This window comes from Gordonia sp. LMA167 (assembly GCF_058130025.1).
Window position 1 is genome coordinate 57,672 of record NZ_CM176708.1, and the last position, 230,686, is coordinate 288,357.

The 230,686-nt window shown below is 66.9% G+C and carries 198 protein-coding genes, 3 tRNA genes, 3 pseudogenes and 1 riboswitch (2 of these 205 only partly in view); of the genes and pseudogenes, 89 read left to right on the forward strand and 115 right to left on the reverse strand.

The annotated features are described in order from the left end of the window. Window positions 1-1,117, forward strand: partial view of a glycoside hydrolase family 15 protein gene (locus ACVT6V_RS00270; RefSeq protein ID WP_489897836.1) — the 3' portion only. The gene continues 674 nt to the left of window position 1, outside the view; the window shows 1,117 of its 1,791 coding nt (coding positions 675-1,791); its start codon lies beyond the left edge, outside the window; the stop codon is at window positions 1,115-1,117. On the opposite strand, the gene ACVT6V_RS00275 is transcribed toward ACVT6V_RS00270, so the two are convergent. Continuing rightward, on the reverse strand, window positions 1,105-1,851 hold the full coding sequence (locus tag ACVT6V_RS00275) for an SDR family oxidoreductase (RefSeq protein WP_489897837.1): 747 nt from the start codon (window positions 1,849-1,851) through the stop codon (window positions 1,105-1,107). The genes ACVT6V_RS00270 and ACVT6V_RS00275 overlap by 13 nt on opposite strands. 144 nt (window positions 1,852-1,995) lie before the next feature. On the opposite strand from ACVT6V_RS00275, the gene ACVT6V_RS00280 reads away from it, so the two are divergent. Together ACVT6V_RS00280 and ACVT6V_RS00285 are read left to right on the forward strand one after the other, a co-directional pair. Continuing rightward, window positions 1,996-2,829 carry a helix-turn-helix transcriptional regulator gene (locus ACVT6V_RS00280; protein WP_489897838.1) on the forward strand — a complete coding sequence of 278 codons (834 nt, stop codon included), beginning with the start codon at window positions 1,996-1,998 and terminating at the stop codon, window positions 2,827-2,829. A gap of 85 nt (window positions 2,830-2,914) precedes the next feature. Then, the gene (locus ACVT6V_RS00285; protein ID WP_489897839.1) at window positions 2,915-3,856 is read left to right on the forward strand and encodes an oxidoreductase; all 942 of its coding nucleotides are present in this window, start codon (window positions 2,915-2,917) and stop codon (window positions 3,854-3,856) included. A 64-nt stretch (window positions 3,857-3,920) separates the two neighbouring features. Here ACVT6V_RS00285 and ACVT6V_RS00290 read toward each other — a convergent pair whose 3' ends face one another. Then, window positions 3,921-4,652, reverse strand: a complete 732-nt coding sequence (locus ACVT6V_RS00290; RefSeq protein WP_489901072.1) for a SigB/SigF/SigG family RNA polymerase sigma factor — start codon at window positions 4,650-4,652, stop codon at window positions 3,921-3,923. A 345-nt stretch (window positions 4,653-4,997) separates the two neighbouring features. Here ACVT6V_RS00290 and ACVT6V_RS00295 point away from each other — a divergent pair, with 345 nt between their 5' ends. After that, window positions 4,998-5,414: an STAS domain-containing protein gene (locus ACVT6V_RS00295; RefSeq protein WP_489897840.1), complete on the forward strand. Its 417-nt coding sequence runs from the start codon at window positions 4,998-5,000 to the stop codon at window positions 5,412-5,414. A gap of 3 nt (window positions 5,415-5,417) precedes the next feature. On the opposite strand, the gene ACVT6V_RS00300 is transcribed toward ACVT6V_RS00295, so the two are convergent. Next, window positions 5,418-5,870, reverse strand: a complete 453-nt coding sequence (locus tag ACVT6V_RS00300; protein ID WP_489897841.1) for an anti-sigma factor — start codon at window positions 5,868-5,870, stop codon at window positions 5,418-5,420. Window positions 5,871-6,228: 358 nt separating this feature from the next. Here ACVT6V_RS00300 and ACVT6V_RS00305 point away from each other — a divergent pair, with 358 nt between their 5' ends. From ACVT6V_RS00305 to ACVT6V_RS00315, 3 genes are all read left to right on the forward strand, one after another. Beyond that, the gene (locus tag ACVT6V_RS00305) at window positions 6,229-6,564 is read left to right on the forward strand and encodes a hypothetical protein (protein ID WP_489897842.1); all 336 of its coding nucleotides are present in this window, start codon (window positions 6,229-6,231) and stop codon (window positions 6,562-6,564) included. A gap of 148 nt (window positions 6,565-6,712) precedes the next feature. Then, complete coding sequence (locus ACVT6V_RS00310; protein WP_489897843.1) at window positions 6,713-8,848, forward strand: acyltransferase family protein; 2,136 nt, start codon at window positions 6,713-6,715, stop codon at window positions 8,846-8,848. Between the two features lie 188 nt (window positions 8,849-9,036). Beyond that, complete coding sequence (locus ACVT6V_RS00315; RefSeq protein ID WP_489897844.1) at window positions 9,037-10,290, forward strand: acyltransferase; 1,254 nt, start codon at window positions 9,037-9,039, stop codon at window positions 10,288-10,290. Here ACVT6V_RS00315 and ACVT6V_RS00320 read toward each other — a convergent pair. Further along, entirely contained in the window at window positions 10,264-10,875 is a 612-nt protein-coding gene (locus ACVT6V_RS00320; protein ID WP_489897845.1) for a SanA/YdcF family protein, read from the reverse strand. The genes ACVT6V_RS00315 and ACVT6V_RS00320 overlap by 27 nt on opposite strands. 69 nt (window positions 10,876-10,944) lie before the next feature. Here ACVT6V_RS00320 and ACVT6V_RS00325 point away from each other — a divergent pair, with 69 nt between their 5' ends. Beyond that, a complete protein-coding gene (locus ACVT6V_RS00325; protein WP_489897846.1) occupies window positions 10,945-12,330 on the forward strand; it encodes a WS/DGAT/MGAT family O-acyltransferase in 1,386 nt (461 codons plus the stop codon). Window positions 12,331-12,467: 137 nt separating this feature from the next. Here the strand turns inward: ACVT6V_RS00325 and ACVT6V_RS00330 are convergent, their stop codons facing one another. Beyond that, on the reverse strand, window positions 12,468-13,691 hold the full coding sequence (locus ACVT6V_RS00330; protein WP_489897847.1) for a glycoside hydrolase family 26 protein: 1,224 nt from the start codon (window positions 13,689-13,691) through the stop codon (window positions 12,468-12,470). A 73-nt stretch (window positions 13,692-13,764) separates the two neighbouring features. Here ACVT6V_RS00330 and ACVT6V_RS00335 point away from each other — a divergent pair, with 73 nt between their 5' ends. Continuing rightward, entirely contained in the window at window positions 13,765-14,751 is a 987-nt protein-coding gene (locus ACVT6V_RS00335; protein WP_489897848.1) for a glycoside hydrolase family 26 protein, read from the forward strand. On the opposite strand, the gene ACVT6V_RS00340 is transcribed toward ACVT6V_RS00335, so the two are convergent. Together ACVT6V_RS00340 and ACVT6V_RS00345 are read right to left on the reverse strand one after the other, a co-directional pair. Then, window positions 14,687-15,106: an STAS domain-containing protein gene (locus ACVT6V_RS00340; protein WP_489897849.1), complete on the reverse strand. Its 420-nt coding sequence runs from the start codon at window positions 15,104-15,106 to the stop codon at window positions 14,687-14,689. The two genes, ACVT6V_RS00335 and ACVT6V_RS00340, sit on opposite strands and share 65 nt — an antisense overlap. An 80-nt stretch (window positions 15,107-15,186) precedes the next feature. Continuing rightward, a complete protein-coding gene (locus ACVT6V_RS00345; RefSeq protein ID WP_489897850.1) occupies window positions 15,187-17,049 on the reverse strand; it encodes a glycosyltransferase family 2 protein in 1,863 nt (620 codons plus the stop codon). A gap of 495 nt (window positions 17,050-17,544) precedes the next feature. On the opposite strand from ACVT6V_RS00345, the gene ACVT6V_RS00350 reads away from it, so the two are divergent. Beyond that, window positions 17,545-20,976, forward strand: a complete 3,432-nt coding sequence (locus ACVT6V_RS00350) for a (Fe-S)-binding protein (protein ID WP_489897851.1) — start codon at window positions 17,545-17,547, stop codon at window positions 20,974-20,976. 133 nt (window positions 20,977-21,109) lie between these two features. Further along, entirely contained in the window at window positions 21,110-22,363 is a 1,254-nt protein-coding gene (locus tag ACVT6V_RS00355; protein ID WP_489897852.1) for a pyridoxal phosphate-dependent aminotransferase, read from the forward strand. A gap of 27 nt (window positions 22,364-22,390) precedes the next feature. Here ACVT6V_RS00355 and ACVT6V_RS00360 read toward each other — a convergent pair whose 3' ends face one another. Further along, window positions 22,391-23,494 carry a PDR/VanB family oxidoreductase gene (locus ACVT6V_RS00360; protein WP_489897853.1) on the reverse strand — a complete coding sequence of 368 codons (1,104 nt, stop codon included), beginning with the start codon at window positions 23,492-23,494 and terminating at the stop codon, window positions 22,391-22,393. After that, a complete protein-coding gene (locus ACVT6V_RS00365) occupies window positions 23,491-24,375 on the reverse strand; it encodes a metal-dependent hydrolase (protein ID WP_489897854.1) in 885 nt (294 codons plus the stop codon). Before ACVT6V_RS00365 ends, ACVT6V_RS00360 begins: the two co-directional genes overlap by 4 nt. Window positions 24,376-24,658: 283 nt before the next feature. Here ACVT6V_RS00365 and ACVT6V_RS00370 point away from each other — a divergent pair, with 283 nt between their 5' ends. Next, on the forward strand, window positions 24,659-26,503 hold the full coding sequence (locus ACVT6V_RS00370) for an SDR family oxidoreductase (RefSeq protein WP_489897855.1): 1,845 nt from the start codon (window positions 24,659-24,661) through the stop codon (window positions 26,501-26,503). Between the two features lie 33 nt (window positions 26,504-26,536). Here ACVT6V_RS00370 and ACVT6V_RS00375 read toward each other — a convergent pair whose 3' ends face one another. Continuing rightward, window positions 26,537-28,102, reverse strand: a complete 1,566-nt coding sequence (locus ACVT6V_RS00375) for a DHA2 family efflux MFS transporter permease subunit (RefSeq protein ID WP_489897856.1) — start codon at window positions 28,100-28,102, stop codon at window positions 26,537-26,539. Between the two features lie 94 nt (window positions 28,103-28,196). Between ACVT6V_RS00375 and ACVT6V_RS00380 the strand changes: the two genes are divergently transcribed. Then, a complete protein-coding gene (locus ACVT6V_RS00380; protein ID WP_489897857.1) occupies window positions 28,197-28,772 on the forward strand; it encodes a TetR/AcrR family transcriptional regulator in 576 nt (191 codons plus the stop codon). Between the two features lie 356 nt (window positions 28,773-29,128). After that, complete coding sequence (locus tag ACVT6V_RS00385) at window positions 29,129-29,905, forward strand: MerR family transcriptional regulator (RefSeq protein WP_489897858.1); 777 nt, start codon at window positions 29,129-29,131, stop codon at window positions 29,903-29,905. 22 nt (window positions 29,906-29,927) lie between these two features. On the opposite strand, the gene ACVT6V_RS00390 is transcribed toward ACVT6V_RS00385, so the two are convergent. The 4 genes from ACVT6V_RS00390 to dcd all read right to left on the reverse strand — a co-directional run bounded on the left by ACVT6V_RS00390 (window position 29,928) and on the right by dcd (window position 35,173). Then, a complete protein-coding gene (locus ACVT6V_RS00390) occupies window positions 29,928-31,262 on the reverse strand; it encodes a hypothetical protein (RefSeq protein ID WP_489897859.1) in 1,335 nt (444 codons plus the stop codon). A gap of 278 nt (window positions 31,263-31,540) precedes the next feature. After that, window positions 31,541-32,983: a hypothetical protein gene (locus ACVT6V_RS00395; RefSeq protein ID WP_489897860.1), complete on the reverse strand. Its 1,443-nt coding sequence runs from the start codon at window positions 32,981-32,983 to the stop codon at window positions 31,541-31,543. Between the two features lie 93 nt (window positions 32,984-33,076). Next, window positions 33,077-34,483: a UDP-glucose dehydrogenase family protein gene (locus ACVT6V_RS00400; protein ID WP_489897861.1), complete on the reverse strand. Its 1,407-nt coding sequence runs from the start codon at window positions 34,481-34,483 to the stop codon at window positions 33,077-33,079. 114 nt (window positions 34,484-34,597) lie between these two features. Then, entirely contained in the window at window positions 34,598-35,173 is a 576-nt protein-coding gene (gene dcd, locus ACVT6V_RS00405; protein WP_489897862.1) for a dCTP deaminase, read from the reverse strand. 242 nt (window positions 35,174-35,415) lie between these two features. Between dcd and ACVT6V_RS00410 the strand changes: the two genes are divergently transcribed. Beyond that, window positions 35,416-36,849 (forward strand): hypothetical protein, encoded by a 1,434-nt coding sequence (locus tag ACVT6V_RS00410; protein ID WP_489897863.1) that lies wholly within the window; start codon window positions 35,416-35,418, stop codon window positions 36,847-36,849. 124 nt (window positions 36,850-36,973) lie between these two features. Here ACVT6V_RS00410 and ACVT6V_RS00415 read toward each other — a convergent pair whose 3' ends face one another. Further along, the gene (locus ACVT6V_RS00415) at window positions 36,974-37,609 is read right to left on the reverse strand and encodes a TetR family transcriptional regulator (protein ID WP_489897864.1); all 636 of its coding nucleotides are present in this window, start codon (window positions 37,607-37,609) and stop codon (window positions 36,974-36,976) included. A gap of 150 nt (window positions 37,610-37,759) precedes the next feature. Here ACVT6V_RS00415 and ACVT6V_RS00420 point away from each other — a divergent pair. Together ACVT6V_RS00420 and ACVT6V_RS00425 are read left to right on the forward strand one after the other, a co-directional pair. Beyond that, window positions 37,760-37,833, forward strand: a tRNA-Gly gene (locus ACVT6V_RS00420). 218 nt (window positions 37,834-38,051) lie between these two features. Further along, window positions 38,052-38,825: an enoyl-CoA hydratase gene (locus tag ACVT6V_RS00425; protein ID WP_489897865.1), complete on the forward strand. Its 774-nt coding sequence runs from the start codon at window positions 38,052-38,054 to the stop codon at window positions 38,823-38,825. A 255-nt stretch (window positions 38,826-39,080) separates the two neighbouring features. Here the strand turns inward: ACVT6V_RS00425 and ACVT6V_RS00430 are convergent, their stop codons facing one another. Then, window positions 39,081-40,949, reverse strand: coding sequence for a hypothetical protein (locus tag ACVT6V_RS00430; RefSeq protein WP_489897866.1), 1,869 nt, complete (start codon window positions 40,947-40,949; stop codon window positions 39,081-39,083). A gap of 375 nt (window positions 40,950-41,324) precedes the next feature. On the opposite strand from ACVT6V_RS00430, the gene ACVT6V_RS00435 reads away from it, so the two are divergent. From ACVT6V_RS00435 to ACVT6V_RS00450, 4 genes are all read left to right on the forward strand, one after another. After that, the gene (locus ACVT6V_RS00435) at window positions 41,325-42,494 is read left to right on the forward strand and encodes an alpha-hydroxy-acid oxidizing protein (RefSeq protein ID WP_489897867.1); all 1,170 of its coding nucleotides are present in this window, start codon (window positions 41,325-41,327) and stop codon (window positions 42,492-42,494) included. A 187-nt stretch (window positions 42,495-42,681) separates the two neighbouring features. Beyond that, entirely contained in the window at window positions 42,682-43,128 is a 447-nt protein-coding gene (locus ACVT6V_RS00440) for a hypothetical protein (RefSeq protein WP_489897868.1), read from the forward strand. Window positions 43,129-43,246: 118 nt separating this feature from the next. Continuing rightward, window positions 43,247-43,948, forward strand: coding sequence for an SRPBCC family protein (locus tag ACVT6V_RS00445; RefSeq protein ID WP_489897869.1), 702 nt, complete (start codon window positions 43,247-43,249; stop codon window positions 43,946-43,948). 97 nt (window positions 43,949-44,045) lie between these two features. Then, entirely contained in the window at window positions 44,046-45,032 is a 987-nt protein-coding gene (locus ACVT6V_RS00450; RefSeq protein WP_489897870.1) for an LLM class flavin-dependent oxidoreductase, read from the forward strand. A gap of 28 nt (window positions 45,033-45,060) precedes the next feature. Here the strand turns inward: ACVT6V_RS00450 and ACVT6V_RS00455 are convergent, their stop codons facing one another. The 5 genes and pseudogenes from ACVT6V_RS00455 to ACVT6V_RS00475 form a co-directional block, all read right to left on the reverse strand. Further along, window positions 45,061-45,480: a pyridoxamine 5'-phosphate oxidase family protein gene (locus tag ACVT6V_RS00455; protein ID WP_489897871.1), complete on the reverse strand. Its 420-nt coding sequence runs from the start codon at window positions 45,478-45,480 to the stop codon at window positions 45,061-45,063. 289 nt (window positions 45,481-45,769) lie between these two features. Beyond that, on the reverse strand, window positions 45,770-47,200 hold the full coding sequence (gene tnpB / locus ACVT6V_RS00460; RefSeq protein WP_489897872.1) for an IS607 family element RNA-guided endonuclease TnpB: 1,431 nt from the start codon (window positions 47,198-47,200) through the stop codon (window positions 45,770-45,772). After that, a pseudogene (locus ACVT6V_RS00465) lies at window positions 47,200-47,775 on the reverse strand (IS607 family transposase). Before ACVT6V_RS00465 ends, tnpB begins: the two are co-directional and overlap by 1 nt. Window positions 47,776-48,030: 255 nt before the next feature. Next, entirely contained in the window at window positions 48,031-50,763 is a 2,733-nt protein-coding gene (locus tag ACVT6V_RS00470; protein WP_489897873.1) for a cation-translocating P-type ATPase, read from the reverse strand. A gap of 255 nt (window positions 50,764-51,018) precedes the next feature. After that, entirely contained in the window at window positions 51,019-51,687 is a 669-nt protein-coding gene (locus tag ACVT6V_RS00475) for a GntR family transcriptional regulator (protein WP_489901073.1), read from the reverse strand. Window positions 51,688-51,885: 198 nt separating this feature from the next. Between ACVT6V_RS00475 and ACVT6V_RS00480 the strand changes: the two genes are divergently transcribed. From ACVT6V_RS00480 to ACVT6V_RS00495, 4 genes are all read left to right on the forward strand, one after another. After that, a complete protein-coding gene (locus tag ACVT6V_RS00480) occupies window positions 51,886-53,280 on the forward strand; it encodes a sugar porter family MFS transporter (protein ID WP_489897874.1) in 1,395 nt (464 codons plus the stop codon). Further along, window positions 53,277-54,218, forward strand: coding sequence for an N-acetylglucosamine kinase (locus ACVT6V_RS00485; RefSeq protein WP_489897875.1), 942 nt, complete (start codon window positions 53,277-53,279; stop codon window positions 54,216-54,218). The genes ACVT6V_RS00480 and ACVT6V_RS00485 overlap by 4 nt, the downstream gene beginning before the upstream one ends. A gap of 77 nt (window positions 54,219-54,295) precedes the next feature. Next, window positions 54,296-55,315 (forward strand): SIS domain-containing protein, encoded by a 1,020-nt coding sequence (locus ACVT6V_RS00490; protein WP_489901074.1) that lies wholly within the window; start codon window positions 54,296-54,298, stop codon window positions 55,313-55,315. Next, window positions 55,312-56,553 carry an N-acetylglucosamine-6-phosphate deacetylase gene (locus ACVT6V_RS00495; RefSeq protein WP_489897876.1) on the forward strand — a complete coding sequence of 414 codons (1,242 nt, stop codon included), beginning with the start codon at window positions 55,312-55,314 and terminating at the stop codon, window positions 56,551-56,553. Before ACVT6V_RS00490 ends, ACVT6V_RS00495 begins: the two co-directional genes overlap by 4 nt. Here the strand turns inward: ACVT6V_RS00495 and ACVT6V_RS00500 are convergent. Continuing rightward, complete coding sequence (locus ACVT6V_RS00500) at window positions 56,520-57,089, reverse strand: DUF4333 domain-containing protein (protein WP_489897877.1); 570 nt, start codon at window positions 57,087-57,089, stop codon at window positions 56,520-56,522. The two genes, ACVT6V_RS00495 and ACVT6V_RS00500, sit on opposite strands and share 34 nt — an antisense overlap. A gap of 335 nt (window positions 57,090-57,424) precedes the next feature. Between ACVT6V_RS00500 and ACVT6V_RS00505 the strand changes: the two genes are divergently transcribed. Further along, window positions 57,425-59,038, forward strand: a complete 1,614-nt coding sequence (locus ACVT6V_RS00505; RefSeq protein WP_489897878.1) for an FMN-binding glutamate synthase family protein — start codon at window positions 57,425-57,427, stop codon at window positions 59,036-59,038. Between the two features lie 29 nt (window positions 59,039-59,067). Next, window positions 59,068-60,789 (forward strand): thiamine pyrophosphate-dependent enzyme, encoded by a 1,722-nt coding sequence (locus tag ACVT6V_RS00510; RefSeq protein ID WP_489897879.1) that lies wholly within the window; start codon window positions 59,068-59,070, stop codon window positions 60,787-60,789. Between the two features lie 6 nt (window positions 60,790-60,795). On the opposite strand, the gene ACVT6V_RS00515 is transcribed toward ACVT6V_RS00510, so the two are convergent. Then, on the reverse strand, window positions 60,796-61,488 hold the full coding sequence (locus ACVT6V_RS00515; RefSeq protein ID WP_489897880.1) for a hypothetical protein: 693 nt from the start codon (window positions 61,486-61,488) through the stop codon (window positions 60,796-60,798). 867 nt (window positions 61,489-62,355) lie between these two features. Between ACVT6V_RS00515 and ACVT6V_RS00520 the strand changes: the two genes are divergently transcribed. Then, a complete protein-coding gene (locus ACVT6V_RS00520) occupies window positions 62,356-63,702 on the forward strand; it encodes a DUF1214 domain-containing protein (RefSeq protein WP_489901075.1) in 1,347 nt (448 codons plus the stop codon). Here ACVT6V_RS00520 and ACVT6V_RS00525 read toward each other — a convergent pair. Next, window positions 63,703-63,825 (reverse strand): annotated as a pseudogene (locus tag ACVT6V_RS00525) (three-helix bundle dimerization domain-containing protein); the annotation flags it as partial. Between the two features lie 163 nt (window positions 63,826-63,988). Continuing rightward, entirely contained in the window at window positions 63,989-64,756 is a 768-nt protein-coding gene (ppk2, locus tag ACVT6V_RS00530; RefSeq protein WP_489901076.1) for a polyphosphate kinase 2, read from the reverse strand. 462 nt (window positions 64,757-65,218) lie between these two features. On the opposite strand from ppk2, the gene ACVT6V_RS00535 reads away from it, so the two are divergent. The 4 genes from ACVT6V_RS00535 to ACVT6V_RS00550 are packed head-to-tail and all read left to right on the forward strand — an operon-like array spanning window position 65,219 to window position 70,060. Next, window positions 65,219-65,713: a MarR family winged helix-turn-helix transcriptional regulator gene (locus tag ACVT6V_RS00535; RefSeq protein ID WP_489897881.1), complete on the forward strand. Its 495-nt coding sequence runs from the start codon at window positions 65,219-65,221 to the stop codon at window positions 65,711-65,713. Continuing rightward, window positions 65,713-66,549, forward strand: coding sequence for an MSCRAMM family protein (locus ACVT6V_RS00540; RefSeq protein WP_489897882.1), 837 nt, complete (start codon window positions 65,713-65,715; stop codon window positions 66,547-66,549). The genes ACVT6V_RS00535 and ACVT6V_RS00540 overlap by 1 nt, the downstream gene beginning before the upstream one ends. Continuing rightward, window positions 66,546-67,352, forward strand: a complete 807-nt coding sequence (locus tag ACVT6V_RS00545; RefSeq protein WP_489897883.1) for a YceI family protein — start codon at window positions 66,546-66,548, stop codon at window positions 67,350-67,352. The genes ACVT6V_RS00540 and ACVT6V_RS00545 overlap by 4 nt, the downstream gene beginning before the upstream one ends. 50 nt (window positions 67,353-67,402) lie before the next feature. Continuing rightward, window positions 67,403-70,060: an MFS transporter gene (locus ACVT6V_RS00550; RefSeq protein ID WP_489897884.1), complete on the forward strand. Its 2,658-nt coding sequence runs from the start codon at window positions 67,403-67,405 to the stop codon at window positions 70,058-70,060. A 61-nt stretch (window positions 70,061-70,121) separates the two neighbouring features. On the opposite strand, the gene ehuA is transcribed toward ACVT6V_RS00550, so the two are convergent. The 4 genes from ehuA to ehuB are packed head-to-tail and all read right to left on the reverse strand — an operon-like array spanning window position 70,122 to window position 73,220. Next, entirely contained in the window at window positions 70,122-70,883 is a 762-nt protein-coding gene (ehuA, locus tag ACVT6V_RS00555) for an ectoine/hydroxyectoine ABC transporter ATP-binding protein EhuA (protein WP_489901077.1), read from the reverse strand. Between the two features lie 49 nt (window positions 70,884-70,932). Continuing rightward, window positions 70,933-71,577: an ectoine/hydroxyectoine ABC transporter permease subunit EhuD gene (gene ehuD / locus ACVT6V_RS00560; RefSeq protein ID WP_489897885.1), complete on the reverse strand. Its 645-nt coding sequence runs from the start codon at window positions 71,575-71,577 to the stop codon at window positions 70,933-70,935. Beyond that, on the reverse strand, window positions 71,574-72,305 hold the full coding sequence (gene ehuC, locus ACVT6V_RS00565; protein WP_489897886.1) for an ectoine/hydroxyectoine ABC transporter permease subunit EhuC: 732 nt from the start codon (window positions 72,303-72,305) through the stop codon (window positions 71,574-71,576). Before ehuC ends, ehuD begins: the two co-directional genes overlap by 4 nt. Window positions 72,306-72,323: 18 nt before the next feature. Continuing rightward, entirely contained in the window at window positions 72,324-73,220 is an 897-nt protein-coding gene (ehuB, locus tag ACVT6V_RS00570; protein ID WP_489897887.1) for an ectoine/hydroxyectoine ABC transporter substrate-binding protein EhuB, read from the reverse strand. A gap of 775 nt (window positions 73,221-73,995) precedes the next feature. Between ehuB and ACVT6V_RS00575 the strand changes: the two genes are divergently transcribed. Beyond that, window positions 73,996-75,387, forward strand: coding sequence for an IS1380 family transposase (locus ACVT6V_RS00575; protein ID WP_489897037.1), 1,392 nt, complete (start codon window positions 73,996-73,998; stop codon window positions 75,385-75,387). A 481-nt stretch (window positions 75,388-75,868) separates the two neighbouring features. Next, window positions 75,869-77,044, forward strand: coding sequence for a DNA adenine methylase (locus ACVT6V_RS00580; RefSeq protein WP_489897888.1), 1,176 nt, complete (start codon window positions 75,869-75,871; stop codon window positions 77,042-77,044). Window positions 77,045-77,056: 12 nt separating this feature from the next. Here the strand turns inward: ACVT6V_RS00580 and ACVT6V_RS00585 are convergent, their stop codons facing one another. Further along, window positions 77,057-77,734 (reverse strand): TetR family transcriptional regulator, encoded by a 678-nt coding sequence (locus ACVT6V_RS00585; protein ID WP_489897889.1) that lies wholly within the window; start codon window positions 77,732-77,734, stop codon window positions 77,057-77,059. A 79-nt stretch (window positions 77,735-77,813) separates the two neighbouring features. Here ACVT6V_RS00585 and ACVT6V_RS00590 point away from each other — a divergent pair, with 79 nt between their 5' ends. Both ACVT6V_RS00590 and ACVT6V_RS00595 read left to right on the forward strand, forming a co-directional pair. Next, complete coding sequence (locus tag ACVT6V_RS00590; RefSeq protein WP_489897890.1) at window positions 77,814-79,259, forward strand: MFS transporter; 1,446 nt, start codon at window positions 77,814-77,816, stop codon at window positions 79,257-79,259. A 67-nt stretch (window positions 79,260-79,326) separates the two neighbouring features. Further along, window positions 79,327-80,208, forward strand: a complete 882-nt coding sequence (locus tag ACVT6V_RS00595; protein WP_489901078.1) for an LLM class flavin-dependent oxidoreductase — start codon at window positions 79,327-79,329, stop codon at window positions 80,206-80,208. An 83-nt stretch (window positions 80,209-80,291) separates the two neighbouring features. Here ACVT6V_RS00595 and ACVT6V_RS00600 read toward each other — a convergent pair. From ACVT6V_RS00600 to ACVT6V_RS00625, 6 genes and pseudogenes are all read right to left on the reverse strand, one after another. After that, a pseudogene (locus tag ACVT6V_RS00600) lies at window positions 80,292-80,951 on the reverse strand (TetR/AcrR family transcriptional regulator); the annotation flags it as partial. 15 nt (window positions 80,952-80,966) lie between these two features. Beyond that, window positions 80,967-81,794 carry an ABC transporter ATP-binding protein gene (locus tag ACVT6V_RS00605; RefSeq protein ID WP_489897891.1) on the reverse strand — a complete coding sequence of 276 codons (828 nt, stop codon included), beginning with the start codon at window positions 81,792-81,794 and terminating at the stop codon, window positions 80,967-80,969. After that, on the reverse strand, window positions 81,794-82,651 hold the full coding sequence (locus ACVT6V_RS00610; RefSeq protein WP_489897892.1) for an ABC transporter ATP-binding protein: 858 nt from the start codon (window positions 82,649-82,651) through the stop codon (window positions 81,794-81,796). Before ACVT6V_RS00610 ends, ACVT6V_RS00605 begins: the two co-directional genes overlap by 1 nt. Beyond that, window positions 82,644-84,656 carry an ABC transporter permease gene (locus ACVT6V_RS00615; RefSeq protein WP_489897893.1) on the reverse strand — a complete coding sequence of 671 codons (2,013 nt, stop codon included), beginning with the start codon at window positions 84,654-84,656 and terminating at the stop codon, window positions 82,644-82,646. The genes ACVT6V_RS00610 and ACVT6V_RS00615 overlap by 8 nt, the downstream gene beginning before the upstream one ends. A 115-nt stretch (window positions 84,657-84,771) precedes the next feature. Next, window positions 84,772-86,037, reverse strand: a complete 1,266-nt coding sequence (locus ACVT6V_RS00620) for an ABC transporter substrate-binding protein (protein ID WP_489897894.1) — start codon at window positions 86,035-86,037, stop codon at window positions 84,772-84,774. A 345-nt stretch (window positions 86,038-86,382) separates the two neighbouring features. Next, window positions 86,383-87,966, reverse strand: coding sequence for an MFS transporter (locus ACVT6V_RS00625; protein ID WP_489897895.1), 1,584 nt, complete (start codon window positions 87,964-87,966; stop codon window positions 86,383-86,385). Between the two features lie 303 nt (window positions 87,967-88,269). Between ACVT6V_RS00625 and ACVT6V_RS00630 the strand changes: the two genes are divergently transcribed. Together ACVT6V_RS00630 and ACVT6V_RS00635 are read left to right on the forward strand one after the other, a co-directional pair. Further along, window positions 88,270-89,265: a TIGR00341 family protein gene (locus ACVT6V_RS00630; RefSeq protein ID WP_489897896.1), complete on the forward strand. Its 996-nt coding sequence runs from the start codon at window positions 88,270-88,272 to the stop codon at window positions 89,263-89,265. A gap of 120 nt (window positions 89,266-89,385) precedes the next feature. Continuing rightward, a complete protein-coding gene (locus ACVT6V_RS00635) occupies window positions 89,386-91,287 on the forward strand; it encodes an alkyl/aryl-sulfatase (RefSeq protein ID WP_489897897.1) in 1,902 nt (633 codons plus the stop codon). Between the two features lie 42 nt (window positions 91,288-91,329). Here ACVT6V_RS00635 and ACVT6V_RS00640 read toward each other — a convergent pair whose 3' ends face one another. Continuing rightward, window positions 91,330-91,983 carry a GAP family protein gene (locus tag ACVT6V_RS00640; RefSeq protein WP_489897898.1) on the reverse strand — a complete coding sequence of 218 codons (654 nt, stop codon included), beginning with the start codon at window positions 91,981-91,983 and terminating at the stop codon, window positions 91,330-91,332. Window positions 91,984-92,130: 147 nt separating this feature from the next. Here ACVT6V_RS00640 and ACVT6V_RS00645 point away from each other — a divergent pair, with 147 nt between their 5' ends. Continuing rightward, window positions 92,131-93,825 carry a SulP family inorganic anion transporter gene (locus tag ACVT6V_RS00645; RefSeq protein ID WP_489897899.1) on the forward strand — a complete coding sequence of 565 codons (1,695 nt, stop codon included), beginning with the start codon at window positions 92,131-92,133 and terminating at the stop codon, window positions 93,823-93,825. 6 nt (window positions 93,826-93,831) lie between these two features. Here ACVT6V_RS00645 and ACVT6V_RS00650 read toward each other — a convergent pair whose 3' ends face one another. Next, window positions 93,832-94,014 carry a hypothetical protein gene (locus tag ACVT6V_RS00650; RefSeq protein ID WP_489897900.1) on the reverse strand — a complete coding sequence of 61 codons (183 nt, stop codon included), beginning with the start codon at window positions 94,012-94,014 and terminating at the stop codon, window positions 93,832-93,834. Window positions 94,015-94,135: 121 nt separating this feature from the next. On the opposite strand from ACVT6V_RS00650, the gene ACVT6V_RS00655 reads away from it, so the two are divergent. Then, complete coding sequence (locus tag ACVT6V_RS00655) at window positions 94,136-95,536, forward strand: amidohydrolase family protein (RefSeq protein ID WP_489897901.1); 1,401 nt, start codon at window positions 94,136-94,138, stop codon at window positions 95,534-95,536. A 381-nt stretch (window positions 95,537-95,917) separates the two neighbouring features. Here ACVT6V_RS00655 and ACVT6V_RS00660 read toward each other — a convergent pair whose 3' ends face one another. Then, window positions 95,918-97,090, reverse strand: a complete 1,173-nt coding sequence (locus ACVT6V_RS00660) for an ATP-grasp domain-containing protein (RefSeq protein ID WP_489897902.1) — start codon at window positions 97,088-97,090, stop codon at window positions 95,918-95,920. Window positions 97,091-97,326: 236 nt separating this feature from the next. On the opposite strand from ACVT6V_RS00660, the gene ACVT6V_RS00665 reads away from it, so the two are divergent. Next, window positions 97,327-98,427, forward strand: coding sequence for an EamA/RhaT family transporter (locus tag ACVT6V_RS00665; protein ID WP_489897903.1), 1,101 nt, complete (start codon window positions 97,327-97,329; stop codon window positions 98,425-98,427). 42 nt (window positions 98,428-98,469) lie between these two features. Here ACVT6V_RS00665 and ACVT6V_RS00670 read toward each other — a convergent pair whose 3' ends face one another. Next, entirely contained in the window at window positions 98,470-99,354 is an 885-nt protein-coding gene (locus ACVT6V_RS00670; RefSeq protein WP_489897904.1) for an SCO6745 family protein, read from the reverse strand. Window positions 99,355-99,452: 98 nt separating this feature from the next. On the opposite strand from ACVT6V_RS00670, the gene ACVT6V_RS00675 reads away from it, so the two are divergent. Both ACVT6V_RS00675 and ACVT6V_RS00680 read left to right on the forward strand, forming a co-directional pair. Further along, window positions 99,453-99,902 (forward strand): nuclear transport factor 2 family protein, encoded by a 450-nt coding sequence (locus tag ACVT6V_RS00675; RefSeq protein WP_489897905.1) that lies wholly within the window; start codon window positions 99,453-99,455, stop codon window positions 99,900-99,902. Between the two features lie 4 nt (window positions 99,903-99,906). Continuing rightward, complete coding sequence (locus tag ACVT6V_RS00680) at window positions 99,907-100,572, forward strand: phosphoribosyltransferase (protein ID WP_489897906.1); 666 nt, start codon at window positions 99,907-99,909, stop codon at window positions 100,570-100,572. 26 nt (window positions 100,573-100,598) lie between these two features. Here ACVT6V_RS00680 and ACVT6V_RS00685 read toward each other — a convergent pair whose 3' ends face one another. From ACVT6V_RS00685 to ACVT6V_RS00710, 6 genes are all read right to left on the reverse strand, one after another. After that, window positions 100,599-102,038 carry a wax ester/triacylglycerol synthase domain-containing protein gene (locus ACVT6V_RS00685; RefSeq protein ID WP_489897907.1) on the reverse strand — a complete coding sequence of 480 codons (1,440 nt, stop codon included), beginning with the start codon at window positions 102,036-102,038 and terminating at the stop codon, window positions 100,599-100,601. Further along, complete coding sequence (locus ACVT6V_RS00690; protein ID WP_489897908.1) at window positions 102,038-103,516, reverse strand: HAD-IB family hydrolase; 1,479 nt, start codon at window positions 103,514-103,516, stop codon at window positions 102,038-102,040. Before ACVT6V_RS00690 ends, ACVT6V_RS00685 begins: the two co-directional genes overlap by 1 nt. Further along, complete coding sequence (locus ACVT6V_RS00695; RefSeq protein ID WP_489897909.1) at window positions 103,513-105,747, reverse strand: glycerol-3-phosphate 1-O-acyltransferase; 2,235 nt, start codon at window positions 105,745-105,747, stop codon at window positions 103,513-103,515. The genes ACVT6V_RS00690 and ACVT6V_RS00695 overlap by 4 nt, the downstream gene beginning before the upstream one ends. A gap of 152 nt (window positions 105,748-105,899) precedes the next feature. Further along, window positions 105,900-108,530 (reverse strand): helix-turn-helix transcriptional regulator, encoded by a 2,631-nt coding sequence (locus tag ACVT6V_RS00700; protein ID WP_489897910.1) that lies wholly within the window; start codon window positions 108,528-108,530, stop codon window positions 105,900-105,902. A gap of 225 nt (window positions 108,531-108,755) precedes the next feature. Next, on the reverse strand, window positions 108,756-109,508 hold the full coding sequence (locus ACVT6V_RS00705; protein WP_489897911.1) for an ABC transporter permease: 753 nt from the start codon (window positions 109,506-109,508) through the stop codon (window positions 108,756-108,758). Next, complete coding sequence (locus tag ACVT6V_RS00710) at window positions 109,505-110,500, reverse strand: ABC transporter ATP-binding protein (protein ID WP_489897912.1); 996 nt, start codon at window positions 110,498-110,500, stop codon at window positions 109,505-109,507. The genes ACVT6V_RS00705 and ACVT6V_RS00710 overlap by 4 nt, the downstream gene beginning before the upstream one ends. A 51-nt stretch (window positions 110,501-110,551) precedes the next feature. On the opposite strand from ACVT6V_RS00710, the gene ACVT6V_RS00715 reads away from it, so the two are divergent. Then, entirely contained in the window at window positions 110,552-110,854 is a 303-nt protein-coding gene (locus ACVT6V_RS00715) for a DUF1330 domain-containing protein (RefSeq protein ID WP_489897913.1), read from the forward strand. Between the two features lie 440 nt (window positions 110,855-111,294). Here ACVT6V_RS00715 and ACVT6V_RS00720 read toward each other — a convergent pair whose 3' ends face one another. From ACVT6V_RS00720 to thiO, 3 genes are all read right to left on the reverse strand, one after another. Further along, window positions 111,295-112,059: a thiazole synthase gene (locus ACVT6V_RS00720; RefSeq protein ID WP_489897914.1), complete on the reverse strand. Its 765-nt coding sequence runs from the start codon at window positions 112,057-112,059 to the stop codon at window positions 111,295-111,297. A gap of 7 nt (window positions 112,060-112,066) precedes the next feature. Next, window positions 112,067-112,264, reverse strand: coding sequence for a sulfur carrier protein ThiS (thiS, locus tag ACVT6V_RS00725; RefSeq protein ID WP_489901079.1), 198 nt, complete (start codon window positions 112,262-112,264; stop codon window positions 112,067-112,069). Continuing rightward, complete coding sequence (thiO, locus tag ACVT6V_RS00730) at window positions 112,264-113,388, reverse strand: glycine oxidase ThiO (protein ID WP_489897915.1); 1,125 nt, start codon at window positions 113,386-113,388, stop codon at window positions 112,264-112,266. The genes thiS and thiO overlap by 1 nt, the downstream gene beginning before the upstream one ends. Continuing rightward, window positions 113,356-113,470: riboswitch (TPP riboswitch) on the reverse strand. (Overlaps the previous gene by 33 nt.) A 21-nt stretch (window positions 113,471-113,491) precedes the next feature. Here thiO and thiE point away from each other — a divergent pair. Next, entirely contained in the window at window positions 113,492-114,166 is a 675-nt protein-coding gene (gene thiE, locus ACVT6V_RS00735; protein ID WP_489897916.1) for a thiamine phosphate synthase, read from the forward strand. 38 nt (window positions 114,167-114,204) lie between these two features. Here thiE and ACVT6V_RS00740 read toward each other — a convergent pair whose 3' ends face one another. After that, window positions 114,205-114,900: a nitroreductase gene (locus ACVT6V_RS00740; RefSeq protein WP_489897917.1), complete on the reverse strand. Its 696-nt coding sequence runs from the start codon at window positions 114,898-114,900 to the stop codon at window positions 114,205-114,207. A gap of 270 nt (window positions 114,901-115,170) precedes the next feature. Here ACVT6V_RS00740 and ACVT6V_RS00745 point away from each other — a divergent pair, with 270 nt between their 5' ends. After that, window positions 115,171-115,647 (forward strand): hypothetical protein, encoded by a 477-nt coding sequence (locus ACVT6V_RS00745; protein WP_489897918.1) that lies wholly within the window; start codon window positions 115,171-115,173, stop codon window positions 115,645-115,647. Between the two features lie 21 nt (window positions 115,648-115,668). Here the strand turns inward: ACVT6V_RS00745 and ACVT6V_RS00750 are convergent, their stop codons facing one another. After that, on the reverse strand, window positions 115,669-116,151 hold the full coding sequence (locus tag ACVT6V_RS00750) for an NUDIX hydrolase (RefSeq protein ID WP_489897919.1): 483 nt from the start codon (window positions 116,149-116,151) through the stop codon (window positions 115,669-115,671). Between the two features lie 364 nt (window positions 116,152-116,515). Here ACVT6V_RS00750 and ACVT6V_RS00755 point away from each other — a divergent pair, with 364 nt between their 5' ends. The 3 genes from ACVT6V_RS00755 (at window position 116,516) to ACVT6V_RS00765 (ending at window position 121,730) form a co-directional block, all read left to right on the forward strand. Continuing rightward, window positions 116,516-117,964 carry a GlnX family signal transduction membrane protein gene (locus ACVT6V_RS00755; RefSeq protein WP_489897920.1) on the forward strand — a complete coding sequence of 483 codons (1,449 nt, stop codon included), beginning with the start codon at window positions 116,516-116,518 and terminating at the stop codon, window positions 117,962-117,964. Continuing rightward, the gene (locus tag ACVT6V_RS00760; protein WP_489897921.1) at window positions 117,961-118,968 is read left to right on the forward strand and encodes a glutamate ABC transporter substrate-binding protein; all 1,008 of its coding nucleotides are present in this window, start codon (window positions 117,961-117,963) and stop codon (window positions 118,966-118,968) included. The genes ACVT6V_RS00755 and ACVT6V_RS00760 overlap by 4 nt, the downstream gene beginning before the upstream one ends. A gap of 92 nt (window positions 118,969-119,060) precedes the next feature. Next, window positions 119,061-121,730 (forward strand): serine/threonine-protein kinase, encoded by a 2,670-nt coding sequence (locus tag ACVT6V_RS00765; RefSeq protein ID WP_489897922.1) that lies wholly within the window; start codon window positions 119,061-119,063, stop codon window positions 121,728-121,730. Between the two features lie 469 nt (window positions 121,731-122,199). Here the strand turns inward: ACVT6V_RS00765 and ACVT6V_RS00770 are convergent, their stop codons facing one another. The 6 genes from ACVT6V_RS00770 to ACVT6V_RS00795 all read right to left on the reverse strand — a co-directional run bounded on the left by ACVT6V_RS00770 (window position 122,200) and on the right by ACVT6V_RS00795 (window position 129,540). Then, window positions 122,200-123,402, reverse strand: coding sequence for an acetate kinase (locus ACVT6V_RS00770; protein ID WP_489900665.1), 1,203 nt, complete (start codon window positions 123,400-123,402; stop codon window positions 122,200-122,202). Window positions 123,403-123,407: 5 nt separating this feature from the next. Next, entirely contained in the window at window positions 123,408-125,516 is a 2,109-nt protein-coding gene (gene pta, locus ACVT6V_RS00775; RefSeq protein WP_489897923.1) for a phosphate acetyltransferase, read from the reverse strand. A gap of 67 nt (window positions 125,517-125,583) precedes the next feature. Continuing rightward, window positions 125,584-127,209 carry an FAD-binding oxidoreductase gene (locus tag ACVT6V_RS00780; protein ID WP_489897924.1) on the reverse strand — a complete coding sequence of 542 codons (1,626 nt, stop codon included), beginning with the start codon at window positions 127,207-127,209 and terminating at the stop codon, window positions 125,584-125,586. A 97-nt stretch (window positions 127,210-127,306) separates the two neighbouring features. Next, window positions 127,307-127,855, reverse strand: a complete 549-nt coding sequence (locus tag ACVT6V_RS00785; RefSeq protein ID WP_489897925.1) for a TetR/AcrR family transcriptional regulator — start codon at window positions 127,853-127,855, stop codon at window positions 127,307-127,309. 43 nt (window positions 127,856-127,898) lie between these two features. Beyond that, complete coding sequence (locus tag ACVT6V_RS00790; RefSeq protein WP_489897926.1) at window positions 127,899-128,504, reverse strand: hypothetical protein; 606 nt, start codon at window positions 128,502-128,504, stop codon at window positions 127,899-127,901. Between the two features lie 70 nt (window positions 128,505-128,574). Further along, entirely contained in the window at window positions 128,575-129,540 is a 966-nt protein-coding gene (locus tag ACVT6V_RS00795) for a DMT family transporter (RefSeq protein ID WP_489897927.1), read from the reverse strand. An 82-nt stretch (window positions 129,541-129,622) separates the two neighbouring features. Here ACVT6V_RS00795 and ACVT6V_RS00800 point away from each other — a divergent pair, with 82 nt between their 5' ends. Further along, window positions 129,623-130,540, forward strand: coding sequence for a LysR family transcriptional regulator (locus ACVT6V_RS00800; RefSeq protein ID WP_489897928.1), 918 nt, complete (start codon window positions 129,623-129,625; stop codon window positions 130,538-130,540). A gap of 723 nt (window positions 130,541-131,263) precedes the next feature. Here the strand turns inward: ACVT6V_RS00800 and fgd are convergent. Further along, the gene (gene fgd, locus ACVT6V_RS00805; protein WP_489897929.1) at window positions 131,264-132,277 is read right to left on the reverse strand and encodes a glucose-6-phosphate dehydrogenase (coenzyme-F420); all 1,014 of its coding nucleotides are present in this window, start codon (window positions 132,275-132,277) and stop codon (window positions 131,264-131,266) included. A 219-nt stretch (window positions 132,278-132,496) separates the two neighbouring features. Here fgd and ACVT6V_RS00810 point away from each other — a divergent pair, with 219 nt between their 5' ends. Further along, on the forward strand, window positions 132,497-134,392 hold the full coding sequence (locus ACVT6V_RS00810; protein WP_489897930.1) for an ABC transporter ATP-binding protein: 1,896 nt from the start codon (window positions 132,497-132,499) through the stop codon (window positions 134,390-134,392). Window positions 134,393-134,495: 103 nt separating this feature from the next. Here ACVT6V_RS00810 and ACVT6V_RS00815 read toward each other — a convergent pair whose 3' ends face one another. Genes ACVT6V_RS00815 through ACVT6V_RS00835 form a run of 5 tightly spaced genes read right to left on the reverse strand, consistent with a single transcriptional unit; the run spans window position 134,496 to window position 136,803 of the window. Further along, entirely contained in the window at window positions 134,496-134,903 is a 408-nt protein-coding gene (locus tag ACVT6V_RS00815) for a TIGR03668 family PPOX class F420-dependent oxidoreductase (RefSeq protein WP_489897931.1), read from the reverse strand. Continuing rightward, window positions 134,900-135,223, reverse strand: coding sequence for a hypothetical protein (locus ACVT6V_RS00820; RefSeq protein ID WP_489897932.1), 324 nt, complete (start codon window positions 135,221-135,223; stop codon window positions 134,900-134,902). Before ACVT6V_RS00820 ends, ACVT6V_RS00815 begins: the two co-directional genes overlap by 4 nt. Beyond that, window positions 135,201-135,443: a hypothetical protein gene (locus ACVT6V_RS00825; RefSeq protein ID WP_489897933.1), complete on the reverse strand. Its 243-nt coding sequence runs from the start codon at window positions 135,441-135,443 to the stop codon at window positions 135,201-135,203. Before ACVT6V_RS00825 ends, ACVT6V_RS00820 begins: the two co-directional genes overlap by 23 nt. Window positions 135,444-135,458: 15 nt before the next feature. Beyond that, on the reverse strand, window positions 135,459-135,791 hold the full coding sequence (locus ACVT6V_RS00830; RefSeq protein WP_489897934.1) for a YidH family protein: 333 nt from the start codon (window positions 135,789-135,791) through the stop codon (window positions 135,459-135,461). Between the two features lie 37 nt (window positions 135,792-135,828). Beyond that, window positions 135,829-136,803, reverse strand: coding sequence for an alpha/beta hydrolase (locus tag ACVT6V_RS00835; protein WP_489897935.1), 975 nt, complete (start codon window positions 136,801-136,803; stop codon window positions 135,829-135,831). 264 nt (window positions 136,804-137,067) lie between these two features. On the opposite strand from ACVT6V_RS00835, the gene ACVT6V_RS00840 reads away from it, so the two are divergent. After that, window positions 137,068-140,931: a Pls/PosA family non-ribosomal peptide synthetase gene (locus tag ACVT6V_RS00840; RefSeq protein WP_489897936.1), complete on the forward strand. Its 3,864-nt coding sequence runs from the start codon at window positions 137,068-137,070 to the stop codon at window positions 140,929-140,931. 458 nt (window positions 140,932-141,389) lie between these two features. Here the strand turns inward: ACVT6V_RS00840 and ACVT6V_RS00845 are convergent, their stop codons facing one another. After that, window positions 141,390-141,812 carry a DoxX family protein gene (locus ACVT6V_RS00845; protein ID WP_489897937.1) on the reverse strand — a complete coding sequence of 141 codons (423 nt, stop codon included), beginning with the start codon at window positions 141,810-141,812 and terminating at the stop codon, window positions 141,390-141,392. Window positions 141,813-141,988: 176 nt separating this feature from the next. On the opposite strand from ACVT6V_RS00845, the gene ACVT6V_RS00850 reads away from it, so the two are divergent. Beyond that, on the forward strand, window positions 141,989-143,344 hold the full coding sequence (locus tag ACVT6V_RS00850; protein ID WP_489897938.1) for a M1 family metallopeptidase: 1,356 nt from the start codon (window positions 141,989-141,991) through the stop codon (window positions 143,342-143,344). A 17-nt stretch (window positions 143,345-143,361) separates the two neighbouring features. Further along, window positions 143,362-144,633, forward strand: coding sequence for a lipopolysaccharide biosynthesis protein (locus ACVT6V_RS00855; protein WP_489897939.1), 1,272 nt, complete (start codon window positions 143,362-143,364; stop codon window positions 144,631-144,633). On the opposite strand, the gene ACVT6V_RS00860 is transcribed toward ACVT6V_RS00855, so the two are convergent. Further along, complete coding sequence (locus ACVT6V_RS00860; RefSeq protein WP_489897940.1) at window positions 144,576-145,442, reverse strand: glycosyltransferase family 2 protein; 867 nt, start codon at window positions 145,440-145,442, stop codon at window positions 144,576-144,578. The genes ACVT6V_RS00855 and ACVT6V_RS00860 overlap by 58 nt on opposite strands. Window positions 145,443-145,503: 61 nt before the next feature. On the opposite strand from ACVT6V_RS00860, the gene ppgS reads away from it, so the two are divergent. Both ppgS and ACVT6V_RS00870 read left to right on the forward strand, forming a co-directional pair. Further along, window positions 145,504-146,208, forward strand: coding sequence for a polyprenyl-phospho-N-acetylgalactosaminyl synthase PpgS (gene ppgS / locus ACVT6V_RS00865; RefSeq protein ID WP_489897941.1), 705 nt, complete (start codon window positions 145,504-145,506; stop codon window positions 146,206-146,208). Between the two features lie 7 nt (window positions 146,209-146,215). Then, complete coding sequence (locus ACVT6V_RS00870; RefSeq protein WP_489897942.1) at window positions 146,216-146,560, forward strand: DUF2304 domain-containing protein; 345 nt, start codon at window positions 146,216-146,218, stop codon at window positions 146,558-146,560. Window positions 146,561-146,785: 225 nt separating this feature from the next. Here ACVT6V_RS00870 and ACVT6V_RS00875 read toward each other — a convergent pair whose 3' ends face one another. Together ACVT6V_RS00875 and rfbA are read right to left on the reverse strand one after the other, a co-directional pair. After that, entirely contained in the window at window positions 146,786-147,403 is a 618-nt protein-coding gene (locus ACVT6V_RS00875) for a dTDP-4-dehydrorhamnose 3,5-epimerase family protein (RefSeq protein WP_489897943.1), read from the reverse strand. Continuing rightward, on the reverse strand, window positions 147,403-148,278 hold the full coding sequence (rfbA, locus tag ACVT6V_RS00880; RefSeq protein WP_489897944.1) for a glucose-1-phosphate thymidylyltransferase RfbA: 876 nt from the start codon (window positions 148,276-148,278) through the stop codon (window positions 147,403-147,405). Before rfbA ends, ACVT6V_RS00875 begins: the two co-directional genes overlap by 1 nt. 98 nt (window positions 148,279-148,376) lie before the next feature. Between rfbA and rfbB the strand changes: the two genes are divergently transcribed. Continuing rightward, window positions 148,377-149,381 carry a dTDP-glucose 4,6-dehydratase gene (gene rfbB / locus ACVT6V_RS00885; protein ID WP_489897127.1) on the forward strand — a complete coding sequence of 335 codons (1,005 nt, stop codon included), beginning with the start codon at window positions 148,377-148,379 and terminating at the stop codon, window positions 149,379-149,381. Between the two features lie 298 nt (window positions 149,382-149,679). Here rfbB and ACVT6V_RS00890 read toward each other — a convergent pair whose 3' ends face one another. Then, window positions 149,680-150,606: an alpha/beta hydrolase gene (locus ACVT6V_RS00890; protein WP_489897945.1), complete on the reverse strand. Its 927-nt coding sequence runs from the start codon at window positions 150,604-150,606 to the stop codon at window positions 149,680-149,682. 87 nt (window positions 150,607-150,693) lie between these two features. Here ACVT6V_RS00890 and galE point away from each other — a divergent pair, with 87 nt between their 5' ends. Then, complete coding sequence (gene galE / locus ACVT6V_RS00895) at window positions 150,694-151,713, forward strand: UDP-glucose 4-epimerase GalE (protein WP_489897946.1); 1,020 nt, start codon at window positions 150,694-150,696, stop codon at window positions 151,711-151,713. A 94-nt stretch (window positions 151,714-151,807) separates the two neighbouring features. On the opposite strand, the gene ACVT6V_RS00900 is transcribed toward galE, so the two are convergent. From ACVT6V_RS00900 to ACVT6V_RS00910, 3 genes are all read right to left on the reverse strand, one after another. Next, on the reverse strand, window positions 151,808-153,862 hold the full coding sequence (locus ACVT6V_RS00900) for a DUF6541 family protein (protein ID WP_489897947.1): 2,055 nt from the start codon (window positions 153,860-153,862) through the stop codon (window positions 151,808-151,810). A 142-nt stretch (window positions 153,863-154,004) separates the two neighbouring features. Then, complete coding sequence (locus ACVT6V_RS00905; RefSeq protein ID WP_489897948.1) at window positions 154,005-155,255, reverse strand: MFS transporter; 1,251 nt, start codon at window positions 155,253-155,255, stop codon at window positions 154,005-154,007. Continuing rightward, window positions 155,252-155,905, reverse strand: coding sequence for a GntR family transcriptional regulator (locus tag ACVT6V_RS00910; RefSeq protein ID WP_489897949.1), 654 nt, complete (start codon window positions 155,903-155,905; stop codon window positions 155,252-155,254). The genes ACVT6V_RS00905 and ACVT6V_RS00910 overlap by 4 nt, the downstream gene beginning before the upstream one ends. Before the next feature lie 250 nt (window positions 155,906-156,155). Here ACVT6V_RS00910 and ACVT6V_RS00915 point away from each other — a divergent pair, with 250 nt between their 5' ends. After that, entirely contained in the window at window positions 156,156-157,385 is a 1,230-nt protein-coding gene (locus ACVT6V_RS00915) for an NAD(P)-dependent malic enzyme (protein ID WP_489897950.1), read from the forward strand. Between the two features lie 137 nt (window positions 157,386-157,522). After that, window positions 157,523-158,353, forward strand: a complete 831-nt coding sequence (locus ACVT6V_RS00920) for a hypothetical protein (protein WP_489897951.1) — start codon at window positions 157,523-157,525, stop codon at window positions 158,351-158,353. Between the two features lie 66 nt (window positions 158,354-158,419). Here the strand turns inward: ACVT6V_RS00920 and ACVT6V_RS00925 are convergent, their stop codons facing one another. After that, window positions 158,420-159,088 (reverse strand): 4a-hydroxytetrahydrobiopterin dehydratase, encoded by a 669-nt coding sequence (locus ACVT6V_RS00925; RefSeq protein WP_489897952.1) that lies wholly within the window; start codon window positions 159,086-159,088, stop codon window positions 158,420-158,422. A gap of 45 nt (window positions 159,089-159,133) precedes the next feature. On the opposite strand from ACVT6V_RS00925, the gene ACVT6V_RS00930 reads away from it, so the two are divergent. The 4 genes from ACVT6V_RS00930 to ACVT6V_RS00945 all read left to right on the forward strand — a co-directional run bounded on the left by ACVT6V_RS00930 (window position 159,134) and on the right by ACVT6V_RS00945 (window position 160,863). After that, window positions 159,134-159,730, forward strand: coding sequence for a hypothetical protein (locus tag ACVT6V_RS00930; RefSeq protein WP_489897953.1), 597 nt, complete (start codon window positions 159,134-159,136; stop codon window positions 159,728-159,730). 8 nt (window positions 159,731-159,738) lie between these two features. Then, entirely contained in the window at window positions 159,739-160,194 is a 456-nt protein-coding gene (locus ACVT6V_RS00935; protein WP_489897954.1) for a helix-turn-helix domain-containing protein, read from the forward strand. A 61-nt stretch (window positions 160,195-160,255) separates the two neighbouring features. Next, complete coding sequence (locus ACVT6V_RS00940) at window positions 160,256-160,687, forward strand: VOC family protein (protein ID WP_489897955.1); 432 nt, start codon at window positions 160,256-160,258, stop codon at window positions 160,685-160,687. A 100-nt stretch (window positions 160,688-160,787) separates the two neighbouring features. Next, window positions 160,788-160,863: transfer RNA gene (locus ACVT6V_RS00945), tRNA-Thr, on the forward strand. Window positions 160,864-160,877: 14 nt separating this feature from the next. On the opposite strand, the gene ACVT6V_RS00950 is transcribed toward ACVT6V_RS00945, so the two are convergent. Beyond that, window positions 160,878-161,870, reverse strand: coding sequence for an alpha/beta hydrolase (locus ACVT6V_RS00950; protein WP_489897956.1), 993 nt, complete (start codon window positions 161,868-161,870; stop codon window positions 160,878-160,880). A gap of 208 nt (window positions 161,871-162,078) precedes the next feature. On the opposite strand from ACVT6V_RS00950, the gene ACVT6V_RS00955 reads away from it, so the two are divergent. Together ACVT6V_RS00955 and ACVT6V_RS00960 are read left to right on the forward strand one after the other, a co-directional pair. Continuing rightward, complete coding sequence (locus ACVT6V_RS00955; protein WP_489897957.1) at window positions 162,079-162,288, forward strand: hypothetical protein; 210 nt, start codon at window positions 162,079-162,081, stop codon at window positions 162,286-162,288. A gap of 6 nt (window positions 162,289-162,294) precedes the next feature. Then, entirely contained in the window at window positions 162,295-163,218 is a 924-nt protein-coding gene (locus ACVT6V_RS00960) for a LysR family transcriptional regulator (RefSeq protein ID WP_489897958.1), read from the forward strand. On the opposite strand, the gene ACVT6V_RS00965 is transcribed toward ACVT6V_RS00960, so the two are convergent. The 4 genes from ACVT6V_RS00965 to ACVT6V_RS00980 are packed head-to-tail and all read right to left on the reverse strand — an operon-like array spanning window position 163,208 to window position 166,723. Next, window positions 163,208-164,287 carry an ABC transporter substrate-binding protein gene (locus tag ACVT6V_RS00965; protein WP_489897959.1) on the reverse strand — a complete coding sequence of 360 codons (1,080 nt, stop codon included), beginning with the start codon at window positions 164,285-164,287 and terminating at the stop codon, window positions 163,208-163,210. The genes ACVT6V_RS00960 and ACVT6V_RS00965 overlap by 11 nt on opposite strands. Window positions 164,288-164,323: 36 nt before the next feature. Beyond that, window positions 164,324-165,121 carry an ABC transporter permease gene (locus ACVT6V_RS00970; RefSeq protein ID WP_489897960.1) on the reverse strand — a complete coding sequence of 266 codons (798 nt, stop codon included), beginning with the start codon at window positions 165,119-165,121 and terminating at the stop codon, window positions 164,324-164,326. Continuing rightward, window positions 165,118-165,894 carry an ABC transporter permease gene (locus ACVT6V_RS00975; protein ID WP_489897962.1) on the reverse strand — a complete coding sequence of 259 codons (777 nt, stop codon included), beginning with the start codon at window positions 165,892-165,894 and terminating at the stop codon, window positions 165,118-165,120. The genes ACVT6V_RS00970 and ACVT6V_RS00975 overlap by 4 nt, the downstream gene beginning before the upstream one ends. Next, window positions 165,887-166,723: an ABC transporter ATP-binding protein gene (locus ACVT6V_RS00980; protein WP_489897963.1), complete on the reverse strand. Its 837-nt coding sequence runs from the start codon at window positions 166,721-166,723 to the stop codon at window positions 165,887-165,889. Before ACVT6V_RS00980 ends, ACVT6V_RS00975 begins: the two co-directional genes overlap by 8 nt. 214 nt (window positions 166,724-166,937) lie before the next feature. Between ACVT6V_RS00980 and ACVT6V_RS00985 the strand changes: the two genes are divergently transcribed. Further along, a complete protein-coding gene (locus ACVT6V_RS00985) occupies window positions 166,938-168,575 on the forward strand; it encodes an acyl-CoA synthetase (protein WP_489897964.1) in 1,638 nt (545 codons plus the stop codon). A 450-nt stretch (window positions 168,576-169,025) separates the two neighbouring features. On the opposite strand, the gene ACVT6V_RS00990 is transcribed toward ACVT6V_RS00985, so the two are convergent. Further along, entirely contained in the window at window positions 169,026-170,321 is a 1,296-nt protein-coding gene (locus tag ACVT6V_RS00990) for a DNA polymerase III subunit delta' (RefSeq protein WP_489897965.1), read from the reverse strand. A 171-nt stretch (window positions 170,322-170,492) separates the two neighbouring features. Here ACVT6V_RS00990 and ACVT6V_RS00995 point away from each other — a divergent pair, with 171 nt between their 5' ends. Further along, on the forward strand, window positions 170,493-171,950 hold the full coding sequence (locus tag ACVT6V_RS00995) for an adenylate/guanylate cyclase domain-containing protein (RefSeq protein WP_489900666.1): 1,458 nt from the start codon (window positions 170,493-170,495) through the stop codon (window positions 171,948-171,950). Between the two features lie 171 nt (window positions 171,951-172,121). Continuing rightward, window positions 172,122-174,470, forward strand: coding sequence for an arylsulfatase (locus ACVT6V_RS01000; protein WP_489897966.1), 2,349 nt, complete (start codon window positions 172,122-172,124; stop codon window positions 174,468-174,470). A 430-nt stretch (window positions 174,471-174,900) separates the two neighbouring features. Here ACVT6V_RS01000 and topA read toward each other — a convergent pair whose 3' ends face one another. From topA to ACVT6V_RS01015, 3 genes are all read right to left on the reverse strand, one after another. Further along, entirely contained in the window at window positions 174,901-177,906 is a 3,006-nt protein-coding gene (gene topA / locus ACVT6V_RS01005) for a type I DNA topoisomerase (protein WP_489897967.1), read from the reverse strand. Window positions 177,907-178,121: 215 nt separating this feature from the next. Then, a complete protein-coding gene (locus ACVT6V_RS01010) occupies window positions 178,122-178,715 on the reverse strand; it encodes a hypothetical protein (RefSeq protein WP_489897968.1) in 594 nt (197 codons plus the stop codon). A 144-nt stretch (window positions 178,716-178,859) separates the two neighbouring features. Next, window positions 178,860-179,063, reverse strand: a complete 204-nt coding sequence (locus ACVT6V_RS01015) for a cold-shock protein (protein WP_004022110.1) — start codon at window positions 179,061-179,063, stop codon at window positions 178,860-178,862. A gap of 332 nt (window positions 179,064-179,395) precedes the next feature. On the opposite strand from ACVT6V_RS01015, the gene ACVT6V_RS01020 reads away from it, so the two are divergent. Together ACVT6V_RS01020 and ACVT6V_RS01025 are read left to right on the forward strand one after the other, a co-directional pair. Further along, complete coding sequence (locus ACVT6V_RS01020; protein WP_489900667.1) at window positions 179,396-181,750, forward strand: DEAD/DEAH box helicase; 2,355 nt, start codon at window positions 179,396-179,398, stop codon at window positions 181,748-181,750. Then, window positions 181,743-182,297, forward strand: coding sequence for a hypothetical protein (locus ACVT6V_RS01025; protein WP_489897969.1), 555 nt, complete (start codon window positions 181,743-181,745; stop codon window positions 182,295-182,297). The genes ACVT6V_RS01020 and ACVT6V_RS01025 overlap by 8 nt, the downstream gene beginning before the upstream one ends. Before the next feature lie 10 nt (window positions 182,298-182,307). On the opposite strand, the gene ACVT6V_RS01030 is transcribed toward ACVT6V_RS01025, so the two are convergent. The 9 genes from ACVT6V_RS01030 to ACVT6V_RS01070 form a co-directional block, all read right to left on the reverse strand. Continuing rightward, complete coding sequence (locus ACVT6V_RS01030; RefSeq protein WP_489897970.1) at window positions 182,308-183,363, reverse strand: TIGR03857 family LLM class F420-dependent oxidoreductase; 1,056 nt, start codon at window positions 183,361-183,363, stop codon at window positions 182,308-182,310. Window positions 183,364-183,561: 198 nt separating this feature from the next. Continuing rightward, entirely contained in the window at window positions 183,562-183,924 is a 363-nt protein-coding gene (locus tag ACVT6V_RS01035; RefSeq protein WP_489897971.1) for an Rv3654c family TadE-like protein, read from the reverse strand. Continuing rightward, entirely contained in the window at window positions 183,921-184,298 is a 378-nt protein-coding gene (locus ACVT6V_RS01040; protein WP_489897972.1) for a TadE family type IV pilus minor pilin, read from the reverse strand. The genes ACVT6V_RS01035 and ACVT6V_RS01040 overlap by 4 nt, the downstream gene beginning before the upstream one ends. 62 nt (window positions 184,299-184,360) lie before the next feature. Beyond that, the gene (locus ACVT6V_RS01045) at window positions 184,361-184,579 is read right to left on the reverse strand and encodes a DUF4244 domain-containing protein (protein WP_489900668.1); all 219 of its coding nucleotides are present in this window, start codon (window positions 184,577-184,579) and stop codon (window positions 184,361-184,363) included. 109 nt (window positions 184,580-184,688) lie between these two features. Beyond that, window positions 184,689-185,318, reverse strand: coding sequence for a type II secretion system F family protein (locus ACVT6V_RS01050; RefSeq protein WP_489897973.1), 630 nt, complete (start codon window positions 185,316-185,318; stop codon window positions 184,689-184,691). Further along, a complete protein-coding gene (locus ACVT6V_RS01055; RefSeq protein ID WP_489897974.1) occupies window positions 185,315-186,112 on the reverse strand; it encodes a type II secretion system F family protein in 798 nt (265 codons plus the stop codon). Before ACVT6V_RS01055 ends, ACVT6V_RS01050 begins: the two co-directional genes overlap by 4 nt. Continuing rightward, the gene (locus ACVT6V_RS01060; protein ID WP_489897975.1) at window positions 186,109-187,281 is read right to left on the reverse strand and encodes a TadA family conjugal transfer-associated ATPase; all 1,173 of its coding nucleotides are present in this window, start codon (window positions 187,279-187,281) and stop codon (window positions 186,109-186,111) included. Before ACVT6V_RS01060 ends, ACVT6V_RS01055 begins: the two co-directional genes overlap by 4 nt. Then, window positions 187,278-188,336 (reverse strand): septum site-determining protein Ssd, encoded by a 1,059-nt coding sequence (gene ssd / locus ACVT6V_RS01065; RefSeq protein ID WP_489897976.1) that lies wholly within the window; start codon window positions 188,334-188,336, stop codon window positions 187,278-187,280. The genes ACVT6V_RS01060 and ssd overlap by 4 nt, the downstream gene beginning before the upstream one ends. A 96-nt stretch (window positions 188,337-188,432) precedes the next feature. Beyond that, window positions 188,433-189,389: an esterase/lipase family protein gene (locus ACVT6V_RS01070; protein WP_489897977.1), complete on the reverse strand. Its 957-nt coding sequence runs from the start codon at window positions 189,387-189,389 to the stop codon at window positions 188,433-188,435. A gap of 442 nt (window positions 189,390-189,831) precedes the next feature. On the opposite strand from ACVT6V_RS01070, the gene ACVT6V_RS01075 reads away from it, so the two are divergent. Next, window positions 189,832-190,695, forward strand: coding sequence for an HAD family hydrolase (locus tag ACVT6V_RS01075; RefSeq protein WP_489897978.1), 864 nt, complete (start codon window positions 189,832-189,834; stop codon window positions 190,693-190,695). A 1,095-nt stretch (window positions 190,696-191,790) separates the two neighbouring features. Here ACVT6V_RS01075 and ACVT6V_RS01080 read toward each other — a convergent pair. Beyond that, entirely contained in the window at window positions 191,791-192,546 is a 756-nt protein-coding gene (locus tag ACVT6V_RS01080) for a Fic family protein (protein ID WP_489897979.1), read from the reverse strand. A 183-nt stretch (window positions 192,547-192,729) separates the two neighbouring features. Between ACVT6V_RS01080 and acs the strand changes: the two genes are divergently transcribed. The 3 genes from acs to ACVT6V_RS01095 all read left to right on the forward strand — a co-directional run bounded on the left by acs (window position 192,730) and on the right by ACVT6V_RS01095 (window position 196,335). Next, window positions 192,730-194,682, forward strand: a complete 1,953-nt coding sequence (gene acs, locus ACVT6V_RS01085; RefSeq protein ID WP_489897980.1) for an acetate--CoA ligase — start codon at window positions 192,730-192,732, stop codon at window positions 194,680-194,682. A gap of 144 nt (window positions 194,683-194,826) precedes the next feature. After that, window positions 194,827-195,372 (forward strand): phage holin family protein, encoded by a 546-nt coding sequence (locus ACVT6V_RS01090; RefSeq protein WP_489897981.1) that lies wholly within the window; start codon window positions 194,827-194,829, stop codon window positions 195,370-195,372. A gap of 3 nt (window positions 195,373-195,375) precedes the next feature. Continuing rightward, entirely contained in the window at window positions 195,376-196,335 is a 960-nt protein-coding gene (locus ACVT6V_RS01095; protein ID WP_489897982.1) for an alpha/beta fold hydrolase, read from the forward strand. Window positions 196,336-196,344: 9 nt separating this feature from the next. Here ACVT6V_RS01095 and ACVT6V_RS01100 read toward each other — a convergent pair whose 3' ends face one another. The 4 genes from ACVT6V_RS01100 to nth all read right to left on the reverse strand — a co-directional run bounded on the left by ACVT6V_RS01100 (window position 196,345) and on the right by nth (window position 199,962). Continuing rightward, window positions 196,345-197,544, reverse strand: coding sequence for a MarP family serine protease (locus ACVT6V_RS01100; protein WP_489897983.1), 1,200 nt, complete (start codon window positions 197,542-197,544; stop codon window positions 196,345-196,347). Beyond that, on the reverse strand, window positions 197,541-198,320 hold the full coding sequence (locus ACVT6V_RS01105) for an NUDIX hydrolase (RefSeq protein ID WP_489900669.1): 780 nt from the start codon (window positions 198,318-198,320) through the stop codon (window positions 197,541-197,543). The genes ACVT6V_RS01100 and ACVT6V_RS01105 overlap by 4 nt, the downstream gene beginning before the upstream one ends. Window positions 198,321-198,385: 65 nt before the next feature. Beyond that, entirely contained in the window at window positions 198,386-199,153 is a 768-nt protein-coding gene (locus ACVT6V_RS01110; protein WP_489897984.1) for a TlpA family protein disulfide reductase, read from the reverse strand. Next, window positions 199,150-199,962, reverse strand: a complete 813-nt coding sequence (nth, locus tag ACVT6V_RS01115) for an endonuclease III (RefSeq protein ID WP_489897985.1) — start codon at window positions 199,960-199,962, stop codon at window positions 199,150-199,152. Before nth ends, ACVT6V_RS01110 begins: the two co-directional genes overlap by 4 nt. A 169-nt stretch (window positions 199,963-200,131) precedes the next feature. Between nth and ACVT6V_RS01120 the strand changes: the two genes are divergently transcribed. Together ACVT6V_RS01120 and ACVT6V_RS01125 are read left to right on the forward strand one after the other, a co-directional pair. Beyond that, entirely contained in the window at window positions 200,132-200,404 is a 273-nt protein-coding gene (locus ACVT6V_RS01120; RefSeq protein WP_489897986.1) for a hypothetical protein, read from the forward strand. Window positions 200,405-200,590: 186 nt separating this feature from the next. Beyond that, window positions 200,591-201,265 carry a Crp/Fnr family transcriptional regulator gene (locus ACVT6V_RS01125; protein ID WP_006330855.1) on the forward strand — a complete coding sequence of 225 codons (675 nt, stop codon included), beginning with the start codon at window positions 200,591-200,593 and terminating at the stop codon, window positions 201,263-201,265. Between the two features lie 143 nt (window positions 201,266-201,408). On the opposite strand, the gene ACVT6V_RS01130 is transcribed toward ACVT6V_RS01125, so the two are convergent. The 7 genes from ACVT6V_RS01130 to sp36 form a co-directional block, all read right to left on the reverse strand. After that, complete coding sequence (locus tag ACVT6V_RS01130) at window positions 201,409-202,269, reverse strand: MBL fold metallo-hydrolase (RefSeq protein WP_489897987.1); 861 nt, start codon at window positions 202,267-202,269, stop codon at window positions 201,409-201,411. 44 nt (window positions 202,270-202,313) lie between these two features. Beyond that, a complete protein-coding gene (locus ACVT6V_RS01135; RefSeq protein WP_489900671.1) occupies window positions 202,314-203,459 on the reverse strand; it encodes a flotillin family protein in 1,146 nt (381 codons plus the stop codon). Window positions 203,460-203,592: 133 nt separating this feature from the next. Continuing rightward, window positions 203,593-203,799 (reverse strand): hypothetical protein, encoded by a 207-nt coding sequence (locus ACVT6V_RS01140; RefSeq protein WP_489900672.1) that lies wholly within the window; start codon window positions 203,797-203,799, stop codon window positions 203,593-203,595. Between the two features lie 61 nt (window positions 203,800-203,860). Next, entirely contained in the window at window positions 203,861-205,138 is a 1,278-nt protein-coding gene (locus ACVT6V_RS01145) for an MFS transporter (protein WP_489897988.1), read from the reverse strand. Between the two features lie 205 nt (window positions 205,139-205,343). Continuing rightward, window positions 205,344-206,102, reverse strand: coding sequence for a sulfite exporter TauE/SafE family protein (locus ACVT6V_RS01150; RefSeq protein ID WP_489897989.1), 759 nt, complete (start codon window positions 206,100-206,102; stop codon window positions 205,344-205,346). Between the two features lie 7 nt (window positions 206,103-206,109). Continuing rightward, complete coding sequence (locus tag ACVT6V_RS01155; protein ID WP_489897990.1) at window positions 206,110-206,583, reverse strand: RidA family protein; 474 nt, start codon at window positions 206,581-206,583, stop codon at window positions 206,110-206,112. Window positions 206,584-206,589: 6 nt separating this feature from the next. Beyond that, window positions 206,590-206,754, reverse strand: a complete 165-nt coding sequence (gene sp36 / locus ACVT6V_RS01160) for a Sp36 family protein (RefSeq protein ID WP_004022081.1) — start codon at window positions 206,752-206,754, stop codon at window positions 206,590-206,592. A 78-nt stretch (window positions 206,755-206,832) separates the two neighbouring features. Here sp36 and bagA point away from each other — a divergent pair, with 78 nt between their 5' ends. Together bagA and bagB are read left to right on the forward strand one after the other, a co-directional pair. Continuing rightward, complete coding sequence (bagA, locus tag ACVT6V_RS01165; protein WP_489897991.1) at window positions 206,833-207,858, forward strand: ATPase BagA; 1,026 nt, start codon at window positions 206,833-206,835, stop codon at window positions 207,856-207,858. Then, window positions 207,859-208,956: an ATPase BagB gene (bagB, locus tag ACVT6V_RS01170; RefSeq protein WP_489897992.1), complete on the forward strand. Its 1,098-nt coding sequence runs from the start codon at window positions 207,859-207,861 to the stop codon at window positions 208,954-208,956. It abuts the gene before it with no gap. Window positions 208,957-209,042: 86 nt separating this feature from the next. On the opposite strand, the gene ACVT6V_RS01175 is transcribed toward bagB, so the two are convergent. Continuing rightward, a complete protein-coding gene (locus tag ACVT6V_RS01175; RefSeq protein WP_489897993.1) occupies window positions 209,043-209,357 on the reverse strand; it encodes a WhiB family transcriptional regulator in 315 nt (104 codons plus the stop codon). A 350-nt stretch (window positions 209,358-209,707) separates the two neighbouring features. Between ACVT6V_RS01175 and ACVT6V_RS01180 the strand changes: the two genes are divergently transcribed. From ACVT6V_RS01180 to ACVT6V_RS01190, 3 genes are all read left to right on the forward strand, one after another. After that, window positions 209,708-212,158 carry a penicillin-binding protein gene (locus ACVT6V_RS01180; RefSeq protein ID WP_489897994.1) on the forward strand — a complete coding sequence of 817 codons (2,451 nt, stop codon included), beginning with the start codon at window positions 209,708-209,710 and terminating at the stop codon, window positions 212,156-212,158. Between the two features lie 77 nt (window positions 212,159-212,235). Beyond that, the gene (locus tag ACVT6V_RS01185; RefSeq protein ID WP_489897995.1) at window positions 212,236-213,213 is read left to right on the forward strand and encodes a metallophosphoesterase; all 978 of its coding nucleotides are present in this window, start codon (window positions 212,236-212,238) and stop codon (window positions 213,211-213,213) included. Between the two features lie 558 nt (window positions 213,214-213,771). Further along, window positions 213,772-214,470, forward strand: coding sequence for a haloacid dehalogenase type II (locus tag ACVT6V_RS01190; RefSeq protein WP_489897996.1), 699 nt, complete (start codon window positions 213,772-213,774; stop codon window positions 214,468-214,470). A gap of 1 nt (window position 214,471) precedes the next feature. Here ACVT6V_RS01190 and ACVT6V_RS01195 read toward each other — a convergent pair whose 3' ends face one another. Beyond that, entirely contained in the window at window positions 214,472-214,897 is a 426-nt protein-coding gene (locus ACVT6V_RS01195) for a nitroreductase family deazaflavin-dependent oxidoreductase (protein WP_489897997.1), read from the reverse strand. A 180-nt stretch (window positions 214,898-215,077) separates the two neighbouring features. Here ACVT6V_RS01195 and ACVT6V_RS01200 point away from each other — a divergent pair, with 180 nt between their 5' ends. After that, window positions 215,078-215,479 (forward strand): DUF7144 family membrane protein, encoded by a 402-nt coding sequence (locus ACVT6V_RS01200; protein ID WP_489897998.1) that lies wholly within the window; start codon window positions 215,078-215,080, stop codon window positions 215,477-215,479. 60 nt (window positions 215,480-215,539) lie between these two features. Here the strand turns inward: ACVT6V_RS01200 and ACVT6V_RS01205 are convergent, their stop codons facing one another. After that, complete coding sequence (locus ACVT6V_RS01205; RefSeq protein WP_489897999.1) at window positions 215,540-216,484, reverse strand: AraC family transcriptional regulator; 945 nt, start codon at window positions 216,482-216,484, stop codon at window positions 215,540-215,542. A gap of 156 nt (window positions 216,485-216,640) precedes the next feature. Here ACVT6V_RS01205 and ACVT6V_RS01210 point away from each other — a divergent pair, with 156 nt between their 5' ends. Next, complete coding sequence (locus ACVT6V_RS01210; protein WP_489898000.1) at window positions 216,641-217,852, forward strand: cytochrome P450; 1,212 nt, start codon at window positions 216,641-216,643, stop codon at window positions 217,850-217,852. 2 nt (window positions 217,853-217,854) lie between these two features. Further along, window positions 217,855-218,883, forward strand: coding sequence for a 2Fe-2S iron-sulfur cluster-binding protein (locus ACVT6V_RS01215; RefSeq protein WP_489898001.1), 1,029 nt, complete (start codon window positions 217,855-217,857; stop codon window positions 218,881-218,883). 89 nt (window positions 218,884-218,972) lie between these two features. Here ACVT6V_RS01215 and ACVT6V_RS01220 read toward each other — a convergent pair. Beyond that, window positions 218,973-219,046, reverse strand: a tRNA-Pro gene (locus ACVT6V_RS01220). Between the two features lie 272 nt (window positions 219,047-219,318). On the opposite strand from ACVT6V_RS01220, the gene ACVT6V_RS01225 reads away from it, so the two are divergent. Both ACVT6V_RS01225 and ACVT6V_RS01230 read left to right on the forward strand, forming a co-directional pair. Continuing rightward, complete coding sequence (locus tag ACVT6V_RS01225; RefSeq protein ID WP_489898002.1) at window positions 219,319-219,735, forward strand: DUF7144 family membrane protein; 417 nt, start codon at window positions 219,319-219,321, stop codon at window positions 219,733-219,735. A 280-nt stretch (window positions 219,736-220,015) separates the two neighbouring features. Next, a complete protein-coding gene (locus ACVT6V_RS01230) occupies window positions 220,016-220,642 on the forward strand; it encodes a lipocalin family protein (RefSeq protein ID WP_489898003.1) in 627 nt (208 codons plus the stop codon). Window positions 220,643-220,753: 111 nt separating this feature from the next. Here the strand turns inward: ACVT6V_RS01230 and ACVT6V_RS01235 are convergent, their stop codons facing one another. The 4 genes from ACVT6V_RS01235 to ACVT6V_RS01250 all read right to left on the reverse strand — a co-directional run bounded on the left by ACVT6V_RS01235 (window position 220,754) and on the right by ACVT6V_RS01250 (window position 225,251). Further along, window positions 220,754-222,112: a dipeptidase gene (locus ACVT6V_RS01235; protein WP_489898004.1), complete on the reverse strand. Its 1,359-nt coding sequence runs from the start codon at window positions 222,110-222,112 to the stop codon at window positions 220,754-220,756. A gap of 24 nt (window positions 222,113-222,136) precedes the next feature. Next, window positions 222,137-223,480 carry a DUF2252 domain-containing protein gene (locus ACVT6V_RS01240; protein ID WP_489898005.1) on the reverse strand — a complete coding sequence of 448 codons (1,344 nt, stop codon included), beginning with the start codon at window positions 223,478-223,480 and terminating at the stop codon, window positions 222,137-222,139. Between the two features lie 9 nt (window positions 223,481-223,489). Further along, window positions 223,490-224,953, reverse strand: coding sequence for a hypothetical protein (locus ACVT6V_RS01245; protein ID WP_489898006.1), 1,464 nt, complete (start codon window positions 224,951-224,953; stop codon window positions 223,490-223,492). 115 nt (window positions 224,954-225,068) lie between these two features. Beyond that, window positions 225,069-225,251 (reverse strand): hypothetical protein, encoded by a 183-nt coding sequence (locus ACVT6V_RS01250; protein WP_489898007.1) that lies wholly within the window; start codon window positions 225,249-225,251, stop codon window positions 225,069-225,071. 82 nt (window positions 225,252-225,333) lie between these two features. On the opposite strand from ACVT6V_RS01250, the gene ACVT6V_RS01255 reads away from it, so the two are divergent. After that, window positions 225,334-226,281 (forward strand): helix-turn-helix domain-containing protein, encoded by a 948-nt coding sequence (locus ACVT6V_RS01255; RefSeq protein ID WP_489898008.1) that lies wholly within the window; start codon window positions 225,334-225,336, stop codon window positions 226,279-226,281. A gap of 403 nt (window positions 226,282-226,684) precedes the next feature. Here ACVT6V_RS01255 and ACVT6V_RS01260 read toward each other — a convergent pair whose 3' ends face one another. The 5 genes from ACVT6V_RS01260 to ACVT6V_RS01280 form a co-directional block, all read right to left on the reverse strand. Next, window positions 226,685-227,137, reverse strand: a complete 453-nt coding sequence (locus ACVT6V_RS01260) for a hypothetical protein (protein WP_489898009.1) — start codon at window positions 227,135-227,137, stop codon at window positions 226,685-226,687. Between the two features lie 131 nt (window positions 227,138-227,268). Next, the gene (locus tag ACVT6V_RS01265) at window positions 227,269-227,748 is read right to left on the reverse strand and encodes a Dps family protein (RefSeq protein ID WP_489898010.1); all 480 of its coding nucleotides are present in this window, start codon (window positions 227,746-227,748) and stop codon (window positions 227,269-227,271) included. A 48-nt stretch (window positions 227,749-227,796) separates the two neighbouring features. Further along, the gene (locus ACVT6V_RS01270) at window positions 227,797-228,228 is read right to left on the reverse strand and encodes an organic hydroperoxide resistance protein (protein WP_489898011.1); all 432 of its coding nucleotides are present in this window, start codon (window positions 228,226-228,228) and stop codon (window positions 227,797-227,799) included. A 120-nt stretch (window positions 228,229-228,348) separates the two neighbouring features. Continuing rightward, a complete protein-coding gene (locus ACVT6V_RS01275; RefSeq protein ID WP_489898012.1) occupies window positions 228,349-229,809 on the reverse strand; it encodes a catalase in 1,461 nt (486 codons plus the stop codon). A 120-nt stretch (window positions 229,810-229,929) separates the two neighbouring features. Further along, window positions 229,930-230,370 carry a Fur family transcriptional regulator gene (locus ACVT6V_RS01280; RefSeq protein WP_489898013.1) on the reverse strand — a complete coding sequence of 147 codons (441 nt, stop codon included), beginning with the start codon at window positions 230,368-230,370 and terminating at the stop codon, window positions 229,930-229,932. A 245-nt stretch (window positions 230,371-230,615) separates the two neighbouring features. On the opposite strand from ACVT6V_RS01280, the gene ACVT6V_RS01285 reads away from it, so the two are divergent. Beyond that, window positions 230,616-230,686 carry the start of an isopenicillin N synthase family dioxygenase gene (locus ACVT6V_RS01285; RefSeq protein ID WP_489898014.1) on the forward strand. The gene runs 952 nt beyond the window's last position, so the window shows 71 of its 1,023 coding nt (coding positions 1-71); the start codon lies at window positions 230,616-230,618; its stop codon lies off the right edge, out of view.

Consider the following 230,686-nt stretch of genomic DNA (forward strand, 5'->3'; position numbering starts at 1 on the left):
CTCTCTGATCGTCCTGCGCGCGCTGAGCCACATGGACACCGGCGGGATCGTCGCGGCGGCCACGACGTCGCTGCCCGAACAGTTCGGCGGTGCGCGCAACTGGGACTACCGCTACGTGTGGCTGCGCGACGCGTCGCTGACGCTGGAAGCCCTGGTCCGACATGGCTTTCTCGGCGTTGCGGAGCACTGGCGGATGTGGCTGATGCGTGCCATCGCGGGCAACACCCATCAATCACAGATCATGTACGGCATCGCCGGCGAACGTGAACTACCCGAGCGGGAGTTGCCGAACCTGCCCGGATACCAGGGCGCCGCACCGGTCCGCATCGGCAACGGCGCCGTCGATCAGTATCAGGGCGACGTCCTCGGCGAGGTCCTGGTGGGTCTGGACTCGGCACGCGCGGCGGGACTGGAGGAGACGCCGCTGTCGTGGTCGCTGCAGAAGGCGCTGCTCGAGCAGGTCGAGGCCAATCTCGAACGACCCGACAACGGGATCTGGGAGATGCGCGGCGCGCCAAAGATGTTCACGCATTCGCGCGCGATGATCTGGGCAGCCTTCGACCGGGGGGTGCGGGCAACCGAGGAGCACGGTCTGGACGGTTCACCGGACCACTGGCGCGAACTGCGGGACCGGGTGCGCGCCGAGATCGACGAGAACGGTGTCGATCCGGCGACCGGGCGATTCGTGCAATACGACGGCACCACCGAGGTCGACGCCTCGCTGCTGTTACTGCCGCAGGTCGGGTTCTGCGCATCCGATGATCCGCGCATGCTCGCGACCGTCGCGGAGATCGAACGCACACTGCTGCGTGGCGGGCTTGTGCTGCGCTACAACACCGATGGCGGCGTGGACGGGCTCGCCGGCGGCGAGCACCCCTTCATGGCATGCACCTTCTGGCTGGTCACGCAGTATGCGATGAGCGGACGCCGCGACGATGCGGTCGCCCTGATGAAGTCCGCGTGCGCGACCGCCAACGATGTCGGCCTGATCTCCGAGGAGTACGACGTCGGCGCCCGTCGCCAGGCAGGCAACACCCCGCAGGCACTCTCACACCTGGCGCTCGTCCGGGCGGCCGACGCCTTGGCCGGTCGGCTCCCGCACCGTCACGCCACCTGATGGGCGAGGGCGGCCATCAGGTCGTTGCGGCTGCCCTCGATCTCGGAGTACCGCAACGGCTTCACCCGCTCGACGAGGATCTCGCCGGTAGCCGTCGGCAAGAGCTGCATCACCTCATCGAGGAACGCGTCGAGCGGCATGGCCCACTCTGCGTCGGCCTGTCCCGGCATGAGGTCGGTCTGCACCGCCGGCGGCACGAGTTCGAGCACATCGACGGACGTGTCCGCCAACTGCAGTCGCAGGCTGTCGGTGAAGGAGTGGATCGCGGCCTTGGTCGCACTGTAGGTGGGGGTTCCGGCCATCGGGGTGAACGCCAGCCCGGACGACACCGTCATGATGGTCGCGTCCGGCTGCGCGGCAAGGAATTCGGTGAACGCGGCCACCAGACGCAGGGGCCCGAGGATGTTGGTCTCCACCTCGGTGACCGCGATCTCCAGAAAGCCCGGATCGCGCAGGTTCTCCCCTCGCATGATGCCGGCCATCGCGATCAGGACGTTGGTCTCGGGAAACCGTGCCCGGACGTCGGCGGATACCCGGACGATGTCGTCGGCGTCGGCCGTGTCGATGCGGACCGTCTCGATTCCGGGATGTTGCGCCGCGATCTGATCGAGAAGGCCGACGCGACGCCCGCCGACGATCACGCGGTTCCCCGCGTCGTGTAGACGGAGGGCCAGCCCGAGCCCGATTCCGGAGGTCGCGCCGGGGATGAAGATGGTGTTTCCGCTGATTCGCATGGGGTGTCTCTCCTGTGGTCGGCAGTCCGGTGGACGTTCTCGCACCCTCCACTCCACCGCTGCCGTCGACCGGTAACAAGGCAGCCGTGATCCAAGGACCGGCGATCCCTGGATCACTCCACGGCGATGGGCCAGAGTGGACGGATGGCGATCGACCGGGCCGGACTGGCCGAGTTCCTGCGTAGTCGGCGTGAGGCGCTGCAGCCCGCCGACGTGGGATTGCCGCCGGGGACACGCCGACGCACCCGCGGCCTGCGTCGCGAGGAGGTCGCGATGCTGGTGGGGATGTCGACCGACTACTACAGCCGACTCGAACAGCAGCGTGGACCGCAGCCGTCGGAGCAGATGCTGACCGCGCTCGCTCGCGGACTGCACCTGTCGCTCGACGAACGCGATCACCTGTTCCGGCTCGCCGGTCACAATGCCCCGGGGCGCCGAGGCCTCTCCGATCACGTCGGGCCGGGGATGATGCGCATCGTCGATCGACTCGCCGACACTCCGGCGATGGTCGTGAACAGCGCAGGCGAAACGCTGCTGCAGACGGCGCCCGCGGTGGCGCTCGTCGGCGACGAGACCCACTTCACCGGCCTGCCACGCAGCATCGCCTATCGCTGGTTCACCGATCCGGTCACCCGTCAGCGGTTCCCCACCGAGGACCACGACCACCACGCCCGCGCGCACACCGCGCGGCTACGCGCGTCGGTGACCCGCGAGGGCCCCACATCGCACTCCGCCGAGATCGCGGATGCTCTCTTGGCCGAGAGCACGGAGTTCGCCGAGCTCTGGCGGCACCACGACGTCTCCACCAGCCTGACCGACACCCGCAAGCGTCTGCTGCACCCCGAATTGGGCCTGATCGAGGTCTACTGCCAGACACTCCTGGACCCCGACGGCATCCAGTGCCTGCTCGTCTACACCGCGACGCCGGGCACCGAGAGCCACGAGAAGCTGGCCCTGTTGAGTGCGGTGACCGCCTGACCGTCCCACCCGCGACCCGCACTCCATCGTGCAGGTGCGCTCACCGCCTGTGGCACTCTGGGTCGAGTCTCACGAAGGGCGAGGGATGGCGAAGAGTGGGTGGTCTGCGGGCGAAGCACCGCGGATGGACGGAAAGACCGCGGTGGTCACGGGCGCGAATTCCGGCATCGGGCTGGAGACGACCCGTCATCTGGCCCGGCTGGGTGCCCGGGTGATCATGGCATGCCGCAATCCGGCCGCGGCCGCGGCGGCGCGAGCCGACATCATGGCCTCCGTGCCCGACGGACAGGTCGACATCGTCACGCTCGACCTGTCCGATCTCGCGTCGGTGCGCAAAGCCGCCGCCGAGATCGCCACCGAATGCCCGACGGTCGAGGTCTTGGTCAACAACGCCGGCGTGATGGCGGGCCGACGCCAGCTCACCGTCGACGGATTCGAAATGGACTTCGGGACAAGTTTCCTCGGTCACTTCGCGTTGACGGGCCTACTTTTCGAGCCCTTGCTCGCCGCGTCCTCGGCGCGGATCGTGACGGTCGGGAGCAATGCGCATCGGGCCGGGACCGTCGACTTCGACGATCTGACGATGACACGATCCTTCAGCACTTCGCGCGCCTACTCGCGGGCGAAGTTCGCACAACTCGTCTTCGCGGTCGAACTACAGCGGCGGCTTTCGGCAGCCGGTCGCACGACTCCGATATCCGTGGCGGCACACCCAGGTGCCACCCACTCGGGAGTGATGCGTGATTCGGGTCGAGTTCTCAACTGGCTCTTCACCACCGGCTCCTTACACTGGATTCGCCGTACCTTCATCATGGAAGGCCCCGAGGGTGCGTTGCCATCGCTGCGCGCCGCAACCGATCTCGGCGTTCTCGGTGGTCAGTACTTCGGACCTTCCGGCCCAATGCAATTCAGCGGACCACCGGTCCCGGTCGTGCCGAGCCCCCGTGTCATGGAGCCCGACTTGGGCGCTCGTCTCTGGCAGACCGCGGAAGAACTCACCGGTGTGGCTTACTCGTTCCTCGACTGACCCCGAACCGCGGCCGGGCGCGGGGATCGGCTTGAGCGCTCACCCGTTGCTTGGGAACTCCCGATCAATCAGGTTGCGGCTCATCGGGATCGGCGCCCAGATCCGCCCGCAGTTGCGCCAGTGTCCGCGACAGCAGCCGGGACACATGCATCTGCGAGATGCCGATCTCCCTGGAGATCTCACTCTGCGACATGTCCTGGAAGAATCGCAACGACAGGATCCGACGTTCGCGTTCGGGAAGGCGTTCCAACGCCGGACGCAGGGTCACGAACTCGTCCACCTGACGGATACGATCGTCGTCCTCGCCCAGCCGATCCCGCAGTGAGCGCACGTCGTCATCATCGGTCTCCGCGTCGAGGGACGACGCGTTGTAGGCCGACCGGGCCATCAGTCCGTCGATGACCTCGGCGACCGGCAGCGCGAGGTACTCGGCGAGTTCGGACGGCCGCGGCGACCGACCCAGTCGTTGGACCAGTTCGTCGGCCGCCGAGTTGATCCGTAGCGACGTCTCCTTGGCGCGACGGGGCACCCGCATCGACCAGGTGCTGTCGCGAAAGTGCCGCCGAACCTCACCCATCACGGTCGGTACGGCGAAGGCGAGGAAGTCGGTTCCGCGTTCGGCATCGAAGCGGTCGACCGCGTTGACGACCCCGAGCCGGGCCACCTGGAGCAGGTCGTCGAACGACTCGCCGCGATCGCGGAATCGGCGTGCCACATGTTCGGCCAACGGTAGACATCGTCGGACGGCATCGTCACGGTACCGCGATCTGCGATCGATGTCGGGCTCCGCGTGCATCTGTCGTAACAGCACCACCACGTCCGCGTACTCGTCGTCGCGGGCTCGCGTCGGACCGGCGGGCCCCCGTCGCACGGGCGGAATCGACAACAGGTCCCCTTCCCTTCCCGCTTCCGGGTTCACTGCCGCTGTGCGCGGCCGATATACGCGACAGTAGGCACTACCCGGGCAAACGCGCTGTCAAACCCGGTTCTGCCGAACTCCACTTGTAGACCGTGGTGGCGCACCGTACGGTGGAAGAGGCGGTTCAGTCAGCAGCTGCACGCGTCCGAGACTGACCAGCCCGCGCCCACAGCGCCAGCATGTCTCTGCGCACTCGACCCTTCTCGGAGTAGAGGCACGCATATGACACTGAACACCGACATTTCGTTCCACTCGACGGCGGCCGGCAAGTCAGCTGGGGCCCGCCACTCCGCCCGAGCCCTCACCGCGACCACATCGTTTTGCGTTCAACGCTTTTCGGGCGACATCGACCTTCAGACGGTCGCCGATTTCGCCGCCGCGCTCGACCGGGTCCTGGCCCAGCGTCCCGAATGCCTGGTACTCGATCTCTCGCAGGTCAACTTTCTCAGCGCCTCCGGGCTGTCCGAACTGTCCCGCTTCTGCACCGATGCCGCCAGAGCACACGTCTCGGTGGCGGTGGTGGGCAGCCGAGCGGTCTCCCGCCCGATCGAGGTATGCCGACTGGAGACGACACCGGCTCTCTACGACACCGTCGATGACGCCGGAGCCGCCCTCGGCACGCTACTCAGGAAGCGGTGACGATCACGGCACTGTTCCCGGCTTTCGTCGCTTGGCGAACGCGACCGTGACCTCGCGGTGGTCACCGACGTCCGCGTATCCGACCGATTGAGCGTCCGTCACGGTCTCCACGACTCGCCACCCGAAGCCAGAGCCGTCGAGTTCGACGCCGTGATCGACGATGGCGGTCACGCTGCCGGCGAGTCCGTCCGACCCGGTCGCCAGCTGGAAAGCGATGAATCGATCGGGCGCGGAGGCCGCGATCAGTTCCGAGCAGATCTCATCGACACCCAACGTGACGTCGGCGACGTCGTCGATGGTCCAGTCGTCGACGAACATCGTTCGTTCCACGACGGATCGGACGATCTGCAGGCGATCGGCTCGGGCAACCACGGACAGCGTCACCGGCGCATCGGCGGTGCGCATCAATTCCTCGATCACCGCCCGTTCGTCGGTGGTGCCGCGGTTGTCGGCCACTGCGTCTCCTCGGGTTGGGGGTTTCGATTCATCCACCCGCTTACCCCCGCGTGAACACTCCGAAACGTGCACGTGCACGGTACGTCAGTCCCCGGCAGCGGGTGCAGCTGTCGGCCCCGAGTACACCGGCCTGGGCGTGGGGCATCGCGACCATCTCTGTCGCCAGAAGGGTTCCTGGGTCACAGACGGTTTCGGCGCAGAGCGCAGACGCCGACGAGCAGATCGTGCCGACTCGTACCCGCCGCCGCGAGCGGAGGCACGTCCGAGTCGAGTTTGAATCAGGTGTGCTCGGGAACCCTCTCGTCACAGATGGGCACTCGGAGGCGGCATTGAGACCAGCGACGCGGCAGGATTCCCGATGACCGCTGCCCGAGCCGGCCGCCGAGCGCATCCGCGATACCGCCTCCTGGCGGGGCGGTTGCGCCGCAGCACGAGGTCGGCGAGGTTCATCACCGCGGTCACCTGGGCCGGGTACCTGGCGTTGACCGCCGGCGTCGTGCTCATCGCTCTGGCCGTCGCCGACGATTCCTCCGCGAGTCGGTGGGCCGTGGCGGCGGCCGCGACGGCATTGTGCGCGGCCGCGCTGGTGGGTGCCGCGCGGCGCCTCTCCCGATCGCGCGCCGAACATCTCCGCAGATATCGCGCACTCCTCTCGTGGACCCGCCGGCGGAGACGCCACGACCCACAGCGGTGACCGGTCGCCACCCGTCTCCAACCGGCGCACGACCGCGGGCGTGTGAGGTCGCCTGGCCACCTCCGGCGGGGCCACCCGCTGTGATTCTCGACGCCGCACGGCGCTCGGTGGCGGGAAACGAGGCGCGGGCCAAGTACCATCCCTGCGTGTGAGCACGGCCGTAACCCCCACCACCACCCCCAATGAGGATGCCGCGACAGGCAACACCTCGGGGTATCGGTTGGACCTCGACGGCCTGCGCGGGATCGCGATCGCCCTCGTCGCCGTCTTCCACGTCTGGTTCGGCCGTGTGTCCGGCGGCGTCGACGTCTTCCTCACCCTGTCGGGCTACTTCTTCGTCGCATCCCTGCTCAAACATGTCGTGGCGACACAGCCGTCGTCGGTGTCGTGGGATGCGGCGGTCAACCCGTGGCCGCGGCTGTGGCGCCTGGTCCGGCGGTTGCTGCCCGCGCTGCTGGTGGTGCTGGCCTTCATCACCGTGATGATCGCCCTGGTGATGCCGAAGACGCGGTGGGGCCCGCTCGGCTCGGAGATCCAGGCGAGCGCGCTGTACTACCAGAACTGGCACCTGGCGTTCGACTCGCAGGACTACGCCTCCGCGGATTCGGCCATCAGCCCGATGCAGCATCTGTGGTCGATGTCGATGCAGGGGCAGTTCTTCATGCTGACCCTGGTGTGCGCACTGGCTTTGGGCGGGGTGTTGCGTGCCCTGTCGCGCCGGTTCGCGGTTCTCACCAACCCGGCGGTGATCCGCAGCGTCGTCGGCGTCGCACTCCTCGCCGTCGCACTGGTGTCGTTCGCGTGGGCGAACCACCGGCACGGGATCAACCAACCCTTCAACTACTACGACACGATCGCGCGCCTGTGGGAGCCGCTGGCCGGCGGCCTGCTGGCGGTGTGGATGCCGCGCCTGGCCCTGCGGCCATGGATGCGCAACGCACTCGGCGTCGCGGCACTGGCGCTCATCATCACGTGCGGCTGGTGGATCTCCGGGGTCCAGCAGTATCCGGGGGCGATGGCCCTCGTGCCGGTCGGGGCAACGCTCCTGCTGATCTGGATCGGGTCCGCCGCGGTCTCCGACGTTCCCGGTGGCGGCCCGGCCGAGGTGAGCCGCTGGCTCGCCCATCGGCGGCTCGTCTGGCTCGGATCGATCGCCTACGCGCTCTACCTGTGGCACTGGCCGCTGCTCGTCTTCTACATGGCCTGGCGGTACGAGGACGACGTCAACTGGTTCGAGGGCACCGCCATTCTCGTGGTGTCCGGCGTGCTGGCGTGGGCGACCACGCGTTTCATCGAGAATCCGCTCCGCGGCGGCCGCGGCTCCGCCGTGAGCCGACGGTACTCTCGCACGTTGCTCGCGCTCATCCTGATCTCGACGATCGTGTTCGGGAGCACCGCGGTGATCTGGCAGCGCAATGCGGCCAACGCGACGGTCAACACCGCCAACCTGGATCCGCGCCTCTACCCCGGTGCCCGCGCGTTCCTCGACGGTGCGGCGGTCCCGAAGGTCGAGCCGCAACCGAGCCCGGAGGTCGTCGACAAGGATTGGCCGATCACGTCGTACGACTCGATGATCAGTGGGTGGAAGGACCCGTCGATCAAGGTCGGTGTCTACGGCGACCCGAACGCCACACGCACCGTGGCGCTGGTGGGCGGCTCCCACGCCGAATACTGGATCACCGCGCTCGACGACATCGGCAAACGCCACGGCTTCAAGGTCACCACCTATCTCAAGGTGGGGTGCGCGCTGACCACCAGTCACGTGTTCATCTGGTTCGGGCAGAAGTACTACCAGTGCAACGACTGGTCCAGTCGTGTCATGGACCGGCTGGCCGTGGACAAACCCGACGTGGTGTTCACCAACTCCACCCGACCGGTCGAGGGCAAGGGTTCGCGCGGAGACTTCGTCCCACAGGACTACAAGGACATCTTCGCCCAGTTCCGGGACCGTGGTCAGCGGGTGGTCGCCGTCCGCGACAACCCGTGGGCGCACGGCAAGCTGAAACCACCCGAGTGCCTGGCCGAGGGCCGCAAGCCGGACGTCTGCGGGGTGTCCCGCGAGGTGGCCCTCGCTCCGGCCGATCCGGCGACGGCGATCGCGCCGGAGTTCCCCAACATGAACTTCCTCGACTACACCGACGCCATGTGCGATCCGACGTACTGTCCGGCCGTGGTCGGGAACATCCTGGTCTGGCACGACTACCACCACCTTTCCGCGACCTTCGTGCGCAGCCTCATCCCGGCGGTCGAGGCCGATCTGGCGACGTCGCTGCATTGGTGGTGAAATCGGTCACATCCGCGTGCTGAAACGGCTCTCTCGGCCGCTTTGACGTGGACGACTCAGTTACTCCCAAGGTAGGACTGTTAATTTGAGCGCCGAGTAGTTCGTGTAGCGAAACACTCTCGCCCGAGGCGCCGCCCGGGCAGGGAGGTCGGGGCGCGCAGAGGGGACATTGGGGCGTAAGTACACGCATGACGACGTATGTAGAGCAACAGAATGGTGGCAGCACCTCGGCCACCGGGTCCGTCGACGCCGGCGTCCGCAGGGGCAAACGTGCCTACCTGCATCACCTCGACCTCATCCGGGTGACCACGTTCTCGCTGGTCATCTTCGTGCACTGCCTGACCCAGACGACCGACGAGTTCAACAATCTGGGCGTCAACACCACGTCTCTGCTGTTTCACTTCACGCGCAACACGTTCTTCGCCCTGACCGGATTCGTGCTGATGTATCAGAACTTCGAGAAGAGCGACTTCAGCACGACGGCGTTCTGGCGCCGCCGGATCAATCTCGTGATCTTCCCGTACCTCATCTGGTCCGCGATCTACTGGTTGGTCCAGCAGGTGTGGGCCCGCGGCCGCGTCGGGGACGTGCTGTCCGATCCGTTGGGCAGCGTCGGTGAGTTCGCGCGTCTGGCCGGGTGGGGGCTGTCCGGGTTCCAGATGTACTTCCTGTTCGTGATGCTGCAGGTCTACCTGCTCTTCCCACTCATCCTCTGGCTCGTCCGCGCGACGGCCCGCCACCACGGTGCACTGCTGGCGGCGAGCCTGGCCGTCCAGGTCGCGATCACGATGGTCATCACCTACTGGCAACCGCCGGCATCGCTCGCGCCGTATTGGTGGCATCACTACGCGACGTTCGTCCCCTACCAGTTCTTCATCCTCTACGGCGCGGTCGCCGCCGTGCATCGCACAGCGATCGCCGACTGGCTCGCGGGCAAGGGTTGGTGGCTGTTCGGGGCCCTGATCGCCACCGCGACGCTGGCCGTGGGCGTGTATCTGGGCGGTGTCTGGTTCGGCGGCAAACCCGTCCACGACAACGACGGCGCCTTCCATCCGAGCCTGATCCCGTTCATCATCGTGGCGATCACCTGCCTGTACGCGGCGGCCGCGCACTGGGGGACGCACTGGCGGGAGTTCACACCCCGGTTCGCGCGGATCGTCTCGTTCGCCTCGAACCGTTCGTTCGGCGTGTTTCTCGCGCACGTACTGGTGCTCTACTTCGTGCTCAAGCCGCAGTCCGCCGGCCACCCGTGGATCCTCGAAACCCTCGGACAGCCCTGGGGCACGATCGTCACCTACATCGCCACCATCGCCGGGTCGTTGCTGCTCGTGGAGATCCTGCGCCGCCTGCCCGGTTCGCTCTACCTCACCGGCCGACCGCGGCTGCCCGTCCGGCGTCCGGTGCTGCCGACGGCGTCAGTGCGAGCCCAGCAGGCCCACTAGGGCGCGCGGCTGCGCGAGCAGCAGCTCGCGGAGATGATTGCGTACCAATGTCCATGTCGGGCAGTCGCACCGGGCCGCAACACCGGTTGCATCGATGCCGTCGCTTCGGCACAGCGCGATCGCACGGGACACATGGAAGTCCTGGGTGATGAGCACCGCCCGATCGAGGCCGAACACATCACGCGCACGACGACAGCTGGCCTCGGTGTCCATCCCGAGCGGGTCGTCGGTGATCGCATCCGCCGCCACTCCCCGCTCCTCCAGGTATCTGCGCATCACCGCCGGCTCGTCGCCCGCCGCTGCGGACCCGTTGCCCGAATTGATGATTCGCGCCACGCGGCCGCTGCGGTACAGCTCGAGGGCGGTGTCCAGGCGGCCGCGGACGTAGTCGCCGGGCGCGCCGTCCTCGACCAGGGAGCCCAGGACGACGGCCGTGGAACCCGCCGGAACCTCATCGTCGGCCAGGGTGCGATCGAACGACGACCAGTACGTCCACGTCGCGGCGACGGTGATGACCAGCTCGACGGCCACCAGCACGGCGAGCACGAACCGTGACGAGTTTCCCAATTGGTCGACGGCGCCCACCGGCAGGACAATACTGGGTGGACGCCGTGCGATCCGCTCACGCGTCACCCCGTACCGGAGGTCGTCTCCTTGCCCTACATGCCGATCACCGAGTCCATGTTCCTCATCGCCGAGACGCGCGAGCAGCCGATGCACGTCGGCGGCCTGCAACTGTTCGTGCCCAGAGATGGCCAGTCCGCGACCGACCTGGCCGAGGAGATGTTCGCGGCCTTCCAGAACTGCACGGAGGTGCGACCGCTGTTCCGGAAGCGCCCCGCGTCGCCGGTCACCATCCTCGGAAACGTCGCCTGGTCCTTCGACGACGAGATCGATTTCGACTACCACGTGCGCCGAGCCGTGCTGCCCCGGCCGGGCCGCGTCCGGGAGCTCCTGCGGTACGTGTCCCTCAACCACGGCGCGCTGCTCGACCGATTCCGGCCGATGTGGGAACTGCACATCATCGAGGGACTCACCGACGGCCGGATCGCGGTGTACACCAAGTTCCATCACTCTCTGCTCGACGGGGTGTCGGCGCAGCGGCTTCTCGAACGGACCCTGACCCCCGATCCCGATGCACGGACCGGGATCGCACCCTGGGATCCCGCGACGGGCCGCCGACGCTCCCGTCCCGAATCGGCCGGCGGCACCGGCCTCCGCTCGCGCATCGCCGGTATCGCCGACACCGCCGCACAGGTCGCGGGCATCGCGCCGGCCGCCGCCAGAATCGCGTTGAGCGGCATCACCGATCCCAACTTCGTGGCTCCCGGTTCGGTCGCTCCGCGAACGATCCTCGACGTCGCCATCGGCAGCGCCCGCCGCTTCGCCGCTCAGCAGTGGCCGATCAGTCGGTTGCGGGCGGTTGCCAAGGAACTCGACATCACTCTGAACGACGTCATCGTCGCGATGAGTTCCGGCGCCCTGCGCTCCTACCTCATCGACCACGACGCGCTGCCCGACCAGCCACTCATCGCGGCCGTGCCGGTGTCGATGCACACCGACGACTCGACCGATGGCAACAAGGTCACCGCCATCATGGTCAACCTGGCCACCGACCAGCCCGATCCGCAGCGCCGCGTCGAGACGCTGATCGCCTCCACCCGCAAGAGCAAGGAGGTGGTTCGCGGCCTGCGCCCGCTTGCGGCCCTCGCCCTGGGCGCGGCGAACTTCGCTCCGCTCGCGTTCGCCACGATCCCCGGCGTGGTCCAGTATCTGCCGCCGCAGTTCAACATCATCATCAGCAATGTGCCCGGGCCGCGCGAGGAACTCTATTGGAACGGCGCCCGGCTCGACGGCGTCTACCCGGTGTCCATCCCGATGGAGGGACTCGCGCTCAACATCACCGTGACGAGTACCGCCCAGCACATCAACTTCGGACTCATCGGCGCCCGCAAGGAGCTACCCAGCCTGCAGCGCCTCCTCACCCACCTGGACACCGCGCTCGACGAGTTGGAGAAGATCGCCGGCATCATCCCGTGACGTCGCCGATTGCGGCGTCACACCACCTTGGGTTTCCGGCGGCCCGCCACGTTCCTCCCCCCCGGCATCAACTCGTTGCCCGACTGTGCGGTTGGAGGATGTAGCGACATCCGGGGGCGAACCGTCGGCCGGCCCGGTCAGCACGGGGTGACGGCGTCCGCGTAGCGCAACCAACTCGGCAACGCGTGGACGAACTCGTCATGGGTGACCGGCGACCCGGCTGATCGCCAGTCGACGACGTCCTTGATCTCCACCTCGTACTTGCGCCATTCGAACCAGTTGACCATCTTCAGCATCGGGTATCGGGTCGGGATGTCGGCGGCGAACACCTGCTTCCACCACGTGCTCTTCACCGCACGCTCGGATGCGCCGGCGGCCGCTCGGGCGGGGGTGTAGATGGCGGCGGTCTCCACGATCGCGACCGGGTGCCGATGCTCGACGCCGTACACCTGGTAGAAGTTCGGGACCGCACGATCGTCGCCGGCCGTGCCGGAGTAGGTGCCGTCGAGCATCTGGGTGAACTTGCCGGGCTCGGTGATCTCGTTGTCGCCCCAGGGTCGCTTGTTTCCCCAGTGGTACAAGGAGACACCCACCCAATCCACGGCGTCGTCACCCGGATAGTACGGAGAGTAGGGGTCGTCGCGCGCGGTGAGCCGCCCGTCGTGGTCGGTGTCGAGGACCGAGAAATCCGGTGTGCCACGGCGTGCCGCGTACTTCCCGCCGAGGAACGGGTAGCCGCCGCCGTAGTTGGGAGCCCACATCATCGCCGTCCCAGGGGCCTTCGCATGGACCATCGCGGCGACGCGCCGAAACGTGTTGACGTACTTGGTCGGCTGCTGACCCCAGGAGTACCAGGTGCCGTTCATCTCATGGGCGAACCGAACGATGACGGGCACTCCGGCCTCGTTGATGCGCCGCAGATCGTCGCCGAGTCGCCCGATCACACCGTCGTCGATGGAGTCGAGCCCGGCGTGTGCCTCCAGAGTCAGCACCATGATCCCGGCGTCGGCCTTCACCTGGTCTGCCGCAGCAACGGTATGCGCCCAGGTCGCATTGTCATATGGGATGTCCGAGAACTGAACGGCCACAGCGGGAGCGTGCCCCAACGCCGATCGATACTCACCCAGGGACTCGGCATGCCAATCCAGGTTCACCCCGAACAACACTCCGTCGCGGGGAACCACCCGCGACGCGTCGACGACCGCACACGCGGGCGTCGGCGCCGGCAGGTAGTGGTGGAAGAGTGCGCCGGCGGTGCCCACACCGACCAGCATCGCGATCACCGGTACGAGCACCGATGGCCGCTTCCGCCGCCGCCGCGACCACCTCGCGGCGAACCCGTCGGTCACTTGCTCTCGCACAGTTGGACTTTCGATCAGGGGACTGGGCATGTCACACTCTCTCCACAGGGCGGACCGGACGAAACGAGATGCGATGACGATTCACCAGCAGACGCCGCAGCGACGGACGACGTCCATGGTCGCCGTGGCGCTCGCCGCGGTCGTGGCGCTCGCCGCATGCGGGTCGTCGACGGACGAGAACGCTCAGCATCCGCTGCAGTGGGGCGCCTACCTCCCGGATCTCAACGGGACCGATGTCGCCTCGGACGCGGGTGTGGTCGGAGTGGCGACCCTCGCCGACCGGTCGCTCGACCTGATCCTGACGTTCGTAGCGCTGAAAGATCCAGTGCCCCGCAATGACCTGCAGCGGATCAGCGCCTCCGGCGCGACCCCGGTGGTGACCATCGAGCCCTGGGAACCCGCAGCCGGAGCCGACCAACCCGACTACCGGCTGTCTGAGATCTCCTCCGGCACATTCGATGACGATCTCCGACGATGGGGACGGGACCTGGGCAGCTGGGGCCATCCGGTCCTGATCCGGTTCGCGCACGAGATGAACGGCACGTGGTATCCCTGGGGCATCGACGTCAACGGCAATTCCGCCGAGGACTACCGGGCGGCATGGCAGCACGTCTATCGGACCGTCAAATCCGCCGGCGCGCAGAATGCCTCGTTCGTCTGGACGCCGATGGCGGCCGTCCCCGGGATCGCTGGCTTCGAATCCGCCTATCCCGGTTCGGAATACGTCGACCGGTTCGGGATCGACGGATACAATTGGGGAGACGACGGAACGCACGGCTGGGCGTCGCCCGACTATATCTTCGCCGACAGCCTCCGACGGCTGCGGGCACTCGACGACACCAAGCCGATCCTGATCGCGGAGGTGGGGTCGGCCGACGATCCCGACCCGAATCGCAAGGCGGACTGGGTCACTCAATTCATCTCCCTGGCAACCCATGCCCCGGAGGTCGAGGGATTCGTCTGGTTCCAGGCCAACAAGGAACGGGATTGGCGATTCAACTCGAACCCCGAGAGCGCGAATGCCTTCCGATCAGGACTTGCCGCAGTACCCGGCGTCTGACCGGTGCTCGACGGGTCGCCGCGCGCGTGATCGCTCGCTGCCGGTCGACGTGGATGGTCAACACCTTGTCCAGGTCGAGCGCGGTGAGTGCATCGGCCAGTGCAGGTGAGTACCCGTAGGCGCGCAGGTCTCCCCCACTGCTGCGTGCTGCGCGGATCGCTTGCAGCACATCGGCGACACCCGACGGCGTTATCGTCGTCAACTCCGTCACGTCGAGCAGGATCAGCCGCGCGCCGCGTCCGCAGGCATCTGTGACGTGGCGGTGCAGCCCGGTGAAGACGTCCACCTCACCGACGAGTGCGATGTCGTGGGTGGACTGATCGGCGAAGACACCCTCGGCGAGCGTGGCGATCATGGTTGTTCTCCTATGGCGTTGAAATCAGATGGTTTTGGCACTTCTTGCAAGCGGTTCACGATGTCACTCGGCGGGCTCGATCATCGAGTCGTGACGGTCGCATGACTCACTTCCGGCTCGAATTCGGCCGGCTCCGCGTCCTCGCTCGGGCGGTAATGGGCCGCCCGGATCACCGCGACGAGTAGCAGGAGGTCGAGCAGAACCCACCCGAAGGACAGGAACGTGGGGAACGTGTCGGCACTGCCGCCCGACCACCGCAGCAGCCCGACACCACACGCGACCACCAACGCGATCATCGCGGTGATCTGGATCGCGATGGGTCGATAGTCGACACGCGCCTCGGCACGCACCTTCGGGGTGACCGAGAACGTGATGTGGCGGCGCAGGAACACCGCCGCGGCCGCGGACAGGGTGGCCGCGATCCAGGTGGGGAACAGCGCGAACGAGATCTGCTGCCCTCGCCACAGGCCCCGCGACCGATGCCCGGCGATGAGGAAGAGCAACTGGCAGGCGACGAAGAACGGGATGAACCGCGCGAAGAAGTCCAGGGGCAGCGCCTCCATCGGGAACACCCCGGTGCATAGGAAGATGATCGGAGCGACGATGTACACCACCGCGGCGAATCCGTTGAGATAGGACGTCATCGTGGCGAGGTACATCAGTCGCTGCGCGAGGGTCAGGCCCGGCTGGAACAGCGGGTTGTTGGCGAAGAAGACCTGCATCGAGCCCGTGGCCCAGCGCTGTCGCTGGACCAACATCGTCCGCAGATCATCAGGTGCCAGGCCCTCGACGAGGACCTCGTGGTGGTAGACGCTCTCCCACCCCATCGCGTGCAGGTGCATGGCCGTGGCCATGTCCTCGGTGACGCTGGCCGTGTTGATCGGCTGGATCGCCAGGGCCTGATCGATTCGGGTCACCTCGACCGCGGTGGCCAGCGCCTTCATGTCGTCGACCACCTCGTCGGGCAGCCACGGGTTGGTCTCCAGGACCTCATGGACCCGCATCTGGAGTTCGAAGGCGACCTCACCGGCGGGATGGCCGCGACGCAACATGCCCTGCGCCAGCCGCACCGCCGTGTGGGCGTCTTCGAGCGGTCGGCGCAGCGGCGACTGCGGACCGGCGTCGTTGATCATGTCCTCGAGGCGGGCCCGGTGCTCGCGCACCGCCCGGCGACCGTGTTGGTCCACGCCGCGTGAGTACGCCTTGAGACCGAGCGCCATCAGCGCCTCGCGCCGCAGTACCGCATTCGATCCACAGAAGAACGCCGCTCCCCACCCGTCTTTGCCCTGCTGAATCGGGCCGTAGAAGAGTTCGGCCTGGCTTCCGAGCGGATCGGCGTCCGGGACGTTCCAGAAATACTGCGGAGTCTGGACGAATGCGACCGCGTCGTCGGCGAAGTAGCCGAGGACCTTGTCGAGGAATTCGGGTGTGGGAACCTGGTCGGCGTCGAGGATGGCGACGAACTCACCCTGCGTCCGGAACAGCGCGTTGTTGATGTTGCCGGCCTTGGCGAACCGTTGGCGCCCCGCCCACTCCTCGCCCCGGGTGATGTATCCGACGCCGAGCTCATGCGCGGCGAGGCGGAACTCCTCGCGGTCGCCGTCGTCGAGGATCCACGTGGAATGCGGGTGATACATGTCACGGGCGGCGACCGCGGTTGCCGTGACGAGTTCGAGGGGCTCGTTGTAGGTGGTGATGAAGACGTCGACCGTGACGCCAGGTGGCGCCGGCGGCGGAGAATCACGACGCCGCGCATTCCACACCAGAAAAGAGAACAACACCGATTCGGACAAACTGTACGTTTCGGCAATGGCCAATGGAACGGCGATCCACCACGCATTCCACGCAATCGTTTCGCTCCATCGCCAGAATATGTAGGCGAAACCGAAGGAAACGACAAGAATGGCGATTATCCGGACGACGAAGAGACGTGTAGCACCCAAGGCAGCCTCCCAGCGGGTACTGATTGAGCGGGGGTTCACTGCCTGCGTCGCAGTTCAACGCCAATGTTGGGGCCTGGGGTGTCGGTCCGCAAATTTTCGCTTTGCGAACCAAAAGAAGAATCTGAAGTCAGTTTTCCATCGGGCGTCCCGACGGTCGCGAATATGTCGGACGCGTTACCACGAGACGCCTTTCGGTGGTTTTCATCCATCAAATGATCGACACCGAAACAGACGCGCGATCTCGCAGATCACATAAACCAAATGAAGGTGATGCTGCGCACATCGGTGGCGCAGACACGCTACCTGACTGGCGAGTAAGTTACTCGTGGGTACGATGCGGGTTGACCACTCTGCGGGACCGAGCATTAGTTAGGCAATCCTTGGCAGCGGTATCCGCTGCCGAGGAACTACGGTTACCTGTAGTACACGTCGGCCCACGTGCGCTCAACCCTGCGCAAATGGGTCGGCGACGATCTAGAGAGGGGCCGTGACGCCGTGAATGCCACGACGATCACCATCGGCACACTAGCCGCTGTAATCAGTCTCTTCTGTTGGGCTCTGTTCCTGCGTGGCGTATGGACGATGGTCCGTTCCATCGCGCAGGGGCAGCGCGTCGACAGTTCCCGCTTCTGGCCGTTCTTCCCGCGCCTGTGGACGATGATCAAGGAATTCATCGCGCACACGCGGATGGTGAAGTTCCGCACGGTCGGCTGGGCCCACTGGCTGGTGATGGTCGGCTTCCTGGCCGGCTTCATCCTCTGGTTCGAGGCATACGGACAGATCTTCGACCCCGACTTCCACTGGCCGGTCATCGGCGCGTGGAACGTCTACATCTTCGCCGACGAACTCCTCGGTCTCGGCACGGTCATCGGCATCCTCGTCCTGATGGTGATCCGCCAGCTGAATCACCCGCGCGTTCCCGAACGGCTGTCCCGGTTCAGCGGCTCACGCTTCGGGGCCGCCTACTTCGTCGAGTGGGTCGTCCTGCTCGAGGGTCTGGGCATGATCTTCGTCAAGACGTTCAAGATCTCTTCGGGTCTCGAGGACCCACCGGTCTGGACGTCGTTCTTCACCCACTACTTCGCCATGCTGTTCGACGGGTCATCGGAGTACTGGGTGACCGCCGCCGCGGTGATCAAGCTGATGAGCGGCATGGTCTGGTTGGCCGTGGTCGGCCTGAACATCGACTGGGGCGTGGCGTGGCACCGGTTCGCGGCGTTCTTCAACATCTACTTCAAGCGTGAGCAGGACGGTGGCGTCGCGCTCGGCGCCGCCAAGCCGATGATGAGCAACGGCGTTGTCCTGGACATGGAGACCGCCGACCCGGATGTCGACGCGTTCGGCGCCGGCAAGGCCGAGGACTTCTCCTGGAAGGGCTGGCTGGACTTCACCACCTGTACCGAGTGTGGGCGTTGCCAGAGCCAGTGCCCCGCGTGGAACACCGGCAAGCCATTGTCGCCGAAGCTGCTGATCATGTCGCTGCGCGATCACGCGCAGGCCAAGGCGCCCTACCTGATGGCCGGCGGCCGCAAGGACATGGGTGGGGACGAGATCGGGCTGGTCGACGCCGACGGCAACCCGGACGAGGCCAAGCTCGCCAAGATCCCCGAGTCCGCGCGTGCCGAGGCGGCCCGCAAGCTCGTCGGGGAGAGCAAGGGCGCCCTCGACGGCGCCACGCCCGTCGACGGCGAGTTCGATCCCGACGCGCTCGGGGCGGTCATCGACACCGAGACCCTGTGGAGCTGCACGACCTGCGGTGCGTGCGTCGAGCAGTGCCCCGTCGACATCGAACACGTCGACCACATCATCGACATGCGTCGCTACCAGGTGCTGATCGAGTCGGACTTCCCGACCGAGCTCGCCGGCATGTTCAAGAACCTGGAGAACAAGGGCAACCCCTGGGGACAGAACGCGTCGGCCCGCACCAACTGGATCGACGAGATGGACATCGACATCCCGGTGTTCGGCAAGGACGTCGAGACGTTCGAGGGCTTCGAGTACCTGTTCTGGGTCGGCTGTGCGGGTGCCTACGAGGATCGCGCGAAGAAGACCACCAAGGCTGTCGCCGAGTTGCTCGACATCGCCGCGGTGAACTTCCTCGTTCTCGGTGAGGGCGAGACCTGTACCGGCGACTCGGCTCGCCGCGCCGGTAACGAGTTTCTGTTCCAGATGCTTGCGCAGCAGAACATCGAGATGCTCGGCGAGGTGTTTTCCACGGCACCGAGCCAGCGCAAGAAGATCGTCGTCACCTGTGCACACTGCTTCAACGCGCTGGGCAACGAGTACCCGCAGCTGGGCGCGAAGTACGAGGTCGTCCACCACACGCAGCTGCTCAACCGGCTGGTCCGGGAGAAGCGCCTGGTTCCGGTCGCGCCGCTCGGCGAGGGTGTCACCTACCACGACCCGTGCTACCTGGGCCGGCACAACAAGGTCTACGACGCGCCGCGTGAGTTGATGGGCGCATCCGGATCTCAGCTGACCGAGATGCCTCGTCACGGCGAGCGGTCCATGTGCTGTGGCGCCGGCGGTGCGCGCATGTGGATGGAAGAGCAGATCGGTAAACGCATCAACCTCGACCGGGTCGACGAAGCGCTCGACACTCTCGGGTCACCCAACGGCGATGCGCCGAAGAAGGTCGCGACGGGTTGTCCGTTCTGCCGCGTGATGCTCACCGACGGCGTGACCGCGCGGACCAGCGGCACCGAGAGCGAGGGCAAGATCGAGGTCGTCGACGTCGCGCAGCTGCTGCTCGAGTCGGTGACGCGCGGTGCTCCCCAGGTCCAGCGCGGGGGACGCTATCTCGGACCGGCGTCGGTGCCGACGTCCGCCGAGCCCGAACCGGCCGAAGCGACGGAACCCGAGCCCGCGGCGGCTGCCACGGCGGCGGCCACCGCAACCGCTACCGAGGCCAAGCCGAAGCCGAAGGTCGGGCTGGGCATGAAGGGCGGCAAGAAGCCCGGCACCACGGCCAAGACCGAAGCTCCGGCCGCACCGGCCGAGAAGCCCGCCGAGGCCACTCCCGAAGCAGCACCGGCAGAGAAGAAGCCTGCCGCCAAGGGATTCGGCATGGGCAGCAAGGCCAAGAAGCCGGGCGCGGCGAAGACCGAAGCCGCGCCGGCCGAGGGCGGATCGGCCGCACCGGCGCCCGCCGAGACCGAATCCTCGCCGGCCGTCGAATCCGCAGCAGCGGAGAAGAAGCCCGCTGCCAAGGGATTCGGCATGGGCAAGGCCAAGCGCCCCGGCGCCGCCACGTCCAATGCAGCGGCACCCGAGGCCGGGGTCACCGCACCGGCGGAGAACAAGGTCGCCGAAACGGAGTCCGCTCCGGAGGCCGCCCCGACCGCCGACACCGAATCCGCCCCCGCCGTAGCAGCGACCGAGGCCAAGGCCGGCAAGGCCAAGGGATTCGGCATGGCCGCGGGCAAGAAGCGGCCGGGCGCTGCGAAGGCACCTGCCGCGTCGGCGGCCCCGGCGAGCTCAGCACCGCCTGCGTCCGCACCGCCTGCGGCAGCTGCGCCGGCCGAGCCAGAAGCCGCGCCGGCCGAGCCCGCTGCGGCGGCGAGCGAGCCGTCTGCGGCGGCGGTCACCGAGGAGAAGCCCGCGAAGGCCAAGGGATTCGGCATGGCGGCCGGCAAGAAGCGGCCGGGTGGCATCGGTAAGTCGGCTCCGGCCGCTCCCGCGCCGGAACCGGAGCCGGTGAGCGAGCCGGAGCAGGTGTCGAGCGAGCCCGAAAGTGCGTCGAGCGAGCCCGCTTCCACGCCGAGTGAACCCGCGCACGCGTCGAGCGAGTCCGAAACCTCAGCGCCCGCAGAGGAACCGGCATCCTCACCCAACGGCTCACCGGATCGCACCATCAGCGAGACCGGCGCGTCGAAGGCCAAGGGATTCGGCATCGCCGCCGGGAAGAAGCGGCCCGGCCACCGCTGACCGGCAACCGTCACGTCGACCGCGCTCCGACCGGGGCGCGGTCGACGTCTATCCGGGCGTCCTCGACACGATCGGTGGACACGAAGGCCGGGGGCGAAAAACCTGTTTGTGCAGTGCTGTCACAATTGAACTCGTGAGTAGACCGCATGTATCGCACCTGAACCAGAACCTCAAGCCACTCGAGCAGTCCCAGAAGCTGCAGAACGTGTGCTACGAGATCAGGGGACCGGTGCACGCGCATGCGGCACGCCTGGAGTCCGAGGGTCACCGGATCCTCAAGCTCAACATCGGCAATCCGGCGCTCTTCGGGTTCGAGGCACCCGACGTGATCATGCGCGACATGATCCACGCATTGCCTTATTCCCAGGGCTATTCGGAGTCCGCGGGTGTGCTGTCGGCCCGCCGTGCCGTGGTGACCCGCTATGAGCTGATCCCCGACTTCCCCTACTTCGACGTCGACGACGTGATCCTCGGCAACGGCGTGTCCGAGCTGATCACGATGACGATGCAAGCGCTGCTCAACGACGGCGACGAGGTGCTGATCCCGGCCCCCGACTACCCGCTGTGGACGGCCATGACATCGCTGTCCGGTGGACGTCCCGTGCACTACCGGTGCGACGAGGAAAACGGCTGGAACCCCGACGTCGACGACATCGCGTCGAAGATCACCGACCGCACCAAGGCGATCGTCATCATCAACCCCAACAACCCGACCGGCGCGGTCTACTCCCGCGAGGTGCTCGAACAACTCGTCGACCTCGCCCGGCGGCACTCACTGCTGATCATGGCCGACGAGATCTACGACAAGATCCTCTACGACGACGCCGAGCACATCAACGTCGCATCGCTGGCGCCGGATCTGCTCTGCCTGACGTTCAACGGGCTGTCGAAGGCCTATCGGGTCTGCGGTTACCGCGCCGGCTGGCTCGTGCTGACCGGACCCAAGGATCATGCCAAGGGATTCATCGAAGGCCTCGGCATACTGGCCTCGACGCGATTGTGTTCCAACGTGCCCGGCCAGCATGCGATCCAGGTGGCACTCGGTGGCTATCAGAGCATCGACGCCCTCGTCGCGCCCGGTGGCCGCCTCTTCGAGCAGCGCAACGTCACGTGGGAGAAGATCAATCAAATCCCCGGCGTCAGCTGCGTGAAACCGATGGGAGCGTTGTACGCCTTTCCCCGCCTGGACCCGAATGTGCACGAGATCCACAACGACGAACTCTTCGTCCAGGATCTACTGCTGCAGGAGAAGATCCTGGTGGTGCAGGGCACCGGGTTCAACCTCACCGACCACAATCATTTCCGGATCGTCACGCTGCCCTGGTCTCGCGATCTGGGCGAGGCGATCGAACGCATCGGCAACTTCCTGTCGTCCTACCGGCAGTGATCCGCGCCGGGGTCGGCACTGATCGCCTCAGAGGTCGATGACCAGCTTGTCGCCGGATGCGCGTGACACGCATGGCAGCATGTAGCCGTCGCCGCGTTCGTGATCGGTCAACACCGTATCGGCGTGCTCGATGTCGCCGTCGACCACACGCAGCTTGCAGGTCCCACAGAATCCCTGCCGGCACGAGTAGGTGATCGACGGCATGGCCCGTTCCAGGGCGGCGAGCATCGACTCGTCGCCCGACACGGCCACGCTGCGTTCGTCCGAGCCGATCGTCACGGTGAACTCGCGACCACCGCTGCGCGGCAGGCTGAATCGTTCGAAATGCAGCTCGCCGCAGCGTGCCGACATCTCCGGCTCGGCCAGCAGCGTGTCGGTCAGCGCGGTCGGCCCGCAACAGTAGAGCGCGGTGTCGGTGCCGACGCCGTCGAGAAGTTCCGCGGGGGTGGGCACGCCGCGCTCGTCGTCGGTGCGGACCACCACGCGATCGCCGTAGTGTGCGAGGCGGTCCAGGAAGGCCAGCGAGTCACGGGTGCGTCCGACGTAGGTCAGCGACCACCGCACCCCATGGCGTTCGGCGGTCTCGATCATCGGGAGGATCGGCGTGATGCCGATACCGCCGGCGATGAAGTGCAGTGACGACGCGGTGGACCCGTGCCCGGGCAACGCCAGCGGAAATGCGTTGCTGGGGCGGGTGATGCGCACATGATCGCCGACGTCCAGCCCGTGCACCTCGGCCGACGCACCGTTCTCCGACAGACGACGCACGGCGATCCGGTAGTGCGCGGTGTCGGACAGACTGCCGCACAGCGAGTACTCGCGGACCCGGCCGGACGGCAGGAGTACGCGGATGTGCGCGCCGGCGGACCAGTGCGGCAGTGGGTCGCCGGACCGTGATCGCAACGCCACCTCGACGACGCTGCCGTCGTCAGCGACCTCGGTTCGTGCGGCCACCTCGACGTCGAGCCTCGACGGGCCCGTCTCGCGGGTCTGGTAGCGATAGGTCTGCTCCCACAACCGCATCCACGCGCCGACCAACCACCGGGTGGACACCATCGCGTAGTCGGCGCGGGCGTGTCCGTAGAGATGACCCGGCGTCGTCGGCGTCGTCGACTGTCGGCCGAACCTCACGCCGCCGCCCGGGCAGCCGGCGACGAGGCCAGGAATGCGACCGCCTGGGCCGTCGAACCGATGTCCTCGGGTCGATAGCCGGGGCGCAGGTAGGCCAGCAACGTCGAGCCGAAGTGACGTGCTCCCGGCAACAGCCCGACCCGGGAATCGGCCAGCCCCATCCGCCACAGCTTGATCTCCGAGGTCGGCGCATCCGGATCGTGGTGATTGATGTAGTGGGTGCCGCGCACGAGGATCGACATGAGCAGCGGGAAGGCCACCGCCATCGCCCACACCCGGCGGAGATAGCTGTCACCGAAATAGGTCGCGACGTCGTGCGCAACCGACCGGTGCTCGACTTCTTCGGCCCCATGCCATCGGTACAGCTCGCAGAGTTCGGGGGCCGCGCCGGCCTCGTCCCACTCGCTGTTCAGGGCGAAGTCGCCGAAGACCGCGGTGAAGTGCTCGACGGCCGCGATGATCCAGAGCCGGGCGATCAGGCGCTTGCGACGCCGCCGGTCCGACAGCCCCGGACGGGGTCCGAGCACGATACGGAAGACCCACTCCATCTGTTCCTGGAATGGCGTGGCATCGATGCCGTGCTCCCGCAGGAATCCCGACTGCAGGTCGTCGTGGACATGCGCGTGTTTCGCCTCTTGCCCGATGAAGCCGCGCATCTGCTCGCGCAATTCGTCGTCGTCGACGTACTCGAGGGCTTCACCGAAGGCTTTGACGAACCATCGCTCACCCTCGGGAAGCAGCATGTTGAGGGAGCTGATGAAGTTCGACGCGACGGGATGTCCGGGGATCCAGTGCAACGGGATCCCGCGTAAGTCGAAGGTGACATTACGCGGCCTGATCGCCACGGGGCCGGGATCGCCCGCGCGGTTGGGGTCGGACATCGCTGGTGTTCTCCACTACTGCATTAGCGCTGTTGCATTACCGCTGACGCGCGACCCCCGACGCACTGACTCTCAACGCTTCAACTCGTTCATCTACATTGCCCGTATACGCATATCACCCGAAGCTGGGAACTCGGGCATCAATCGATTCGGAGGAGACCGATCCGAGACGCATCGGTGCGCTGACCGTCACCTCGTCCTGGCCCCGTGAACAGCACCGACGGGCGCCGGAGCGGACAATGGCGGCCGCCACACACCAGCTTCGTTGTAATACAAATCACACATGGCCTGGGGAGGACCGAGAGTGAGCGACTGGCACCGACAGATCATCGACGGCAACGGGGTGCGTCTGGCCGTCTTCGCGGCGACCTCACCGCGCGCCGAGCCCACGACCGACGATGACCAGGTCGGCAACCGACGCCCGACCGTGCTGCTGGTGCACGGCTGGCCCGACACCCACCACCTGTGGACCCACGTCGCCCCGATCCTCGCCGAACACTTCGACGTCTACGCCTACGACACCCGCGGCTACGGGGAGAGCGACCGCCCCGGCCACGTGGAGGCCTATCGCCTCGATCACCTCGCGGCGGACCTGCGTGCGGTCGCCGACGCCGTCAGCCCGGATCATCCCGTGCACGTCGTGGCGCACGACTGGGGGTCGGTCCAGTCGTGGGAGGCGGTGACGACGCCCGGCATCGCAGACCGGATCGCGTCGTTCGTCTCGGTGTCCGGGCCGAATCTCGACTACCTGGACGAGTGGTTCACCGAGCGTCGCCGCCGACCCACCCCCCGCAGCCTGCGCGACCTGACCGCGCAGCAGCTCTGCTCCCTGTACGCGCGGCTGTTCAAGATCCCGGGACTGTCCGACGTGCTGGTCGGCGTTGCGCTCTCGCCGCGACGATGGCGATGGTTCGTCGGCCGTACCGAAGGCGTCAACCGCGACCAGATCGTCCTCGGCCCGACGTTTCGTCGCGATGCGGTGTCGGGGCTGCGGTACTACCGCGCCAACCTGAGCCGACGTCGGCGGCCGCCACACCCCCGTCCGACGTCGGTGCCCGTGCTGGAACTCGTCAACACACGCGACGTCGCGCTGCGACCGGCGATCTTCGTGAACACGCGGCGGCACGCGGCGAAGCTGTGGCGCCGGCAGACCCCGACAGGTCACTGGTTGCCGTACGCGCATCCCGACCATCTGGCGCAGTGTGCCCGCGAGTTCATCGAGCTGCACGAGCACGGCAACGCCGCCCGGCCGGACACGGTCGGCCGGGCGCGCCTCGTCGGCGGCCCGACGCCGGTGACCGGGCACCTGGCCGTGGTGACCGGCGCGGGCAGCGGCATCGGCCGCGAGACCGCGTACACGCTGGCCGAACTGGGCTGCGAGATCGTCGCCGCCGACATCGATGCCGCGGCCGCGGACGAGACGGCGCGGCATTGTCGTGCAGCCGGCGCGCGGGCGACCGGATATCGCGTGGACGTGTCGGACGTCGGCGCGGTCACCGACTTCGCCGAGCAGGTGAAGACCACGCACGGGGTGGCCGACATCGTGATCAACAACGCCGGGATCGGCCTGGGCGGCGATGCGCTGGAGGCCACCGACGAGCAGGTCGATCATCTGCTGGACGTGAACCTGCGTGGTGTCATCTCGGGCAGTCGCGCCTTCGGACGCCAGATGGTGGACCGCGGCGTGGGCGGCCACATCGTGAACGTGGCGTCGGCGGCGGCGTTCACCCCGCAGCGCGGACTCGGTATCTACTCGGCCTCGAAGGCCGGGGTGCTGCTGTTCTCCGAGTCCCTGCGGGCGGAGTTGGCCGAGCACCGGATCGGGGTGACCGCGATCTGTCCCGGGATCGTGGACACCAACATCGTCAGCACTTCCCCGATCGCGGGTCTGGCTCCCGAGGCCGAGGCCGCCGAACAGGAACGACTCGATCGCCTGTACCGCCGACGAGGATTCACCCCCGACAAGGTGGCCCGCGACATCGTGCGGGCCCTGGTGGCCAACCGGGCGGTCGTCCCGGTGACCCCCGAGGCCAAGATCGGCTACCGCATCTACCGGTTCACCCCCTGGGTGTCCCGGCTCGGTGCGCGCCGCAGGATCGTCCGGCCGCCGACATCCCAGGGCGGGTAGGTCCACGCCCGACCGCCCTGGGTTATCCGCATGTCAGCCGGCGGCGGAGGTAACCTCCGCCTCGAACGCGGGATCGGCGTCGGGGTCGGGAGCCGCGCTGCGGCCGCCGCTCGCTCCCCGCAACAGATATGCCGCGGCGATCGCAGCGGCCGCGGTGACCGCGACCGCGACCCAGACCGCACTGTGCAGGCCGTCGACGAACACGTCCTGTACGGCGACGCGGACCTGCTCGCTCACGAACGCGGGTGCGCGGTGGGCCACCTCGACCCCCGACATGACCGATTCCTCGGCGATGCCGGTCACCGTCCGCGGTAGCCCGATGGCCGCGAGCCGGTCGCCGACTCCCGAGGTGTAGACCGAGGTCAGCACGGAACCCAGCACCGCGACACCCAGGGTGCCGCCGATCTCGCGGGTCGTGTCGTTGACCGCCGAACCCGCGCCGGCCTGCTCGGGTTCCAGTGCGTCCATGATCACCTGGGTGCACGGACCCGAGATGAATGCCAGGCCCATCGCCATCAGGGACATCGACCAGACGATGAGTTCCCAATAACCCGACGATCGCGAGGACACCTCGACGAGTGCGAACCCACCCGACATCAGCAGGGCACCGACGACCGCGACCATCCGCGGACCGAACCGATGCGAGCACGCCATGGCGATCGGCGAGAACACCGCCATCACGATCGCGAAGGGCAGGGTCCGCAGACCGGCCTCGAACGGCCCGTAACCCTTGACCGCCTGGAAGAACTGGGTGATGAGGAAGATGAAGCCGAACAGCGCGAAGAATGCCACGCTGATCATGCCGGCCGCGGTGGCGAAATGCCGGTTGGCGAACAGTCGGATGTTGAGGATCGGGTGCTCGACGGTCAGCTCACGCCACGCGAACAATCCCAACCCGATCGCGGCGATGACGAGTCCACCGATGGTGCGGGGATCTGCCCACCCGAAGTTCGGGCCCTCGATCACCGAGTAGGTGAGCAACCCGAGGCCGACGATGGACAACAGCAGGCCGACGGCGTCGAACCGCGACACCCGCTCCGGACGTGTGCCGGGCACCACCAGCACGATCGCGACCACCGCCATCGCCGCCACCGGGAGGTTCACCCAGAACACCGAGGCCCACGAATAGTGTTCGAGCAGCCACCCGCCGAGCACGGGACCGATGGCGACCGCGATGCCCGACGTCGCGGCCCAGACCCCGACCGCGGCGGCGCGCTGCCTGGGTTCGACGAAGATCGAGATGATGATCGCCAGGGTCGCCGGAAAGACCAGTGCCGCGAACAGCCCCAGACCGCCGCGGGCCGCGATCAACTGGCCCAGGGTCTGCGACGATGCGGCCAGCGCGGAGACCGCCGCGAAGCCGGCGATGCCGGTCAGCAGCATCCGTCGATGGCCGAACCGGTCGCCCAGATATCCGCCGGTCAGCAACAGCCCGGCGAACACCAGGGTGTACGCGTCAACGATCCATTGGAGGCCGGAGATCCCGGCATCGAGGTCGCGAGCCATGGTCGGCAGCGCGACGTTGACGATCGTGTTGTCGACCATCACGAGTAATTCCGCAAAGCACAGGGCCGCCAGGGCGAGCCAACGAGTTCTCATGACCTTCTCCTCATGAAGTGGATTGGAACGTCGTCACACCGTTGTAGTACGTTGTTCTAATCTAGTAGAACGCCGTCCTAGTACACTTGTCAACATGTCGCCAGTGAAGAATCCCCGGACACCCGCCACCGAGGTCCGCGCAAACCTCATCTCCGCAGGTCGACGGTTGCTCGAACGCGAGGGCGAAGCCGCGTTGACCGTGCGTGCGGTGGCCACCGAGGCAGGGGTCGCCCCGATGGGCGTCTACAACCATTTCGACGGCAAGGACGGGCTACTCAACGCGGTGGTCACCGACGGTTTCCGCGAGTTCGCCACGCGCGTGGCGGCCACCGATTCCGATGCCTCGGTGCGACTGACCACCAGCGGGCGCAACTACCGGGCGTTCGCGCTGGCCAACCCGACCCTGTACGAACTCATGTTCTCCACGGAGTGCCACCCCGACGACGAGGTGGCCGCCGACGCTTTCCTGGTCCTCGCCGACATCATCCGGTACGGGCAGGCCGCCGGTGTGATCATGGACGGCGACGCCCTGGAACTGGCCGCCCAGGTCTGGGCGTGTGTGCACGGCGCGGTGAGCCTGGAGTTGACGTCAGCGCATCCCCCGTTCGTCGATCCGGCCGCCAACTTCGAGAAATTGCTGACCCTGGTCGCCCGGGGAATCGCAGCCTGATCCGGCGGGCAGGCCCTTCGTGACGCTCGCGAGCTCGCTCCTCAGGGAGCGAGGGACTCGCGAGCTCGCTCCTCAGGGAGCGAGGGACTCGCGAGCTCGCTCCTCAGGGAGCGAGGGACTCGCGAGCTCGCTCCTCAGGGAGCGAGGGACTCGCAAGCTCGCTCCTCAGGCAGCGGGTTTCCGCAGGCCGGAGGTAACCCCCGATCCCTGAGGAGCCTCCGAGCCTGCGAGGAAGCGTCACGAAGGGCGATGCCACCGAACAACCCACGTGAGCCCCCGGTTCCCAAAGGTGCGGACAATCGATCGGCATCCGGGAGCCGATCCGATGAGCGCCGACCATCTGGGAGAATGTCGCGGTGACCGAATACCGGATCGACGATCTCGCGCGCGCCGCCGGCACCACCACCCGAAATGTGCGTGGTTACCAGGACCGCGGGCTGCTGCCCCGACCGCTCCGTCGGGGCCGTATCGCGATCTACACCGACTCGCACCTCGCACGCCTCAAGGTGATCAACGACCTGCTCAAACGCGGCTTCACCATTCGGCACATCGGCGAGTTCTTCTCCGGCCTGCAGCGTGGCGAGAACCTCGCCGAGGTACTCGGCCTCGAAGAGGTCGTGTCCGAGCCGTGGTCTACGGCGACGTCGACGGTGGTGTCCGCCGAAGACCTCAAGGAACTGCTCAACTCGGGGAACCCGGCCCACTTCGAGCGGTTGGCCGAATACGGGTTGATCGAGCCGCAGGGCAGCGACGCCCATCCCGACCGCTACACCATCCTCGACCAGGAGACCGTCTCCGCGTACGGACGACTGGTACGACTGGGGCTACCGCTGAGCGGCATCCTCGAGGTTCACGGGCGCCTCGATAGGGAAATGGCCGCGGTCGCCGAGATCGTGATCTCGGCCGGACGGCGAGCGGTCACCGAGGGTCACGAGGACGGCTGGCTCCCCCAGAGCACGGCCGAATCCGAATGGGCGACAGAACTTCTCAGTGAATTACGCAGGGCTGGTTCGGTTTCGGCGCACAATGCGCTCGATCGCGCACTCGACCGCGACCTGTCCCGGCAGCTCAGTGAGTACCTGGTCCGGGCACGACAGTCGGTCGCCGAGTCCCACCATCCCGCGAATCAGTGAGCACGACAACGGGTTCGACCCACTAGAACGGCAGCACGATGGGCGGCAGGCCCGGGATCGGATTGGGGATGACCCGCGGAGGCGGCAGCGCGGGCGGAGCCGGCACGGGGGGCAGCGCCGGTGCGGGCGCAGGTGCGGGCTGACGACTCTGCGGCCGTTGCCGCGCCGGTGGGGAGCCTGTCGAGCCCGAGCCTGAGCCCGAATCCGACGTCGATGCCGATTCCGGCGGTGGCGGCGGCGGGACGTACCGCACCGCGGGAAGCCGCGCCACCGCGAGATCCGCGGGATCGGCGTAGGTGGGAGCCACCGCAGACGCCGACGAGGTGCCGTCGGCGAGAGCGGGCGGAGCATCGCTGTCCTCCCGCGGCCCGATCAACGCGATGGATGCCGCGGTGACGATCCCGATGATCGCGCACATCACGACGATGCCGACGAGCAGCCGCGGCGCGGCATCGTGTTGCCCCCAGCCGGGCGACTGATCCGTCGACAATGCCGCGATCGGGATCGGCAACGGGCCATCCGCCGGGATCGGATCATCGTCGGGCCAGTCCAGCAACAGGCCGACACGTGGGATCGGCGCGGTGATCGCGTCATCCGCGGAGTCGGTCTCGGCGTCAGGGGACCCGAAAGATCCCGGCGCGCCTTCCGACTCCCGGCTCGGTGCAGGCAGACTCGGTGACACGGCACTCGGATCGGCCCGGCCCGGGTCCGAGCCGTGCGGCCCCGCCGGGACATCATCCGATCGGCGTCCGGACGTCGGCGCCATCGTCCTGCGACCAATCCGGTTCGCGTGCGCTCGGTCTGCCCCTCGCGCGCCCGGGGGTTCGACGGTCACCACGGGTGCGGCCAGACGCTGACCGAGCATCGCGGGCAGCCCGGGCCAGGCGTCATGGCCGGGTGCGAGGACCACCGAGCTGACCTGGGACGGCGCCTCGTTCGCCGCCTCCAGACACAATCGGGCCATCTCGGTGGCCCGGATCGCGGTCGCGTCGGCGAGGTCGCTGCGGCCGACTCGGAAGAATCGCACGTGGCCCCTGCCGACCATGAACGTGTTCTCGGCGGTCGACAGCCTCGCCCGTGCGCGAGCGGCGAGTTCGACCAGCTGGGTGGCCGATGCCTCGGTGGTCGGCGATGCCACCCGCCCGATGCCGACGAGATGTGCGGCCAGGAGACGGTCGAGCTCCGGCGGCCGGATGGTCGAACTGGTCTGCTCCCCCACCGTCGTCGCCGTCATCGGATCGACGGTCGTGATGCGTACTCCGTCGCTTGCGAGGTCCACCAGGAGGAACAGCCGATCGGGGTCGATGTCGCGGGCCAGCTGCCGCGCGGCGACGTCACCGAGGAATGACGCACTCACGTGACGCGCGGCAGTGTCGGTCGTGGCGTGTGTGCCACGGCCCACGGTCGTCGCGCGATCTCTCATCCGATCTCATGCCCTGCGGTCGTGAACATTTCCCGAGTACATGCGGGCGCCCTGCCGGTCGCCCACGTGTCGGAACACGATTCACGATCGAAACCGGCGTCTGCGCGTTCGAGACTTCCAACGGCGTCAGAAATTTGACAGTAACACGCGGCGATGCAGGATACAGCGCAATGATCGGCGGGCAGCCGGCATGTACGCGCTGATGAGCAGGGCTACCAGGGAAGGACGATCGGTGGCAGGCCCGGGATCGGGTTGGGGATCACGCGCTGGCGCCGCTGCGGGTTGGCGGGACGATTCGGTTGCCGCTCTTGTTGTGTCGGCTGGTCCGCGGTGGTCGTGGGGGGCGGTGGCGGAGCCGGCACGTAGCGGACCGCGGGAATGCGGGCCTCCGCGAAGTCGGCCGGGTCGGCGTACGTGGGTGACGACGTCGGCGCGGTCGTCGGTGCCGCATGCACCTGTTGGGTGTCGTTGTCGTTGCCGGTGACCGCGAACGCCGCGCCGATCGTGATCCCGACGACCGCACACGCCGCTGCCGCGATAGCGGCGAGTCGGGTGAGCGACCGCCTCGGATTCCGTGCGCCGGCGGCGGGATGCTCGTGGGTGGGGCCGAGCTCCCACCCGTGTGACTCGTGGCCGACCGGAGACGCCGACGGCGGCACCCCCACTTGGGTTTCCCCACTTGACCGGTCGCCCGACGACGGCGCGCCGACAGCGTCCGGCACGTCGACGCGTTCCGGCTCGTCGACGCGTTCCGGTTCGCCGAGTGGAACACGCGCGAGCTCGGCCGGCGGAAGCGTCGCCACGGGGATGGGGTCGGTCGTCGGCAGCACCGTCGAATCCACCCACGCCGCCGGGAAGTCGCCCGACTGGTTGGGCTGCGGGATCGACTGCATGACAACCGGTTCAGTGTCGTGCGTGTCACACTCGGCGGGAACAGGTTGAGCCCCAAGCGGTTCTGCAATAAGGCTGCGGTCGGCGACGACGTCCGGGGCCGTCGCGACCTCCGCATCCGACTCGTGCCGCAAGCGGTGCCGGTCGTCGGCCGGCGCGGGCGCACCCACTGCGATGACGGGGATCTGGTCGGTCCAGGCAAGTGTCCGGGACAGGCCGGGCCACAGCTGATGTCCCGGCCCGAGCACGACGGAGGTCACCAGGTCGTCAGCGCCGGCGAGCAATTCCTGACAGAGTCGGGCGACCTCGGCCGCCAAGGGTGCGACCGCCTCGTCGAGATCCCGTTGCGAGACCCGGAAGAACCGCACGTGCTCGCGCCCCATGATGAAGGTGCCGTCCGCGGAGGCCAGCCGTTCCCGGCCGCGTGCCGCCAGGTCGAGCAACTCGGCCACCCAGGCCTCGGTGGTCGGCTCCTCGACGCGTTCGGTGCGGACGAGGTGATCGGCGAGCAGACGGTCCAGCACCACCGGGCGGATGGCGGCAACGACCTTCTCGGATGACACGGTTTCGACCCGGGGATCGGCCAGGCCCAGCCGCAGTCCCCCGGGCCGGAAGTCGAGGAGGATGAACGGCAGATCGGCCGGGACACCCGCCGCCAACTGGCGCGCCGCGATGTCGCCGAGCAGTTCGCGGGCGAGTGGGCGCGCATCGAAGTCGGTTGTGGCCTCCGCCGAGCGATCGCCATCCGTCGCGTCGTCTGTCATCCGATCCGGTGCCCTGCGTCCATGAACGTTCCCCCATGCGTCCCCGCGACGGGGCGCACGTTGACATGCGGTCACGACAGTAACACGGGGCGATCAGGTGCGCGGGCGTGCGACCTCTGACAATCCCCCGTCGACAGACGCACGGCGGACCGTCGCTGCCGGCGCGGTGGAGCGCATCGGCCCACCCAGCGCGTGGAAATGCCATCCGGCGGCCCGCCACGCACCGGCGTCGAGACAGCGGCGGCCGTCGACGATCACGCGGCCCCGGACCACGTCGGACAGTTCCTCGGGAGCCATGTGTACGAACTCGGCCCATTCGGTCGCGACCACCACCACATCGGCCTGCTCACATGCCTGTGCTGCGCTCTCGGCGTACGACAGCATCGGAAACAGGCGGCGCGAGTTCGCGGTGGCCTTCGGATCGAACACGGTCACCGTGGCCCCGCGCAGCGCGAGTTGCCCCGCGACGTTCAGGGCGGGCGAGTCGCGGACATCGTCGCTCTCCGGCTTGAACGCCGCACCCAGGATCGCGATGTTCGCGCCGAGCACATCACCGCCGACGACGTCGGCGACCAGGTCGACGAGTGCGGTGCGCCGACGCGTGTTGATCGCGTCGACCTCACGCAGGAATCGCAGCGCCCGGTGCGCTCCGACCTCGTCGGCGCGGGCCACGAATCCCCGGATGTCCTTGGGGAGACATCCGCCCCCGAATCCCAGTCCGGCGTTGAGGAATCGTCGGCCGATCCGATTGTCGTAGCCGATGGCGTCGGCGAGGGTGGAGACGTCGGCCCCGACGTTCTCGCAGATCTCGCTGATCGCGTTGATGAACGAGATCTTGGTGGCCAGAAACGCATTCGCCGAGACCTTGACCAGCTCGGCGGTGGCCCAATCCGTTCGGACGAAGGGAACGCCGCCGTCCAGGATGGACCGATAGATGTCGGCGAACAGGACTGCGGCACTGTCGTCGTCGCTGTCCGGGTTGGTGCCCAGCACGAGCCGGTCGGGTTCGAGGGTGTCTTCGACGGCGAAGCCCTCGCGCAGGAACTCCGGGCTCCACACCAGCTCGACGTGTGAGCCGGGCACGCTCAGCACGGCGATCCGCTGGGTCAGCGATGCCGAGGTACCCACCGGCACCGTCGACTTCCCGATGATGAGGTGCTCACCCCGCAGCAACGGCGTCAATGCGTCGACCGCGGATTCGACGTGGGAGAGGTCGACACCGTATCCGCGGCGCAGCTGCGGTGTGCCGACCCCGAGAAAATGCACCGACGCGAACTCGGCGGCCTCGGCATGGTCGGTGGTGAACCGGAGCCGACCGGCGGTGAGGTTGCGGCGCAACACGTCGGCGAGTCCGGGTTCGAAGAAGGGGACGTCTCCGGCCTGCAGTCGTGCGACCTTGTCCGGGTCCACATCGACACCGAGCACCTCGTGGCCGAGTTCGGCCATGCACGCCGCATGGGTTGCCCCGAGGTAACCACACCCGATCACAGTCAGCTTCATGCCTTCAGTGACTACGCGGGGTTTGCGGCGGCGACGGGACCACGACATGACCCGGCCCGATCGATCCGATGAACAGCGATCGTCGGAGGTGAACGCCGCGCCAACGCGCTCAGGTCAGTCCGACGACTGAGCGAAGTTCAGGTACGCCTTCGATGGTGTCGGGCCACGCTGACCCTGGTACTTCGAGCCCACCGCCGCGCTGCCATAGGGGTGCTCGGCCGGGCTCGACAGCCGGATCAGGCACAGCTGGCCGATCTTCATCCCGGGCCACAAGGTGATCGGCAGGTTGGCGACATTGGAGAGTTCGAGTGTGATGTGCCCCGAGAACCCCGGGTCGATGAAACCGGCGGTCGAGTGCGTGAGCAGACCCAATCGACCCAACGACGATTTGCCCTCGAGCCTGCCGGCGAGGTCGTCGGGCAGCGTGCACACCTCCAGGGTCGAGCCCAGCACGAACTCACCGGGGTGTAGCACGAACGGTTCGCCCTCGCCCGGCTGAACCAGCGAGGTCAACTCGTCCTGACGCTGGGCCGGGTCGATGTGGGTGTAACGCGTGTTGTTGAAGACCCGGAAGAAGCTGTCGAGTCGCACGTCGACGCTCGAGGGCTGCACGAGCGCCGGGTCGAACGGTTCGAGCGCCAACCGCCCACCGGCGATCTCGGCGCGGATGTCGCGATCGGAGAGCAGCACGCCTGTGAGGTTAACCGACCCGCCTCGGGTGAACAGCGTGTGGCCGCGAGCCGTCGAAGTAGATGCGACTTTCGTCGAAACATGGTCAATACGGACACCGTCTCCTACAGTGACCTCCGTGACTGTCGCGTGATCGGTACGTGATGGGCACGAGACACTGCACAGAGGGGCCGGACGGTTGATCCGGGCGAGTCGGGGAATCGGGGCGGATGGGCGCGCGTGGGGTTGTTTCGGGTCGTTCGATGACGGTGTCGCGAGGTGCCGCCCGTCGGTTCCTGCTCACGACGGTCGCCGTCGGGGCGGTGATCGCGGTCGCGGTCTCGTTCGGGGGTGAACGCGGAGTCGGCGCGATGGCGTCTGCGAAGCCGGTGACACCGGCGGCGACCGCTCCCTCCGCCGAGCCCACGGAGTGTGTCGGTTCGAGATTCGCGACCTTCGGGGCCGTCTACGACGCCATCTTCGACTCGCTGCTGCCGAGGATGCCCGACGAGATCAAGAATCAGGCGTCGACCATCCGCGCCCGTGCCCACCGGGACATGCAGCGCATGCGCATCGCGAAACTCGCGGTCTCCAATCACCCGTACGACCTGGGCGCCGACGACAAAGACCCGATCATGACGTATCGGGATCCCATCTCGCAGTGGATCGTCACGCAGTTGATCAACGTGCGCGACGGACATGCCGCCGAGGCGATCCCCGTCGAGAACCTGACGGTGGCCCAGGCCGTCGAGACCGTGTGGCTCTATCTCTACGTGACGGTGATGGTTCCGCTCACCATCGCTCGTCGGACCGTGCCGTCCATCGCCACCATCACCGGTCCGATCACGGTGGGCACCCTGATCACCCTGCCGATCCTGCTCGGCGTGTTCGCCGCCACCCAGCTCTACAAGGCGGTCAGCGCGAAGCTGATCGATGCGTGCATCGTGTCGGTCACGCGCTCGGAGAAGGAGAATGCGGGCAAAGCGGTCAAGGATCTCCGGTTCACCTCCGCGGTGCCCGAGATCATCCGCGACATCGCCGGGCAGGTGGACATCGCCGACCCGACGACCTGCCCGTCGATCGGCAGTGTCCCGCTGTCGCGGATCGTGACGCGGACGTCGAACTATCTGCAGTCGATCACGAGCAATCCGGCGACGGACCGTCGGATCGCCGTCATGACCGACGGTCTGCAGGGCTGGATGCGGCAGACACGTGTGCATCAGAACCTGATCCCAGCCGACCCCGCCGACTTCAACCTGCCCGAGTACGCGATCTCGCAGATCGGGGTGCTGATCCCCTATGTCGGTGGCGCGCCACTGGACATCGGTATCGGGTTGAGCCACAACCGCAATCAGGGCGACGACCTGTTGGCGACCGAGCCGCTGTCCGAACTGTCGGTGACCAAGACGCTGACCGCGGCGTACTACGCGTATGCGCTTGCCGCGCACATGGTCGAACTGGCCTGGTCCGAAGCCGGGGTCGACCCTGCCGCGTCGGTGCTGAACGATCTGTTCCCCGGCGCGGGGATCACCGCGGACATGGTCCCCAAGTCGACCGGGATCGTCGGGGCACCGAACCTCTACGGACTTGTCGTGTACCACAACGTTCTTCGCTCGATGTGTCTTGCCGAGGACAAGCGGCCCGCGCCGACGACGCCGGCCAAGAAGCCGGTGAAGGTGACCGCGGCGAGGTGGTGATCGGGGCCCAACCCCGCCACCGGCTGCTGAAAACCACCCTCACGAGACGCGCCGTCGGCATTTCGCCGACGGCGGTCACGAGGTGGGCGGTTGTGGGCAGCTTTCTCTGCGCGGGCAGTTCCGGTCAGGGGGTGAGGGGATGGCCGAGGATGCCCAGCCCGGCGAAGGCCAGTTCGGCGAGGATGTCGGTGTACCGGGACAGCTGTCCACCCCGGTCGTCGGATTCCGTTGCGTCGACGAGTCCTTTGATTCCGTCGAACGCACCGACCAGGACTGTGGCCAGCCCGACCGGGTCGAGGTCGTCGCGGAACTCCCGGGATTCCTGGCCTGCACGAATGATCCCGCTCAACAGCGTGATCCACGCGTCCATGGGTTTGGTGACGACCTCGGCGAACGCTTCGTCGGCGCCCAGTTCCTTAACGAGCCGCACCACACTCCACGCCCCGGGTTCGCGGTCGAGGAGATCGACCATCGCCGGGATGACGTCGGCAAGTTGCTCAGTCGGGGTCGTATGCGCCACGACGCGCTGCTGAACCTCGTCAACCCAGCGACGTTCCTGGTCGTCGATGACGGCCAGCGCCAGCGCGGCCTTCGACGGGAAATAGAAGTAGAAGGCGCCTTTGGTGAGCCCGGACCCCGCGATCAGTTCACTGAATTTTGTTGCCCCATAGCCTTTCTCAGCGAACACTCGGGCCGCGACATCGAGCAGCAGGGCCCGGGTGGCGGCGCCCTTCGCGGTCGACGGTTCGGCTGGACTCACACCGGAGAGAGTAAACCTTCTGGTAGGTTTTTTCAAACCTACTGGTAGGTTTTTAATGGTGTCAGATCTCGACGCGCTGAACAGACCACCACCCCACCGAGCGTCGCGACTGTTTGCTACTCTTTCGATCGCGCGGTGAATGCCTCGCACGCCGATGTAGTTCAATGGCAGAACATCAGCTTCCCAAGCTGAATACGCGGGTTCGATTCCCGTCATCGGCTCCAGAATCGCGGGAATGAACTGCATCTCGATATATTCGAGTACCCGCTGATTCGCTCATGCGGTGGTCACGATCGACTTCACCGCTGAGCGATGCCGAAGCACCCCCTCTCGGGCAGGCTGATTCTGTCGGGATCGCCGATGAAGCGGGACCCCGCACTTCTCTCGCGTGCTAGAACCGACGGTAGGGCTGAGATGCCCGACGACCGTTGAGGAGATCGGCATGTCGCAAGGGATCAGCGTTCACCAGGAGGCCGGGATCGGCGTCGTCACGCTCACCGAAGCGGGCCGCCGCAATCCGTTGTCGTCCGACACGATGCACGAGATCACGTCTGCCCTCCGCACCTTCGACTCCACGGCGGACGTCCGGGTGATCACGATCCGCGCACTCGGCCCCGCCTTCTCGGCCGGTCACGACCTGTCCGAGCTGGTCGGTCGAACCCTCGACGACGAACGCGCGGTCTTCGCGGCGTGCACCGAGATGATGGCCGCGGTGCACGATGTGCGGCAACCGGTCATCGCCGAGGTCGCGGGGTTCGCCTTTGCCGCCGGATGCCAACTCGTCGCGACCTGTGATCTCGCCGTCGCCGCAACGTCGGCGAGGTTCAGCACACCGGGAGTCAAGATCGGGTTGTTCTGTTCGACCCCGATGGTCGCGCTCACCCGGGCGATCGGGCGCAAGCGGGCGATGAAGATGTTGTTGACCGGCGACGTCATCGATGCCGCCACCGCCGCCGACTGGGGACTGGTGAACGATGTCGTCGCCGATGACGAATTAGCCTCCACAGTGCGAGATCTCGCGTTGAGGATCGCGTCATCGAGTGCACTGACCGTGGGCATCGGGAAGTCGGCGTTCTACCGACAGATCGACGAGAGCGAAGCGGATGCCTACGCCCTGATGCAGGAGACGATGGCGACCAATGCGATGAAGTGTGACGCCCAGGAAGGGATGTCGGCGTTCCTGGACAAACGAGATCCGATCTGGACCGACTCCTGATCTCGGTTGCGGTACTTCCGGATTCAAAGCACCAGCGGAACAACCACACCCGGCCCCCGACCAGACCCAAAGCACCAGCCGAACCCAAAGCATTAGCGGAACAACCACACCCGGGCCCTGAGGAGGCTCAGAGCGCTAGCGGAGGGCCGTCACGAAGGGCCGAGTTGGGGATGGGGTGGGCAGAGAAATCCAGCCGGCCGTGGAACGGCCCCGAACAACCATTTCGGTCGTCCGGGGCCGCGATCTGGGTGCGGGTCAGTCGCTGGTGCTCGACCCACTCGAATCGGTCGACCCCGAATCGCTTGTCGACTCGGTCGACTGCGTGTCGCTCGACGCCACGGTGCCGGCGGTCGACGAGTCGACGTCGTTCGAGGCCACGGTGTCCGCCGTCGATCCACTCGAGGCGTCGGTTGCCTGCGATGTGGAGTCGGACGTGTCGGTGGCTGTCACCGATTCCGTGGAGCTCAGTGTCGGGCCGGTGGAGGTGACCTCCGACGCAGGAGCCACGGTCACCGTCTGAGGCGCGGCCGAGTTGTCGGGCTCATCGGCCTGCACCGCCGCGGGCAACACCGCGCTGCGAGCTGTCACAGTCGGCGCGGGCGCCACGGTTCCGGTTGTTCCGGTGGCCGGGGTAGCTCCTGCACCGGTCCCCTGCGGGTCGATCGAAGGCAGACCGAACGGCAGGTCGAAGCTCGGCACATCGAAACTCGGGATCAGCTCACCGAGATCGAACGTGCCGGCGTGATACACCGGCAGAGCCAGATAGTTCGGCCGCCACTGTCCGTTGATCTCGACGAGGGGCGCAAAGGTGAACGTGGAACCGAGCCAGTGCATGACCACCGAATCCGAGAATCCATAGCCGCTGGTCAGCGCCACCGAACTCGATCCGTCGGTGCTCAGACGCACGAAATCCTTCGTCAGCACAGGAGATTGGCCGGCGAGAATATCGCTGACCACGGTGCCGAGGACGTCCTGTGGTGAGTAGACGGCCGCGGTTGGATCGGTCAGGGCGACCTGCAGAGAGCGATCCGGATGCACCATCGCGGAGGCATCGAAGAGTCCACCGACGTTGACCGCTGCGCCGACATCATCGGCATAGGCGAAGCTGATGCCGCCGAAGGCGTCGACCTGCTGGACTCCTGGCAGAACCGTCGGATCCTGGATCGTCAGACCGAGCAGGTCGCCGAACGGCCCAGTCGCAGAAGGGTACTGCGATGGGGAGTTTCCGAACAACGTTGCGCCGACGTCGTCGGTGTTCCACGCGTGTGCAAGGCCGCCGATGGTGAAGGCATAGGCTGTCCGTCCGTCGCTGGCGCCCGCAGTCGCCAGGCCGCCGGAACTCGAGTGAGCGAATGCGTCACCGCCGGTGGTGGCGAACGCGACGTGGTACCCGTTGCCGCTGATCGTCGCGGTGCCGTCCGCTTGCGCCGGTTGGCCCAGCGCCGGCATCTGGTCGCCGATACCGAGAAAGTTCAACGCGTTGTAGCCGGTCTCGACGATCGTGTACGCGCCGCCGGCAAGCTGATAGATGCTCGTTGGCACGAGTTCGATGTTCTCCGGGGCGACCATCGCGATACCGGTGCCCGTCGACTGGGTGCCGTCGGCACCGCCGTTCGAACCGCCCGGTCCGGCCACCTGGATGCCGTACTCGTCGGCCAGTTGCGAGCCGCCGCCGTTGATCACGGCAGCGAGGACGGTGTTCAGGTCAACCGAGTTGGTGTCCTTGATCGCTTGCTGCACCTCGGCGAGGCTCCGTTGGAACTCCTGCGCGTCTTGGACGCCCTGGGCGATCTGATCGAGGATCGTCAGAGGCTGGTTGGGCTGTGTCGGAACGATCACGGTGATGGCGCCCTGAGCAGCGTCTTGGACATCCTTGATGGTGCCGGTGACGTTCGCAATGGCGTCGTTGACGCTCTGGTTGATGCCCTGGGTGATGGTGCCGATGAGCGACGCCTGCGCGGGCTGTGCGGCCGCGCCCATGCCGATGGCGGCGGCGGACAGGACGACGAGTGCTCCGCGGAGTGCCTTCTTCGACGGTTCGATGTAGTTCCATTTCCGGCTGCCCGAGGGTTCGCCGGTCTGGGTCAGCGGGACGTCGTTGTCCTCGCTGGACGGGGTGGACATGTACTTCACTTCCTTCATCACAATTGGTGTGCGCATCTAGTACATCGCTGATAGACACAACATAGATACATGTTTCAGGAAGTGTTTCTGTGACCTGCATGACGCTGTGAGCACCACCTAATTCACGCGACTTACAGTGAGAAGCTGCACTTCAGCGCCCGCATCTCCCAGCGCGCTGACATCACTTGGTAAAGCGTTGGTAAAGCGATCCTCGTGAATAGACCCCAACGCTCGGGGCGCCGATCCCGCCCGAGCTCTGACGACGATGCCGTACATTCGGGAGTCGCCACGTGACTGCAGTCACACGGGGGCGGGCTCGGCGACAGCCGGGTGGAACGTCGCGACTTGACCGATCCGCACAAGGGAGACAGTGACATGACACCGGATTACGGGGCCTTCCAGCTGGAGATCTATCTGGCCGGGACCCAGGGGGTGCTACCCCGCTACCCGGTGGACTCCGAGTCGCTCGAACACAAGGCGCAGGACGTTCTGCCACCCTGGATCTGGTCGTACGTCGCGGGTGGCTGCGGGAATGAGCGAACCCAGCGCGCGAACGTCGACGCCTTCGACACGTGGGGCCTCGTGCCCCGCATGGGTGTCGGGGCGACCGAGCGTGATCTGTCCGTCGAGTTGTTCGGGACGACGCTGCCGTCGCCGGTGTTCATGGCGCCGATCGGGGTGATCGGGATCTGCTCCCAGGACTTCCACGGCGACCTGGCCGTCGCGCGGGCCGCCGAGCGCACCGGCGTCCCGGCGGTACAGTCCACGCTGTCGATGGACCCCATGGAGGCGACCGGCGCGATCCACCAGGAGACACCGGGCTTCTTCCAGCTCTACATGCCCAAGGATCGTGACCTCGCACTGAGTTTCATCCAGCGTGCGGAGCAGTCCGGGTACAAGGGAATCGCCGTCACGATGGACACCTGGACGCCGGGCTGGCGGCCACGGGACCTCAACACGTCGAACTTTCCGCAGCTGCGCGGTATGTGTATCTCCAACTACTTCACCGACCCCAACTTCACCGGCAAGCTCGACAAGAGTCCGGAGGAGGACATGGCCTCGGCTGTGCTGGCTTGGGCGTTGAACTTCGGCCAGCCGGTCACCTGGGACGATCTGGCCTGGATTCGTGAGGTGACCGATCTGCCGGTCATGCCGAAGGGGATCTGTCATCCCGACGACGTCCGGCGCGCGATCGACGTCGGCGCCGACGCGATCTACTGCTCGAACCACGGTGGGCGCCAAGCCAATGGCGGACTGTCTGCATTGCAGCACCTGCCCGACGTGGTGGCCGCGGCCGGTGAGACACCCGTCCTGTTCGATTCGGGGGTGCGCAACGGCAGCGACGTCGTCCTCGCCCTCGCGCTCGGCGCCACCGCGGTCGGCATCGGCCGCTCCTACGCCTACGCGCTGGCCGTCGGCGGCGAGGACGGTCTGGTCCATCACCTCCGGTCGGTCCTGGCCGAGGCCGACCTGCTGATGGCGATCAACGGCTATCCCACGATTGCCGATCTGCGGGCCGACGGGGCGCTTGTGCGCCCCATGTAGCAACCCGGCGACGTCCGGGTTCGAGCCATGGCCGGCGCGACACCCCTTCTCATCACGACTGCTGCGGCAATTCGTCGAATCGGCAACCTCGGCGAGGTTCGCGAGGCACTCTCGATCGTAGGAGCGTTCGATTCGAGCGAACGGGTCGAGGCTCGCGCTCCGGCCCGACTGCTACAAGGAGCTGCCCATGAGTACTGCAGGTTGGATCATCGTCATCGTTGTCATCGTCATCGTCCTGATCGCCGCCGTACTGTTGCTCGCGCGTCAGCGTAAAGAGCGCCAACGGGTCAAAGCCCAGAACATCCGCGAGAACGCGACGCAGCAGGTCTCCGACCTACGCCATCGTGAGGCGATGGCCGAGGAGTCCGATGCACGGGCACGCAAGGCTCAGGCCGAGGCCGACGCGAAAGCGGCAGAGGCCAAGCGACTCAACGAACAAGCGCGCGTCCACCAGGGACAGGCCACCGAGTCGCGGCAGGAGATCGAGGGCGAGTTCGCTCGCGCCGACAAGATCGACCCCGATGTGGGACGCGACGGGAACCGCCGCCAGACCGAGGATCAGCCCGACGACGACCGAAACCGCCACGAGGTCCAGGATCCGGAAGCACCCCCGCAGCCACCCGAGTCCCGCTGAAGGAACTTGCGGCAGAAGGAGATCGTCGTCCGTCGCCATCACGGTACCCAGCGCTGGACTCTCGACCTCGTGACCTTGTGCCCTTGTGAACGCCCAACGGACGTCGAAGGCTTGATGCATGAGGTCCGCGGCCGGGATGGCTGGGGCGGTCGGCATCGCGTCCGTCCTCTATCGGTTGTGGCTGCGTCCTCGACTCCTGCACTGGGGTGCAAGCGATGTGGAGGTGACCGGACCGTATCCGGGAGCTGAATTCGTTCCCGGCGGCACGCGTGGAGCGACGATGGCGGTGACGATCGACGCTCCGCCGGATCTGGTGTGGCCCTGGATCGTTCAACTGGGCGGCGACCGTGCCGGGTGGTACTCCTGGGATCACCTCGACAATGCGGGGCGCCCGAGCGCGCGGGAAGTGCACCCCGAGTGGCAAGACCTCGAGGTCGGCGACACGATCAAGTACCGCACGGGAAGTCAGCGGTTCGTGGACGCCTGGGTGGTTGCGGCGCTCGAGCCGAATCGCTTCCTGGGACTGCACGGGTTCACCGATCTGCGGGGCCGTTCGCTGGAGCCCGGTCGGCCCCGGCCGTCGGCGTACAGTGAGGGGCTGTGGGGTTTCCTGTTGAAGGACCTACCGGACGGGCGTACACGCCTGGTCATCGGCGGCTACGAGGCGTTCCGTCCACAATGGTTCGGACGATACATCGTTCCGTGGGTGTTTCCGCCGATGGTCTGGGTCATGCAGGCACGGATGCTGGCAGTGCTCAAACGCAATGTCGAGCGGGCCGCCGACGCCCCACGCCACGTGACGACCGCACCGTCCGAATGAGATTCTGGCCTTCTCACGGCGCCATCGGCGATGCCGGGGGGCCAGGAGGTCCCGACATGTTGTTCGTCTCGACTGATCGCGCCCCCGAGGAGCTCCGATGACACAGCCCCGACCTCTCGGTGTGGCGATCACCCCACTCGAGACGCGACGAGACCTGGTGGTGAGACTGGCGATACGCGCCGAGGAGCTGGGGTATGCCGCCGTCTATGTCGCCGAGGGTTGGGGGCACAACGCCGCGGTGCTGCTGACCGAGATCGCACTGAAGACCAGTCGTATCCGGATCGGGACCGGCGTCCTGAACGTGTGGGGCCGCAGCCCGGCGACCACGGCGATGCTCGCGACGAGCCTCGGCGACCTGGCCCCGGGACGGTTCGAGCTCGGACTCGGCGCCGGTAGTCCGCAACTCGCGGAAGGGCTGCACGGCGTCGAGTTCCGCGCCCCGGTCGCGCGTCTACGCGCCTACACCGCCGAGGTACGCAGTCTGCTCGACGGGGAGCGGGCGCACTCCGGCGTGCCCGGATGCCGCCCGATGCGGCTGGCCGCGCAACCGGCCACGTACATTCCGATCTCGTTGGCCGCGCTGGGGCCGCAGGCCATCCGGCTCTGTGGTGAGGTCGCCGACATCTGGAACCCGTTCCTTCTGCCGCGGTCAGGGCTCGCCGAACGGACACGCCTGCTGGACGAGGGTGTCGCGGCCGTCGACGGGCGGACGCGACCGCGCATCTGTCCGGGGATTCCGACCGCGGTGCACACCGATCCTGAACAGGCGCAGGCGGTGGCGGCCTGGTGGATCACCTTCTACCTGACCAAGATGGGTCCGCTCTACGGCCAGACGCTGCGGTCGCTGGGATTCGAGGAGCCCGTGGACGCGGTCGTCGCGGCCGCAGGCGGCGGTTCCACCGGACTGCCCGAGGCCGCACAGCCGTTGGTCGGTGAGCTGACCCTCACCGGAGACCCCGACACGGCCGCGGACTCCCTCGACGGGTGGTATGACGCCGGCGCCGATATGCCGACCGTCGTCCTTCCCCCGAACCGCGACCCCGACGACCTCGAGCAAACCCTGTACGCCCTGCGGCCGCAATGAAAGTCGCGCTTCGTCGGCACCACGCGGACTACAGCGGACCTTCCTCGATCGTGAACGACGCGGGCCGGTAGTCCGAGTACCTGATCCAGGTGGGCTTTATCCGGATGTAGGCGACGTCCGGCCAGTTCGATCGCTCCCGGCCGTCGGGGTAGGCGCCGAGGTAGGCCTCCCGGCATCGGTCGGCATCGGGCCCGTCGGTCAACACGTCGGCGGCGCCTTCGCATTGGACCGTCACCTCGTCGTCCCACCCGACGACGAGGGCGACGTTCGCGTTGCGGCCGAGATTGGCGTATTTGCGCGAGCTCGACGATGTGTCGAAGATGAGCTCGCCTTCGTCGGTCGCGGCGATGCCGACGAGCGCCGCCTCGGGCCGGCCGCGGGCGTCGGCGGTGGCCACGACCCCCAGGGGGTGCGCTCGTACGAACTCGACCAGTCCGGACAGATCCATTGGTCACCCACTTTCTCCGGCATCGGGGCCGTTCATGAACGACGCGGACAGCTCCGATGCTCGCGCTGAAGGCCCCACCATCGAATCTCCATCTTGATACAGAAAGCCGGTGATCATCGCGGGCTCGGCCCACCCACGCACTTCCTCACCTGGGTGTGGGACAAAGGACCCTGGCGGTTCGTCGGCGGCCGGGGAGAAGCTGGAAGCGCGCGGAGTGGTCGAGGAGAGCACATGCCCACAGTCGATGTTCCGTTGCCTGTTGGTGAGCAAACGTGAGTGTGCTCGTTCATCAGGCAGCCTCGCCTTGCGGTGAGGCGCTTCCGTTACCGGATTCAGGTTTCATCGCCACCAGCGCCGCCGGAGCGGTCGTCTTACGGTCGGCTCCACCATTGTCGAAGCAGGCACTCTGCTCCGCTCGCGCATAGCGTGCGAGGTTGATTGCGGCGTTGAGATCACGATCGATCTGCAACCCGCAGTCGCCGTTACTGCACTGGTAGAGGCGTTCTGACAGGGCCAGTTTGGTTTTCACTGACCCGCAGCCAGAACACGTCTTCGAGCTTGGATACCACCGATCGACTCGCACGCATGTCGAGCCGTACCAGCCGGTCTTGTAGTCGAGCTGCCCGAAGAACTCACCGAACCCGGCATCAGCGATCGAACGATTCAACCCGCGTTTGCGGGCACTACCGGCGGCCATCATGTTCTTCACCGCGAGCGTCTCGGTACCGATCACCTCGAACGACTGCGCCAACCGGGTGGTGAGTTTGTGGAGTCGGTCACGCCGCAGGTTCGCGACCCGCGCGTGCTCGCGGGCGAGCTGCTGTTGGGTACGCCGCCACCCGGCCGACGGCTCCTGCCGGGGCGTACCTGCGGGGTCGTCCCACGGACCCTGCTGGCGGGCCGCTTTGCGGTGCAACGCCCGCAACCGCCGCCCGGCATGGCAGAGTTCCTTCGGTGCCCGAACCCGCATCACCTCCCTGCCCTCCGGGGTCGCGGCGACAACAAGGTCTTTCACCCCCAGATCGATCCCGACCACCGGTGCGACCAGCTTGACATGTGTGGGCCGCTGCACGGCGCGGGCGACGACACAGGTGAAGCTGACCAGCCACCGGCCGCGCTCGAATCGCACTGTGGCCCGGAGAATCCGTGCCGTACCCGATTCCAGGCGCCGCGCGAGCTTGCGAGTCGACTCATGGACCCGGACAGTGCCGAGTTTGGGCAACGTCACGTGATGGCGGTCAGGCTCGACGCGGATTGCGCCGGTGGTGAAGGTGAACGTGCGGGTCGACCGTTTCGATTTAAACGACGCGAACCCCACCCGCGCACCACCACGGGCGCCTTTCCGGCTGGCATCGAAGTTCGCCAACGCCTCCGATAGGTTCCTGCACGCCCCGGCGTAGGCCTCCTTCGAGTTCACCGGCCACCACGGCAACCCGTCCTCGTCGAGGGCCACCTGGTGCTTGCGGCGGTTGAACTCATTCCGCAATGACTGGAACGACCACCTCAGCGACGGGGTCAGGTCCTCAGGAGCGATCCCGTAGGACTTCTCGGCCTCCCGCTGCGACAGATTCGCCTTCACCGCCCGCAGCATCGTGTTGTATGCGAACCGCGCACCACCAGCATGCGACTCCAACACCCCGACCTGCCCATCGGACGGATCGAGTGCGTACTGGTACGCCTGTAGCACGTGCCCGTCCGGGATCTGGAACCTCACGGCCATCACACAGTCCCAGCGTCGGGTTGCTTCGCCGCGGTGACCGCCCGCATCGCCCGGTTGCGTGCTCCTCGCCGCCCGTACAGGCGGGCACACATCGACGTCAGGACCTCGATCATGTCGCGGACCAGATCATCGTCACTCTCGCCGTCGTCGGCCACCACAATACGACGGCCCTGCACCGACAATGCAGCGTCGAGGTGCTCGACCCCGAACCGCGCCAGACGGTCCCTGTGCTCCACGATCACCACTGTTGCAGACGGGTCCGACAACACCCGCCGAATCCTCGGCCGCTTGCCATTCAAGCCCGAGCCGACCTCGGACACGACCTCGCCAACCGTGTGCCCATTGACCGTGGCCCACTCGCTCACCCACGCGACCTGCCGGTCCAGATCAGCCCGCTGGTCATGCGAGGACACCCGCGCATACACAACACTCCGACCAACAGGCTCGGTGACCGAAGTCTCCACCCACATCGTCCCCGACTCCAACCGCCGAGCAGGAACCGGCATCCGACCCTCACGAAACCACCGATACGCCGTCTACGGATGAACACCCCGCGACCGCGCCCACACAGCCAGCTACACACGCCAACAAATACACACCTTCGATCACGTCTACTCACAAACCAACGAACTGTTCAGAACCCCCGACGAGATGCCGGCGTGGGCGGTCCTGCCGGCACGCTTCGCCCGCGCCGCCTATCACGATCCGTCAGCGCAGGATGCCCGACGTCGCATCGAGAGGTTCTTCGGGGAGCACCTCGTCGGCTGACCCCGCCTCCTGGCCGCGAAACACGATCATCGCGTCGGCAACCCTGCGCTCGGTGCAGCCGGTCAGGCGCCGTCGACCGACGCCTTGCGTAGCCGACGCAGCGAGATGGCCTTGTCGATACCGACGAATGCCGGGGTGATCAGGGACAAGCCCAACGCCACCAGCCACTGGCCGCCGGTGAGCGACACCGTGTCCAGGAGGCGCTGGAGCATACCGAGTTCCACCGCGGCCCAGGTGAGCGCCCAGCCGGCGATCAGCCAGCCGAAGTACGGGAACATCGGCTGACTCCACGGCGCCTGGCGCTCGCGGCGCATCACCACTCCGAGGTTCACCGCGCTGAGCGCCACCACCGCGAAGGCCATCGTCATCGACACAGACCCACCGCTCGACGACGGCTCGTCCGGACCCCACTGCAGCAGCGCGAGCGCGGCCGCAGCGATCAGGAAGCCGCTGATCACCCAGCGGACGATCTGCGGCCCGTTGACGATCCGGGTCCCCGGTGCGCGTGGCGGACGTTCCATGACGCCCGGATCGGGGACGTCGACGATGAACCCGACCACCACCGTCACCACGACGAAGAACTTGCAGAACAACAGTTGCATCGGCAGCATCGCGACACCGCCGTTGATGTTGAAGATGGTCGCGAACACCATCAACTGCAGCACCGCCGAGAGGATCGTGAGCTGAAGTCTGATGTACGACGAGATACGGCGATAGATGTCGCGGCCGAGTTCCACTGCCCGCACGAGGGTGGCGAAGTTGTCGTCGGTGAGCACGATCTTGGCAGCCTGCTTGGTGACCTCGGAACCACTACCCATCGCCACCCCGATGTCGGCCTGTTTGAGCGCAGCGGCGTCGTTGACCGCGTCACCGGTCATGGCGACGACATCCCCGTTCTCCTGCATGAGCCGGGCCAGTCGCAGTTTGTCCTCCGGCGCCACGCGACCGAACACATGCAGTTGCGGCAGCCGGCTCACCACCTCTTCGTCACTGCTCCGCTGGAGGTCGGTGCCGGTGATGACCCCGGGGCCGAGGCCGAGTTGATCGGCGATCGCGCGGGCGGTGATGGTGTGGTCGCCGGTGATCATGCGGACGTCGATCCCCGCCCCGAGTGCCGTGTGCACCGCGTCGGTCGCCTCAGTCCGCAGCGGGTCGATGATCCCGACCAGACCCACGAGCACCAGCTCGCCGACGGCGGCCATCGGATCGGCTGTCGCAGCGGCCATCGCGGCGTCGTCGAGACCCTTGGCGGCGAACGCGAGGACCCGCAGCCCCTTCTCGGACAATTCCCGGTTCGCGTCCAGAATGTGCTGGCGCATCTCGTCCACCGGCACGATCTCGCCGTGGCGGAGCGCCGCGGAGCATCGGTCGAGAACCACGTCCGGGCCGCCCTTGACGACGACGAGGTGCGGCTGCTCGACCACCGCGCCGTGAACCGTTGACGGACGGTCGTGGAAGGTGGCCATGAACTTGTAGTCGGAGTCGAACGGGACCTCGGTGACACGCGGGATCGTCCGGCGGGTGGCCTCGGCGTCGACGCCCATCTTGGCCGCCAGCACAACCAGCGCCGCCTCGGTGGGATCACCGATCACCGAACCGTCGTCGCCGACTGTGGCATCCGAGCACAGCGACAGGCCCAGCGCGAGGGGCGTGAAGTCGGGCAGGCTCCCGGCGGTGCCGAGAATCGCCCCCTGCTTCGCGTATCCGGAGCCCTCGACACGGAACCATTGATCGCCGGCGTACAACGACACCACCGTCATCGCGTTCATGGTGAGGGTGCCGGTCTTGTCGGAGTTGATCACCGTTGTGCCGCCGAGGGTCTCGACGTCGGCCAGCGACTTCACCACAGCCTTCTGCTCGGCGAGATGCTGCGCTCCCGACGACAGCATCGTCTGCACAAACGTCGGCAACCCGGTCGGGATCGATGCGATCGCCGTCGAGATACAGAGCAGCGCAAGGGTTTCACCGTCCTGGCCGCGGAGGAGGCCGATGACGCCGATGATGGCAACCGCACCCCAGGCGAGAAATCCGAAGACCTTGGTCATCCCGTCGAGCTCGCGCTGCAGCGGGGATCTCGTCCGTTTGGTGGCCGTGACCATGTCGGCGATCCGGCCCATCTGGGTTGCCGCACCGGTGGACGTCACCACGAAGACGGCGGAGCCGCGGGTGACCTGGGTGTTCTGGAACACCATGTTGGTGCGATCGCCCAATGCGACGTCGCCCCCGGAGATCACGGCCGGATCCTTGGCCACCGGGGCGCTCTCACCGGTGAGCGCGGCTTCCTGCACCTCGAGGGTCGCCGACGTCACGAGCCGTCCGTCGGCCGGCACGAGGTCGCCCGCCTCGACCAGCACGACGTCGCCCGGCACGAGATCGGCGGCCGGCACCTCGGCCACCTGCCCGCCCCGGCGCACCCGCGCCTGGGGAACCTGAAGATTCGCCAGGGCGTCGACGCTGGCCTGGGCCTTGATCTCCTGCTTCGTGCCCATCACCACGTTGAACGCGACGAGCAGCGCCACCACCAACCCCGTGGCGATCTGGCCGATCGCGAAGGCGGCCACCGCGACGATGAGCAGCATGATGTTCATCGGATTGGCCAACTGGCCGCGGGACACCGCCCAGAGCGTCGGCGGTGGCTCGGCGGTCAGCTCGTTCGGGCCATAGGTCTCGAGCCGGGCCGCCGCGTCGGCCGTGCCGAGACCCGATTCCGGGTCGACCCCGGCGGCGGCCGCGACGTCGACCCCGCTGCGCAGATAGGGGTCACCGAATGCTGGTGCGTCACTGGTGGAGGTCATGCGCGTGCGTCCTCTCGGAGTTCGCGGCGAGGGACATCCTGAGGCCGGCGAAGGACCGGCGTCGCGTCGTCCGACGCACACTCGAGCACATCATGCCCGATCACCGAGGGGTTGCGTCGGGTTTGCTCGACCATCGATGTCGAACCGTCACACGATGATCGGTGGTCGGTCCGATGTCCGAGGTTCGCTGCAGCGACCGTGGACTGCACCCAATCCATCTGGGACGCAGGACATCGGTGTGAAACCTGTGCTGTGTCAGAGTTTGCCGCGAGCGATGAACCGTACCCGGTCGCCGCGATAGTGGGACCGCGTCCATTCGACGATCCGTCCCGCTGCGTCGCGCGAGCACCGATCGATCAGCAGCAACGGGGCACTGATCGGCACGTTCAGGTGTCCGGCCTGCTCGGGCGCCGCCAACGCGGTCTGCACGCAGTCCTCGACGTCGCGGATCGCGATCCCGAACTCGTCCCGCAGCGTCGCGTACAGCGATCCGTTCGCATCCACGCGGTCCGCCAGTCCGGTGAGATCGCCCGGCAGGTGGGCGGTCTCCAGCGCGAGCGGCTCTCCGCCGACGATGCGCAGCCGGGTGAGGATGAGAACGGGCGCGCCGATGTCGATGGCCAGATGCGAGGCGGTCTCGGCGTCTGCTGGGGCGTTGGCGGCCGCGAGCACCCGGGATTCCACTGACATACCCATGGCCTGCAGGTCATCGCTGAACGAGGTGAGCTGTCGCATCAGGACCGGCTTCGGCGCCTCGATGAAGTTGCCGCTCCCCTGCGTACTGCTCAGGACCCCTTCGGCCGAGAGCTCGGCCAGCGCCTTGCGCAAAGTGGTGCGCGACGTCCCCAACTCCGCAGCCAGTTTTCGCTCCGGAGGCAGGGACGCTCCCGGACCCAGGCTGGTGATGCGCTCCTTGACGGCCATCTTGACCTGGAAGTATCGCGGACCTGACGGCGTGTGCTGCGGCTGCGCGGCTGACGACTGTGCGGATGTGGCGGACACGGAATTCGACCCTACCCATTGACGAACGCAATTGGTATATGCCAATGTTGTCCCCGTCACACAAATTGGTGTATACCAATTACCACGAGAACGGGAGTACCAATGACGACTATGAGTGTGATGAGTCGCAGGTCGACCTCCGGCGCACTCGTCGGCGCCGCCGCCGCGAGTGTCGGCGTCATCTACGGCTACGACAGCAGCAACATCGGTGCTGCGCTGAACTTCATCGCCGAGGACTTCGGGCTCGGCGACGGCGGGAAACAAGCCCTCGCGACAGTAGTGGTGATCGGCGAGATCATCGGGGCCATCGCCGCCGGCTGGGTCGCGAACAGGATCGGCCGCAAATGGTCGATGGTCGCGGTCGCCGCCACCTACTGTCTGTTCGCCCTGCTCAGTGCACTGGCACCCACCAACGGCGCCCTGCTCACCGCGCGCTTGCTCCTCGGCGTCACGATCGGACTCTCGGTCGTGATCGTGCCGGTCTTCGTCGCCGAGTCCGCGGCTCCACACCGGCGCGGAGCGATGCTGGTCGCCTACCAGGTCGCCACGATCGTCGGCATCATCGCCGGCTACGTCGTCGGCTACTTCTTGGCCGGGGCGTCGGCCTGGCGCTGGATGCTGGGTCTGGCGGCCATCCCTGCCCTGCTCGTCACGCTGCTGATCCTGCGGATGCCCGACACACCGCGCTGGTACGTGTCGCGCGGCAGGTTCGACGAGGCTCGCGATGCGCTCCGCGGCATCGAGCCGGATGCCGACATCGACCTCGAGATCGGTGAGATGCGCGCGGCTCTCGCCGACGAAACGGGTGGCCACCTCTCGGAGATGTTCCGCAAACCCTGGATGCGCGCAACGGTCTTCGTCGTCGGCCTGGGATTCCTGATCCAGATCACCGGCATCAACGCCGTCGTCTACTACAGCCCGAAACTGTTCGAGGACATGGGCTTCAGCGGCGATTTCGGCACCCTCATGATGCCGGCGTTCGTCCAGATCGCAGGCCTCGCGGCGGTCATCACCTCACTGTTCACCGTCGACCGGATGGGTCGGCGCCCCATCCTGCTCGGTGGCATCTCGGCCATGGTGGTCGCCACCGTCATGCTGATCGTCACCTACGGCCCGCTGCACGGGAACGGTGCGGCCGCACACGTCCTCGGGTTCGGCGGACTCATCGTGTTCACGATGGGCTTCTCTTTCGGGTTCGGCGCCCTGGTCTGGGTGTATGCCGGAGAGGCCTTCCCCGCTCGACTCCGCTCGTACGGTTCCTCGATGATGCTGACCTCCGATCTGGTCGCCAACGCGATCGTCGCGGCCTTCACGCTGTCGCTCATCAACCTGATCGGCGGCGCCGGAACATTTGCCATCTTCGGCGCCTTCGCGCTCGTCGGCCTGGTCTTCGTCTACGCCCTCGCGCCGGAGACGAAGGGTCGTAAGCTCGAGGACATCCAGCACTATTGGCAGAACGGCGGACAATGGCCGACTGATGGCTCGGTCTCCGAACCGGTTGGTGATCCGCGATGACCCGATCAGGGGCGAACGGCACGGCGATCATCGCCTTCGACATCGGCGGCTCCAAGACCCACGCGGTTCGGGCGGTGGACGGGACGATCGTGCGCGAGGCGGTGGTCGGCAGCGCCAACGTGTCCTCGGTGGGCGACGCCGAGGCCGGCCACCAGCTCGATCTCGCCATCGAGAGGCTCGGCGGGAACCAGGATGTCCGGGCCGTGTGCGCCGGGGCAGCCGGTGTCGACACCCCCGCGACGGTCCGTCGACTGCACGACCTGATCACCGACCGTCTGCCCTGCGCCCGGGTACAGATCGTGCACGACAGCCAGCTGATCCTCGCGGCCGCCGGTGTGGAGAACGGCATCGCACTGATCTCGGGCACGGGGTCGGTTGCGTGGGGGCGCAACGGTTCGCGCACGGCCCGCGCCGGCGGGTGGGGATACCTGCTCGGCGATGAGGGCAGCGGTTACTGGGTGGCCCGCGAGGCCGTGCGCCGGACATTGGCGTGCGCCGACAGCGGCGCGGCCCCCGGCCAGCTGGGTCAGCTCCTGGCCGCCGACTGCGGCCTCCCCGATGCCACCGAGTTGCTGAATCACTTCTACACCCAGACGGATCGGCGCTACTGGGCCGGGCGGGGCCGGGTGGTGTTCGAACTGGCCAAGGCGGGAGATCCCACCAGCCACAGCATCGTCGCCGACGCCGCCGCGGCACTCGCCGGGTTGGCCGCCCAGGTCTCGGCACGTCTCGATCTCACCGGCCCCGTCGTGATCGCGGGCGGACAGGCGGTGAACCAACCGCTGCTCGCTGCGGCGGTCGCTTCCGAACTCGCACAACGTGGTCTGACACAGACTCGAGTTCTGGACATCGACCCGGTCGGTGGTGCGGTAGAGCTCGCGACCCGATTGCTCGCCGACTGTCCCCGACCACCCGACCAACCGCGTGAGGACTCATGACCACCGACCTGATCATTTACGACAACCTCGAGGAAACACTCATGACCACGAGCCAGGACACCGCACCGGGCCGCCTGATGGCGGCGGAGATCGCCGAACAACCGACACGATGGCGGCAACTGTTGGCCGAGGGCCGTGCCCCCATCGCCGAGATCGCCGCCCAGATCAGCTCCCGTCGACCACGATTCGTACAATTCGTGGCCCGCGGCACCAGCGACCACGCGGCGCTGTACGCCAAATACCTGGTGGAGATCATCCATCAGATACCGGCCGGCCTGGTCTCACCGTCGACGATGACCGTGTACGGCGCCCGCCCCGACCTGCGCGACGTGTTGTACATCGCCGTGAGCCAGTCGGGCGGATCCCCGGATCTGGTCCAGTCGGTCGACGTCGCCCGGGCACAGGGCGCCCTGACCCTCGCGGTCACCAACAATGAGTCGTCGCCGCTGTCGGATGCCGCCGAACTGCACATCAATGTTCTTGCCGGGCCGGAGAAATCGGTGGCGGCCACCAAGTCGTACACGGCCGAGTTGCTCTCGCTCTATCTGTTGATGGACGGCATCGCGGGCGGCGACGGCTCCGCGGCGGCACCACTTCCGGACCTCGGAGAGCAGATCCTGGAAGCCGACGATCGGGTCCGCGCGGTGGCCCAGCGCTATCGCTTCGCGCAGCGCCTCATCACCACCGGACGCGGCTACTCCTACCCGACCGCGCGCGAGGCGGCATTGAAGCTCATGGAGACGTCTTACCTTTCCGCACAGGCGTTCTCGGGCGCCGATCTGCTCCATGGTCCACTGGCCACCGTGGACCCGCAGGTTCCGGTACTGGCGGTGGTGCCGGCCGGGGCGGGCGGAGATGCGATGGTGCCGGTCCTCGAGCGGCTCGCCGAACGGGACGCCGACGTCTTCGGCGTGGGGTCGGCCGAACGGATCGCCCACCTGACCGGAGGCATCGAGCTTCCCGACGCACTGCCCGACGCGCTCTCGCCGATGCTGGAGATCATCCCGCTGCAACAACTGTCACTCCACCTGGCGATCGCACGCGGCGGTGATCCCGACACCCCGCGCGGGCTTCGGAAGGTCACGGAGACGCTGTGACGCGGCCCACCGAGAGTGCCGCGACACTTCTCGTCACGGCGTCGGCGATCGTCAGCGGCGGCCGAGTCCTGCGACCCGGCTGGTTCACCAGCCGGAACGGCCGCGTCGTCGACGTCGGCGAGGGCACACCACCGCGTCCTGCGGATCTGAATTTTCTTACCGCGACAGTCGTTCCGGGCTTTGTCGACATGCACGTCCACGGCGGCGGTGGCGCCGACTACACCGACGGTGACGCCGCCGGCGCGCGCGACGCGGCGGCGTTCCATCGCTCGCACGGCACCACCACGACCATGGCCAGCCTCGTCAGCGCCGGACCGGACCAGCTGCTCGCCCAGGTGCGCGGCCTGCGGCCACTCGTCGCCGACGGCATCGTCGCCGGCATTCATCTCGAGGGCCCGTGGTTGAGCCATTCACGCTGCGGCGCACATGATCCCACTGTGCTGCGGAACCCCGACCCGACCGAGATCGATAGGCTGCTGCAGGTGGCCGACGGCGCGATCTCGATGGTGACGATCGCTCCGGAGCTCGACGGTGCGCTCGATGCGATCGAACGGTTCGCCGATGCCGGTGTGGTGGTCGCGGTGGGACACACCGAAGCGACCTACATGCAGACCCGGGCGGCGATCGGCGCCGGGGCACGCGTCGGTACGCATCTGTTCAATGCGATGCGCCCGCTTCATCATCGGGAACCCGGCCCGGTGCTGGCGTTGCTCGAGGACGAGCGGGTCACGGTCGAGATGGTCGGCGACGGGGTGCATCTTCATCAGGGGCTGCTCACCCATGTGGTCGCAGACGTGGGCGCTCGGCGGGTTGCGCTCGTCACCGACGCGATGTCGGCGGCCGGGATGACCGACGGTTCCTACCGGCTGGGGATTCTGGAGGTGGAGGTGACCGACGGGGTCGCGAGGGTGCGCGAGACCGGCGCCATCGCCGGCAGCACCGCGACCATGGGATTGTTGTTCGAGCGCGCGCTGGCCGCATTTCCCGGCCCTCTCGATGCGGCACTGCTCGCGGCGTCGGCGATGACGTCCACGACGCCGGCACGCGCCGTCGGCGTGGATGGCGCCGGCGATCTCGCACCGGGCCGCCGCGCCGACTGGGTGATCGTGGAGGACGGCCGGGTGTGCGATGTCTACCGAGCCGGCCTACCGATCGTCGACCGTGGCACCCCTGACGATCGTGAGTACGCCCCCACGATGTCGCCTCACGACTCTCCGGCGGGCAGATCCCAGGAGTAGTTCACGGTCATCCCGTCTGCGCCCTTCATGTACAGGCGGAGCGGACCCGTCTGTCCCTCAGCGGTGGTGACCTGACAGGTCACGCTGGTCCCCGGTTGCGCCGCTATCTCCTGCTGTGGACACTCCACCGCGCTCAGCGTGTAGCCGGTCTGCTGGGCGAAACTGTCGCCGATCGACCCGACGATCGAATCGGCCAGCAACCGCTGCGAGCCGTCCTGCACGGTCCACGAGAAGTTGATGGTGTCGTTCCCGTCATCGACCTCTGTCACCTTGACGTCCCAGGTCGCGACCACGCCTTTCTCGGTGACCTTGCAGGTGGTGGCATCGCCGACCTCCGCGTCGACTCCACTGGTGCATTGGATCGAGTCGATCGGGTCGCCGGTCTTGGCAGCGGCCTCGTCGGAGAGTTTGCTCTGCAACTGCTCGGCACTCAGACCGTTCGAGTCACTGCCGCCGACCGACACCGAACACCCGGCGCCGACGAAGCTCAGCGCCACCACCGCGAGGCATCCCGCGAGCTGCCGTCTCGTGGTCATCTGACACTCCCCTCGAAGGCCGCGTGATGCGGATCCGTGACGCCACACAGCAACCACGTAATCGGGCTTTTCCGACAGTGTAATCCCAATGTGACCACCGATGCGGTCAATCGAGAATCACCCAAATCCTTTGTGAGCCTTTCTAACCAACCGTTCACGCTTGCGATGCCCCGCACGTCGGACACACACATCCACATCCTCGCTCACCGCGACTGAGTAGACTCGACACCGAGGCTGCCTCCTGCCGTTCGACCAGACGACTCCATGCGTCGTCTGGGTAACAGCTCATCCCGGTGACAACTGATGTCCGAGTTGTCGCGAGAAGGAGGTATGCGATGCTCTACGCGGTGTTCCGGATAGCCGGGGTGTTCCTGCTCGCGGTCCTGGCTGTCTTATCGATAGTCGCGGCCGTGCTCGGCCCCTGGGGCTGGATCATCGCGGCGGTCATCCTGACCCCGCTTGCCGCAACCGGCGTCTACGACCTTCTCCAACGACGACATTCGGTGCTACGGAACTACCCGATCCTCGGGCACATGCGCTACCTCCTGGAAGCGGTGCGGCCCGAGCTGCAGCAGTACTTCATCGAACGGAACTTCGACGGACGGCCCTACGACCGCGATGTACGTTCGCTGATCTATGAACGCGCCAAGGGCACCGCGGCCGAGTTGTCCTTCGGTACCGAACGCGACATCGACGTCGACGGTTACGAATATCTCGTGCACTCGACCGCGCCACTCGATCCGCCCGACGAACCATTCCGGGTCCGCGTCGGTGGGCCCGACTGCACCCAACCGTACGACATGGCCCTGTTGAACGTATCGTCGATGAGCTTTGGGGCATTGTCGGCGAATGCGTTGCGCGCATTGAACAACGGAGCCCGTAAAGGTGGGTTCGCGCACGACACCGGCGAGGGCGGACTCACTCCGTATCACCTCGGCGGTGCCGACGTCGTCTGGGAGATCGGGTCGGGCTACTTCGGCACACGCACCGACGACGGGCATTTCGATCCGCATCAGTTCGCCGACAAGGCCGCGCACGATCAGGTCAAGTGCATCTCGGTCAAACTGAGCCAAGGGGCCAAACCGGGCATCGGCGGTGTGCTGCCCGCAGCAAAGGTCAGCGAGGAGATCGCCCGGTATCGCGGTGTACCCGCGGGCGAGAAGTGTGTGAGCCCGCCCGGGCATTCGGAGTTCTCGACGCCCCGGGAACTGATCGCGTTCATCGCCCGACTACGGGAGCTCAGCGACGGCAAGCCGGTCGGCATCAAGCTGTGTCTCGGTTCGCGGGTGGATGTCCTCGCCATCTGCAAGGCGATGCTCGCCGAGAACGTCACCCCGGACTTCATCATCGTCGACGGCGCCGAGGGCGGAACCGCCGCAGCACCATTGGAGTACGAGGACCACGTCGGCCTGCCCCTCACCGACGGCCTGATGACGATGCACAACACGCTCGTGGGCACCGGGCTCCGTGACCGAATCCGCATCGGCGCCAGCGGAAAGGTGGCCTCCGGCAACGACATCGTCAAACGATTGATCCAGGGCGCCGACTACACGAACGCCGCCCGCGCGATGATGATGGCAGTCGGCTGTATCCAGTCACAACGCTGTCACACCAACCATTGCCCGGTCGGCGTGGCCACCCAGGATCCGAGGCGGGCGCGGGCACTCGACGTCGCCGACAAGAGCGAACGCGCGTACCGCTATCAGAAATCGACGGTGGAACAGGCGATGCGACTGATGGCGTCGATGGGCATCACCGACGTGTCGCAACTGTCGCCTCATCTACTGCGCAAACGGATCTCGGCCACCGAGCAGCGCACCTACGCCGAAATCCACGAATGGCTCGAGACCGGCCAATTGCTCTCCGAGACACCACAATCCTGGCTATCCGACTGGGTCCGGGCCGATCCCGACTCGTTCGCGCCCGCGGGCCTGGCCATGAACAACTGATTCGAATCACCACGATCGAAGGGAACCAGATGACCACAGTCGCCGAGACCATCGTCTCCGCACTCGCCGACCTCGGCGTCCGACAGGTGTGGGGTGTCGTGGGAGATGCCCTGAACCCCATCACCGACGCCATTCGCACCGAGGATCGGATGGAGTGGATCGGGGTCCGACACGAGGAGGCAGCGGCCTTTGCTGCCGGCGCGCAGGCCCAGCTCACCGACACCCTCGGCGTGTGCATGGGCACCGTCGGCCCCGGCTCACTGCATCTCATCAACGGCCTCTACGACGCGAAGAAGTCACATGCACCGGTGCTGGCGATCTGCGGTCAGGTGCCGACATCGGAAGTGGGCAGCAACTTCTTCCAGGAGGTCGACAATCACGCCGTGTTCGCCGACGTCTCGGTGTATCAGGCCACCGTGACCGCGGGGTCCCAGATGCCGTATCTCCTCGAGCAGGCGGTGAATGCCGCACTCGCGCGACGCGGCGTCGCGGTGCTCACGATCCCCGGCGACGTCGGCGACCTCGACGTGCCCGAGAGCGAGACCCGGTTCATCGCCCCGGACCGCTGCACGGTGGCGTCGGCAGCCGATGTCACGGCAGCGGCCAAGATCCTCGACGCGGCGGAGAAGGTCACCATGCTCGTCGGTCAGGGCGCCCGCAGCGCCCGAGCCGAAGTACTCGGGGTGGCCGAGACACTGAGCGCCCCGATGGTTCTCACACTGAAGGCCAAGGAGGGGCTCGAGGCCGACAACCCCTTCCAGGTCGGGCACAGCGGGCTGATCGGCAATCCGGCCGCGCATCTCGCGTTACATCAGGCTGACACCCTCCTTCTGGTGGGCACCGACTTCCCGTACCGCGACTGGCTTCCGCACGACAAGGCGGTGATCCAACTCGACGATCGTGCCGAACACATCGGGCGGCGCCTGACGGTGCGGCAGGGCCTGGTGGGTGACGCCAAAGAGACTTTGGCACAACTTCTTCCACTTCTCAAACCTAATGCCGACACCACGCACCTGGACCGTCATCGCAAGGAGTACGAGCTCTGGAACTCCGCGCAACGTCGGCTCGTCGACCCCGATCACGACAGCAGCACGGTGGGCGGAAGGATCCGCAAGCACATCGACAACCGCGACGACCTGATCCGCCCCGAGGTCGTCGCCGCAGCGGTCGATGCGGCCGCCGACGACGACGCGATCTTCACCACCGACACCGGGATGTCGACGGTGTGGCTGTCACGGTTCGTCGAGATGCGTGGCGATCGAAGGCTGTTGGGCTCGTTCAATCTGGGTTCGATGGCCAACGCGATGCCACAGGCGCTGGGCGCTGCGGCTCTCGACCGGTCCCGGCAGGTGGTTGCCTTCTGCGGCGATGGTGGCCTGATGATGCTTCTCGGGGATCTACGGACCGCGGTGACCTATCAGCTCCCGGCCACGTTCATCGTGTTCAACAATCATCGGCTCGGCATGGTGAAGCTCGAGCAGGAGCAGAGCGGCCTGCCCGAGTTCGGCACCGAACTCGACAATCCGGATCTCTCGGCGGTGGCAGCCGCGCTCGGGCTGAAGTCCCGTTTGGTGACGGATCCCGGCGCGGTCGCCGAGGCTGTCGCGGCAGGCCTGGCGGACGACGGCCCGGTGCTGCTGGACATTCACACCAATCCCAACGAGATCTCGATACCACCGCGGCCGACCGTCTCACAGGGCTGGGGCTTCGCCATCGCAAAGATCAAGGAGAGCTTGGGAAGTCCCGACTGACTGTCGCTAGGGCGGGTCGACCGGGTCGGGCGAGTCGACCGGGTCGACCGGGTCGGGCGAGCGAGAGGCCCGTGCGGCGACACCCCGCATCATGTCCCGCGACATGATGAGATCGGCGGGGACCACGAGCGTTTCACACAGGACACGCAGCCACCATGGCTGCATAGATGCGCGCCATCGGAAGACGAGCCGAGTGCGCGACCCGCCGCCGACCGGCGTGAGCACATAGGCCCACGTCCAATCGAGCCGTGCCATGCCGGTTGTCCGCCAGCTCAACGGCAGGTGCGAGTCGGATCTCAGGACGAGGGCAGCACCCGGCCGCAACTGTATGACCGTGAACCCGCAGCGGGTCTCAGGCGATCCGTCGGGCACGAAATCACCCACCCGAAGGTCCTGCAGTTCCGGCATGATCGTCTCGGCACTCGCGCGGTTCGCCGGGAACAACAGCCGGTCGACCCAACGAGCGGTGTACCAACCGCCTCGATGCCAGCCCATCTGAACCAGCCACGGCCACACCTGAACCGGCGATGCTTCGATGGTGGTCGCATGTGTGCAGACGCACTGCGGCGTCGCGATGAGGTCATCGCCGGGCAGCGGCACCGTCTGCTCCGCGACGGTCGCGCCGAACGAATGGCCGAGACGGTTCGCGGCGAACCACCCAAGTCCGACTCCGGCCACGAGGACCTGCCACCCACGCATGAATCGATGACACACCCACCGGCACGGCGGGTATAGAGACCAAAGGCATCAGTTTCCGTGCGAGGGGCTCCCCGTGCTGATCGAGTAGACGAGCGGTAGCGACGAGACACCCGCCGATGATCGAGCAGACCCCCTCTCGCTGATCGAGTAGTCGACGAGCGGCAGCGAGGACCCCTTCCGCTGATCGAGTAGTCGACGAGCCGCAGCGAGGACCCCCTCCGCTGATCGAGTAGTCGACGAGCGGCAGCGAGGACCCCTTCCGCTGATCGAGTAGTCGACGAGCGGCAGCGAGGAGACGTATCTAGATCCACTCTCCCACAACGAATTCCGACTCATTGAACCCGAACCTCACGTCCCAACAAGATGTCTCACTCTCCTCAACACACCCCTTGACTCCGAACATCCGTTTGGAGTTCGAAATCGTTGAACAGCGCCCCCTCTGCTGATCGAGTGGGTTCCGAGCCGCCAGGCGAGGGACCGTATCGAGATCACCGGCGACCGCGGTCTCGATACGCGACTCACTTCGTTCGCGGCTACGCGACCAGCAGAGAAGCGACCCCCGGCCGGGACCGCATCTGCCCCTTGAGAACTCCATTGAGTGAAACAGACACGGCGCCAGACGCTGTCGCGTACACCAGGCCCGCTCACCTGCCGACGGGTCCCACACCGTCATCCAAGTGAGGTCAATTCGGACAAATCCTGAGAAACTCCTGTGAAATGCCGGTCGGGCGCCTACCCTCGTAGCTGTCCATCAGGGGTACCGAAAGGGTCACCGTGCACGCGAACACGAGTTCGTCAGCAACGCAAACCAACGTCGCGCCTCACCGGAAACCCGTTGTGCGAAGAACCCTCTGGGCGTTGACATCGGTGATCGCCATGGTGCTCATGTCATTCGTCTCGGTCTCCGCGCCGGCACATGCCGCCGGCATCGAGTCCCTGACCAAGCGCTATGTGGAGACGTTCTATCCACTGTGGTTGACCCAGCTCCAGTTCGACGTCGCGCCCCACAACCGCCTGATCGGCCCCGACACCGTCACACCGCTCTATCAGGGTGTGGTCGCCATCAACAATGACACCCTGTATGCCAGCTCCCCGGTGGACACCTCCGGCGGGGCGGTGATGGTCACAGTTCCCCGCACACCGGTGAGCTACTCGGTCCTGCTGCTTGATCCATACGGCAACACCTATCCCGTCGCGATCCCGTCCAAGGCGGCCGGGGTCAATACGCCGACGACCCTCTACGCCCTGGTCGCCCCCAATCACCGTGGCGGTGTGCCGGCAGGCGCCACGATGGTGCGTCTGCCGCATCCGTTCATGATCCTGATCTTCCGAGCCGATCGGTTCAGCAACAACCGGGATCTGACCGCGCAGGCCCGCACGTTCCGAGCAGGGCTCAAGATGCAGACGATCAGCGCCTGGCGCGGCAACCCTCAGGGAGGCGCCACAGCGGTCCGTTCGGTCGCCGAGTTCGCCTTACCGGTCAAGACCATGGCCGACAGCCTGATCAACACCGCACCCGTCGAGTTCGTGCGCCAGACGCAGCGAGCCGTCGGCAACACCTCGCGGGTTCCGCCACTCGCCCCCAAGCAGCGAGCCCTGGCCGCCGCTTTCAACCGTGTGTTCGCCGGCGGCTCCGACCCTGCCGTATGGCCTGCGGTCTCGTCGGGCGCACGTGCGGCTCACGCCGCGATCATCGGCAACTACCTCGGACACCGAGACCGGAACAAGTGGATTCATTTCACCAACATCGGCAAGTGGGGTGACAACGTCCTCGACCGTTCGTCGCTCAACGAATTCATCCAGTTCGGCAACGGAATCGCGACGGCCGCCTACTACCACGCATTCCTCGACCGGAATGGCGCCCCGCTCGACGGCAGCCGGCCGGGCGGATATGTTCTCACCTTCCCGGCACGAGCGATCCCGCAGGCGTCGCGGTTCTGGTCGTTGACGGCCTACACACCGAACTCGATCGAGCTGATTCCCAATGCCGCCGACAAGTACCTGGTGGCCGGCTACACACCGGGACTGGTGCGCAACCGCGACGGTTCCATCTCGATCCACATCGCGCGCGTCAAGCCGCCAGGGGTACCTGCGGCCAACTGGCTGCCGGTGGGGTTCCGCCCGTTCAACGTGATGCTGCGGCTGTACGGCGTGATCCCGGGTTCGAGCGCGGCGACCAACACCTACGTGCCGCCGGCGGTGGTCCCGCGCTGATCAGCCGGCGCGGTCCAATTCGCGGTTCGCGCGGCGCTCGACGAGAAGCGGGACAAAATCCCGCACTCTGATGCCGTCGAAGTGGCGGTAGGCACCCTGGACGGCCGTGACGACTTCCTCGGGTTCGCGTTCCGAGTGCGCATCGATCAGCCGATCCTGTACCTCGCCGATCTGACGCACCTCGTCCTCGTTCGTTGGCTCCATAGGACAAGGCTAGTGACCTCACCCCGCGTGACGCTCGGCCCAAATGGCCTGTTCACTCGGCATTCATCCCGCCGAGACCGTCTCAATACCGAGCGGGAACCCTCGTCACCGGCAGAACCGGACTCTCGACGTCGCTCGGCTTGCGTTTGGGCAGGTCGATGTCGGGCGCTGCGAGCGGCGTGTAGGGCACCTGGTCGAGCAAGTGGGTGATGATGTTCAGTCGTCCACGCTTCTTGTCGTCGGTGTTCGCCACATACCACGGCGCCCAACCGGTGTCTGTGTAGCGGAACATGTCGTCGCGGGCACGGGTGTAGTCGTCCCAGCGCTCGTAGGACTTCACGTCCATCGGCGAGAGCTTCCAGTACTTGCGCGGGTCGTTGATCCGGCTCTCCAGCCGCTCGGTCTGCTGCTCCTCACTGACTTCGAGCCAGTACTTGATCAGGATGATGCCCGAGCGCACCATCGCGCGCTCGAACTCGGGCGTGTCGGAGAGAAACTGCAGCGACTGCTCCTCGGTGCAGAAGCCCATCACTCGCTCCACACCGGCACGGTTGTACCAACTCCGGTCGAAGATCACCACCTCACCGGCGGCGGGCAGGTGGGGGACGTAGCGCTGCATGAACATCTGCGACTTCTCGCGGTCTGTCGGTGTGGGCAGCGCCACCACCCGGAAGACCCGCGGGCTCACCCGCTCGGTGATCGCCTTGATGACGCCGCCCTTGCCCGCCGTGTCACGCCCCTCGAAGACGATGCAGATCTTGGCCCCGGTCGAGCGCACCCATTCCTGCATGGCCACGAGTTCCGCGTGCAGGCCCTTCAACTCCGAGCGGTATTCCTTGTTCTTCATCAGCGGACGCGTGGAGTCGGGTTCGTCCGAGCTGGACGAGGCCGGCCGCGACGGAGCGGTCGAGTGGCCGTGACCCTTCGCCTTCTTCTTCGCCTTGCCCTTCGACTTCTTGCTCACGGGTGACCTCCTCGAAGCCGGAACGTTCCGGACGTGCCTCCGGACGCGTGCGAAGAAGAACTCTACGTCACCCACAAGTCCGAAATCGCGCGAAATCTCAGCGCGGTGGCGTCGCGCGGGATCCCGGCAATCCGGGACCACACCGCCTTTCGACCGACCGGCGGGAGGCCATTGTTGTCCGAAATCGGCTGATTTGCCGGGATTCTCGGACCGGATGTAGCCCACTTCACACCGTTTCGATGAGGCGTCGCGACCGACAATCACTTAGTCTGGCTAAGTAATTTTAATTTAGTCTTACTAAGTAGTTGTCTGTCGGAGGGACTTCACTCGATGGGCGAGGGTCGAACCATGGGATTCACAACCACAGCATCACTAGGCGGCGCCGCTGCCGTGCACCGCGACTTCATCCGCATCCGCCGCGCGCTGCGGGCGAAGTCACCCGACGGCCCACTGTCCGCCGGGCAGATGTCTGCGTTGTGGACCATCTCGCAACACGCGCCCATCCGGGCGACCGAACTCGCCGACCGCGAAGGGGTCACCGGTCCGACGGTGTCGCGAGTGATCGCCTGCCTGGAGCGGTACGGAATGGTCACCCGCACAACCGATCCCCACGACGGCCGGGTAAGCCTGCTCACCCCGACCGACGCAGGGATCGGCTACATCGAGGGCGCGTCGTCGCGGAGTTCCGAACTCTTCGAGGTGGCACTGCGCCGCCTCGACGGACCTGAGCGCGACACGGTCCGACGTTCGATCCGGCTCCTCGCCGACACGATGTGCGAGCTCACACCAGCCGAGCCAGACAACTCTCATGGAGACGACACGACAACGGAGGGGGGAGCCTGATGCAGCCTGACACCAATGGTCACCGGCACGATCCGATCAACTCAGGCGTGACCGATGCGATGAGCGGCGTGATCCGCGGCCAGGTCCGGTCGGCCGGTGGAGATGCGCTCGGGGACGCCACGGTGACGGTGATCGACCCGAACGGCCGTCAGGCGGCGCGGTCGATCGCCGATGCCGCCGGCGGCTTTGTCGCCGAGGTGTCCGCGGGCGGGCACTACGTCCTGGTCGCCTCGGCCGCCGGATACGAACCGTCGGCGCTGACCATGACCGTCGGCAGCACACCGATCGATGTGGACGTCGTCCTGGCCTCGATGGCCGCACTCGGCGGCGCCGTGACGACGTCAGCGACCGGTGAACCCGTGGCGACCGCAACCGTCGCGATCGCCGATCACACCGGCCATGTCAGCGCAACGGCCGTCACCGACGCCCAGGGCCGTTGGGTGGCGAGCGGATTGCCCGCAGGGACCTACACCGTGATCGTCACGGCTCCCGGATGCGATCCGGTGGCCGAACCGGTCACGATCGACCCGGCTGCCGGCGCGACGGTCGATGTCGTGCTGAGAACCGCAGCCGAACTCGGCGGGCTCATCAGCATCGGCTCCGGTGACTCCGTCGCACCCTTCACCCACAGCCAGGTCGCCCTCCTCAACGATGCCGGGGAGATGGCGGCCAGCGCTCTCACCGACGAGAACGGGCGCTACCTGTTCGCGAATCTGGCACCCGGCGACTACACGGTCATCGCGAATGGTTATGCCCCGCAGGCCGCGACGATCGACATCGAGGCCGGTCACGTCGTCACCCACGAATTCGTTCTCGGCGCAAAGGGGGAAGCATGAGCAGCACCATCACAGCACGCGTTTCGACGTCGAGCGGCAACCCACTGGATGCGGCGGTGATGACCGTGATGTCGCAATCCGGTGAACAGCGCGCCATCGCGCGCGCCGACACCGATGGTTCGGTTGCCGCCGCAGACCTGGACGCCGGCACGTACACCGTCGTGATCACCGCCGACGGCTATCAGCCGGCCGCACGCGTCGCCGTGGTGTCGGGCACCGGGCCGGTGAGCCTCGGTGAGATCACCGCGGCGCGCGCGGGCGGCGCACCGACGCCGGGGGCCGGGCGGTGGGAGATCGATCCGAGCCACTCCGCCATCGAGATCAGCGTGCGCCATTTCGGCATCGCCACGATCAAGGGCCGATTCACCGACTTCACCGGCCAGATCGAGGTACCCGAGGACGTCGAGCAATCGCGGGTGGTCGCCGAGATCAAGACCTCGAGCATCGACACCGACAACCGCACCCGCGACGACCACCTCCGGTCGGATGCCTTCTTCGACGTCGAGCAGTATCCGATCGCCGAGTTCCGGGCCACGCAGGTCCGTCCCGCCACCGATGAGACGTGGACGCTGGCCGGCTCCCTGACCCTGCGGGGAACCGCGGTACCGGTGACGCTCGAGATGACCTACCTCGGTGAGGTCGACGACCCCTGGGGCGGACACCGTGCAGGATTCCGCGCCACCGGCACGTTGCGGCGCAACGACTTCGGGATCAGCTTCGACGAGAAGCTGATCAGCGGGGTCGCACAGATCGGCGGTACCGCGACCGTGAATCTCGACATCCAGGCGACCCGGACACCGTAGTCCGTCACCGGCCGCATTGATCTTGTTCTCATAAATTCCGAAAGGCACCAATGTCACAGCACGCCGTGGCCGACATCGGCGGCGCCGCAGCGGGGCAGCCCAGCCGGGGCTCCCGCCAGCGTTCGCTCTCCGAACTCGGCCCCAACTACAAGTGGATCGCCCTGTCCAACACGACGTTGGGCATGCTGATCGCCACGATCAACAGCTCGATCGTACTGATCGCGCTGCCCGACATCTTCAAGGGCATCCATCTCAATCCCCTTGAGCCCCAGAACACCAGCTACCTGCTGTGGATGATGATGGGCTTCCTCGTCGTCACCGCAGTACTCGTGGTCAGCTTCGGACGCCTCGGCGACATGTTCGGCCGAGCCCGCATGTACAACATGGGCTTCGCCATCTTCACCATCTCGTCGATCTTCCTGGCCATCACCTGGTTCGACGGCTCCGAAGCAGCGATCTGGCTCATCTTCTGGCGCATCGTCCAAGGCGTCGGCGGCGCGTTCCTGATGGCCAACTCGTCGGCGATCCTCACCGACGCATTCCCCGCCAACCAGCGCGGACTGGCCATGGGCATCAACGGTGTGGCCGCGATCGCGGGCTCGTTCCTCGGCCTGCTCATCGGTGGCCTCCTGGCACCGATCCAGTGGCACTTCATCTTTCTCGTGTCGGTGCCGTTCGGCCTGGTCGGCACGGTCTGGGCGTACATGAAGCTGCACGACACCGGCGAGCGTCGCAAGGCCAAGATGGACTGGTGGGGCAACATCACGTTCGCCGTCGGCCTGATCGCGATCCTCATCGCGATCACCTACGGCATCCAGCCCTACGGCACGTCCAACATGGGCTGGGGTAACCCGTGGGTTCTCACCGGACTCATCGGCGGCGTCATCGTCCTCGCCATCTTCGTGCTCATCGAGACCAAGGTCGAGAGCCCGCTCTTCGAACTGTCGCTGTTCAAGAATCGCTCGTTCGCATTCGGCAACCTCGCCAACCTCATGGCGTCGATCGGCCGCGGCGGCCTGCAGTTCATCCTGATCATCTGGCTGCAGGGCATCTGGCTCCCGCAGCACGGCTTCGACTACTCACGCACACCGCTGTGGGCCGGTATCTACATGGTGCCCATGACGATCGGCTTCCTGCTCAGTGCTCCCATCTCGGGTGCGCTGTCGGACAAGCTGGGCACCAAGTGGTTCACCACGATCGGCATGCTCATCACCGCGGGCACCTTCGCCGGGCTGATCGCGATCCCGGTCGACTTCGACTACTGGGTCTTCGCGCTGATCATGTTGATCAACGGTATCGGCATGGGGCTCTTCGCCTCTCCGAACCGTGCCGAGGTGATGAACAGCCTGCCGATCACATCCCGAGGTTCGGGTGCGGGCATGATGACGACGTTCCAGAACGCTGCCATGGTGCTGTCCATCGGGCTGTTCTTCTCCCTGATGATCGCCGGGCTGAGCGCGCATCTGCCGACGGCGATGTTCAGCGGCCTCACCGCCAACGGCATGCCCGACGCTCCCGCGAACGGCATCGCCCACCTACCGACTGTCGGCATCCTGTTCGCCGCGTTCCTCGGCTACAACCCGATCCGTGAGGTCGGCGGCCAGGCGCTGCAGGGGCTTCCGCAGTCCGCGGTCGACCACCTGACCGGTCTGGACTTCTTCCCCCACCTGATCAGTGATCCGTTCTCCGACGGTCTGACCGCTGCGTTCACCTTCGCACTCATCTGCTGTGTGATCGGTGCGATCGCCTCGCTGTTCACCGGTTCGAAGAAGACGACCACCCCGGAGAGTGTGGGCGCCGAGCTGGCGGCGGTCGCCGCCGATGCCGGCATGGCGACGTCGGCCGAGTTGATCGACGAAGCCCACATGTACGGCCCGCGCCATCGGCGGGACGCCACGAGTGTCGTCGGGTCGGCCGACGCCGAACCGACGGCGGACCGCCCGCGGATCGCCGGACGGATCACCGGATCGGACAGCGCACCGCTGCGCGGCGCGGCCGTCACTGTCACCGATGTGCGGGGGCATCAGGCCGGTACGACGGCGGTCCACGACGACGGCACCTACGCGATCCGCGACCTCGCGGACGGTACGTACACCGTCATCGCCACGGCCCCGGGCCGATTGCCCAGGGCGCTGACCGTGTCGGTCGTCGGGGACTTGATCTTCCGGAGGGACTTCACCCTCGCCGGCGGATCGGTGATCAAGGGCCATGTCCGCGATGCGCACCGGCCGCTGCCGGCAAGCCTGATCGTCACCGATCAGTCGGGCGCGGTCGTCACGCGGGCGCACGCAGACTCCGACGGCAGCTTCGCCATCAACGGCGTGTCGGAGGGCGACACCGTCGCGGTCACGGCATCGGCTCCCGGCTATCAGCCCACGAGTCAGCTCGTCACCGTCGATTCGTCCGCACCCGCGGACATCGATCTGGTCCTGGTCGCCACCGGCGGGGTTCAGGGCACGGTGCGGACTCCGGACGGTGGTCCCCTGGCCGGCGCAACGGTGTCGGCGATCGGGCCGGATCAGACGATCGTCGCGTCGGTGACGACCGACGCGGACGGGCGCTACCGGATCGAGGGTCTGACCGATGCCCAGTTCACCGTGGTGGCCAACATGTACGAGCCCGCCGCAGTGCAGGTGAGCGTGGTCGCCGGACAGCGCAACACCGCCGACATCGGGCTGGGATCGGGGCGTAGACCCGCGGTCTCCTGACCCATCACACACAGCAGTCGGCCCGGCCGGGAGTTTCCCGACCGGGCCGACTGCTGTGTGGTCAGTGCTCGACGACCGCCTTGAGGAAGGTCCGGGTCCGCTCCTGCTGCGGAGCACCGAAGATCTGCTGCGGGGCGCCCTCCTCGACGATCCGTCCCTGATCGAAGACGAGCACCCGGTCGGCGACGTCGCGGGCGAACCCCATCTCGTGGGTGACGATGAGCATGGTGATGTCGGTCGTCTCGGCGATTCGTCGGAGTACCCCGAGCACGTCGGCGACGAGTTCGGGATCGAGCGCGGAGGTGACCTCGTCGAGCAACAGGATGTCGGGATCCATCGCGAGAGCACGTGCGATCGCCACGCGCTGCTGTTGTCCGCCGGAAAGTTTCGTCGGGTGAGCGTCTTCCTTGTCCTGCAGGCCGACCGTCGCCAGCAGTTCCCGGGCGCGGGCCACCGCCTCCGATTTGCTCTTTCCCAGTACATGAATGGGCGCCTCGGTGATGTTCTCCAGCACGGTCATGTTCGGGAAGAGGTTGAACTGCTGAAACACCATGCCGATCTTGGATCGGACGGCACGCAGATGTTTCTGCGACGCCTTGACCAGCTTGTCGCCCTTGTACATATGGGTGAGCGGTTCGCCCTCGACCCAGATCACTCCGTCATTGGCGTCCTCGAGGGTCATGAGCAGCCGAAGAATGGTGGTCTTGCCGGAACCACTCGGACCGATCAATGCGACTCTCTCGCCACGGGCCACGGTGAAGTCGAGGTGATCGAGGACCACGTGGTCGCCGAACCGCTTGACCACCTTGTCGAACACGATCATCGATGATCCGGTTGCGGCGGCTTCCGTGGTCGACACGGCGGCGCTCTCGTCAGTAGGCAAGTGTCTTCTCTAGCTTTCGGATCAGAATGGAGGTGGGGTAGCTCGCGATCAGGAAGATGACACCGGCGATGGTGATCGGCTCCAGATACTGGAACGTCCGGGCACCGTATTGCTGCGCGGCGGTGACCATCTCGACCACCGTGATGGCGAACAGGAACGGGGTGTCCTTGAACATCGAGATCGCGTAGTTGCCCAGCGCGGGCGTGGTGTTCCGAATCGCCTGCGGCAGAACAACGGCACGCCACATCCGCCCGGCAGGCAACGAGAGTGCATGTGCTGCTTCCCACTGTCCGCGTGGGACGGAATCGATCCCGGCCCGGTACACCTCCGCCATGTACGTGGAGTAATGAATGCCGAGTACCACAATGCCGATCTGCAGCGCGGTGAACTGCGGCAGCAGGTAGTAGGCAAAGAGCAACTGCACGACAAGCGGTGTGAGTCTGATGAATTCACAGACCATCCGCAAGGGGATGCTCACCACCGCAGGTCCCACCCGCCGCGCCACCGCGATCGCCAGGCCGAGCACGGCGGCTATCAGGAAACCCAGAACCGTTGCCAGCAGGGTGATCTTGAAACCCTCCAGCAGGAACGGGAGACAATCCGCAGCGCGCTGCCAGCTCCAGTTCGCATTCATCGGCCGACCCCCACGTTCTCATCGATGCGCTCCGGCCGCAGACTCAGCACCTCACGCAACGTCGGGCCGACGCCGATCCTGGACTTCGCGCGCATCTCCAGCAGGTTCATGATCAGGGTCAACACGTACGCGAAGCAGAAGTACAGAACCAGCCCGACACCGAAGGAGAACAAGGTGTCGCCGGTACCCCGCCGCAACTGTTCGATCTCATAGGTGAGGTCCTGCAGCAGGATGAAGCTCGCCAGCGCGGTGCCCTTCATCAACTGGATGAGCAGGTTGTTCAACGGCGGGATCATCTGCACCCAGGCCTGCGGAAAGATGATCCGGTGCAGTCGCTGCCAGGTAGAGAAGTTCAGTGCCACTGCCGCTTCCCACTGCGGCGCGGGGATCGCCGCGAGCGATCCGCGGACCACCTCGGCGCCGTAGGCACCGTAATTGAGGCCCAACGCGAGGATACCGCAGAACATCGGGTCCAGCTGGTAGCCGAAGAGTGGCAGCACATAGAACAGCCAGAACAGTTGGACCAGCAGTGATGTGCCCCGGAAGAACTCGACGAAGACGCGCGCGGTCCCCCGGATCACCATCCACCGCGCGCCTTCTGCAACCCCCAACACCAGGGCGAGCACAAAGGCCAGCGTCGCCCCGCCGAGAGTCAGATAGATCGTGGTGAGTATGCCTTCCTGGATGCGCGGCCACGCATCCAGGAAGGCATCGATGTTGTCACCCACAGGCGATTACCGACAGCCTCAGATGTTGCCCGCGCAGAGGTCGGCGGTCGTCAGGTTGGGATCGGGCAGCTCCTCCTTGGTGAAGCCGAACTTACCGACGATCGACAGGTACTTGTCCGGGTCCGACGTGATCTTCTTCAGCTCGGCGTTATACGCCTCGAGGAGGTCTTTGTCGTTGGTGCGGAACACGGTACCGCCCGCGCCCACCTGCGGTTTCCCGTCGATGACGGCGACAAACGACGGCGTGACGTCGACCGGCGCGTCGGGGTTGTTGTTCTTCATCCAGTTCAGCGAGATCCCGGTCAACGCGAACACGTCCGCTCGGCCCGAGGTGACTGCATCCATCCCGTCCTGCGGCGTCGCGACCTGCATGTTGTTGATGCCGAGGCTCTTCGCGTAGTCAGACTCGATGGCGCCGGTCATGGTGGCCAGTCGAGCTCCGCTGTCGGCGACCGACTGCATGTTCGTGAGGTTCTTCGGGTTGCCGGTGGGCACCATCAGCGCGGTCGTGTAATTGAACTCGGGGTCGCTGAACGCCGCCTGCTTGCACCGTTCCGGAAGGATCGACATCCCGGCGCTGACCACGTCGAAGCGGTTTGCCTGCAAACCCGGGATGAGCGCTCCGAAGTCGGCGTTGACACCCTCGACGTTGTCGATGCCGAGTTGTTTGAAGATCTCGCGGTGCAGGGCCACGGTCGCACCGGTCAGCTGTCCGTTCTCCTCGAAGGAATACGGCGCCTCACCTGCGAACCCGACCGTGACCGTCCCTTTGTCCTGCAACTGCTGGAGCAGACTCGAATCACTGTCCGAGTCGGTCGACGAACAAGCCGCGAGACTTGCGGCCACCAGGGCGGCACACGCGAACGTACTCACCGATCGCCGGTGGACGAACCTCTTGACCAATGACAATGCCATGAACTCAGCCTTCCGGGAAACAGCCGGAACGCGCGCCGAGAAGACCGCAGTCATGTACTGCGGCCACCGGGCCAACGCCCAACTTCTCCGATTAGATCGCTTTCTGCGCTTGTGAACCTAACACGGATCACAGGCTGCGCTCAGGAGACCCTCAAGGTGCGCCTACCGTCGTCGACGCCAAAATGGCTTATTACCTGGGGTTTTCATCATAGGATGAGCACGCCGTCAAAATTCTTCGACAGCACAATACAAGTCCAGTTGCATATCGCGAAACAGTTTGTGTGGACATCGAATTCATCTGTGCTTCGTGAGGCTCCGAGCAGCCCCCGGCGCCTGAGGAGGTCCGGAGCGCTAGCGGAGGACCGCACCCACCGCTCCCTGAGCTGAGGAGGTCCGGAGCGCCAGCGGAGGACCGCACCCACCGCTCCCTGAGCTGAGGAGGTCCGGAGCGCCAGCGGAGGACCGCACCCACCGCTCCCTGAGCTGAGGAGGTCCGGAGCGCCAGCGGAGGACCGCACCCACCGCTCCCTGAGGAGGTCCGGAGCGCTAGCGGAGGACCGTCACGAAGGGGCGCCCTTCGTGACGCATCCTCGCAAGCTCGGAGGCTCCTCAGGGAGCGGGTGGTGACGCATCCTCGCAAGCTCGGAGGCTCCTCAGCCTGGATCTTTCATGTTTGTTTGGGGTGTTCGGCGTGGGAAATGCGAAAGTGCCTACCTGGCAAGGGATTATTGAATCTCCACAACACAATAATTCCTGGCAGAAAGGCACTTCGCAGGTGAAGCATAACCGCTATCCCCGTCTGGTTGTCGATGATCAACGCCGCGAGTCGCTGACGAGTTCGTCGGGGGCGTTGCTGCTGCGTGACGCGGCGCAGGTCGCGGGCCTGGACGAGGCGTTATCGGCGGCGTTGGCGCCGTGGACCTCGCCGCGGGCCACCCATGATCCGGGCCTGATGCTGCTGGATCTGGCGATCGCGTTGGCTCTGGGCGGTGACTGCGCGGCCGACGTGGCGATCGTGCGAGCCCAACCCGACCTGTTCGGGCCGGTGGCCTCGGATGCGACGTTCTCCCGGCTGATCAGCGTGTTGGCCGACGACCTGAGCACGGCGCTACCGGCGATCCGCGCCGCGCGTGCCGCGGCCCGCACCCGGGTATGGACGCGGGCGCGCCCGCTGGCCGGAACACCCGGCACCCGCGATGGGGGGCAGGTGATCGTCGATCTCGACGCCACCACCATCGGTGCGCATTCACTCAAAGAACACGCCCAACTGACCTACAAACGCCAGTTCGGGCATTCCCCGATGTGCGCGTTCGTCGATCACGGCCAGTACGGCACCGGCGAACCACTGATCATCGATCTACGCCGCGGCGGCGCCTCCCCACAAGGCGCCGACCTGCACATCAACACCACGACCGCCGCGCTGGCCCAACTGCCCGCCGCCGAACGCCCCCAGGTGCTGCTCCGCACCGACGCCGGCGGCTGTTCCAAAAAATTCCTCAGGTTCCTGCGCGCCGAGAAACTCGCGTACTCGATCGGGTTCACCCTCTACGACAACGTCAAAACCGCCATCGCCGCGCTGCCCGAGCAGGCCTGGCGCGATGCGTTCAACGGTGACGAACAACCCCGCAACGGCGCCCAGGTCGCCGAGCTCACCGACCTGATCGTCCCCGCCGCCGACCCCACCGACCCCTGGCCGGCCGGGATGCGCGTCATCGTGCGCCGCGAATACCCCGACCCCGGCGCCCAACTACGCCTGACCGACATCGACGGCCGCCGCTACACTGCGTTCGCCACCAACACCCGCGGCACCGGCTGGACCCTGCCGGTCCTGGAACTACGCCACCGCCAACGCGCCCGCGCCGAAGACCGCATCCGCAACCTCAAAGACACCGGCATGGCCAACCTGCCCTTCCACGAGTTCACCAAAAACCAGATCTGGCTCGAAATCGTCTGCCTGGCCGCCGAACTCTTGGCCTGGACCCAAACCCTATGCTGGCCCGAACACCACCCCGCGCGCCTCTTCGAACCCAAACGCATGCGCCTATGCATCCTCGCCGTGGCCGGACGCACCATCCACACCGGCCGACGCCACCTGCTACGACTACCCCGCGGCTGGCCCTACAACGACCTCATCTACCAGGGCTACACCGCCCTGCACGCCGCCTGACACACCACACAGCAGCCCCTGCCCCTCAACCCAGGACCCGAAGAACCGGCGAACACCAGCGCCGGCGATCACCCACACCCACACCACACCAACCCCACACCCAGCCGCCGAAACCCCCAACCCACCACCACATGAAAGATCGAGGCTCAGGGACCGAGTGGTGACGCATCCTCGCAAGCTCGGAGGCTCCTCAGGGACCGAGTGGTGACGCATCCTCGCAAGCTCGGAGGCTCCTCAGGGAGCGGGTGGGGACGCTCGCAGGCTCGGAGGCTCCTCAGGGAGCGGGTGGGGACGCTCGCAAGCTCGGAGGCTCCTCAGGGGGCGGGAGGGGACGCCCGCAAGCTCGGAGGCTCCTCAGGGACCGAGTGATGACGCTCAGGGAGCGGCCCTCCGCTCGCAAGCTCGCTCCCCAGCCTCACGGATCGCGTGAGTTCGGTCGATCGTCCCGCGTTTCGGCCGGCATCGTGTGAGGATCGTGGGAGTGTCCCCGACGCGCTCGTCCGAACCAGCATCCGCGATCACCCCTGCCCTGCGAGCGGTCACCGACGAATCCGACTCCATCGCCGAGGACCCGCGGTATCTGTCGGAGCAACTGCTCACCTATCTCGGCAACAAGCGGTCGCTGCTCGGCCTGATCGACGCGGCCGCCGACACCGTGCACGCCCGGCTCGGTCGGAAGCTGACCGTCCTGGATGCGTTCTCCGGCAGCGGCGCGGTGTCGCGGCTGCTGAAGTCCCGAGCCGAGCTGGTGATCGCCAACGACCTCGAGTCCTATGCGCGGGTGATGAGCGAGTGCTTCCTCACGAACCGACGAGACGTCGACCTCGCCGATGTCACAACGCTTGTCGACGAACTCAACGCCGAGGTCGACGGCGGACATTCGGTAAACGGATTCATCGAGGAGCTCTACGCGCCCCGCGACGACACGAACATCCGGCCGGGTGAACGGGTCTTCTTCACACGTGACAACGCCCGACGCCTCGACGCCTACGCCACGCTGATCGATCGGGTCGACGACCGTATGCGGCCATTCCTGTTGGCGCCGTTACTCTCCCAGGCATCGGTCCACGCCAACACGTCGGGCGTGTTCAAGGGCTTCTACAAGGACAAACAAACCGGGATCGGGCGGTTCGGGGGCGCGCACCAGGATGCACTGCTGCGCATCCTGGGCACCATTCGCCTGGCCCCGCCGGTCCTCAGTCGCCATGACAGCGCCAAGCGAGTCCTTCAGATGGACGCCAACGCGCTGCCCGATCACGTCGGCCCGGTGGATCTCGCCTATCTCGACCCCCCGTACAACCAACATCCGTACGGTTCCAACTACTTCATGCTGAACCTGCTGACGCACCACCAGCGGCCCTCATCGATCAGCCCGGTGTCCGGCATCCCCGTCGACTGGAATCGCTCGCGCTACAACGTTCGACGCGAATCCGCCGATCTCCTACGCGATCTCGTCACCGGACTCGATGCCTGCTTCCTGCTCGTCTCGTTCAACGACGAGGGGTTCATCGCACCCGAAGAGATGTCGGACATCCTCGAGTCCGTCGGTACGGTCACCGAATTCCGTGCACGCTACAACGCCTTTCGTGGCAGCCGAAATCTGCGCGGACGCGGCACGCACGTGACCGAGCATCTCTATCTGGTCGAAAAACGTTGAAGCAGAGCATGTTCAACGTCCCTTCATCCCGGTGACACCGTCGATGAACAGGTCGACACCGACTCGGAAGTACTCGTCCTCGTCGTCGCAGCGCACCATCTCGTCGGCGACGCTCTTGAGGTGCGGGAAGCGGTCGTCCGGTAGAGCCAGCAGCGCCGCGAGCTTGTGGCGGCGCATCTCGTCGCGATCGGCCGCCGGCAGGGTGAGCTCGGCGCCCGGGATACCGATCACCAGGGTCACCGCGGTCAGCAGGGCGTTGCGGGCCACCGCGACGGCCGCGGCGGGCGTATAGCCGGCGTCGAGGAGGTGCGCGAGGGTCTTCTCGGTCAGATCCCGACCGGTCTCGCACTGCATGATCCGCCCCGGTACGAGTTGGGCGGCCGACGGATGCCTGCGCAGCGATTCGATCAGCGCCGCCAGGATCTGCCGGATGTACTCCTCGCCGGCCAGGTCCGCGTCGGGCGCGACCACGGTCTCGATGAGCCGATCACCAAGGGCCGCGCGCATCTCGTCCTTGTTCTTGAAATGCCAGTACAGCGCCATCGGCGTGACCCCGAACTCCTGCGCCATGCGCCGCACACTCACCGCGTCCAAGCCCTCGACGTCGGCGATGTCGAGGGCCCGATCGACCACGGCGTCGCGGTTCAACCGCACCTCGTCGACCTTCTTACCTGCTGTTTTCGCACCCACGCTTGACAACTATACACCGTAAGAGTTCTCCTATATGGCGTACATATACGGTGTACATTTGCTTCGTATAGGAGTCCTCATGTCCGACCGTCCGTCCATGACCCGTCGGCAGCGCCTGGCGTTGCTGTCGGTGTCCCTGGCCACCTTCATGACCTACCTCGACAACAACATCGTCAACGTCGCCATCCCCGACATCCAGCGGGAACTGAACCTCGACACCGCGGGCCTCGAATGGGTCGTCAGCGCGTACATCCTGACGTTCTCGGCGCTGATGCTCATGGGCGGTCGGCTCGCCGACCTGCTGGGCCGCCGACGCATGCTGCTCGGCGGCCTCGCCGTGTTCAGTGCGTCGTCGCTCGTCGCCGGACTCGCCGGGTCCGCCGAGATGCTCATCGCCGCACGCGCCGTCCAGGGCGTCGGCGCCGCGATGATCACGCCCACCACCCTGGCCATCATCTCGGCCACCTTCGCCGACACCCGGGCCCGCAACGCGGCCGTCGCGGTGTGGGGCTCGGTCGGCGCCGTGTCCGTCGCCCTCGGACCACTGCTCGGCGGTGTCTTCACCCAGTACGTTTCGTGGGGGTGGATCTTCTTCGTCAACGTGCCCTTCGGCATCATCACCGCCGTGCTGGCGCTGATGGCCGTCGACGAATCACGGGCCTCGGCCTCCGACGGCATCGATCTGCCGGGCCTGTCGTTGTCGGTCGTGGGGCTGACCGCCCTGACCTTCGCGCTCATCCAGGGGCACGATCTCGGCTGGACGTCGTGGCCGATCGTCACGGCCTTCGCGATCGCCGCGGGTGCGATCGTCGGGTTCGTGCGCGTCGAGCAGCGCAGCCGTGCGCCGATGGTCGACCTCGCCCTGTTCCGTCGGCGCGTCTACGCCGGTGGGCTCATTGCACTGATGCTCTTTGCCTTCGGGCTGTTCGGGATCTACTTCTTCACGTCGCTGTATGTGCAAGGGGTGCTGGGCTTCTCCCCGACCATGGCCGGGGCCGCATTCCTGCCGATGGCGCTGTGCATGGTCGCCGGAGCGGCGATGTCGGATCGTCTCGCCGAACGTTTCGGAGCCCATCGCACCGTGTCGTCGGCGCTGGTGTTGATGGGCGCGGGCATCAGTTCGGTGTTCTTCCTCGGCGAGAACACAGGATTCGCCGGGCTGATGCCGAGTTTCGTCGTCATCGGCATGGGTGGCGGTCTGACGATCTCGCTCACCGCGACCGTCCTCTCTCAGATGCCCGCCGAGCAGGCAGGTGTCGGTTCGGGCGTGTTCAACGCGAGTCGGGAGGTCGCGGCGCTGCTGGGCATCACCGTGCTCGGCGCCATCCTGACCGCTCGGCAGCAATCGTCGCTCCGGGCCGGGACATTTCCGCCCGAGGCCTTCCTCGACGGATTCCATCTGGCCGTGGCGATCGGGGGACTGCTGGTCGCATCCGGTGGTGTCGTCGCGTGGTTTGCCCTGCGCCCGGCCACCATTCGGCGCCCGGCGCCGATCCCGGCCGTCGGGCCCGTGGCGGTGTCCTGAGGCGACCGTTCGGCATTCGCCCGACGTTCGGCGACAGGTCTGCCAGAATCCTTGCGTGCGCATCGGAATGACGATGCCGGTGATGGAGCCGGCGTTGGACGCAGACCTGCTCCGCTCCTGGGCGCGAGCCATCGACGACGGCCCGTTCTCCTCCCTGTGCTGGGGAGAACGGATCGCCTTCGACAATCCGGACTGCCTCACGCTGCTCGGCGCGTTGTCGGCGTGGACCGAGCGGGTGCGGCTGGTCACCACGGTGGTGGTGCCGCAACTGCACGATCCGGTGATGCTGGCGAAGGCGTTGGCCACCGGTGACATGCTCAGCGGCGGACGGCTCGTCGTGGGACTCGGGGTCGGAGGTCGGCATGAGGACTACCACGCGGTCGGAGCGGACCCATCGACTCAGACGATGCGCACGCTCGCCGAGCGCGCCGAGATCATGCGGCGGGTGTGGGCCGGAGAGAAGATCACCGAATCGGTTCTGCCGGTCGGTCCCCGACCGCACCGGGCGGGCGGCCCGGAGCTACATGTCGGGACGATGGGACCGAAGACGATCCGCAGCGCGGCGACCTGGGCGGACGGCGTCGCCGGGGTGACGCTCGACCTGGACGCGGGCAAACAGCGCGAACTGTTCGACGTCGCACGTGAGGCCTGGGCCGCGGCCGGCAGACCTGCTCCCCACCTCGCGACGTCGTTCTGGTTCGCGCTCGGTTCCGGCGCCGCGCCGCGCGAGCAGGTCCACCGGCATCTCCGCCACTACATGAACTGGATTCCGGCCGACTTCGTCGACGCCATCGCACCGACGACGGGGTGGGCGGGCACCGACGAGGAGCTGGTGGCCACGCTCGCACGGTTCGCCGAGATCGGCACCGACGAGGTACAGCTCATTCCGACGAGTTCGGACCCCGATCAGCTGCGTCGCGCTGCCGAGGTGGCCGCCGAATTCGATTGACCGTCGTCGCCGTTGCCCACAGCCGATACGGCGTCGGTCGCCGATGCGTCGGCCATCGATCCGTCGGTCGCCGACTCGTCGGTCATCGATGCGTCGATGGCCAGCAGCAGCTCGGGATCGACGCCGCGTAGGACCGCCATCGTCGCGGCGACCGCCAGTTCGCAGGCCGCGTCGATGCCGGCCCGGTCGACGATGAGCGCACGATAGGCGACGTCGAGGCTGATCCCGATCAACAACGAGGCGAGAGTGTCCGCGCTGGCCCCGATCCGGGCGCCACCGGTCGCATAGTTTTCGCGGAGTCGAGCGGCCACACTCGGTTCCAGTGTTTTGTAGAGCCGCCTACCCGGGTCCTCGGCCTCCTGCCGGTGTCCGAGCAGGATCCGAAATCCTTCGGGATTGCGGCGCGCGTACTCGAAGGTCGCCTCCACCGAATGCCGGGCACGCGCCCCGTACTGCATGTCTGCGCCCACGTCGTAGGCCGCCGACATCCACTCGGTGAACTCGGCGAGTTCACGCTCCACCAACTGCTCCACCAACGCATCCCGCGAACCGAAATGTGCATACAGGGTGACCCGCGTGGTGCCGCCACGCTCGGCGATCATGTCCATCGTCGACCGCTGCACCCCGACCTCCGCGATCACCGACCGCGCGGCGTCGAGGAGTTGTTCATCGGTCGGTCGGTTCCGGGTGTTCCGCGGCCGGGAACGCCGGCGCGAGCCATCGGCTCGTGCGGATTTCGTCACACTGATCTCCTGATGTCACGTCGCGGTCTCCGATCGTGTGGATCGGCGACGATTACCGCCCCCCGACGCACTACAGTCCACAGGACCGGATTCACCCAGTCGACCGAAGTAAGCGGCCTCGACGGTGTCGCGACGCTGCATGAGGTCACGTGCCGAGCCCTTGAGCGCAACTCTACCGTGATGCAACACGACCGCGGTGTCGGCGATCCCGAGCGCCAGGTCGATGTGCTGTTCCACCAGGACGACCGCCATGTTCTGCTGGTCGGCGATCGTGCGCAGCCGCGGTAGGAGGTCCTGCACCGCGACCGGCGACAGGCCGAGGCTGAGTTCGTCGATCAGCAGCACCGACGGCCTGGTCAGCAGCGCCTTGGCCAGCGCCAGCATCTGCTGCTCGCCGCCCGACAGGTTCCCGCATCGGCGGCCACGCAGGTCCCGCAGGCGCGGGAAGTGTTCGTAGACCTCGTCGATATCGCCACCGCCCTTGCGCCTGGCGAGCCGGAGATTGTCCGTCACCGACAGGCGGTGAAAGAGTCCGCGGTTGTCGGGCACGAGGGTGACACCGCGGCGGGCGTTGCGTTCGACGTGCTCATCGATCGGCCGACCCAGGGCGGTGATGCGTCCGGACATGACCGGCAGGGCCCCGACCGCCGCGAGCAGCGTGGTGGTCTTCCCGGCTCCGTTCGGCCCGAGCATCGCGCAGATCTCGCCCGGCCGGATGTCCATGGACAGCTCACGCACGGCCGGCACACCGAAGTGACCCACCGTCACCGCGTCGAACGACAGGACCGGTGCGACGTCGGCGGCATCGGTGCCCGGATCGTCGGTGACCGTCGGATGCGACATCACGCTTCCCCTTCTGGTGCAGTGACCGGCGCGTGGCCGGGTGGTTCGGTCGTACCGGAGTCGTCGGTGGCGGGATCCGCGTGCACGTCGGGACTGCCGAGGTAGGCCGCGACCACCGCCGGGTCGTCCCGGATCTCCGCGGGTGGGCCGGACGCGATCACCCGACCGAAGTCCAGGACGTACAGGCGGTCGCACACGTCGAGGACCAGGGACATGTCGTGATCGATGAGCAGGATGCCGATGCCGGTGCCCGCGATCCGGCGCAGTTCGCCACCGAAGTCCCGGCTCTCGTGGGTGTCGAGGCCGGCCGCGGGTTCATCGAGCAGCACCAGACCGGTGTCGCCGACGATTGCCCGGGCCACGCCGACCAGCTTCTGCTGGCCCAGCGTCAGCTCATCCGGCAGGCGGTCGGCGACCTCGGTCAGACCCACCACATCGAGCGCCTTCTCCACGACCCCGGCCGGTGGCCGCGACCCGGTGAACACATCGGAGATCAACGCGCGCAACCCGACCCGTTGGACGGCGACGGCGAGGTTCTGCGCCACGGTCAGATCGGCGAACAGTTCACCGGCCTGCCAGGTCCGCGCCATCCCGGCCCGGCGACGGCGGTGGGGCCCGGCGCGGTCGATCCGTTCCCCGTTGAGCACCACTTCCCCGGTCGATCGGGTGAAGCCGGTGACCGCGTCGACGAAGGTCGTCTTCCCGGCACCGTTGGGTCCGATCAGACCGACGATCTCCCCCACCCCGACGGTGATGTCGATGTCGGCGTTGGCGGTCACACCCCCGTACCGGACCGAGAGTCCGCGGGTGCGGAGCAGCGGTTGCGCTGTCGCTGTGCTGGTGGCGGTCTCAGACATTGAACCCTGCTTTCGTGGTCGTCGGTGCGACGAGTGCTGCCGACGCCGCACCGTTCGCGCCGTCGGATCGTCGATGTGCCATCAGCCGATCACGCAGCTCCGCCATCGCCCCGGCCACCCCGACCGGATTGAGGACGGCCATCAGCAGCAGGCCTCCGGCCGCGATGATCTCGTAGTACTCACCGAGATTCAGGGTCTGGTTGAGGAACACGTAGCCGACGCCCAGAGGTCCGATGACCCCGGCCAGGAAGGCGCCCGACACCGAGGTGATGCCGCCGACATAGGTCATCGCGAGCAACACGAGGCCCACCATCACCGTGAACGACCCGGCGGACAGTTGTCCTCGGCTGTAACCGATCAGGCAGCCCCCGATGCCCGCGAGAAACGCCGAGAGCGCGAACCCGAGGAGCTTGGTGGAGGCGACGTTGATCCCCACCGACGACGCGGCCCGCTCGTTGGAACGCACGGCCAGGAACGCGCGGCCGGTGGACCCGGCCATGAACCGCATCACCGCCAGTGTCGCGATCGCCACGACCACGAGCACCATCATCGCGAATCGCACCGTGACCAGATTCGTTCCATCGCGGACGCCGAAGTCGATCCCGAACAGGCTCGGGTCGGCGATCATGTTGCCCTCGTATGCGGTGATCTCCGGGTTGTTGAAGACGAATCCCTGGATCGCGATCGCCGCGGCGAGCGTGACGACGGCCAGTTGTGCACCACGGATACGCAGAGCCGGAACACCCACGAGGATGCCGAGAGCGGTGGCGACGAGCGCGGCGAAGAGCATGCTGAACGGGAAGGGCACATGCCAGTTCACCGTGAGCTTCGACAGCGCGAAACCGGCCGTCCCGGCAAATGCCATGGACGCCAACGAGATCTGCCCGAGATAGCCGGTCAACAAGACCAGCGACAGGGCGATCAGCGACAAGATGATCGACGTCACCACGCCGAATCGCCAGGTGCCGGAGGTGAGCAGGATCGCGGCGACCGCGACCGCCAGCACGCCGACGGTCGGGATGGGCCGGAGCCGCGGGATGCGCACCGCAGGCATCTTGACCTCACCGATGGCGCCGCGCGAGGGGATCCGTCCGCCCATGAGGAACAGGGCGATCACGATGACGACGAAGGGTACCGCCTCGCCCAGTCCGGCCTGCGCCCACTGCGGCCACCAGTCCTTGGTGGTCAGCCAGGTGATGACCGCCTGAAACGATCCGAGGAACAGTCCTCCGGCACAGGCGATTCCGAAGGAGGTGAGCCGACCCAGCAGAGCGACCGCGAGGGCGGGGATGACGAAGAAGGTGTAGCTGGTGACGGTCAACCCGATGGTGAAGGCCGCGAGGATGACGATCAACCCGGTCGCGGCACCGGTCAGCACCCACACGATGGCCGCCAGCCGGTCCGGCGAATAGCCGGCCAGTCGAGCAGCCAGTTCGTCCTCGGCACCGGCGCGTGTCGCCACGCCGGAGGTCGTGAGACGGAAGTACGCCCAGAAGATGGCGGCGATGGCGATCGCGATGCCGGCCAGGATCAGGTCAGACACATTGACGACCGCCCCGGCGAACTCCACCGTCTTGTCCGGCAGGACCGCGAGAGCGAGCAGATCCTCGGTGTGAAAGCGCAACTGGACCAAGGCCTGGACGAACAGCATCAGACCGACCGAGGCGACCACCTGGGCCAGGATGGGAGCTCTGCGCAGGGGCCGGAACACCAGGAGATGGGCCACGATCGCCCACACGATCGCGGTCACGACACCGAGGACGATCGCGAGTCCCATCGGTGTCGGATTGTCGGCATCCCCCAGCGGGATGGTCCCGATCGGCAGGACGAGACTCCCGTCGGTCCGCAGTGCCGCGACGGCGTACACCGCCCAGAGACCGAAGGCACCCTGAGCGAAGTTGATGATCCCGGTCGCCGCATAGACACCCACCAACGAGGATGCGAGAACCGCGTACACGGCGCCGGTCGACAGACCGAGGAAGACGAATTGCAGGAACTGACCCATGCCTGAACCAATCGATCAAGCGCGCCCGAGGCACGCGGTATGGCAGATGGTGTGCCGGGCCGGGCGGGCGCGCAGCGGCGCCCGCCCGATCCGAGTCGAAACCCTGGCGGCGGTCCTACGCGGCGCCCGGGATGAGCTGGAGGACTGCAGGATTCGGCGTGATGAACCCTCCACCCACCGGCTCGGTCTTCTTGTCTCCGGTCACCTCGAACAGCAGCATCTCGGTGGTGCAGTTCGGCGTCGTCGGCTTGCCGCACGTCAGCTTCGGTCCGAGGAAGCTCTGGAAGTCGCTCAGGCCCTTGAGTGCGGTGAGGATGTTCGCTCCGGTGAAGTCCGTGACCTTGGCCTGATTGAGACCGTTTGCCATGTCCACCAGGATCGAGAACGTGCCGTAGGCGAAGAAGTCGCCGGTGCCGTTCTGATCATCGATGAACTTCTCGGCCACCTTCAGGTTCGACTTGGCCGGCTCCGGTGCCGAATCGATGGCCGGCGGCTGCCAGCCGGGGGAATACGTCTGCGCACCAACGGCTTGCGATCCCATGGTGTCGATGAACTCGGTGCAGGCCGCCATGAACATGATGCCCTTGTAGCCGACCGAGCGCAGCGACTGCGACAGCTTGGTGCAGGTGTTGTCATTGGGCGATGTCATCAGTCCCGCAGCATCCGGGTTGCCCTCGGCGAGCGTGGTGGCCAGCGCGGTGAAGTTCGGACCGGTCGGCGGGTAGTAGACGCTCTTGACCTCGATACCCAGCTGCTTGCCGAGCGGTGCGAGCAATCCGTCGAAGACCTGATGTGCCTGCGGCAGATCGGCATTGGCGAGCGTGAGGGACGTCTTGCCCGCCGCCTTGAGCGACTGCATGAACCCGACGAGGAACGCCGCGGGCGGAGGGCCGAAGTACACCCGGTTGTCCGCCTTGGCCCCGGTCGCCGTGTTGAACGGGATCTGGCCGATCATCGGGATGCCGGCAGACGTCAGAATCGGCATCGCGGAGAGCGATTCCGAGTTGTACCCGTCGACGGCGGCGGCCACGCCGGCCTGGACGAACTGGTTGGCGCAGGCGATCGTGGACTCCGGCGCGGTCTGATCGATACCGCAGTCGGTGATCTCGATCGGACGGCCGTTGATGCCACCCATCTGATTGTTGATGTAGTTGATGGCGGCGTCCTTGCCGGTGCTCACACCCGGCTGCGGAGCCGGCCCCTTGGATGGGTCGAAGAGCCCGATCTTGATCGGATCGCCGCTGGCCTTGACGCCACTCGCGTCCACGGCTCCGCTGCTGCCGCTCGATCCGCTGTCGTCGCCGCTGCTACACGACACGACAGAGAAAACACATGCCGCTGCCACGGCAGCCGCGAGGACGCGACCAGTTCTCCTACGCATACTCACATGCCTTTCCCGCCGATCCCGGGCACGACAAACCAGCCCGGGAGGGCCTACGAGTTCCAGGGTTGTGCGTCGGACCACCGGTGGTGATCCGCGGACCCGATCAGGATTGTTGTGATCTGGGCCACTCGAAAAGTAGCCCCTGCCTTACACCCGTGTCAAGCTGTTTGGTGAAGCCAAATGCTTTGTGCGCGAAAGTCACCCATGATCGAGGTGGGTCAACCGTCCAGAATCGAGCGCAGATTGTCACAATGCGACAACGACCGTCGTCACATTTTCGGACCACGTGGCGCCCCCGGTTTCCGCGCGAGATCCGGGTGACAGGGGAAGCAGAACCGAACGCTAGTCGCCGTAGCGCTCGGCCGCGTAACGATCCATCGCGGCGCGTTCGTCGGCGTGATTCGGATAGCCGAAGAACACCACGATCGCACCGATACAGACGACGATGATCGCCGCGCCGTACGCACGGGTATCCCCGTCCACGAACGCATCTCGGGCCGCGGCCATGATCTGTTCGGCGTACTGCGGGTATCGCTGCCCCAGTACCTCGGCGCTGGAGAACGACTTGGTCAGCGCGGCCTCGGTCTGACTGCTGACCTGGTCGGCGTTCGGCGACGACGCGATGGACGCCGACAGGGTCTTCGCGTACCCCGCCGTGAGGATGGCACCGAGCAACGACTGCATCACGGCGCCACCGAGATCGCGTTGCAGATCCGACATGCTCGAGGCCATGCCGGCCCGTTCCACGGGCACCGAACCGGTCAACGAGTGCGATGCGGGTGTGCCGGCAAAGCCCACCCCGACACCGATGAAGAAGTACGCGGCGATGACGGCCCACATGGATGTGCCCTCATCCCAGGTGAAAAACGCCACCGCGAGACCGGCGACGATGAACACGTAGCCGACCAGCAGGGTGAAACGCGCTCCCTTGGCCTCGACGAGTTTCGCCGATCGCGGCGCCACCACGACCATGGCCAGCGCGGCCGGGACGATCATCGAGCCGGCCTCGAGGGTCGAGTAGCCCAGGACATTCTGGAGGAACTGCTGACCGACGAACATCGCGCCCATGAGCGTGCCGAAGACGATGAGGCCGCCGACCGCCGCCACCCAGAACGTGCGACGGCGAGCGATCCGTAGGTCGAACAGCGGAATCCGGACCCGGAGCTGACGGACCACGAACGCCACCGCGGCCAGGAACGCGACCGCGGTCAGCACCAGAACCGCGGTGAGCATGTCGCCGAGCGGGGCGAAGTTGAGCGCGAGGACGGTCGCACCGACCAGCAGGATCGACAGGACGCCGCCGAGGTTGTCGACGACCGCCCGGGTGTCTCCGTCGTCGTTGGGGACCAACCACGTCGCGGCGACGAGCGCGATGACCGCCAGCGGCAGGGTCACCAGGAACACCGAATGCCAGTCGAACACCTCCAGCAATCCGCCCGACAACACCGGCCCGGAGGCCGAGATGGCTGCGCCCAAGGCCGACCACGCGGCAATCGCCTTGGTGCGCTTGGCCCCCGACCACAGCGCGGTGATCACCGCGAGCGTGGTGGGGAACGCGAGGCCCGCCGAGATGCCGCCGACAACCCGCGCCCCGAACAACACCTCGAAGTTGGGTGCGGTCCCGGCGACCAACGACGCCGGGATCGACAGGGACATACCGATGACCAACAGCTTCTTGCGGCCGTATCGGTCGCCGAGCGCTCCGAAGTAGAGCACCGACGCCGCCAGACCCAACGAGTAGGCGACCGCGATCAGATTGAGCTGGGTCGAGCTGGCGTCCAGGTCCTCGCCGATGTCGGGCAGCGCGACATTCGCCACGGCGAGGTTGATGTTGGCGACCCCGGCGACGAGGACGAGTGCCGTGAGTACCCACGGGGCGCGAGCCGGTGCGGTTCCGTCGTCTACATCTGCAGCTGTCGCTGTCACGCGTTGAGCGTATTACGCAGCCGCGGTCAAGGCAGGGGACCTGAAAATTCGACGTTCCACACACCCTCCGGAGTGTCTTTCGCGCCGTGGGGTCCACTGCCCCATGACTGCCCATAGGATTCTGATCGGGAAGGCATGTCGGACCTCCCGGCGAACCGTCACGGTATCGGATCGGCTGCGAGGCAGTCGCTTACCAAAGCTAACGATCGCCCGGGTATCGGCCGACGTCCGGCAATGGCCGCGGGCCCGACCGAATGACGGTCTGCCGAGTTGCGGAAGACCCCGAAGAGAAAGGCTGCGACGGTGCCGGTCCTCATTCCCGATTCGCAACGACGCACCCTCGACGAACTCGTCGACCGACTCGACTTCGCCGCCGGCGATCGCGTGTCCAAACAATCCGCATTCTGGATCATGCTGACGCTCTCCGGGATCATCGCCGTCTCCGGCATCGTCGCGGACAGTACGGCGACGGTGATCGGCGCGATGATCGTCGCACCGTTGTCCACACCGATCCTCGGCATCGGTCTGGGTATCGCCACGAGTCGGGCCAAGCTCGTGCTGACCAGTGTCGCGTACGTGCTCATCGGTGTCGTCTTGGTGACGGCGCTGGGCGTGATCATGTCCCAACTGTTGCCCAATCCCACCAACGTGCTGTCGAATTCGCAGGTGCTCGGCCGGACGTCGCCGACCCTCGTGGATCTGCTGGCCGCGATCGCGACCGGACTCGTCGGCGCCATCGCCATCACGCGCCGGGATGTCGGCGATGTGTTGCCGGGTGTGGCGATCGCGATCTCGCTGGTTCCACCTCTGGGTGTCGTCGGCGTGTGTCTCGGATCGGGTGCACCCTCGCTCGCCTTCGGGGCGTTGGTGTTGTTCGCGTCCAACGTGGTGGCGATGATCATCACGAGCGTCATCGTGTTGACCATCGGCCACTACGGACGTGAGGCCGCCGACGCCACCCTCGGTGGTCTGGCCAATCAGCGACCCCGGGTACGCGCCTACCTCGTCCTGGCTATCGCACTGGTCGTCGTCATCGTCCCGATGGTGGGCAACTCGCTGACCTCGCTGTGGTCCCGGCAGATCGCCACTGCGACCGACAACTGGTTGCAGAAGGCCGGTGATTCGTCGGCCGAGGTGACCGATGTGTCGTTCAGCGGCAACACCGTGACGGTGAGCGTACTCGCGCCGCAACAGCTGCCGCCCGTCGACGACCTACAGCACACCATCGACGATCTGGTGCCGTGGAACCCCGAAGTGGTGGTCGTGCACACCGTCGGTGGCCGAAAGATCGCCGACTGATCATCGGTTCGGGCACTTCGGGTGACTCCCGGCGCGCTTCTGGGATGGTAGAGATTGACCTGTGGGTGACCGAGCCGTCGTGCCACCTACGTCACTCGGACAACAGAAGAGGTGATCTCCGTGGGGAGTCCCCATGAGGCAAGTCAATCGGTGGCCGACGCCAACGCGCGTGCACAGGCCACCTTGCCCTTCGATGACACGCGCGACGTCGACGGCGCCGCGCAGGGGCTGATCGCAAAGCTCGAACCATCGATGATCACGGGTTCGAACGGCGACGCGGTCTGGGACTGCGACGAATTCGGATTCCTGGCCGAGGACTGCCCACCCACCGCGAACCCCAGCCTGTGGCGGCAGTCGAAACTGGTCGCGCAGCAGGGACTCTTCGAGGTCACCGAACGCGTCTATCAACTGCGCGGCCTGGATCTCTCGAACATGACAGTGATCGAGGGCGACACCGGGGTCATCGTCATCGACCCGCTCATCTCGGCGGAGACGGCAGCGGCCGGACTGCGGCTGTATCGCGAGCACCGTGGCGACCGACCCGTCAAGGCCGTCATCTACACGCATTCGCACATCGATCATTTCGGTGGCGTCAAGGGCGTGACCAGCCAAGAGGAGGTCGACGCCGGCGAGTGCGTGATCGTCGCACCGATCGGCATGGTCGAGCACGCGGTGGCCGAGAACGTGTACGCGGGCACGGCGATGGGCCGTCGGGCCGCCTACATGTACGGCGCCGCGCTGCCCCGCGGTCCGCAGGGCGCTGTCGGTGCCGGGCTGGGGCAGTCGACGTCGACGGGCACCGCCACGTTGATCCTGCCGACGCTCAACATCACGACGACCGGGCAGACCGAGACCATCGACGGCGTCACCATCGAGTTCCAGATGACACCGGGTACCGAGGCCCCGGCCGAGATGAACTTCTACTTCCCCCAGATGCGGGCACTGTGCATGGCGGAGAACGCGACTCACACATTGCACAATCTGCTGACCCTGCGCGGCGCTCTGGTTCGCGATCCGCACGTGTGGTCGAGGTATCTCACCGAAGCGATCAACATGTTCGCCGCGCGCTCGGATGTGCTGTTCGCGTCGCATCACTGGCCCACCTGGGGCACCGACGAACTCACCGAGTTCCTCGCGCTGCAGCGCGACCTCTATGGCTACCTGCACGACCAGACCCTGCGGCAGTTGAACAAGGGGAGAACAGGTCTGGAGATCGCGGAGGACATCCAACTGCCACCCGCACTGGAAAACGCCTGGCACACCCACGGTTACTACGGGTCGGTGAGCCACAACGTCAAAGCGATCTACCAGCGCTACATGGGCTGGTTCGACGGCAATCCCGCGCACCTGTGGGAGCACCCGCCGGTCGAGTCGGCCAAACGGCATGTCGACTTCATGGGTGGCCCCACCGAAGCGATCGCGAAGGCACGCAAGTCCTTCGACGACGGAGACTTTCGCTGGGTGGCGACCGTGCTGAACTACGTCATCTTCGCCGATCCGGACAACGAGGAGGCCAAGGAGCTACAGGCGGACACGCTCGAACAGCTCGGCTACGGTGCCGAGAACGGGACCTGGCGCAACTTCTTCCTGATGGGCGCCTACGAACTGCGCAACGGCCCCATCGGTACCCCCACCACCACTGCTGCCGCCGACATCGTCGGTGCCCTCTCGGTGGACCAGCTGTTCGACGCGGTCAGTCTGCGGGTCAACGCCCCGACGTGCTGGGACGCGCACATCATCATCGACTGGGTGCTCATCGGACTGGATCGACGACACCGCACCGAGTTACGCAACGGGCTGCTCGTCCACTACGACGTGTCCGACGATGCCACCATCGATGCAGCGGACGCGACATTCACGTTGAGCAAGCCGACGATGATGCAAATTCTATTGGGCCAACTCACCCTCGACGAGGCGACGAAGATCGGATCGCTGTCCGTCGACGGTGACGTCGATCGGTTCACCGAGCTGGTGAGTTACCTCGATGCGCCGGACCCGGATTTCACGATCGTGACACCGTGATCGGCTGACAGTGGCCCGGAACCGTCCGGTTCCGCGCCACTGTCAGCCGAGACCCGAGATCCCCTTGCCGATCAACACGACACCGATGACGAGGATCAACACCGCCATGACCGTCGAGTTGTTGGCCTCGAGCCACACCTTGAGCCGATCCAGCGGGTCGCGTAGTCGGTCCGCCGCAACCTGATATGCGACGACAGGGATCACGACAGTGGTCGCCGCGAGCAGGGTGAACACGATCACCAGCGCCGTGGTCGAACCCGCCGACAAACCGGCCGCCCCGATCGCCACACCGGCCGCGATACACATCATCAGGTTCTTCGGATTGATCGCGGCCAGTGCGAAACCCAGCCCCAGGGCCGTCGGCACCTTCATGTCGTCGATGGCGGCCATCCACTTCGGGGTCGAATGATCTGCGTTCCTCGACCGCCACTGACGAACGCCCACCCCGAGCAGCAGGATTCCCAGGACGAGCTTGATCCACGCACTCGCAGTCGATGACGAGTCACCCATCGACCCACCGAGCACTACGAAGATCGTGGTCGCGATCGCGATACCGGCGAGCCAGCCGATGGCGAATCCAATGCTGGTGGTCCGCGCGTGTCTGCCCAGCAGCATGAGGATCGCGCCGATGATCGGGATCGGTGAGATCGCGACACCGAGGGCCAGCGGCAACAGATCTCCGAGAACGACCAGCATGACATTCCCCCTTTACGCGACGACAACCGCCGTCAAGCAACCTACTCCGCCCCACGGCGGCGTGTTCCGCGAAACGCTTGCTGAGCGGTCCGTGCCGGATCCGTGCCTCGAGCCACATCGAGCGGCCGACGGTTCTAGGGTTGCGGTGTGGCTTTCGTGACCGGCAGGCTCAAGCGACCACACCTCCGGCTAGGTCGACCCCGCCCGGCTGACGCCATCTCCGGCCTCGTCACCGCCTTGTTCTCGATTCCCGAGGGCATGGCATATGCCAGCATCGGCGGCTTCAACCCGGTCAGCGGTCTGTACTCGGGCATGGTGTCGACGTTCGTGGGCTCGATGTTCGCTCGCACTGTGCTGATGGTGACCACGCTGACGAGCGCGATCGCGTTGTCGTCGAAAAGCGTGTTGAGCTCGGCCGGACTGGATCCGACCGACGTCGGCAACATCGCCATGCTCACCATCGCGGTCGGTGCGGTGATGTTGATCCTCGGGGCGCTGCGGGTCGGGGCCATCATGGATTTCGTCTCGAGCGCGGTGATGACCGGCTTCACGTTGGGAATCGCTGTGCAGATCGTCAGCGGCGTGTTGAAGGACGTCACCGGCTACAACCCGCCGTCGCACAACACGCTGGTCAAGTTCGTGGACGCGGGCGCACACATCTCCCAGTGGTCGTTGCCCGCGGTGCTCGTGTCGGTGGCGACGGTCGCCGTGTGGGCAGTTTTTCGCCTGATCAAGGCACTCGAGTCCTACGCGACACTCATTTCTCTCGTCGTCGTCACAGCGGTCTGTGCGATCGTCGACGTCGACGTGGAGTCCGTCGGCGACATCGCTGAGATCCCGAACAGCTTGCCGCCGGTGACGATGCCCGATCTCTCGAAGCTGCCCGAACTGATGCTCGGTGCGTTCGCGATCGCTCTCGTCGCGCTGGCTCAGGCCGCCGGGATCTCGGCTGCGGTACCCAATCCCGACAAATCGCGGGCGAGCGCCTCGGGCGACTTCGCGGCACAGGGCGCCGCAAACGTCGTCGGCGGTTTCTTCGGTTCGCTGGCCACGGGCGGATCGCTCTCGCGGACCGGGGTGGCGGTGTCGGCGGGCGCCAAGACCAGGTGGGCCGGGATCTTCGCCGGCGCCTGGCTTCTCGTGCTGGTGCTGCTGGCCGGTTCGGCCGCGCAGATCATCCCGATGGCCGTCATCGGCGGACTGCTGTTCGTGATCGGGTTCGAGCTGATCGCCGGACGCTGGGACGACGTCATGCTGGTGTGGCGCACCGCCCCGCTGAGCGCCGCAGCGATGGTGATCACCTTCATCGCCACCACCCAGATCCCGTTGCAGGACGCCATTCTCGCCGGCGCCGCCATCTCGCTGGTGCTCTACTGTGTGCAGGCGGCGCGGTCTGCTCGGCTCATCCAACTGACACGCACCGACACGGGGTGGGAGACGCATGATCCGCCGGAGATCCTGCCCGCCGATCAGGTTACGGTGCTGCACTATTCGGGAGTGTCGCTGTTCGCCGAGGTACCCCGCATCTCGGGCCAGTGGCCAACGTCGGCCGACACCAGTACGCACTGCGTGCTGATCCTCAGTATGCGAACACTGCCGGGCGTCCCTTCGGCGACCGTGCAGAAACTCCTGCGCGGTGCGGCCACGGACATCGTCGACAAAGGCGGACGATTCATGATCGCGGGCGTGACCGACGACCTCTATCACGGTCTGCGCCGAAGCGGCCTCGTCGACATCATGGGTGACGAGAACATCTTCCGCGCCACCGACATCATCTTCGAATCCCTCGATCACGCCCATGCCGAGGCGACGAGATGGCTGTCGGATCGCGCCAAGGAGTGACGAGAGTCAGATGCAGATGGACACGTTCACCGGGCCGATCGGAATGTTCGCACAGATGCGTAACGAGCCGAACGGACTCGCCACCTCGTGTGGCTGAAGGGGATCGGCACCGGCCGCCGGTGCGGTCAGCACACCGACAGACGCGGCGACAGCCACACCCGCCAAGGCAAGAGACAGTCTGCGCTTCATCGTTTCCCCCTCCGTCGATGACTGCGGTGCACCGCCACCGAGCAGTCGTGTGCCGGATATTACCCTCGACAGCCGACGCGCTCATCCGGCCGATCACGCCGACGTGTGTTTTCGTTTTCGGGTGAGCACCACCCATCTCGGCCAGATCTTCCATGTGTCCGGTCGGCCCACTGTGAGCGAAGCCGACGAGGCACTGGTCTGGATTCCCGATGGCGCCCTCGTCGTCGACGACGCCGGGACGATCGTCTATTGCGGTCCGCGCGATGCTCGTCCGTCGAGCGGACCCGACGACATCGTCCGTGACCACGGCGACAGCTATCTCATCCCGGGTTTCGTCGACACCCACATCCACTTCCCGCAGACCTACTCGGTGGACGCCTACGGCGGCGGGCAGCTGCTGGAGTGGCTGGACACCTGCATCTTCCCCGCCGAGGCCCGCCTGGCCGATCCGGCGTTCGCCGCGCAGATCGCTCGGGATTTCACCGCGCGACGAGTGGCTGTCGGGACCACCGCGGCGATGGTGTTCGGGTCGGCCTTCCCCCACGCGCAGGACGCACTGTTCAGCGAAACCCGTCGGGTGGGGCTGCGTCTGGTCAGCGGCCGCGGCATCCAGACCGCCGGCGGTCCGTCGGCGACGCCGTTGCTCACATCCGAGCGAGATGCGATCGACCTCACCGCAGCCGAGATAGACCGTTGGCATGGGGCCGATTCCGCGTCGGCGGAAACCGCCTTGCTGCACGCGGCGATCGTGCCGAGATTCTCGCTGTCGATCACCACCCACACCCTGGCCGCACTGGGCGAACTCTACGAGGATGTGCGGGACCGCGGTGTCTACGTGCACACCCATCTCAACGAGAACAACCGTCCGGGCACCGGCGAGATCGACATGGTGAAAGCCACTTTCGGCACCGAGACATATCTCGACACCTACGACGGACGCTTTCTGCCCGGAAGCCGCACCGGCGGCAGCAGTCTGTTGGGTCGCCGCACGATCATGGCTCACGCGGTGCACTGCACCGACGCCGAACTCGCCCGGATGGCCGAGACGGGAACGTCGATCGCCCACTGCCCGGTCTCGCAACTGTTTCTCGGGTCCGGCACCATGCCGTGGCGACGGACCGTCGCCGCCGGTGTCACGGTGGCGGCCGGCACCGATGTGGGGGCAGGTGACGAGTGGCTGATCTCGCGAGTGTTGTCCGACGCGTTCAAGGTTCATCTGAGCGAGTCCGGCGACTCGAGCGTCGCGATGCATCCGGCCGAGCTCCTGTTCACCGGGACGCTGGCCGGTGCGCGCGCCCTCGACATGGAAGACCGTTTCGGCAACTTCGATGTCGGCAAGGAAGCCGATTTACTGGTGATCCGGCCCGACCGGTGGGCGCCGCTGGAATCGATGCTGACCCATGGCATCCGTGCCGATGATGAGATCACCGCCCGCGATCAGACCCTTTTCGCACTGTTGATGGGCCTACGCGAACCCGCCATCGCCGAGGTCTATGTCCGCGGAAGCCGGGTGACCATCTGACGTCGCCGAGAGAACCCGAAAAACCGCCGACGGAACCCGGAATCGCGTCGAGAGAACCCAGAATCGTGTCGAGAGAATCGCTGGCATTCGCGGTCCGTCAGTTCGCGGGTTCTGTCGGCGAGGTTTGGGGTTCCGTCGGCGGGATCTGGGGTTCTGTCGGCGAGGTTTGGGGTTCTGTCGGCGGGATCTGGGGTTCCGTCGGCGAGGTTTCAGGTTCTGTCGGCGAGATCTGGGGTTCCGTCGGCGGGATCAGGGGTTCCGTCGGCGAGGTTTCAGGTTCTGTCGGCGAGATCTGGGGTTCTGTCGGCGAGATCTGGGGTTCCGTCGGCGGGATTTCGGGTTCTGTCGGCGAGATCTGGGGTTCTGTCGGCGAGGTGCGGACTACTCCGAGATGCGCAGGCCGTCCCACTCGTGGTCGTGCATGAACCCCTCGGCCAACCCGACGTTGTACTTCATGCAGCTGCGCAGGATGCCCAGGTAGGCGATCGGCAGCATCACCGCCGGGCGCTGATCCCCGGCACAGGTGATCACGTCGCTTGACCGACGGAAATCGCGGAAGAACTGACGCATGCTCCGATCCCGCCGCGACGCCTTGCGCCATCCGTAGAGCAACATCCCCAGGCCGATCATCTTGTCGGCGTCGGCGGGCGGCGTGATGAGCTCGTCGTTCTCCCCGAAGAACGCCCGGTCCACCCCGTCGTCCGGCTCGAACATCATGATCCCGCTGGTGGCCCGCGGGTTGCATTCGATGCAGAACAGGCCGCGCTCGGGGTCCTCGATGAAGTCGAAGCCGACCTGCCCGGTGAAGTTCATCTCCGCCACGAACTTCGAGATCCATTCGAAGATCCCGTCGTGGTGCACCGACTTGAAGTTCAGGCACGAGCTCCCGCCGATCGCATAGTCGACGGGATAGGTGGCGTGCGCATTGATCCGCCCCTCGCGCACGACCGAGTAGGTGCAGTAGTTGTTTCCCGACACCCATTCCTGCGCGATCCACGGATTCATCGGATCGAAGTCGACCCAGTCCATCGCGTCACCCGGATGCACTTTGTGCACCTTCTGTGAGCCCCTCGAATAGCACTCCTTGAGCGCGAACGGTGCATCGAAATCCAGCGTCGCCATATCCTCGGGGCCGCGCACCTGCGCGTACTTGAGGGTCGGGATCTGCATGTCGACGAGCAATTCCTGGAACTCGAACTTGTTGTGCAGCCGGTTCTCGGTTTCGAAATCGGAGAGAAACAGCTCACACTTCGGCGGGAAGATGTCGATCATCATCGAGAGGATGTCGGTTTCCTCATGGATCGGTATCACCATGTCGATGTGCTCGTCGGCGACGATCTTGGCCAGCGCGTGGCAGTACGCACGCGGCTCGAACTTCGGCGCGGGCACCTTGTGGAATCTGGTCGTGGCGTGCGAAAACCTCGTCACGCCGATCGGGATGCTGTCGACGATCGTGACCTTGTGCCCGCTCGCGGACATCAACCGTGCGAGTTCGAGAGTGAGGAACGATCTCCCGAAGGTGATCAGTACATGTCTGCTGCCGGAAGTGCCCACCGTGCCGAGTGTAGGAGAGGGTCGTTAGGCTCTCTCATCGGTGTCGACCAAACCTGAGAAAAAAGGAATAGTCGGATCACCGGATGCGTTGCACAATGCTGATGTGTGTGATGTCCGTTTACCACTAGCCGGGTGAGCAGCGGTTTCGGTCATTCTCGGGGACACTCGACGACCCCCACAACGGTGTGGGACGGCGACGTCCCTTTGTGTTCGAAGTGAGTGTGGGAGGTAGTGGCATGTTCCTGATCGGTGTCATCGCCGCGTGCCTTGCTGCCATCGCCTACGGAATGTCGACCGTTCTGCGTGCGCTGGGAGCGCGGCGGGTGGCGACGACGGCCCGTGAAGAGGGCACCGAGGCCAGCCACACCAATTCGGCCGGCGGCCCCTCGTTGCAGTCCACCGCGGCCACCTTCATGGATCCCGCCTTCATCCTCGGCACGATGATGGTGGTGATCGGCTTCGCCGGCGGCGCGCTCGCCGCCCGTTTCCTGCCGCTGTTCCTCTCGCAGACGATCGTCTCGGCAAACCTCGTGGTCACCGCACTGCTCGGCACGATCATGCTGAACATCGCATTGCACACCCGCGACTGGATCGCCATCTGGCTGGTTGTGCTGTCGCTGTGCCTGCTGGGTCTGTCCGCCGAACATCACACCGGTGGCGGCGAGAGTGCCGTGTTCCACTGGGAACTCTTCGTGGCCACCCTCGGCCTGTGCGCGCTCGCCCTCTTCGGCGTCTACCGGCTCGGCCGACATGCGGCGATCGTCGGCGGCGCCGCGGCCGGCCTGCTGTTCGGCATGATCGCGATCGGGGTGCGCGTCCTCGACGGCATCCAGCCGTTCGACGCGCTGGTGTTGATCACCGACCCGGCCGCCTGGACGATCGCCTTCGCCGGCGCCGTCGGCTTCTTCGTCCAGACAGTCGCGCTCCAAGTCGGCGCCGTGAACGGGGTGACCGCGGTGCTGGTGGTCGGCGAGACCGCCGGACCCAGCCTGGTCGGTGTCCTCTTCTTGAACGACACCGCCAAGCCCGGTCTCGGATGGCTGGCCATCGTCGGTTTCATCGGTGCCGTCGTCGGTGCGGTGCTGGTCGCCTGGTATGGCTCCGGCGACCCCGACCACTTCGGGGAGGCACCACCGTTGAAAGGCGGGTGGCGTCGCGGACGCGAGGACGACGAGGACTCGGCCGCCGACAGCGGCGAGCTCGATGCCGCGTCCGACCATTCCCCGTCACGACGCGAACCCACCCCCGAAGAGAGCGAACTGTTCCGGCGGGCGTCGTCGGGTCGTTCCGCGCCACGGGATCGGTCGTCGGGTGACGGAGAGTCCTCACTCCCCTGATGCCGCCGACGTCCCGATACCCGGGCCGTATCCGCTGTGCCGTCAGTCCTTCTTTCGCGTACCCGGCAGCACCCCGGCGTCGATCACCGCTTTGACATAGGGCCGTGTGCCTTCGAGCAGCTCGTCGATGCCCGGTCCGGCCCACGCCGGTGCGGTGATCGCGTCGGTCTCGTCCTCCATCGTCTTGTACAGCTCGACACCCGACGCGTTCAGCTGGTGACCCGCGTCCGTACGCACGGCGAGGCCACGGTCGACGAGCCGGTCCACCGATGCGTCCCAGTCCTCGTCGGACCAGCCACGCGTCAGCTGGACCAGCTTGCGACCCAGCAGCCGACGGCGGATGGTCGGGTCCTCGATCTCGGCCTCGTGGAACGTCACCGCGTCGAGCCGTCCGAATCCGTGATTGACCAGCACCGCAAGATGGTTGTCTCCGCGCCACTCGCGAATGATCGCGATCGCGTGCCACAGGGCCACATGCGGCTCGTCCGGCGGCGTCGACGCCGCCCAGGCCGCCGCGAGTGGGCGTCCACCGAGCGGCAGACCCGACACGATCTCCCGGTAACGCTTCTCCAGGTCCCGGATCTCGGCGTCGTCCACCCGAGCGTCGAGGACGGCGCGGAGCTGCTCGTCGAGCATCTGATAGCGCCGGGCGGCCACCTGCTCGAGCCCGACGGCGCGCGCCGCATCCCATGCGGTCGCGATGAGCGCCGGTGAGAAGTTGTAGAACGCGGAGGCGACCACCGAGGAGTGGCAGTCGCCCATCGGCGCACCACGCGCACCCACATAGAAGCCGTGCCCGTCGAGCCCGGTGTCCTGCTGCGCCGCACGCAGTCCGCGGTTGAAATACGCGAGAACGTGGAAGGGTTCGATGGTTTCGTAGGCTCGGCGTGCAGTGCGGATGGCGCCGTCGTCGGCGGTCGAGGTCATGGCTCCACAGTCGCGGCGACACCGACGCCTGTCAACCGGCTGCCACGAGCCGCCGCAATCCCGCCCGCACCGACGGCCGAGCCGGTAGATGTGGAGGCATGGACGACGTCGAGGCGATCAAGCAGCTCAAATACCGCTACCTGCGTGCCCTGGACACCAAGGACTGGGACGTCTTCGGCGACACGCTGACCGCCGACGTCACCGGCGAGTACGGGGCGAGCCTGAACTTCACCAACCGCGGCGAATTGGTCGACTACATGCGGAGTTCCGTCGGGCCGGCGGTGATCACCGAACACCGGGTGACCCATCCCGAGATCGACGTCGAGGGCGACACCGCCACCGGTCGGTGGTATCTGCAGGACCGCGTCATCGTGCCCGATTTCTCGTTCATGCTCTTCGGGGCCGCGTTCTACAGCGACCGGTACCGCAAAACCGATGAGGGCTGGCGGATCTGCGGAACCGGCTACGACCGCACCTACGAGGCCAAGCTCAGCCTCGCCGACCTGCCGAGCTTCTCCCTCGACGTCGGCCCCGCCATCCGGATCTGACGTCATGTCCTGGCGCGCGCAGCGATTCGCGAATCGGCGGGAGGCCGGAATCGCACTCGCCGACCGCCTACGCGACGAACCCGTCGTGCGGGCCACGAGACCGGAGGCGATCACCGTGCTCGGTCTCGCCCGCGGCGGTGTGCCGGTCGCACGCGAGGTCGCCACAGGGTTGGGCGCAGCTCTCGACGTCCTCGTGGTCCGCAAGATCGGGGCGCCGGGCCAGCCGGAGTTCGCGATGGGCGCCATCGCCGCCGGCCAGACGGTGGTCAACGACGACATCCCACGCCGCCTGGGTGTGTCCGACGAACAGTTCCGGGCCGCTGCGGATCGCGAGGATCGCATTCGCCTCGAACGGGAGGAACGCTATCGCGCGGGCCGTGAGCCGGTGGCTCTTGGCGGCCGGACGGTGATCATCGTCGACGACGGTCTGGCGACCGGTTCGACGATGGCGGTGGCGCTGCGTGCGGTGCTCGCCGCCCGGCCCGACGCGGTGGTGATCGCGGTCCCGACGGGTCCGAGCGACACGCTCGACCGATTCGCCGCGGATCCGAACGTCGACGCTGCCGTGTGTGTCATGACACCCGAACCGTTCAACGCGGTCGGTGGATCGTACGACGACTTCCGTCAGGTCGACGACGGCGAGGTACGCCGGTGCCTGGGTTCCTCGTGACGCGGTGGTGACAGCGTCACCGAGCCTCAGACCACCCGACGCAGCGATCCCGGAATCGTGTCCGCATCGGAGTCCGCGGCAAGTGCAAGAACCTCGCCGAAGCCCGCGACCAGACAGTCGGCGAACAGTTCGGGCTCGGTGATCGAGGCGGCGTCGTGATTGAGACCGAGACATGCCACGCCGTTGTGGGTGATCATCGTGGCCATCACCGCACAGCCGGGCAGTGGTCCGAACGGAAACATCCGTTCCACCTTCGCCCCCGCCACGTAGGTGTCCCAGGGGATGCCCGGGACGTTGCTGGCCTGCAGGTCGTTCTGCGTGGTCGCGCCGCTGAACTGCGCGAGCACCTGGCCGGGGAGCCAGGCGAGGACGGACCCGAGGGTGTTGAAGATGTCCACCGCCGGCTCGGTTCGCGCCACCCGGACCTGCTCGCGAATCGTCAGCACCCGCTCGAACGGGTCGGCGATGCCGACCGGCCCGGCCAACCGGCCGACGGCGATGCGGTTGCCGCCGGCGGGATCTTCGGGCCGGCGCACCGAGATCGGGATGGCCACCGGGATGGTGTCCACCGGGTGACCGAGTTTCTCGTGATAGAGCCGGAACCCGCCGATCAGCCCCGCGAGATAGACGTCGTTGACGGAGCCACGCGCCGCGGTGGCCGCGGCTTTGAGATCCGCGAAGGGCACCTCGAACGCGCTGAACCGCCACGACAGACTCCGCGCCGCGAGTAGCGGCGATCCGGGCGGACTGACCATGCCCGCCACGCGGGGCACCGACCGCCCGTACCGGAGAACGTTGCTGACCGCGCGTTTCGGCCGGACCAGACCCCACACGCCGCGCGCGACGACGTCGACCCGATGTGGCAGCCGGGCCAGTTCCTCCCCGAACTGTCGTCGGAGCACCTCGATCGAGGAGATGTTGACCGGTGCCGGATCGGGTGGCTGAGGCTTGCCGGCGATCGGCTCCCGGGAGGTCGAGTGCAGCTGGGACAGACCGAGAATCGCACCCAGCCCGTCGGTCAGCGCGTGGTGGGCCTTGAGGAAATACGCCGCCCTGCCGTCGGGCAGACCCACGATGAGGGTGCCCTCCCACGGTGGGCGCGCCGGATCGAGCGCGGTCATCGCGAGCTGCTCACACGTGGCGAGCAGTTCGCGCATCGAACCGTCACCGGCCAGCCGGATCCGGCGGACGTGGTAGTGCAGGTCGAAGTCGGGGTCGACGGCCCAACTCGGCGTCCCGGTACCGAACGGCGAGTCGACGACGCGTTGCCGGAAACGCGGCGCCATCCTGCTCCCCCATTCGTGCGCGGCGATCAACCGATCCCAATCCGGTTCGCAGTCATAGATTTCCAGCATGCTGATGGTGCCGCGCAGCCGACGGTCGGTGTCACCGCGCCACATCAGCGCGTCGACCGGACTCATGTGCGGCTCGTTCGCCCAGTCCAGCGGTTGGTCGGAATCGGTCATCAGCGATCCTCCGTCGACGGGGCCATCCAGCTGTCCTCGATGTCCACCGGCCAGTCCGCGAGCGCGGTGATGAACATCTGACGCACTTCCTCGGCGTGCTCGCCCACCGTCTCCGGACTCCAGGTCGACGTGTCGACGGGTGCGAGCACCTTCACCTCCACGGTGCCCGGCCGGATCAGTTGGGAACCGCGCCACATCAATTCGCCGGTGTTGCGGAGTACCACCGGAACCACCGGAACCCCGGCCTGCATCGCGATGTGGAAGGGCCCCTTCTTGAACGGCCCGATCCGGGGTGTCGCCGAACGGGTGCCCTCGGGCGCCACCACCAACGAGATCCCATCGTCGCGGAGCTTGCGCACCGCCGGTGCCAACTGCTCGATCGCGCGACCGGGATCGGCCCGATCGATGAAGACCAGCCCGGCCGCATCGAGGATCTGGCCGAGCACGGGCACGCGCTTGACCTCTTTCTTGGCCACCCCGGTCGCATCGTGGCGAACCAGGTGGATCATCACCGGCAGATCGAGTTTGGACTGGTGATTGAACACGAACACGCAGGGTCGGTCCGACGTCAGGTGTCGCGCACCGTCGAGCACACGCACGTCGACGCCCGCCAGCGTCAGCCCGATGTCGTTGCCGGCCGGAATCGCGTCCTCCACGAGCACATTCGGATTGCGGCGCAGGAGTCCGACGGCCGATCCGGCGGCAGCCGCTCCGATGAACGCACCATAGAAGGCGCCGGTTCGCGCAGCCATCGCCAGCCGGTTGTACGACGGGTTCCGCAGATCGAGGATCGGCCATCCGCGGGCCTGAGCCTCCGCGCGCAGCGCATGTCGCGGCGAGACGGCGGTGGGATGACCCACCGACTCGAGGTAGGGGATGTCCTCGTTGCCGTCGCTGTAGGCGAACGAGGCATCCAGGTCGATGTCGTGCTCGCGTGCCAGTGTCCGGACCGCGGCCGCCTTCCCCGGACCCCACAGCGGCCGGCCGAGGACTCGGCCGGTGACGATCCCGTCGACCACTTCCATGTCGGTCGCCAACGCATGGTCGGCCTCGATCTCTCTGGCGATCGGTTCGATCTGGAAGCGGGTCGCCGACGACGCGATGACGATCCGGTGCCCCATCTCGCGGTGGGCGCACAGGATCTGCCACATCTGCGGGCGCAGATTGGCCGCGGTCTCGTGCTTGAACAGGCGGTCGCCGAATTCGATCATCTCGGCGTAGGTCTTGCCCGCGAAGACGGGCTTGGTGACCTCGAGGACCTCGGCGTAATCCTGCTCGGAGGTGATCCCGCGCAACGCGATGAGCAGGGAACTCGCGAGTTCGCCGACACCGAATTCCATGCTCCGCAACCGTGCCCGGGTGATCGCGCTCGCCGAGAAACCTTCGATCAAGGTCCCGTCGTAGTCGAAGAACGCGGCGACCTTCTTCCCGGTCGGGGCCGACCGGATCATGCGCAGCGTGTCGGCGAGAACGCTCACCCCGGCACCCCCGTCTGCTCGGCCTCGATCGCGGCGATGCGTGCCAACCGGTCGCGCATCAGATGCACCTCGTCGAGCCACGCCCGACGCGCGACCGAGAGATCCCGCTCGCCGTCGACGGTGACCAGGTGCCGGTTGTCGGCCAGCTGATACGCGGCGTCATAGAGCTCTGTGGACACGGAGTCCTTGCTCCGCACGATGCCCTGCAACGACATCTGACGACCCAGGCCGAGGCAGGCCCGCAGCACGTCGGCCTTCTCGCACGTGGCGCCGCCCGAGGACACGAGGTGCTCGGCGACGACGAGCTGGGCGTCGAAGAACGGCTGCAGGGTGCGACGGGCGAACAGCGCGCCGGCATGCTCACGCAGCACCCGGTCGGTCCACGCCTGCGTCGGCGTCACGTCTCGCCATTCCGGGTCGATGAGGTCGAGTTCGGCACCGAGGCGATGCAAAAACAGCTCCTTGGGCGGGAAGAAGAACTCGAACTTCAGCAGATCCCGAATCCGCAGGGCCTCTTGCTGAGCCGGCGCCAACAACTCGCCGTCGTCACCCACCGCGCCCTCGGCCACCGCGAGCATGCAGAGTTCGACGATGGCCCGGTCGACGAAGTGATGCAGGGCGCCGTTGCGGTAATAGGCGGCGACGGCGTGGCTGTTCGGCGCGATCGACCACACCGTATCCGTGCCGCCGTCGAACCGGCTCAACACCCCGGCGTCGGTCAGCACCCGCAGCGTGCGCCGCAACCCGACACCGCGGCACAACGCCGGGTCGGGTCCGGGTAGACCCCGCCGGTCGATGTAGTCGAGCAGCGGCGCGAGGATGGCCTCGATCTCTGCGACGGTGTAGGCCCGATCGCGCGCGCCGAGCAACGCGAAGCCGGCCAGCGAGGTCGCCGAGATCGGTGTGGCCGCGTTGATCTCGTCCATCACCTTGAACGCGATCTTCTCCAGCTTGGCCCGTCCCTCGCCGGACTCGGCGATGGCCTGCTGGAGCGAGAACGGCTCACCGAAACGTACCCGCGCCTGACCGGAGTAGTGGCGTTGTGCCTTGGCGTATTTGAGGAGCCAGGTCACTCCCTCCGGCTTCTTGGACCCACCGGCGGATTCCGCGGCCATCGCGCCGATCTCCTGGAGCTGGTCGTAGACGATCGAGGTGGGCACCACCATCACGTCGGCGTTGTCCATCTGCTCGACGGCGTCGACCACGTACGCCAGCAAGCCGAGCATCGGTTTGCGCAGCTTCCCGGTGCGGCTGCGGCCGCCCTCGATGTACCACTCCAGATTGAACCGTTTCTCGACGATGAACGACAGGTAGGCGCGCATCGCGAACTTGTAGACGGGGTCCCCACCGAACTTGCGGCGGATGAAGATCATCCCGGCGCGGCGGGCGATCGGGCCGACCGGCCAGAAGGACAGGTTGTTGCCGCCGAGCACGAGATTCGGCGGAAAGTCGTGATCGCGCAACACCTCCGACAGGACCAACGGATCGACGTACGAGCGGTGCGACGGCAGGAACACCAGCCCGTGCGACTTGTTGATCGTGCGCAACCGGGCGAGCGTGTCGAGGTCGACGGTGACCGTCCATGTGCGTTCGTGCAGGGTGCTGAAGATCGACGAGAACACGTCGTCCATCAGGCGGCTCTGGGTGGCCACGAACGACGACATCTTGTCGGTCGCCTCCTGCACCACCGCGGCGGCGGGACGGCCGAGATCGGCGGCCAGCTTGGCCGCGCCGGCCTGGAAGCGCGCCGACGCGCTGATCTGCTCGGCGACCAGTCTCGGCACCTTGTACCGGTCTCCGATGATCTGTCGTTCGGCACGCTCGGCCGACAGGGACGCCTGCACCGCCACGAAGGCCCCGAACGGCTCTCCCTCGGCCTGATCCCGCTCGTACCGGGCGTGGAGATCGGCGACCGTGGCCGGTTCGCCCTGCACGATGCGCAACCGATCGGGGCGGCGGTTCTTGATGAGCGGCTGGGTGATCGCGGTCGGACGTCGCGGATTGGACAGGACCAGCACATCGGCGACCGACACTCGGCGTTGTCCCTGCCGGATACCCGGCAGCCACACCACCCGTGCCGGGATGAGCACGGTCTCCGGGGACAGATCCTCGACGACAACCTCACGCAGTGCTCGGACCGGCGCCTCGGGATGGGCTGTCGCGGCCCATTCGGTGACCGCCTGCAGCTCACAACCGGTGCGCACCTCGGCCAGCACCAACGAGTCGCTCACGCCTACCACCTCTCACACCGGACAGTTCCCCGGCGCACACGATCGGATCTCACCGATCGCGGGCAGCGGCGCCCGGCACGATCATTGTGACTCGGGAGGCGCCCTGCCACGTCGTGTTCGGACAGACCGGGTGGCTTTTCAGCGGTGGTGCTCTAGTGGGGCGTCTGACCGTTGGTGCCGGTGCCGCCCTTGCGCAGCAGCGCGGCGATCTCGGATCGGTCGGCAACACCGAGTTTCGTGCACGTCCGGTAGATATGACCCTCGACGGTGCGGACCGAGACCGTCAGCCGCTGGGCGATCTGCTTGTTCGTGAGACCGGCGGCCACGAGGTTGGCGATCTCACGCTCCCGGGTGGTCAGCGGCAACGGTTGAGCGGCCTCGACGAGTGCCGGTGTGCGGAGGCCGCCACACTCGGCCGCCAGACGGTTGGCCACCGCCGCCGACGCGACGGTGGCCGCACGGCTGTTGTCCGCCTCATGCAGCACACTGGCCTGAGCGGCCGCGTCAGCCGCCGAGAGCTTGAAGCCCAACGCCTCGAATTCGGTTGCGCACAAATCGAGTTCGACGGCGTCTCGCGCTTCCACGGCTGCGGCGTGGCGGGCGTACAGCCCGGCGAGCGGACCGTCGATCCGCCCGGCGAGCTCACGCAGCCGCTGCGCGCCGGAGGCATCACCGAACCGCGCCGCGGAGTGCCACGCCTCGGCCTCGATCGCGAATTGCGCCGTTTCACAGGCCGTCCGCGCCGCCTCCTGGGCGGTCTGCACTGCCAGGGACACGGTGCCCGCCGACGCCTGCTGCCACGACTGGGCGATCGCGAGCATCGGCCCGAACACCGCGATGTGGCGGCCGTATTTGGCCTGCGCCTTCCGCAGGGCGCGCTCGGCCTGCTCGGTGCGACCACCCGCGCTCAACGCCTGGACGAGGTAGAACATGGCCGGATAGTTCCACGATTCGGCGGCCCGCCCACTGTCCAGGGATGCCAGTGTCTGCTCCATGCGGCGGCCGACCGAGTCGCTGTCTCCCCGCGACATCTCCACCACCGAGACGAGGATGCCGGACATCGCCCAACCGAGGTACTGCCCGACATTGGAGAACTGCACATAGCGATCGGCCCGCGCGGCGGCCTCGTCGAGTTGTCCGGTGAGCGTCAGGGCCAAGATCTCGCCGAGGCCCGCCGGGAACCGGAGCAGTCCGTCGGTCGACGCCTCGGCCACACGTGCGCGGGTGGCCATGGCAGCGACCTCGTTCCCACGACCGGTCAGGGCTCGGGCGAGGCTGCCGCCGAAAACCGCGAATTCGATTGCCCACGGGGAAGGATTCGGCGAGTCGAGAACCTCGTCGGACAGCGCAATCGCATCGTCGACCCGATTCTCGAAGATCGCACAGGCCGACTCGAAACCCTTCACGACCAGCGCCAGGTTGGGGTCGGTGACCTTCTCCCGCAGCATCGCGAGCACCTGGTCGGCGCGGTCGGCGTCGCCCAACGCCCAGAACACCGTCGCGAAACGCAAACCACCCCAGTAGATCAGCTCGATCTCGTTCAGCTCGTCGGGATCGAACCCGACCAGCACCGCATCCGCTTCGTTCCCGTAGCCCTGCCACATGAGGGACCGCGCCAGCGGTTCGGCGGCGGCGAACCCGGCGGAACCCTCGTCGACGGCGGCGCGTGCGAAACGCTCACCCAGCGGCGCATTGGCCAGACCGAGAGCGTCGCGCGCCGCGGCACTCATCAGAGCGGCATCGACCGCGACATCGCTCTCGAGCGCGAGGTCGGCCAGGCGGATACGTTCGGCCGGAGTGTGCGCTCCCCGGGACTGCAGCGCCTTGACCAGACGGCCGCGCAGCCGTCTCGACGACGCCAGACCCAGTCGGTGGCGGACGACCTCTCCGAACAGCGGATGGGTGTATTGGACGTTCAGTCTGCGGCCGTCGCGCAGGATACGCACCAGACCGGCGATCTCGGCCTCCTCGACCGCCTCCTCACCCGCCAGCTCCGCCAGGATGTCGATGTCGAGGGGTTCACACAGCGCCAGGTACTTGAGCACGTTGAGCACCGAATCGTCGAGCTGCTCGATCCGGCTCTCCAGCAGGGATGCGAGCTCGGAGGTGATCGCCGCCCGCCCACGCAACTGCCACACCCCGTTCACCTGACGCAGTGTGTTGGCCTGGCGGGCGCCCTCGACGAGATGCCGTAGGAACAAGGCGTTGCCGCCGGACGCCTCCCACATGAGATCGGCGGACAGACCCTCCAGCTGACCGCCGAGGACCGACTCGATCAGCTCGACGCTCTGATCTTTGGTGAACGGCGACAACGTGATCCGGGTGAGGTGATTGTCCTTCCACAGGGAGGTGACGGCATCTGGCACCGATTCGCCGGAGCGCACCGTCGCGACGATGTGCACGGCCCGGTCGATGGCCAGCTGATGAAGCAGGGTCGCCGACAACTCGTCGAGAAGATGCGCATCATCGACACCGATCACGACATTGCCGTCGGCCAGCAACGATTCACGTGCCGCCGCCAGGTAGGTCACCGGGTCACTCGAGGTGGCCGGGCCGACCAGATGCGCGAAGACGCCGAGGGGGATGCTGCGGGCCGATTCGGTACCCGCCACCCAGCGCACACCGCCGTCCAGGGCCGCGGTGACGTGCCTGGCCAGAGTGGTCTTGCCGACGCCCGAATCACCGGTCAGCACAACACCGCACGCAGCCGTCTCACCGCGTAGAGCGGCTTCGATGATGCGAAACTCTTTCTCACGCTCGACCAGAGGCCAGTCGGAGGACATGGCGGTGATCTTAGTCCGTAGGCCCCTCACCTGGCACAGGTCAGGGGTACCCAACGGTATGGAGACCGTGAGTGGTGGGTCTTCCACCCGGCGCCTGAGGGCAGGCTTCACGAAGGGAGCCTCGCGAGGAACGAGCGATGCGTCAGCCTCTCGCTCCCTGAGGAGCCTCGCGAGGAACGAGCGATGCGTCACGAAGGGGCGCCCTGCGCAAGCACCCTGCGAAACTCAGGCGTCGCGTCGATCGGTCACGACGATCCCGATCACCAGGATGATCACCGCGAAAACGGCGAAGTAGATGAGGGAACCGTAGATGTTCCAGTGGAAATCGCTGCTGCCGTCCGCTCCGTGGAGAAATCGGGTGCCATTCGCGAACGGCAGGAACGGGCCGATATGTGAACCCACCTTGGGCAGGACCGACAAGATCGACTCGATCGCCAGGTTCCAGATCAGCACGATGACGATGGCACCCGCGGTGTGCCGGACGATCGCCCCCACGCCCAGACCGATGAGCACGTACAGCACGGCGATCACCGGGGTTCCCCAGAGCTGTCGCAGGACACCGCTGTCGCCGAGTTCGATTCCGCTCGATGACCCGGCGGTCGCCCGGGCGAGGACTACCCCGATCACCGCGAGGGCGAGCGTCACGACGAACGCCAACCCACCGAACACCGCCGCCTTCGCGAGGAGGACGGTCGATCGGGTGGGGACGGCCTGAAAGGAGGTCCGGATGGTGCCGAACCGGTATTCGCTGGTGACGGCCAGAACGGCCATGATCATCAGGACCAGCACACCGAAGGCGTTGAGCCCCACGAGTGCGGTACCTGCGGAGTCCCCCGGTGTCGACGCCACCGGCCCGCCCGCCGTCAGTCCGGTGAGCAGAGCAACGCCGATCGCGAGAATCGCGACGATCGCGACACACCAGTAGGGCGACCGCGTCGACATCAGCTTGATGCGCTCGGCATCGATCGCGCCGATCATCGCGCACCACCCGGACCGCCGAACCCGGGCTGCTGTGGCGGGCCGGCCTGATGGTGCTGCGACGGAGCCTGTTGCTGTTGCCCACCACCCTGGTACTGCACCGCGTTCGCGGTCATCGACATGAAGACCTCTTCCAGTGATGCGGTCGTGCCGGTCAGTTCGTGCACGACGATGCCGGCGCGGCCGGCGAGATCGCCGACCTGATCGGTGGTCACGTCGGCGACCGTCAGCATCGGTCGACCGTCGGATGCGGCACCCGGCGTGACCGCCAGTCCCGCCTCGGCCAGCACCCGGTGCAGTTCGGGCAGGTACGGACTGCGGACGCGGACGCTGGACGACGCCCGGCTGGTGAAGTCGCCAACCGAGCTGTCGGCGATCAGGCGGCCCTGGCCGATGACCACGAGGTGATCGGCCGTCAGCGACATCTCGGTCAGCAGATGGCTGGAGACGAACACCGTCCGGCCTTGCTGCGCGAGGTTGCGCATGAAGCCACGAATCCAGACGATCCCCTCGGGATCGAGCCCGTTGACGGGTTCGTCGAACAGCAGAGTGTGTGGATCACCCAGGATCGCGCCCGCCAGGCCGAGCCGCTGCTTCATGCCCAACGAGAAACCGCCGGCACGTTTGGAGGCGACCGACGAGAGCCCCACGATCTCGAGAACCTCGTCGACCCGTCGCATCGGGATGCGGTTGGACGCCGCCATCCAGCGCAGGTGCGACCGCGCACTCCGGTTCGGGTGGATCCATCCGGCGTCGAGCAGGGCACCGACCTGTCGCAGCGGATGATCGAGGTCGCGGTAGGGCTGCCCGTTGATGGTGGCGTTACCGCCGGTTGGATTGTCGAGCCCGAGCATCATCCGCATCGTCGTGGATTTCCCGGCGCCGTTGGGACCGAGGAATCCGGTCACGACGCCGGGCCGGACATCGAAGGTGAGGTCGTCGACGGCGCGAACCTGGCCGTAGACCTTGGTCAGATTCTCGACTCTGAGCACGCCTCGACCATATACGCCGTCGCCCCGGGCGGCCTCGATAGACTGAGGCGCGTGCCGGTCACCTTTACCGTTCTGCTGTGGCCTGTAGCAGGTCAGGACGACGAACTGCATGCCTACGAGGACGATGTCCTACGGTTGGTCGGCGAACATCGCGGCCGCGTTCTGGCCCGCGCACGAAGTGTGGACTCCGACCCGCAGCCGGCCGAGACCCAGCTCATCGAGTTCGCCGATGACGCGGCGCTACAGCAGTACCTGGCCGATCCGCGGCGGGTCGCCATGGCCGACCGCCGTGACGCTTGTGTGGCGCGCACCGAGATGTGGCAGGTCGAACTCGATGACGTCCACCCGCGCTGACGCGCTCCATTCACCCGGGTCGAGTCGCACCGCCCGCTGGTCGAGTAGCAGCGAACGAAGTAAGTCCCACCACCTGCGGGTTGAGTAACAGCCGAACGAAGTGAGTCGCACCTCTCGCTGGTTGAGGAGCAGCGAACAAAGTAGGTCCCACCACCCGCCGGTCAAGCAGCAGCGAACAAAGCAGGTCCCACCACCCGCCGGTCAAGCAGCAGCGAACAAAGCAGGTCCCACCACCCGCCGGTCAAGCAGCAGCGAACAAAGCAGGTCCCACCACCCGCCGGTCAAGCAGCAGCGAACAAAGCAGGTCCCACCACTCGCCGGTTGAGTAGCAGCGAACGAAGTGAGTCGCGTATCGAAACCCCCTGACACAGATCCCGATACGCAACTCGCCGGGCGGCTCGGCACTCCTCGATCAGCGTGCGGGTTCTCGCCGTGCCTGATCAGCGGCCGGGCGACGACGCCTGCGCCCAGAAACGCTTCGGTATCCGGCCGGAAGCGGCGGCGTACCGTCCGGCCAGCACCGCGTGCCGCATGGCCGCAGCCATCCGTTCGGGATCGTCGGCGCGGGTCACGGCAGACGCGAGAAGGACTGCATCACAACCGAGTTCCATCGCAAGAGCGGCGTCGCTGGCGGTGCCGATCCCGGCATCGAGTACCACCGGCACCTGCGCCGCCTCGACGATCATCTCGATGTTGTGTGGATTGGCGATCCCCAGCCCGGTTCCGATCGGTGAACCCAATGGCATCACGGCCGCCACGCCGAGATCCTGCAGCCGTGCGGCGAGCACAGGGTCGTCGTTGGTGTACGCGAGCACGGCGAAACCATCGTCGACCAGCGCGCGGGCCGCGTCGACCAGCTCGATGGGGTCGGGCAGCAGTGTGCGCTCGTCGGCGACCACTTCCAGTTTCACCCAATGTGTTTCCACGGCCTCGCGCGCGAGCTGGGCGGTCAGGACCGCCTCGGCCGTGGTGTGACAGCCGGCCGTGTTGGGCAGGATCGCGATGTCCAGACGCCGCAGCAGTTCGACCATGCCGGTGCGTGATTCGGGACTGACCCGCCGCAGAGCGACGGTCGTCAACTCGGTGCCGGACGCGACCAACGCACGTTCGAGTACCGCCAGATTGGCGGCGCCGCCGGTACCCATGATCAGCCGCGACTCGAACTCGCGGTCGGCGATGCGTAGTGGCGCATCCGATTGCGTCATCAGCCGGCTATCCACCCTGCACCGCCGTGACGATCTCGACGCTGGCGTTCGCGTGCAGGAGACGATCCCACAGACCACGTGGCACCACTTCCCCGTCGATCGCGACGGCGATTCCGCGATCCGGAAGTCCCATGGTCGCAACCAGTTCGCCAACGGAGGCGTCGGACTCGAGGTCGGTTGTCTCGCCGTTGACGACGATCGTCATCATCGATTCCCTCCTTCAGGGCCGGCTCCGACGGCCGCAGGTCCAAGATCCGCGCTGTCGGCGATCATCGCCAGGAACGCGTCGGCAGTGTAGGGCGCCAGCAGGATTCCGTTTCGACCATGACCGGTGGCGACCATGACGCGCTCACTCACGCGACGGATGATCGGCAGACCATCGGGCGAACACGGACGCAGGCCGGCGCCCGCCTCGGTCAGCTCGTAGGTCCGCAGGCCGGGCATCAGCTCCACGGCGTCGGAAAGCAGATCGGTCACGCCACCGACCTCAGGATCTGCGCTCTTCTCGTCGAATGGCTCGTATTGTGTTGCGCCGACGACGATGCCATCGGTGCGCGGCACCAGATACACCGACCGTCCATGCATGCGGGCCCGCACCACCCGGGACGGGGGCGGCACCGACCAGCGGGTGCGTCGCAGCCGGAGGATCTCCCCCTTCGCGGCGTGCAGGGACAGACCGGGCAGCAACGATCGTGTGCCGAGTCCCGCGCACACCAGAATCGCGTCCGCGTCGAGATCGTCGAGATCGGTGACACGGTGATCGACGACCTCACCACCGCCGCCGACGACGGCGTCCTGCAGCCGGGTGAGCAGGCGCCGATTGTCGACCGCACCCTCGCCGACTGCCAGATATCCGCTGTGTAGACGCGAACTCAGTCCCGACTCCATACGGCGGATCTCGGCGGAATCCACCCGATGCAGTTCCTCGGACGCTCGCGGCTGCTGCGTCCACACGAACTCGGCGAGGGTGGTCAGGTGTTCGGCGTCCGCCGCCGAGGCGGCGACGAACAGCGACTCGCTCGCCGTCATGATCATCGGATCCCCGAGCCGGGCCACCAAGTCCGGCCACCGTCGCACCGACGACACCGACAGCCGCAGCAGTTCGTCTTCACCGGGGTGGCCCTCACCCAACGAGCCGAGCATCCCGGCCGCCACCCACGCCGCACGCCGCCGCGGCCCGTCGTCGTGGACCCGGACCTGATATCCGGCGTCGACGGCGGCCAACGCACACGTCAGGCCGATCACACCACCGCCGACGACAGCGAGTGTCGGCGAAATCCCATCATGAGTGTCACTACGCACCAGAGCGCATCCTTCCTTCGCCGGCATTACCCGGATCAGGTCAAACGGTCTGCAGGGGTCGACCTGCACTCTCAGCCCGGCGGACCCCCGGGCTCCCGTGTCGTTCGCGATCCAGCCTACCGTTACCGCCGTGACCGCTTCACGACAGTCGAGAATCGCCCGTCTCGCCGACGCCCGTCTCTATCTGTGCACCGATGCCCGCCGCGAACGTGGCGACCTGACCGAGTTCGTGGCTGCCGCCCTCGCCGGTGGTGTCGACATCGTGCAACTGCGCGACAAGGGTTCACCGGGCGAATCCGCCTTCGGCACCTTGGAGGCCCGCGACGAACTGCAGATCCTCGCCCGGCTGCGCGACCTGACCCGGGATCACGACGCCCTGCTCGCCGTGAACGACCGCGCCGACATCGCAGCGCTGGCGGGCGCGGATGTGCTGCACGTCGGGCAGGGTGACCTCCCCGCCGACCTCGTCCGCCGGATCGCCGGCCCGGACATCGTCATCGGGCTCTCCACCCATGACACGACACAGTTACGGTCTGCGATCGCCGACGACGACGTCGACTACTTCTGCGTCGGCCCGTGCTGGCCGACACCCACCAAGCCCGGACGCACCGCGCCGGGGCTTGCGCTGGTCGAGGCGGCTGCGGCGGCCCCATCCGGCAAACCGTGGTTCGCGATCGGCGGCGTGGATGCCGATCGCCTCGAGGCGGTGACCGCGGCGGGAGCCGACCGCGTCGTCGTGGTTCGCGCCATCACCGGCGCCGACGACCCGGAGTCGGCGGCGAGAACGCTGCGTCAACGTCTCTGAGGTCGAGGAACCCGCCGTCGGTCATCGGTGATCACCGGTCACTCGGTGACGAACGACACCGCCTCGCCGAGGTCGGCACGGGTGGTCCGGAAGGTGTTGACCGGCGCATCGACGTCGGCGTAACCGAACGAGATGCCGGCGACGACGTGACGGTCGGCGGGGATGTCGAGGACCTCGTGCAGGACGTCGGAGTACGACGCGAGTGCGGCCTGCGGCGCAGCGCCGAGCCCCATCGCCTCCGCGGCCAGCAGGAAGGTGCCGATGTAGAGACCGCAGTCGACGGCGCCGTAGGTACCCAACGTGTCGGTGGTGGTAATCAGGGCGACATGCGGTGCGTCGAACAACTCGAAGTTGCGGCGCATCTGCAGCGCCTTGCCCAGCTTGTCCTCGCGGGTGATGCCGAGCGTCTCGTAGAGCTGCATTCCACACTCGCGCCGACGCTCCTGGTAGACGCCCTGGTAACCGGGCGGCCACGCGATGTCAGACGAGATCTCACCGCCGCCGTCGACATGGCGCAGCAGCACCTCCCGCACCCGTGCGGTACCCGCTCCCTCGGTGACGATGACCTGCCACGGCTGTGTGTTGCACCAGGAGGGCGTGCGCTGCGCGAGTCGCAGCAACCGCTCGATGTCGTCGCGCGGCACGGCGTCGGGGCGGAACTGTCGGCAGGTCCACCGCTTGTCCATGAGCTCCTCGAGCACCGTCATCGCTTCGACCTGGACGCTCTGCGTCATGCACACACTCCCTCAGAAAAGTACGACCGAGCCCTCGTTCGGTCCACATCGTCGACGCTATCGAAGCCTGGGGTCGGTCGCAGCACCGGCACAAACCGTTTGCTGTCCTCGTCGGCGCAGGTCTATCGTTGAACACATCATGTTGTGCACGAAGAGCAAGCTCGTAACCCGCCGCAGCGGGGTCTGAATCAGACCGACCCCCCCGCTGCGGGTCGTTGCGCTTCTCTTCCTCGTCGGTCACTTTCCTTCCGATGAGAATCGAAATCTCTAATGCACACCACTCACCTGACCGGCGACGACGCCTCGTCGTCCGACCCCTGCGCAACGCACTTCGGCCGACCGCTGCCGCGCGGATTGCGCGACGAGGCGAAGGGCATGAGCTGGCAACGCTTCCTCGACACCTACGCACCCAAGGGTGCTCTGCGGCTCGGCACCTGGAACACGACCCTCGGCCGCGACGACACGATCACCTGCCGGGCCACCATTGCCTTCGCCGACCGCATCCGCTCGATGCAGGCGACGTCCTCTGGACCCATCGGCGCGATGACGACGATCCTGCACGACCTGGGGATATCGGTGCAGATCGTCGGCCTGCATCAGCAGCAGGTCGACGGATCGGTCACCACGTTCCTGCTGTGTGAGAGCGACGACCGTCAGTGCTGGGCCTGCGGCTCGGGGACCACCGGCGACGAAGCCAACATCAACGCCCTCATCGCCGGCGCCAACCGTCTGCTCGGCACGAATTGATGGCGACCGGGTCGTCCCCGATCAGCCGTGCAGGTCAAGTGCGGTGATCCGCGCCCGCAGCACGGGCCAGGCCCGCTCGAACCCGGGGTGCAGCGGAAGCGTCTCGACATCGTCCTCCCGGACCCAGCGCAATTCCGCGGACTCGAAATTGGCGACGGTGTCGATCGGCTCGTCGATCTCGGCGATCACGGTCGTGTACGTCCATCCGCTGGGGGCCTGATGGGTCACCACCGCGGCGACGACACGCAGATCGTTGCCGCCGATACCGGCTTCCTCGTCGGCCTCGCGGATGGCGGTGTCGATCGCGCTCTCGTGGGAGTCGCGCGCTCCGCCGGGCAGCCCCCACGTACCGCCTTGGTGCGACCACACGGCCCGATGTTGCAGCAGGATCCCCGTCGACGCATCGGCCATCGGCGCACGCAGCAGCAGACCCGCTGCCCCGTTGCGACCCCAGTAACGCGAACCGTCCGGATCCATCACCCAGCCGTCACCGTCTCCGCGCACCGCGCCTCCTGCTACTCGAAAAACCCCGAACGACCCCGTATGACGTCCACGGTATGTGACACACCCGACAGTGGCCACAGGACGGGCCCCGAGGTCGGTCGACCGGACCGTTCACCGCGACGACGACACGGCCCCGCACGCCGCGCCCACCGCGCAGCTGAGGTCTAGGGTTGAGACAGATGGTCTTTCCGGCGAACACACGTGACAGCGCCGGTCCGACCACCGGGTTTCGCCCACTGGTTGGGCGAAACGTATGGACTGCCCTCGACGACAGACAAGGTGGAGACAGTGAGCCCGACGCCGGTCGAACCGGCACGATCGGAAAGTGACGCCGGAGCCATGGAGAGTTCGGAAGGAACCTGACGTGACCGGCGACGTCTCGCCCATGCGGACCGCGCTCACCCGCGCGGGCCGGACGATCCGGCCCGGTCCGACGGCTCCCCCGATACGGCAGGTCCTCTCGGACCGCCGCGATCTCGTCACGGCTGCCCGGCAACGCGCGCAATCACCGTTGTCCACGGTGCGGCATTACGCCGTCACGAGCCCCGGCAAATTGATCCTGATCCTCGTGGTCCTGGCGATCGGCTGCGTGGCGACCGGGCTGTATGCGTCGACGACGCTGGAGAAGCGCACCGCGACGCTTCGGGAGATGATCGACCGGACCGAACCCCTGGCCGAGGCATCGCAGGTGCTCTACAGCTCACTCTCCATCGCCGACGCCTCGGCGAACTCGGCGTTCATCTCCGGTGGGCTCGAGTCCCCGGAGCTGCGAACCCGCTACTCGGACGCGCTGGCGACGGCTTCGTCGTCGCTCATCATCGCCGCCGGCACCTCGCAGGAGCCGGGCGCCGACACCGAGAGCACCGCGGTGACGAAGGAGATCAACACCGACCTCAACACCCTTGCGGTGAGTATCCCCGTCTACTCCGGCCTGATCGAGGTCGCGCGGACCAACAACCGCCTCGGTAATCCGGTGGGCTCCGCCTATCTCGGGCAGGCGTCGACGATGATGCAGGAGAAGATCCTGCCTGCCGCCCAACGCCTCTACCAGCGTCGGTCGATGGCCATCGCCGACCCGCAGAGTGCCCTCACGAAACCGCCGTGGGGTGTCTACATCGCGCTCATCGCGGTCATCATCGGACTGGCGGCGACCAGTCGCTACCTCGCGAAACGGACCCGACGCCGATTCAACATCGGTGTCGTGTCGGCGTTGTTCGCCGTCGTGGTCGGCACGGTGTGGCTGCTCGCGTCGGGGCTGATGTCGGTGGCGGCCACCAACAATGCCCGCGTCGACGGCGCGACACCGCTGCGCGAGCTGACGACGGCGCGCATCCTCACCCAACAGGCCCGTTCCGCGGAGACCCTGTCACTGGTCCGGCGCGGCGATCAGGGTGACCTCGATCGGTCCTTCGCCGAGACGACCGCGGAGATCGGGAGCACTCTGCAACGCGTGGGGAACAACCGCGGCGACTCGAGCGCGGTCACCGAGTCACAGCTGTACAACGCCAACTATGTCCTCAACGAGTGGAAGGAGCGGGATGCACAGGTGAGGAGGATGATGAGCAGCGGTAATTTCGCGCAGGCACGCACCACCACGGTCGGCGACGGCGCCGACACCACCGCGCAGGCCTATCGCGACCTCGACCGCGCTCTCGTCGACACCATCACCACCACGCGCAACGTCTTCCGTGACGACATCAACACCGCGCAGCGGGTCCTCGGCTACACCGGCACCGGCATCCTGCTGCTGACGCTGTTCGCGGCGGCTGCCGTGGTGATGGGCCTGATCCCGCGTATCCGGGAGTACCGATGACTCAGACAGCAACACCTCGACACACGCGTCGCCGACTTGTCGGAGCGGTCATCGTGGCTCTCCTCGTCGCTGTCGGGGCGACCGGCTGCGTGTCGTTCCCCGCTCCCGAATCACCACCTCCGATCGCGTTCGGCCCCCGTCCCACCCCCGAAGGTGCCGAGACGAATGTGCCGCGCGAACCCGTCCCGAACTCACAGGACTGCGACGCCACAGCCAGTCTGCGACCCGGCCCGATGCCCACTCCCGCGCAGATGCCGCAGCGCACCACGATGGCCGAGATCCTCGGCCACGGCCGACTCATCGTCGGACTCGACATCGGCAGCAACCTGTTCAGCTTCCGCGATCCCATCAGCGGGGACATCCAGGGCTTCGACGTCGACATCGCACGGGCGATCGCGGCGGCCATCTTCGGGGAGCCCGGAAACATCGAATACAAAGTTCTCAGCTCGGCCGAACGCACGCAGGCACTCAAGGACCACACCGTGGACGTGGTCGTCAAGACGATGAGCATCACCTGCGACCGACGTCGCGATGTGACCTTCTCCAGCCCGTATTACATTGCCTACCAACGTATTCTGTCGACACGGAGCTCCGGGGTGACCGGACCGGACGGGCTCGCGGGTAAGCGGGTGTGCGCCGCCCGGGGGGCCACCTCCATCGGACGCATCCAGGCGATCCAACCGCGTGTCAGAATGGTGACCACCACCACGTGGGCGGACTGCCTGGTGATGATGCAGCAAGCGCAGGTCGATGCGGTCAGCACCGACGACGCCATCCTCGCCGGCCTCGCCGAGCAGGATCCATGGGTGGAGTTGGTCGGCCCGAGTCTCGGCGCGGAGTACTACGGCGTCGGTATCCCCAAGGGCCAGGACGACATGGTGCGGTTCGTGAACGGGGTGCTCCAACAGCTACGGACGAGCGGCGAATGGCAGCGGATGTACGACCGATGGCTGTCGATCCTGGGCCCGGGCAACGGACCACCGCAGCCGGTGTACACGGACTAGCCGCCGTGACTGATGTGGATACCGAGTGACAGAGGCCGAGTGACAGAAGACGAGTGACAGAAGACGAGTGACAGAGGGATCGACCGGGTGAGATGACCGAGCACGAACGCCGCAGCGACACGACGACTTCCGCGCAGGATGCGGGAGCCGTCGATGTGGGCACGCAAGCGGTCAGTCGTGACGAACTATGCGGTGACGATGTGAACGGCACCCGAACCGACGACCTCGCGACGACCCCCGCGGAAACAGGCATGACCGAGGTGGGCGAGGTGCTCTCCACGGAAGCCGACGAGTCCACACCTGCGTCGACCCGCGACGAGCCCGACGTCGGGACGCAGGCCGCCACCGACGACGACCTCGACATCGGCACCCAGAAGGCAAGCCTCGACGACCTCGACGTCGGGACGCAGAAGGCACTTCTCGAGGAACTCGACGTGGGTACCCAGAAGGCACGCCTCGAGGACCTCGACGTCAAGGATGAGGACTCCGACGACGACGCCCCGACCGACCACGTGTCCGGCCGATCCGGGCCGACGGTCCCGACCGACGTGATCAACTCGCTGGGGAGCGGGCGGCGCCTGGTGCCCCGCAATCGTTCGATGGTGCACGACCGGCGTCTGGGCAGCGGGTTGGTCGAGCTGCCGAAGATCACCGACATCGAACCCGCGGACGCGGTGTTGACCCACCCGATCATCGCCGAGCGCAAACGTAACTGCTGGCGATGCGGAAAACCGGTGGGCCGGTCCGCCGGCCCGGGGAAAGGCGATCTGACCGGCGATTGCCCGCACTGCGGCGCCCGCTACTCGTTCGTACCCGGCCTGGAAAGCGGCACACTGGTGGCCGATCAGTACGAGATCGTCGGTGCGATCGCCCATGGCGGTCTGGGCTGGATCTACCTCGCCATCGACCGCAACGTCTCGGACCGTCCGGTGGTGCTCAAGGGCCTGCTCAATTCGTCTGATTCCGAAGCGCAGGCGGTGGCCGTCGCCGAACGGCAGTTCCTGGCATCGGTGAACCACCCCGGCATCGTCAAGATCTACAACTTCGTCGAGCACGTCAACGAGTACGACGACCGGTTCGGCTACATCGTCATGGAGTACATCGGCGGCCAAACACTCAAGCAGATCACGTCCGAGGACGAGGGCGGCACCGGTTTGCTCCCTGTCGAACACGCGATGTCTTACATGCTGGAAGTCCTGCCCGCCGTGGGTTACCTACACTCGGTCGGGTTGGTCTACAACGACGTCAAGCCGGAGAACATCATGGTCGGCAGCGACGAGGTGAAGCTGATCGACCTGGGCGCCGTGTCGTCGATCAACGGCTACGGCCACCTGTATGGCACACCGGGTTTCCAGGCCCCCGAGATCGTGAAGACCGGTCCGCAAGTGGTGACCGACATCTACAGCATCGGCCGCACCCTGGCAGCGCTGACCATCGACATGCCGAAGAAGGACGGGCGCTACCTCGATGGTCTGCCCGACCCGGACAAATGCCCGGTGTTCCGCGACAATCCGTCGTATTACCTTCTGCTGCAACGTGCCACGGCACCTGATCCCGCAGACCGGTTCGCCACGACCGACGAGATGACCACGCAGGTCCTCAATGTGCTGCGCGAGATCGTCGCCGTGCACACCGGCGTCCCCCGGCCGTCGATGTCGACCGTGTTCACCCCGCAACGTTCGACGTTCGGCACCGACCTGCTACTTGCGCCCGTCGACGGGTTCTTCGACCCGGAACAAGCCGCATTCTACGATCCGGTCGACATCGCCCGGGCGCTGCCACTCCCACTCGTCAACCCGATGGACCCGGCGGCCGGGATGCTCACCTCCGCAGCCCTTTCCGACCCGCGGCAAACCCTGGACTCGATCCACGCGGCCCGCGCCGACGGCTTCTCGGCACTGCTCGGCCGGCGCAGCAAGAATCACCATCCGTCGCTGGAGATCGACCTCGCCGAGGTGCGAGCGCATCTCGAACTCGACGACGTGGACACCGCCCTCGCACTGCTGCGCGATGTCTCGGCACATCACGGTGACTCCTGGCGGGTGCAGTGGTACCTGGCCATCTGCGCACTGATGAACGACGAGCCGGAACTGGCCTATGAACGCTTCAGCGATGTGTTGCAGGCGATGCCCGGTGAGGTCGCTCCCAAACTTGCCGTCGCGGGTACCGCCGAGCTCATCGGACGGTGGATGTCGGACGAGGCTGCCCACTCGGAGAGCCACGCGAAGAAGATCGCCGCCCTGTTCGATGTTGCGGCACACCACTATCACGATCTGTGGCTGACCGATCACGGCATCGTGACCGCCGCCTTCGGGTTGGCGCGGCTATCGGTGGCGACCGGTGATGTCGACGCCGCGATCGCCCCCTTGGACGAGGTTCCGCCGACGAGCAGGCACTTCAACACCGCGCGGGCGACGGCCGTGCTCGCCCTGGTCCACGGCCGCCCCACGGCCGAGGTGACCCGGGAGCAGGTCGTGGAGGCGGCACGCCGGGTCGCCGCGATGCCGGACGGCGAACCCCGCAAGGAACGACTACGACTCATCGTGCTCGGCACAGCATTGGGCTGGGTGCACGACAATCCCGAGTCCGATCCGAATCGCCAACCGGCGACTTTGCTCGGCTACCCGTTCACCGAGCAGGGATTGCGGGCCGGCACCGAACGGTCACTGCGTTTGCTGGCACGCCAGACCCGGTCCAATCGTGAACACCGCTTCATGCTCGTCGACCTCGCGAACTACGTCCGGCCCGACACGCTTTTCTGAGCGATCCGCCACCACCGCTCCTCGCTCGGCCACCACCGCCCCCTGAGGAGCCTCGCGAGGAACGAGCGACGCGTCACCACCGGTCCCTGAGGAGCCTCGCGAGGAACGAGCGATGCGTCACGAAGGGCCACCCTTCGTGACGCATCCTCGCAAGCTCGGAGGCTCCTCAGGGATCGGAAAAGGTCACGGCGCAACCCCCAAAAGCACATGCCCCCAGGCGAACCCCACCCCCAAGGCGCGCCGCGAGGAACGAGCAAAGCGTCACCACCGGTCCCTGAGGAGCCTCGCGAGAAACGAGCAATCCGACACCACCGCCCCCTGAGGAGCCTCGCGAGGAACGAGCGACGCGTCACGAAGGGCCACCCTTCGTGACGCATCCTCGCAAGCTCGGAGGCTCCTCAGGGATCGGAAAAGGTCACGGCGCAACCACCAAAAGCACACGCCTGCAAGCGACCCCCTAGAGCGAGCGTCACGAAGGGGCGACCACCTCGGCCGCCTGCCGTGCGATCGCGAGCTCCTCGTTGGTGGGGACGACGAGCACGTCGATGGAGCTGTCGTCGGTGGAGATCCGTCGGGGATGCTTGGCTCGCACAGCATTTCGTTCCGGGTCCACAAGAATGCCATAGTTCTCGAGTCCGGCGAGGGCGTCGGAGCGCACGCTCGCCGCGTTCTCCCCCACCCCTGCGGTGAAGGTGATCGCGTCCACGCGACCCAGTTCGATCATGTATGCCCCGATGTAACGGCGGAGGCGGTGGATGTAGACCTCGTAGGCCCGACGCGCACCCTCATCGCCCGAATCCATCTTCAGCGTGATGGTCCGGAAATCGTTCTCCCCGCACAAACCCTTCAGACCTGATTGCTTGTTCAGCAGCGTGTCGATCTCGTCCACTCGAAGCTTGGCGACGCGATGCAGGTGCAGCACGAGGCCGGGGTCGATGTCCCCGCTGCGGGTACCCATCACCAGCCCCTCCAACGGGGTCATCCCCATCGAGGTGTCGATCGGATGCCCCGCCGCGATCGCCGACGCCGACGCTCCGTTACCGAGGTGCAGCACAATCTGATTCAGCTCGTCGATCGGGCGCTCGAGGAACTGCGCGACCTGGCCGGACACGTACTCATGGCTCGTACCGTGGAATCCGTACCGCCGGATGGCATGCTCGCCCGCAACATCGCGATCGATCGCGTAGGTGGCCGCGGCGTCGGGCAGTGAATGAAAGAACGCTGTGTCGAACACCGCCACGGACGGCACGTCGGGCAACAACGCCCGCGCCGCCTCGATACCGATCAGGTTCGCCGGATTATGAAGTGGCGCAAGGCTGGAGATGCGCGATATCTCGGCGATCACGTCCTCGGTGATCAGGGTCGGCTCGTAGAAGCTCCGTCCCCCGTGCACGACACGATGCCCAACGGCGCAGAGGCCGACGGTCTTCAGATCGGTTCCGTGGTCGGCGAAGAACTGCATCGCACGTTCGATGGCCGCACGGTGGTCGGGAATCGGCAGCGACTCGCTCGCGCTCTCCCCGTCCTGTTCGTGGGTGATCGACGACTCATCGTCACCGATCCGCTCAGCGATCCCGTCGGCCAGCACCTGCTGTGTACCGGGATGCAGGAGTTGATATTTGAGCGACGACGAGCCGGCGTTCAACACGAGTACCGCCCCGCCCGCGGACACCGTGCTCACGCGGTCACCTCCGCAGTCGTGGCCGGTGTGTCCTGCGCCTGGATGGCCGTGATCGCCACCGTGTTCACGATGTCGGAGACCAGCGCGCCCCTCGACAGGTCGTTGATCGGCTTGTTGAGACCCTGCAGCACCGGGCCGATGGCGATCGCGTTCGCACTGCGCTGCACCGCCTTGTACGTGTTGTTGCCGGTGTTGAGGTCGGGGAAGATGAGCACCGTGGCCTGCCCCGCCACCGACGACTGCGGCATCTTGGTGGCCGCGACACTCGGTTCGACCGCCGCGTCGTATTGGATCGGCCCCTCGACAAGGATCTCGGGCGCACGCTCACGGACCAGGTCGGTGGCGACCCGGACCTTGTCGACGTCGGCGCCTGATCCCGACTGTCCCGTCGAGTACGACAGCATCGCCACCCGTGGTTCGATGCCGAACTGCGCAGCGGTCTGCGCGGACGAGATCGCGATGTCCGCCAGCTGCTCGTCGGTCGGGTCCGGCACCACCGCGCAGTCGCCGTAGGCGAGCACCTTGTCGGCCAGACACATGAAGAAGACGCTCGACACGGTGGAGACCCCGGGCTTCGTCTTGATGATCTCGAAGGCCGGACGGATCGTGTGCGCGGTGGTGTGCACCGCCCCCGACACCATTCCGTCGGCGATCCCGGTGTGCACCATCATCGTGCCGAAGTAGGAGACATCGCGCATCACCTCGGCGGCACGTTCGGTATCCATCCCCTTGTGCTTGCGAAGTTCTGCGTACTGCGCGGCGAAGTCGTCCAGCAGCTCCGACGTCGCCGGGTCGATCACGTCGACACCGCCGATGTCGAGGCCGAGTTCCTGTGCACGCGTGCGCACTTGGTCCTCGTCGCCCAGCAGGGTCAGCTGCGCCACCCCGCGCAGCAGTAGCCGTGCGGCGGCGCGGAGGATGCGATCCTCGCCGCCCTCCGGCAACACGATGTGCTTGGACTCCGACCGCGCCCGCGCGATGAGTCCGTACTCGAACATCTGGGGGGTGACGACCTCCGGCGTGCGGACGTCGAGAACCTTGACGACGGCTTCGGAATCGATGTGGCGCTCCATCAACGCCAGCGCGGCGTCGATCTTGCGCGACGAGTCCCGGCCGACTCGCCCGCGAGTGTGGGCCGCCGTGCGTGCCGTCTCGTACGTGCCCTGCTCGCAGGAGATGATCGGAAGCGACGGCTTCAATCCGGTGACGAGCGCCTGGATCATCGGATGCGGGCGCAGACCGCCGTTCAGAATGATCCCGGACAGCCGCGGAAAACCTTGCGCCGTATTGGCGTTGACCAAGGCGAGCAGGACGTCGGAGCGATCGGCCGGGGTGATCACCACCGTGCCTTCGGTCAGGCGTTCCAGGATGTGCTCGACGGTCATGCCGCCCGCCATCACATTGAGGGCCTCCCGGTCGAGCAGTTCCTTGTCACCGCTGTACATCTCGGCGCCGAGAGCATCCCTGAGCTCTGCCATCGTCGGCGCGAACAGGACCGGCTCCTCGGGGAGACACCAGGTGGGCACGCCGACCTTCTCGACCTCCGCGACGACCCGGGACATCTCACCAGGGATGCAGCGGTTGACGACGATCGCGGCGGTGGTGGCGTGGACCGCCGAGATCTCGGTCAACAGTAGTTCGGCGATGGCGCGCAGGTCGGTCGCGGTGCGCCCGGTTGCCTTGATCGCCAACAGGATCGGGGCGGACAGGTTGGCCGCGATCCGCGCGTTGTAACTCAGCTCCGACGGGTTGCCGACGTCGGTGTAGTCCGAACCGACGATCAGGACCGTGTCGCAGCGCTCCTCGACCACGTGGAATCGCGCGACGATCTCGCCGATGGCGCCCTCGGGATCGGCGTGCACCTGGTCGTAGGTGACGCCGATGCGATCCTCGTACGGCAGGTCGAGCGAGTCCCGATCCATCAGCAGATCGAGGATGTAATCCCGCTCGCCCGCGGATGCGCGGGAGATGGGCCGGAACACACCGACCCGCCCACCGCGCGCGGACAACAACGCCAACAGGCCCAATGCCACGGTGGACTTTCCGGTGTCGCCTTCGGCGGAGGCGAGGTAGATGCTGCTCGACGTGACGGTGTCTGCACCCATGGGTTCAGCCTATCGGCCAACGGTCATCCGGGGCACGACACAGCGCATCGAGGTCGAACAATCATGGTCAGAGCAGGATTCCGGGATTGCACACCGCAGCGGGATCGAGTGTGCGTTTCACTGCACGCAACGCGTCCAGGGCGAGCGGACCGATCTCGTCGTGATAGCCGCTGCGATGGTCCCGGCCGACCGCATGGTGGTGGGTGATGCTCGCCCCGGCAGCCCGGATCGCCGTGTTCGCCGCCGCCTTCGCCGCTGACCATTGGGCGATGGGATCGTTTGTCTGTGGGCACACGACCGTGAAGTAAAGGGACGCACCCGCCGCGTAGACGTGACTGATGTGGCACATCACCAATGGCGGGGTGCCCTGGTCGGTCAGGGTGTCGGTGAGCGCAGCGGTGACCGCGTCCTTCAGCTCGTCGAGCCGAGACCAGTAGGTGACGGTCTCGAGGGTTTCCACGAGCACGCCGGCGTCGAGTAGGGGATCCCGTAGGTACGGTGTGCGGAACCGACCGGCGCGCCAGGCCTCACCCGGAGCCGTCCCGGCCGACACTCCCCCGGCCCGTTCGAGGATCGCGGTCACCGCGGCGCGGCGACCCTCGACCTCGTCGGGCACGCCCTCGTAGCCGACGACGGCCAGGCAGCCCCCGGCGGCGACGCCCAGTTCGCCGGGGTCGGCGAGGTTGACGGCCGTCTCACCCTCGTCGGATAGCCGCAGCACCGTGGGCATCGGGCCGTCTTGCGCGAGCCTGCGCAGCGCCGCGGCCCCGGCGGCGAAGTCGTCGAACCGCCAGCCCTCGAACACACGGTGTGTCGGCGCGGGGTGAATGCGGACGGTGACCTCGGTGATGATGCCGAGCACACCCTCGGAGCCGAGGACCAGCTGTCGCAGGTCCGGTCCGGCCGCCGACCTCGGTGCGGTGCCGACGTGGAGCGTGCCGCGCGGTGTCGCGAGCACCAGTCGCTCGACGATCTCATCGAAACGGCCGTATCCGGCCGACGACTGTCCGGCCGAGCGGGTGGCGGCGTATCCGCCGATTCCCGCGCCCTCGTATGACTGGGGAAAGTGCCCGAGCGTGAACCCTTTCGCCCGCAACAGTTCTTCGGCGCGAACCCCACGCAGTCCGGCCTGCAGGGTGGCCGTGCGCGACACCTCGTCGATCTCGACCAGACGATCGAGGCGGCGTAGGTCGACCGTGACGACGCCGGCGAAGCCGGCACGGTCGGGTGCCAGACCGCCGACCACGGACGTGCCGCCGGTGAACGGCACCACTGCGACGTGGTGTTCGGAGCAGATCTGCAGAACGCGCAGCACGTCGTCGTGGGAACCGGGAGTGACCACGAGGTCAGGTGCATCGCTGCCGTCGCCGCCGCGTAGCGCCAGGATGTCGGGGGTGGAGAAGCCGCGTGTGTGGTCGACGCGGTCGTGGTGCGCGTCGCTGACGTGTCCGATGCCGAGCGCGTCGACGAGTGCGGCCCGCACCGATGCGGGCACGGTGGACTCGGCGAGCAGCACGTCGTCGGGGTTCACGCCCGGATTCGCGGCGGAGTCGGCACCGACAAGCGCGGCGGCCACCGCCGGTAGCTCGCCCGGCGTCGACGGGTCGCCCCAGCGCGGTCTGTGCATCGCGACCACCGGCAGTGCCGTCTCATCGTCACCATCGGCAGGACCAGCGGCCGGCTCGTGCACCATCGACTACCTCCTCGGGGAGCGGCGTTACACATTCAGCCTAACTGTCACGCGGGTGGCTGCTGTGAGCACCGCTGATCGGATGCCGGATGGTGGTGACTCACTGCACGATGGCACGGACGACGAGATCCGCGATCTCCTCGTCGGAGAGCGCACTGTCGGGGATCAGCATCAGCGAGTAGATGGTTCGCACCAGGAATTCGGCGGCGCCTTGGGGATTCGGGCGCAGTTCAGCGGCGATCTCGGGCTGCAGATCGGGCAATGCCTGGGCGACGATCTGGTGGATCAACGTCTGCTCGGGCGCATCCTTCGTGGCGATCAACGCACGGACGATCTCCTCCGGCTCGTTGCGCAGGACGTATTGCAACGCTTCGTGTTCACGGATGTACGGCAACACGTTCAGGACCTGCGCACGGACCTTGCCCGCGGCGTCGGATTCCGTGTCCGCCCACTCGCGCAGTTTCGCGCGGAGCGTGACGACCTCCCGTTCGACGATGGCGGCGATCAGCGCGTCCTTACCGCCGAACATCCGGTAGGCGGTCGCGCGCGCAACTCCGGCCTGGCGCGCGACGGACGTCAGACTCAACGCCTTCGCACCGAAACGGGACACCACGGCCACGCCGACATCCACCATGCGGTCACGATCCATGGCTAATCACGGTATCCGACAGTGGCCCGACTCCCGGCCGAGGTCAGCGGACCGGCGTGGTCGTGGTGGTCGTCGTCGTCCCGGGCGCGTGCGGCGCGAACGGCAGGAACCGGGACGGCGCGGTGGGTGTGATCGTCGGCGCCGACTTCGGGTGCACCGGCTTCGGGAGGGACCGATGCGTCGGCACCGAGCCCGCGAACGGCTTCGACGTAGAGGGCGCCCGATCGGGCGCGGCAAAGGTCACGGTGAACACCGCCCGCCGGGAGACCTCTTTGCCCGATGCCACCGCGCTCTGGCAGTCGACGACGTACGCCCGCGAACCGGTCACCGCCGATGTCGCGCTCAGGAAACCACGTTTGCCGGGACCCATGGTCGTCGAATCGGTCGGCTGCTGTGCCCCGACGGGCCCGAGTGTGCACACCACCGGGTCGGGACGAGTCCCGTTGTTGCGCAACTCGACACGCACCACACGGTCCAACACCCGGAACACACAGTCAGGCACGGGTCCGTCGCCCTCGAACTTGCCGCAGGAGAAGGCCTGCGACGTGGGTGCCGCCTCGGTCGATGGCGGCCCGACGGCCAGCGCGGTGAGTCCGGTCCCGGTCGCGACAATCGCCGCACCCGCGATCGCCATCGTCAACTTTCGCATCCGACCACTCCTCGACCGCGGTTGGCCGAACGGACGATTCGTCCGCTCGGCGCAGCCGCTTTCCTCCAGGTTATCGAGTTGCGACCGAACCCGACAGAGCTGCGTCGACGACGGGACGCGACCGCCGTCGCCGCAGGAGTCCACGGCCGATCGCGACGCCGGTGAGACACAGCACGCCGCCGACGATCCGCAGAGCGGACGGCAGTTCGCCGAGGAACAGCCACGACAGCACGATCACGATCGCCGGCACCGCGAGCGTCGTCGCGGCCAGCGCGCCGGCATCGGTGCGCGCCAAGGCGTAGCCCCAGGTGGTGAAGGCAATCGCGGTGGGACCGACGCCGAGGTAGATCAGCCAGGCGATCTGGCCCGGATCGGCTGCGGTCAACTCCGCGATGGCTGTCGGTGCGAACGGCAGCGTGGCCACCAGTCCGGCCACAGCTCCGAGCCACGTGGCGGTGACCGCATCGACCTCACGCAGCGAGACCTTCTGCAGCAGTACGCCACCGGCGTAGAGGACCGCACTGAGCACGCCGAGGCCCAGACCGAGCCAGTCGGCGTGCGCGTCGCCGCCTGCGACGGTGATCAGAACGACGCCGCTGAACGAGATGGCGATGCCGACCACCAACACCCGCGAGAAGCCCTCCCCGAGGAAGAAGCCGGCGAACACGGCGACGATGATCGGCGCGAGATTCACGAGCAATGCCGCGGTGCCGGCATCGAGATGTTGCTCGGCCCAGTTGAGCACCACGCTGTAGGCACCGAACCAGGCGACGCCGTAGGCGATGACAAGACCCAACGCTCGTCCTCGCGGCCACCGTGGGCCCGAGGTGGCGGGGCGGGGTGTCCGTCGTCGCGTCACGGCGAGCACGACCGTCAACGCGATGACCCCGAAGAGCAGGCGCAGGAACGCCAGTGCACCGGGCGAGAATACCGGCCCGAGGTCACGGATCACCACGAATGCCGAGGCCCAGAGCGCGACAGTGATCGTCGCGGCAATGGCCGGGCGGTACATCGGGTCGGTGCCACGCGTGAGCATATGACCAGCATGCGTGGCGACAAGTGATTAGCACAAGTGACTATTTGTTGGCGACAGTTAAGTGTGACTGTAGTGTGAGATTATGATCGATCCGCATCGTCTCCGTGTCTTCCGCGCCGTCGTCGCCGAGGGGTCCATCGGGGGCGCGGCCACCTCACTCGGCTACACGTCGTCGGCGGTCAGCCAGCACATCGCCGCCCTGCAACGCGAGACCGGATTGTCGCTGGTGGAGCGGGACGGCCGTGGCGTGCTGCCGACCGAGTCCGGCCGCATCCTCGCCGAGGAGTCGGCGGGCGTGTTCGACCGTCTCGCACACCTCGACGGGGTGGTGCACGACCTGCGTGAAGGGCGGGCGGGTCGTTTGTCGATGAGCTATTTCGCCTCGGCCGGCACCACCTGGATCCCGCCGATAGTCGCCTCGATCACGCGTGAATTCCCCGACATCCGGCTCGATCTGCGTCTGATCGAGCTGACCGAGGAGGGCCGGACCGGACCCGACGTCGAGGTCTACGTGCAGGGTGCGGCGACCACGGACCTGGCCGGCTACGACTGCGAGTCGCTGGTCACCGAGCCCTATTACGCCGTGGTGCACGCGGAATCGCCGCTGGCCCGTCTGGAGACCGTGGCCCTGGCGGACCTGGGTGGCCGATCCTGGGTGGACAACGACATCGCGCGCGGCCCGTGCCGGCAGACCCTGCTCGACGCATGCACCGCCGTCGGCTTCACGCCCGACTTCGCAGTGCAGACGCAGGACTACCCGACGGCGATCCGATTCGTGGCGGCCGGCGTCGGACTCACCGTGGTCCCCGAACTCGCGCTCGCTGCCATGCCCGACGGCGTGGTCGCCGTTCGGGTCGAGGATCCGACCCCGACGCGATCCATCTGGGTGCGTCGCCATCAGCGCGTCGCCGACAACCGGGCAGTCGACCGCATCGTGGAGTTGCTGCGGGCGTCGGTGGCACGGACCCATGCGGTCGCCACCGAGACCCGCCCGGCATAGGAGCGTATCCATCCGCTCCCTGAGGAGGTCCGGAGCGGCAGCGGAGGTGCGTCCAGCCCGATCCCTGAGCGGCAGCAAAGGAACCGTCCACCCCAGTCCCTGAGGAGGTCCGGAGCGGCAGAAAGGAACCGTCCACCCGATCCCTGAGGAAGACCGGAGCGGCAGAAAGGAACCGTCCACCCGATCCCTGAGGAAGACCGGAGCGGCAGAAAGGAACCGTCCACCCGATCCCTGAGGAGGTCCGGAGCGGCAGAAAGGAACCGTCCACCCCGCTCCCTGAGGAGGACCGGAGCGCCAGCGGAGGACCGTCACGAAGGGCCCTTCGTGACGCATCCTCGCAAGCTCGGAGGCTCCTCAGGGACCGGTAGGGAGACGCCCGCAAACTCGGACGCTCCTCACGGACCGGGAGGGAGACGCCCGCAAACACGGAGGTTCCTCAGAAACCGGGAGTCAGACGCCCTGACCCCCACCCGTAAGCCGAGAAGGACCCGCGACCACCCCGCTCCCTGAGGAGGACCGGAGCGCTAGCGGAGGACCGTCACGAAGGGCCCTTCGTGAAGCATCCTCGCAAACTCGGACGCTCCTCAGGGACCGGTAGGGAGACGCCCGCAAGCTCGGAGGCTCCTCACGGACCGGGAGGCAGACGCCCGCAAACTCGGAGGCTCCCCAGGTATCGGGAGGCAGATGCCCGGCGCTCCGCAGGAACGAGAGTCGTCCCCGACCTCAGATCGACAGTTTGCGCAAGCGGGGCGCGAGATCCTTCTCGAAGTTCTCCAGGAACCGGCGCTGGTCGTGGCCGGGGGCGTGGAACACGAGATGGTTCAGTCCGCAGTCGGTGTAGAACTTCACCTTCTCGACGGCCTCGTCGGGATCGGAGGCCACGATCCAGCGCTTGGCGACCTGTTCGATCGGCAGTTCGTCGGCGAGCCGTTCCATCTCCGTCGACGAGTTGACACTGTGCTTCTGCTCGGCGGTCAGCGACAGCGGCGCCCAGAACCGGGTGTTCTCCAATGCCAATTCCGGATCCGGATCGTAGGAGATCTTGATCTCGATCATCCGGTCGATGGTCTCGAAGTCGCGTTCGGCTTTCTCCGCACCTTCCTTGACCGCCGGGATCAGCTTGTCCTGATACAGCTCGGCACCCTTGCCCGACGTGCAGATGAAACCGTCACCGGCCCGGCCGGCGTAGCGCGCCACCACCGGCCCACCGGCTGCGACGTACACCGGGATCGGCTTGTCGGGGACGTCGTACATGTAGGCGCCCTGGGTCTTGTAGTACTCGCCGTCGAAGTTCACTTCCTCGCCGGTCCACAGCTCACGCATCAGCTTGATCGACTCACGCAGGCGGGCGAACCGCTCCTTGAATTCCGGCCACTCGCCCTGGAAGCCGGTCGCATACTCGTTGAGCGCTTCACCTGTCCCCACGCCGAGCATGATCCGTCCCGGATACATGCAGCCCATCGACGCGAACGCCTGCGCGATCACCGCCGGGTTGTAGCGGAACGTCGGGGTCATCACCGACGTCCCGATCTGCACCCGCTTGGTCCGCTCACCGACCGCGGCCATCCACGCCAACGAGAACGGCGCATGGCCACCGTTGTGCCGCCATGGCTGGAAGTGGTCGCTGACCGCGACGGAATCCATTCCGTGTTCCTCGGCGGCGACCGCGATCTCCACCAGCTCCCGGGGATCGAACTGCTCCGCTGATGCCTTGAAACCGAGCCTGAGTTCTGCCACGTGTCCACCTCGCTCTTACCGGCCGCGTACGTTTGCGCGGGCGTTTCACCGATCGATCGCTCTTGCCACCAACCTACTCAGCCACGATGAGCGCGTCGTGACGGGTGTCTCACCTCACCGACCACAAGGCGTCGACAAGGCCCGGAGAAGTTTCGCCGGTCGCGAAATATGCACGGCCGATTAGACCTAAAGCTAACTTGAAGTTCTACCGTGGTTGTCATGAGCATGCAATCGGTCGCATGGGACACCATGTACAAGTCGATGAACGCACCGCAGGCGCGGTCCCTGCGCGGGGACCGACGTGCCACGATGCGTCGAATCGGCGGATTCGCCAGGCCCCATCGTCGGCGGATCGCGGTGTTCCTCGTGCTGTCGGTGCTGATGGCCCTGCTGACCGTGGTGACTCCCCTCCTCGCAGGTCGGGTGGTCAATCTGATCACCGGCGGTGGGAGCGGTGGCGCGATCACCGGGTTGGCGGTGTTGATCGCGCTGATCGCACTCGTCGAGGCGGGCGCAGGCATCGCGGTGCGCTGGTTCTCCGCGAACATCGGCGAAGGTCTCATCCTGGATCTGCGACGCGCCGTGTTCGATCACGTCCAGAAGATGCCGGTCGCGTTCTTCACCCGAACCCGCACCGGCGCATTGGTCAGCCGGCTCAACAATGACGTCATCGGGGCGCAGCGAGCGTTCAGCGACACATTGTCCGGCGTCGTGTCGAATGCGGTGACCCTGGTCCTGACGCTCGGCGTGATGATCGCGATCAGCTGGCAGGTGACGCTGCTGGCGCTGGTGTTGCTGCCGATCTTCGTGGTGCCGGCCCGACGGATGGGCAAACGGATGGCAGCGTTGTCGCGGGAGGCCGCCGAGTACAACGCGCGGATGTCGACCCAGATGACCGAACGTTTCTCGGCGCCCGGCGCCACCCTGGTGAAGCTGTTCGGGCGGCCCGACATGGAGTCCGCCGAGTTCGCCGCGCGTGCGGATCAAGTGCGTGACATCGGGGTTCGGCGCGCGATGCTGCAGAACTACTTCATGACGGCGCTGACCCTCGTGTCGGCGCTCGCGTTGGCGCTGGTCTATGGACTCGGTGGCTGGCTCGCGGTCGGCGGACATCTCTCCGCGGGCGCGGTCGTGTCGTTGGCATTGCTGCTCACCCGGATGTACGCACCGCTGACCGCGCTGGCAAACGCACGCGTGGAGATCATGAGCGCGCTGGTCAGCTTCGAGCGGGTCTTCGAGGTCCTCGACCTGACTCCACTGATCGCCGACAAGCCCGATGCGGTGACGGTGCCGGAAGGACCTGTGTCGGTCCGCTTCGACGACGTGTCCTTCGCCTACCCGTCCGCCGACAAGGTCTCTCTCGCGTCGTTGGAGGAGGTTGCCCAGCTGGACAACCGCGGCGGGTCGACAGTGCTGCACGACATCGACCTCGACGTGCCTGCCGGCACCATGACGGCGCTGGTCGGCAGTTCGGGCGCCGGCAAGTCGACGATCGCGAACCTGGCGACCCGCCTCTATGACGTCGACGCCGGGTCCGTTCAACTGAACGGGGTGGATCTGCGGGATCTGCGGAGTGCGTCGGTCCATCGCACCGTCGGACTTGTGACGCAGGACGGTCACCTGTTCCACGACACCGTGCGCGCCAATCTGGCGCTCGCGAACCCGACGGTATCCGAGCAGCAGATCTGGGATGCGTTGAGGAGGGCCCGTCTCGACGACCTGGTCGCATCGCTGCCCGACGGTCTGAACACCGTCGTCGGCGAGCGCGGGTACCGGTTGTCCGGCGGTGAGCGGCAACGTCTGACCATCGCACGCCTGCTGCTCGCCCAACCGTCGGTGGTGATCCTCGACGAGGCGACCGCCCATCTGGACTCGACGTCGGAAGCCGCTGTGCAGGAAGCGCTCTCCGAGGCGCTGGTCGGTCGGACGTCGATCGTGATCGCGCATCGACTGTCGACCATCCGCGCCGCGGACGAGATCGCGGTCCTCGAACACGGGCGGATCGTGGAGCGCGGTGACCACGCGACCCTGCTCGCGCGCAACGGTCGCTACGCCGAGCTCTACCGCACCCAGTTCGCCGACGAATCCCGCGACGGCGAGGAGCTCACCGCCTGACCGCGTCGACAGAACCCAGGCCCTCGCCGAGAGAACCTCGAATCTCGCCGACAGAACGCTGTGACGAGCCGATCGTCATTCGCAAGGCAAGGAACCGGACCCGCTAGCTCGCCGACCACTCCCGCCATCGCAATTCGCGGATCACGATGACCGGACCGTCGGGTCGATCGGACCGATATTGCGCGTACTTGGCGGCGAGGCGGTCGATCGCGGTGGTCCCGATGTCGGAGTCGGCGTCGACGACCTCGGCGTGACCGTCCACGCGGACCCACCAGAGCGCCGACCAGTCGTCGGCGTAGTGGTCGACCAGCAACGACACCCTGGGGTTGGCCATGATGTTCGCGAGTCGCCGGAGTCGGCTCGTCCGCTTCGGCTTGTGGTCGACGCAGGAATAGACGATTCCATCGTCGAAGGCGAACACGATCGGCACGACGTGCGGGGCATCGTCTGCGTCGACCGTCGCCAGCCGTGCGACCCTCGCGGATGCGAACCGTTCGGACGCGGAAGTCATGCCCGCATTCTGGTCGATGGGAAGCCCGATGACCCGTCGTTCATTGCCGGGTCGGCGCGATTCGGGGTTCTGTCGGCGCGATTCGGGGTTCTGTCGGCGCCAGTGTGGGTTCTGTCGGCGCGATTGCGGGTTCTCTCGGCGCGATTGCGGGTTCCGTCGGCGCGATTGCGGGTTCCGTCGGCGCGATTGCGGGTTCCGTCGGCGCGATTGCGGGTTCCGTCGGCGCGATTGCGGGTTCCGTCGGCGCGATTGCGGGTTCCGTCGGCGCGATTGCGGGTTCTGTCGGCGCCCAGCGGCTCAGGAAGACGCCGGCGGCTCATCACGCTTCGGCGGTGTCAGCTTGCGGCGGCGGAACTGCAGGACCACCAACGCGATGTTGACCACGACGATCGCGATGCCGATGGCCACCCACACCCACCGGCCTTCCCGCCACCAATTGACGGTCAGCAGCGCCACGCACAACATCAGGATCACCGACCCGACGATGGTCATCCCGCGGGAGAAGCTCTGCGCTCCGCGTGCAAAGTCGTTGTTGATCATCGAAAAGCTCTCATCTCAGGTCTGGACCACGATCACCACGGCGATGGCCACGGCAATGATCACTATCCCAACAATGAGGAACGTGAGGTGCGACGGCCCCGGCATCTCACCGCCACCCTGCAGGGCCCGCATGGTCTTACGCCACCGCCAGGCGCCGAGCAATGCGATGGCGCACCCGAGGGCGACCATCACCAGGCCCAGAGCGGTCTCGAGGATGGGATGGGCGATGTCGGCGGCGACGTAGACGACCGCGACCCCGGCCGCCATGAAGCCCAGCGCCGTCCGAACCCAGGCCAGCACCGTGCGTTCGGCAGCCAGCGTGAAGCGCGCGTCGATCGCCCCGGGCACCGCCGGCGGCGAGTCGGTCGGATCGACCGCTCCGGGTTCAGCCGGCTCGTTGGTCCGCTCGGTCGTCAGTGTTCTTGGCCTTTCCGATGGCGTGGGTGACGAACGCCGCGATCACGTCGATGGCGTGCACCGTCTCCGGATGACGCGTGGTGAGCACCGGAAACGCGTGCACCTGCCAAGAGTAGCTGTGCGCCACGGCGTCGACGCCGACTTCGTGCAGGGTCTCGACGAGGTCGATCACATCGGCCTCGAGCATCTCGTTCTCGGCGGTGACGATCACTGTGGGCGGGAAGTGCTCGTCCACGATCTGCGCTATGCGTCGCGCCCCGGTGAGCGGGATCGGTCCTCGCTCGAAGAGCGGAGCCAGCTCCGCCATCTTGCTGCGCGGAATGTAGGCGTCCGACCGGCTGGACCGATCGGGATTGGTCCCGACGTCGAGGTCCAGCAGCGGCGAGATCCCGACGAACGCAGCCGGGGTGGGCAGTCCTTCGCGTCCCGCGGCCTCCACCAGTTTGCCGGCGAGGAATCCTCCCGCGGAGTCGCCGGCGACGATGACCCGCCGGTAGCCGCGTTCGCCGACCAATTCGCGGTAGGCGGCGATCGCGTCGGCGACCGACGTCCCCACACCGGCAGCCGGGAGCTGGCGGTATTCGAGGGAGAAGACGGGCAGTTCGCAGGACCGCGACAGCCGGCTCGCGATCGACCGGTGTGACCCGAGGCCGCAGACCACGAACGCTCCCCCGTGCAGATACAGCACGGCCGTCTCGGAATCGCGGCGCGACGGCCCGACGGGCATGATGAGTTCGACGCCACGCCCGCCCAGCATCATCTGCTCGCGGACGACGCCGCTCGGCTTGGGACCCACCGCGAGGACGCGGTCGATCAGGAACAGACCCGCCATGCCGGGCCTGTTCAGCGGCCACAGCGACAGCGCCGGCCGCAACACGGTTCGGGTGCCGAGCCACATCGGATACGACAGGAGGCTCGGTTTGCGGTGGTGCACGATCGGCATTGCTCAATCCTCGTCATCAGGCGACCGTCAACACGCGTCGGACCGCGGTGCAACTCCTGACGGCCCGGGACGTGCTGAGATACGTCAGTGCGAAAAATACACCTGTTAGCCGAGGCAATGGTTGTCAACGGAGTGTATTCGCGCGCAAACCCTCGATGGTGGCGCGTGGAGGCTTGCGCCACGCGTTGTTCACCTGCGTCACAGACGCCGCTCGGCTTCGTCGGCTATATTTCTCGCTTCGTGCCGAATCGATGGTGGTAATACGTGGTCATTCCGTCCCAGTTCCTGTTGTCGTCGCAGGCCAGCGCGCCGCGAACGCTGTGCGACGTTCTCGACAAGACCGCCGCCGAGTTCCCCGATTCGCCTGCGATCGATGATGGTGACCGAGCTCTCACCTACGGCGAACTCGTCGCGCTGGCACGTCGGGGCGCCGAGCGACTGGGCGAGTCGGGGGTCGGGCCCGGCGGGCGTGTCGGCGTCCGAATGCCGTCAGGCGGCCGTGATCTCTACGTGACCATCCTCTCCGCCCTGTACGCGGGGGCGGCATATGTCCCGGTGGACGCCGACGATCCGGACGAGCGCGCCGACCTCGTGTTCGGCGAGGCCAAGGTGGATGCCATCGTCGATGCCGACGGCATCCGTCCCGGCAGCGGCCGCGGTAACGCTCTCCCACCCCCGGATCGGCCCACCCCCGACGATGACGCCTGGATCATCTTCACCTCCGGGTCCACCGGAACGCCCAAGGGCGTGGCCGTCACCCATCGCAATGCCGCGGCATTCGTCGACGCCGAGGCGCGAATGTTCCTGCTCGACGACCCGCTGGGCCCCGACGATCGCGTCCTGGCCGGGCTGTCGGTCGCATTCGACGCCTCCTGCGAGGAGATGTGGCTGGCCTGGCGGCACGGCGCCTGCCTGGTCCCCGCGCCACGTTCACTCGTTCGCAGCGGCATGGACCTCGGTCCGTGGCTGGTCCAGCGCGACATCACCGTGGTGTCCACGGTGCCGACGTTGGCGTCGCTGTGGCCGCCGGAGGCGCTGGAAGCCGTGCGGCTGTTGATCTTCGGCGGCGAGGCGTGTCCCCCCGAATTGGCCGAGCGGCTCGCCGTGGAGGGTCGCGAGGTGTGGAACACCTACGGCCCGACCGAGGCCACGGTGGTGGCGTGCGCGGCACCGCTCGACGGCCAGGGACCTGTCCGCATCGGATTGCCGCTTCCCGGTTGGGATCTCGCCGTCGTCGGCGCCGACGGGCAGCCGGTCAACGAAGGCGAGGTCGGTGAACTCGTGATCGGCGGGGTGGGCCTCGCCCGCTATCTCGATCCGGCCAAGGACGCCGAAAAGTACGCGCCCATGCCCACACTGGGCTGGGATCGGGCCTACCGCAGCGGCGACCTCGTGCGGCTCGACCCGGCCGGTCTCCTGTTCCAGGGCCGTGCCGACGACCAGGTGAAGGTGGGCGGTCGGCGCATCGAACTCGGTGAGATCGACAATGCGCTGCAACAACTTCCGGGTGTCAGCGGCGCCGCGGCCGCGGTGCGCAAGTCCGCGGCCGGCAACAGCCTGCTCGTCGGCTATCTCGTGTCGCCCCGTCCGGATTTCGACGTCGCCGCTGCGCACGCCCTGCTGGTCGAACGTCTGCCTGCCCCGATGGTGCCGCGACTGGCACTGGTCGACGAACTGCCGACCCGGACGTCGGGCAAGGTCGACCGCGCGGCACTCCCCTGGCCGCTGCCGGGCAGCGGGCCGTCGGAGGCCGGCGACGAACTCACCGACACCGAGGCGTGGATGGCGCAATGCTGGACGGATGTCCTCGGCGTCACCGTCGACGACCCGTCCGCCGACTTCTTCGCCGAGGGCGGCGGCTCGCTCGCGGCTGCCCAGCTGGTGACCGCGTTGCGGGCCCGTTATCCCGACATCACCGTCGCCGACCTCTACGACCATCCACGTCTCGGCTCGCTGGCAGAGTTGCTCGACGGGCGGGTTCCGACGACGGTCGTCCAACCGCGCGACGTCACCCCGACGCCCCGCCGCGCCGGTCTCGCACAGATCGCGTTGTCGGTGCCGCTGACCACCCTCACCGGCCTGCAGTGGGCCACATGGCTGGGCGTGGTGAACAACATCGCCGTCGCGGTGGTCGACGAGGCCGACCGGAACGTGCCGTGGCTGGTGTCGGTCAACTGGTGGGTCCTGCTCGTCGCGTTCCTCGTGTTCATCACACCGCCCGGTCGGATGGTGATCGCGGCGACCGGCGCCCGGCTCCTGCTTGCCGGCGTCACACCGGGCACCTATCCACGTGGTGGCCGCACCCACATCCGACTGTGGGTCGCCGAGCGCCTGCTCGACGCGAGTGGCGCGGCCAACCTGTCCGGTGCGCCGTGGATGATCTACCTCGCCCGGGCGTTGGGCGCGACCATCGGCAAAGGCGTGGACCTGCACACCATCCCGCCGGTCACCGGATTCCTGACCATCGGCGAGGGCGCCTCGGTCGAACCGGAGGTCGACATCGCCGGATGGTGGATCGACGGCGACATGGTCCACATCGGAGAGATCGTCATCAAGCGCGGCGCATCCATCGGTGCCCGGTCGACACTGATGCCCGGCGCGGTCATCGGCCGGGAGGCCGAGGTCGCCCCGGGTTCGGCGGTGCGCGGCCGGGTGAAAGCGCAACAGCTGTGGGCGGGCTCGCCCGCGGTGAAGGCCGGCAAGGCGGCGCACCCCTGGCCGGAGCACCGGCCACCGCGGGGCAGCTGGTGGGTGCCGATCTATGGCATCTCGTCGATGTTGCTGGCGGCGATCCCGCTGTTCGCCCTAGGCGCCGGCCTGGCAGTCATGGGCTCGTGGGCCATCCACGCAGACACGCTGGGCAGCGTCGGGCTGCGCTGCCTCGCCCTGCTGCCCGTCGCCACCGTGACGAGCCTGCTGATCTTCGCGGTGATCACCGCCGGCCTGGTGCGGTTGTTGTCGATCGGGCTGTCGAAGGGCTATTACCCCGTCCGCTCGCGCGTCGGATGGCAGGTGTGGATGACCGAGCGTCTACTCGATTCCGCGCGCACGTACCTCTTCCCGCTGTACGCGAGTCTGCTCACGCCATGGTGGTTCCGGCTGCTCGGGGTGAAGGTGGGGCCTGGGACCGAGATCTCGACCGCACTGGTGTTGCCGCGGTTCACCACCATCGGCGAAGGGGCGTTCCTCGCCGACGACACCATGGTCGCGTCCTACGAGCTCGGTGGCGGGTGGCTGCACATCGACGAGGCGAAGGTGGGCAAGCGCTCGTTCCTGGGTAATTCGGGGATGACCGGACCCGGTCGCAAGGTGCCGAAGAACAGTCTCGTCGCGGTGCTGTCGGCGACGCCGGACCGCGCCAAGTCGGGGTCGAGTTGGTTGGGCAGCCCACCGGTCCGGTTGCGGCGGACGGCCGCCGAGACCGACACGTCCCGCACTTTCGATCCGCCGCTACGTCTCAAGGTGGCACGCGCGGTCGTCGAGACCTTGCGCATCATCCCGGTGATGGTGTCGTTCGGGCTGGGGCTGTACATGCTGCTGGGCCTGCAGTACATCGCCCAGAATTCTCACTACTGGGTGGCCGCACTGGTCAGCGGCCTGTTGCTGCTGGTGGCGGGCACCGCAGCCTGTTGCATAGCGGCGGCCGCGAAATGGTTGGTCGTCGGCCGGATCCGGGTCTCCGAGCATCCGTTGTGGAGCTCGTTCGTGTGGCGCAACGAGCTGTCCGATGCCTTTGTGGAAACCGTTGCGGCACCGTGGTTCGCGAATGCCGCGACCGGCACCCCGATCCTCAATCTGTGGCTGCGGATGCTCGGCGCCCACATCGGCAAGGGTGTCTGGTGCGAGACCTACTGGCTGCCCGAGGCCGACCTGGTCACCCTCGGCGACGGCGCGACAGTGCAGCGCGGGTGCGTCGTGCAGACCCACCTGTTCCACGACCGGGTGATGGCGATCGACGAAGTGGTCCTCGAGGCCGGCGCCACCCTGGGCCCGCACTGCGTCGCGCTGCCGGCGTCCGGACTGGGCGAATCGGCGACGGTCGGCCCGGCATCGCTGGTCATGCGCGGCGACGTGGTGCCCGCGCACACCCGGTGGCAGGGCAATCCGATCGCCCCGTGGAGTGCGTAAGGCCGCGGCTGCTACTGCTCGAGGCGGCAACCAACCGCACCCGCTGATCGAGGCGACCCCAGGCACTCGCCCCTATTCGCTGATCGAGGCGACTCCTGGCACTCGCCCCTTTTCGCTGATCGAGGCGACTCCAGGCACTCGCCCCTATTCGCTGATCGAGCCGACCCCAGGCACTCGCCCCTATTCGCTGATCGAGCCGACCCCAGGCACTCGCCCCTATTCGCTGATCGAGGCGACTCCAGGCACTCGCTCTTTTCGCTGATCGAGTAGGCACCGAGCCGCTAGGCGAGGCGCCGTATCGAGATCACTTGCATCGAACGGGATCTCGATACGCCCTCGCCTAGCGGCTCGGACTACTCGATCAGCGGAGACCGGCGGCTCGGACTACTCGATCAGCGGGCCTAGCGACTCGCCCACGCGACTAGCGAACGATGAACCGCGTACCGATCAGCAGAGCCTCAGTCGACGACCGCCCGCCGCCGGCGCCGGAACACATAGTGGTCCGCGGCAGCGCTGCCGGCCTGCGCGAAGCCGACCGCGAGCAGACCGCCGATGAGCGCCAACGGCAATTCGTACCCCCCGTCGGCGCTCCAGAACCCGGCATCCCAGTGGGCGTAGATGATCGCGCCGATCATGTCGATGATCAACAGAATCGACACCAACGGGAGCAGCAGCCCGAGGATCAGCAAGATGCCGCCGACGAACTCGACCCAGGTCGCGTATTGCGCGGCGAGATTCGGCGCCGGTACACCCATGGCGTCAAAGCTCTTCTCCGTATTGCCGATTCCGTTCGTGTGTAGCTTCTGCCAGCCGTGCATGATGAAGATGTAACCGAGAATCAGTCGTGCCAAGAAGAACGTCACACTGCGCATGCCGAACATCAGTTTCCCTTTCGTCCCGACCCCTCACAATAACCGGACCACGGTCCGGTTCTTCGCCTAGCGTCTCACACCGACACCGCCCGGTGCATCTCCGGCGGGACAGGTAACCTGAGTGTCCGCGACGGCATACGGTCGATGTGGGACGACGCGCCGCGTTCGAGCAGACGGGAGGGTCAGTGCCGGGAAAGTCGGCCAAGGGTCCACGTGAGCCCCTCCTCGGTGCGCCGCTGGATGCCCTCGACCCGTATCTGCCCGACAACGGCAACCTCGGCTACCGCATCTCGCGGTATGACCTCGACCTCGAATACAAGGTGTCACCCAACCGACTATCCGGTGTGGCGACGCTCACCGCAACGTCCTTCATCCATCTGCAGCGATTCACGCTGGACCTGGCGTCGACGATGTCGGTGTCGAAAGTGACGGTCAACGGCAAACAGGCACGCCACCGTCATCGGAACCGGAAACTGGCCGTCACACCCGACTCCCCCATCCCACCGGGCGGAGCGATGACGATCGTGATCCGCTATGCGGGATCGCCGCGGCCGATCCGCGGCTCCTGGGGCGAGGTCGGCTGGGAGGAACTCACCGACGGCGCGCTGTGCGCCAACCAGCCCAATGGCGCCGCGTCGTGGTTCCCGTGCGACGACCACCCGAGCGCCAAGTCGCCCTATCGCATCTCGATCACCACCGACAGCCCGTACTACGCCCTCGCCAACGGTGTCCTCCAATCGAAACGGACCCGCGCCGCCCAGACCACCTGGATCTACGAACAGGTCGAACCGATGCCCACCTACCTGGCGTCGGTCCAGATCGGCATGTACAAGAAGAAGACGTTGGCCACCAAACCCGTTCCGGTGTCGGCCATCTTCCCGCCACGACTCACGCGCACCTTCGACATCGACTTCGGTCGGCAGGTGGAGATGATCGAGGTGTTCGTCGAGATGTTCGGGCCCTATCCGTTCCCCGGCTACACCGTCGTGGTCACCGACGACGAACTCGACATCCCGGTCGAGGCCCAGAGCCTGTCCACCTTCGGCGCCAACCACTGCGACGGCACCGGCCACGCGGAACGACTCATCGCCCACGAGTTGGCCCATCAATGGTTCGGAAACTCGGTGACGCTCAACCGGTGGCGCGACATCTGGCTGCATGAAGGTTTCGCCTGCTACGCCGAATGGCTCTGGAGCCAGCGGTCCGGCGGTAACAGTGCCACCGAATGGGCCCGCCATTACTACGACAAACTCGCCGCGAATCCCGTGCGGGCCACCCTGGCCGATCCGGGACCGCGCCGGATGTTCGACGACTGGGTCTACAAGCGGGGCGCGCTCACCCTGCACGCACTGCGTCTCACCATCGGCGACGGCAACTTCTTCGCCCTGCTGAAACGCTGGACGGACAAGTACCGCTACGGATCGGCCACCACCGAGGACTTCATCACGCTGGCCGCCAACTACTCCACGATGTCGCTCGGCAGTCTGTTCGACGATTGGCTGTTCAGCGCCGCGCTGCCGCCATTTCCCGGACCGTCCTGACCGGCCGTCCGAGCCCGATGTCCGACGACACCGACGCACCACCCGTGCGGTCCGCCGCGTCCGGCGCGATCGGCCGCGTCACCATCGCCACGCTCATCGCCGCGGCATCGGGGTACCTGGTCCTGCTGATCGCGGCCCGGCATCTCGGTGCGGCGGGCTACGCGGTGTTCGCGGTGTTCTGGGCGGCCTACGGCATGGTCACCGGCGCGCAGAACGGTCAGCTGCAGGAGACCACCCGCGCAGTGCGAGCCGCCATCGACTCCGGTGTCACCACGCGCGTGCGTCCGTGGCTGGTCAACGCGACGATCGGGGTGACGCTGGGCGCGGCCGTCGCCGTGACGTCACCGCTGTGGAGCGGGCAGGTGTTCACCGAGCACCGCTGGCTGTCGGTGCTGCTACTCGCCGTCGGGGTGGCGTCCTTCGGCGTCTACGCACATCTCGCGGGAGCCCTGTCGGGCGCGGTGTCCTGGGGCGCCTTCGCCACTCTGCTGTCGGTGGACGCCCTGATCCGACTCGTCGGCGCGATCATGGCCGTGGTGCTCGACGCCGGCGTGACCGCGTTTCTGGTTGTCACGGTGATCGGGTCGGTGTCGTGGATGATCCTTCTGCTGACGTCGCGCGCAGCTCGCGCGGCCGTCGGTCTACCCGGCGACGTCGCGTCCCGACGATTCGGCACCAACACGGTGACCGCGATGGCCGCGGCCGCGGCGAGTGCGGTGCTGGTGATGGGATTCCCGGTGCTGATCAACGCGACCGGCGGCGACGATGCCGACACCGCGGCGGTCGGCGCGGTGGTGCTGGCCGTGACGTTGACCCGAGCTCCGCTCCTGGTTCCGCTGAACAGCTTTCAGGGTGTCCTGATCACGCGGTTCGTCGACGGGCGCGACCATCTGGGGAGCGCGCTGCGGGCGCCGGCCGCGGCGGTTGCCGCCATCGGTGTCGTGGGTTCGGTGGCGGCCTGGTTGATCGGTCCCTGGTTGCTCGCCGCGGTCTTCGGTGCCGAGTTCCGCCTGGCCGGCGCGACGCTCGCCGCGTTCACGCTGGGCGCCACCGCACTGGCCCTGCTGACGGTGACCGGGGCCGCCACGATCGCCATGCACGCCCATCGCTGGTTCGCGGCAGGGTGGTGGATCGCCACGCTCGCGTCGATCGCGCTGCTGCTGTCACCCGCGGACGTCGAGACGCGGGTCGCGATCGCGCTGATCGGCGGACCCGTCGTCGGGATGGTCGTTCACGGTGTGGCGCTCGGACGCCGGAACCGGCCGACGGCGGCGACCGCCCGCGACTGAGCGTGGTTGAGCCGCGACGTCGCGTGCAGACGCGCGGCCCGCGCGGCGGTGGACCACCCGCGCTCGGCGCACCGCCGTGCCTCGCCGGCGAAGAAGTTGTTCTCCTCGGCGAATCGCCGGCCGTCGACGGCCTGGACCGAGCTGACCGACGCGTCGTGGCGTCGATAGCGGAACACCACCGTCGGGTCGTGGACGAGCACGCCGCCGTCGGCCGCCAAGTCCACCAGTAACGCCAGGTCGAGCACGATCTCCAGGCCGGGCCGGAACCCGATGTCGCGGACCTGATCGGTGCGCCACAGCAGTGACGGGAAGTAGGTCCAGTTGCCGTGGTAGAGGCTGGTCGCCATCGCCTCGCCACGCAGCACCCGCGCCTCGCCGCCCGTGCGGGGGGCGAGCAGCGACTTGATCCGGTCACCCAGCGGGCGGACCACACGGTCGCGATCGTCGATCACCTCGACGCCCGGCGCGATGACCGATGCCTCGGGATGGGCGCGGGTCAGTGAGCGGACCGTTCCGAGATAGTCCGGCAGCATGACGTCGTCGCATCCCATCACGACGAAATGGTCGGCCTGCACCAGTTCGACACAGCGCCGGAAGTTGCCGTTCACCCCGAGGTTGCTGGTGTTGCGCACGTAGTGCACCCGAGGATCGGTCAGCGACTCGAGCCACTCGCGGGGTTCGGGGTCGGGATAGCAGTCGTCGACCACGACGAGACGGAGGTCGCCGTCGTGCTGATCGAGGACACTGCGCACCGCCTGACGGAACTGTCCGACATCGCCGTAGAACGGCATCATCACGTCGATCGGCACCCGCCCAGACTAGGACAACGGCTCATCGGCGACCCGCCGCGGCTCCGCTAGGGTTACCGTCATGACCTCCGGGGACACCAGCAACGATGATGTGTGGCTGGTGATACCCGTCTTCAACGAGGCGGAGGTGATCCGCGGGGTCGTCACCGAGGCCCGGCGGACCTTTCCGAACATCGTCTGCGTCGACGACGGCAGCCGCGACCGTTCGGCCGAGGAGATCACGGCAGCCGGAGCACGCCTCGTCCGGCACCCGGTGAATCTCGGGCAGGGCGCCGCGATCCAGACCGGCGTGGAGTATGCGCGTGCCCAGCCGGGAGCCCGATTCTTTGTGACCTTCGACGCCGACGGTCAGCACCGTGTCGAGGACGTCGTCGCGATGATCGCACGACTGCGCACCGAGCCGGTCGACATCATCGTCGGCACACGGTTCGCCGAGGGCCGCAGCGAATCGGTGCCGCTGCTACGCCGGACCGCGTTGCGCGTCATCGTGTTCCTCAGCCCGCGCACCCGGAGGCTCGGACTCACCGACGCGCACAACGGACTCCGTGCATTCAACAAGACGGTGGCCGATCAACTCGACCTGTTGATGAGCGGCATGAGCCACGCGTCGGAGTTCGTGGCCCTCATCGACCACTACCACTGGCGGGTCGCCGAACAGCCGGTGACCATCCTGTACACCGATTACTCGCGCGCGAAGGGACAGTCGCTGATCAACGGCGTCAACATCGTCGCCGACGGGCTGTTCCACACCCGGATGAGGAGATGACACCGACATGATCTGGCTGCAGATCCTGACGATCCTCGGCATCGTGGCCCTCGTCACGTTCTTCATCATCAACCGCGGCACCGCCCGGTCATCGGCGGGTGTGAAGCTGCTGTTCGTCGCGTTCGTGGTGTTCGGCGTCTACGCGATGCTCCGCCAGAACGACGTCACCTGGATGGCCAACAAGATCGGTATCCAGCGCGGCCTGGACCTGGTGCTGTTCCTGCTGGTGATCGCCTTCGCGTTCACCACGGTGTCCACCTACCTGCGGTTCCGCGAGCTGGAGATCAAGTACGCCCGGCTGGCGAGAGCTGTCGCCCTCCAGGAGGCCCGCCGAGAGAACGACGCAACCTGACCTCGCCAATTCTTGAAGATCGCGAGACATAACTCGCCAAGTCTTGGCACGGAGGTCGAGAGAACCCGAAATCTCTTCGAGAGAACCCAGCCGCGCTCGCGAACCGATGCTGTCGGCGCAACTCTGGGTTCTCTCGGAGAGATTTCGGGTTCTCTCGACGCGAAACGGCGATCCGTCGAAACCCTTCGCGTCGAAACCCTTCACGTCGTGACAAGACTTGCGTTGTCAGGTTGCCAGCTCGCGCAGGTAGGTGGTGACGTCGCCGAAGTCGGGGAGCAGCCCTGCCTGCTTGGCCTCCGACAAACCTGGTGCGGCGGTGTCCTTCGCGGACAGTTCGTAGTCGAGTGGGCTGCCGTCGCGCGCCGTCGTCGGCCAGGCGATGCCCAATTCGGGATCGAGCGGGTTGATGCCGTGTTCGGCGGTGGGGTTGTAGCCGGTGGAGCACAGGTAGGTGACCGTCGAGCCGTCGGCGAGCGAGCAGAACGCGTGGCCCAGTCCCTCGGACAGATACACGGCGCGGCGGTCGACGTCATCGAGCAGCACGGTGTCGTAGGTGCCGAAGGTAGGTGAGCCGACCCGGATGTCGACGATGACATCGAGGATCGCGCCTGACGGACAGGTCACGTACTTGGCCTGCCCGGGCGGGACGTCGGCGAAGTGCACGCCGCGCAGCACGCCGGCCGCCGACACCGACAAGTTGACCTGCGCCAGGTCGAGCCGGTGTCCGATGGCCTCGGCCAGCAGGTCACCCTTGAACACCTCGGCGAACAGCCCGCGGTCGTCGCCGTGTTGCACCGGCGTGATCTCCCACGCACCGTCGATGGCCAGCGGGCGCAGTTTCATCAGAAGCCCTTTCCGCGTTCGAGCAGTTCGAGGAGGTAGTTGCCGTATCCGGATTTCCGCAGTTTCTCTGCACGCGAACGCAGTTCGTCGTCGCCGATGAAGCCGCGCCGCCACGCGATCTCCTCGGGCACCGCGATCTTGAGTCCCTGCCGTTGTTCCACCGTGCGAACGAAATTGCCTGCGTCGAGTAGGGAGTCGAAGGTGCCGGTGTCGAGCCAGGCGGTGCCGCGGGGCAACACCTTCACGGCCAGTTTGCCCTGCTCGAGATAGTGCGCGTTGATGTCGGTGATCTCGTATTCGCCACGGGCACTGGGCTTGAGGTCACGGGCGATCTGCACGACGTCGTTGTCGTAGAAATAAAGCCCGGGCACCGCATAGTTGGAGCGCGGATGTTCCGGCTTCTCCTGCAACGCCACCGCGGTGCCGTTGTCATCGAAGTCGACGACCCCATAGGCCGACGGGTCGGCCACCCAGTAGGCGAAAATCGCTCCGCCGTCGACGTTCTCGAATCCCTGCAGCTGGCTTCCCAATCCGGGTCCGTAGAAGATGTTGTCACCCAACACAAGTGCGGCCGACTCGTCTCCGATGTGGTCGGCGCCGAGGATGAACGCCTGCGCAAGACCGTCAGGTGACGGCTGCGTGACATAGGTGAGGTTGATGCCGAACTGCTCGCCGGTGCCCAGCAGCCCCTGGAAAGCGCCGCTGTCGTGCGGCGTGGTGATGATCAAGATGTCCCGGATGCCGGCCAGCATGAGGGTCGACAGCGGGTAATAGATCATCGGCTTGTCGTAGACGGGTACGAGCTGTTTGCTGACGCCCTGGGTGATCGGGTGCAGGCGGGTGCCTGTCCCGCCGGCGAGAATGATGCCGCGCATGCGTCACAGCGTAGTGGTGTGTCCAGGCAGCGGCTCCGCAACGCACCCGGTCAGGCGCTCACCGGTACAGTGATCGGCGTCTGCGAAGGGGTGTGTTCATGCGGGTTCTGGTCACCGGGGGCGCCGGGTTCATTGGCGCGAACTTCGTGCTGCGAACCCTCGAGCAGCGGCCCGATGTGCAGGTCACGGTGCTGGACAAGCTGACCTATGCGGCCAACCCGGCGACGCTGGACGCCGTCGGCGACCGCATCGACCTGGTCAAAGGTGACATCGCCGACGCCGACCTGGTCGACGCTCTGGTGGCCGGCACCGACCTGGTGGTGCATTTCGCCGCGGAGTCACACAACGACAACTCGCTGGCCGACCCCACCGCATTCGTCCAGACCAACCTGGTCGGCACGTTCTCGCTACTGGAGGCGGTGCGCCGCCACGACGTGCGCTACCACCACATCAGCACCGACGAGGTGTACGGCGACCTGGACCTCGACGACCCGGCCCGCTTCACCGAGCAGACCGCCTACAACCCGTCGAGCCCCTACTCGTCGACCAAGGCGGGCAGCGACCTGCTGGTGCGGGCGTGGGTGCGCTCGTTCGGACTGCGCGCCACGATCTCCAACTGCTCGAACAACTACGGCCCGTTCCAGCACATCGAGAAGTTCATCCCGCGTCAGATCACCAACGTGCTGTCGGGGGTGCGGCCCAAGCTATACGGCGACGGCCTCAACGTGCGCGACTGGATTCACGTCGACGACCACAACGATGCCGTGTGGACCATCATCGAGCGCGGCGAGATCGGCGAGACCTACCTGATCGGCGCCGACGGTGAGGTGAACAACCGCACCGTCGTAGAGACCATCCTGGAGTTGCTGGGCCAGCCCGCTGACGCGTTCGACTTCGTCACCGACCGCCCCGGCCACGACCGCCGCTACGCCATCGACTCCACCCGGCTGCGCACCGAACTCGGCTGGCGACCGCAGTACGTGGACTTCCGCGCCGGACTGTCGGCGACCATCGACTGGTACCGCGACCACCCCGACTGGTGGCAGCCCACCAAACAGGCCGTCGAACAGACCTACGCGGCCACCGAACGGGTCATCGGCTGATCGGGTAACCGTGCACCTCGCGGATCGAGCAGCTATGTAGACAGCGCTGATCGAGCAGCCGGCAGGCGGCAGCGAGGCGATTTGTCGAGATCAGGTCACGAGATCTCGATACGTCCTCGCCTAGCGGCTCGGACTACTCGATCACCGGGGGAAACGGCTCGAACCACGCGATCACCGGGGGAAACGGCTCGAACCACGCGATCACCGGAAGCACACGGCTCGAACCACGCGATCACCGGGAGCAATCGATCACCGGGTGGAGCGGCTCGCATGACTCGAGCAGGCGGCGAACGCACGCCTACTCCGGCAGCGGCACCACCCGATCGAGGAAGTCCACCTGGTCGGCGACGACCTCCTCGAAGGCGTCCCCGACGTAGATGTCGAAGTGTCCCTCGGGGTAGCGGATCAATTGGGTCGTCGGTCCCTGCCGCGCGTACCGCACGGTCTGTCGGCGCGGCGCGACGGAGTCCTTGTCACATACGCAGACCAGCACCGGGCAGGTGAGTTCGCGCAATGCCCGTCCCGGATGGTGCAGCGGAATCGTCAGCGCCACGCGGGCCGCGACCGCGTTGGTGAACGGCTGACCGTCGGGAACCAAACGAAGATAGCCGGGCACGACATCCGGTGCGGTCATCAGCGCCGTCTCGCCGGGCTCCCCGGCCACCGCGATCATCACCGGCTCACGCCGACGGAGCGTGGCGCCGACGTCGGCGACGGCGCGGAGGGTCATCTTGGCCGCCGTCTTTGGGTCGAGCGCGAGCACCGAAGCGGTACCGCTGGTGAACGGGCACTGGGCGATCACCGCCGCGATCCGGCCGTCACGGGCCGCGGCGACCATCACGTGGCCACCGCCGAACGACGTGCCCCACAGCACCACGCGCGAGCTGTCGACATCGGGAATCGTCCGTGCGTAGGCGATGGCCGCCGCCCAGTCGTCGAGCTGCTTGCGAATCGACAACAGCTGCCGGGGTTCACCATCGCTGGCGCCGAAGTGGCGGTAGTCGAAGACCAGACAGGCATACCCGGCGTCGGTGAACCGCTCGGCGAACGCGTCCAGCCGCATCTCCTTCACCGCACCGAGCCCGTGGGCCATGACGATGATCGGCGCCGGGGTCCCGGTGTCCGGCAGGTACAGCCACCCACGGCACACGTCGTTGTGGCGATTCGACCCACTCGCCTCACTCCCGGCGCCACCCGACCCGAATTCCACGTCTGCCCGCGACACACGCAGACCGTATCCCCTGTGCATGAGGCCGACAACACACAGGATCTCTGCGGCGCTCTCCCAGAGTCGCCGCATACGGTGGTGACCATGCGTGTACTCGTCAGCGGCGGCGCCGGCTACATCGGCTCACACACCGTCATCAGACTCGCCGAGGCCGGCCACGACGTCGTGGTCGTGGACGATTTCAGCAACGCCAAACCGACAGTGGTCGGCCGGCTCGAGGCGTTGACCGGGACGTCGATCCCGGTTCACTCGTTCGATCTCGCCGACGTGGACAAGACCGAGCATCTGTTCGCCCACGAACACATCGACGCGGTGATCCACTTCGCGGGGTTCAAAGCCGTCGGCGAATCGGTGGCGAAGCCGCTGGACTACTACCAGAACAATCTGGGCAGCACCTTCTCACTGCTCCGGGCGATGGACCGCCACGACGTCCGAACCCTGGTGTTCTCGTCGTCGGCGACCGTCTACGGCGCCGACCCGCAGCTGCCGATGACCGAAGATCTGCCGACGTCGGCGACCAACCCGTACGGCTGGACCAAGGTGATGATCGAGCAGATCCTCGCCGACGTCGCCGCGAGCGACGACCGCTGGCGCATGGCCGCGCTGCGCTACTTCAACCCGGTCGGTGCCCACGCCAGCGGCGACATCGGCGAGGACCCCAGCGGTATCCCCAACAACCTGATGCCGTTCGTGGCGCAGGTGGCGGTCGGGCGCCGGGAGAAGCTGTCGGTGTTCGGCGACGACTACGACACCCCTGACGGCACGGGAGTCCGCGACTACATCCATGTCGACGACCTCGCCGCCGGACATGTCGCCGCGCTCGCCCGCATCAGCGTGGGCTCGGATCCGATGTCGATCTGGAACCTCGGCACCGGGCAGGGCGTGTCGGTGCTCGAGGTGATCAAGGCATTCGAACGCGCCAGCGGCCGCCCAGTCCGCTACGAGATCGCACCCCGCCGCGCCGGCGACATCGCCGCCTCCTACGCCGACCCGTCGAAGGCCAACGCCGATCTCGGCTGGCAGGCGTACAAGACCATCGACGACATGTGCGAAGACACCTGGCGGTGGCAGTCGAAGAACCCGGAAGGGTACCCGGACGCCTGAGCCTGGTGGCTGCAATCGTCCCGCAGGGAGCCGGCCGACGGAATATCCCCTCGCCCGGCCGTGACGGGGACGACTATCGCCACATCGCCTCGCCTCAGCTGGTCGGTGACGCGAGAACCGAATCGTTGACCCGGTACACGGTCACGTTGCCCTGACGGAACACCGGAGTGAGCCCGGGCGCACCGTGTTCGCGCAGCGCCAGGAAGGGGTCGCCTTGCACCCCGTGCTCCGGGTCGGGCACGCCGTTCTGGAAGGCCCAGTAGCTCGGCGGACTGTCGATCACGTAGTGCACGTTCATGTCCCGGACGATGCCATCGATGTACGGGTCCGCACCGATCGTGGACACGCCCCAGAACACATCACGCTGGCGCTGTGAGAAGTCGTTGGCCCGGTAGAACGGGAACATCGGGGTGAGCCCGGTGACCGGGTAGATCCAGCCGGTCCCCTGGTCCAGGTTGTTCAGGATCAGGGCGTCGTGCGCGTCCGGCCGCGCCTCGAGCCAGTGGTAGGCGGCGAGGTCGTCGGGACCGATGAATTTGCCGCCGCGTTCCTTCGATGCGATCTGCGCATTCGGCGGGTAGCGCAGCACTCCGGCGCCGGCGATCAGCACGAGGAGCACCGCGAACGCGGCGGGCACCACCCATCGCGTCGACCGCGCCTCGGCCGCCGGGTCGCGGGACGTGCGGCGGGACACCAGGTCGGCCAGGCCGAGCGCGATGACGCCGAGCGCGAGCCCGGCAGCGGCGGCGGAGAAGATCGCCACCACAAAGGTCAACCGGTGTGGAGAGTTGTAGAAGTAGCCGCCGATGGCACCCAACGGATACGACAGCGGCCCCAGCGCGACCACCGAGTTCGCGGTGACCCCGACGAAGACCACCCACCCGGCGAGTCCGGCCCAACACCGCATCCACACCAGCACACCGAGGCCGATGACCGTGAGCGCGATCAGACCCCAGACCGGGTAGTACTTCTCGAGTGGGATGGTGCCGTTGAACGCGGCCTGGCCCAGTCCCTTCAGGATTCCGATGCCTTCCTCACGGAAGTCGAAGAACGGCAGCTCGTTGGTGTCGGCGACCTTGATGGTCCCGTAGACGACGGGCGCGATCCCCACGAGCGTGATGGCGCCCGTAACGGCCAGCGTCGCGACGTCGCGCACACGCCCGTACGCGGGCCGCCACAGTCCCTCCAGTAGCCACCACAACCCGACGATCACGCCGGCGAGGATCAGACCCGACGGGTGCGTCGCCGCGACGCCCGACACGGCGGCTGCGGCCGGCAGCACCCGCCGGCGGTCGCGGACGGCGCTGATCACCAGGATGGCGGCGACCGGAGCCATCGAGACACCCACCGCGTTCGGGACCGAGGTGAGCTCGACCTCGACGTAGGGCAACGACGGGAAGATCGCCGACACGGCACCGGCCACCCCGGCCACCATCGCCGACCGGTTGGTGTCGTAGCGGTGCCGGGCGAACCAGTACGCGAGGGAGGCGACTCCGAACGGCACCGTGATCGCCAGGACAGCCGGCGAATAGGTGTTGTAGAGCTCGACGGGATTGGCGCCGGTGATCGGCATCAGAACCGCACCGAGCGCATGCCAGGTGTTGGGGTAGTAGTTGAACGCGTGGGTGTCGTAGTTCATCAGTTCGCCCATGCGTAGCGCCGACCCGACCCCGGTTTCGTGAATCCAGCGCAGCGAACTCGCGTGCCACAACGAATCCCACACCTGGGAGATGTTGTTCAGCCCGGCAAACGTGCTGGTGAGCAGAGGTCGGATGCAGGTGATCGCGACGATCACCGCACCCAGGCCGATCCCCGCGACCAGCGGGATCATGGCGCGCCCACTCAGCGGCGGGTCGTCGGTGTCGGACCCGCGCGGTGCCCAACCGGCGAGCCGACGGGTCCGCAGCACCGCGGCGTACGCCCAGGCCGCGAGCAGCGTGATCACCAGGGCGAGCAGGGCCGTCACCAGATTCCATTCGAACCCGATGGCCGAGTAGAGCACGGTGAAGACACTGACGATGGCGAACGTGATGGGCGGACCGGCCGCGATCGCGACCGGCCACGGCAGATACATCCGCCGGCCGACCAACGCCCCGGGCACCACCAGCATCAGGGACGTCACGATGGTGACCCATGCCCCCAGCATCATCGCCCCGCAACCTCCCATGTCCGTATCCGCGGAGTCCGTGGGGCGATACGCCACGCCCGCTCGGCGCGAGCGTCAGGGATCGGGTGGCGACGAATCCGCCCCCGTCGACGGCCCGCCGGCTACTCCGATGACCAGCACGAGGCTACCGGTCGCCGGCCGGCACCCCGGCAGCCCGCTCGGCGCGATGTGCGACCACCACGATCAGCAGGCATCCCAGCGCTGCCACCACCCCGAACCCGAACATCATCGGATAGGTCACCCACGAGTAGTTCTCCGAGATCGCGGCCAGGATGGCCGGCACCGCGAAGCCCAGGTAGGTGACGCTGTAGAAGACGGCGGTCAACCCCGCGAGGTTGGCCGGGGCGGCGATGCGCTGCACTTCCAGCAGCCCGGCGATCATCGACATGCCGTACCCACAGCCCAACACCACCGCGGCGACCAACGCGATCCACACGGTCAGCAGGTGCGCCGCGACGGCCGCCAACGCCATGCCGACCGCGAGCATCACGAGCGCGAGCATCGGCCCCCGCACACTGCCGGGAACGTCGAGGCGACGGCCGAGCGACTGGATCCCGAATCCGGCGCCGAGGCCGAGGACGCAGCACAGACCGGCGAACGCGATGGGTGCCCCGGCGGTGCGCGCCGACATCAGCGCGGGGATCACCGCGTACGCCGACGCCGCGGCCCCGAACACCCATGGGGCGACGGGCAGCACGACGAGCAGGAACCGTCGTTGTGTGACGCCGGTGATCTTCAGGTCCTCGACGAGACGGCCCGGCGTTCGGAGGCGCTCCCGGGTCTCCGGCGCGCGGAGGACACCGGCGAGTGCGACCCCTGCGAGGACGATGTTGACCGCATAGGGCGTGACCGTCGGCCACGGACCCCACTCGGCGAGCACCCCGGCCAAGCCCGCCCCGATACCGAAGCCCGCGGTGAGACTCATCGCCGCGCGACGCGCACCGGCACCAGCGCGGTCGCCGTCACGCGCACTGATCTCGGCGATCCAGCTGCCGCCGACGGCCATGGACAGTCCGAGCGCGACACCGCTGGCGATCCGGCCGATACCGAGCAGCGCGAATGAGTGGGCGCCCAGGGCGAGCAGAAGGGAACCGAGCGCGGCGAACAGGGGTGCGGGCACCATGAGGGGCCGTCGTCCGAGCCGGTCCGAGAGCGGTCCGCCGATCAGCAGGGCCGGGACGATGCCGAGCACATAGGTGAACAGCAAGCTGTCCACCGCCACCGCGGACAGGTTCCCGTCCTGCCGGTACATGACGAGCAGGGGCGTGAACTCGTTGCCGCCCCAGGCGGCGGTGAACACCGCCAGGGCCACGGGCAGCCACCGTCGTCGGCCGACGGCGGACTCCTCCGGCCGCCGCAGCGTTGACACGCTCATCGGTCGCCTCCCGGCCGCAGGTTGTGCACTCCGGTGAGATGTGCGTCGAGCGCCGCGGCGAACGCGTCGGCGTCGCCCTGCTCGATGGCGGCGAGCAGCTCACGATGGTCGCTCAGGATGCGGGCAGCGACGGTCTCGTCTCGGTTGACACTGGCGGTCGTCATCCGGCGATGACGTTCGCCGAGGCTCACGAAGAAGTCGGCCAGCAGCGGGTTGTCACCCGCGGTGACGATGCGCTGGTGGAAGTCGGCGTCGAGCCGCGAGAACTCGGCGATGTCGGCGGGATCGGCGTGGCGATGCCGTGCGAGGTTGCGTTCGAGACGTCCGACGAGATGCTCCCGGGCGACCGGATCGTCGACGAGCGAACGCACCGCGTTCTCCTCCAGCAACCGCCGCGCAGCCACCACGTCGCGTGCCTCGCGATCGGAGATCGGCACCACCAGCGCGCCCCGCTTCGGATACAGACGCATCCACCCCTCGGCCTCGAGGCGGAGGAAGGCCTCCCGCACAGGGGTGCGACTCACATCACATTTGGCTGCGATCTCCCCTTCGCTGATCAGCTCACCGCCGACGATCTCGTTTGTGAGAATCTGGCCTTTGACCTCGCGATACACACGTTCAGCAGCCGATTTACCGGTTGTCCACGACATAGACACAAGTTGTATCTTATCTGTCTGCGCGATCAATCGGGGGTCACCTTGATCGACCCACGCACGCGGTGCGACACTGAGCGGGTTCCGCGACCCAGGTTCATCCGTCTACGGGACGCGGCGGTTCGCGGTACGGCCGGAGGTCACATCCACTCCGCGCCCCGGGCCGGGCAGTTGTAGGGGTGCCCCAGTGACGTGGCGCCACCGTAGATACCCGTCGATTTCGACGCGGGCTACCAGGAGGAAAACCGTGGCCAGCACGGCAGACAACGTCCCCACCGACCATCAGGCGCGAGCACCGTTCAAGGAGCCCACGATCGACGACCTCCCCATCACCGACGAAGAGATCTTCATGGCCCACGTCGGTGGCAAGCTCTCGGTGGAGTTGCGTTCACCGATCGACACCCAGCGCGACCTCTCGATCGCCTACACCCCGGGTGTGGCCCAGGTGTCCCGCGCGATCGACAACGAGACCGAACTGGTCAAGAAATACACCTGGACCGATCGCCTGGTGGCCGTCGTCTCCGACGGTTCGGCCGTCCTCGGCCTCGGCGACATCGGACCGCGGGCGTCACTGCCGGTCATGGAGGGCAAGTCGGCACTGTTCCGTACCTTCGCCGGACTGAACTCGATCCCGATCGTGCTCGACACCCAGGACCCCGACGAGATCGTCGAGACACTCATCCGCCTGCGCCCGAGCTTCGGCGCGGTGAACCTCGAGGACATCTCCGCACCGCGCTGCTTCGAGATCGAACGCCGCGTCATCGAAGCGCTGGACTGCCCGGTCATGCACGACGACCAGCACGGCACCGCGATCGTCGTGTTGGCCGCCCTCAAGGGTGCGATGGCACTGCAGAAGCGTGACCTGCGGGACCTCAAGGTGGTCATCTCCGGCGCCGGTGCCGCGGGCGTGGCGTGTGCCAACATCCTCGGCCACGCCGGGGTGACCGATGTCGTGGTGCTCGATTCCAAGGGGATCGTCAGCTTCCATCGCGACGACCTGAACGAGATCAAGCAGGAGTTGGCCGAACGCACCAATCCGCGCAGTCTCGGGGGTGGGCCCGCCGAGGCGTTGGCCGGCGCCGATGTGTTCCTCGGTGTCTCCGCGGGCAAGATCGACGAATCGCTCATCGCGTCGATGGCCGATGACGCGATCGTGTTCGCGTTGTCCAATCCGGACCCGGAGATCCACCCGACCGTCGCCGCCAAGCATGCCGCGATCGTCGCGACCGGCCGCAGCGACTTCCCGAATCAGATCAACAACGTCCTCGCCTTCCCGGGTGTGTTCGCGGGTGCCCTCGACGCCGGTGCCCGCCGGATCACCGAGCGCATGAAGCTCGCCGCCGCGGAGGCGATCTTCTCCGTCGTCGCCGACGACCTGCGCACCGACAAGATCGTGCCGAGCCCGCTCGATGATCGCGTCGCCCCGGCGGTCGCGGCGGCCGTCGCCGACGCCGCGCGGGCCGAAGGCGTCGCCTGAGCCGACCGCTCGACCCACTGGTGACCACGATCGTCCCCGTGAGCGTCCACCGAGGGAAATAAACCCTCGGATGTCGCTCACGGGGACGATTGTCGTCACTACGGATCCACGCACGTGCCTGGCGCGTCTCATATGGCATGGAACTCGAACCGCGGGTGTACACCCGTGCCGAACTCAACACGCTGGGCATAACCGACTCCGAGATGCGCCGTGCACTGCGGGCCGGGCACCTTTCCAGGCCGGGCCGGGGCTGGTATGCGCCGACCGACGCCGATCCCGAGGCCATCGAAGCGGCTCGACGCGGCGGCTGCGTGAGTTGCGTGTCCGCACTTCGGCGACATGGCTTCTGGGTGATGCCGGGTTACCACAGGCTTCATGTCCGCGGTTCAAAACATCAGGGCGCGAAACGGCACGACTTCTGCCGGACCCCCGGGCGCCCGCTGCCGGTGACGACATCGCTCGATCCGCCCGAGATCGCACTGGCCTGTGCGGCCGGATGCATGAGCGAGGAGGACTGGATCATCACTGCGGACTCCGTCCTCAACAAGTCGCAGATCAGTGTGGATGAACTTGCGGCACGGTTGCCCCAGACAAGCCGTCGGATCGTGAGGATGCTGAGCAAGTGCGACCCCGGGTCCCAGTCAGGAACCGAGTCTGCGGTACGCCTGCGACTACGTGCACGCGGTTTTCATGTCGAGGTCCAGGCCCGGGTCCCAGGCGTCGGCCATGTCGACCTGAAGGTCGGAAAGCTGATCATCGAGTGTGACAGCAAGGAGCATCACACCAGTCGGGAGAACTACCACAAGGACCGCCGGAGGGATCGAAAGTCGTTCACGCAACGGCTCATTCCATTTCGCGTGACCTACGACGACGTCCTTTACGGGTGGGACGAGGTGCTCGCCGACATCTGCGTGATCACCGACGCCGACCGCCATCGACTGCCTCGGACGCGACCATCGTCCCCCTGAGCACTGACCGAGGGAAAATACCCCTCGGAACGACGCCACGGGGACGATTGCGGCGGATGTGTGAGGTCAGTCCCGGCCCCGCCATGTACAGAGGCAGATCTCGTTGCCTTCCGGGTCGGCGAGTACCCACCATTCCGGCGCGAACTCGTCGGTGAGCAGCTGCCCACCCGCCTCGAGGGCCGCCGAGATCCGCTCCTTCACCGCGTCGTGCGGCAGCCAGAGGTCGAAGTGGACCCGATTGCGCTGCGGGCGTGGTTCGTCCATCTGCTGGAACCACACACCGGGCAGCACCCCGGCCGGATCGGACAGGTCCATCGAGGTCTGCTCCGGTTCGTCGCGGTAACCGAGGACCGCCTTCCAGAACGGTCGCACGTTGGCGATGTCCATGGCGTCGATACCGAGTTCGAAGCGGCCCGGTGGAGCCGCGGCGAGCTCGAGGTCGAGGTCTGCGGCGATGGCCGAGATCCGGTTGGCCAATGCCACGTCGGCCTCGGTCAGGCAGTGCGCACTATGGGTGGTCAGCGCGAGATGCACTGAACCGTAACGCAAGTCGATGTCGGGATGATGTCCGGCCGCTTCGGCGGCCTCGATGATCTTCGCGACGAACTCGCCGCCACGCACCATGTTCTTGGTGCGGAATCCGGCGTAGACGGTGTCGGCGAGGACCCGCCATGGATCGGAGAGTGCTTCGGTGGCCGCCGCGGCGCTGACTGGTGTTCCACTGGATCCGGTCATTCCTGCACCCTACGACCGTGAGGCGATCGTCGGTACCCTCATCGTGTGCTTCTTCCCGTGCAAGCGGCGCAGGGTGTGGCGGACGGAGCGCTTGACCTGGCCTTCCGCCGGTGGAAGGCCGCGCGGGTCAAGGCGGGTTCGACGTTCATCAGTTCGGCCGGGGTCATCGAGATCGTCTCGGTGGATCAGGTCGAGGCGGGCGCCATCTCCGACGACGATGCGCGACGCGCAGGCTTCGCCACCGCTGCGGCGGCCATCGCGAAACTCCGCAAGAACGACGACCCCATCTTCCGGGTGGGGCTGCGCTGGGCCGGCCCCGATCCGCGGATAGCGCTCCGCGAAGACGACGCGTTGTCCGACGACGACATCGCGGACCTCCTGATGCGCCTGCAGCGCCTGGACGACCGCTCGTCACACGGTCCATGGACCCGCGCGACCCTCGAGATCATCAGACGACGACCCGCCGTCGTCTCGACGGAGCTCGCTGCCGAATTGGGCAGGGATCGGCCCGATTTCAAGCTCGACGTCCGGAAGCTGAAGAAGCTTGGCCTCACCCGGAGTCTCGAGGTCGGCTACGAGCTGTCCCCGCGCGGGCGCGCGCTGCTGAATAGACTCGAAGAACGTCAGTCCGGCGGCGCATAATCGACGGCATGACCAGCGCTCCGCCGGCCCGTCACCTGTTGCGGGCCAAGGATCTCGTCGACGCCCGGTTCGCCGAACCGTTGACCGTCGATGACATGGCGGCCGCCGCGAAACTCTCCCGCGCCCATTTCACCCGCGCATTCACCGCCACCTTCGGCGAATCGCCGCACGCCTACCTACAGACCCGACGACTCGAGCGTGCGGCCGCGATGCTGCGCAACACCGACCGCCCGGTCGCCGACATCTGCATGTCGGTCGGCCTGTCGAGCGTCGGGTCGTTCACCACGAGCTTCAGCAAGGCGTTCGGTAAGACCCCGACGGCCTATCGGGCGTCGTTCCCGCCCGCGATGAATCAGGTCCCGGTGCCGACGTGCGTGATGCGCCTCTACAACCGGCCGAGTCCGACGACACGTGCCGAGAAGACAGCACAGGGGAAGAAGCGCGCCGGTACCGAGAGCTCGTAGCGTAAGCATCACCAGCAATCAACCAGCGCCTCTCATGCGCTGAAAATGGAAGGTGAGCACCATGATTCGCATTGCGAGCGCACAACTGTGGGTACACGACCAGGACGAGGCACTGAAGTTCTGGACCACCAAGGTCGGCATGGAGATCCGGCAAGACGTCACCATGGCGGAGCTGGGCGGCTTCCGTTGGTTGACCGTCGGTCCGCCCGGGCAGAACGACGTGTCTATCGTGCTGATGGACATCCCCGGCCCACCGATGATCGACGACGGCACCCGTGAAGAGATCCAGAACCTCACCGCCAAGGGCTTCGCCGGCACCGTGTTCCTCACCACCGACGACTGCCAGGCCTCCTACGAGGAGCTCGCGGCACGTGGTGTGGAGTTCACCGAAACCCCGGAGCAGCGTCCGTACGGGATCGATGCCGGGTTCCGTGATCCGTCCGGCAACAGCGTCCGGCTCACGCAGCTGGCGCCGGAGTTGGCGGACGCCTGACCCCGACTACCCAGACCGGGCCCCGTCGACCAGACAGGCGCCCGGTTTGGTCGCGTGCCGGTCGGCTCGCTACACTCGTTTGCGCTGCCTCGCGCAGCACGCCGCCCTAGCTCAGTCGGTAGAGCAATTCACTCGTAATGAATAGGTCAGGGGTTCGATTCCCCTGGGCGGCTCCACGGTGGTCGCGACCTCACCGGTTCATCGCGGCCCACAACATCGGCCACGAATCCTTCAGATCCCGCTCCCAGTAGCCCCAGGAATGGGTTCCGGTCGGTCGGATGTGCACCGTTGCCGGGATGTGGAGATCACGGAGGCGACGAGCCATCTGTTGCGTGCAGACGTTGACGGCCACCTCGATACCGCCGCCGTACACGATCCGCTGGAACAGTCCCATCGCGGAATCGGGGTCGGTCACGGTGGACAGGGCTTCGTCGGGCCCCGGCACACCTGTGCCCGTGGACAGATAGACGGCCGTCCCACGGAGTCGGTCAGCGTTCACATAGGGGTCGTTTTCACGCCAGCCCGGCCCGTCCAGCGGCCCCCACATGTTCTCGGCGTCGGCGCCGCCCAGCAATTCCACCACCGCGCGCACATAGGCCTGGCCCAGGGGATCGCTCGTGCGTGCGCAACCGCTGTAAGACGCCACCGCTCGGTACAGGCCGGGCGCCGCCTCCGCCAAGTTGAGCACCGACGTTCCCGCCATCGAGATACCGGCCAGCGCGTTGGCACCGGTCGCCCCGAACGCCGCGTCGAGGAGAGGCGGCAGCTCGCGGGTCAGGAATGTCTGCCATTTCTGCCGGCCGAGCCGCGGATCGTCGCGCCACCAATCGGTGTAGTACGAGTACGCGCCGCGCATCGGGGTGACGACGGTGACGTGCTTGTCGGCGAAGAACCGCACATAATCGGTGCGTTTCGCCCAGCTCGCGGCATCCTCGCCGCCACCCGCGCCGTTCAGCAGATAGAGGATCGGCGCCGGGGATCGATCACGAGGCAAGATCACGTCCATCGGTATCACCCGGTCCATCGCGACCGAGTAGACGTACAGCACCTGCCGCTGCGGCCCCTCGATCGTCCGACCGACGATCTCCGCACGCACCGGCGTCGCCCGCGCCGACGCAAACGACATCGTCGCACCCAGCAACAGTGCTCCCAGTGCTGCCCCGACCGCGCGCAGCAACCTCATCGTTCTCGACAACCGATCAACGCCCCGGATGACGGCCCCAACCAATCCGGTGCACAACACTGTAGGACTGTCGCCGGCAAGTGAAAAGGGCTGATCTCCACGACAAAGGTGACGATCGGCCGAACGCCGACCAATCGATTCTTCGAACCCGGCAAATCTCCATATAGTGGTGGTGAGATCCTCGGTCAGTCGCGCGAAGGAGCCAGTCATGTCGAACTTCATCAACAAGATCAAAGAGGAAGCCAAGGCCGTCTCCGCCGCGATCGACCAGGAGCTGACGGTCCTCGAAGGTGTCGACGGCTACGACCCGCTCCGCGAGGACGACGACTCGGAGGACAGCGACACCACCGACGCAGGGGACGCCACCGTGGCCGCATCCGACGACACCGAAGGCGGCGGAACCCCCACCGCCCAGTAGCCGAGCGTGGTCGCCCGCCGCCTCCCCGACATCGCCGCCCTCGACGTCGTCGTCACGGTCGCACGACTCGGCAGCATGGGTGCCGCCGCCCGCGATCTCGGCATCAGCCAGCAGGCGGTGAGCGCTCGGGTCCGCAGCGTCGAACGCGAGCTCGGGGTGGAGATCTTCCTGCGCTCCGCAGGCGGCGTCGACGTCACCCCCAACGGTATGGCCGTGCTCGAGTGGGCCAACGCGCTCGTCGAGCGCGCCGCGCAATTCATGGCCGGGATCGATTCACTCGTCGACGCCCGACAGGCGACACTCGTCGTCGCCGCCTCCAAGACTGTCGCCGAATATCTGGTTCCGCGCTGGATCAGCACGCTGGCAACCCAGAGCGGCGTGAAACTGTCGGTGCGCCCGATGAACTCCACAGAGGTCATGGAGACCGTCCAGCACGGCGATGCCGATCTCGGATTCATCGAGAGTCCCGGGCCGACAGGCGATCTCGACAGCACCGTGGTGGCCAGAGACGAGCTGGTCGTGGTCGTCGCCCCCGGCCACCGCTGGTCCGACGGACACCGGGTCACCCTCGACGAACTGGCCGCCACCCCTCTCATCCAGCGTGAGCCGGGATCGGGAACTCGCGTCACATTCGAAGCGGCGCTGCGTGATTCGGGTGTCGCGCCGACCGATCCGCTCATCGAACTCCGGTCGGTCACCGCGATACGCGCTTCGGTACTGACCTCCCCGGGCGCCGCGGTGCTGTCGCGCCTGTCGGTCGACGATGACATCGAGGCGGGCCGCCTGGTTCGCGTCGACGTCGCCGGCCTGCGCATGATCCGGCCATTACGTGCGGTGTGGCGCAGGAACATCCGACTGCGCGGCCCGGCCCGGGATCTGCTCGACATCGCCGGGCAGGCCGGCCGGGCCGGGTCAGCCGTCACTTCTTGAGGTCGGGGTTCTCCTCGTAGACCTCCTTGATCAGCGACATATCGAAGATCTGTTCCGGCTTCAGCGTGTAACCGGCCTTCTCGAGCGCGACCATGTTCTCGGCGATGAGCGCGTCGGTCATCGTCAGCAGCCCGTTCGCCTTGGTGTCCGCCGAGACGACCAGACCGTTCTGCGCGGCGGCCTCCTTGGTCTGTTCGGCCTCGTCGAGCCCGAGGTCCTTGCCGTACTTGGTGACGGCGAGCTTCGCCGAACCGGCCGGGTCGGCGACCGCGTCATACCAACCCTGGATGTCGGCCTTCAGGAACGCCTTGAGCTTGTCGCGTTCGTTGTCGATCGTCTCCTGCCGCACCACCAGGGTTTCGGCGACCAACGGGAGATTGAAGTCGGCGAACAGGAAGTTGGTGTTCGGAAATCCACTGGCGGCCAGCGTGATCGGCTCGTTGGTCACATAGCTGACCCAGCCGTCCACATCACCGGTGGTCAGTGGTGTCGGGTCATACTGGACGGTGATCTTCTGGATGTCCGACTCGGTCATGTTGTTGGCCGTCAACAGCGCCTTGAAGACGTTCTCGTTGGACGCCTGCACACCGATCTTCTTGCCCTTCATCTCCTGAGGCGTCTTGATCGGCCGATCCGCCGAGGACACGATGCAGAACGGGTTCTTCTGATACGTGGCGGCGACCGTCATCAGTTTGGCGCCCTGCAGGATGACCGGGGCGGTGAGCTGCGGTGCGGTCATGCCGATCCACACCTTGTTCGACGTCAGGCCGGTCTCGACGCCGGTGCCCGCCCCGCCACCGGTCATCAGTTCCGGCGTGCCGACGCCTGCCTGATCGTAGTACCCGTTCTCCAAAGCCCAGTACTCACCGGCGAATTCGATGTTCTTCTGCCACGACAGCTGCACCTTCGGGTTGGTCGACGACGCACCCGAGGAGCTGGAGTCGCTGCCGCTGCTACACGCCGCCAGCACCCCGGTGGCCCCCAGGGCGCCGATCGCGCCGCCCGCCGTCAACGAGTACCGCAGAAATGACCGTCGGTCAAAGCCTCTGCGATGCAAGGAGTTGCTCATCTCTACCCTTTCCATTCCCCCCGGGATTCCGGAGAATCAGTTCTGCTGCATACCCATTCGTGTCAGAACGACCGTCTCCGCCACACCGACGACCGCGTAGATGACGATCGACGCCACGGTGATGACGAGGACAGATGCCCACAATTCGTCGTAGGCGGCGGCCGGAAGTGCTTGCTGCAGAGTCGCCCCCAGCCCCTTGTTGGTACCCAGCCATTCCGCGACGGTCGCGCCGACCAACGCCCCGGGCACCGACACCTTCGCCGCGCTGAACAGCGACGGCACCGCCGCCGGAATCGCGGCCATGCGCAGCGCGGTGACCGAACTGCCGCCGTAGACGGTGATCACGTCGTTGATCTGTCGCGGCGCGTTGGCCAGTCCGGTCATGATCATCACCAGCGCGGGGAAGAACACCACGATGCCGCCCATGATCGCGACGACTGCCGCGCCGCGCCCGACGATCAGTGTGATGAGCGGTGTCATCGCGACCAGCGGCACCGACCGCAGGAGCATCGCGATCGGCATGAACGTCTGTGCCGCGGGGCGCGACAGGACGAACGCAGCCGCCGTCAGGATCGCCGCCGTCATACCCACGACGAACCCGATCGCCGCGTCTTTCAAGGTGATCCAGAGGTTGTCCAGGATCTCGGCGCGCGCCTGCGCCGCGTCGGGCGCGGTGAACAGGTAGTCGAACACGTCCACCGGCGTGCGACCGATGATGGGACCGATGTCGGGGAAGGCAAGCAGGAACAGCCACCAGATCACGAGGATCAGGACGAACGACAACAACAGCGACCCGAGGAATCGGGCGATGCTCCACAGCCCGGTTGCGGTCACCGCAGCACCGCCATTCCCGACGACCACCGTGTCGCGAATCGCGCCAGCACGCTGATGATCGCGTAGGCGACGCCCGCGATGGCACCGCTGATCAGGGCGATCGCCCACACCTCGGGGATGTCGCCGCGCTGCTGCGCGACGATCATGGCCGGCCCGGCTCCCTGGTCGGGCATGGCGAGGAACTCGCCGAGCACCGCACCGAGTACGGCTGCGGGCGCGGCGATCTTCACCGCGGCCAGGGTGTTGGGCAGCGCCGACACGGACCGGACGCGCCACAGTTGGGCCAGCCGACCGCCGCCGTACACCTTGACGAGGTCGAGGCTGCCCTGATGCGGTGAGCGCAGCCCGCTGAGTGTCCCGATCATGGTGGTGAAGAAGACCGAGATCGCGGCCAGGAAGACGATCATCGTCTGGACCTGCGCGAACGCGACCTGGATGATCGGCGCGACCGCGATGATGGGTGTGCAGTACGAGATGATCGCGAGCTGGGTGGCGAGTCCTTCGACCGGCGGGATCAGTACCACCAGGACGGCCAGCGCGATGGCCAGACCGTTGCCCCACAGGAACCCGCGCGCCGCGAGTTCGACCGTCGACGAGAAGTTCTGGACGTAGAACGACATCCCGGTGTCGGCCATGGTCGAGAGCACCGCGCCGGGCGTCGGGATCGTGCCGTGAAACCAGTGCAGCGCGCCCGCGATCCACCACAGCAGGACCAATCCGGCGAGTCCGATCAGCCCGGCGTACCACCGGTTCGGCTTACCGGATTCACCCACTGGTGGCCTCCGCCATCGGCCGACCGTCGCCGCCGGTTCCCCCGCCGAACAACAGCCCGGACAGATGATCGTGGATGGCGTGGAACTCGGGGGTGCGCATCATCTCGGGCACCCGTGGCCGCGGCAGATCGATCGTCACCATCTCGATGACCCGGCCCGGGCGGGGACTCATCACCGCGACAACGTCGGACAGGAACACCGCCTCGGCGATCCCGTGGGTCACCATCAGGGTGGTGGCCGGCTTCTCGGTCCAGATCCGCAGCAGTTCGATGTTGAGCCGCTGCCGGGTCATGTCGTCGAGTGCGCCGAACGGTTCGTCGAGCAGCAGCGTGGTCGGCTTCACCACCAGCGCACGGGCGATCGAGACGCGTTGACGCATACCGCCGGACAGCGTTGCGGGCTTGCTCTTCTCGAATCCGGTGAGGCCGACGAGCTCGATCAGATCGGCGACGAGATCGTCGTCCACCGGCAACCGTCCGACCTGCAACGGCAGCTTGATGTTCGCCTCCACCGACCGCCACGGCAGCAATGCCGAGTCCTGGAAGGCGATGCCGAGTTCGTGATTGCGCTGCAGCTCCGCCGGCGACTGTCCGTTCATCAGTGCGGTACCCGACGTCGGCTCCTCCAGCCCGGCCAGAATCCGCAGCACCGTGGACTTACCGCATCCGGACGGGCCCAGCAGCGACAGGAATGCACCCTCGGAGGTGGCGAGGGAGATGTTGTCCAGCGCGGTGACGCTGGAGCCCCCGCGCAACGACCGTGTCGTGAAGGTCTTCGTCAGATCGGTGACATCGATGCCGGTACCCGGCGGCCGTGTGTCGGCAGTCATGAAGGGTGACGTTAGGAGCCGGGTGTTGCTGGCTCATTACCGATTAATTATCACTGACCGCATTTCAATGATCGGTGACGGCGCCCGCCTCGGCCGGGTGAGCGCCGATGGCTCGCTCGCAGCTCGCCGCTATTCTGAACACGTCGATTGTCACATGGCATAGAGTGGCTGCGGTATCAGTGATGTGCGACACGGCAGGGAGGTCTTGGCGCTAATGCCATCGATCCGCGATCATCTTCAAACACTCTCCGACACGGTCGGGGCTGTACGCGTTCTCCAGCGGTCCGGGGCGCTGAACTTCGGCCGGCCCCGCGAGTTGCTCACCTCTGTCAAGCGGAGCAAGACCCTCGGGGCGCCCGCGACGATCATCCTGCACGGCGCCGAGGAGTACCCCGACGCGCCCGCCCTGACCGACGAACGCGGAACCCTCACCTTCGCCGAACTGCATCGCAACTCCAACGCGCTCGCGAACGAGCTGCTCGCCTCGGGTCTCACCCCCGGCGACGTCGTCGGGGTGCTCGCCCGCGACCATCGCGGCCTGCTGACCGTCCTGATCGCCTCGGGCCTGGCCGGGGTCCGCCTCGCGATGATGAACACCGGCTTCGGCAAGACACAATTCGCCGAGGTGGCTGAACGCGAGAACGTGAAGGCGATGCTCTACGACGAGGAGTTCATCGACCTCCTCGACGGTCTGCCCGCCGACCTCCCCCGCTACCTGACCTGGGTCGACGGCGACCGCCCGATTCCCGACGGGGTCACGACCCTCGACGACATCGTCGCGACCGGCGACACCAGCTCACCGCCCGAGCCGAAGGAGATCGGCGGTCTGGTCATCCTGACCAGCGGCACCACCGGGCTGCCGAAGGGCGCCCAGCGCGGGAAGTTCTCTCCGTTCACCAGCGCCCTGCTCCTCGATCGGGTACCCATCCCGCAACACGGTGCGGCGGTGATCGTGTCGCCGATCTTCCACTCGACCGGGTTTGCCCTGTGGGGTGTGTGCACGGCGTTGGGGAACAAGACGGTCGTGATGCGCCGTTTCGACGCCGAGAAGACGCTCGCCGCGATCGCCGACAACCGGGCCGACGTGCTCGTCGCGGTTCCGACGATGCTGCACCGGATGGTGGCGCTCGGCCCCGACATCATCAAGCGTTACGACCTGTCCTCGCTGAAGATCATCATCATCGCCGGTTCGGCCCTGTCCCCCACGCTGTCCGAGGCGGTGCAGGACGCGTTCGGCGATGTCCTCTACAACATGTACGGGTCCACCGAGGTCGCCATCGCATCGATCGCGCAGCCGCACGAACTGCGCCAGGCCCCCGGCACCGTCGGCCGGGCCCCGGTCAGCAGCCACCTGGCGCTCTTCGACGAGAACGACCAGCGGATCACCGACACCAACGTGCGCGGACGCCTCTTCGTGAAGAACGGTGCGCCCTTCGAGGGCTACACCGACGGTCGTAATAAGCAGATCATCGACGGCTACATGTCGACCGGTGACATGGCCCGCTTCGACGAGAACGGTCTGATGTTCATCGAGGGCCGCGACGACGACATGATCGTGTCGGGCGGCGAGAACGTCTATCCGCTGGAAGTGGAGAACCTGCTCGCTGAGCACGCGGACGTCGCCGATGTGGCCGTCGTCGGTGTCGATGACGACGAGTTCGGTACCCGGTTGCGCGCGTTCATCGTCCGCAAGCCCGGCGCCGACCCCCAGGTCGACGACATCAAGGCGCATGTCAAGTCGAATCTCGCCCGTTACAAGGTGCCGCGCGACGTGGTGTTCCTCGACGAACTGCCCCGCAACCCCACCGGAAAGCTGGTGCGACGGCAACTGCCGACCGGCCCGCTGACCTGATCTGCGGGCGCCGCGGTTCCCGCGGGTCGAGTAGCAGCGAACGGAGTGCGTCGCGTATCGAAACCCCCTGGCGGAGATCTCGATACGCCCTCCGCTGGCGCTCCGGGCTACTCGATCAGCGGGAGAGGTCGCCAGCGCGGGCAACACTCCCCCGATCCGCGGATGCGTCACCCCCGATCCCTGAGGAGCCTCCGAGCCTGCGAGGACGCGTCACGAAGGGCCCCTTCGTGACACTCGGCTACCGCCTCGTTCCTCAGGGACCGGGTAGACGGTTCACCCGATCGCAGCCCAATCCCCGCTCCCTGAGGAGCCTCCGAGCCTGCGAGCGTCACCCCCGATCCCTGAGGAGCCTCCGAGCCTGCGAGGATGCGTCACGAAGGGCCCTTCGTGACACTCGGCTACCGCCTCGCTTTCAGCGAGCGGTGGAGCTTCCCCAGATCGCGTCTCCAGTCAGGCCGCACGCATCGCCAGGTTGATGGTCGCCACCATCGCGTCGACGGCGAACTTGGGTTTCACGTTCACGTCGAGCGCGGTGCGGCATTCCAGAACAGCCTCCACACAGCGCAACAACTGTTCCGGGGTGGCGTACGCGGCCATCGGGACGGCGATGTCGTCGGCCTTGTCGGGGTGCATCGGCCTCACCTGCGCCCCGACCGCGATCACCAGTGCATCGCGGAACAACGCGGCCAGATCGACGAGCGCCCGGTCGAGCACATCGCGCGAGACCCGAGTGGCCCGCGACTTCTGCCGCTTCTCCAACTCCTTGAGCGCGCCGGCGGTGCCGCGCGGGGGGCGGGCGGTGCCCTTGCCGGTGCCACCGGCACCCAACGCCGTCTTCATCTCTTCGGTCTCGGACTCGTCGAGTTCGGAGCTGATCGCCCTGGCCGCGTCCTCGGCGGACCGGACCAACGCTTCCGCGGCTGCATAGGCCGTCGAATCACGGGTCGCCGCCCGGGCCAGACCGAGTGCCTTCTCCCGCTGGGCGCGCGCATCGTCGTCGGTGGCCAGGCGCTTGGCACGCCCGATGTGACCGCCGCAGACCCCGGCCGCCCAGGCCGCTCGTGTGGGGTCGATACCGTCGCGCGCCACCAGCACCCGTTCGATGTCCGCGACCGACGGGGTGGCCAGCGCGATGTGGCGGCAGCGAGATCGCAGGGTGACGGAGATGTCCTCCGGATCGACCGACGGCGCACACAACAGGAACACCGTGCGCGACGGAGGTTCCTCGACAGCCTTGAGCAGCGCGTTCGCGGCCTGCTCGGTGAGCCGGTCGGCGTCCTCGACGATGACGATCTGCCACCGCCCGGTCCCCGGCCGCCGCGCCGCGGCCTGCACGACGTCACGGGCCTCGAACACCGACAGACTCAGTCCCTGCGGGACCACGTGTCGCACGTCGGCGTGGGTCTGCGCCATCACCGTGACGCAGGCACGACATTCCCCGCACCCCACCTCGTTCTCGGACTGGCACTGCAGCGCCGCCGCGAAGCAGGTCGCGGCCACCGACCGCCCACTGCCCGGCGGCCCGGTGAACAGCCACGCATGGGTCATCGCCGCCCGGGATGCACCGTCGTAGACGTCGCCGACGGCACCCGGCAGATCGGAATCGGCACCATCGGCGAACATCGAGATCGCGCCGGCGGCGCCTTCGTCGAGGCGTGCGGCGACACCGCGGGCGGATCGGGCGGCCGAGGCGAGCTCGTCGGCCACTGCGACCTGCCCGGTCAGACGATCGAAGACATTTGTCACACCGCCAGCGTAATGCGCAGTTCAGACACCGCTGATGGACCTGTGCGTGTTTAACAACTGCAAGCAGGCGGCTACCGTTGTTACGTGATTGAACGTCGGTCTCGGTGGTCAAAGGGCCTGCACCTGGCCCGATGGCTCATACACACACCGTGGCCGATCCTTGCCCTGGACATGCTGCGGGCAAACGTCGTCGGCGCGTTGTTCACGTTCGCCTTCCTCCGGTTCGGCATGCCGCTGCAGGATTCCATCAGTCTGGACGAGATCACCGCGCTCAATCAGGCCATCTTCGCGATCTATCTGGTCGTCGCGATGCTGGTCGGCGCGTTCCTCAGCATCCAGTTGTCGCTGCCTGTCCTCGTCTGGCATCGACGGCGTACCCGGCTGGACAACGACTCGGCTCGGCGTCGGGCACTGCGACTCCCCTACGTGTTGTCGGTCGTCAACCTGGGTCTCTGGGTCGTCGGCGGTGTGCTGTTCACGATGGTCAACTTCGCGGTGTCGCACCGGAATGCGTTCATCGTGGCGATGGCCAGTGGCATCGGAGCACTGGTGACGTGCGTGCTCTCCTACATGCAGGCCGAGAAGGTGCTGCGGCCGATCACCGTGGCGGCAATGGCCAATGATCCGAACGGCGCGGTGGCGCCGAGCGTCACGACCCGGATCGCCGTGTTCTGGGTGGTCAGCGTCGTCGCGCCGTTGGCGGTCATCATCGGTTTGATCACCTTGCAGCGTCTCGGCTGGATCGAGACCGATCCGGCCGGTCTGCAACGTCCGATCCTGTGGATGTCGGGCGCGGCGCTGGCGTTCAGCGTGATCGCGATCGTCCGGGTCGTGGCCGCGATCAACGACCCGATCAAGCAACTGCGCCGTGCCCAGAGCAAGGTCAGTGACGGCGATCTGAATGTCGCCGTGAAGATCTACGACGGCAGTGACCTCGGCCTGCTGCAAGCCGGTTTCAACGACATGGTCGCCGACCTGCGCGAGCGGCAGCAGCTGCGCAACCTGTTCGGCCGGTACGTCGGCGAGGACGTCGCCCGCCGCGCCATCGAGACCGGCACCGAGCTCGGGGGCGAGGAACGCTACGTCGGGGTGTTGTTCGTGGACATCGTCGGGTCGACGCGCCTGGCGGTGAACCGTCCGCCGCGCGAGGTGGTCGAGCTGCTCAACGAGTTCTTTCGGGTCGTGGTGGCCGTCGTCGGACGCCACGGCGGGTTCGTCAACAAGTTCCAGGGTGACGCGGCGTTGGCGATCTTCGGGGCGCCGCTGGATCTCGAGGATTTCGCCGGGTGCGCCCTGGCCTCGGCCCGCGAGCTCCGTTCCGAGCTGTACCGCACCCTCGGTGACACCGACATCGGTATCGGGGTCTCCGCCGGCAAGGCGATCGCCGGGCACATCGGCGCCGAGGAGCGCCTCGAGTACACCGTGATCGGCGACCCGGTGAACGAGGCCGCTCGTCTCACCGAACTCGCCAAGGACGAGCCGACGCGGGTGCTCGGATCGGCTCGCGCCGTGTTCCTGGCATCGCAGGCCGAATCGGAGCATTGGGAGATCGGCGAGGGCGTCGAACTGCGCGGCCGGGGCATCGAGACACTGCTGGCGCGGCCCTTGCTCGAACCGATGGGAACCTGAGCCGGGCCCGGCGCTGTGTCACCGCCGATTCCACATCGGTGGATTCCGCACCCTGCGGGGCGTCACGCACGTGCAGATCGCGTGAATTCTCACGGACACGGCCTGCAGCGGCGCCGACAGGTCATACGCTCGGGAACGTTCACGCAACCCAGGTAGTGGGATCGAGGATCAATGAGCGAGTCGCGATCGGTGATCGGAAATCCGCTGCCGCCCACGCGGATGTTGCCGTTCCCGCCGAAGCGGTCGGGCAGCATCGCGGGGCGGACCATGCAGGAGTCCACCTACAGCCCGCTGCCCCCGGAGCGCCACCTGCCCGACGACGCCCCCAACGTGTTGGTCATCCTCATCGACGACGCCGGTCCGGCACTCCCGTCGACGTTCGGCGGCGCCATCCAGACGGAGACGCTCGATCGTGTCCGGGAGAACGGGATCGGTTTCAACCGCTTCCACACGACGGCGATGTGTTCGCCGACGAGGGCATCGCTGCTCACCGGCCGCAACCACCATCGGGTCGGCAACGGTCAGATCGCCGAGCTCGCCAACGACTGGGACGGCTACTCCGGCCACATTCCCAAGAGCAGTGCGACGATGGCCGAGGTTCTCCGCAACTACGGATATGCGACGGCGGCGTGGGGCAAGTGGCACAACACCCCTGCCGAGGAGACCACGAAGGCCGGACCCTATGAGAATTGGCCGACCGGGGTCGGCTTCGAGTACTTCTACGGATTCCTCGCCGGAGAGGCATCCCAATACGAACCGAACCTGGTCCGCAACACCACATCGGTACTTCCACCCAAGACACCTGAGGAGGGCTACCACCTCAGCGAGGACATCGCCGACGACGCCATCGGGTGGCTGCGCGATCACAAGGCGCTCGCGCCCGACAAGCCATTCTTCATGTACTGGGCTACCGGATGCCTGCACGGGCCGCACCACATCATGAAGGAGTGGGCGGACAAGTACGCCGGCAAGTTCGACGACGGGTGGGACGCGTACCGGGAGCGGTCACTCGAGGGCGCGAAGGCGGCCGGCTGGGTGCCGCAGGACGCCGAACTCACGGCCCGACCGGAGAGCCTGGCCGGATGGGACGAGATCCCCGAGCATCAGAAGCCGTTCCAGCGCAGACTGATGGAGGTGGCTGCCGGTTTCGGCGAACACGCCGACGTGCAGGCGGGCCGGCTGCTCGACGAGCTTGACCGGCTCGGTTACACCGACAACACCGTCGTCGTCTACATCTGGGGAGACAACGGATCATCAGGTGAGGGCCAGAACGGGACGATCAGCGAACTCCTCGCGCAGAACCAGATCCCCACCACGGTCGACCAGCACATCGCCGCGCTCGACGAACTCGGCGGCCTCGACGTCCTCGGTTCCCCGGCTACCGACAACCAGTACCACGCCGCGTGGGCGTGGGCCGGCTCGTCCCCGTACCAGGGCATGAAGCTGCTCGCTTCCCATCTCGGCGGCACCCGCAACCCGATGGTCATCCAGTGGCCGGATCGCATCACCCCGGACCCGGATCCGCGGACCCATTTCACCCATGTCATCGACCTCGTGCCGACGATCTACGAGATCATCGGCATCTCGCACCCCGACCTCGTCAACGGCATCCCGCAGGACCCGATCGACGGCACGAGTTTCGCCTACGCGATCGACGACAAGACGGCCGCAGAAGGTCGCCGGACACAGTACTTCGAGATCATGGGAAGCCGATCCATCTACGCCGACGGGTGGATGGCGTCGGCGATCGGCCCACGACTGCCCTGGGTTCCCGGAGCTCCTCCCGGGATCAAGACATGGACGCCCGATCAGGACCGGTGGGAGCTCTATCACCTCGACGAGGACTGGAGTCAGGCCCACGACCTCGCCGAACAGCACCCAGAGAAACTCGCCGAGCTCAAGGAGATGTTCGCCATCGAGGCGGCCCGCAACGACGTCCTCCCGATCGGCGGGGGCCTGTGGGTGGTCACGATGCACCCCGAACAGCGCATCGCCCCACCGTATTCGGAATGGGAGATGACCGGCGACACGGTCCGTGTACCCGAGTTCTGCGCTCCCGCCCTCGGCAACCGACCGAACACTGTCCGGATCGACCTCAGCATGGGCGAGCGCGCTAACGGCGTGCTGTACAAGCTCGGCGGCGCGGGCGGCGGACTCACCTGTTTCCTGATCGACGGTGTGCTGACCTACGAATACAACCTGTTCCTCGTGCAGCGCACCACGATCGCCGTGCCGAAACCTCTCGACGCCGGCGACCACACCATCGAGATCGAGACCACCTACGTCGAGCCGAGGCTGGGCGGGCCACTCGCGGTGACCTTGCGGGTCGACGGCACCGAGGCGGCGTCGGGAACCGTACCGATCAGCGCGCCGCTACTGTTCAGCGCGAACGACTGCCTCGACATCGGGCGTGCCTACGGCGGCGCCGTGTCACGCGCCTACGTGGACAAGATGCCGTTCGCGTTCGACGGCACCATCGGGCGAGTGCACGTCGCCTACGCGGTCCCGGCAGACGCCTGACGCCCTTCGTGACACTCGGCTGGCGCCTCGTTCCTCAGGGAGCGGGTCAAGAACGAGTCGCACATCCCGCAGCGCGGGCAGACCAAACCTCACCGCACCCAAGCAAGTCCGGCCGCAAGCAGACCAAACCCACCAAACCCTGAGCACGTCCGGGCGCCGGCAGACCGAAACCACCGATCCCTGAGGAACCCCGGAGCGCTAGCGGAGGGGTGTCACGAAGGGCGCCCTTCGTGACACTCGGCTGGCGCCTCGTTCCTCAGGGACCGGATTTGATCAGGCGCGCGAAACCGACCGATTCGATCAAGCACATGAAGAACCGACCGATTCGATCGAGCCGACCAAGAAGCGAGCGGTTTGAGCACGTACTGAAGAACCGACCGGATTCGACCAAGTGTGAAACCGACCGATCCGATCAAGCGCCTGAGACCGTTCAGTCCGCCGACTTCTTGGCAGCCTTCTTCGCGGTCGTCTTCTTGGCCGTCGTCTTCTTGGCCGCGGTTTTCTTGGCGGCCGTCTTCTTGGCCGGCGCCTTCTTCGCGGCGGCCTTCTTGGTCGTCCGCTTCTTCGCCGGGCCGCGTGCCCGCCGGTCGGCCAGCAACTCCATCGCCCGTTCCGGCGTGATCGAGGCGACCTCGTCGCCCTTGCGCAGGCTGGCGTTGGTCTCGCCGTCGGTCACGTACGGCCCGAACCGACCGTCCTTGATCACCATCGGCTGCTCGCTGACCGAGTCGTTGCCGAGCTCCCGCAACGGCGGCGCGGCAGCCTGGCGGCCCCGACGCTTCGGTTCCGAGTAGATCTTCAGCGCGTCGTCGAGAGTGATCTCGAAGAGCTGTTCCTCGTTGGCCAGCGACCGCGAATCGGTGCCCTTCTTCAGGTAGGGCCCGTACCGCCCGTTCTGCGCGGTGATCTCATCACCCGACTCCGGGTCGACCCCGACGACCCGCGGCAGCGACAGCAGCTTGAGCGCATCGTCGAGAGTGACCGTCGAGATGTCCATCGTCTTGAACAATGATCCGGTGCGCGGCTTCGGCCCGGCCTTCTTGGCGGCCTTCTTCGCGGGCGCCTTCTTGGCGGTCTTCGTCGCGGTTCCGCCGTTGCCGGACGGCGCGTCGTCGAGCTGCACGACGTCCGCGGCGGAACCGCCACCGTCGTGCGGTGTCGGGCCGGCCGGGACCGTCGCGGGCGCATTGCCGTTGCCCTCGCCGTCGTCGTCGGACGGCAGGATCTCGGTCACGTAGGGACCGAACCGGCCTTCCTTGGCGACGATCTCGTTGCCGGTGACCGGGTCGTGGCCGAGTGAGCGCCCCTCCTGCGGCGTCGCGAACAACTTCTCCGCGACCGCGAGCGTCAACTCATCCGGCGTGATGTCGGCGGGCAGGTTGGCCCGCTGCAGATCCGGGTCGGCATCCGGACCCGCGACGTTGCGTTCCAGATACGGCCCATAGCGGCCCACCCGCACGAAGACCGGTCGGCCCTCGTCGTCGTCGAACAGACGGATCGAATTGACCTCGCGTGCGTCGATCTCCTCGAGGTTGACGCCGACGAGCTTCTTCAGACCGCCGTGCTTGGCGATGTCCGACCCGGCGATCGCGGCGTCATGCTGTCCGTCCGGAGCGCCGTCACCGAAGTAGAACTCGGTCAACCAGCGGGTGCGGTTCTCGTTACCGCTCGCGATCTGGTCGAGATCGTCCTCCAGCGAGGCGGTGAAGTCGTAGTCGACGAGATTCTCGAAATACGCTTCGAGCAACCCGACGACGGCGAACGCGATCCACGACGGGACCAGCGCATTGCCTTTCTTCACCACGTAGCCGCGGTCCTGGATGGTCCCGATGATCGACGCGTAGGTCGACGGCCGGCCGATGCCGAGTTCCTCGAGCACCTTGACCAGCGACGCCTCGGTGAACCGGGCCGGCGGGTTGGTCGAGTGCCCGTCGGCGGCCAGCTCCGTCGCGGTCAGCGCCTGGCCCTCGGTCAGGTTCGGCAGGCGGTTCTCGGCGTCGTCGGCCTGACCGCCCGTCTGCTCGTCGACGGTCTCGACATAGGCCGACAGGAAGCCCGGGAAGGTGATCGTGCGGCCCGACGCGGCGAAGGTGCACTGCTCGCCCGACGTCGCGGCACCGGAGATCCGCAGGCTCATCGTGGTGCCCTTGGCGTCGGCCATCTGAGAGGCGACGGTGCGCTGCCAGATCAGCTCGTAGAGCCGGAACTCGTCGGTCTCGAGCTGATTGGCCACCTGCCCCGGTGTCCGGAAGGACTCACCGGCGGGCCGGATCGCCTCGTGCGCCTCCTGCGCGTTCTTCACCTTGCGGTTGTACTGACGCGGCGTCGGATGGACGAACGAGTCCCCGTAGAGTTCGCGGGCCTGGGCGCGGGCGGCGTTGATGGCCGACTCCGACAGCGATGTCGAGTCGGTACGCATGTAGGTGATGAAACCGTTCTCGTACAGACGCTGCGCGATCCGCATGGTGCGATCGGAGGAGAACCGGAGCTTGCGGCCGGCTTCCTGCTGCAGCGTCGACGTCATGAACGGCGCGTAGGGACGCCGGGTGTACGGCTTCTCCTCGACCGAGGTCACGGTCATGGCGGCGCCGTCGAGGGCGGCCGCCAGGCTGGTGGCGCGCGCGCCGTCGAGGACCAGCACGCCGTCAGACTTCTTGAGCGCACCGCGGGCGTCGAAGTCGCGGCCCGTCGCCACCCGGGCGTCGTCCACCGAGACGAGTCGCGACGAGAAGGTCCGCGGCGTCGAGCTGGATTCGGCCCCGACATCCATGGTCGCGGCGATGTCCCAGTACTCCGCCGAGACGAAGGCCATCCGCTCGCGCTCCCGGTCGACGATGATCCGGGTGGCCACCGACTGGACGCGGCCCGCCGACAGCTTCGGCATGACCTTCTTCCACAGCACCGGGGACACCTCGTAGCCGTAGAGCCGGTCGAGGATGCGCCGCGTCTCCTGGGCGTCGACGAGGTCGATGTCGAGGTCACGCGGGTTCTCGGCAGCAGCCCGGATGGCCGGTTCGGTGATCTCGTGGAACACCATCCGCTTGACCGGGATCTTCGGCTTGAGCGTCTCCAGCAGATGCCAGGCGATCGCCTCACCCTCGCGGTCACCGTCCGTCGCGAGGTAGAGCTCGTCGACGTCGCGCATCAGCGACTTGAGTTCGGTGACCGTGGACTTCTTGTCCGCGGAGACCACGTAGAGCGGCTCGAAGTTGTCGTCGACGTTCACCCCGAGGCGGGCCCACGATTCGCCCTTGTACTTCGCCGGGACGTCGGCGGCGCCGCGCGGAAGGTCGCGGATGTGGCCGCGCGAGGACTCCACGACATAGTTCGCGCCGAGGTAACCCGCGATCTTGCGGGCCTTGGTCGGCGACTCGACGATGACCAATCGTCGGGTCGTGCTCCCGTTCGCGGGAGCGGCGGTGCTGGTATCGGCCACCGGGCGTCCTTACTTCGCTTTCGCTGCTGGTGTCGGGCGAGACGAGGAGATCCTCGTCAGCCGCACGACACTCGATGAGGTTTGTACCTTATATATAGCGTCGTCTGCACACTCGGATTCCCACCATCAAAGCCCCAGTGTGACAAATTGCGCCACCGATACCGAGAATTGGCAGGTCAGAGGGGTATCGAAGAAATTCAGATGTGTTGAGCCCGTCAGTGCATCGAGTCACCGACCACGGGCCACTGCTCGGCCGCGCCCGGTTCGGTCGGCGGTTCCCCGACATACTCGAGCAGATGCGTCAGACGGCGCTTGCCGGCGATCCGTAGGGCCGGCGACTGGCCCCGCGTGCCGACCAGCGTAGGCGCGACCCCCACCCGCATCAACGCGGTCGCGAGCAACGCGTGGGTGTCGGGCGCGTGCGCGTCGAGGCCCAGCAGATAACGGTCTGACTCACGTTCACCGGCCGCGATGGTCCACAGCCGCAGTGCCCGCGGTGACGGCACCCAGCCGGCCGGCATCGCCTTGACGGCGCCTGCCGACCATCGGCGGTGCAGCTCGTCGAGTTCGTGACACGGGGCGGTCCGGGCGATCGGATTGCCCTCGTCGGACATCACCACTTCGGCAGTCGCGCCGGCAGCGGTCATCTCCTCGACGAGGGCGCGTGCGCGCCACTCATCGGGCACGACCACTGACACCCGCGTACCCGACTCCGACCGGACTGCCTGGCCATGCGTGGCAAGCAGACCCGCCAGATCCTCGTACGCAGGTTGGTCGATCTGCGCCGAGAAGAACGACAACTGGCCCACACACCGAGGTTACTGCGTGTTCGTGCCATCGGGGTTGCACGCAGCGCCCGTGCGCGCCCCGAGAAAAAGACGCTCCCGGCCACCATGTCGGTGACCGGGAGCGACTTCGCTCAAGCTTGCTTCGCAGCTTGCAGGAGGCGACTCCTAGACAGCGCGGACGCCAGTGGCCTGCGGGCCCTTGGTTCCCTGGCCGACCTCGAACTCGACCCGCTGGTTCTCCTCGAGGGTGCGGAATCCCGAGCCCTGGATTTCGGAGTAGTGGACGAACACGTCGTCGGACCCCTCATCAGGTGCGATGAAGCCGAAGCCCTTTTCCGCGTTGAACCACTTCACAGTTCCCTGTGCCATTACTGCAATCCTTTACATACATTCCAACTGACGCGACACGATGGTCTCGTGTCGTTGGTCGGTTCCGACCGCCATACCTCGAAAGATCCCCACGGAGAGCCCGCCAAATCAGCTTCAGTACCACGGTCACAACACGATCTCGGGAAAACACCGGAAGTCCCGGCGCCTCCCGAAAGCTGCGACCGCCACTAGTCAATCACGTTCGGACGCCGTGCGATAGTCACCCCAACCAACCTGCGTGAAAACCTGGCGATTTTCGTCGTCAGGACATATCGAAGTAACATCGAGGTCCCATGTCGACCTTCGACGTGGACCAGGTGAGTCGCCAAACAATGCAGAATCCCTCGTTCGGGTCCGAACTCCTCCGCCGCAGCATGGCCGGGACCGAGACCGCTTCGACGACGCTGACACACATGTCGGTGATCCCCTCGCGGACAGCGTCTTTCGTGGACTGGCCGGACTGGGCCGCACCAGCGCTGGTGGCCGCGTTCGTCGAATCCGGGATCGACAAACCGTGGGTGCATCAGATGACCGCGGCAGACCTGGCCTATCGCGGAAACCACGTGGCGCTCTGCACCGGTACCGCATCCGGGAAATCGCTGGCGTATCAGTTACCCATTCTGACCACACTGTTGAAGGATCCGAATTCCACGGCGCTGTATCTTTCACCAACAAAGGCGCTGGGTGCCGACCAGATCCGTTCGGTCTCATCGCTACTCGCGACGCGGGCTCGGGACGTGGGCGAGGATGTTCAACGCGAGTTCACACATCTGCAACCTTGCGCCTACGACGGTGACACCGACGTCGAGATCCGCCAGTGGGCCCGTGCGCACTCCCGATGGATCTTCACCAACCCGGACATGCTCCACATCGGGATCCTGTCCGGCCATGCGCGCTGGCGGCACTTCTTCCGACACCTGCGCTACATCGTCGTCGACGAAGCACACCATTACCGCGGTGTATTCGGTTCGCACACAGCGCTGGTTCTTCAACGCCTGTTGCGGATTGCGCGGTCGGCCGGCGGCGATCCGACCGTCATCGGCACCAGCGCGACGATGGCCGAACCGGCGGAAGCGTTGACGCGCTTGATCGGCGAGCCCGCCGTGGCCGTCACCGAGGATGCCTCGCCGCGCGGCGAACGGACCGTCGCGCTGTGGGAACCCGACTTCCTGCCCGCGGTCACCGGCGAGCACGGGGCGCCGGTCCGGCGGTCCGCGGGTGCCGAATCGGCGCGTCTGCTGGCCGATTTCGTCGTCGAGGGAGCCCGCACCCTCTGCTTCCAACGAAGCCGCCGAGGCGTGGAGCTCACCGCGCGTCAGGCGCGGCATCTGTTGGCGCAAACCGCGCCCGAGCTGGCGGATCGGGTGGCCGCCTACCGCGCAGGCTATCTGGCCGACGACCGACGCAAGCTCGAGCGGGCCATCGCCGACGGCGACCTGGTCGGTGTGGCCACCACCAACGCACTCGAACTCGGTGTGGACATCAGCGGGCTGGACGCGGTCATCGTCGGCGGCTACCCGGGGACCGTCGCGTCGTTCTGGCAGCAAGCCGGCCGCGCCGGACGTCAACGCACCTCCGGCGATTCGCTCGTCGTCCTCGTCGCCCGCGACGACCCGCTAGACACCTACCTCGTCCACCATCCCGACGCCCTGCTGGGACGCCCGGTCGAGACGACGGTGACCGACCCGACCAACCCCTACATCCTCAAGCCTCACCTGCTGTGCGCGGCCGCCGAGCTCCCCTTGCGCGACAGCGAGATCGCGGCCTGGCACGCCGCCGATGCGGTCGCCGAACTGGCCGCCGACGGCATGCTGAAACGACGCAAGGCCGGCTGGTATGTGGCCGCGGGCATCGAACCGCATGCCGACATCGACATCCGTGGCGGCATCGGCGGGCAGGTGCTGATCGTCGACACCACGACCTCCCAGCTGCTCGGCACCGTCGATTCGGGCCGCGCACCCTCCACCGTCCATCCCGGGGCGCTGCACATCCATCAGGGCGAGTCGTATGTCGTCGACGAGCTGGATCTGACGGACGGTCTGGCACTGGCGCATCCGGAGGAACCCGACTGGACGACGTCGGCGCGCGAGACCACCGACGTGACGATCACCGACATCGTGGCACGCCGCGAGTGTGGGGACCTGACGGTGGCGCTCGTGGACGTCGACGTCACCCATCAGGTCGTCGGCTATCTCCGCACACTGCTGTCCGGCGAGGTCCTCGACTCGGTGGAGCTGGACATGCCTCAACAGACCTTGAGCACTCGTGCGGTGATGTACACGCTGACCCCGGAAGCGCTGGAAGACGTCGGGGTCACGGTCGGTCGGTTCCCCGGTGCGCTGCATGCCGCCGAACACGCGGCCATCGGACTACTGCCTCTCGTGGCGTCGTGTGATCGGTGGGACATCGGCGGGTTGTCGACGAACCAGCATCCCGACACCGGGCTGCCGACGGTGTTCGTCTACGACGGCTACATGGGTGGTGCCGGTTTCGCCGACCGCGGGTTCGCGGCCTTCGGCACCTGGATCGCCGCCACCCGTGATGCCGTCGCCAGTTGCCGGTGCGAGACCGGGTGTCCGTCGTGTGTGCAGTCGCCGAAGTGCGGCAACGGTAACGATCCACTCGACAAAGACGGCGCGATCAAGGTGCTGACCCTGTTGAGTCGGCGATACTCGACATATGACTGACGATCGCGCAGACGGACGAGAGGACTTCGCACACACGATCACCTCCGTGCGACCCGCCTACTTCCTGCTCGCACGACCGACCGAGCACACCGATGAACTGCCGGCCAACATCGGTGAACGTGACGTGTTCTTCGACGCCGACACCGCCATGGACGCCCTCGACCTGCACTACGCCTGGTGCGCCGCGCAACGCGGCGGATTCCACGCCGCCGTGGTCCGCAGCGCGCACTGGTATCTGCAGAGCGCGATGGTCGGACCCCAGGTGACTCCCGGGCTCGGCGAGGTGTACCTCGCCACCGAGGGACCGGGCGGTGCTCGCGCCATCGCGGGCGGTTTTCTCACCGAGGGTGAACTCGTCCACTGGACGTCCTTCGTGCGGGCCGCGAGCCGCTACATGACGGTCGCCCCGGACGCGCTCACCCCCGAACCGGTCTTCGAACTCGCCTATTTCGGTGACGACACGGTGGACTTCGGCCACATCTGGTTCTCGCCGTTGCAGTCTCGTCGGGTCTATCCGAAGCGGATCGTCGTCGACGACGAGAGTTGACCAGAGCCGATCAGGCGCCGCCGTCGCCGGCACGATAGGCCGCCACGACCGGTTCGAGTTCGGCCGGTGTGGCACCGTGCATGATGACCGCGTCGGCACCGTGGTCGAACTCCTTCCGGACACGAACCGCGCACTGGTGCGGTGAGCCGGTGGCCGCGGGCTCCAGCCAGTCGTCGGGGATCAGCGTGGCGATGTGCTCGATCTGCTCGGCGCTGGCCTTGTGGTCGATGCCGCCGGGGATGGAGGTGACCACCGTGTCCTCCCGGAAACGCTGCAGCACAGCCGGGTCCCAGTCGTTGGTCTTGACCAGCAGATCTCCGTAGCCCTGCAGATATGTCGCCAGCCTGCCGACCGTCTTCTTCATGCGTAGTTCCTCGGGCAGGTGATCTCCCACGGTCGCGAAGCACGACCAGACGCGGACGCAGTCGGGGTCGCGGCCGGCCTGTTCCGCGGCCTGCTTCACCGTCTTCACGCTGCGCTGCACGGTTTCCGGCGTGAAGTAGGTGTGCAGGATGACGTCGTCGAATGCCCGGCCGCCCAACGCAAGGGTCTGCGGGCCGAACGCCACCAGGGCCAACCGGATGTCCTCGTCGAAGTCGGGGTCGAGGAACAACAGGTCGTAGTTGCCGATCGGGCCGTCGTGGTTGAAGATCAGCTCCCCATGCCAGAGCCGCCGCATCACCTGGGCGAAATCCTCCATCTGTGCCGTGGTGACCGCCGGGACCCCGAACGCCGCGTACATGGCGGCGATACCGCGGCCGAGGCCGAGCGTGAACCGGCCGCCGGAGAGTCGATGCATCGTCGTGGCCCACGATGCGGTGATCAGCGGATGGCGGGTGTTGTGGTTGGTTGCCGCGGTGGCGATCTGCATCCGTTCGCTGACCGCGCACGCCGCGCCGACCAGGGACGACGCCTCCTTGACATTCCACCGCTCGGAGATGAACGCGGTGCCGAAGCCCAACGCCTCACCCTGCAGCGTCTCGTCCATGAGCGCCGCGGGACCCTCACCGCCGGCGCCCGCCAGCAGGTAGTAGCCCAACTCGTCGAGTACCCGTGGTTCACTCATCGACTCCCCCTTCAATCGCTGTCCGTGGCCGCGCCCTCCCCTGTGCATTCAATACGGAAACACCAACAGTTGTGATGCTTTTGCCGTCCCCGGTCGTCGGCCGGATGGACGAGCCGTCCACCCTTGCACTCGGTGGTGAGTCGTGAACCGGTCACCACCTCATCGGATCGGCCGAACCGTTGCCTGCCCGGCGGCGGGTCATCCCACCGGCCCGGCACGCGCGGACGCCGTTGCGACGTGGACACCGAACGGGCCCAGTGCGACCCGCACACCGACCGTCAGGATCACATCGACGCCGTCGACGGTGCAGCGCTCGATCGTGGCACCGACCGCCTGAGCGACGGCGATTCGACGGCCCGCCGCGCACGGATCCGGTTCGGCGAGCGCGTGATGCTGCGCCGCCGCGAGAGCGGCGAGATCGGCGGCCGACTGCGCCCGATGCCGTGCCAGCACGGCGGCGCCGACGTAGAGCACCAACACGATCACCGCCGTGATCGACGCGATCACGAAGGCGCCGAACACGGTGGCGAATCCCCGCTCATCGGTCCTCCACCGTTTCAAGGCGGCTCCTCGTCGGAGAGGTCGGCGTCGGGCTCGTCCATGACGGGGACCGTGCCGGACACGGTCTCGTCGTCGGGTTCCTTCTCGGCCACTGCCCGAGCGGACAGCTCGAGGACGGGCAGCAGCGGAACCGCCGAACGAACCTCCGCAACGATCTGCGAACCCACATCGTCGATCCTGATTCGCGCACCTCGACCCGCAACAGCGGCCGCGGTCGAGCGCGCCGACTCATCGCCGACCGCGGCGAGCCGGGCCGCCTCCCGAGCGGCGTCGGTACATCGGATCTGAACCGTCACACCCGCCACCGCCCCGACCCCGATCACCACCGTGGTCACGATCGCTGCGATCGCGTACGCCCCCTCCACGGTGACCATGCCGCGATCGTCCGCCCACGATCGTCGAATCTGCTTGATGACCCGTCTCACCGCGCGGCCTCTCAGCCAACCGAGGTGTTCAACGCCTTGCCGATGATGCCGGTGAGTGCACTGACGATGTTGTCGCCGGTCACGACGGTATAAAGGATGGCACCGAACGCTGCGGCAGCAATCGTGCCGATCGCGTATTCCGCGGTGCTCATGCCCTGATCGTCGGTGACAACTCGCCACACCTCGTTCGTGAGCCGCTCGATCGGACGACGAAAGATGTTGTCCTTCATGATGTTCTCGACCTCTTTCCGACGCACCCTGCGTCTGTTCCTCTTAGACGCACACCGTGCCCGTTCGGATCCATTGCCTCGTGGCGAATCTCATCGCGTCGCAGGCCGCTCAGCCGGCGAGCACCGATCCGGCCAGTCCGATGACCACCGGCACGATCCCGAGGCACACGAACGCGGGCAGGAAACACAGACCGAGTGGGCCGCTGATCGCGACCCCGGCGCGTTCCGTTGCCGCAAGCGCATCGTCGTGCGCCTGCCGGCGGGTGTTCTCGGCGAGCTCGGCGAGGCCACCGGACAACGACGACCCCGCGCGTGACGAGCGTCGCGCGAGGGTGGCCAGAGCATCGAAACCTGCTGTATTCGCATCGGTTCTGCCGAGGCGACGGCCACCACCAGCTCGGGGCTCCTCCGGCCGGCGCCACGCGTGCTCGGCATCTGCACCGAGCGCGAGCAGCTCGGCGGTCGCCGCCAGCGGCTCGGCCAGCCCGGGCGGCGCCGACCGGGCCACGATGGTTGCGGTGCCGCCGGTGGGCAGACCGGCCCGAAGGCAGACCGCGAAGAGGTCGAGGGAGGCCGCGACCGCGAACGGGTCGTCCGGTGGTCGGCGAGCATCGTCGGAGCGAGGGCGGCGCGGGTGGTCGGTCGGCGGCACGACCCGACACAGCGACCACCGCGGCGAGGGCCACAGCCAGATCGAGGCCGCCATCAGGACGACCGCGAACAACGCCGAGGCGCTCATCCGCCGGCGGCCCGGTCCGTGATGCGCTCCGACCACACCAGCCCGGCCACCGACAACGCGGTCCCGATGATCAGTAGGAGGCCACCCATTCCGTCTCCGAGCAGAACCGTCACCGGGTGTGCTCCCATCAGTTCGCCGAGAATCACACCGAGGATCGGCAGGCCGGCGAGGACCGCGGCGGTGGCCCGCGGACCCGCGAGACCCGCCCGTGTACGAGCCGCGAACTGTCTGCGCGCCTGCAGGTCTGCACGTACAGACTCCAAGAGCTCGATCATCGGCAATCCGTGACGGTCGGCCAGCTGCCAGGCGACGCCCACGCGACGCCAGGACGGCCCGTCATCGCCGTCGATACCGGGCATGATGTCACCGCCGAGTTCCGCTCGGCCCGCCATTGTGGAGAGTCCGCCGACAACCGGCGACCCGACGTTTCCGACGTCGAGTTCTCGTGCCGCCGCTGTACAGGCACGGGCCGGTGGTGCACCGACGGACAGTTCGGCGATCATCACCGACAGCGCGAGCAACAGCTCGGTCACCTCCCGGTCCCGGGCCGCCGAGCGCCGACTCCGCTGCCAGCGCCACACCAGGCACCCAGAGACCATCAGCGCCGAGATCGCCGCCGCGAAGCCGCACACCGGGAGCGCGACGAGCGGTGCGACTCCCGCGCCCAGATACTTCGGTGGCGGCAACCTCGATGGACGATGCGACGGCTCGGCCAGGCAGGCGAGTCGATACTCGGGGCGCGAGGCCGGCCACCACTGCACCGCCAACGCGGTCACCACGAGCACCAGGGTCATCGAACCGACCGGCGGTGGGTGAGCTCGTCGAGATCGGCCGCCGACGCGGTGAATCCACTGCCTCGCATCCACACCGGCCGGATTCGGACCAAGCCGTCCACGTCTCGCGAGACGAGGCCGATCTCGAACAGGCCCCGCGCCCCGCCCGGCGTGCGAGCGACGCCCAGAACCACATCCACCGCCGCCGAGAGCTGGCTGTGCAGAGCAGCGCGTCCCATGCCACCGAGCGCCGCCAACGCCTCCATCCGGGCCGGCACCTCGGCGGTCGAGTTCGCATGAAGTGTGCCAGAACAACCATCATGCCCGGTGTTCAGCGCGGTGAGCAGATCGATCACCTCGGCGCCACGGACCTCGCCCACGATGATCCGGTCGGGGCGCATCCGCAGCGCCTGCCGCACCAGCGAACGGACCGGGACCTCGCCTGCGCCCTCGACGTTCGCGCTACGCGCGACCAGCCTGACCACGTGCGGGTGCGGCGGATCGAGTTCGAGGGCGTCTTCGACGCACAGTATCCGTTCGTTCGCCCCCATCTCCCCGATGAGTGCACCCAGCAATGTGGTCTTGCCCGATCCGGTTCCGCCGACGATCAGAAACGCCAGCCGCGCGCGCAGGATCTCACGCAATACGGGCACCGTGTCCTCGGGGATGGCGCCGAGTGATACGAGCTCGTCGAAGTTCCTGGTGGCCGTGCGCAAGACGCGCAGCGAGATACAGGTGCCGTCGGTTGCCACCGGCGGTATGACCGCGTGCAGCCGCACTGTGTGTCCGCGCCGGCCGACGCCGGCGAGCTGCCCGTCGACCCACGGCTGCGCGTCGTCGAGTCGCTTGCCGGCGTTGAGCGCCAACCTGGCGGCCAGGCGTCGAACCGCCGCCTCGCCGTCGAAGCGGATGCCGGTGCGCTGCAAACCCGTTCCTCGATCCACCCATACGTTGTCGGGGCCCACGACGAGAATGTCGGCGATATCGGGTTCGGCCAGCAGATGTTCCAGCTTGCCGGCGCCGATCAGCTCCGTCTGCAAGAAGCGCAGAGCGGCAAGAAGATCGGTGTCCCCGAGCATGCCACGCGACTCGACCCGGATGGCGTCGGCGATCACTTCCGCGGTCGGTTCGGCGGCTTGACCGGCCAAACGATCGCGGACCCGATCGAGCAGGGCGTCGTCAGTCGTCACGCCGAGACCCGTTCACCGAGATCCGCTTTTCGGTATACGACGTGCGCGGCGCGTCCGAGCGGGCTGCGCGCCGGGACCCGGAGTCTGCCGGAGTCCATCCGCCCGGGCAAGCCGGGATCAGAACGGTAGGTGGTGAGTAGCGGCATGCCGATCGCTGCCGCACACTCCGCGGCTCGGAGGCCGCTCGGAGCGGGCCCGCGAACCGCGAGCCCGGTGGCGACCCCATGGCTGTGGAGCCGGTCGGCGACGGTTCGGGACGATGCCACACCCGGCACGGTGGCGGTGGTGACCAGAACGACGAGGTCCACGGTGTCGAGCACGGCGTCGGTGACCGGGCCGGCGGAACGGGGCAGGTCCACCACCACGAAATCGCCGTCGGCACGCCCGGCATCCATGGTGGCGATCACCGCGTCGGCGCGGATCGGGAGACGACTGTCGCGGCGGGGTGCGAGCACCGAGAGCCGGTCATCGACGTGGGGCAACGCGTGGTGCAGCGCCTCCGCCCGCACCGCGCCACCCTCGACGGTGAGGTCCTGCCAGCGCAGTCCTTCATGGCTCTCGACTCCGAGGGCGAGATCGATGCCGGCACCGTACTCGTCGACGTCGAGCAGCAGCACACGGGCCGAGTCGGCGGCCGCGAGGGCGACGGCGGCCGCCAAGGTGGTGGCGCCTGCGCCGCCATGCCCGCCGATCAGTGCGACGGTCCCGGCGGGATTGCCTTGTGGTGCACGGAGGTCGGTGAGGAGTCCGACGAAGGTGGACTCGTCGGCCGGCAATGCCACCACATGATCGGCGCCGAGGTCCATCGCCGCGCGCCAGATATCGGCGGGCGGAGTGGCCCCGGTGACCACGACGATGCCGTCCCGGCGGGGCGGCAACCGTCCGGTCAGCACCTGGATGGCATCATCATCCGCTGCTATCGCAGTGGCGCGCAGCCACTCTCGACGGCAGTCGGCGGGCCGTGCGGTGAGCATTCGATAGCCGGCCGCCGCGGCACACCGTGCGACGTCGTCGTGGAGGTCGGAGCCCACCAGGGCGAGGAGTTCATCGGGCACGAACCCATCGTCGCGGGTCGATCCGACCGCGATGCGCCCGCGACGCCGGGACGGCCGGATCTGTGGAGTTTCGCGAAACTGTGGATGCCCGGCCACTCAGCCGGTGAACGGGGGCACGAAATCGCACGGCACCCGCACCGGATGCCCCGGGTCAAGCGCGTTGAGCACCATGTACGCGGCACGCCGCGACCCGGCGATCGCCAGATGATCGCTGTGGTCATCGGCGCAGGTGTCCTGCACGACGATGTTGCGAACGCGCTCACCCGGCCCTCCGGGGATCTGACCACTCGTGTACGGGACCACGAACTCGTCGTAGCGGGTGGAGATGTTCGTGTAGTCGATGCCCTTCACGTACGGACTGCCTCCGCGCCAGATGGCCCGGTTCATCGTCGACCCCGCGGTCATCTGCCCGCAGGCCGCGCAGATCGGCATGTCCGCACCCCGCAGCAGCTGCTGGGTGATCTTGGTGAACGGCGTCCCACTGAACGAGCCGCGCCACAGCGGCGCGAGGGAGACGTACTTCGTGACCTTGGGCGCCCCGCCCAGGTACTTCAGGTAATAGGTGGGCATGTACGTGCCCTGCGAGTGACCGACGAGGTCGACCGTCTTGGCGCCAGTGGCGGCGAGTACCCGGTCGACGAACCGCGACAGTTGCGCCGCACTGCGCTCCATCCGGTCCATGCCACCGATCGCCGACACGGGCCACGGCGTGTTCGGCAATGCCCCGTAGGTGAGCGCGAACACGCAGTAGCCCCGGTTCGCGAGCATCGCGACATACGCGCCCCAGTTCGTCTGCTGGGCGCCGCCGGTGCCATGGACCAGGACGACAGGGCGGGGATGGCGCGCAGTCGGTGTGCAGGTGAAGTCATTCGACCCGGGCAGCGAACCACCGGGATGGGCCAGTTCGGCCGGGATGCCGGAGAAGAAGTTGAACGTCTCGGGCAGCGGCTGCCGTGGCGCTGCCGATGCGACGCCGGTTCCGAGCGCCGCGATGACGCACGCGGCGATCAGTGCCGCGGCAAATCCCTGGATGTGCTTGATACCGCCGACCATGACGATTCCCTCCCCGGAATACGGAATGGAGTGAACCTAGCAAGTGCTTGGTCAAGCGTCCAGGTCTTCCGGGCCCGGGTTTCCCGGGGATCACGCGGAGGAACAACGCGCGGGCGCGAGACCACACCCGGTCAGCGCAGATGACGGCTCATTCGCGGGAAAGCGGCGCCGGCCGCGGACGCGAAACCGGCCGTAGATAGAGGACGACCCCGGCCAGGGGGGGAGGAGGCCGGGGTCATCGCGTTTCAGCCCCGGGGGGTCGGGCTGAAAGGCACCGGTATCAACCGGTTATGGCCGACTATACACACCGGTTTTCGATCATTGCAACCACAACGAACGCGCACGCCAGGTCACATTTTCATATCACTGCCTGCGCTTTCAGGCTGCATCAACGTTGCATGGGGGCTATCGCCCGAGCGCACCGAGACCGTAGTCTGACCTCGTGACGGACACCACGCCACAGTCGTCTGATGCCACAAAGCCGGCGTCGGCGCCTGACGGCACTCGACGGGTCGCAGCGTTCTTCGACCTCGACAAAACGGTCATCGCGAAGTCCAGCGCACTGGCGTTCACGCGCCCGTTTCTCGCCGAGGGCCTGATCAACCGCCGTGCGGTGCTCAAGTCGAGCTACGCCCAATTTCTCTTCCTGGTGACCGCGGCCGACCACGATCAGGTCGAGAATCTCCGGCGCCACGTCACGGACATGTGTCGCGGATGGGATGTCGAACAGGTCCGTGCGATCGTCGAGGAGACGCTGCACGACATCGTCAATCCCCTGGTGTTCGCCGAGGCGGCCGAACTCATCGCCGACCACCAGTCGCGCGGTCACGAGGTCGTGTTGGTGTCGGCGTCGGGCCGCGAGATGGTCGAACCGATCGGGAAGCTGCTGGGCGTCGACCACGTGGCGGCCAGCCGGATGGAGGTCGTCGACGGCCACTACACGGGCGAGCTCGAGTTCTACTGCTACGGCGTCGAGAAGGCCGCGGCGATGAACGAGCTCGCGCAGGTCCGCGGCTATGACCTCACCGCGTGTTACGCCTACTCGGACTCGGCCACCGACCTCCCCATGCTCGAGGCCGTGGGCCACGCGTTCGCCGTGAATCCGGACCGCCAACTACGCCGGCGAGCCGTCGACGAGGGGTGGGCGGTCCTGAGCTTTCATCGACCGATCCCGCTGCGCGCACGCATCCCCACACCGTCGTCGCGCATGGCCGCAGCGCTGGCACTGGGCGCTGGTGTGGCGGCGGTCAGCGGCGTCGGAGTGCATTCGATCCTCCACCGGCGGAACCGCGATCGCAGCGCCTGATACCACAACAACACCACCGAATGTTGGTCCGAAAGGCCCTTGATGTGACCGCAGTCACGGTGTACAAAAGGTGTTACGGAAACTCGGAAGGCAACGTTCGATCCGGAAGAGAAGGAGCGGACCCCCACGCCGAGCACTTCCCAGCACGGGCGGCAAGCACCCACGCGGAGCGCGCCGCATAGAGGCAAAAGCGTTGTGCGCCTGCGAAATCGTAGGTCGACAAGGCAATCCGGTGACCATCAACGGGCCGTAGACCGGGAGCGCGAAGAGTTCCCGTCGAGCCGGACGAATCGATCCGATCATCACGGACCACCAGGTTCGCGCGACGGAACGAATCGATCCGAAAATGCTCGATCCAACTGCACGGCACCGTAATTCGTAAATGGTTCACACCGGGGCGAACCGGTCGATTCTTCGTTCAATCGCCGAGGCGATCCCACAACCCAACCAAGCACGCTTGGTAACTTGGGTCCGTGCTACGCGGGCGGCAGCCTGACCGGTTCACCGGTCACGGACGCCGCCCGCAGTGCTGTGTCCAGCACCCCGTCCCCCACCCCCGTGCGTTCATCCGCACGTTTTGCGTTCCCCCGCTGGAAGTTTCGCGCGGAACCCTTCGTGACGCGTCGCTCGTACCTCGCGAGGCTCCTCAGGGACCGGGGTCAGAACCAGCGCCCGCCCGCGAGGCTCCTCAGGGACCGGGGTCAGAACCAGCGCCCACCCGCAAAGCTTCCTCAAGCGACCGGGGCCAGAACCAGCGCCCACCCGCAAAGCTTCCTCAAATGACCGGGGCCAGAACCAGCGCCCACCCGCAAAGCTTCCTCAAATGACCGGGGTCAGAACCAGCGCCCGCCCGCGAAGCTCCTCAAATGACCGGGGTCAGAACCAGCGCCCGCCCGCGAAGCTTCCTCAAATGACCGGGGTCAGAACCAGCGCCCGCCCGCGAAGCTTCCTCAAATGACCGGGGCCAGAACCAGCGCCCGCCCGCAAAGCTTCCTCAAATGACCGGGGCCAGAACCAGCGCCCGCCCGCAAAGCTCCTCAAATGACCGGGGCCGAACCGGCGAACGAACGCCCAGGGGGCCGCTGGGTGGGGTCCTCAGCCGGCGCGCGCGGCGTCGGCGATGGACCGGGCCTCGGCGGCCCCGGCCTCGAACGCGTCGCAGCACAACAAGATCCACGCGCCGACACCCTCCGGCGTGCCGTCGGCGAAGCCTGCGGAGCGGGTCCGGTACTCGTCGAGCCGCCGCAACCACGTCACCTCCGGTACGCCGAGGTTGTGCGGATCGAGTCCCGTCGACGTGCACACCAGCCGGGATGCGGCCCGTGCCACCACGCCGTTGGCTGTGGGAAATGCCTTCAGGCTCAACAACTCACCGTGCACGACGGCGGCGAGTACCGGCGCCGGCGCCGACGTCGCGCCGGTGATCAGCTGGCCGAGCAGGTTGAGTCGCTCGGCGACGCCGGGTTCGGCGCTCGGCCTGCCGAGGTCATCCGGATCGTCGACGAGATCGGCCGCGGCCAGCATGTGCAGACGGGCGATGGCCTGCGCAGGTGCGCGCCGAAACACCGCGGTGAGCTGCTCGAGGGCGTCGCCGTCGAGCGCCTGGGCCACTCGCATCGCGCCGGCCAGCAGCGGATCGTCGTAGTCACCGTCCCGACGCAGCTCGACGCTCCCCCCGTCGATCGCCGCCGACGACCGACCGGCTCGCCACGACGCCTCCGTCGAGGTCTTGTCCCAGCCACGGAGGTTGGCCGGGTGACGGTGCACCGCACTGAGGGAATTACGCGCCCGTTCGGCGGCGTCGGCGACGCCGGGAAGGTCAAGCAGGGGCGCCAAGGGATCGGGACTCACGCCTTCACACCATAATGAGCGTGCCGCTCGTCGTGCCGACCGGACCATTCGTCGCGGATACCCGGCGATCCGGCGGACAGGCAGCTGCAACGGGGTTCCAACGTGACTACCCTCACAATCAGAACCCGGCATGAACACACGTCACGCCATCTTGTCGTCGATAGTGAAAGGCACACCTCACCGATGTCTCCCGCCACCACTTCGTCTGCCCAGAGCTATCCGCCGTCGGCGGAGTTCGCCGCCCAGGCCAATGCCACCGCCGAGATGTATGACCGCGCCGACGCGGACCGCCTGGAGTTCTGGGCCGAGCAGGCCCGCCGGCTGGACTGGGACACCGGTTTCGACCAGGTGTTGGATTGGTCGGAGGCCCCGTTCGCGAAGTGGTTCGTCGGCGGCAAGCTGAACGTCGCCTACAACTGCGTGGACCGCCACGTCGCCGCAGGCAAGGGTGACCGGGTCGCGATCCATTGGGTCGGCGAGCCCGGCGACTCCCGCGACCTGACGTATGCGCAGCTCAAGGACGAGGTGTCCAAGGCGGCCAACTACTTCACCGCGATCGGTCTGACCGCCGGTGACCGGGTGGCGATCTACATGCCGATGGTCCCCGAAGCCCTGATCTCGATGCTCGCCTGTGCCCGCCTCGGCCTGACCCATTCGGTGGTGTTCGCCGGCTTCTCTGCCGGCGCCCTGCGGAGCCGGGTCGATGACGCCGAGGCCAAGCTGGTCATCACCACCGACGGTCAGTACCGCCGCGGCAAGCCGGCGCCGCTGAAGACCGCCGTCGACGAGGCGTTGGGCAGCGGCGACGATGCCGCGAAATCGGTGGAGAAGGTGCTGGTGGTGCGACGCACCAACCACGACCCCGATCTCAACTGGGTGCAGGGCCGCGACGTGTGGTGGGACGACACCGTCGCCGAACAGTCGACCGACCACGAACCCGAGGCATTCGACGCCGAGCACCCGCTGTTCCTGCTGTACACCTCCGGTACCACCGGCAAGCCCAAGGGCATCGTGCACTCCTCGGGCGGCTATCTGACCCAGGCGTCCTACACCTTCCACTACGTGTTCGACCACAAAGAAGGTCGCGACGTGTTCTGGTGCGGCGCCGACATCGGCTGGGTGACCGGGCACTCCTACCTCGTCTACGGTCCGCTCTCCAACGGCGCCACCGAGGTGGTCTACGAGGGCACCCCCAACTCCCCCAACGAGCACCGGCATTTCGAGATCATCGAAAAGTACGGCGTCACCATCTACTACATCGCCCCGACGTTGATCCGCACCTTCATGAAGTGGGGCCGCGAGATCCCCGACGCCCACGACCTGTCGAGCGTGCGCCTGCTCGGCTCGGTGGGTGAGCCGATCAACCCCGAGGCATGGAAGTGGTACCGCGAGGTCATCGGCGGCGACAGCGCCCCCATCGTGGACACCTGGTGGCAGACCGAGACCGGGGCGATCATGATCTCCCCGCTGCCCGGGGTCACCGCCGCCAAGCCCGGCTCGGCGATGAAACCGCTGCCCGGCATCTCCGCCAACATCGTCGACGATGCGGGCAAACCGGTCGGCGCCGGCGAACAGGGCTATCTGGTGCTCGATCAACCGTGGCCGTCGATGCTGCGCGGCATCTGGGGCGATGAGGACCGTTTCCGCGAGACCTATTGGTCCCGCTTCGCCGAACAGGGCTGGTACTTCGCCGGTGACGGCGCCCGCTACGACGACGATCACGCGTTGTGGGTGTTGGGCCGCGTCGACGACGTCATGAACGTCTCCGGCCATCGCATCTCCACCGCCGAGGTCGAATCGGCGCTCGTCGGGCACTCCGGCGTCGCCGAGGCCGCTGTCATCGGCGCCGCCGACGACACCACCGGCCAGGGCATCGTCGCGTTCGTCATCCTGCGTGAAGGCATCGAGAACACCGGCGACCAACTGATCATGGAACTGCGCGAACAGGTCTCCATCGAGATCTCCCCGATCGCCAAACCCCGCGAGATCAACGTCGTGCCCGAACTGCCCAAGACACGCTCCGGCAAGATCATGCGACGACTCCTCAAAGACGTCGCCGAGGGACGCGAACTCGGCGACACCTCCACCCTGGTCGACCCGTCGGTCTTCGAAGCGATCCGGCAGCGAAAGTCCTGACCGCTCCCGCAGACACAGAACGAGTGCGCCGTCGGACGATCCCGTCCGACGGCGCATCTTTCTGGTCCATCCCGGGTGGGCAGCAGACCTCGGTCGGCCCGGCATGGCAACATATGCTCTCGACACCGAGATACGGAGGATGCTGTGAGCCGCAACGAGCACGGCCCAACCGATCGGGAGGCCGGGTCGATCCCGTCCATCCCGTTGTCGGACCCCACTCTCGGCCGTAACGGCGAACCCACCATCGGGAACCTGGTCAAGGACGCGACCGCAAGTGTGTCGACCCTGTTCCGGTCCGAGGTCGCGTTGGCGAAGGCCGAGCTGGTCGGAGAGGCGAAGAAGGCGGGCGCCGGCACCGGCCTGCTGGTCGTCGCCGGGGTGATGGCTCTCTATTCGAGCTTCTTCTTTTTCTTCTTCCTCGCCGAACTGCTCGACAACTGGATGCCGCGATGGCTGGCTTTCCTGATCGTCTTCCTCATCCTGGTGGCGATCACCGTGGTGATGGCGATCGTGGGGTACGTCCTCTTCCGAAAGGTTCGTGGGCCGAAGAAGACCATCGCCAGCGTCAAGGAGGTCCCGTCGGTCCTGCCCGGTGCTCATCCGGCGTCGTCGGGAACGAAGTCCGCACCGAAGACCTCCCCGGGCGAACACCCGGAACTGCCGCGGGCCCACGACCCCGCCAAGGGGTGAGCCTTGGCCGGACCGCCTGACCCTTCCAGCGTCCGCGTCCCCGGCTCCTGGCATCACTTCGACGTCCGCGCCAACGGTCTGCGCTTCCACGCCGTGGAAGCGCAGGAACGCGGGTTGGCGGACCGCCCGCTCGTCCTGCTCCTGCACGGCTTCGGCGAGTTCTGGTGGAGCTGGCGGCATCAGATCACCTCACTGACCGACGCCGGATTCCGTGCGGTCGCCGTGGACCTGCGCGGCTACGGCGACTCCGACAAACCACCGCGCGGTTACGACGGCTGGACACTGGCCGGTGACACCAACGGGCTCATCAGGGCACTCGGCCACGACGACGCGACACTCGTCGGGCACGCGGACGGCGGTCTGGTCTGCTGGGCCACGGCCACGCTGCATCCGCGCGTGGTCAGCCGGGTGGCGGTGATCGCCTCACCGCATCCGCGCGCGCTGCGGCGACTGGTGCTCCGCGACTCCGCCCAGCGGTCGGCATTCCTGCCCGGGTTCCTGCACAACCAGCTCCCCCGCATCGGGGAGCGGCACCTGACCCGCGATGACGGCGCCTACATCGCCGACTATTTCCGCGCCCGCGCGTCGGCCGCCTGGCAGGCCACCGGCGACTACACGGAGACCGTCGAACGAAACAGGTCGGCGGTCCAGATCCCGTACGTCGCTCACTCCAGTCTGGAATACCGGCGCTGGGCGTTCCGCTCCCAGTTCCGTCCCGACGGCGCCCGCTTCATGGACCTGATGAACCAACGACTGCACATCCCGGTACTCGCGCTGCGTGGCCGCGACGACCCGTACATTCTCGACCACCTGATGACGGCGAGCCACCGCTGGGCCGCCCACATGGATTACCGGCAGATCGATGACAGCGGGCACTTCGCCCATCAGGAACAGCCCGATGCGGTCAGTGAGAAGCTCGTCGGCCTGCTCGAACTCGACCCGGCCGCTCAGCCACCGACCTGACGCCCGCGCTCAGGCGTGCACGCACGACTCAGTGCTGACTCGCGACGAGAGGTTCTCCGAGTCGACGAAGTTCTGCTGGACCTGCTTGGCGGTCAGCACGAAACCGGTCTGGTCGGCGGTGTCCTCGGCGGCACCGAAGACCACACCGAGCACCTGTCCCTGAGCGTTGATCATCGGACCACCCGAATTGCCCTGCCGGATCACGCCGCGCACCGTGTACACCTCGCGCAGTATCTGCCCGGTCCGGTAGATGTCGGGTCCGGACAGGTTGATCTTGTCGCGGACACGCACCGCGCTCACCGCGAACGGCCCCGCCTCCGGATAGCCCATCACGATCGCGTCGTCGCCGGTCTGCGCTTCGGTGTCAGCGAAGTCGAGCGCGGGCGCCGTGAGGCCGGGGACGTCGAGGACGGCGATGTCGTTGTCGCTGTCGAACAACACGACCCGCGCCGACAGCTGCTGTCCGGCGGGTGAGGTCACACTCAACCGACGCGTCCCGGCGACGACGTGCGCGTTGGTCATCACACGTTCCGGCGACACGACGAATCCGCTGCCCTCGAGCGCCTGCCGGCAACTCGGTGCGGTGCCCTCGATCTTGACGACACTGGGCCGGGTCTGGTTGACCACCGGCAACTGCAGAAGAGCGGGATCGGGCGGTCCGACCTCGGCGACGGGGGTACGGCCGAACGGTCCGATCACCTCCGGCAAACCCGAATTGTCCAGCAGGGCGCTGAAATCCTTGGGGAGGTCGCGCAGCCACTGCGGCGCCAACACGTCCACACCACCGAGCACCTTGGAGCCACGCACCGCGGTCGACACCTGGGTCTCGCTGGAACTGCTCAACGGGATCGCCAGCAACCACGCCGCGATCAGCACGGCGGTCACCTGCAGCACCGAGCCGATCACACTGTCGACCCGACGGACCCCACGCGACCGGATACCGCCGCGTGCGGCTCGGCCCAGGATCATCCCGGACACCTCGCCGACGATGATCAGTCCGACCAGGATGAGCACGCCGACCAGGAGCCGCGTGGTCTGGTCGTCGAAGTTCGAGATGACGTGGGGCGCAAGCAGAATCCCCGCGACCGCACCGAGGATCACGCCCAGGAAGGCCATCGCGGACGCCACCGCGCCCTGCCGGTAGCCGCTGGCTGCGGCGAGGAAGGCGATCAACAGGACGATGAGGTCAACCCATGTGGATCCGCTCACCGACGCCCGTCCTCACCGTGTTCGCCGTCCCCGACGAACTGTCGCATCGACTCCGGCAACACCGCCGCGGGCCCGAGGGTCTGCGGACTCCCGGCCGCCTCGATCGCCGCGTCCAACGGCCGGACATCGTCCTTGTCCCAGGGCACGTCCCACCCCGCGACCTCGCTCATCGCCGCGATCAGACCACCGGTGAATCCCCACACCAGCAAACCGTCGACCATGAACGCCGGTCCGCGATAGGCGCGCGCGCCCAGTACATTTCGCTGCACCTGGAATCGACTCTCCGGCGCCAGCAGCGCCCGCAGGTTGACCCGCGCGACCCGGGCGGTTTCCCCGGTGTCCATCACGCGAACATGCCCCGGCTCGCGCCAATGCGCCAGCACCGGGGTGACGTCGAACGCCGACACCGGTACCGGGAACGACGGCAGGTTCGCCAGGACGTCGACGCCGTCGGCGACCAGCCCGGTCTCCTCGGCAGCCTCCCGCAGCGCCGTGCCGACCGGGAACTCGTCGCCGGGGTCGACCCCGCCACCGGGGAATGCGACCTGCCCGCTGTGCTGACGTAACGTCGGCGCACGCTCGGTGAGCAGGATCTCGGCGTCCGGCGGCAGGCCGCCGGGGTGATCGCGTGCCTCGTCCCAACTGCCCGCGAGGAGCACCAGGACCGCGGCATCGCGCCGGTTCCGGTCGAGGATCGACGCCCAGCGGGTCCGATCCCCGCCCCGGTTGAGCACGGATTCGGTCACCTTGGTGACGTCGGCGGTGAGCCGGCGCATCCACGGTGGGATCTGTTCGGTCGGCACCAGTGGGCCGGTGATGGGATGGTGACCGTCCTCGGATCTCACGTCGTCACCCCCAGGTACTGCTGCACCGCGTCGGCGATCTGGTCGGGATCGTCGAAGACCTGCGGCAAGACCTTGGCGACCGTGCCGTCGGCGCGCACGAGGATCGTCGACGGGAACACCCGCGGCGCGCCGAGGGCGGCGGCGATCTTCGCGTCGGTATCCAGCACCGCCGGCAGATGCACCCCGTTCTCGTCGAGGAACTGCAACGCCATGTACGGGTTCTGCGCCCCCTCCTGCGCGTGCACGGTGAGCACGGTCAGCTTGTCCCCCGCGCGCTGCGCGTAGCTGTCGAGCACCGGCAGCTCCCGTCGGCACGGCAGACACCAGACCGCCCACATGTTCACCAACATCGGTTTGCCCGCGGTGCCGGTACCCGCGTCGTAGTCAGCGCCGTCGGCCAGACAGGGCACGTGCACACCGGCCAGCGCCGCCTGCGCTCCCTCCGGCAGACCGGTCACCGGGCAGGGGGGTAACGCGGCGTCGCGTCGTGCCTGTGCCAGCTGGGCGTCGTCGGCCTGCGCGTCGGTGGCCCGTGGGCCGGACACGCTCGGCCCGGTGGCCGTTGCCCCGTTCGACGTCGAACCCGTGTCCGCACCGCGATCTCGTGGCCAGATCGCCACCACCAGGGCGAGGATCACGATGACGAAGACGATGGTCCAGCGCGCCGATGCGGGAAACCGGCTTCCGGATCGTCGGGGAGGTGGCGGCGGTGCGGAGTCGTCTTCGCCGTGGCCGGCCTCCGCGCTGGTCGGGGTCGGGTTCACTGCGTCGCGAGTCCCGCCAGATCCAACAGATGTTCGGTCTCGGGACCCTTCACCAGCTTCGCGGCCTCTGCCTTGTCCATCGGACCGGCGCCCACCGAGGGGCAGTCCTTCGCCAGGATGCAGACCCCGCAGGCCGGTTTGCGGGCATGGCACACCCGGCGACCATGGAAGATCACCCGGTGCGACAGGTCGGTCCACTCCTTGCGCTCGATCAGTTCGCCGACGGCGTGCTCGATCTTGACCGGATCGGTCTCCTCGGTCCAGCGCCACCGGCCGACGAGCCGGGCGAAGTGGGTGTCGACGGTGATGCCCGGCACCCCGAAGGCGTTACCGAGGACCACGTTGGCGGTCTTGCGACCGAATCCGGGCAGGCTGACCAGCTCTTTCAGCGTGCTCGGCACCTCGCCGTCGAAGCGTTCGACGAGTGCCTGACCGAGTCCGATGATCGAGTTCGCCTTGTTGCGGTAGAAGCCGGTGGTCCGGATCATCTCCTCGAGTTCGGTGCGGTCGGCTTCCGCGTAGGACCGTGCACTGGGGTACTTGGCGAACAGCGCCGGGGTCACCATGTTGACCCGGACGTCGGTGCACTGCGCCGACAGGATGGTCGCCACGGACAACTCCAATGGCGTGGTGAAGTCGAGTTCGCAGTAGACATGCGGGAACGCGACCTGAAGGTTCCGGTTCATCCGCCGCGCACGGCGCACCAATCCGAGGTGGGTCTCGACCCCGGCGCCTCGTCCACGTCGGCCGCGGACTGGTGTGGTCGGCTCCGTCACCGGGGTGGCGTCGGTTGTCTTGCGTGGGGTCACGCAATTCAGGTTAGCCACGTCGACGACACCGGACCCACGGAGACCTCGCAGGACCTTCCGGAATGGTCGGTCACGGCGCGACACCGGCTTGGTAAGCCTTGGTAACAAGTCAGTGAAGGCAGGCCTTCTGGTTGGCGGTTGGGAGAGCCGATTGTGTTTACTGGTCCTCATGCAAGGTCTCGCCGCGCTTCTGTTCCCGGCCGTCCTGATGCTCTTTGCACTGGCGATGGAGAAGGTTCAGGCACGGATCGACCGGCTCGCTGTGTCCCGCGACCACGTCGAGGAATTTCTCGAGTCGGCTGATGCCCGAAACGTCGACACGCTGGCCAAAGAGGGCTTCCCGGCAGCGTTGGACGAGTTCCGCAGCAGGCGCACCAAAGGAGATTCGGCCACCGCAGACGCCGACGCCATCTTCTCGTCGTCCCCGCAGCGCGCCAGCTGACCCGCGAAACTTCGGTTCAGACGAACGCGCCGACTCGCCGCAATGGTCCGGCCAGTGACCCATTCAACACTTATGCTTGGCCTGAGGGTAGCGTTGCACGGGGCAACACAGCAGCAGGCAGTGCGTTTACGAGATCCTGTGTGTGGTTGTCATGCGAGTGTGGTTAGGACGAGAAAGGTTCCTTAGGTGGAGGACGTACTGGCGCGGGCGGGCATATTTCAGGGTGTCGAGCCCTCTGCCGTCGCGGCGCTGACCAAACAGCTTCAGCCGGTTGATTTCCCTCGTGGGCATGTGATCTTCCACGAAGGTGAACCCGGTGACCGGCTCTACATCATCCTGTCCGGCAAGGTGAAGGTCGGGCGTCGCTCCCCGGATGGCCGCGAGAACCTGCTGACGATCATGGGACCGTCGGACATGTTCGGCGAGCTCTCGATCTTCGACCCCGGACCGCGGACGTCGTCGGCGACGACGGTGACCGAGGTGCGCGCGGTGTCGATGGACCGCGATGCGCTGCGGGCGTGGATCAAGGACCGCCCGGAGATCGCCGAGCAGCTGCTGCGCGTGCTCGCACGTCGTCTACGCCGCACCAACAACAACCTCGCCGACCTCATCTTCACCGACGTCCCCGGCCGTGTCGCCAAGCAGCTGCTGCAGCTCGCCCAGCGCTTCGGCACCCAGGAGGGCGGCGCCCTGCGCGTGACGCATGACCTCACGCAGGAGGAGATCGCCCAGTTGGTGGGCGCTTCCCGCGAGACCGTCAACAAGGCGCTCGCCGACTTCGCCCAGCGCGGATGGCTGCGCCTCGAGGGCAAGAGCGTGCTGATCGCGGACTCCGAGCGCCTGGCGCGCCGCGCGCGGTAGCAGCGCGTCGTCCCGCGGTAACCCACGCGTCCTCCTGCTGGTCGAGCAGCCGCGTACGTAGTGAGTGGCGTATCGAAACCCGGTTCGGGGATCTCGATACGCCACCTCGCTGCCGCTCGTCGGCTACTCGATCAGCATGCAGCTCAGCGGTCCCGTAGGTAATCCAGCTGCGCCTTGACCGACATCCTGGCCGCCGGCCAGAGCTTCTTGTCGACGTCGGCGTAGACCTTGCGCACGACCTTCATCGGCTTGGCCTTGTGGGCCGACACCCCGAGGTCGTCGAGGGCCGCGACGATCTGGTCGATGCGCTCTTCACGATGGGCCTTGTAGTAGCGCGCGACGGGACCCACCACGGGGTGGTCGGGTCCGTGCGCCGGAAGGAGCACCGCCTCCTCCCCCTCGACGATGATCCGATTGATGGAGTTCAGGTAGTCGCGCAGGGTGCCGTCCGTCGGGTCGATCACGGTGGTCCCGCTGCCGAGGATCGTGTCGCCGGTGAGCAGTGCGCGCTGCCCGTCGTGATCTACGAGGAAACTCACGGAGTCGCCGGTGTGCCCGGGAGTGTGCAACACGGTGATCCGCAGCCCCGCGACCTCGATGACCTCCCGATCGGCCAACGCCGGTGCGTCGTGGCTGAACGTGGACAAGCGTGCCCGGACCGGGGCATCGACACGCTTGCGAAGACGCTTGATGGCTCCGGTGTGGTCGAAGTGACGGTGGGTGATCAGCACCAGGGCAATACCCGGCTGCTCGGCGATCCGCTTGACGTGGCCCTTCTTGTTCGGTGGCCCCGGATCGACGATCACGCACTCGGGATGGCCGGGTGCCCGCAGAATCCAGGTGTTGGTGCCGTCGAGCTCCATGTTGCCCGGGTTGTTGCAGAGCAACACCGACGCGAACGGCGTCACCTCGCGGACGACACCGTAGGCCGGGTGGACCGGTGCCGACGTGGCTTCCGTTCCGGCGTCGGACATATCCCCGTCGGTCGACCCCTTGTCACTCATGCCTTCCGACATTACTCACCGGCCCACCCGATCCCCGGGTCACCTCACCCCTGAACGACATCCGACGACGAGGATCGATCGACATTGTTGACCACATCGTCGACGACCTTCGGCGCGAACTCGCTCTGCAGACTCCTCAGCAGCGCGGCACCCTGCGTCACCACCCCGGTCATCATCTCGTTGACCCCCTCGGCACCGTTGAACACGGTCAGGTTCGACGACCCGAGCCCCTTCGCGATCTCCCCGACCAGCGCAGGCAACTGTTCGATGATCTGCTGATCGAGCGCTATGCGATTGTTCTTCGCGGCTGCGGCGGACTGGATCTCGACGGCCCGCGCCTCCGCCTCGGCGATGATCTGTCGGCGGCGCGCTTCCGCCTCGGCCGGCTTCACGACCTCGGAGATCAGCTGCTGCTCACGCAGATCCGCCTCGGCCTGAGCCAGCACCGACTGTTCGCGGATGATCTCCTGGTTCACGCGGGCCTCCGCCAGCGGACCCGCCTGAGCGGCCTCGGCGTTGGCCTTGTCGGTCTCGGACTTGATGTGGGCGCGTTTGACCGCGGTCTCGCGCTCGTAGTCGGCCTGGTTGCGCAGCGACTCCTGCTGGGCCTTGGCCGCCTCCTGGTCGGCCTTGGCGCGTTCGACCGCGGCCTCACGCTGCACCTTCGCGATATTCGGGGCGGCCAGCGCATTGATGTACCCGGAATCCATGTCATCGATCGACTGGATCTGGAACGAATCCACCACCAGACCGATCGAGCCCATCTCCCGCTTCGACGCCTCGAGCACCTGACGTGCCAGGGTGTCACGCTCGCGGATGATCTGCTCGACGGTCATCGAACCGACGATCGACCGCAGATGGCCCGAGAAGACCTGTCCCGTGAGCTGATTCATCTCGTCCTCCTGCTCGGAGATGAAGCGCTGCCCGGCATTCACGATCGACGCGACGTCGCTGCCGACCTTGTGGGCGATGACCGCGCGCACGTTGAGCTGAATACCCTGTGTCGTCACACAGATCTCGCGGATCTGCGCCTCGTGCAGGGCCATCGAGAGATAGCGCACCTTGCGGAAGAACGGCATCACCCATTTGCCGTGGCCGACGACCACGGCGAACGGTGCGCCGTCGGCCTCGGATTTCTTCCCCGAGATCAGCATCGCCTCATCGGGTTCGGGAACGTGGTAGCCGAGCATGGTGCCCCTCCTCAGTCGTCGCGCACGCACGACCAGCCGTCGGGCGTTCACACGAATCACCTCTTTGACGCGTCATGCTACGGCGCCGGTTCCGCAGGTGTCGTTCGCCCAGCCGACCCGAATGGTTGCCGGGTCACACCGCAGGCAACGCCATCCATCGCTCGACGTCGACGATCCGCCCGGGCCGCACCCCGATGACGAGGACGGTCTCGTCGGTGGCGATGGGCTCGGCGGCGATCGCGAGGAATCGTTCGGTGCCCCCGGCCAATCCCAGCTCGACCTCACCGAGCGCGTCGCCGCCGCCGATCGCCAGGGTCACCACGCCCGTCGCACCGATCATGTCCACCGCCCACCACCTCGAGTCGGGTTGGCACAACCGTAGACAATGCGTCCGGCGGCCGTCAGCTGGGCCGGTCCAGCAGAAGATAGGCTGCGGTCGCGATGCTGAGGGCGCCGGCCGCCAGGACGAGCACCGGGTACCCGAACACACCGACGACGACTCCTGCCACCGCCCCGGCCACCGCACCCGCGAGGCTCATGGACGTGTCGGCGATGCCCTGTACGCGTGGACGCACGGCGAGCTCGACGCTGTCGGTCAGCATGGTCGAACCGGCGACGGTCGCCGCCGACCAGCCGAGACCGAGCAGGACCAGTGCCACGACCAGGCCGACCTGGCTGCGGTTGCACGCAAATCCGGTGATGCACGCGGCGAGCAGCAGGGCCTGGCCGATCAGCACCGTGGGCACGCGGCCCAGGCGATCGGTGAGCAGGCCCATCAGTGGGGCCAACGCATACATCCCCGCGACATGGGCACTGATCGACAGCCCGACCACCGTCAGCGTCGCACCGCCGTGACTCATGTGCACGGGGGTCAGTGCCATCACCGCCACCATGACCGCGTGCGCCGAGACCACCGATGCGACCGCGTTCCGCGCGCCCGGGGTACGCCGGATCGTCTGGAAGCCCTGCGCCAGGGACGGTCTCGTGGTCTCGGTCGAACTCGACCCGCGCTCCGCGACGACCAGCGGGTCGGGTCGCAGACCGACCAGGAGCACCACGGCTGCCGCAGCGGTGCCGGCGGCCCCGATGACGAACGGTCCGGCGAGTTCATCGATGTGCAGCAGGCTCGCCAGATCCGCCCCCACCGGGAGCAGTGCCGGACCTGCGACGGCTCCCACCATGGTCATCCAGACCACCAGCGAGAGATCCCGGCCACGGGTTCGGGTCGACGCGAGATCGGTTGCGGCGAAGCGTGACTGCAGGCTCACCGCGGTCCCCGAGCCGACACCGGCCATGCCGACGAGAAACAACGCGAACCACCCGAGGTCGACCGCCGTGGCGGAGACCAGGGCGCCCGCCGCCGCGATCGCGAAACCGGTGGCCAGAGCGGGCCGACGCCCCGACCGCTGGGCCAGGCCGGCCAACGGCAGGCCCGCCGCGGCCGCACCGAGCGTCAGCACGGTGGTGGGCAGCCCGGCCAACGACTCGGTACCGGAGAGCCGCTCGCCGAGAATCGCACCGAGGGCCAGCGCGGCGCCCATTCCGAGACCGCCCAGCACCTGGGCCAGACACAGCAGCGCGACCGTGCGTCGCTGAATCCGTCGGATCGCGTCGTCGCCGAGGTCTCTCGGCGCGGCGGTCTGGGCCGGCGTCCGATCGGGAGAGGCGCGATTCGTCACCTGCACAGCGTCGCCCGAATCCGCCCGAGGCGCCAGTACCCATCGGCTCGATGCCGCAGCCCCCGCCGCCCGCCATCCCGGATCTCCGTTGGTGCTCCACGTCGGCGAAGGCGACGTCTCGACCGGTACGGGCCTCACGGCAGCGGCCGAACCGACATCGGATGTCGTTGTCGCCGCACGTCTATCGCAACAGCTACCGGAACGGTCAGTCCACCGCCAGGTCATATCCCAATTTCGCCACCATCACGACGACGACGGTGAGCAACACCCAGCGCACGAACCGGTTGCCACGACCGATCGCCATGTGCGCACCGAGTTGGGCACCCGCGATGTTGGCGACCGCCAGTCCGATGCCCAGCAGCCACAGGACGTTGCCCTGCCAGGCGAACACCGCCAGGGCACCCAGATTGGTGCCGGTGTTGATCACCTTCGCCATTGCCGAACTCTCCAGGAACCCGGTGCCCACCAGCGCGGTGAGGCTGATGATCAGAAACGTCCCGGTGCCGGGCCCCATCACCCCGTCGTAGAAGGCGATCACCACGCCGGCCAGGACGAGTCCACAGATCACCGACCACCGCGGCCGCTCCCGCGCGAGGCCCGATCCGAAACCCGGGTTGAGCGCCACGAACAACCCGACGGCGACCAATAGACACAGCACGATGGGGGTGAACAGCCCGGCAGGCAACCTACTGGCCGTATACGCGCCCAGCCCCGCGAAGAGGACGGCGCTGACGAAGACCGGAGCGAGTCGTCGAAAATCGACGGTGAGGCGTCGGGCATAGGCAAAGGCCGCCGACGACGTTCCGAAGACCGCGGCCAGCTTGTTGGTACCGAGCGCGGTCGCGGGCGCCAGACCGGGGTAGGCGATGAGCAGCGCCGGGATCAGCACCAGACCACCACCGCCGACGACGGCGTCGACCCACCCGGCCGCGGCGGCCGCCGCGATCAGGAGTGCGACGTCCACGTAGTGCTCAGGCGACCTCGACGATCAGCTCGACCTCGACGGGAGCTCCCATCGGCAACTCGGCGACACCGACCGCCGACCGGGCGTGCACTCCGGCATCGCCGAAGACCTCGCCCAGCAGGTCGGAGGCGCCGTTGATCACCGCGGGCTGACCCGTGAATCCGTGCGCCGACGCCACGAAACCCACAACCTTGACGACCCGCACGACCGCGTCGATCCCGACCAGCGCGTCGATCGCCGCCAGGGCGTTGAGCGCACACTGCCGCGCGGCGGCGTTCGCCTGTTCGGGGTCCACCACCCCCTCCGCGCCTTCATGGACCTTGCCTGCGACATCGAGTTTGCCGTCGACGATGGGAAGTTGGCCCGCGGTGTAGACGAGGTTCCCGGTGCGCACGGCCGGGGTGTAGCTGGCCACCGGCGTGACCACCGGCGGAAGCGTGATGCCGAGTTCGACGAGTCGCTGCGACCACGTGGTTGCCATACGGATCTATCCCTTCGGACGCTTCAGATAGGCGACGTGCTGCTCACCGGTCGGACCGGGCAGCACGCTCACCAACTCCCAGCCGTCGGCACCCCACTGATCGAGGATCTGCTTGGTGGCATGCGTCAGCAACGGCACCGTCACGTACTCCCACGCGGTCACTTCACTCATGGACCCACCCTAATGCCCGGCGTCGCCAATGCCCGCAGTGGGCATTGCCGGGTTCGCCCTAGTCGATATGGTGATGCAGTGGTGAACGAGACACCGCCCGTGGACTCCGGGCACGTCAACGAATGGCCCGACTCCGCCGGCCGCGCGCGCCTGCACTTCGTGTCCGGCAAGGGCGGCACCGGCAAGACCACCATCGCCGCGGCGTTGGCCCTGGCGCTGGCCGCCGACGGCAAAAAGGTACTGCTGGTGGAATGCGAAGGCCGGCAAGGGATCGCACAGCTCTTCGACGTCCCGCCACTGCCCCCGACGGACACGCGCATCGCGACGGCATCGGGTGGCGGAGAGGTCTCGGCGCTCGCACTGGACATCGAACACGCACTGCTCGAGTACCTCGACATGTTCTACAACCTGGGGTTCGCCGGGCGGGCCATGAAACGTATCGGGGCGATCGACTTCGTCACCACGGTCGCCCCCGGCCTGCGTGACGTGCTCATCACCGGCAAGATCAAGGAACGGATCATCCACACCGACAAGCAGGGCAAACGGATGTACGACGCCGTCGTCGTCGATGCCCCGCCCACGGGCCGGATCGGCAACTTCCTCGACGTCACCCAGGCGATGGCCGACCTCGCCAAGACCGGCCCCATCCGCAACCAGAGCGAGGGTGTGGTGAAGCTGCTGCACTCCGAGGACACCGTCGTGCACCTGGTGACACTCCTGGAGGCGATGCCGATCCAGGAAACCGTCGAGGCGGTCACCGAACTGCAGGCGAAGAACCTCACTGTCGGGACCCTGATCATCAACCGCGTCAATCCGACTCATCTCCCGCACGGCACCATCGACGAGATCGCCGAAGGACGCATCGACGCGCCGCGGGTCGTCGAACATCTGTCCGCGGCCGGCCTGCACCTCTCCGACGCCGACCTGTCCGGCCTGCTCACCGAGACCATCGAACACGCGACGCGGCTCCAGGCGCAGCAGGTGGCCAAGGCCCAGCTCGACGAGGTGGAGCTGCCGACCCTCGAGCTGCCGACGCTGGGCGACGGCATCGACCTCGGTTCGATCTACGAGCTGGCGAACCTCCTACAGAAGGCAGGTGCGTAGATGCCGCTCGACCTGAAGATGGCGACGGTGCTGACCGACCCGGCCACCCGCGTGGTGATCTGCTGCGGTGCCGGCGGCGTCGGCAAGACCACCACCGCCGCCGCCATGGCCCTGTACGCGGCCGAGCAGGGACGCACCGTCGCGGTGCTCACCATCGACCCGGCCCGACGGCTCGCCCAGTCCCTCGGGATGTCCGAGCTCACCAACGAACCGCAGCCGGTGGACGTGCCGGGCGCGAGCGGCAGCCTCGACGCGATGATGCTCGACATGCGGCGCACCTTCGACGAGATGGTCATCGAGTACTCATCGCCGGAGCGTGCCGCGGCGATCATGGAGAACTCCTTCTATCAGACGATGGCGTCGTCGTTCTCCGGCACGCAGGAGTACATGGCGATGGAGAAGCTCGGCAAACTGATCGAGCGCGACCACTGGGACCTGATCATCGTCGACACCCCGCCGTCCCGGAACGCGTTGGATTTCCTCGACGCCCCGCAGCGGCTCGGATCGTTCCTGTCGGGTCGGCTGATGAAGGTGCTGGTCGGCGGCGGGCGCGGGGTGGGGCGGATGGTGACGGGGGCGATGAGTCTGGCCATGCGCGGTGTCTCCACGATCATCGGCGGCGAGATGCTGCGGGACGTGGCGATGTTCGTCCAGTCCCTCGACTCGATGTTCGGCGGGTTCCAGGACCGCGCACTCAAGACCTACCAATTGCTCAAGCAGCCCGGCACCCAGTTCGCGGTGGTTGCCGCCGCCGAACCGGACGCGCTGCGTGAGGCGGCGTTCTTCGTCGATCGGTTGTCGGAGGAGCGCATGCCGCTCGCCGGGTTGATCCTCAATCGCACCCACCCCAACCTGACGTCGATCTCCGAGTCGTCGGCGAGGGCCGCGTTGGAGACGGTCGAGGACGACCTGACCCGCGGTGTGCTCGAGATCCATGCCGACCGGGCGGCGACCGGTAAGCGGGAGCTGCATCTCCTACAGCGGTTCACCGCCGCGCATCCCGCGGTTCCCATCGTCGGGGTTCCGTCGCTACCGTTCGAGGTCGCCGACATGGTGGCCCTGCGCGCCGTCGCGGAACAGATCACCAGCCGAGGCTGACGCAGCCGGGACCACCGGCCGGACCACGAAAATGGCCGACCCGGTTCGGGTCGGCCATCGGTGTCATCTGTTCATGTGTGCGCGGTTCACACCGCGTCGGCCTGGTGCCGACGTCGCTGGGCCTCGAAGAACTGCGCCCACGAGGTGACCTCCGGATGCTGTCGCAGCAATGCCCGCCGCTGCCGCTCGGTCATGCCTCCCCAGACGCCGAACTCGACCCTGTTGTCGAGGGCATCGGCACCGCATTCGAGCTGCACCGGGCAGTGCCGGCAGATCGTCGCGGCCTTTCGCTGAGCCGCCCCTCGGACGAACAGGTCGTCGGGGTTCGCTCCCCGGCACCGAGCTTGTGAGACCCACATCAATCGAGCATCGTCTCCGGTGGAAACTGCCGCCATCGCCATCCGCCGACCCCTGTCTGTCGTTGCGTCTCGCCGGTTCCGTCTCAACTCTTCGCGGTCCCGACGGTCCTGACCGGAATGCTCCCACCCGACTCCACTCGCGCCGGCCACACGCGTCCGCACCCTCAGTGCGCTTCACATCTGCCATCGAGTGTTAGGTGAGTCACATTCTGCACTCAATCTAAGGATCTGTGCATGACAGCGCAAGCCCTGCAGCAAAGAAAATGGCACCATCGTCCAAACAAGTCACATAACCCCAGCTCATCGCTGTTGTTGTTTGGTTGGCTAACCTCGCGACCTCCCCGAGACGCACGGTCAGACGATGTTTTGACCATCACACGTATCCTGTGCGTGTGCCGAACTCGAAGAAGCTGTGGCCGCTGGCCGGTGCGTGTCTGCTGGCCGGTGTCCTGGTCGCCGGATTGCTCTATCCCGTGGCGAGCGGTCTGGGCGTGGTGTCGAATCGGGCGGCCTCCGCGGTGGAGAACGTCTCGTCCGAATTGCTCAACGGCACTCTGCCCGAGGTCACCACCATGACCGACTCGGCCGGCAATCCCATCGCACTGCTCTTCGACCAGTACCGCTACCAGGTGGGCTACAACGACATCTCGCCGGACATGATCCGCGCGATCATCTCCATCGAGGACCGGCGCTTCCTCGAGCACGACGGCGTCGACTGGAAGGGCACCATCCGTGCGGCACTGAAGAACTCGTCGTCGGGCGAGGTGCAGCAGGGCGCATCGACCCTGGACCAGCAGTACATCAAGAACTATCAGCTCCTGGTCCTGGCACGGACCGAGGCGGATCGTCAGGCCGCGATCGAGACCACGCCGGCGCGCAAGCTGCGTGAGGTCCGGATGGCTCTCACGATGGAGCAGTCCCTGATCGATCAGGCGAAACGGGACAAGGGTCTCGACGACGCGGCCGCCAAGCAGGAGGCCAAGAAGCAGATCGTCACCCGCTACCTGAACGTGGTCCCGTTCGGCAACAACTCCTACGGCATCGAGGCCGCCGCACAGACGTACTTCGGCCGGCACGCCAAAGACCTCAACCTCGAGCAGTCGGCGCTGCTCGCGGGCCTGGTCCAGTCGAGCTCGGCACTCGATCCCTACACCAATCCCGAAGCGGCGATGAACCGGCGGAACACGGTCCTCGACACCATGATCGAGAACTTCCCGGCCCGCCGTGACGAGATCATCGCCGCCAAGGCCAAGCCTCTGGGCGTGTTGCCGCAGCCCGAACTCCCGACGCAGGGCTGTATCGCCGCGCGCAACAACGGCTTCTTCTGCGACTACGCCTTGCAGTTCCTGGCCGAGAACGGGATGTCGAGGGACTCGGTGATGCGCGGCGGATACATCATCCGCACCACCATGGACCCCGACGTCCAGCGGTCGACCATCCGTGCGGTCCAGGCGCAGGCCGATCCGCGGGCGGACGGCGTCGCCGACGTGATGAGCGCCATCCGGCCGGGCACGAAGTCGCACGACATCCTCGCCATGGCGTCCAGCCGTATCTACGGACTCAACCAGAAGGCCGACCAGACGGTGCAGCCCCAGCCGTTCTCGATGGTCGGCGACGGCGCCGGTTCGGTGTTCAAGATCTTCACCACCGCTGCTGCCATGGAGAAGGGACTCGGCGTCGCGTCGAACATCCCGGTTCCCGGGTTCATCGCGGTCGAGGGCATGGGTAACAGCAGTGGGAACGGCTGCCCGGAGAACGCGTATTGCGTCAAGAACGACGGCAAGTACCCCGCGTCGATGTCGGTGACCCAGGCACTCGCGCAGTCGCCCAACACCGCTTTCGTGAAACTGCTGCAGCAGGTGGGTGTGAAACCGGCCGTGGACATGGCCGTCCGGCTCGGGCTGCGGTCCTACACCGTGCCGGGGTCATCGGGCTACGGCGACAAGAGCATGGCCCAGTACGTCAAGGACGGCAACTTCGGTTCGTTCACCCTCGGCCCGCTGCCGATCAACGGCCTGGAGCTGTCGAACGTGGCCGCCACACTGGCCTCCGGCGGCACCTGGTGCCCGCCGAACCCGATCGCCTCGATCAGCCGCATCAAGCGGGATCAGTACGGCAATCCGGTGATGGACCCGAACGGGCAGCCTGCGCTGACCGCGGTCCCGTTCAACGCGCCGGGGTGTGAGCAGGTCGTCGAGAAGGGTCTGGCCAACACACTGGCCAACGCGCTGAGCCAGGACGACAAGGGCGGCGGCACCTCGGCCGGCGCTGCCGGGTCGCAGGGATGGACGTTGCCGGTGTCGGGCAAGACCGGCACCACCGAGGCCCACCGGTCGTCGGCGTTCCTGGGATTCACCAACGACATCGCCGGCTCCGCGTACGTCTACAACGACGGCCCCAACCCGACCGGCATCTGCAGCAGCCCGCTGCGTCAGTGCTACGACGGCAATCTCTACGGCGGTATGGAACCCGCCCGCACGTGGTATCAGGCGATCAAGCCGGTGGCCACCAAGTTCGGGCCGGTGCGACTGCCGCCGACCGATCCCCGCTACATGCGGGGCAGTGACCGCGGGCGCATCCCGAACGTCAGCGGCCTCACCGCGAGCGCGGCGACGTCCCGCCTGCAGGGCGCCGGATTCAAGGTGAACCAGCTCGACGTCGACAGCAATCGACCGCAGGGCACCGTGGTGTTCACCGCACCGTCGGATTCGGCGATGCCCGGCAGCCTGATCACCATCTACGTCAGCAACGGCCGTCGCTCCGACAACGACTCGCCGGGTCCGACGGAGACCACCGTGCAGGTACCCGGGGTGGGACCGGTCGTGATCCAGCTGCCGGGCTGATCGGGCGCGTCCGGCGGATCCCGGCCGTCGGGAAAACCCCGGGGCATCAGGGGCCCAGGTCTGCGTATCCTGGATGAATGCTCCACCTCGACAACGCCCTCACCCGCCGCGCCGCGGCCGCGCCGGTCGTCGGCGGGCTGGCCGGTTTGGCCGCCGCCGGACTGTTCTACTCGACGGTGATCGAACGCAATGCGTTCACGTTGCGACACAACACGCTCGCCGTCCTCGAGCCCGGTGCCGCCCCGCTGCGTGTGCTGCACATCAGTGACCTGCACATGACCCCCCATCAGCGGCTCAAGCAGGCGTGGGTTTCCGAGCTCGAGGCGCTCGAACCAGACATCGTGATCAACACCGGCGACAATCTCGCCCATCCGCAGGCCGTGCCGTCGGTCATCCAGTCGCTCGGGGGGTTGCTGTCACGGCCGGGGCTGTTCGTGTTCGGCTCCAACGACTACTTCGGACCGCGACCGAAGAATCCGTTCCAGTACTTCAACACCGACCACACGCGGACCTTCGGGGATCCGCTGCCCTGGCAGGATCTGCGCGCCGCGTTCACCGAACGCGGCTGGCTCGACGCCACGCACACGGTTCGTGAGCTCGAGGTCGGCGGCGTCCGGGTGGTCGCCGCGGGCGTCGACGACCCGCACATCGAGCGCGACCGCTACGAGACCATTGCCGGGCGGCCCAACCCGCTCGCGCACCTCCGCCTGGGTCTGACCCACTCGCCGGAACCGCGCGTGCTCGACCGTTTCGCCGAGGACGGCTACGACCTGGTGATGGCCGGGCACACCCACGGCGGCCAGCTCTGCCTGCCGTTCATCGGCGCGCTGGTCACCAACTGCGCCATCGACCGCTCCCGGGTCAAGGGTGTGTCCAATTGGGGATCGACGATGAAGCTGCACGTCAGCGCCGGGCTGGGCACCTCGCCGTACGCACCGGCCCGCTTCTGCTGTCGGCCCGAGGCCAGTCTGCTCACCCTGACCCCGGTCTCGCACGGCGACGCCGACGTCGCCGAGGACCACTCGTTGCCGCAGTTGGCGACCGAGATCAGCTGACGACGACGGGTTCGCCGCGCAACGAGCGATGCGTCACCACCGATCCCTGAGCAGCCTCGCGCGCAACGAGCGATGCGTCACCACCCGATCCCTGAGGAGCCTCGCGAGGAACGAGCGATGCGTCACCACCGATCCCTGAGGAGCCTCGCGAGGAACGAGCGATGCGTCACGAAGGGCCCTTCGTGACGCTCGGCTAGCGCCTCACTCCTCAGGGACCGGCGGTAAGACTCGCTCCTCGGCCCCCGATCCCTGCGCAACAAGCGAAGCGTCACCACCGATCCCTGAGGAGCCTCGCGAGGAACGAGCGAAGCGTCACCACCGATCCCTGAGGAGCCTCGCGAGGAACGAGCGATGCGTCACGAAGGGCCCTTCGTGACGGTCCTCCGCTAGCGCTCCGGACCTCCTCAGGGACCGAAGTGGCGACGCATCCTCCGCCAGCGCTCCGGACCTCCTCAGGGACCGACGTGGCGACGCATCCTCCGCCAGCGCTCCGGACCTCCTCAGTGGTGACGGTCCTCCGCAGGGAACCGGTGGTCGACGCCCACTACCATCGACCTCGTGACCGTTTTCGATGATGTCCGCGTGCTCGCCTTCGACACGTTCGGGACGGTCACCGACTGGCTCACCGGCATCTCCGGTTCCGTTCGCGACGTCGGCCTCGATGTCGACGCCGAGGAATTCGCCCGCGAGTGGCGGCGGCGGTACGGCCCCATCCTGGCCCGCGTCGAGTCGGGCGAGCTCCCCTGGCGCCGCCTCGACGACCTGCAGACCGAGACGCTGCACGAGGTGGCCGACACCTTCGGCGTCTCCCTCACCGCCGAACAGGCCGCAATCCTCGTGCATGCCTGGCGGACGATCCCCGGCTGGCCCGACGCCGCGCCCGGTATCCGACAACTCAAGCGGCACTTCATCGTCTGCGCCCTGAGCAACGGCACGGTGGCCCTGCTGACCGACATGGCCAAGCACAACGGGTTCGAATGGGACGTCATCGGCGGTTCCGATCTCTGGCGGCATTACAAACCCGCACGCGAAACCTATTGCGGTCTGGCCGATCTGCTCGAGGTCGAACCCGGTCGGGTGATGATGGTCGCCACTCATCAGTCCGATCTCGACGCGGCCCGATCATTCGGCCTGCGAACGGCTTTCGTCGAACGTCCGACGGAGTGGGGCCCAGAACCGAAGAACGACAACGGCTCTGCGCAGAACGACGTCCACGCGACCGATCTGCTCGATCTGGCCCGGAAACTCGGCTGCTGACTCAGCCCAGCGTCAGTTCGAGGTAGGGCACCTCATCGATCGACAGTCCGGTCGATTCCTCCACCACCCCGGACAATTCGGCGTACGCCCGCGGGTGGTCGGCGCGGTATCTGGCGACGACATCGGCTGTGTCGTCGGCGCCGAGCACCCGTGCCGTCGCCGGACTGCTCGACACCCGGCCGATCGACACCCGACAGTGCGGATCCGCTTGCAGGTTCTTGAACCATTGTGAGCGGGTGCCGAAACCGGACGCGATGATGATCCGGTCCGGCACCGGCCGATCGACGGCCTCGAGGACGACGTAGCGGCGTTCACCGGACTTCCGCCCGGTGTGTTCGAGCATCAGCACGCGGCCACCCAACAAGAAACCGAGCCGTGCGCGGTACAGCAGGATCGGCGCCCGCACGAACCATCGAGTCTGGAGCATTCGCGACGCTAAAGACACTGCGTATCACCACTTTCAGGTGTCGCCATGGTTTCGATTAGATGACATCATTCACTCTAGACCACCGCAGTCACGCGCCACAGTGGATGCTGTTGAGGTCCAACTCTTCACGCGCGGCGGGGACGCGATCGCGGCGGCCCGCTCTCGAAAGAAATGAGCGACATGACCACCCACCACGACGACCACCGCGTACAACAGGGCTTCGCCGCCTTCGGGACGATCGGTGCCGCCGTCCTGCTGCTCACCGGCGGCATCATCGGACTCCTGCAGGGCATCTCGGCGGTCGCCAACGACGACCTCTTCGTCGTTGGCGTGCAGTACGTCTACAAGTTGGACCTGACCGCCTGGGGTTGGATCCACATCATCGTGTCGATCCTGGCGATCATCGTCGCGCTGGGTATGTTCACCGGCGCCGCCTGGGCGCGGGTGTCGGCGATCATCATCGCGTCACTGTCGATCATCCTCAACTTCCTGTGGCTCCCGTACTACCCGTGGTGGTCGGTGCTCGTCATCGCGATCGACCTGGTGATCATCTGGGCGGTCGCCACCTGGAGGGCCGCCTGAGTTCGCACGCCGGATCCATGGCGGCAGTCTGCGCCGCCTACGGATCGGTGCGCCACCGCCTCAGCGGCGCCGCAACGTATGTGCCGGGCTCACGCCGTAGCGTCGACGGTATGCCGCGGCGAATCGGCTGGGATTGCTGAAGCCCCATCGCGCGGCGGTGTCGGCGACGGTGACATCGCCGCGGGTGAGATCGTTGTGCGCGCGGTCGAGGCGGATGTCGGCGAGCGCACGCGTTGGTGTGGTCTCGACGAACTCCGCGAACGTCTCTTGCAGACGACGAACGCTGGTGCCGGCCAGCGCGGCCATGTCGGCCAGCGACCAGGGGCGGGCGGGATCGTCGTTGAACCCGTCGAGCACGCGTTTCACGATCCCGGGCCGCGGCCGGCCGTCGCCGTCCGCCGACTCGGGTGTCGCGGCGAGCAGAAATGCGGTGGCGACGGCACTCGCCAGTTGTGGACCGATCAGTGGATTGGCCAGGAGGTCGACCGGCTCTCGCGCCTGCGCCGACAGCGCCTTGACCAGCGCGAGCCATGAAGCACCCTCGTCGCTTGCCACGTCGAGTTGCTCGGGCAACGCCAGTCGGCGACGAATCGGCGCCAGGTGGATTCGATCGGCTTCCCGTTCGAGATGCTCGGCGTCGAACTTCACGCCGATGACGTGGCAGTCGGCCGTCCAGTTCGTGATCACCGACGGCCGGTCAGCGGTGAAGATCGTGCCCCGCCCTGCCCTCGAGATGATCTCTCCACCGCCGGATCGAGAATGCAGCCGGCCTGACATCGGGATGTTCACTTCGTAGGCACCGGGATAGTCGCAGGCGATCGACACCGCCGCACCCCAATTGAGACGACCGATGGTGACCCCGCCCAGTTCGACGGTCCGCATGCTCAGGTTCACGTCGTCGTGGTCGTCGAGAGCGCGGAGCTCATGCGGGAAGTACACATCGGCGACCGCTCGATGTGCCGTGTCCCAATCTCGTGTTCCCACGAGTTCCGTCGACCTGGTCATGCTTTCTGTGTTCTACCGCATGGACACTCCGTGAAGCGACCCAGCTCACACATTGATCGCGCAATCGGTACCGGCGCCGCGCGATCGGTATCGATCACGATCGCTCGGCGCCCTAGCGTCTGTCGACATCCGCATCAGCCGAGTGAGGAGCGACGCATGACCGCCACGATTTCCTGGATCGACGACATCACCATGACCGAGCTGGAACGCAACCCGTACCCCGTCTACGAACGTCTGCGTGCGGAGGCGCCGCTGGCCTACGTCCCGGTCCTCGGGTCCTACGTCGCCAGCACCGCCGAGATCTGCCGCGAGATCGCCACCAGCGCCGACTTCGAGGCGATCATCACCAAGGCGGGCGGCCGGACCTTCGGACATCCGGCGGTCATCGGGGTCAACGGGCCGATTCACGACGACCTGCGGTCGATGGTCGATCCGGCACTGCAACCGCAGGAGGTGGATCGCTGGATCGACGATCTCGTGCGGCCGATCGCGCGGCGCTATCTCGAGACGTTCGAGGACGACGGCACCGCCGAACTCGTCGCCCAGTACTGCGAACCCGTTTCGGTGCGGGCACTCGGCGATCTCCTCGGCCTGCAGTCGGTGAGTTCGGACCAGCTGCGCGACTGGTTCCACAAGCTCTCGCGTTCGTTCACCAACGCCGGGGTCGACGAGAACGGCGAGTTCACCAACCCCGAGGGGTTCCGCGAAGGAGACGCCGCCAAGGCGGAGATCCGGGCGATCGTCGACCCGTTGATCGACAACTGGATCGACAACCCCGACGACAGTGCGATCAGCCACTGGCTGCACGACGGCATGCCGGACGGGCAGACGCGCGAACGCGACTACATCTATCCGACCTTGTTCGTCTACCTGCTCGGTGCGATGCAGGAACCCGGCCACGCCATGGCATCGACGCTGGTGGGACTGTTCAGCCGACCCGAACAGATGGAGCAGGTCGTCGACGAACCTGCCCTCATCCCGCGCGCCATCTCCGAAGGCATGCGCTGGACCTCGCCGATCTGGTCGGCGACGGCGCGGATCAGCACCACCGATGTCGAGGTCGCCGGTGTCTCCCTGCCCGAGGGCTCGGTGGTGTTGATGTCATACGGCTCGGCGAACCACGATCACACGCTGTACGAGGCGCCCTCCGAGTACGACCTGACCCGTCCTCCCCTGCCGCACCTGGCGTTCGGCGCCGGCAATCACGCGTGCGCGGGAATCTACTTCGCGAACCACGTGTGCCGGATCGGGCTGGAAGAGCTCTTCGACTCGATCCCGAACCTCGAACGCGACACGAGCACCGACGTCGAGTTCTGGGGCTGGGGATTCCGCGGACCGACCTCGCTGCCGGTCACCTGGGAGGTGTGACGATGACACCGTCGTACTCGGTGCAGATCAGCGGCTCCGATCCACGCACCGTCGACTGCTCAGACGGCCAGCGCCTGCTCGACGCCTTCCTCCGCAACGGCGTCTACCTGCCGAACTCGTGCAATCAGGGCACCTGCGGGACCTGCAAGGTCAAGCTGACCTGTGGCACCGTCGATCAACCGGAGGTGCCCGAGACCGTCCTCGGTGCCGACGACCAGGCGGCCGGCTACATCCTCGCCTGCCAGTCGTCTCCGACGTCGGATGCCCAGATCGAGCTTCCCCTCGACACGGCCGCGGGCCCGCGACATCTGCTGCGGGACCTGGTCGGGACCGTCCGGGAGATCCGGCCGCTCGCGACCGACACCGTGCAGATCGAGGTCGGTCTCGACGAGCCATTGGAGTTCTCGGCCGGTCAGTACATGGAGATCGCGATTCCGGGAACCGGGGAGGTCCGGCAGTATTCGATGGCCAACCCGCCACGTCGAGCCGACCGATTGGAGTTCCACGTGCGTCGTGTTCCCGACGGTGTCGCGACCGACCGGTGGATCTTCGACTCCCTGGCCGGCGGCCATCGCATCGACCTGCGCGGACCCTGGGGCGATTTCGTCCACGACGGCGACGACGGTCCGATGATCCTGCTCGGCGGAGGCACCGGATCGGCGCCGTTGAAATCGATTGCACGACACGCGCTCGAACTCGACCCGCACCGCGAGATCCACCTGTATCACGGGGTCCGTCGGCGGTCCGACCTCTACGATGTCGACTTCTGGGAATCACTCGCCGCGCGTCATACCGGCGTGCGCTACATCCCGTGTCTGAGCCGTGAGGACGGGTACGGTCGCCACGGCTATGTGGGTGACGCGCTGCTCGACGACTTCGACAGTCTGCGCGGTTACTCGGCGTACCTCTGCGGACCGCCCGCCATGGTCGACGCCGGCGTGAAGGCCTGCAAGCGCCGTCGGATGCCCGGCCGCAACATCCACCGGGAGAAGTACACCCCCGCGGTCAGCGGCGAGCCCGTCCCCGCCTGAGCGTCCCCGCGTTCCACTCTTCCCCCGGATACGAGGAGGCCCTGACCTGCGATGCAGGTCAGGGCCTCTACTGCTTCTCAACCAAAGCGTCGGGGTGGCGGGATTCGAACCCACGACCTCTTCGTCCCGAACGAAGCGCGCTACCAAGCTGCGCCACACCCCGTGTGTAGCCTGCGATAGCTTACCCCCACGCACACGCCAGGACTAAATCGGCAGCTCAGAGGGCATTCTAGGGCGCTCGTGCGCAGATCACCCACCTGATCACGTTACGGTCAGTGCGCCCAATATTGACCTTTCGTCCACGTCTGGCAATTAGAGTTCTCGGTACGCTCGTCCCGCTTCACAACCGTTCAGTATCGAAGTCGCTGTACCGAAGTCGCTGTACCGAACCTTCTGTATCGAAAGCTTGTCGAATCGCGTCGAAAGGACACAGTCATGAGCACACCCAACAGGGATGCCGATTACGGAGCGAAGGAAGGTTTCGCCTTCGGCATCTCGATCGTCGCGGCGGCATTGTTGTTCGTCGCCGGGTTGGTGGCGGTGTTCCAGGGCATCTCCGCGCTGGCCAAGGATGATCTCCTCGTCGTCGGCCCGCAGTACATCTACCAGTTCAACCTCACGTCCTGGGGCTGGATCCACCTGATCATCGGCATCCTGGCCATCATCGTGTCCGGCGGCCTCGCGGTCGGCCAGGATTGGGCCCGTATCTCGGCGATCATCATCGCCTCGATCTCGATCATCGCCCAGTTCCTCTGGCTGCCCTACTACCCGCTGTGGGCGATCCTGATCATCGCGCTCGATCTCGTCGTGATCTGGGCGGTCGCGACCTGGAAGCCGTCCGAAGTGGCCTGACCGCGACGCCCTCTGACCGCGACGCCCTCTGACCGTCTCGCCGAGCCCACGTCCGCCGATCCCTGAGGAGCCTCCGAGCCTGCGAGGATGCGTCACGAAGGGCCCTTCGAGACGCTCGCGGGCTCGCTCCTCAGGGCGGCGCCTCGCTACGCTCCTCAGAGACCAGGTGTGGTCACGTCGATGCCAGGGACCCCGACACCCCCTGACCCGACGACCCATCCGCATCTCGGGCGGTTCCGAATCTCTGGTACAAACCAGCACACGAACGGAGCCGCCCGAGATGCGACTGACCCGCACGATCCGACCCCTGTTCACCCTCCTCGCGACGATCCTGCTCGCGATGGCAGCCCTCGTCGCCACGGCCGGCCCCTCGTCGGCCGCGCCGCTGCAACCCATCCCGAAGCTCGACACCGAGCGCTATCTCGGCTCGTGGTGGCAGCTGGCGGCGATTCCCGCGTTCTTCAATCTGAACTGCGCCAAGGACACCAAGGCCACCTACACAACGATCGACGCGACAACCATCGGCGTGGAGAACACCTGCACCACCTTCACCGGGCAGACGAACCGGGTCAAGGGGCAAGCAAAGGTCGTCGACCCGGTCACCAAGGCCCAACTGTCGGTGAGCTTCCCGCAGGTTCCGGTCAGCATCGACCCCGGCAATGCACCCAACTACATCGTCACCTGGGTCGCCGACGGCGCGACCCCGACCGACCCCTACCGGTTCGCCCTGGTCGGCGACCCGACCCGGCTGTCCGGTTACCTGCTGTCCCGCGACAAAGTCGTCTCGACGGCCACTCTGCGGATGCTGCGCGGTCAGATCGAGAAGGCCGGATTCAACTCCTGCACCTTCCTGGTGACTCCCACGACGGGTGGCCGCACCGACTACTCGCCACTCTGCACGGTCTGACCAGCTAGTTCGTCCCCCGGGTTTTCGATCGTCCGCCCAAAGTGTCTGGGGGACGTGCGAACACCCGGGGGGAGAACTCGGCCGGGGACGGATGTCAGCGAGGTACGAACATCAGCGCCGGGCAGCCTGGCGGGCGTACTCGCGCAGGAACGTCGCCTCGACGATCGCCATGTTCTCGATCTCGCTCGGATCGACGCTCTCGTTGGGCGCGTGGATGAGGCAGGACGGCTCCTCGACGCCGAGCAACATGATCTCGGCGTCCGGATAGGTCTCGGCGAACACGTTGCACAGCGGGATCGAGCCACCCTGGCCCATCAACAGGACATCGGTGCCGTAGGTCCGCTCCATCGCGTCGACCATCGTGTCGTAGCCGGGCCCCGACGTCGTGCCGGTGAACGGCGCACCGTCGGCCTCCCGCTCGAACGACACCTTCACGTGCCACGGCGCCACGGCGGCGAGGTGCTCGATCAGCGCGTCCTGGGCGTGCTTGGCGTCCATGCCGGGCGGGACACGCAGGTTGACCCGGGCCCGGGCTCTGGGCTGAATGGCCGCCGACGAACCGACGACCGGAGGGCAGTCGATGCCGAGAACCGTGGCGGCCGGACGCGCCCACACCATGTCCGCGATCGTGCCCGACCCGATCACATCGACCCCGTCGAGCAGGCTCGCGTCCTTACGGAACGCGTCGATCGGGTAGTCGACTCCCGGCCAGGTGGCCGAGGCGTCGAGGCCGGTGACCGTGGTGTTGCCGTGCGCGTCGCGTAGCGAGGCCAGCATCGCGATGAGCGCCGCCAGCGCGTCCGGCGCGGCACCGCCAAACATGCCGGAATGCATTGCCGATGAGAGAGATTCGACGGTGACGACGATGTTGGCGATTCCCCGCAGACTCGCGGTCAGGCTGGGGCGCCCCACCGAGAAGTTGCCCGAGTCGCAGACCAGGATGGCGTCGGCGCGCAGGAGATCGGGATTCTTCGGGACGAAGTCCTCCATGCCTCCGGTCCCCTGCTCCTCCGACCCCTCGCCGACGATCTTGATGTTGACGGGGATGTCGCCGCCGAGAGCACGCAGTGCGGCGAGGTGCACGGCGATGTTGCCCTTGCAGTCGGCGGCGCCGCGACCGTACCACCGGCCGTTGCGCTCGGTGAGTTCCCACACCGGCGATTCCCATTCGTCGTCGCCGAGCGGTGGCTGGACGTCGTGGTGGAAGTACAGCAGGACGGTGGGTGCGTCCTCGGGGCCGGCCAGACTCCCGGTCACCGCCTTGCTGCCGTCGGCGGTCACATGCGAGGCGACATCGTCGAATCCCAGCGACCCGAAGGTCTCCTGCAACCAGTCGACCATGCGGTCGCAGTCCTCGGGCGGTGTACCGGTCGGGTCGTACACGGAGCGGAACGCCACCATCTCGGCGAGCTCCGACTGCGCTTGGGGCATCAGTCCTCGCACCCGTTCGCGTAGCTGGTCGTCGGTCATGAAACTCCCTCCGCCTGAATCCGATCAGGCCAGTTCGTGAACCTTCAGCTGCCCATCCTCGATCGCCGCCAACATACCCGCATGGTCGCCCTCGTTCAGCTCGGCGTAGGCCACCGAGAACTCCGCGATCGCCTTGGAGAAACCCTTGCCTGCGGAGAGGTAGTCGGCGATGGCGAACCGGCTCGAGGTCCGGGCGTGCGCCTGGGCGAGCGCCCGACCACACAGGCGCGCATAGAGTTTCATCTCATTGGCGTTCAACGCCTCGATGACCACCGACCCTTTGCCGTCACGAAGCTGACGTGCGTAGAGATCACGACGTTCGCCGTTCTCGTCGAGCCCCGATGTCCACCCGAGGAACAGGTCGCTGGCCGCCTGCAGCAGCCGTTGGCCTTCGACGACCCGTTGCCCCTGGTTCGGGAACACGCTCGCCGGTACATACTCCTCGAGCACCGAACGTTGCGCTTCCTTGAGCTGGAGGAACAGCGGGTCACCGGAGTGCTTGCCGCGCATCAGCACGATCCACGCCCGCATCCCGACACTGCCGACCCCGACCACCTTGCGCGCGACATCGACGACCTCGAACTGGTCGAACAGCGCGCGGATGTAATCCGGCAACATCTCGCGGTACTCGGTGATCCTCTGGGTGATGCGATCCTGGATCTCGTCCGCGCGATTGTCCGGGAAGAGTTCATGCAGCGGCACCAGCAGCGGCGGATCGCTGCGAATGCTGATGTTGCCATCGGAGTCGGTCACGCAGAGCTTGCTCACGGCCTGTGCACTGTTGCGGTGATGGGCCTTCTTCAGGCCTTTGCGGGCGCGCTCGGTGGCCGAGGTGTCGAGCACTGATCCTGCGACCTGGAGCATCTCGTCGGCGTCGATGCGTGAATACCAGCAGTCCATCGTGCTCTGCTGGACACTCGTCGCCATCCATTTCCGATAGGACTTCGCGACTTCACGAGCGTGGTCCCAGGTGGCCTTCGCATCGAAACCGTTGCCCCGGCCGGCCACGACGATGCTGGCCGCCAGGCGCTTCACGTCCCATTCGAACGGTCCCGGACTGGTCTCGTCGAAGTCGTTGATGTCGAAGATCATTCGACGTTCCGGCGTGTTGAAGACGCCGAAGTTGCTCAGATGCGCGTCACCGCACAGCTGTGTCATGACGTCCGAACTCGGTGTCGCGGCCAGATCCGCCGCCATCACCGCGGCCGCACCACGGTAGAAGGTGAACGGCGTGGCTGCCATGCGCGCGTTGCGGACCGGCACCAGTTCGGGCACCCGCGACACCGCCTGCGCCATCAGGATCGACACGGGATCCTTGCGGGCCGACTTGTCCGGACACATCGCCAGCTCGCTGAATGTCGCCGACATCGGTGCCTCCTATTGGTACGAGACGAACCAGGGTGTCGGTCGTACCTGCATGGTGCGGGCCGGCGGGAACGTCGGATGGTCTTCGGTGTAGAAATTCTTCCACCCCAGCCACACATTCGGAGGCAGATCGGTGATCAAACGCCGCCAGGTGCCCATTTTGGTCGGCGGATCACCGTGGCCATCGGCGTGGATCACCGTCTGCAGTTCGGGCCGCGACGTCACGATACGTCCGCGGTCTTCCAACATGCCGCTGTCGAACTCGTGCAGGACCAGCAGTTTCTGCGGCAGGCCGCGCGCCCGGACCAGCCCGGCCAACCAGTCCGACGTCCGGTTCACCTCGTCGGCCGACACCGATCCGATCTGGGTCAAATGCACCTGATTCGGCTTGAGCCGCCACTCCGCGTCGAGCGCGAGACCGACGTTGGGTTCGGCGAGCAGATCCGCATACCGCTTCGCCTGGGTCAGGAAGTCGGTGCGGCCGGGCTGCAGGTCGAGCGTCACGTAGATGCCTGCGGCGCGCGCGGCGCGGACCCAGGGCCGCAGCTGGGCCGGGTCGATCATGCTGGAATACGAGTTGTCGGGGCCCGGTTCGGACGAGGCCACCGTGGCGATGATCTCGAAGGCCGGTACCACCGGTGCCGCGCTGTACGGCTGGTATTGCGCGGCCATCGTCCGCACCCGACGAATCGATGCGCCGAGATCCTGGGCGCCGAGCGGGCCGAGCGACGGAGCTCCGGGCGACCCGTACAGAGCCACCAGGCGACGTCCGGGAAACACCACCTGCCCGCCGCCGGGGAGCTCGGCCTCGGTCCGCGCGGCATGGACGCGATCAGAGAACTCACGGCTGTCGCCGAACCCCGCACCGAAGGCGCGGACGCCCGCGTCGGGATGCTCACGCAGCGCACGCACCGACTCGCCGGTGGAGCGGGGATCGGCCACGGGAACGCGGACGACGCGAGCACCCGCCGCCTGCGCGGTGGCCTCGGCATCGGGTCCGGCGTCGGCGGCGAGGTAGGCCAGCGTGGCATCCCGCGTCGCGACGCGCCTTCCCGACAACTCGTGCAGGTCGGTGGACATCGGCGCCGCCGTCACGGCGCCGACCTGGGTGGGGTCACCGGCGACGACGACCTTCTTCGTCCCGAGCCGACGCAACTCGCCGGCGACCGCGGCACGACTGGAGTCGGTGACGGCGAAGACGGGTACCTGATGGGCGTCGGCGACCTGCCGGATGGGCGTCCAGTCCGCCGCGCCGACCGACGGGGCGACCACGATCGCCTCGTCGGACCGCTCGAAAAGTGCTCGGCTGACCGAGACCCCGTCCGCCGGCGCCGGGTCGGCGATCACCCCGGTCGAGTTCTGCGGGAGTGACACGGAGTCAACCGGATCCGAGGTCGTGAACATCGTCGATGCGATGGTGAACGCGGCGATCAGAACGACAGCGAACGCCACCGCCCATCCGCGGAAACGCGACATCCGGATCGATTACCCCCTGCAGTGACCGTCGAGAACTTCTGGCGCTCCCTGGGCGCCGATGCCCCAACGTAACAGGCAATCCGCATGGCGCAACGTCACCGCCGATCCGGGGAGGTCACGCGCAGTCGCGCCGCCGGAATTGCAGCGCGAACAGTTCCTCGGAGACGCGGTCCGAGTCCGGACCGAAACCGAACGGCACCCGCGAGATATGTGCGGTCTGCCGGTCGGACCGGTAGACGATCAGCGCCGCCGGAGCGATGACGACGATGAGGATGGTGAGCAGCAGGATGGTGTTCATGACTGAAATTATGTTCCCGACAAAATCCGGCCAACAGTGGCTCGAATGACAATGTTCGCAAATTTTCTGCCATACTGGGTGAGTGCTCAGAAAAGTGGCCGCACTCCTCTATGAACCTGTGGCCTTGTTCGAATTCGGCGTGGTCAACGAGGTGTTCGGCCTCGACCGGACCGACGATGGTGTGCCGCCGTTCGAGTTCCTCATCGGGTCCCCCGATCCCGGAGTTCCCCTGAACATCGGCCACGGAGCATTCGTCGTCCCGCCACACTCGCTGTCCGACTGTGTCGACGCAGATCTGGTCGCGATCCCCGGCGGCAGCACCGAGCCGAACTTTCCCCCGGAAGTCCTCGACACGCTGCGCGCCGTCGTCGACAACGGTGGCCGGGTGCTCACCGTCTGCTCGGGGGCGTTCGCCGCGGCGGCCGCCGGATTGCTCGACGGTCGCCGCTGCACCACCCATTGGCGGTACGGCAAGAAGCTGGCGCAGATGTATCCCGAGGCGATCGTGAACACCGACGTCTTGTTCGTCGACGACGGCCCGATCACCACCAGCGCGGGAACCGCGGCAGGAATCGACGCGTGCCTCCACCTCGTGCGCGAGGAGTACGGACCCGAGGTGGCCAATCGGATCGCTCGGCGCATGGTGGTCCCGCCGCACCGCGACGGCGGCCAGCGGCAGTTCGTCGAGGCACCGGTGCCCGCGTGTGAGTCCGACGGTTTCGCCGCCATGCTCGAATGGATCGTCGAACACCTCGATCAGGACATCTCCGTCGATGACCTGGCCGAACGGATGCACATGTCGACGCGGACGTTCGCGCGCCGGTTCGTCGACGAGGTCGGGGTCTCCCCGCACAAGTGGCTCACCGAGCAGCGTGTGCTGCATGCCCGCCGGCTGCTGGAGTCCACCGCACTCCCCGTCGACGACGTGGCCGGACAGGTGGGCTTCGCCTCGTCGACCCTCTTGCGCCATCACTTCAACGCGGCCGTCGGAGTCACCCCGACCGTGTACCGGCGCCGCTTCGCGCGCTGAGTCAGCAGTCGCTCAGCAGGAGCAGCCGGTCCTCACCCGATCCCTGAGGAGCCTCCGAGCATCCCATCACGGTCCCTGAGGAGCCTCCGAGCCTGCGAGGATGCGTCACGAAGGGCCCCCGAGGAGCCTCCGAGCATCCCACCCGATCCCTGAGGAGCCTCCGAGCATCCCATCACGATCCCTGAGGAGCCTCCGAGCCTGCGAGGATGCGTCACGAAGGGCCCTTCGTGACGCATCGCTCGTTCCTCGCAAGGCTCCTCAGGGACCGCGTGGGATCGCATCGCTCGTCCCTCGCAAGGCTCCTCAGGGACCGCGTGGGATCGCATCGCTCGTCCCTCGCGAGGCACCTCAGGGACCGCGTGGGAATGCTCGCGAACTCGGCGGGCGCGCTGGCGACGAAGGCTCAGCTGTCGGCGTAGGACTCGGCGAAGGACACGCGCGGGGTGGTCGCGGTGTGGAACAGCGCCAGACCGGTGAATGTCAGCGTCGCTGCGCCGAAGACCACCGACACGACGATCGCCGCGATGTACACGACGGTGTGGAGCAGCCCGTCGCCCGACGACGTCGCGAGCGCGGCAGTGACTGCGAGGACCGTTCCGAGTAGCGCCCACACGGCACTCCGGACGCGTGGTCCCACCACCGATGCGTAGAACAGCCGCTGATAGATCGCGAGCTCGAACTCGTCGACGGACGCGAGCCGGACGTCGTCTGTGCCGGCGAGTTCGCGCAGTTCACGGGCCAGTGCCACATCCCGCTGCAAGGTCGACGTCTCGCGCTCGCGGTATCGCACGAAGGCGATGACACCGATGGCCGCCGCGAGTAGCCCCAGACCGACAACTGCTCCCCAACTGTCCACGCTGACACGCTACATGCGGCCCGGAGCCCCGAGTGCGCCCGGTCACACCGAAATCACGACAAGTCGCCCGGACACGACGACGCCGACACGACCGGGGCGATCGGTCGTGTCGGCGTCGGGGCCAAGATGCGTCAGACGGTCTGGGCCTGCCACATCCAGTGCAGCTGCTCGAGTTTCGAGGCGAACCCGATGAGTAGATCCTGTGTCACCGGATCGGTCTTCTCGGTTGTCTCGATCCGCTCGCGTAGACCGGCGATGACCGCCTGAAGATTGTCGATCACCGCCGCGACGACGTCGGCGTCCTTGGTCCAGCCTTCGCCGAATCCCTTGGTGTTCGCGGTCTTGGCGACGGTCTCGGCGCGCCCGTCAGGGCTGACGCCGATGGCGGTCGCCCGCTCGGCCGCGGCGTCGGTGAACTCTCGGCTGACCGAGACCAATTCATCGAGCTCCAGGTGCACAGAGCGGAACTGACGTCCCACCACGTTCCAATGCGCCTGCTTGGCGATCAGCGTGAGGTCGATCAGGTCGACCAGGGTGTCCTGCAGGGCACGGCCGGTGGTGGCCTGCTGCTCTTCGGTCAGGGTGCTGGTGATCGGGGTGTTCGTGGCCATTGTTCAACCACTCCTTTCGAATGTGGGCTGTGTGCTGAGGTGGCGGGGTCAGACCCGCACCGTGATGTTGTGCGCGATGTTCCCCTTGGTGGCCTTGGAATACGGGCAGAATGCGTGCGCGTTCTCGGCCAGTTCCTTGGCCTTGGCCTCGTCGACGCCGGGGATGTAGGAATCGATGGTGGCCACGAGGCCGAAGCCGCCGTCGGACTCGTCTTTGCCGATCCCGATGGTGACGGTGACCGTCGACTCCTCGGGGACAGGCGAACCGGACTGCTTCGCCGTCGCGCGCAGCGCTCCGAGGAAACAGGCCGCGTAGCCGGCCGAGAACAGTTCCTCCGGGTTGCTGCCCTCTCCGCTGCCGCCCATCTCCTTCGGCGGACGCAGATCGAGATCGATTCGTCCCGACTGCGAGACCACTTCTCCGTCGCGGCCGCCGCCGTTCGCGGTGGAGGCGATGGTGTAAACGGGTTCGATTGCCATGGAAAGCTCCTCGTGTCGTGATGCGTTGACGTGCTGGATTCTTCGCTTCTCACTGAACGAACTACATTGATTCTGAACGGTTTCCGTCGTCAGATGATTCCCGGACCGGACTCGAGGAGATCAATCTCCCGATCCCTGGCGGACGCCCTCTTCCACCTTCTTACCGAGGTCGGCATCGACATTGCGCCAGTAGTCGAAGACCCGTGACAGCACCGGTTCGGTGACACCGTCCAGTACGTGCCCGACGATATTGTCCACCAATCGTTCTCGTGCCGCGTCGTCGAGAACCTCGCGGACCATCGTGCCCGCCTGCGCCCAATCGCTGTCCTCGGCGTGCTCGATGTATCCGGCACGTACCGCCTCGTCGCCGAAGGTCCACAGACCCTCGTCACCAGCCGCTGCCGGGTCGGCATGCGGGCCACCGAATGAATTGGGCGCGTAGACCGGCACCTCCGGAGCCGAGAAGTCGTAGGCCATCGCACCTTCCTTGGAGTAGGTGTTGACCTGCGCCGCCTTCGCCGAATTGACAGGCAGCTGTGCGTAATTGGTGCCGATGCGGTAGCGGTGGGCGTCGGCGTAGCTGTACACCCGACCCAGCAACATCTTGTCGGGCGAGAAGCCGATACCCGGCACGACATTCGACGGCTCGAAGGACGAGAGCTCGATCTCGGAGAAGAAGTTCTGCGGGTTACGGTTCAGCGTCCACTTGCCGACCTCGATCAGCGGATAATCCTGCTGCGACCACACCTTGGTGAGGTCGAATGGGTTGAATCGGTAGCCCTCTGCCTCATCGACCGGCATGATCTGGACCTTGAGTGTCCAGCTCGGGAAGTCGCCGCGCTCGATGGCCTCGTAGAGATCCTTACGATGATGGTCGGGATCACTTCCGGCGAGTTCGTCGGCCTCCTGCTGGGTGAGGAACTCGATACCCTGATCGGTCTTGAAGTGGTACTTGACCCAGAAGCGCTCGCCGGCCTCGTTCACCCACTGGTAGGTGTGCGAACCGAATCCGTCCATGTGCCGCCAGGTCTTCGGGATGCCGCGGTCACCCATGAGCCAGGTCACCTGGTGCGCCGACTCGGGACGCAATGTCCAGAAATCCCACTGCATGTTGTGATCCCGCAGACCCGACCCCGGGAGCCGCTTCTGCGACCGGATGAAATCGGGAAACTTGATGGGGTCCTTGATGAAGAAGATCGGCGTGTTGTTGCCGACGAGGTCGTAGTTGCCGTCCTCGGTGTAGAACTTCATCGCGAAGCCGCGCGGATCCCGCCAGGTGTCGGGGCTGCCCTGCTCGCCGGCCACCGTCGAGAACCGCACCAGCGACTCGGTCTTCTTGCCCGGCTGCAGGAACTTGGCCTTGGTGTATCGCGAGACGTCCCCGGTGATGACGAGCTCACCAAAAGCACCGCCGCCCTTGGCATGAACCACACGTTCGGGAACCCGCTCGCGATTGAACTGGGACAGCTTCTCGATCAGGTAGTGGTCGTGCAGCAGGATCGGACCCTGCGCACCTGCGGTCAACGATTCGTTGTCGCTGGCGACGGGAATCCCGGTGTTCGTGGTGGTACGAGGCGTCATGGGCGATTTCCTCTCATCTCGATGAGCTACGGTCGTGGCATCGGTCGACGCCAGGCCCTGCTCACATCTCACAAAACATGAATCACGCTGTCGGCGTGGCACTTCTACCGACTCCGGCAGTCAATCGTCGTCGGCGGGGTGTGCGGATCGGCATGCCGGACACAATCCCCAGAAGGTGACCTCGGCCTCGTCGATGCGGTAGCCGTGATCATCGTCGGGGACCAGGCACGGCGCCTGTCCGACGACACAGTCGATGTCGACGATCTCGCCACACCCCTGACAGATCAGGTGGTGATGGTTGTCCGCCGTCCGGGTCTCGTAACGAACCGGTGAGCCGGCCGGCTCGATACGGCGGAGCAGACCACGATCGGCGCAGGTCCTGAGCACGTCGTACACGGTCTGCGTCGACACACCGCCGAGTTGCTCCCGCACACCGGCGGCGACGAAATCTGCCGTCGAGTGCGGGTGCGCGTCCAAGATCTCCAGCGCCGCGAGCCGAGGAGCGGTGACCCGCATACCTGCCTCGCGAAGCCGGCGACTGAACTGCTGGCGATCCGACATGACTCCACTGTAGCAGTTTTCTGGAGTAAGTCCAGAAAACGGAACCACTCCAGAAAATCAGGCCAGGCTCGCCTTGCTCGCCGCTTGAGTCGCGCACCACGGGTCGGTCGCCTATCATCGAGCGCACGAGGTCGTATGTAGCAACAGGCAGGCAAGAGTCCCGTTGTTCGCGTCCGCGGTGCCTCTCTCTCAGGTGTCGCGTCGAAAAGCGCATGCGAACTCATTTTCGAACGAGAGAGTCACCCATGCCTGACACCACCGTCGCCGACACCGCTGCGCGCACCGACGCCCCCTACGAGATGGCCGAACTCAACCG

Bases quoted from the DNA above. Each gene is read 5' to 3' on its own strand.
- ACVT6V_RS00640 (WP_489897898.1), bottom strand. From the start codon at position 91,983: ATGCTGGTCGTTCTCGGAGATCTGTTGCCGCTGGCCCTCGGTGTCGCG.
- ACVT6V_RS00620 (WP_489897894.1), bottom strand. From the start codon at position 86,037: ATGCGTAGGAGAACTGGTCGCGTCCTCGCGGCTGCCGTGGCAGCGGCA.
- ACVT6V_RS00815 (WP_489897931.1), bottom strand. From the start codon at position 134,903: ATGACTTCCGCGTCCGAACGGTTCGCATCCGCGAGGGTCGCACGGCTG.
- ACVT6V_RS00545 (WP_489897883.1), top strand. From the start codon at position 66,546: ATGAGCAGCACCATCACAGCACGCGTTTCGACGTCGAGCGGCAACCCA.
- ACVT6V_RS00800 (WP_489897928.1), top strand. From the start codon at position 129,623: ATGATCGATCCGCATCGTCTCCGTGTCTTCCGCGCCGTCGTCGCCGAG.
- ACVT6V_RS01015 (WP_004022110.1), bottom strand. From the start codon at position 179,063: ATGGCACAGGGAACTGTGAAGTGGTTCAACGCGGAAAAGGGCTTCGGC.
- ACVT6V_RS00925 (WP_489897952.1), bottom strand. From the start codon at position 159,088: ATGACCGGATCCAGTGGAACACCAGTCAGCGCCGCGGCGGCCACCGAA.
- ACVT6V_RS00375 (WP_489897856.1), bottom strand. From the start codon at position 28,102: ATGAGAACTCGTTGGCTCGCCCTGGCGGCCCTGTGCTTTGCGGAATTA.
- ACVT6V_RS01020 (WP_489900667.1), top strand. From the start codon at position 179,396: ATGCAGAATCCCTCGTTCGGGTCCGAACTCCTCCGCCGCAGCATGGCC.
- ACVT6V_RS01270 (WP_489898011.1), bottom strand. From the start codon at position 228,228: ATGGCAATCGAACCCGTTTACACCATCGCCTCCACCGCGAACGGCGGC.
- thiS (WP_489901079.1), bottom strand. From the start codon at position 112,264: ATGACGATCGTCGTCAACGGCGAGACAACCGACCTCGAGTCCGACGCC.
- ACVT6V_RS00595 (WP_489901078.1), top strand. From the start codon at position 79,327: ATGACGATGCCGGTGATGGAGCCGGCGTTGGACGCAGACCTGCTCCGC.
- ACVT6V_RS01200 (WP_489897998.1), top strand. From the start codon at position 215,078: ATGACCACCCACCACGACGACCACCGCGTACAACAGGGCTTCGCCGCC.
- ACVT6V_RS00430 (WP_489897866.1), bottom strand. From the start codon at position 40,949: ATGTCCACCCCGTCCAGCGAGGACAACGACGTCCCGCTGACCCAGACC.
- thiO (WP_489897915.1), bottom strand. From the start codon at position 113,388: ATGCCGGCGAAGGAAGGATGCGCTCTGGTGCGTAGTGACACTCATGAT.
- ACVT6V_RS00305 (WP_489897842.1), top strand. From the start codon at position 6,229: ATGACCGCTGCCCGAGCCGGCCGCCGAGCGCATCCGCGATACCGCCTC.
- ACVT6V_RS00615 (WP_489897893.1), bottom strand. From the start codon at position 84,656: ATGGGTCAGTTCCTGCAATTCGTCTTCCTCGGTCTGTCGACCGGCGCC.
- ACVT6V_RS00875 (WP_489897943.1), bottom strand. From the start codon at position 147,403: ATGAAACTGCGCCCGCTGGCCATCGACGGTGCGTGGGAGATCACGCCG.
- ACVT6V_RS00940 (WP_489897955.1), top strand. From the start codon at position 160,256: ATGATTCGCATTGCGAGCGCACAACTGTGGGTACACGACCAGGACGAG.
- ACVT6V_RS00965 (WP_489897959.1), bottom strand. From the start codon at position 164,287: ATGAGCAACTCCTTGCATCGCAGAGGCTTTGACCGACGGTCATTTCTG.
- ACVT6V_RS00790 (WP_489897926.1), bottom strand. From the start codon at position 128,504: ATGCGAAAGTTGACGATGGCGATCGCGGGTGCGGCGATTGTCGCGACC.
- ACVT6V_RS01120 (WP_489897986.1), top strand. From the start codon at position 200,132: ATGCAAGGTCTCGCCGCGCTTCTGTTCCCGGCCGTCCTGATGCTCTTT.
- ACVT6V_RS00980 (WP_489897963.1), bottom strand. From the start codon at position 166,723: ATGACTGCCGACACACGGCCGCCGGGTACCGGCATCGATGTCACCGAT.
- ACVT6V_RS01240 (WP_489898005.1), bottom strand. From the start codon at position 223,480: ATGTCGGCGACATTCAGCGAGCTGGCGATGTGTCCGGACAAGTCGGCC.
- ACVT6V_RS01155 (WP_489897990.1), bottom strand. From the start codon at position 206,583: ATGGCAACCACGTGGTCGCAGCGACTCGTCGAACTCGGCATCACGCTT.
- ACVT6V_RS00285 (WP_489897839.1), top strand. From the start codon at position 2,915: ATGGCGAAGAGTGGGTGGTCTGCGGGCGAAGCACCGCGGATGGACGGA.
- ACVT6V_RS00825 (WP_489897933.1), bottom strand. From the start codon at position 135,443: ATGATCAACAACGACTTTGCACGCGGAGCGCAGAGCTTCTCCCGCGGG.
- ACVT6V_RS00905 (WP_489897948.1), bottom strand. From the start codon at position 155,255: ATGAGCGTGTCAACGCTGCGGCGGCCGGAGGAGTCCGCCGTCGGCCGA.
- acs (WP_489897980.1), top strand. From the start codon at position 192,730: ATGTCTCCCGCCACCACTTCGTCTGCCCAGAGCTATCCGCCGTCGGCG.
- ACVT6V_RS00340 (WP_489897849.1), bottom strand. From the start codon at position 15,106: ATGATCGCCACGCTCGCCGAGGGTGTCTTCGCCGATCAGTCCACCCAC.
- ACVT6V_RS00780 (WP_489897924.1), bottom strand. From the start codon at position 127,209: ATGGTGCACGAGCCGGCCGCTGGTCCTGCCGATGGTGACGATGAGACG.
- ACVT6V_RS00590 (WP_489897890.1), top strand. From the start codon at position 77,814: ATGTCCGACCGTCCGTCCATGACCCGTCGGCAGCGCCTGGCGTTGCTG.
- ACVT6V_RS00335 (WP_489897848.1), top strand. From the start codon at position 13,765: ATGACGATTCACCAGCAGACGCCGCAGCGACGGACGACGTCCATGGTC.
- ACVT6V_RS01235 (WP_489898004.1), bottom strand. From the start codon at position 222,112: ATGACCGACGACCAGCTACGCGAACGGGTGCGAGGACTGATGCCCCAA.
- ACVT6V_RS00470 (WP_489897873.1), bottom strand. From the start codon at position 50,763: ATGACCTCCACCAGTGACGCACCAGCATTCGGTGACCCCTATCTGCGC.
- ACVT6V_RS00995 (WP_489900666.1), top strand. From the start codon at position 170,493: ATGCTGCGGGCAAACGTCGTCGGCGCGTTGTTCACGTTCGCCTTCCTC.
- ACVT6V_RS01140 (WP_489900672.1), bottom strand. From the start codon at position 203,799: ATGATCGGTGCGACGGGCGTGGTGACCCTGGCGATCGGCGGCGGCGAC.
- ACVT6V_RS01265 (WP_489898010.1), bottom strand. From the start codon at position 227,748: ATGGCCACGAACACCCCGATCACCAGCACCCTGACCGAAGAGCAGCAG.
- ACVT6V_RS01025 (WP_489897969.1), top strand. From the start codon at position 181,743: ATGACTGACGATCGCGCAGACGGACGAGAGGACTTCGCACACACGATC.
- ACVT6V_RS00445 (WP_489897869.1), top strand. From the start codon at position 43,247: ATGAGGTCCGCGGCCGGGATGGCTGGGGCGGTCGGCATCGCGTCCGTC.
- ACVT6V_RS00650 (WP_489897900.1), bottom strand. From the start codon at position 94,014: ATGAAGCGCAGACTGTCTCTTGCCTTGGCGGGTGTGGCTGTCGCCGCG.
- ACVT6V_RS00760 (WP_489897921.1), top strand. From the start codon at position 117,961: ATGACTCAGACAGCAACACCTCGACACACGCGTCGCCGACTTGTCGGA.
- rfbB (WP_489897127.1), top strand. From the start codon at position 148,377: ATGCGGGTTCTGGTCACCGGGGGCGCCGGGTTCATTGGCGCGAACTTC.
- ACVT6V_RS00855 (WP_489897939.1), top strand. From the start codon at position 143,362: ATGTCCGACGACACCGACGCACCACCCGTGCGGTCCGCCGCGTCCGGC.
- ACVT6V_RS00670 (WP_489897904.1), bottom strand. From the start codon at position 99,354: ATGACCTCGACCGCCGACGACGGCGCCATCCGCACTGCACGCCGAGCC.
- ACVT6V_RS00505 (WP_489897878.1), top strand. From the start codon at position 57,425: ATGCTCTACGCGGTGTTCCGGATAGCCGGGGTGTTCCTGCTCGCGGTC.
- ACVT6V_RS00765 (WP_489897922.1), top strand. From the start codon at position 119,061: ATGACCGAGCACGAACGCCGCAGCGACACGACGACTTCCGCGCAGGAT.
- ehuB (WP_489897887.1), bottom strand. From the start codon at position 73,220: ATGGCATTGTCATTGGTCAAGAGGTTCGTCCACCGGCGATCGGTGAGT.
- pta (WP_489897923.1), bottom strand. From the start codon at position 125,516: ATGGGTGCAGACACCGTCACGTCGAGCAGCATCTACCTCGCCTCCGCC.
- ACVT6V_RS00275 (WP_489897837.1), bottom strand. From the start codon at position 1,851: ATGCGAATCAGCGGAAACACCATCTTCATCCCCGGCGCGACCTCCGGA.
- ACVT6V_RS00910 (WP_489897949.1), bottom strand. From the start codon at position 155,905: ATGTCGTGGACAACCGGTAAATCGGCTGCTGAACGTGTGTATCGCGAG.
- ACVT6V_RS00435 (WP_489897867.1), top strand. From the start codon at position 41,325: ATGACACCGGATTACGGGGCCTTCCAGCTGGAGATCTATCTGGCCGGG.
- ACVT6V_RS00515 (WP_489897880.1), bottom strand. From the start codon at position 61,488: ATGCGTGGGTGGCAGGTCCTCGTGGCCGGAGTCGGACTTGGGTGGTTC.
- ehuD (WP_489897885.1), bottom strand. From the start codon at position 71,577: ATGAATGCGAACTGGAGCTGGCAGCGCGCTGCGGATTGTCTCCCGTTC.
- ACVT6V_RS00315 (WP_489897844.1), top strand. From the start codon at position 9,037: ATGACGACGTATGTAGAGCAACAGAATGGTGGCAGCACCTCGGCCACC.
- ACVT6V_RS00450 (WP_489897870.1), top strand. From the start codon at position 44,046: ATGACACAGCCCCGACCTCTCGGTGTGGCGATCACCCCACTCGAGACG.
- ACVT6V_RS01225 (WP_489898002.1), top strand. From the start codon at position 219,319: ATGAGCACACCCAACAGGGATGCCGATTACGGAGCGAAGGAAGGTTTC.
- ACVT6V_RS01250 (WP_489898007.1), bottom strand. From the start codon at position 225,251: ATGAACACCATCCTGCTGCTCACCATCCTCATCGTCGTCATCGCTCCG.
- ACVT6V_RS00475 (WP_489901073.1), bottom strand. From the start codon at position 51,687: ATGGCCGTCAAGGAGCGCATCACCAGCCTGGGTCCGGGAGCGTCCCTG.
- ACVT6V_RS00605 (WP_489897891.1), bottom strand. From the start codon at position 81,794: ATGTCGCATCCGACGGTCACCGACGATCCGGGCACCGATGCCGCCGAC.
- ACVT6V_RS00700 (WP_489897910.1), bottom strand. From the start codon at position 108,530: ATGTCCTCCGACTGGCCTCTGGTCGAGCGTGAGAAAGAGTTTCGCATC.
- ACVT6V_RS00935 (WP_489897954.1), top strand. From the start codon at position 159,739: ATGACCAGCGCTCCGCCGGCCCGTCACCTGTTGCGGGCCAAGGATCTC.
- ACVT6V_RS01230 (WP_489898003.1), top strand. From the start codon at position 220,016: ATGCGACTGACCCGCACGATCCGACCCCTGTTCACCCTCCTCGCGACG.
- rfbA (WP_489897944.1), bottom strand. From the start codon at position 148,278: ATGCGCGGCATCATTCTCGCCGGCGGGACAGGCACCCGCCTGCACCCG.
- ACVT6V_RS01000 (WP_489897966.1), top strand. From the start codon at position 172,122: ATGAGCGAGTCGCGATCGGTGATCGGAAATCCGCTGCCGCCCACGCGG.
- ACVT6V_RS01275 (WP_489898012.1), bottom strand. From the start codon at position 229,809: ATGACGCCTCGTACCACCACGAACACCGGGATTCCCGTCGCCAGCGAC.
- ACVT6V_RS00920 (WP_489897951.1), top strand. From the start codon at position 157,523: ATGGAACTCGAACCGCGGGTGTACACCCGTGCCGAACTCAACACGCTG.
- ACVT6V_RS00480 (WP_489897874.1), top strand. From the start codon at position 51,886: ATGAGTCGCAGGTCGACCTCCGGCGCACTCGTCGGCGCCGCCGCCGCG.
- ACVT6V_RS00290 (WP_489901072.1), bottom strand. From the start codon at position 4,652: ATGCACGCGGAGCCCGACATCGATCGCAGATCGCGGTACCGTGACGAT.
- ACVT6V_RS00410 (WP_489897863.1), top strand. From the start codon at position 35,416: ATGACGGTGTCGCGAGGTGCCGCCCGTCGGTTCCTGCTCACGACGGTC.
- ACVT6V_RS01105 (WP_489900669.1), bottom strand. From the start codon at position 198,320: ATGCGCCGGCTCACCGCCGACGTCACCAAGGTGACCGAATCCGTGCTC.
- ACVT6V_RS00950 (WP_489897956.1), bottom strand. From the start codon at position 161,870: ATGAGGTTGCTGCGCGCGGTCGGGGCAGCACTGGGAGCACTGTTGCTG.
- tnpB (WP_489897872.1), bottom strand. From the start codon at position 47,200: ATGGCCGTGAGGTTCCAGATCCCGGACGGGCACGTGCTACAGGCGTAC.
- ACVT6V_RS00900 (WP_489897947.1), bottom strand. From the start codon at position 153,862: ATGATGCTGGGGGCATGGGTCACCATCGTGACGTCCCTGATGCTGGTG.
- ACVT6V_RS01210 (WP_489898000.1), top strand. From the start codon at position 216,641: ATGACCGCCACGATTTCCTGGATCGACGACATCACCATGACCGAGCTG.
- ACVT6V_RS00295 (WP_489897840.1), top strand. From the start codon at position 4,998: ATGACACTGAACACCGACATTTCGTTCCACTCGACGGCGGCCGGCAAG.
- ACVT6V_RS00740 (WP_489897917.1), bottom strand. From the start codon at position 114,900: ATGACGCAGAGCGTCCAGGTCGAAGCGATGACGGTGCTCGAGGAGCTC.
- ACVT6V_RS00280 (WP_489897838.1), top strand. From the start codon at position 1,996: ATGGCGATCGACCGGGCCGGACTGGCCGAGTTCCTGCGTAGTCGGCGT.
- ACVT6V_RS01070 (WP_489897977.1), bottom strand. From the start codon at position 189,389: ATGGTCGGCGGTATCAAGCACATCCAGGGATTTGCCGCGGCACTGATC.
- ACVT6V_RS00365 (WP_489897854.1), bottom strand. From the start codon at position 24,375: ATGTCCGACCCCAACCGCGCGGGCGATCCCGGCCCCGTGGCGATCAGG.
- ACVT6V_RS01045 (WP_489900668.1), bottom strand. From the start codon at position 184,579: ATGAAGGACAACATCTTTCGTCGTCCGATCGAGCGGCTCACGAACGAG.
- ACVT6V_RS00535 (WP_489897881.1), top strand. From the start codon at position 65,219: ATGGGATTCACAACCACAGCATCACTAGGCGGCGCCGCTGCCGTGCAC.
- ACVT6V_RS01205 (WP_489897999.1), bottom strand. From the start codon at position 216,484: ATGACCAGGTCGACGGAACTCGTGGGAACACGAGATTGGGACACGGCA.
- ACVT6V_RS01215 (WP_489898001.1), top strand. From the start codon at position 217,855: ATGACACCGTCGTACTCGGTGCAGATCAGCGGCTCCGATCCACGCACC.
- ACVT6V_RS01030 (WP_489897970.1), bottom strand. From the start codon at position 183,363: ATGAGTGAACCACGGGTACTCGACGAGTTGGGCTACTACCTGCTGGCG.
- ACVT6V_RS00720 (WP_489897914.1), bottom strand. From the start codon at position 112,059: ATGACGCAATCGGATGCGCCACTACGCATCGCCGACCGCGAGTTCGAG.
- ACVT6V_RS00400 (WP_489897861.1), bottom strand. From the start codon at position 34,483: ATGAAGCTGACTGTGATCGGGTGTGGTTACCTCGGGGCAACCCATGCG.
- ACVT6V_RS00500 (WP_489897877.1), bottom strand. From the start codon at position 57,089: ATGACCACGAGACGGCAGCTCGCGGGATGCCTCGCGGTGGTGGCGCTG.
- ACVT6V_RS01195 (WP_489897997.1), bottom strand. From the start codon at position 214,897: ATGCTCCAGACTCGATGGTTCGTGCGGGCGCCGATCCTGCTGTACCGC.
- ACVT6V_RS00510 (WP_489897879.1), top strand. From the start codon at position 59,068: ATGACCACAGTCGCCGAGACCATCGTCTCCGCACTCGCCGACCTCGGC.
- ACVT6V_RS00810 (WP_489897930.1), top strand. From the start codon at position 132,497: ATGAGCATGCAATCGGTCGCATGGGACACCATGTACAAGTCGATGAAC.
- ACVT6V_RS00705 (WP_489897911.1), bottom strand. From the start codon at position 109,508: ATGATCGGCGCGATCGATGCCGAGCGCATCAAGCTGATGTCGACGCGG.
- ACVT6V_RS01040 (WP_489897972.1), bottom strand. From the start codon at position 184,298: ATGGTCACCGTGGAGGGGGCGTACGCGATCGCAGCGATCGTGACCACG.
- ACVT6V_RS00835 (WP_489897935.1), bottom strand. From the start codon at position 136,803: ATGCCGATCGTGCACCACCGCAAACCGAGCCTCCTGTCGTATCCGATG.
- ACVT6V_RS00745 (WP_489897918.1), top strand. From the start codon at position 115,171: ATGCACACCACTCACCTGACCGGCGACGACGCCTCGTCGTCCGACCCC.
- ACVT6V_RS00540 (WP_489897882.1), top strand. From the start codon at position 65,713: ATGCAGCCTGACACCAATGGTCACCGGCACGATCCGATCAACTCAGGC.
- ACVT6V_RS00675 (WP_489897905.1), top strand. From the start codon at position 99,453: ATGGACGACGTCGAGGCGATCAAGCAGCTCAAATACCGCTACCTGCGT.
- ehuA (WP_489901077.1), bottom strand. From the start codon at position 70,883: ATGATCGTGTTCGACAAGGTGGTCAAGCGGTTCGGCGACCACGTGGTC.
- bagB (WP_489897992.1), top strand. From the start codon at position 207,859: ATGCCGCTCGACCTGAAGATGGCGACGGTGCTGACCGACCCGGCCACC.
- ACVT6V_RS00985 (WP_489897964.1), top strand. From the start codon at position 166,938: ATGCCATCGATCCGCGATCATCTTCAAACACTCTCCGACACGGTCGGG.
- ACVT6V_RS00845 (WP_489897937.1), bottom strand. From the start codon at position 141,812: ATGTTCGGCATGCGCAGTGTGACGTTCTTCTTGGCACGACTGATTCTC.
- ACVT6V_RS00795 (WP_489897927.1), bottom strand. From the start codon at position 129,540: ATGCTCACGCGTGGCACCGACCCGATGTACCGCCCGGCCATTGCCGCG.
- ACVT6V_RS00955 (WP_489897957.1), top strand. From the start codon at position 162,079: ATGTCGAACTTCATCAACAAGATCAAAGAGGAAGCCAAGGCCGTCTCC.
- ACVT6V_RS00485 (WP_489897875.1), top strand. From the start codon at position 53,277: ATGACCCGATCAGGGGCGAACGGCACGGCGATCATCGCCTTCGACATC.
- ACVT6V_RS00380 (WP_489897857.1), top strand. From the start codon at position 28,197: ATGTCGCCAGTGAAGAATCCCCGGACACCCGCCACCGAGGTCCGCGCA.
- ACVT6V_RS00440 (WP_489897868.1), top strand. From the start codon at position 42,682: ATGAGTACTGCAGGTTGGATCATCGTCATCGTTGTCATCGTCATCGTC.
- ACVT6V_RS01185 (WP_489897995.1), top strand. From the start codon at position 212,236: ATGCTCCACCTCGACAACGCCCTCACCCGCCGCGCCGCGGCCGCGCCG.
- ACVT6V_RS00490 (WP_489901074.1), top strand. From the start codon at position 54,296: ATGGCGGCGGAGATCGCCGAACAACCGACACGATGGCGGCAACTGTTG.
- ACVT6V_RS00820 (WP_489897932.1), bottom strand. From the start codon at position 135,223: ATGAGCCGCCGGCGTCTTCCTGAGCCGCTGGGCGCCGACAGAACCCGC.
- ACVT6V_RS00550 (WP_489897884.1), top strand. From the start codon at position 67,403: ATGTCACAGCACGCCGTGGCCGACATCGGCGGCGCCGCAGCGGGGCAG.
- ACVT6V_RS01050 (WP_489897973.1), bottom strand. From the start codon at position 185,318: ATGAGCGCCTCGGCGTTGTTCGCGGTCGTCCTGATGGCGGCCTCGATC.
- ACVT6V_RS01135 (WP_489900671.1), bottom strand. From the start codon at position 203,459: ATGCTCGGCTACCACGTTCCCGAACCCGATGAGGCGATGCTGATCTCG.
- ACVT6V_RS00455 (WP_489897871.1), bottom strand. From the start codon at position 45,480: ATGGATCTGTCCGGACTGGTCGAGTTCGTACGAGCGCACCCCCTGGGG.
- ACVT6V_RS00785 (WP_489897925.1), bottom strand. From the start codon at position 127,855: ATGGATCGTGACCGCATGGTGGATGTCGGCGTGGCCGTGGTGTCCCGT.
- ACVT6V_RS00370 (WP_489897855.1), top strand. From the start codon at position 24,659: ATGGCCTGGGGAGGACCGAGAGTGAGCGACTGGCACCGACAGATCATC.
- ACVT6V_RS01245 (WP_489898006.1), bottom strand. From the start codon at position 224,953: ATGTCGCGTTTCCGCGGATGGGCGGTGGCGTTCGCTGTCGTTCTGATC.
- ACVT6V_RS01130 (WP_489897987.1), bottom strand. From the start codon at position 202,269: ATGAGTGACAAGGGGTCGACCGACGGGGATATGTCCGACGCCGGAACG.
- ACVT6V_RS01175 (WP_489897993.1), bottom strand. From the start codon at position 209,357: ATGGCGATGGCGGCAGTTTCCACCGGAGACGATGCTCGATTGATGTGG.
- ACVT6V_RS01280 (WP_489898013.1), bottom strand. From the start codon at position 230,370: ATGTCGGATCGCCAGCAGTTCAGTCGCCGGCTTCGCGAGGCAGGTATG.
- ACVT6V_RS00610 (WP_489897892.1), bottom strand. From the start codon at position 82,651: ATGTCTGAGACCGCCACCAGCACAGCGACAGCGCAACCGCTGCTCCGC.
- galE (WP_489897946.1), top strand. From the start codon at position 150,694: ATGCGTGTACTCGTCAGCGGCGGCGCCGGCTACATCGGCTCACACACC.
- ACVT6V_RS00685 (WP_489897907.1), bottom strand. From the start codon at position 102,038: ATGACCGATTCCGACCAACCGCTGGACTGGGCGAACGAGCCGCACATG.
- sp36 (WP_004022081.1), bottom strand. From the start codon at position 206,754: ATGAGTGAAGTGACCGCGTGGGAGTACGTGACGGTGCCGTTGCTGACG.
- ACVT6V_RS01055 (WP_489897974.1), bottom strand. From the start codon at position 186,112: ATGACCCTGGTGCTCGTGGTGACCGCGTTGGCGGTGCAGTGGTGGCCG.
- ACVT6V_RS00680 (WP_489897906.1), top strand. From the start codon at position 99,907: ATGTCCTGGCGCGCGCAGCGATTCGCGAATCGGCGGGAGGCCGGAATC.
- ACVT6V_RS00665 (WP_489897903.1), top strand. From the start codon at position 97,327: ATGTTCCTGATCGGTGTCATCGCCGCGTGCCTTGCTGCCATCGCCTAC.
- ACVT6V_RS00425 (WP_489897865.1), top strand. From the start codon at position 38,052: ATGTCGCAAGGGATCAGCGTTCACCAGGAGGCCGGGATCGGCGTCGTC.
- ppgS (WP_489897941.1), top strand. From the start codon at position 145,504: ATGACCTCCGGGGACACCAGCAACGATGATGTGTGGCTGGTGATACCC.
- ACVT6V_RS00870 (WP_489897942.1), top strand. From the start codon at position 146,216: ATGATCTGGCTGCAGATCCTGACGATCCTCGGCATCGTGGCCCTCGTC.
- ACVT6V_RS00395 (WP_489897860.1), bottom strand. From the start codon at position 32,983: ATGACAGACGACGCGACGGATGGCGATCGCTCGGCGGAGGCCACAACC.